We start from the raw sequence: 230,686 nt of genomic DNA, 5'->3' as shown, positions 1-230,686 counted from the left end.
AAGCGACACGGTGCAGGATGTGACCGTTACGGTTGTGAAGCTGTCGGAAGCCGCTATGTCAACGGTTGGCATTCAAGAGATTCGCGTAGATGCCAAGGGAGAAATCCAACCCACCGCTGCTAAGGCACGCAAGATCGAAATCATTGGCGACTCGATTACCTGCGGCTATGGAGTAGATGATGAGAGCGAAAACAACTCCTTCTCTACGGCGACGGAGGATGTGACGAAGGGCTACGCCTACTTGACGGCCCAGGCGCTGGGTACAGATGTAAATATCGTCTCCTACAGCGGATATGGCATCATCTCCGGCTATACGACATCGGATGAAAAGCTGACGACGCAGCTCGTTCCCCCCTATTACGAGAAAGTTGCCTACTCGGTTGGCAAGTTTGACGGAACGATCAAACCGGAGACCCTCGATTGGGATTTCCAAGCGTACACTCCCGACCTTGTGGTGATTAACTTGGGGACGAACGACGATTCCTACACCCAAGAGGTGGGAGAGCGGCAAGCAGAATACGCCAGGGAATACGTAGAATTTCTGAAACAGGTGAGGGCTCGAAACCCGCAGGCGATGATTCTGTGTACACTCGGCATTATGGGTGACCGACTGTTTCCTTTCGTCGAGCAAGCCGTGGCGAACTATTCAGAGCAGACGGGCGATACCCGCATCAGCAGCATGAAATTTGACGTACAGCTCGCCTCTGATGGGTACGGAGCCGATTGGCATCCGTCGAAGATCACGCAGGTCAAGGCAGCCGAGAAGCTGACCGCTGCGATCAAGGAGCTCATGAACTGGTAAGGAAGCAGCGCCACGTGAACGAGGAGGTCCCCCAACATGACAATTCCTAAGAAATTTCTGCTGGCCGCATTGGCCGTTACCCTGATACAAACAACGGGATGCTCCAGCAAGGGGGAGCCGGCGGCTGAACCGACGGCTTCCCTTCAACCCCAAGCCACTCAAGTGACAGAAACGGAGAGCACCATGACCCCGGCTCAATCGCAGCAGCCAGATCCAACCCCATCCGCCAGCGCAGCCTTGAAGGCGGACAAGAACGCGATGATGGAACGTTCTCTCATCAGCACGGGGAACACCTACCGGATGAAGAGAGTGATCGAGCAGGCCAAAAGCGGCAAGGACGTAACCGTTGCCTACCTGGGCGGTTCGATCACGGAAGGCTTCAACAGCTTGGAGCATTCCTATGCGAAGCAATCCTTTCAGTATTTTGCCGATTATTACGGGACTGGAAGCAATGTGAAGTATGTTAATGCCGGGATGGCGGGTACGCCTTCAACGCTCGGATTAATCCGGGTAGACCGAGATGTCCTGGACCATGAACCCGATGTTGTTTTCGTCGAGTTTGCTGTAAACGATTCCACTGACGCACAAAGCTTGACGGCCTACGAAAGCCTCGTGCGTCGCCTCATGAACAGCAAGAAGCAGCCAGCTGTCGTGCTGGTGTTTACCCTGACAGAGACGGGGTATTCGGTCCAGAACGAGATGGAGACGATCGGAAGCCACTACGGACTTCCCATGATCAGCGTCAAGAATGCGATTCAATCGGAGCTGCAGGCCGGCACCATGACATGGAAGGATTACTCGGACGATACAGTACATCCGGACCGCAACGGCCATACGTTGATCGCCGATATGATCCAACACTACTACACGGTACTCGAAGGCAAGCCGAAGGATTCGGAGGCGAAGCTTCCCGATGCAACGGTGTACGGCAAGGATTTTGAGGGCATGGTCATGCTGGATGCCGAATCCTTCAAGCCCGATTCCTTGGGAACCTTTGACCCGGAACCGACGATTAAGCAATTTCCGACGGGATGGAGCAATCGCTCAGCGGGGGGAAACCAAAGCTTCTCCTTTGATGTAACGGCAAGCAGCCTGTTTATCGTCATTCGAGAAAATAATGATCCTTCGCTCGGAGCCGCCGTTGTACTGGTGGATGGAGAAGCGAAGCTGGCCCTTGACGGGAACAATTCGAGCGGCTGGAACAACCCCACAGCCAAGCTTGTATTCCGGGATAGCAAGGTTAAGAAGCATCACATTGAAGTCAAGATGGGGATCGGATCGGAGCAAAAGGAATTCTCCATTCTGGCCTTTGGCGTTGTGAAATAGACGGGAAGCAGACCCTGAATGCTGCTGGAGCACGAGGATGACAGGCTCCAAGAGAGGGCGAAAAACATGAACAATCGAATCAAACGATTTGCAAGCGCATTCCTGGCTATCAGTCTGGTTGTAGGGCTGCTTATCCCCGCACTGGGAGGAGCATCTATTGCCCAAGCGGAACCGGCAAACCCATTGCAAAAAACGGTTGAAGCCATGGAGCCCGGCTGGAACCTTGGCAACACCTTCGAGGCAAGCGGAGATGAAACCTCCTGGGGGAATCCAACGGTTACCAAGGAGCAGATCCAGGCCATTAAGGATCAAGGCTACCGTACGATTCGGATTCCGGTGACCTGGAACCATCGATTGGGGGAAGGTCCAAACTATGAGATCCAACCGGAGTTCCTTTCACGCATTCACGAGGTTGTAGACTGGTCGCTCGATTCCGGGCTTACGGTTATTCTTAATATCCATCATGATTCCCATTGGATGATGAATATGGAGAACGAGCGCGATACGGTGATGATCAAGTACACCGCGCTCTGGAAGCAGATTGCGACATCCTTTAAGGATTATCCCCATACGCTTTTCTTCGAAGCGGTAAACGAACCTCGATTCTCGGAGGATTGGAACGAGGACAGGCCCGTTTATTTCGAAATGGTTGACCAACTGAACAGCACCTTTCACAAGATTGTCCGCGAGAGCGGAGGGAACAACAAAACCCGTCCTCTTGTCATGGAAGGGGTAACGGCAAGCCACTCCCAGGCGAGGCTGGATGAGCTCTACAAAACCATCACCAAGCTGAACGATCCGAATGTGATCGCAACCATCCATTATTACGGCCTCTATACGTTCAGTGTAAATGCGGCAGGAGCAACAACATTTGATGATGCTGCGAAAAAGGACATCACGGACACGTTCGATCGGACCTATGAAACCTTTGTCGCCCGCGGCATACCGGTCATTATCGGCGAGTTCGGACTCCTCGGCTTTGATAAGAGCGTAGAGACCTTAGAGTATGGAGAAATTCTGAAATACTTCGAATACGTAACTCATTACGCCCATGAGAAAAAGATGCCAACCATCCTTTGGGACAACGGGCAGCATTTTGACCGCACCAACCTCACCTGGAAGAATCCGGCCTTCCACGAGGTCATGAAGGCATCCCTTAACGGACGCTCCTCCAATTCGCAATCGGATTCGATCTACCTCCGGCAGGGGGATGAGCTCCAGGATGTGACGATTCCGATGAATCTGAATGGCAACACATTGAAGGAGATCAAAGCAGGGGATCGGGTTCTTGCAGCCGGCACGGATTATGTCCTGGATGGGGAACAGTTGACGCTCAAGAAGGAGCTGTTGCGCTCTCTCTTGACGGATCAATTGGGCACGAACGCGACGCTGGCCTTAACCTTTTCCTACGGGGCTGGGTGGAACGTTCATCTGATCCAGTACACCACTGCAACCACCCGCAACGTGGAGGGGGGCTCGCGTGACTTGTTCATCATTCCGGTCAAGTTCAACGGCGACCGCCTGGAGAAGATCGAAGCCACGTATGCAGCGGGTGGGAACGCCGGTCCGGACAGCTGGACCCCCTTCCTGGAATTCGGCAAGTCGTTCCAGCCCGAGTACGAAAACAACTTGATCACGCTAACCAAGCCTTTCCTCGAGCAACTGAAGGATGGAGATGTCCAGTTCAAGCTCTACTTCTGGAGCGGAGCTACGCTCGAATACAAGATGACGGTAGCCGGCGATTTAATTAACGGGTTTTCACCGGAAATGGAAGCAGCCGCAACAGCTAGCCCTGCTGCAACAGCGACGGCTAGTCCGACGGACGCGGCCTCTCCCACGGTCCAACCGGATTCCACAGACAAGGAAGAGGGAAATCAAGCGTTAATCTATTGGATCAGCGGCGCTGTTCTGGCCCTTATCGTCCTGTCAGCAGGCGTAGTCCTGTACCGGAAGAAGAACCGTAAATAGCTTGTTTTGTAAAAGCGAGACGCTCCAGTCAAGGGGCGTCTTTTTTGTGGATATAGGTTTGCTGAGCAACAAAGGCAATGAATGCAAGGTTGGTTGATCCCATCTCGGGATTGACAGGAAGTTCCTCTAGCGCTATTCTAATTTCGAAAGGTAACTTGCAGTTTACTTTATTAACTCTTAGTTTCGGATGCAAGAGGGGGAGCAGGATGGATTCGCTGTCACGTAAGGAGAGGGAGAAGCTCAATCGCCGGGCAGAGATTATTAATGCGGCGGAACGGGTCTTTTTCCAAAAAGGATACGAAACTGCCACCATGGATGATCTCGCCAAAGAAGCCGAGTTCAGCAAGAAAACGCTGTACGTCTACTTTTCAAGCAAGGAGCAAATTCGGTTCGAGATCATGCTGAGGGGATACAAGCTGCTGCTCGACATGCTGGAAGCGGATGACCCGGATCCCTCACCGAATGCTGTCGAGCAGCTCCGCCAAATGGGGGAGAGGCTGTTCGCATTCAGCAACCAGCATGCTTCCTACTTCGAGCTCATCATTCACTATGAAAACGGGGAACGGGATTTCGATCATGGTGTACCCGAACAATCGCGCGATGAGAGCTACGAGTTGGGAGAAAAGGTGTTGGGCCACCTGGTCGAGCATCTACGCAATGGGCAGGAGCAGGGAAGCATCCGCCGTGATCTTGAGCCATTAAATATAGCGCTCACGTTGTGGGCTTCCATTCTAGGCATCTTTAAAACGGCGAAGGTAAAGCGCAGGTACCTGCTGCATTATCACCGCGTGGAGACGGAGGCTTTTCTAGCAAGTTCGTATGATTTGCTGCTCTCTGCCCTTCAACCGGGTCTTGGAGGAGAGCAGGGATGAAACCATCGGCGAGGAAGCGAAAATGGAGAATGATGGGGATCACGGGACTTGTTTTGATTCTAATGGGGGTCTGCCTGCTGCTTGGAGCTAGCGGGTTCGGCTCGTCTGCAGCTTATCTCGAGCCTTGGAACAAAAAGTATGCCACCCGGTTCGAGGATCCTCGGCTTCAGCTTGTCGCCCACGGAATTCTAGCCGCGAGCTCGCACAACATGCAGCCATGGAGGGTGAAGCTGGATCCGAGGGACGCGTCTGTCTTTTACCTGTATGCGGATGAAACTCGAACGACACCTGAGGTTGACCCCTACGCTCGCCAGCTTCTCGTATCGCAGGGGGTCTTTCTCGAGTATGTTCGGGTAGCGGGGGACTCGCTCGGCTTGCGAGTTTCCCTTTCGCTTTTTCCAGATGGAGACTATGACGAAACGAAGCTTGCCTCCAGCATGAAGGACAAACCGGTGGCTCGCATTGAAATCCGCAAGGGTCAGCCCGCTGACAATCCTCTTTATTCTTCGTTGTTCCTGCCTGATACCAACCGGGCACCCTACCAACCAACCGCCATAACCGACAACCAGGTTCAAGCACTGGAAGAGGCGGGGGAAGGAGAAGGGATATCCGTTCACATCTATCAGGACGAGGAAGCCTTGCAGAACTTGGGTCGTTATGCGTTGGAGGGGGTTCAGGTGGAAACCGGTGTTGAGCGAATCAACCAGGAGGCGTCTCGTCTCTTTCGGGCAAATGAGCGGCAGAAGAACAAGGAGCGGTACGGCTTTTCTTTTGAAGGACAGGGAACTTCGGGGGTTACGAAGCACATGCTGCAAGGGCTGGTTACCTTGTTCCCCTCCATGAACAACGAGAAAGTCTCCGCGAAGCTGACGATGAAATCCACGAAGAAAGCTGTTGCCGCCACTACAGCTTATGTGATGATTCGCTCGGCATCGAATAGTCGAGTGGAGCAGGTGGAGGCAGGCATGAGCTATGCTCGGGTTCTCTTGACTGCTCATAGCATGGGTCTTGTCATGCAGCCTGTGAGCCAGGTGCTCGAGGAGTATCCCGAGATGGCGGAACTGCATCAGGCTGTTCACCAGGACTATACAAACGGACAGGGGGAGACCCTTCAGCTGTTTGTGCGTCTTGGGCTTCCGACAACCCCCGCGTTCCGCACGATGAGAAGGGATGCAATGGATTTACTAATCCAGTAAACTACATAGGAACAACCAACCAGAGGAGCCATCTGCCATGACCATGACCGAAAAAGAAAAAGCTCAACGCGGCTTGCTGTACGACAATAACAACGACAAGCAATTGGTGGAGGAACGGCTGGATGCCAAAGAACTGTGTTATGACTACAACCAGCTTCGCCCGAGAATGCTCGCCGAGCGGGAAGCACTCATTCGGGAGCTCTTTGCCCGCACCGGCAAGCGATTCTTGATTGAGCAGCCTTTCTATTGCGATCAGGGGTATAACATTGAGATCGGAGAAGAGTTCTTCTGCAATCACAACACCGTCATGCTGGACGCTGCCAACATCACGTTTGGGAATCATGTGTTTATCGCCCCCAATTGCGGCTTCTATACCGCCGGACATCCCCTGGACGTAGAGCAGCGCAATGAGGGCTTGGAGATCGCCCTGCCGATTACCGTTGGCAACAACGTCTGGATCGGGGGAGGCGTGTCCGTTCTTCCGGGAGTAACGATCGGAGATAACACCGTCATTGGTGCGGGCAGTGTAGTGACAAAGGATATTCCTTCGGGAGTGATTGCAGCTGGCAATCCTTGTCGGGTTATGCGTGAGATAACCGAAGCGGACAGGGACAAGTATCCGCGAGCTTAACGCATACCCAGCCATGAAAAAAACCGCCATAAGGCGGTTTTTTCTTTTACAGCCAAGTCGTTGTTCCTAATACTCTCCGAGCGTGCCTTCAAACCTTATTGTATGGTCAGCTTTAAGAGGTTGATTTCCTTTCAAACTATGCTACAATATTACGGTAAAACTATAATCTTTTATTATACCACACACCAAGAGAAAAGTCAAGTAATATTTTTAGTTATAAGGGAAAGGGTTGGGTGCTTCTTAAACATGTCGAAGAGGAGGGAATACCGTGCATTTTCTGAGCTTGTTTGCCTCGCTTCAAGGATCCGTGCAGCAACATGACTTGATGGAGGTACTGGAGTTGAATGAGAAGACCCGACTGTATGGGCTGGTTTTAACCCCGAACGAGGTCCAACAGCTTCTGGTTGCAAGAACACAAGTTCTGTCCAGCTACGGAAGGGTAGAATTGAGCATCGAAATAACGAAGGACCTCATTGAGTTGTTCTCAGCCTCACCCTTTCTTGAACAAGAGGATTACCTGGATACCCTGAATGACCTGCATGAGGTGTTCTATTGCTTGAAAAATGAGACCGAGGACAAAATCAGCGACCGAATGCTCCTGCAGATGATGAAAGAACGGTATGAAGAAGATTGCGGTGGTTCCATGGACTTGTTGAAGAGCCGGCTGGAGGAATATGCCGAACAATTTCGAAGAGACTTACCGTCGTGGGAGGAAGGGGAAGAGGACGAGTGGAAGCTGAACCTCTAACGAATCGCAAGCTGTCGGTTCAAGGCGGGATAAGCAAATCACGGCTACAGCGAAATGTTTACACGCTCTCCTTGTTAAGGGAAGCCTTGCAGGCGGGGGCGATGACAAGCCGGGAGGTCGCCCAGATCCAGAGTGACTTCATGGTTGTTCTTCAGCAACTGATCCCCAAGTACACCCGGGGAGAAAGTACATCGATAACCACGGAAGCAGCAGAAAGCTTGATGACCTCCATCCTGTACGCGGCGGATGCCTATTTATTCAGCCTGGTAGAGCCAGAGAGAGCCGTCGAGGAACTGAAAACGTTGGGTGCTTCACTGGTTTATGAACGAGGTGTTATTGTAGTAGCCCAATGCCTGGAAGAGACGAAGCAGCTCTATAAGGAGATCCGGGCAACCAGGCTGGATGTACCGATTGAGGCTTACCAGTTGACCATCGAGGAAGCGCTGCCTGTTTTTCTGCGAAAATATGGCGTCCTCTTCGAAGCGCACAACACGATGGCCAGCATCGATTACCCGTTGGCTGTTGATGATATGAAGCTTCAAGGGGTTTTCTATATGAAGCAGTACATGGAACGGTTGAAGCTGGAGACGGATTTTTGTGCCGGGTACGATCTGGATGACCTATTGGATTTGCTGGTGCACTATGGGCAAGAATGCCGATTTGATTACCGGAAAGAGCTCTTGAATCTCTTCGAACTGGTTTTGAATCAGGCGATCTTCTCGGTTCTGTCCGGTGGAAGCGCCACATCAATCCGCATCTCCGAAGGGCAATTCCAGCAGCTGGATCAACGATTCCGCTCCTGTGACAAGACGCAGATCCGTGCGGCCATCTCGGATGCAATGATCAAGCTGCGGCAGGAGCTTGGGCTTCCCCCTCAAACCCAGGAGTACCTGGAGTGGTGTTTGGAGGATCTCGTGCAGCGGGTGGCGAATGCCGCAAAGACGAACAGCCTTCGGGCGATCATTCTTAGCCAGAGAGAAGTCGAAGAGAAGAAATCGATCCTCCTCTCCTATAACGTGGAAGACCGAATGAGCGATCTCCAATTGAGAAGAGTGCTGCACGAGATAAGGATGGAGGAAAGTCCGGAGAATAAAGTTAGAATCATCCTTGCTCGAATTCGATCCTTCCATGATTTTCTCGATCTGTTGGATTCAGATAGCTTGTATGGCGAGGAATACAACGGCCTGTTCCATGCGTTTGGAGAGATGGAGTTGGCCATTTTGGCGAAGATTGTCTTTTCCGAGGAGCTGCGTGAGGGATTTGTTCAGATCGACGCTCGTTTGGTTGAGCACAAGGAATATCCAAGGGAGTGGCAGCAAGCATTCGCTCATTGCCTTCAAGGGATGGAGGAAGAGAAGGTGGTAGCCATTCGCCGCCTTATGGATCAGATCAAGGATGAGGGTTAGCAAAATAAGGGTGCGAGCCGCAACTTTTCCTCCCGAACATCAGTCTAGTTTATACAAGGAAATGGGAGGGGGAGGGTCGTCATGACTCGATCCAGAAAACGGCGGGTTCTTATCACCGCCATGCTCGGACTAGCTGTGGTGGTACTTGCGGGCGGGGAATCGTTGCCCGAGGCGAAAGCGAAGGGACTGCAAGCAAGCTCAATTGCTAACACTGCTATCGTTGAAGCTGCCAAGAAGGAAACCAAGGAAGAGATCGCAGCGATTTGGGCGAATGCACTAAAAACGCGGGATGGGAAACCGAGATTTGAACGGATGTCCGAAAGCGCCAAGGATAAATTCATACAGGAACAGATCGCTCGGAGCGGGGAGGATTGGAATTTCGTCATCGGAGTGTCCAGTCCCTGGGTGGTAGAGTACGAGGTCGAAATCAGCGGCATGACAGCTGCGATTACCTATCGAACGCAAACCAGTGAACCGGCCGCTTACGAAACCCGTGAAACCCTGACCTTTGCCGAGACGGAGCATGGCGTGGTTGTCGACGATTACCAAACGGAGTTTGAAGACGTCCCAGTAAAGTGATGAGGTGAGTGGTTAGGTGAGGGAGGAAGTGGAGGACTTTTTCTTCGGTCATGCGAATTTACGGGACACCTATGACACCGTTCATCATGTGAGAGCAGCGCATGAGTTGGCCAGAGGCAAGGGAGTTAAAGTAGGGGTGATCGATTGGTTGTTTGCCCTTGAGAAACACCCGCATTTGTACAAGCAAGGGGTTTCCTTCACCAGAGTTTCAGATCACCTGCATCAAGAAGAGGGTCATGGCCTTTGGATGGCCGCCGTCTTGAACGAAATCGCTCCCGAATGTGAGATTTATGCCATCAATGCCGTCCTCTATGAGGATGGAATTTCGTTCGAGGATCAGCAGGCGAGAAGAAGCCAGCACCTGGTTCATGCGATTGATTGGGCGATCCAGAATCAACTCGATATTCTAACGTATTCCCATGCTAGGATTCCAGATGAGTTCAAACCATATGTTTATCCTGCAATGGAGAGAGCTCACGAACAGGGAATCCTCATGACGTTCATTCATAACGATCACTCTCACAATCTTTGGCCCTATGCTTGTTATCCCTACAAACCCGAGCAAGGCTTTCAAAGAGAGCCGGATGTGAATATCTTTCATTTTGATTACAATATTCTTCTGCCCAGAACCTATCAACGGTATCGAGAGGCAGTCGACAAAGGAGAACCGATTAGAAGCGGCAATGATCTACCGTATTTTTCCTTCTCCTCGATGTCTCCGGTTCTAGCTGGATTTGCCGCTCTTCTGAAGAGTGCAGACTCCCGTTTGACAACAACTTCAATCAAGTCTCTTCTCGAAGAAACGAGTTATTCCATTACAGCGACGCGGCCCAATTGGTATGAATTGAACCCGTGTCCAAGGGTCGTCGATATACGAAGAGCACTTGAGTATGTACGGAGTTAAAATAGCCGTTCTCCACCTGATTCGGATGAAAATCCGGAAGAGGGGAGAACGGTTTTTTTTGTGGATCCTCAACTTGGATGGAAAGGACACTTGCCATTTTTCGGTGAGTATGATACGTTGATGATGGAAAGGTTGCTTTCCATTTTGCATAAGGTGAGGGATGGAATGAAGAACCGACTTGAGGAAATTCGCAAGCAGCGTGGGATTCGGCAAGAGGAGCTGGCTTCTGCTCTGGAGGTATCCCGACAGACCATTGGGTCACTTGAGAACGGAAGATACAATCCGTCTATCCTGCTTGCGTTTAAGCTAGCCCGGTATTTCGAGATGAGCATCGAAGACATTTTCATTTATGAGGAGGGTCACGAATGAGGAAGGGAATTGCCTTTTATCTGGTTGCGATGCTCATCGGCATTTGCTGTTTGGCTGCGAATTTCGTGTTTGTGGGGGACGATGACAAAGCCTTGGGCGGTGTACTCATAGGGGTAGGCGCCGGCTTGATTGGAATGAGTGTGTCGGGGTTCATCATGAAACGAATGGAATACAAGCATCCCGAGCTGGAAAAGCAAAATGTAATCGAGTTTCAGGACGAACGGAATACGATGATCCGAAATCGGGCGAAGGCCAAGGCTGGGGATATTACACAGTGGCTTATCATGGTGATCGCCTACCTGACCATCCTTCTTTCCCTGCCGTTGTGGGTAACATTGGCTGTTGTTGCCGTATTTGCCTTCTACAATGCCTGCGGTTTCTACCTGATGGGAAAATATCAGAAGGAGATGTAACGAGCCAAACTTTCAATCGGATGGAGGAGGCTCTCGTGGCTTATGTACCGCTTTGATCATGTCAATAACGAGACAGTCTGATGATTCCTTGAATAGGAGTCTATTAGACTGTTTTTTCATTTGACTTCGAGTGTACTTTAAGGTTTATGCTAGCAGGAGAGAGGAGAGGAAGAACGTGGAATGGATCGACCAGCAAAAACTAACAGGAGAACGCGCTCTTTTTAAAAGCAGGGACCTGGTGATTACGAATTCCGTCTTTGCGGATGGCGAGTCCCCGCTGAAGGAAAGCCGGGATATCTCCATCGACAATAGCATATTCAAGTGGAAATATCCGCTGTGGTACAGCGAATGCATTCAAATTCGAAACAGCACCCTTATGGATACCGCCCGCTCGGGAATCTGGTATACGCATCATATCTCGGTTCATGACAGCATTATCGAGGCTCCGAAGACCTTTCGCCGCGCCAGCGATATCCATCTAACTCATGTGGACATGCCCAATGCCCAAGAAACCCTTTGGAACTGTAGGGAGATTGAGTTGAAGCAGGTGACCGCTAAAGGCGATTACTTTGCGATGAACAGCGAGAACATTCGAATCGATGGACTCACTCTGGTAGGGAACTATGCCTTTGACGGAGCGAGGAATGTGGACATTCGGAACGCCAAGCTGATTTCAAAGGACGCCTTCTGGAACTGTGAGAATGTCGTTGTCTCCGATTCGCATATCATTGGCGAATACCTTGGCTGGAATTCAAAAAATGTCACCTTCCGCAACTGTACCATCGAAAGCAACCAGGGGATGTGCTACATGGAGAATCTTGTGATCCAAAACGGGGTCATCTTGAATACGGACTTAGCCTTCGAATATTCAACGATCGATGTGGAGGCCGCATCCCGAATCGATAGTGTAAAAAATCCGCAAGCCGGCAAGATTAAAGCCAAGGGCATTGGCGAAATCCTTCAGGACGACAAGGATCTCGTCCATGCGAACACGAACTATGAAGTGGGACAAGGTTTCGGTTCCCGGGAAAGCAGGTGTTCTTGTTGAGCTTTGATTTTGATAAAATGACAAACCGATTCGATACGAACTCATACAAATGGGACGTCGGCTTGGAAGAGCTTCCGTTGTGGGTGGCCGACATGGACTTTGAAACGGCTCCGCCTATCGCAGAAGCCATCCGCAAGAGAGCTGAGCACCGGATATATGGGTACAACCGCATACCGGATACCTATTATCAAGCGGTAGCCGAGTGGTGGAGACAGCGGCATCATTTTAACGTCGATCCAAAGTGGGTGCTGTTCTGCACGGGCGTGGTACCCGCGATTTCCTCCATTGTCCGCAAGATCACGGAGCCGGGAGACCAGGTGCTGGTTCTTACTCCGGTTTACAATATCTTTTTCAACTCCATCGTGAACAACGGGCGAACCCCTCTTGTGAGCGAGCTGATCTATCAGAATCATCAATACGAGATTGATTATGAGGACCTGGAGCAAAAACTGGCTGACCCTTCCACCACGCTCATGATCTTCTGCAACCCGCACAATCCCATAGGCATGGTTTGGGATCGTTACACGCTGGAGAGAGTGGGGAACCTCTGTCTGAAGCATGGAGTCGTGATCCTGTCGGATGAAATCCATTGTGACTTAACGCATCCGGATAAGACCTATACCCCCTTTGCGTCGATATCCAAGGAGATTGCTCAGCACAGCATCACCTGCGTGGCTCCAACCAAAACCTTTAACCTGGCGGGACTCCAAACGTCGAGCATTATCGTCCCTAACGCGGAGCTGAGAAGCCGGGTGAATCGCGGCATCAATACGGATGAGGTGGCCGAGCCGAATGCCTTCGCGATTGATGCGGCCATTGCTGCCTTTACCGAGGGCGGTCCTTGGCTTAACGCTTTACTGGCTTATCTCATGGAGAACAAACGGTTGATTGAATCCTTCGTCGCAGGCTCGCTTCCCGAAGTTCAGGTCATTGCCTCGGACGCAACGTACCTGGCGTGGCTTGACTGCGGAGCCGTAACAAAGGATGCGAAGCTCTTGGCTGCGTTCATCCGAAAGGAGACGGGGTTGTTCGTAAGCGAGGGCTCTGTCTATCGGGGGAATGGAGGCCATTTCCTTCGATTGAATTATGCATGTCCGAGAGAACGGCTGGAGGATGGCTTACAGCGCTTGAAGAAGGGGATCGACGCGTTTCCTCGCTCGTAGGGAGGCTTTCTTGATTAAGCATCCCGCTTCTGAGTACAATAGCAGTATTCCAAGTTGTGGGGGAGAGCTGCTTATGATCAACCGAATCGGTCAAGTGATGCTGTACGTGAACGATCAAGAACAGGCTATCCGGTTCTGGACGGAAAAAGTCGGCTTTGTCGTCAAATCGGAGCAGGACAATGGACAAGGCTTGCGTTGGATTGAAATCGCTCCGACGGAAGCCTCGGAGACCTCGTTTGTTCTGCATAACAAGCCGCTCATCGCCCAGATGCAGCCGGAATTGAATTTGGGGACGCCCTCGATTCTGTTGTTTACAGAGGATATCGACAGGGAATATCAAGCCTTCAAAGAGAAGGGCGTCAAGGTCGGGGAATTGGTGGACATGCCGGAAGGCCGAGTGTTCAATTTTGCGGATGCGGAGGACAACTACTTCGCTATTCTGGAAAAGAAATAACGAGGCTTAAGCCGCTTTCCCTGGAAACCTAATGAGAAAGCGGCCTGCAGCACTTGTCCGATTTGGCCATTGCCTCATTCATTAAGGCGATGGAGCGTAGAACCATGTCTCGTTCCTCTTCACTCATGGTAGAGAACACATCGTTCAGGAAATCGGTCATCTGCTTGTCGATGGAAGCCGCAATGCAAGCGCCTCGTTCCGTTAAGGATAACGTATAGACCCTGCGATCCGATGGATCCGGGGTCTTTTTCATCAAATTCATCTTGACGAGGGATTGGACTTGTCGGCTGAATGTCGTAATGTCTGTTCCCAATATCCCGGCAATGAGCTGCATGGAAGGGTGATGCTGTCGGTTCACCTCATAGAGAATATGGCTCTGGACGAGCGAGATATCGCAACCGCATTCGGTACAGCAGAATTTGTTTAGCAGGCCGAAACGGCGGGTCATGATCTGAAAAAGCTCACGTGCATTTTCCATAGACGGGCCACCTCCACTGTTAGGGTACCACCAATACTTGCAACATGCAAGTAAATGATGTATAACAGTAATAGTTGCAGTATACAACTATCAAGTGAAGGATGGGGTATCGTATGGCAAGGCTCGACCGGGATGTCGTTCGAAAGGTGATTCAGCAGGTGGGAGCGCAGGAGCTGTTCAAGGGAAAGTTTGGGTTGGAAATTGAGCACGCAAGGATTGATCGGAAGGGCCGGCTTGCCATGACCCCTCACCCTGCTGCATTTGGCAGCAAGACGAGCAATCCTTATATCCAAACGGATTTTTCGGAGAGTCAGATCGAGCTCATTACACCTGCTTTTGCCAGCATAGACGAAACACATCACTTCCTGGAGGCTCTGCAAGACATCGTTACCGAAGAGCTGGAGAAGCAAGGAGAATGGCTCTGGCCCAGCAGCAACCCGCCGATTCTCCCGGATGAGCCGGATATCCCGATCGCAAGGATGAACGATGCCGTTCAGGACCAATACCGACGTCAATTGGCAGTGAAATACGGCCGCAAAAGGCAGCTGTTAAGCGGCATCCATTATAACTTCTCTTTCGACGAAGGGCTAATGAAGAAGCTGCTTCCAGTTTTAAGTCCGAATGAGAATGCAAAAGACTTTTCAAATTCGGTCTACTTGAAGCTTGCACGCAATCTCTTGAAATACCGCTGGCTTCTGGTCTATCTGACTGGCGCCAGCCCGGTCTTTGACAAGACGTACATCGAACAATGTGTGGCCGCGGGTCTTACTCATGATGAGAAGAGCTATTCGTTCCCGCATCTGAACTCGCTTCGCAACAGTCCGTGCGGGTACCGCAACGAGAAGCCTCTCTATGTCTCGTTCGAATCCGTAGAGGATTACGTTCGTGACCTGGGTCGGTTGATTGATGAGCACACGCTGTCCAGCGTAAAGGAATTTTACAGTCCGGTTCGCTTAAAGGCTGGAGGGAGCGAGCAGCCCATGCAGCAACTGCTGGAGGGGGGGATCGCTTATTTGGAGCTTCGCTTTCTGGATCTAAGCCCGCTTGAGAAGAGTGGGATCAGCAAAGAAACGATGAAGCTCATCCACCTGTTCCTTCTCTTCATGCTGCTGAAGGTGGATGAACCGTTTGGGATTGAGGAGCAGGCTCAAGCACAGGCCAATCACGACCGGATGATAGCCGAAGGGCTCGATGCAATTCTTCATGGTGAAGGCGAGGCGGTCACGATGAGAGAGGAGGCGCTCCATTTCCTTCAAGAGATGAAGGAAATGGTTCAGCTTCTGGAACCCGATAATGAGGAAGATCTTCGTCTGGTGGACGCGGAAATGCAGAAGGTTCTACACCCGGAACGGTGTTTTGCTTCTATTCTAAAGGAGGCCATCCAGAAAACCTCCTACATGAACTACCATCTGGTCAAAGCAAACGAATATGCGCACGATAGCCTGAGGAATGGGTATCGCTTCAAGGGATACGAGGACCTGGAATTGTCTACTCAGCTGCTGTTGAAAGCGGCTGTGAAGCGCGGAATCTCATTTCAACTGGTCGATCGGAAGGAGAATTTCGTCTTGCTCCGCCAAGAGGATCGACGGGAATATGTGAAGCAGGCAACGAAAACCTCTCTAGATTCCTACAGCACCGTTCTGATGATGGAAAACAAGAGTGTGACCAAGAACGTACTCAAGGAGCAGGGACTTCCGGTTCCGGACGGCGTTTCCTTTGAAAGCTTGGAGGAAGCCGTCACAGCGTATGGAGTATACCGGGAGAAAGCCATTGTGATCAAGCCGAAATCCACCAATTTCGGACTTGGCATAACGATTTTCCCTAATGGATTCACGCAGGAAGAGTACAGGCGTGCGTGTGAGCTGGCGTTCGAACACGACCAAACCATTTTGCTGGAATCGTTCGTAGCAGGCAAGGAATACCGGTTCCTCGTGATGGGGGATGAGGTTGTGGGAATCCTTCATCGGGTCCCTGCCAACGTAACCGGTGATGGTGTGCGCACCATTGAAGAGCTGGTTCATGAGAAGAACAAGGACCCGCTGCGGGGCAAGGGCTACAAGACGCCCCTGGAAAAGATCCAGCTCGGCGAAGCGGAGGAGATGTTCCTGAGGAACCGGTCTCGCAAGTGGACTGACATTCCAGAACAGGGGGAAGTCGTCTATCTGCGTGAGAACTCCAACATCAGCACCGGAGGAGACAGCATCGATTACACGGATCTCATACCTGAGAGCTATAAGCAGATCGCAGTTCGAGCAGCCCAAGCTGTGGGAGCCTCAATCTGTGGAGTCGACATGATGATTGAGGATATCCAACTAGAGGCGACCGATAGCGGTTTCAGTATCATCGAGCTCAATTTTAACCCGGCGATCCATATCCATTGCTATCCCTACCAGGGGAAAAACCGAAGGGCGGACGATAAGATTCTGGATTTGCTGTTTGGAGAGGTGCAATCGTTAGAGTGAGGATTCCAGTTCTCCCATTCTGCATTCGTCTCGATTTTCTTTACCAACGGAGTGTGGCGTGATAACTGTTGTACAATAGTTCGTGTGATTAATCTTTTAAACCAAAGGAGCGCCTATGGACCGACAAGAAAGGTTGAAGAACCTGGCAGAAGAGTTCAAGGAATGCAACAAAGCTTTAGCAGCCATCGGAGACCTCACGAGGCAATCGATCATTATGGCATTGATTGATGGTGAAAAAGCTTGCGAAACAGGCAAAAGGGTCGGCGAGCTTACTGAGCGAACTCATTTATCCCGCCCCGCCATTTCTCATCACCTGAAGGTACTTAAAGAAGCCAACCTCATCGGTCTTGATAAGGAAGGAACCAAAAATTATTACTACCTGGATGTCCTGGATCGTCAAGCTCAAACGATTGTTCGACCATATCGACGAGTTTATCCATGATTCGCAGGAAGGAACGGAGGCCTATCCAGGCAGATCAGACCGCGACATGATGATCCATAGATGTACGTAACGCATCGAAGTATGCCAAACCACCTGCGAAATGGAGAAGAAGGATGTCAGATCTCATCAAGATTCATGTCCTGCATTGCGGAGAAGTCCAAATGGACAATGCAATGCCCTTCAAGCAAAAGACGTTGAATCCGATCGCCTACAGCGGATTGTTTCGATCAAGGAAAAATCAAATCACGATGCCGGTTTCTGCCTATCTTATTGAGCACCCTAAAGGACTTGTTCTCATTGATACGGGTTGGCACGCTGATGTTCGAAGAGACCAGAAGCAGCATATGGGAAGGTTGAATTCCTTGGTAAGCAAAGCCATTCTTCCTGAGGGACACGCGATTCATGAACAGCTCGCAGCGAAGGGCATTCGACCGAAGGATCTCGATTATGTTGTCTTGAGTCATATGGATATCGATCACACGAGTGGTCTCCAGCATGTTCGGGAAGCCAAACGGATTCTGACCAGTGAGCCAGAGTGGGAGGCCGTAACCAAGGGAAACATCCGATACTTGCGGCATCTGTGGGGGGGAATGAGCATCGGAACCTTCAAGATGACCCGATCTGACTATGGCCCCGAATGCCAATCGGCCGACCTGTTCGGTGATGGTTCTATCGTTTTTGTTCATACGCCCGGGCATTCGAGTGGGTTAACGTCCACCCTCATTCAAAATCAGGATGCCTTTGTTCTGCTAGCAGCCGATACGGGATATGCCAAGCGTTCGTGGGAAGAGATGATCCTGCCCGGGATCACGGTGAGCAAAGAACATGCCCGCAAGTCACTGCAATGGGTCCGTGACATGAGCAAATTGCCAGGTTGCGTAGAAGTGATCGCCAACCATGACCCGGAATGCAAGCCGCATGTGATCAAACTATAATTGAATTGACATGCACCCCTTAAAGCTGACATGGGAAACCCCTCCGGGAAATCCGATAATGGCTTTTTGGGGTGCATTTTTCGAAGCAAGAACTTCTGCTAATCACGAGAGGATCTTATTTGGTGTTGGTTTGATCTAGATGCTGGCTCAATAGGTCGATAACATAGGACTTGGCTATCGAGAGTTCTTTATCAAAGCCATAGCATAGCTGAACTTTCTTATCCTCGGATAGGATATGGATTTTAGGTGTTCCATCATGCAGCTTGATATACCAATAGTAGTGGCTTCCCCGAAATTCAAGTTTTCGCTTACCTTTTGCATTCAGCATAAATCCATCCATCCTACTTGAACGATTGTTGGGGGACATGCCCTCGGGTTAACTATACCATGTCAATAAACCCCCAACCAACACCCCGATTCCGCGCGTTATTTTCGAATGTATGTGCTATAATAAAGTGCGCAAAACTCATATTTTGCGCACATTCGATTCTAAGCGATTTTTTGATAGGGACAGAGAGGAGAAGGCCGTTTGACTCTCAAGTATGAAACAGAGGAAGGTTACGCGAATGAGCTTCGCGCCTTCAACCTATGGATGCAGCAAGCGGGCTACACCGATGCGACCCAAAGAGAATACAAACGGGAAGCGAATGCCTATCTCCAGTCCTTGCATGGACTTTCGGCTGCAGAAGCTGGTAAGATGAACGTGATTGAATTCCTGGTCTCCAAACGGGACACTGGGGATCGAGCAAGAAATCGGACGTTATCTGCGCTTCGGTCCTTTTATGCGGCTTTGATCGACTTTGAACTCGCCGCTCGGAACCCGGCGCTTGAGGTGAAGAAGTCGAAGACCGAGAAGAACAAGAATCCGGTCTATCTCGAAGAGGAAGACTTGGTGGCGTCTCTCGCGTATATCGAAGGACGTTACCGGAACCGCAACATGGCCATCTTCCTTCTGATGGGGTACTGCGGATTGCGAGTAGGAGAGGTTCACCGCCTGAATCGGAAGGATTTTAAAGGGGCGAGAGGAACGATCGAGGTATTCGGAAAAGGACGGAAATGGAACGAAATTCCGGTTCCCGAACTCCTGATGAACTATCTTACCGAGGTGGAGAGGGAACGGATTGCTCCCTATCGGGAGAAGGAAGACGCCTTCTTTGTCTCGCAAAAAGGAAAGCGTCTCTCGATCCGGCAAATTCAGAAGATTGCGTCCGAGACGTTCCACGCCTTCCAGGAGCATCATCCCAAATTGGCGGATATGAAGCTGTCCTGCCACAAGCTGCGCCATTCGTTTGCGACCATGCTGCTCAAGAATGGAGTAGACATTCGTGTGGTGAAAGAGCTGATGGGCCATGCTTCCATTGAGACCACGATGATCTACACGCACGTTAACGACGATCAGAAGAAGCTTGCCATGTCGACGGTAACCATCCCTGCCTCGATTGTCTCTTAAGCAGGTGTGGTCGATTTTGTTCTCCCCTATTCCATGCAGATTGGAGCTAGACGACGATGTATCGGACATTAGAAGAATGCCTGATTGATTTAGAGAAGCACGGCCATTTGGTTCGCATCAAGGAAGAGGTGGACCCCTACCTGGAGATGGCCGCGATTCACTTGAAGGTGTACGAGGCGGGCGGTCCCGCCATTCTGTTTGAGCGGGTAAAAGGCTCCCGCTTTCGTGCCGTCTCCAATCTGTTCGGCTCCATAGAGCGCAGCAAGTTCATCTTCCGGCAGACCTGGGAAGCTGTACATAAAGTAATGGCCGTTCGCAATGAACCCATTAACGCCATTAAACAACCGTTTTCGCACCTTGCTACAGGCTTTGCTGCCTTCAAGGCACTGCCGCTCAAGAGCAGGGAACGCCCTCCGGTCATGGCCCAGGAGATCCAAATCTCGGATCTCCCTTTGATTCACCATTGGCCGAATGACGGGGGAGCCTTTATCACGCTTCCTCAGGTGTATTCCGAGGACCCGGACAAGCCTGGGATCATGAACTCCAACCTGGGTATGTACCGGATGCAGTTGACCGGGAATGACTATGAGCCGAATCGCGAGATCGGCTTGCATTATCAAATCCATCGCGGCATCGGTGTTCACCAGGCGAAGGCGAACAAGCTGGGAGCGCCGCTCAAGGTAAGCTGCTTTGTCGGCGGTCCGCCTGCTCACACCTTGGCAGCCGTGATGCCGCTGCCGGAAGGGCTGAGCGAAATGACGGTAGCCGGCATGCTGGCGGGCCGAAATTTCCGCTACGGCTATTCGGAAGGCTATTGCATCAGCAGTGATGCGGATTTCGTCATCACGGGAGAAATCTATCCCGAGGATACGAAGCCGGAGGGCCCGTTTGGCGACCACTTGGGCTATTACAGCCTCGTCCATCCCTTCCCGGTGATGAAGGTTCACAAAGTGTATGCCAGGCCGGGCGCCATCTGGCCCTTTACCGTCGTGGGCCGTCCTCCGCAGGAGGACACGGCGTTTGGCGAGTTGATTCATGAGCTGACCGGCGATTCGATCAAATATGAGATTCCCGGGGTCAAAGAAGTCCACGCCGTGGATGCGGCAGGGGTTCACCCGCTGCTCTTCGCGATTGGCAGCGAGCGGTATACCCCGTACCAGCAGGTGAAGAGACCGGCGGAGATTCTTACCCTGGCCAATCGGATTTTGGGCACCGGTCAATTGAGCTTGGCCAAATACTTGTTTATGACAGCCGAGGAGAACGAACCGCTCGACTCCCATCAGGAAATCAAGTTCCTGACGCATATCCTGGAGCGGATCGATCTTCGCCGGGATATCCATTTCTATACGAACACGACCATCGATACCCTCGATTACTCAGGAACGGGATTGAACAGCGGAAGCAAGGTCGTTCTTGCCGCTTACGGGGACAAGCGAAGAGAGCTGTGCCGCGACGTTCCCGATGCGCTAAAGACCATCCGCGGCTATGAGCCCGTCCGACTCGTCATGCCGGGCGTTGTTGCTATGCAAGGGCCTGCCTTTACGAACTATGCGGACGCAGAGAGAGAGCTCCATGGGTTAACGGAAGCCCTTCGGGAAAAGGGGAATGATCCATCCTGCCCCTTGATCGTGCTTTGCGACAACAGCGCCTTTCTTAGCGAGTCACTGAGCAACTTCCTGTGGGTGACCTTTACGCGCAGCAATCCTTCTCATGACATGTACGGTGTGAACAGTTCCTACGAGCATAAGCATTGGGGCTGTGACACGCTGATCATTGATGCCCGGAGCAAGCCGCATCAAGCCCCGCCATTGATTCCCGATCCTGCGGTGGAGAAGAAGATCGAACGCTTGTTTGCAAAAGGCGCAAGCCTGGAAGGAATCCTATGATCACAGCACAATAGTAGACATATTAAATATTATGTAAACATTAATACACAATACCCCGAAAAAGGTGATTGAATTTATCATTTTCGGGGTTTTGTGATGTTCACGAGGGGTGACCTCGTTCACCTGACAGGAAAATTCTGTGGGTCAACTTTTGGTTCGAATGCTGGTAAGGTATAGGAATCCATGGATTCGAGGTGAAGAATGGGAATGAAGAAGAAACACTGCTTGTTCTGTGATGAGATGGCACCGATTCTGCCGGAAGGCGATTACGACCGATATGTCGGCTGCTCGTGCGCTCCGGGTCGATCCTATCGGCTGCTTAGAGACAGCTACGAACCGATTCAAGCGCTCCCGCAGAAGACAAAGCGCGACTTGTTCTATCTAATCTCAGCCTTCATTCGAGAAAAGACGGATTGCGAGGAAGAGCTTTCCCTATCGAGCAGCGATTTGGACGCTATTGCGAAGGATCCGGGAATTCCGCTTACCCTCCCGGATAAGGGAAACCGTCTCCTGCACTATTTGTACAGACATGCGGAAGGTCCCGAGATGCCGGTTGTTCTCCATCCCCTTAGCAGCAGCTATAACCTAACCTACTCTCCTAATCTGCAGGAGTTGGTGTACATCATCGATATGCTCATCAACGAGGAACTACTGATTCGAGAGGGCATGACCTTTCGGCTGACGGCAAAGGGGTGGAACGAAGCCGTCGCAAGTGCCGGAGAGAAACAAAAAGCCCCTTGCGCCTTGCTCCTCCCGGATGAAGATGACATTCGCGCCGATTGGGAGGCATTGCTAATGCCCAAAATCGAGCAGTGCGGGTACCAACCACGCCTGCTTCCCTTCAAGAAGCAGGGGCCGAGCAAGATTTCCTTGCCGCAGATAGCAGAGAGCAAGCTGGTCATTGCGGATCTAACCGGTCGCTCGTCTGAAGTATGGTTAGCGGCCGGCTACGCCCTTGGCTTGAAGATCCCGGTCATGTGGACCGTGAACAGCAGGGATGCCGAGGCCCTTCCGGTGCAGGTGGAAGAGATTCGGCCTTTGATCTGGAGCACAGCAGAGGAGCTGACCGACATCCTCCTGCAGCGGCTTATTAAGGAGCAATCATGACGGAGCGGCCCACCCGGATGGTCGGATCCTAGCTCTCCGTTCAACTAAAAAACAACGACAGCCTAGCGCTTTTCCTTCGCCTAGGCTGTCGTTGTTTTATTTTGCCGTTTCGATTACAGTCACTCCGTCTTTTCAGCCCTTCGTGTGGGTTGCAAAGTAGCTGGCCAATACAGGCAGGCTTTCCTCTCGCAGTACCCCAGCGGTGACAATAGGCTTATGGGGAGAGTGATCAAAAACCATTTGACTGCAGGAGCTCCCCGTCTCGCCAAGCAGGTTGCTCAGCTCCGTGTTGCTGGCGGCATAAACCAGTCGGCCCAACTGGGTCCACACCATTGCACCGCTGCACATAAAGCAAGGCTCACAGCTCGAATATAAGGTGTACGCTCGCAAATCCGTAATATGGGTCTCCGCACAGAATCTCCGCAGCAGCCCCGCTTCCGCATGGAAAGTAGGGTCGGTAGCCGAATAAATCTGGTTTTCACTCGAGTAGACGATTTCTCCGTCCTTCACCAATACCGCACCAAACGGTTCATTTCCATGCTCGACCGCAAGCTTGGACAGCTTGATGGCTTCCCTCATCAACCTCTCATCTTGATTCATTCGGACTCCCCTTTACACAAGATACTCCATTGTACCTTAGATTTTCGATCTAGGAAAATGATCCTACCTGCTATGGGTCAGAGGGTCAATTGTCGCTTAAAAAGGTTGTTTTTTCCTTTTCGATCCCCGTATACTTACCGTAATCCGACTAGGATTTCGTTCTTTGCTGATTACAATAACCGGAAGAAAGTTGCTTTCTTTCTGAAAGGCAGTCCGCTTCTTTCTGGAAGGTTGTTAGCTTCTCTAATAGCTGTGCAAAGTTTCTCTTTTGCCTGTCTGGCTTAAGTACTTAGAGAGTGGAAAATAAGAGGAGGGCAACGAATGAGTGAGGAAGTCGAAGCGACCATCGGATGGGATGCCATCGAAGAGCAAATGAGAGGACTTTATGGGGAACAGGAGCCCAAGCATTACGGTACCTTGATTCCTTACCAACTGGGAGGCAAGGACCCACTGGACGGGATTAGCGCGTATGCTGCGGAAGAGCCAACCCCGCATTGGCATATCGTGACGTTTGGCTTCTCCGAGCTTTATGGGAAGGAATCGGACTACGCAGAGGAGAGCGGGTACGGCTTTGAGCTGACCTTCCGGGTCGCACGCGAGAATAATGAGGAAGAGCCGCCGGCCTGGGCCTTGAATCTCTTGCAAAATATGGGGAGGTATGTATTTTCGAGCGGAAATGTGTTCCGTTCAGGCGATTATTTGGATGCAAATGGCCCCATTTGTCTCGGGGCAGATACCGAGTTGACGGCTTTGGCTTTTGTCGAGGATCCCGAACTTCCAGCGATTGATACGCCGAATGGACGAGTTGTCTTCCTGCAAATGGTCGGCATCACAGGCGATGAGCTGGAAGCCATGAAGACCTGGAACACACGGGGAATGCTGCGCATTTGCGAAGGGTATATGCCTCGATACATAACGAACTTATCTCGACATTCTCTGCTGGAGGTTCCGGCCATTGCCGAGGAGGTACAGAAGGGCATCGAGCGGGATGGCTCAAACACCGGGTTCTTGTTTGTGGATCAACTGGAATGGGAGCCGGAGAAGAAGCGCTTATTCGGAAAAGCTCCAGCTGTGCTGACGATTGGAGCCAAGCAGGCGGAAACCATCGGGAAGCTGATTCGGGGCCGCATCAGCAAGAACAAGGAGCTTGCGCTGGTCAGCCGAACTGTTCGGGTCGTGTTGAAGCCAAGTGATCAAGCCAAGGTGGAAGAGGGCGAGGATGAGGTCGTGCTGTACCTCACGGAAGCAGCTGTTCATGAGCTCGCCAGTCAACTGAAGCCTCAGGAAGGGACGGGCAAGCTCTCTGCCCTAGATGGAATAACCCTTACCATTGTGAAAACTCACATCAAAGACCCGGATGGGACGATCGTCTCTACGATCGGATAACGAGCTGCTATCCATATAGAGAGAATCGAGCAAGGAACAGGAGAGTGAAGAAGAAGCTATGCACGACTTATCTGCTGAACAGTTGATTGATCATAACCAAGGCTTGGTGGAAGAGGAGGACCATTCATGACGAAACGTGCAACGGGCCTCTTCCGATTTGTTTTTCTTATCCCGATCATCTTCCTGAGCTTCATGATGTGGAGCGATTACAAAGGGTACGTGGCTACCGTCGATGACCGCCTGCCTGCGTTCAGCCGCCTGTATTACCTGGACGAAGGCAGGAAGGCAGTAGGGTTCACGGAAGGAATCGATGGAATCCAAGCCTATCTCTTTGATACAGAGACCAAGAGGCTGAGCAAGAAGGTAACGGTGCAGGAAGTCATGCACAGCCTGCAGAATGCCGTCGTCTATCAGCAAGGAGCATTGATTCTTCCCACCTATGACACGGACGCTGGCCTGCGCTTAAATGCCTTTCTTCCTTCCGGTGAGGTGGAGGAGATCGCCCAAGGCAAGCTGCCGGTGGCCAGCTTGAGCAGCTACGATTTTTCGACTTGGCGCGGCAGGCTGATCATAACCGGCGAGACGAAGGACACTGCCTTTTTCCTGGCTCAAGTGAAGGGAGGCCAGCTCGCCACCGTCCTCCTGACCAGCCCCGAGCCTTTTCCAGCGCGGCCCATCCGACTTCGTGAGCTTCCGGGAAGTTTTACTCAGGAGAAGGCGATCCCTCTGATCGAGGTGAGCTTGAAGGATGACCGCAGTGCGTACATCAGCGGGATTTTGAAGGATGGTCAGCTCCCGGCTCCTGTGTTGAAGAAGGAAGAGGAGACTTCCTTCGATGCTCAAGACCGGGCCGAAGTGAAGCTTGCCCGTGAGCTGGGGTTTGATAACACCCGGGTGGTTCGGGAAAATTCCGAATACCCGGGGCAAGCGCGGTTTTATCATGCGGCGGAGAACAAATGGGGAGCTGCTGTTCCTACACCAAAGCCGGTTTATCAGGCTAAGGTATTCCCGTTAAACGATACGGAGGTATTACTCGTTGGCTCCACGACGGAAGATGAACAGAATGGGAAAACCATCGGCTATCTCTATCAGGAGCAGACAGGAGAATTTCAGGATGTGACGGGCCTAGTCGGTCAGATGACTTACGAGGAGCTGGATAACGCCAACCTTGCTTTCTTTAAGGAGCCGAATCGGGACCTGGTCTATTCTTCATTGGGAGCGGACTCGGCTAGAGTCTTTGAAATGAAGTCAGGTAAGGCTCAGATGTTGACAGGCGAACAAGTGAAGCAATGGTTCCTTGCCAAGGGGGAAGACCGGATTTCCTTCCAAAGCTTTTGGCAGTATGTGTTGCAAGGCAATGCCTTGGTCATCAATTGGCTGATCTGGCTGTTGCTTCCGCTGCTTATGACGACGGTGGTGCTCGCGGTTTCTTTCAAGATGAAGAGAACGCAAGCCCGTATGGTCGCCGAGGGGTCAATTCTAGCTGGAACCATCATCGGCATGGAGGAGACGGGAACCTATATCAACGAGCAGCCGCTGATCCGGTTTACCGTCCGATTTGAAGATGGAGGGCAGGTCAAGGAGATTTCGATCAAAAAAGTCATGTCCTTCTTGAACGCTGTCAGGGTTGGGGATTCGGTTGTCATTCGCTATAACCGGAAGAAGAACAAGGCGCAGTTTGTCATGGGAGAAGATCGGTCGACGGAACCGAACCAGATGACCCTCATGGACGCCGAGCTGCGCCGGATTGAAGCTATCGGCCGAGTAAATCGCAGTGAAGTGCTCATGCTCCAGTTCAAGGCGGAGGGTCGAGACTACGATATTCCCGTTGTACAGCCTCCGGGCTTCCACTACCGCATAGGCGAGAAAGCGCGTCTTGCATTGATTCAGGGACTGCCGCGATTGTTCAGCTATGGCAGTGCGGTAACCCTCCAAACATCCGAACAGATTTCCCTGCAAGGAGAAGTCGTTCGAGTTGAAGAGTACCCACTTCCCACTTTCGATCGCAAGCTGATGCTGCTCGAGGTACTCGTCTCCGACGGAACCAAACGATTCCTTAAGCCAAATAGCGCTTTTGTCCCGAAAGGAGTACCCGTGAACGAGGGAACGGTCATTCCCGTCGCTATGAGAAAGGAAGATCTCGCACGGGAGCTCCGCCTGCAGAAGGGGAAGCAGGGAGCAGCCAAGGTAACCTCCGTACGATTTGAAGGCACGCTTGGGGAACGGCCACTCGCACGGATCACGGTGGAACGGGAAGGTCGCAGCTATCAGATCTACCAGTCCATTGAGCCGATCTATGGTATTGTGGAAGGAGATGAACTATGGATTTCCTATGACGATGAGTCAAGGGAAGCGATCATTCTTCGTTATGCTTCGGCGAACTAGGCCTAACGGAGAGCCGAGAAGGAGCGAATGAGACGTGGATAAGCAAACGTATGCAGGGTATTTGCTTGATCTGATGGGAGAAGAATCCGATCCGGATGAGGATGTGGAGAAAGAAGCGTTCTATGGTTATTTTCAAATGTATATGCCTAGCGGAGAAGGGGTGGAAGCCACCTTTGAGCCCCTGACGGACGGTGACGCTTATGTGCATCGCATTCGTCGAATCTATGAAATGCTAGAGCCGGAGGATTTCACAGGCGATGCGGTGCCCGGCTATTTCAACGGGAAGGGAAACCCGGTGCCGGAGGACGTGCTGATCGACTTTGGCAAACAGCATATCCAGGAGTTAAAACAACTGCTAGAGGCGTTTCCCGATGAAGAGGAAGCAAGAGAAGCTGTGGCGTATCTTAGCAAAATCAATGATATTCATCTCCTGCAGCCAGGACAACTCAACGCAATCCGAAGCGCGTATGATCCCGATGTGTATGAGGTGCTGTCCGAAGTGATTCGTGATCAACAGAAGGACGAATCTCTCATCGAGATTCTGGACGAAGCTTATTACTCGATAGCTTGCGATTACTGGATCTCCTACTACCTCCAGTGGCCTCGGTACGGCTTACCGGGAGACCCGTTCGCCCCGTATTTTGAGCTGCATAGCCGTGGATATTCTGCAGTATTTTCTGATGGAACCCTTTACATCGGCGCAAGTTAGAGAAAGGGACTGGGTAGTATTCCAGATTATTTGTTGAATGGGGAGAGCTTCGTGAATTGGAAGGAAGTCTGCAAAACCAAGGACATCGAGGACGTCCGAAAGGCTATAGCAGAGCGGGATGTGAACGAGCGAGATGAGCGTGGACGAACACCGCTCATGCTATTTCTGACAGGAAAGATGCCTCTGCAGGCAATCGAGCTGCTGATCGAGCACGGAGCAGACCTGGAAGCCGTAGATCGGCTGGGGGATTCTGTCCTAAAGAAGGCGGTCAAGTTCTAACAAGTAGAGGCAATTGTAAAGTTGATCAAAGCCGGTGTCCAGTTGGACTCACCGAACGGCATTCAGGCTACGGCTTGGCAAACCGCACGTGGAGACAAGAAAATAGCCGATCTGCTGCTTCAAACAACGGGAGCGGTTCGCCTAACCTTAACGCGACAAGAACAGGAAAGGGTTGATCGTGTCCTCTATCAGGATTCCATGAAGAAGATGGGGGATTTCATCCAGCAGATGGATACTCCAGAATTGCTGCATGCCATCGTAAACAGCTACAATTGGGACAGCGGTCCGGGGCCGATGTTCTCCGTTTTCCATAATCCCGCTATTGCCAAGATTACCCTTCTTGACATGTACGAGCTGATGGATGGGGACTATTGGTTGGCCGAGGAGGAACCGGAGCTACAAGAGGAAGGGGAAGGAATGTGCTGGCGAGAGCTGGCCGAAGCCTTGCGGAAGAGAATCCGTTGAAGAACCGAATTCTTACGTTTCAGTTGTTGTCATAACCATGAAAAATGCGCCTCAACTCCCTAACAAAGGGCAGAGGCGCATTTTGCTTTTTTCATGGGGAGTTAGAAGTTCTCCAGCTGCTGAAGGAGCTCTGACACGGCCTGATCCGTGAACCGCAGCTTCCCGTGATCCTGAATGATTCGGCCTTCTTCCATGCGCTGGTCTAACCAACTAGTAATCCACGATGGAGCATACCCTCGTTGGCCAAACTCTCCGCCAAAGGCGATCATGTCCTTGTAGATGTCGAGGTACTTCGCTCGATCCGTGTCAGGGTATGATTTGGTGTAAAGCCAGAACTGCACATCATACATCAAATAGGAGCGTTCATCCGCATGAAAGGAAAAGTGCCCTTTCTCTTCAACGACTTGGGTGCAAATGGTGCGGATTTTCTGTTCAAGGGACTCAACTTCCGTTGCGTTGGCACACAGCTCTGCCAGAAGGGGAGAGAATGCTCCATGTGCAACCTTGTGAAGGTCGGCTTCCTTGTCTTCAGCAGAGGTATCGAACACCTCATCATTTACCAGACCTTTGATAAAGGCTTCGAAATTCTCAGCAAGGAAAGTAATTTCATAATCACCCTCCTGATCCACATGAATGACTTCGGGTTCTCCATCTGGACCGCAAGCCCGATAGTCTAGCATCACCACATCGTGACCCGCAGAGGGACAGTTGCAGATCACCACCCCGATGTCGGGATAGCCCCATTCCTCAATCATGAGTGAACTACCAAGGTCTCCGCAGAGGGAATACCTCTTCTCCCGACCAATCCCTAGAATCCCCGTGATGGCGATGTGATCCTCTGCCCACGAGGTTGCTTCCTCTGTAGGGAAATTGGTGTTGCACGGAATTCCGCCATTCTGGTGCTTCATCAGCGCGATGTAAGAGGCAGGCAGCTTGTACCCCAGCTCCTCTTCAATGGATGATATCAAGTCGTCCGTTGGCGGCTCGGATTGGTAGGAATTCTGGGCATAGTCACTCTCTTTCCAAAAACTGGACAGAAAAGCATCTGAAAAGGGCGGACCCTCTGCAGATGAACCGTGAGAAGCTGAGCCAGCCGCCTTTCGGGCTGCCAGTCGCTCCGCTTGCTTGCGTTGCTTCTCCGCTTTTCGCAGGCTCCATTCCACGAATAAGTCAGTATCGGGATCTCCAGGTTCCAGCTCGCCGGAACGGGCAAAAGCTTTCGCCGCCTCCTCGTACCGCTGCATGTGATAGTAGGCGTAGCCCATTCGGTAATGCCACAACGGGTCCTTCTGTCCCGCATCAGCAATTTCATGGAAGAGAGCCAACGCTTCTTCATACTGCTGCAGGTTGTTATAGGCTCTGCCTAGCAGGCTGATGGCCTCATAGTCCCAGTCTTCCTCTGGAAGGGCCAGTAGGGTGTCTACGATTTGCTGATGTTCATCCTCTTCGTTCCAATGGTTCAATTGCTCGAGTAAAGTTGGGTTCATGTAGAGGCCTCCAATCAATGGTCGGGGATGTCGCTTCTAGTATACCAATTTATACCGGTCAATTGGGCGAGAACCTTCTTCTTTCGATTAACCAGCTAGGCAAATGGGGAATAATAGTCAGGGAACGGGAAGGACCGTGTCCCGAGCCGCACACAACAAAGATCGGATGTTCATCAGAAAGGAAGGCTCACTGTTGGTTCCATCGAGGAAAGGAAAGACATGGATTCTCTTGCTAGCCCTATTGATTGCCATATGGGCTCTGATAGAGGTGCCTGACCCCATCGGTATTGCTGATAACTCCGACTTTAATCGGGTGATGAGAGCCTTTGGGATTGATTCGATTAATGGCATTAAGTATTACAGCGCAGCATTCCACTATCACCTGTCAGATCCTGCTGCCGTCCCACAGTACTTCTACCAGATCTTTCAGCCCGTTAAAGACAATCCTGCGCACTTTTATTCCACTCAACTGCTGTTTGTTAAAATCGGTTTGTTTTTCAACGCCGTAGCCAATCACTTAGCCCATCGCGATCCTCATCAGTTTCACCTCTTTTTTCAAACGGTTTTGTTTTTGATTTGCTACGCTTTGGCATGCTTTCTCTTTTTGAGGCGGAGGTGGAATGCTCGGCCTTACGTGAATATTGCCATCAAAATGTTGTTTCTCTTTCTTTTTCTGGATAGCGGCTATCTGGTCTATTTCAATTCCTTCTATGGGGAAGCACCTACTTTGATCTTCTTGCTCCTTTCCTTCGTCCTGTTGGTTTATCTGGAGAAGGGGAAGAGCAGCCTTCTGATAATCATAGCCTTGATCGGATCGCTGTTTTTATTCTCGGGCTCCAAGCCAGCTAACTTTCCCTCCGCCTTGCTGTTGACCCTTCCGCTTGTCTATCACGTGCTAAGGAGGGAAGAGGGGAGGAAGAGGTTTTTCCTCTGTGCCTGCATAGCGGCGATGCTGATGGGCGCTTCTGGTTATGTAAAGCATACTCCCGATTGGATGAACAAGGTTACCACGTTTCATGCTGTTTTTTTCGGCGTCCTCTATGACCATCCTGCGCCGGAGGAGGCCGTGAAGGAGCTGGGGCTGCCGCCGGAGCTGTCCCAACTGGAAGCCGTAAATGCTTACGCTCACGAACCTCTAAACCCGTATAACCTGTACGACTCCTCGTTCCAATCGCTGTTCTTTGACCGAACCGGGAAGCTGGACGTTCTCCTCTATTATTTGAAGCACCCCGCGCTCTTCGCGGAAAAGCTGGATATGAGCGCCGAGGCTGCTTTGCCGCTTCGTCCGACCTACTTGACCAACAAGGAAGTGCCAAGCGAGCAGGCCGATTTGTGGTTTGCCTTTCGGTTGAATGCCTGGGAGAGCGTTCGCAAGCACTTTTCCGGCTTCGCCTCCTTGTTCATCGGCGCCGTTATGGGGCTCTCCATGGTCAATTTGATTCTTCATCTCAGGAGAAGAACCAGCCTGTTCGGTATCCTGTTAAGAGCTGTGCTTATCTGTGCGACGGTTGGACAATTCATCATTCCCATGGTGAGCAACGGGCACGCCGACTTGCAAAAGCATATGTTCCTGTTTAATGTGCATTTGGATCTCCTGATTCTCGTTATCGTGATGGACCGAGCAGGCTTTTTCCTTCGCCATTTTCGTCAGATTGGCCTAGCCTTGCTCTTTCTTTGCCTTCTTACTTCGTTTCCCGGCAAGCCAGAAACCATCACGCTTGGCCGTCTCGAAGGCAAGCCCATCGAGTGGTATGTGCTGGAGAGAAGAGATGAGCAGGTAAAGCTGATCGCGAAGGACTCCCTGTTTCGAACCTCCTACGACGAGCGCTCGAACGATTATACGAAGGCCGGCATTCAAACGGAGTTGGACGACAAAGTCTCCACCTGGTTTTCGCAAGAAGAGCGGGAACTCATTCAGAAGGCAAATTATTCTGCTCTTCGTAATGCAAGCAATGCCTCGCTAGCAGATGAAGGGGATCGGCCACATTACTGGTTTTCTCCCATCAAATACGCAGCTCAGAACAGCGATCGAGCCTATCGAACAGCCTATTCTGCCTATATGACCTTGCCCAGTATTGACGATGTGCAGCGCCTGTTCCGCTTGTCCAAGAGCGCTTCGATTTTGCCGGAGAGCTACTGGCTATCCACCGCTTATTTCAGCAGCACAGACAAAGCCCGCATGGTTTCCCCGGATTATCAGGTCTATCATCGCAGGGTGGATACCGAATTAGGCGTTCGACCGGTCCAGTGGGTCAAAGATTCTATTCTCTACAGCAAGAAGGGAAGCTTGGATTAGTGAAAAGACAGGCAATGGGATGTGTCCTAGAAAATGGAGAAAAAGCTAAAAGATCGTGGTTTTCACCACGGTCCTTTTAGCCTCAGCAATTCTCGATTATTCACAAACGTTGCTGTGTTGAAGAGCATCAGAACATCCTGTATTTCGTTGCGTTCCATGTAATCATGGATGTCTCCATTGTAATAACGCAGGTCGATCACATGAATCTCCGGGACATGGAGCGCGAGGAACGGCAGTACACTGTGAGCGTAGGAATCCTTGATGACGAGCAGCTTCTGCGGCGCGGCATCTTCGTCAGTCGGAATCTTGTTCTTGATGGTCAGCAAGGCATGGACACCACCAAGAAAATAAGCGTACTTGTCTTTGGTCGTCAAATAATGGTTGTCATATAAACCGGTAACGGTTTGATCGGTATCTGTGATGTATAGGGAGAAATCGGCTGGTTGCTTCGACACATACCGTTGAATGGAATCGGCTTGGATTCCGGCTAACTGGCTACGGGTATGGTAGCTCCCCAGGAAGTTGTCGGTCACCGTCTCGATGTAGAAATCAGCAGGGGATTGGACAGGCCAGCCCATTTGCTTCGCATACGCTGCATAGGCCAGATAAGCTCCGTAGGTCGTCCAGTGATGGTCGGTCCGATAATAAATCGGTGTGCGGCCGCGTGCAGCTTTGCGCAGGAAGTCAAACCCATTGAGATAAGTCACGCTGTCTCCAAGCTGATAACCGATATATGCGTTAACTGCCTCTTGTGGAAAAGACGGAGCCAACCAGGGCAGCCGATCCGGATACAGCCCGATCGAGGTCGGCGCGAGCATGAAGGTCATGCGCGTCTCCGGGTGTCGTAACGCAAACTCCTTGATCGCGTCTGTATATTGCTGCAGCAGGGAGAAATCGGGTTTCTCGAAGCGTTCGAACAAATACCCGTCGCTCCCCTTGAAGATTCCGTTGTTCTCCTGTTGGAGACGAAGCTGCTCCAATGCAGATTTCCCCTGAACCCACTTTTCACGGAAAGGGAAATGGTCGGACAGGTAGAGTTCGGTCTGCTCCATAAATCGTTTGGACCACAGATTCTCCCATGTCAGCTGCGGTGTTTGTTGCAGGACTCGGTTTTCGGTCTCGGAAAAAGACAGCTTGGGGCGCACCAAGAACAAGAGGGAGAGGAGGAAAATTACAGCGGCAAAGCCGACGATGGTCATCCGATCGGTGGTTTTGCTCATCCGCTTCACGCTCCTTCAGGTCTCTAGAATCGGAAATACAGGAATGGATTAAAGGTGGCATCCACCAGATAAGCGATGGAAAACAGGAACAGCACCCCATGGTACAGGAGCATCAGATAAGGGCGCTCGGTTCTTGGATTGCGAGACTTCTCCACAACAATGGTGAGAACCAAAACGACAAGAAGAATCAAGTTGGTATATAGCAGATACCCGGTCTCCGTGTCCGCTAGCGGCAGACCATTCCTTGCTGACAATGCTAGGAAAAAGGTACCCATGGCGGAAAGATCGTCAAATGCGAAGAACACCCAGCCGATCAGAATCAGCAGCAAGGCATACCCGTGCCGTAATGGTCGCGGCAAGCGAGCGAGCAAGCGTAACCCAACCCACTTCTCGAAGATCAGGATCACGCCAAAATACACACCCCAGATCAAAAAATTCCAGCTCGCTCCATGCCAGATGCCGGTCAACGTCCATACGATCAGAATATTGCGTACTTGAATCGAGCGTCCTCGCCGATTCCCGCCCAGAGGAATGTACAGGTAATCGCGAAACCAGGTCCCTAACGAAATGTGCCAGCGGCGCCAGAAATCCGTCATGCTTTGCGCGGAATACGGCCTGTTGAAGTTCTCATTGAACCGGAACCCCAACATGAGCCCAAGTCCAATGGCCATGTCGGAATAACCGCTGAAATCGAAATAGATCTGAAAGGCAAAGGCCAGAATTCCGAGCCAAGCGGTCAACGCTAACAGTGCTCCTGTGTCCATGCCAGAGACTGCATGCCACAAGAGCCCACTATTATTGGCAAGCAGCACCTTCTTGGCCAGTCCCTTTATGAATCGACGGATTCCTTGGGCGAACATGGCGCTGTCCACCTTCCGGTGGCGCAGTTGCTCCGCAACCGAAGAGTATTGCACAATAGGACCGGCGACCAACTGCGGGAACAAGGCGACGAACGTTGCGAAATCCAGCCAGTTCCGCTGCGCTTTACTCGTTCCCCGATAAACATCGATGATGTAGGAGATCGATTGAAACGTGTAAAAGGAAATGCCGATTGGCAAGGGCAGCTCTCTAAGCGGGACCTCGGTGCCCAACCAAGCATTGAGATTTTCAATGAGGAAGTCCGCATACTTAAAGTAGGACAGCAAGGCAAGGTTGACGATAATCGAGAGGGCAACGATGGCCTTGCGCCGACGGTCGCTGAGCCCGGCTTTCTCCAGCAGGAGGCCGAAGCTGAAATCGGTAACCGTGGACAACAGCATAATCACGATATAGACCGGTTCTCCCCAGGCGTAGAAGAGCAGGCTGAAGAAAAGCAGTACGGCATTTTTGATTCGCCATGGGGAGAGGAAGTTGCAGATCAGAACCGCAGGGAGAAAGAGAAACAGGAAGAGTAAACTGCTGAATACCATGCTGCGTCAGGGCTTAACAAACAGGTCGGAAAAGGCCTTCTCCAGCTCATCGGCTTTCTCTGAGATGATGAAAATCACAAAGTTGCCGTTTGTGGTCAATTTATAGTTTTTGGCGTTCTCATACTGATCGGGCAAGTAATTCTCGAATTGCTTCTGAATATCGGTGGCACGCTGCTTTACTGCGTCTTCCACAGCGGGAATATCCTTGGAGTCCTTGACCTTCATCACAGCAATTTCATTGGTCTTGATATTCATCATCGGCATCATAATGGTATATTGGTCAAGCAACTGAGGATCAAGATGATAAAGGGTGCTGATATCCTCGGCGGTTAGCTCCACCAGAGCAGGCTGTTCATACTTGGAGGTCACACTATCAACCATTTCCTTGGTGGTCATGGAGGGTTCGTACACAGGCTCTGCACTGTTTTTGTTGCCGCAGGCACTAATCAACAAAACGAGTACAACGGTCATCATGATAAGATAAGGTTTGCGCATGGTAGCTTCATTCTCCTTGATGTAGGTTTTTGTCGAATAACACTATCGACGCCGCCCGTCGCAAAAATGTTGCAGTATTGCCCAAAAGGGCAGAAGCATCTGTACGTTTGGACGATGGCACATCAGGCTAGAATGGCCTATGCTGAATCCGACTGCCTGTTTCTAACGAGAGAGGGTGATCCATTTGAATGACAAGAAGGCGGGACTGGATACTATCAATGAGTTATTCGCATCCCGGATCCCCGTACTTATTTGGCTTTCCCTTGTCTATGTGGGAACGATGATCCTTCAATTTTTGAAAGAACCCGTGATTCTGTCCAGCATCGTGTTTACCGGTTTGTTTGTGATTCATGTCCTGCTGCATTGGAATTCCTACCGAATGACCCAAAAGCAGTTCTGGTTCTATTTCGCAATCCAGGGCACCCTGATCTATCTATGCGCCATCCTCATGCGGGATGGTTACCAAGCGGTCCTCATCGGATTGCTCCCGGTTCTGATTGCACAGAGCCTGGGTTTTTCGTTTCGAATCAAACGGGTGGTGTTCGTCTCGCTCTTGAGCATGGTCATTTTCTTTGATTCGGCCTTGACGGTAGATGATCGGCATGGTCTGGCCGTTTTCCTGCCGCTGTTCTTCTTGATGCTGATTATCATCGTGGCGTATGGCCTCTTGTTCTTTCGCCAGGTTCAGGAGCGGCTGCGTATCCAAAGCTTTCTGCACGAACTGCAGGAAGCGCATCAGAGGGTGGAGGAGCTGACCCTATCCAACGAGCGGCAGCGAATGGCCCGCGATCTGCATGACACGCTTGCACAGGGCGTAGCCGGACTGATCATGCAGCTGGAAGCAGCAGATGCTCATATGACCAAAGGCAATGGCGAGCGCGCACAAAGCATTATCAAGCAGTCGATGCAGCAGGCTCGCCGAACATTGGCCGAGGCCCGGAGAGCGATTGATGATTTGCGGCTGAAGGCCGCTCCGGAGATGGACTTCAAGGAGTCCCTTGAGGACGAGGTTCGGCATTTCAAGCAGGCGACGGGGATTCCGGCTGTCTTGAACGTCAAGCTGAGCCGAACGCTGTCCCGATTAATCATGGAGCACAGCTTGCAGATCGTGAAGGAAGGACTGACGAACACCGCACGACATGCCAAGGCGAGCATGGTTTGGGTGACCTTATCCGATGCGAACCATACCCTGACGATCGAAATGATTGATAACGGCGTGGGCTTCCATACTGCGGAGATTGGAAAAGAAGCGGGCCATTATGGCCTTCTGGGTATTCAGGAGCGAACCCGACTGATGGGCGGAGCTGGGGAGGTAACCAGCTATCCAGGAAGGACAACCATTACCATCACGATCCCGCTGGGCGAAGGAGGACAGCCATGAGTACCTATAAGCTATTGATTGTCGACGATCATTATGTGGTCCGCGAAGGCCTTAAGCTGATCGTGGAGACCAGCGAGCACTACGAGGTTGCCGGCGAAGCCGCCAATGGCAAGGAAGCGTTGACCCTGCTCCAAACGATGAAGCCCGATGTCATTCTGATGGATTTGAACATGCCCGTCATGGGCGGATTGGACGCGATGCGGGCGTTAAAGGCTCAGAATAATGCCATTCCGGTGATCATTCTCACCACGTACAATGAGGATGAGCTCATGGTAGCGGGCTTGGCGCTCGGAGCCAATGGGTATCTGCTGAAGGACACGAGTAGGGAAAATTTGTTCCGAACGATCGAGTCCGCGATACGCGGGGAAACGCTATTGTCGGCGGATATGATGGAACGGGTGATCGCCGCTCGGCTTCCAGTGGCAACAAACCCTGCCGCTGAGGATGCGTCTCTGCTGAGTGAAAAGGAATCTTATGTCCTTCGTTGCGTGGCAAAAGGGTTTCGAAGCAAAGAGATCGCTTTTGACTTGGGGATTTCGGAGCGAACGGTTAAAGCCCACTTGACCAGCATCTACAACAAGCTCGGAGTCGATTCTCGCTCTCAAGCGGTGGCCGCGGCAATGGAACGGGGGATTCTGCCCCGATAGAACAAGCGGGTTATTGGAACGAAGCTGGACATGCGAGGAATACTCTCGCATGTCTTTTTTGCATGTTATTGGGCATGGTCCGAGTTCGTGTCTCGAAGGGCTGCCCGAAAGGGCAACCGCCTGGCTCCCTTTCGAACGATGTAGCCCGTTTCCTCTCCCGGTATGATAAGGGACGAATCCACAAGATGGAGAGTAGAGGAGACGATACTGTTATGGCCAAAATGTTGTACCGGCTGGGCTTCTGGTCGGCCAAAAATCGATGGAAGGTATTATGCGGGGGCATAGCGATCCTGCTGGCAGCTGCCATTGTAGCGGTTTCCCTGGGGGCCAACTTTGAAGAACAAACCTCCATTCCCGGATTGGAATCGCAGCAAACCCTGGAGCTGATGAACAAAGAATTTCCAGGCATGCAGGACAACAGCGGGAAAATCCAGCTTGTCCTGAAGACACCTCATGGAGAGACCTTCTCCTCAGAGGGGGCGCAGCAACAGCTTGAAGCCCAACTGGCTGAACTGGCGAAAGACCAAGAGGTCACCGCAGTGATCAGTCCGCTCGATAACCATTCGCTGAATGGGGATGGTACAATCGGCTACGCCACCATAACGTACAAAACACCAGGAGATGACGTGACGGAGGCATCCAAGGAGCATGTTCTTGAAACAGCTGACGTGCTTCGGAATGCAGGATGGCAGGCTGAGCTGACCGGTTCGGGTTATGTGAAGATGGAGATCGGCGGGGCAACGGAAGGAATCGGCGTCCTCATTGCCTTGTTGGTCCTGACGGTTGCATTTGGTTCGCTGCTCACCGGTGTCCTGCCGATTCTAACAGCAGCCATTGGCCTGGGCACCGGCTTGATGATGATTATCATCGGATCGAATCTGTTTGAGACTCCCTCGTTTGCCCTGTCTCTGGCCGCCATGCTGGGTCTTGCAGTGGGAATCGATTACGCGTTGTTCATCATTTCCCGATACCGCCAGCAGCTAGCGGAAGGCTTCGAGCGTAGGGAAGCGATTGCGATCGCGAACGGAACGGCCGGAAGCGCTGTGGTGTTTGCGGGGATTACCGTAATCATCGCGCTGGTAGGCTTCTCCTTTGTCGGCGTTCCGTTTCTTACGGCGATGGGGGTGGCGGGAGCACTCTGCGTGCTGGTTGCCATCTTAACGGCCATCTTCCTGGTTCCCGCCATTCTTGATCTGATGGGGGATCGTATCAAAGCGCCGAAGAAGAAGGCCTCGTCGGCTGGACGAGCAGCCGATGACGCATCTCACGGCAATCGGTGGGGACGATGGGTTACCGGCCGCCCGCTATTAGCGGTGGTACTTGGGGTCGCGCTGCTCGGAACCATCGCCGTTCCTTTCTTCCACATGGAGACCGGTATCCCGGATGATGCGCAAAAATCGACCGAGAAAACCGAGCGCCGAGCCTATGATCTTCTTACCGAAGCCTACGGCAAGGGCTACCACAGTCCATTGGTGATCCTGGCCAAGACCGATGGAGGGGAGGATGCGGCGACAAACCTGGAACGAGCCTTGAAGGAATTGCAGACCTACCCCAATATCGGAATGGTGGCACCGGCTATCCCGGGGCCTTCTGGAACGTTGTCGCTTATCAGCGTGATCCCGGCCACGGGGCCTCATGACAGCGAAACGAAAGAGCTGGTAAAAGAGATCCGAGAAAAAGCTCCAGACCTTGAGCAGCGGGAGCACGTTCAGCTCATGGTAACCGGCAGCACGGCGGTTAACATCGATATCTCACAGAAGCTGAATCAAGCGCTGCCGACCTTTTGCCTGATTATCGTCGGGTTGGCCTTTGTGCTCCTGATGGTTGTCTTCCGCTCGTTGCTCGTTCCGATCAAAGCGGTACTCGGGTTCATCCTGTCTCTCGGAGCAACGCTGGGCTTCGTAACGTTCGTCATCCAGGACGGGTACCTGCAAAAGCTGTTCCACTTCCATGCCGAATCCCCGGTGCTCAACTTCCTGCCCATTATCGTCGTCGGGATTCTCTTCGGACTCGCGATGGACTATGAGGTATTCCTGGTCAGCCGCATGCGGGAGGAATTCAAGAAGAGCGGAGACGCCAAGAAATCCGTCCTTGCCGGGATTCGCCACAGCGGCGGTGTGGTGACGGCTGCAGGCTTGATCATGATCTCGGTCTTTACCGGCTTCATGCTGGCCGAGGATCCCACCATTAAGGTCATGGGCTTTGCCCTCGCATTCGGCATTCTGTTCGATGCCTTTATCGTTCGGATGCTAATCGTTCCAGGGATTATGACCTTGCTGGGGAAATCCGCCTGGTATTTGCCCAAATGGCTCGACCGTCTCTTGCCTAATCTGGATGTAGAGGGGGAAGAGGTTATGAAGGAGGTTCATTCCGCCAAGAGGGATGAATAAGGTTCTGCTGCTTGGACCCGGCATGGTACAATTGGGGAAAAGGAGCTGAGAAGACATGGAAATCAATTTGAGCGGCAAGCGTGCACTTATAACCGGAGCAACGGGTCAACTGGGGCGGGTTATCGCGAGAACGCTGGCCTCCTGCGGCGCGGACGTGGCGCTTCATTATCATAGCAATGCGGATAAGGCGTTTGAGCTTGCAAGGGAAATCACTGCTTTGGGGAGACAGGCTGTTCCCGTCCAAGCCGATATCACCGACAAAGAATCGGTCTTTGCGCTGAAGGAACGGATCGCGAGTGAACTGGGCGAGGTGGATATCGTCGTCGCGAATGCCGTCATCCAATACGAATGGAAGTCCGTGCTGGAACAACCGGAGGAGGACTACGAGAGCCAGTTCCGTTCCTGCGCCATGCAGAGCGTGTATCTGGCAAAAGCGTTTGTTCCCGGCATGATCGAGCGGAAGGGCGGTCGCATGATCGGCATCAACACCGAGAGCTCCATGCAGAATTTCCCAGGCCAATCCGCTTACGTTGCCGGCAAGCGAGCCATGGACGGAATCTATCGCGTTCTGGCAAAAGAAGCGGGCGAGTCTCAAGTAACTGTGAACCAAGTGGCTCCGGGGTGGACGATCAGTGAGCGCGACCGGCTGGAGCATACCGAGCGGAGCGAATCCTACGAGAGAACCGTACCCTTGAAGCGGCGCGGCACGGATCAGGAGATTGCGAACGTGGTCGCCTTCCTTGCCAGTGATTTGGCCAGCTTCATTACCGGGGCTTATGTTCCCGTCAGCGGCGGGAACGTCATGCCTGCAATCTGATCTAAACCTCATGAACAGCTTGAACGAAATGAATAGGCAGTTGAGGCAGTAAGGGCCACTCTTCCAGGAGTGGCTCTTTTGGTATTGCCCTCCAGCCAAAGAATGGTACAATGTGAGTCCAGATAAAAACAAGATCGGAAGGGCGGTAGACATGAGCGAAGACAATCAGGAGTATATCGTAATCTCAGGCGCAAGAGAAAATAATCTCAAGAACGTCTCCCTGCGCATCCCCAAACGAAAGATCACCATTTTTACGGGGGTATCCGGGTCGGGCAAATCATCCATTGTCTTCGATACGATCGCCGCTGAATCCACCCGGCTGCTGAATGAGAATTTCAGCATGTTCGTGCGCAATTTCCTGCCCCGCGTTCCGCAGCCGGATACCGATGCGATTGAGAACCTGAGCATGGCGGTGATCGTGGATCAAAAAAGGCTGGGCGGCGGTTCCCACTCCACGATGGGCACAATTACGGACATTTCCCCCATCCTCCGCCTGCTCTTCTCCCGCATAGGTCAACCTTATGTGGGGCAAGCGCACCTGTTCTCGTTCAACGATCCGCAAGGCATGTGTCCCGAATGCAGCGGGATCGGCCGCAAGCTGGGCGTAGACACGAAGAAGGCCGTCGACCTGTCCAAGTCTCTGAATGAAGGGGCGCTTCTGCTGCCCGATTATGCGGTGAATAGCTGGGATTGGAACCTGCTCTTCCAATCGGGCTCCTTCGATCCCGACAAGAAGCTAAGCGACTACTCGCATGAGGAGCTAGACCAACTGCTCTACGGCAAGGCGAGGAAGGTGCAGCTCGATTTCGCTGGAAAAGCAACCAATGTCACCATCGAAGGCTGCATAGAGAAGTTCACCAACAAATACATCAAGCAGGACTTGAAGGCAAAGTCCGAGCGCACGCAAAAGGCGGTTGCGCCCTTCATATCCGAAGGCCCCTGCTCCAGCTGCCGCGGTGCTAGACTCAGCCAAGCCGCGCTTAGCTGCCGAATCCATGGGCATAACATTGCGGAAATGTCCTCGATGGAGGTCGGAGAGCTCATCCGTGTCATCCGAGAGCTTGATGAACCCGTCGCCGCACCCATGGTCAAGTCGCTGACGGAGCGGCTTCAGCATCTGGTGGACATCGGACTCGACTACTTATCATTGGACCGGGAGACGGATACACTGTCCGGCGGCGAGTCGCAGCGCGTCAAAATGGTGAAGCACCTGAGCGGCAGTCTGGTGGACGTCACGTACATTTTCGATGAGCCGAGCGTGGGCTTGCACCCCCGGGATGTACACCGGCTGAACGAATTGCTTGTGAAGCTGCGCGACAAAGGAAATTCCGTCATTGTCGTCGAGCATGATCCCGATGTGATCAAGGTAGCCGATCATATCGTCGACGTCGGACCACATGCCGGCAGCCGCGGCGGTATGATCATGTATGAAGGAAGCTACCTCGGCCTTCTGGAAGCAGATACGCTGACCGGCAGGCACATGAAGCGGCCGCTCCAGCTTAAGCGCGATTGCCGCCAGCCATCGGGCAAGCTATCCATTGCGAATGCCACCCTGCACAACCTGCGGGATGTGAGTGTTGACGTTCCTACCGGAGTGCTCACGGTGATCACGGGGGTAGCGGGATCGGGGAAGAGCACGCTCATCAACGAAGTTTTCCTCAGCCAGCAGCCGGATGCCATTGTCATCGATCAATCGGCAGTGGGCGTATCCACACGCTCGAATCCTGCCACCTACACGGGGATCATGGACGATGTACGCAAGGCGTTTGCTTCCGCGAACAAGGTGAACCAAGGCTTGTTTAGCTTCAACTCCAAGGGAGCTTGTGAGAACTGCCAAGGGCTGGGTGTCGTATATACCGACCTTGCCTTCCTCGAGAGCGTGAAACTTCCGTGCGACGTATGCGGAGGACGGCGCTTCAAGGAGGAAGTGCTCGCCTATAAGCTGAACGGGAAGTCCATTGCCGATGTTCTGGAGATGACGGTGGAGCAAGCACTCGATTTCTTCCAGCTCAAAGAGGTGGTGCGCAAGCTTCAGGCGATGAGCGATGTGGGGCTGAACTACCTCACGCTCGGTCAGCCGCTCAGCTCGCTATCCGGCGGAGAATGCCAGCGGATCAAGCTCGCCAGCGAGCTGCACAAGCAGGGAAGCCTCTATGTGATGGACGAGCCGACAACAGGGCTGCACATGTCGGATATCGATCATTTGTTGGAGATCATGAATCGCTTGGTGGATGCTGGCAATACGGTAATGGTCATCGAGCACAACCTGGAGGTCATCAGCCAAGCAGATTGGATCATCGATATGGGGCCGGATGGCGGCAGCAAGGGCGGCCAGGTGGTGTTTGAGGGCACGCCGGCAGAGATCGTCCATGCGGAGCAATCGATCACGGGAAGGTATCTCGAACGGAGCAGCCCGTCCCATTAACGATCGAGTCGATGGCTGAGACCGGTGATGACAAACACAATCACAATTGGATCGTTCGATGAGGGTTCTGATCGGGACGCCCAATACATTCGCCAGGGAAAAGCCGTCCATGATAGGAGATGGTTTTTCCCTTCGTTTAACCGCAGCAGGAGTCCTTATGGAAAAGCGAGCAGTCAACACAACGCCAAAGTGAGGTCCTAGCCGTATAAGTAATTGCGGCGGATAAAGCAATTGACGAAAGCGGAAAGGTATACTACACTTCAATTATTAAAACAGTTGTAATAAGTATTGAGTAAAGAGGTGATTCGAATAGAACCCGTTACGCACAATACGCTTCAAGTGAAAAAAATGAATGTGGAACTCGTTAAAAACACGCTGAAGACACAGGGAACCGGGACCAAAGCGTCGATTGCAAGCCTGACCGGGCTGAGCGTGGCCACCTGCGGCACCATCCTGAATGAACTTGTCGCTTCCGGCGAAGTCATGGAGTTGGAACCAGAAGAGTCAAACGGCGGTAGACCGGCCAAACCGTATCGATATAATGCCGACTTTGGCAGCGTCGTCTGCTTGCTCGTCAAGACGGAAGGAGGCATTCACTCCATCCATTACACCGTCGTGAACCTGCTCGGTGAGGTGATCCAGGAAGCAACAGAGGTCCTGGAACAGATCGATCTCAAGGTAGTGGACGAGGTGATCGAGAAGCTGATTAACGAACATCGCAATGTTCTAGCGATCGGCGTTGGAATTCCCGGCGTCGTCCATGGCGGGATAATCGGCGTCTGCGATGTTCCAGACCTTGCGGGCAAGCCGTTAGGGCCCTTCCTTGAGGAAAAATATGAGCTGTCGGTTACCGTCGAAAACGACATGAACATGACGGTCTACGGATTTTACCTCATGCAAAACTTCGAAGAGGAAAAGACGTTTGCGATCGTGACGTTTCCGAAAAACCATTTTCCCGGGGCCGGATTTATCGTAGACGGGCGTATCTTATCCGGGAACACGAAATTTGGCGGCGAGGTTTCCTTCTTGCCCTTTGGAGTGACACGCGAGGAGCAATTGCGACAGCTCCATACCGAAGAAGGGTTTATCCGGTTGGCCGTTCATACGTTAACCTCGATCATCGCCATCATGAACCCGGTCACGATCGCGATCACAGGCGAGCTTCCCCATGAGCCTCAATTGAACGAGCTCCGCGAGGGTTGCTTGACGAACATTCCGGAAGAGCATATGCCGCAGCTGTTCATTCAAAGGGATACGCAACAGGAATACAGGAAAGGGCTGGCTACGGCGACGCTGGAATCCTTAACCTACCGCCTGCAGCTCATTGAGAGAAGATAAAAAGTCGAAGGAGAACGCATCAAGTGGAGAAGACATCCAAGAAATTTAACCGGATTTATGCCATGCAGCTGGCCACGATCTTTTTAGGATTTGTCATATTCGGATTTTCAGAAAACATCAAGGGGCCGGCCATTCCGCGCATTCAGCTGGATTTCATGCTGAGTGAATCCGAGCTTGGTACTTTGCTATCCCTTAACGCTCTGGGCTACTTGATCGCTTGTTCCTTCACCGCGTACCTGACGCGGATTTGGGGGATCAAGGCGGTCACCATCATGGCGCTGGGGTCCATGGCAGCTTCGGGTGTCCTCATTTTCTTTTCCCATCACTACGCCATGTTCTCGGCTTCGTACTTTCTGATGTACATCGGCAACGGAATGCTGGAGATCGGATTGGCCATCCTTGGCGCACGCATCTTTGTGAAGAACACCGGAACGATGATGAATCTGTCCCATGGCTTCTATGGCCTTAGCTCGACCGTCGCCCCGCTCATCGCGACAGGCTTGATGGGGGTTACCATCAACGGCCATACGTTGGATTGGCGCGGAATGTATCTGCTGATGCTGCTTTTGTCCTTAGTGCCGGTTCTTTTCGCCCTGTTCAGCACTTTTCCGGGGGATGGCATTCAGCACGAAGACCGTGTTCCTCTGAAGGTGTTGTTGAAGGACCCGGTGCTATGGCTCATGGTGTTTGTTCTTTCCTTCGGCGTGGTTTCGGAATTGGCGGTCGGAGGATGGCTTGTGAACTTCCTGGAGAAAGCCTACAGCTGGGATACGGTTCGGGCTTCCGGGATGCTCTCCGCCTTTTTCTTGTGCTTTGCCCTTGCGAGACTTTTGTTAGGCCCGTTAACGGATAAGATGGGGTTCACGGTATCCTTGATCCTGTTCTCTGGTTCCTCGGCGGTATGTACCTTTCTCGCCATTTTCGGCGGGGTTCGCTTCGCCTTTCTGTTTGCTGCTGCAGGGATTGGTATTGCGATGATCTACCCGACGGTGATGGCCTTCATTGCCAAACGGTACCCAAACGGAAGTGATACCGCCATTACCTTTACGGTTACGATGATGGGGTTAGGCAGCGTGATCGGCAATTATCTTATCGGTGGTGTGATTGAAACGGTCAAGAAGCTTGTCGGCGCGGATTCTCATGCCGGGCTGCTTCGCGGGCTTCAGGCGGGGTATGGGGTAATTGGATTGTGTGCGGCGTTGTGTGCCGTGACCGGTTTGGTGTTGTTCCGTTATTTGACCAAACGCAAAGAGCTCATCTAAGCGTAGGGTCATAGACGAGCTGTCTCCGATACCGTTCCGAAACCGATCACATTCAACGATCCAAGTATGATGCGACAGCGGAAGTTGACCGAGTGATCGTAGAGCGGGTAGAACCGTATGTTCCGCATCGGGTAGTCGGCGCACAGTAAGGAAAACTCACAGCTACGAAAAACGAGCCTAGGAACTCTTCCAGGGCTCGTTTTTGTTTTGAGCGCTGACTGGTCATCCAAGGGAATCGGGAAATCATACTCGAAATGTTGCAAATGCAACAAAAATAACGTATGCTTTTGCTAGCGCATGACGATGAATAAATAAGATTTTCCTGGGAGCTGCGAACATGAAGGAAGTTCTACGCGAGGTTGGGATGATCGCTAGGGCGCTCGATTCCATCAGCAATATAGAATTCAAACGACATGACCTTACCAAGGGGCAGTACCTGTACCTCGTGCGTATCTGTGAAAATCCGGGCATCATTCAAGAAAAGGTTGCGGACCTGATCAAGGTGGATCGGACCACGGCGGCCCGTGCCATCCAGAAGCTGGAGGGGAACGGGTTTATTGAAAAGAAAGCCGATCCCGCGAACCAAAAAATCAAAAAGCTTTTTCCTACGGAGAAAGGGGAGGCTGTTTATCCGTTTATCAGGAGGGAACATGACCATTCCAACCGGGTCGCTCTCTCCGGGTTCTCCGATAGCGAAATGGAAACCCTCTTTGAACTGCTTCACCGGGTTCGAAAGAATGTAGAAGTGGACTGGGAGTATGTAAAGAAGGGAAATCAACGCCTTTATTAATTTGGCAGACGGAGGATAGGTAACGTGACCATCACGATTATGAGGTGCACAGGTGAAGAGGTGACTGCTCTTCAAGAAATCAGCAGGGAAACCTTCCAGGAGACCTTTCAGGATCAGAATACACCGGCCAACATGGCCACTTACATGGAGAAGGCTTATAACCGGGAGCAGTTGGAGAAGGAGCTGTCCAACGTCCATTCCGAGTTCTATTTCCTTTATGTGGGGGAACAAAGGGCCGGCTACCTGAAGCTAAACATCATGGACGCTCAGTCGGAAGCGATGGGCATTGATGCGCTTGAAGTCGAGAGGATCTACATCCGAAGCGATTTCCATAAGCAAGGACTCGGCAAATACCTTTTGAATCGAGCCGTGGAGATCGCGAGGGAGCGGGATAAGAAGAAGGTCTGGCTGGGGGTTTGGGAAAAGAACGAGAATGCCCTTGCCTTCTATAAAAAAATGAAATTTGTCCCGACGGGGGCGCACTCCTTTGTGATGGGGGACGAGGAGCAAACGGATATCATCATGACCTTGCGCCTCTCCGGGAACGATGCAGTTCCCACTCCTGAATAGAAACGAACAAGAGGTCCGCCAGCAGGCGGACCTCCTTGATTATCTCAGGGCTTCTTCCAACTGTCTTTCCACGACGAGCGGGGGCGGGACAAGCCAGCCCTTTTCCTTGCTTAAGCGAAGTGCCTTTAGCCCGATCGCCGCTTTCGTGACGTGGTATTTCCCGAACAGCATTCCGATATCTTCTCGAATGGATTTGCCCATGATCTGGCTGCAGATGACGAGGCCCGCCGCTGAATCGGCGGAGACCATCGCGGCAATCTCCATATCCGTGAACCGGGCTCCGATCGGAATGTCCTCCAAGCGGGCTTCGGGGCGCTCAGGCAAGGCAGGGAACGGAACGAGCCCGTTATGGATCAAGATCTCGTCGCACTCCGAAATCTCAAGCTCAGCTTGATTGATCACATCCCCAATAATGCCCTTAAGATTTTTGTCTCCTGCATGGTAATGGAGTAAGCGGTAAGTGGATAGGCATCCCTTTGCCGCCATTGAGAATTGCCACACATCGTAGGCCTCTCCGTAATGGAGGGGTTCCTTTTTCGGGTTACCGCTTAAAATGCCCATTTGTTATTCCTGCCTTCCTTGAAAAGAATTCTTCACATCCGGTTGTAAGAAAAGCCCTTATCAAAGGGCTTTTCTTGATTGCCATATTACTGGAAGGATCTGTTGGTAGGAATCGGGTTATACCCGGGGTTAGCCGTCGGGTACGTTCCGCCTTGGTGGGTGAATGTCGGGCTGAACGTTTGGTTTTGGACCGTTTGTTCCACTTGCCGGCAGAGAGAAGCAATCTGTTGCAGTTGTTGAACCGCGGTGTGGTGGCCTTGCAGGGCAGCTTGAATGGTCTGGGACGCTCTTTGCTCCCGTTGGGCGAGCTCTTCGAGTCGTTGTGCGTTTTGTTGCTCTTGTTGCAGGAGCAGCTGATAATTTTGACTGGCTTGCTGAGTTTGAGCTACGAGTTGTTGAACAATTTGCTCACATTGCTGCAGGGATTGTTGGACTCCATTGGTGTATTGCATGTGTTGTTCCTCCTTTAGTTAGGGCGTAGGGCAGGGTATCCCATGAAGTTGGCTGTCATGCAGGCACCTTCGGGATCAAAGGAACTTAGTGCTTCTCGCCGGATCTGTTCCGCATGCCCGCCAAGCCCAGAAGACCGAGAAGACCAAGCCAACCCCAGTTGTCGTTGTCGTTGTCCGTGGCAGCAGCTCTGTAGCGGTTCGTATTGTTGTTGGCAGCCGTTCCGTTATTCGAGTATCCATTGTAGTTGTTAGTACCGTACGACGAGTAATTCGTGTTGGATCTCATTGCATCGTTTGTTGCGGTTCCGGTATAACCTTGGTTGGTCGACTGGTTCCCCGTCATCGTGTTTGCATTTGCGTAGACCGAGCCGGAAGTAGCTAACGTTAGGCTGAGCAGGGCAACCATGGCAACTTTTTTCTTCATCGTCATGCTCCTTTGGGTGTAGTTTTATGGCAATTGAGTTTCGGAGGTATTGTGTTCGATTGCCTAGTGGATTAAGCGTGGAAAAGGGTGGAAGTGCACCAGGTTGCCATTCACGCCATTTCTCGGCATCAGTGAAATGGATTGAAATTCTTCTTTGAGTGCATTAAAATGAACAAATTCGTATAAAAATAAAGCAGAGTGAGTGGATAAACCATGAATTTATTTCTTACGTATGTCGTCCTTGGCTTGTCCATAGCGCTGCCTGTCGGAACGGTCACGATCGAGATGACGAAGCAGGGTCTCAAGAATGGATTTCTGTATGGGTGGGTTGTCGGCCTTGGAGGAATGACCATTGATTTATTGCTAATCCTAAGCTTATATCTGGGGCTTGCCTCCGTGCTTTCCTTGCCAATTGTTCAGGTGGCCATGTGGCTCCTGGGGGCGTTGTTTTTATTTTATGTTGGCTACGACAGCATTAAACATGCGGATCACGACATCACCCTAACCGGTGAAAAGAAGAAATCCTTGATTTCTTCCTATAAAAATGGGCTGCTTGTCGCCGTCTCCCCGAGCAATCTGGTCTTCTGGATCAGTGTGTTTGGCACGGTGCTCTCGAGCTCCTTCGACAGGTCCAATCCCTACGCGTTCGTGATTATTGGCTTGGGCATTCTTAGTGGAATTCTCATCCATGACCTCGGCCTGATGACCATCGTGGCGACAACGCGAAAGGTGATGAATCGGACCGCCATCAAGTGGGTATCCATCGGGGCAGGAGTAACGTTAATCGGCTTTGGTATTCATTTTTTATACAGATTCTTGCTCAGCCTGCAAGAGCACTTCTTATAGTACATTCACAAAAAACACCCCTATCGTTGGACAGAGATGAGAAAGCGGTCTCTTCAACGATGGGGGTGTTTTGCGGTAGGGGGCTTGTAACCTGGCCGATTGAGGCCACCGTGATTCAACGACCTCTTTGACGGCTAATAGAGGGTAGAAACGGGACAGGAGGGAGGAGTGGACATGCCCTGGACCAAGGACGACTATCCGGATTCACTCAAGAACTTCATGGCTCCGGTCCGCAACAAGGCAATCGACATTGCCAATGAGCTGTTGAAGGATGGTTACTCCGAAAGCCGTGCGATCTCGATCGCAACCGCCAAAGCCAAAGAATGGGGAGAGAATCACGACAAGCAGATTCGTAAGAAGAGCCACTGATGTATAGATCCATAAGTAAGGCACGAGATCCCAACGAAAAAGGCAGCCGTTCTAACAAGATCGGCTGCCTTTTACATAATAAGAAGTAACTTACTGAGAAAAAGTAAAAAAGCAATCATGCTTATCGTAATAGTTGAAGTTATCGATGTAGTCCTGCAGGGATGGGTTTTTCACCTGATGCCGGGTATTTGCGATAAGATCGGACGCGACTTGTCCACTGAAATAGATGCTCAGCCCATGTTCTTTTGCAAACTCAGGATAGATTTCCTCATCGGTTTCGTCATCGACATCAATAGGATCATCTAAGTAAAGAGTCGATGTTTCGTCAATAGGGGAATCCTCTTTCCGGTACAGATTGAATTCGTCCAAATCATCTTGTGCTATCCCAATAAGCTGATGAATGGTTATTGGTTTTCGAATTACGTCCATTTGGATTAACTCCTCCTTGTTCATTAGGCCGCTATGATTGAAGTCAATTCCATTATATAGTATTCATGTGACGTATTGCATTTCATCGAGATAGGAGTTTTGAAGATGCGGAAGTGATCACAGAGAATGCCAGCAATGAACAAGCAAGTCTATTACTTGATGGATGGATATGAATACCAATTGGGAGTGATTGCCTCGTACCTGGATGATTCCATCTGCTGCCCGTCCATAGACCGAACGCATCTGACCAAATCCGCGGAATCCGCGGATTTTTTATTTGAGGGCTGGTAAACCGAACTGTTAATTGATTTTTCCAAGGGCACAATAGTTGGGAAACCCTCTTGCGTTAAAGTGCACTTTAAGGATTATAGTGTTCACATGCCCATGAGGGGGAGAGCCCATGAATATCAAAAAAGCCAGTGAATTAACGGGAGTGAAACCGGAAAACATCCGCTATTACGAACGAATTGGATTGATTCCACCGGTTCCTCGTGACGATAACGGGGTTCGTGATTTTTCGGAGAGTGATATCGGGTGGATCAAGTTTTCGAAACACATGCGAGACGCTGGTGTCGGTACAGAAGCCCTGATTGAATACATTACCCTTTTCCAAAAAGGCGATGCCTCGAACATTCCCGCACGGAAAGAAATCCTTCGGGATCAATTGGGTGAATTGGAGGAGCGAATCGAATCATTGGTTCGTGCCCGTGATTACCTGAAATTCAAAGTAGACAATTACGAGGCCACTATGGTGCCGCTGGAAGAGAAACTACAAAGCGGTGAAATCAAGAAGGAGGAACCCGAATGTCCGAAAAAGTAACCGCTGGACGGGATCAATTGGGTCATTTTGCGCCAAAATTTGCGGAGTTAAACGATGATGTCTTGTTTGGAGAGGTTTGGAGTCGGGAAGCAGAGCTGAGCCCGCGCGACCGCAGCATGATTACCGTTTCAGCGCTCCTTTCAGGCGGGAATATGGAACAGCTGCCCTTCCATATGACCAAAGCGAAAGCGAACGGAGTGACGCAAGCAGAAATGGTTGAAGTGGTCACACAACTGGCCTTTTATTGCGGGTGGCCTAAAGCCTGGTCAGCGTTCCGTATTGCACAAGAGATTTACAAGGACGAAGGGAGCGGTTCCAGCTCGTGATCATCCAGGAGATGAACGAAACCCTTTTATTCGATGCAGGAGAACCTAATCCATTTACTCAATATTTCATCGGGCAAAGTTATTTGAACATGCTCACCCCTGGACCCAATGCCATTGGCAACGTAACGTTTGAACCAGGGTGCCGCAATCACTGGCATGCTCATGCTGGAGGGCAATTGCTGCTCGTCACGGCTGGTGAAGGGTACTACCAAGCGGAAGGGAAGCTCGCGCAACGCTTAAAGGCGGGGGACGTCGTCGTAATCCCGGCGGGAGTGAAGCATTGGCACGGCGCAGCAGAGGATTCCTGGTTTGTTCATTTGGCAGCTGTTGGTGATCCAAGCAAACCCGAAACCGAATGGTATGAGCCTGTCAACGATGATCAGTATGCCGAAGTGAATAAAATCAAGTAACGAATAGGAGGTTCATGTCATGGAATACGTAACATTGAACAATGGCAGCAAGATGCCGATCTTGGGTTTCGGGGTTTATCAAATTCCAGATCAGGCGGAATGCGAGCGATGTGTGCTTGATGCCATAAGCGTAGGGTACCGTTCCATCGATACCGCGCAGGCTTATCGAAATGAAGAAGCGGTAGGTCGGGCGATCCAGAAGAGCGGGATCCCAAGAGAAGAGTTTTTCGTCACGACCAAGGTATGGATCTCGAATGCCGGCTATGAGAAAGCCAAAGCCTCCATCGACGAATCCCTGAGAAAGCTTCAGCTGGATGAGCTGGACCTGCTCCTCATCCATCAACCATTTAGCGATTATTACGGCACGTACCGTGCGATGGAAGAAGCCTATCGGGCAGGCAAATTGAAAGCGATCGGCGTCAGCAACTTCTATCCAGATCGATACATCGACCTTGTTCAATTTACCGATGTCGTGCCCGCCGTGAACCAAGTCGAAACCCATGTGTTCCACCAACAGGGACAAGCCCAGGAAATCATGAAGAAATACAACACGCAGATCGAATCCTGGGGGCCTTTTGCCGAAGGCCGAAACGACTTTTTTAGCAATGCAACCTTAAAAGCGATTGGCGAACCCTACAACAAATCGATTGCGCAGGTCGCCTTGCGGTTCTTGATCCAGAGAGGCGTTGTGGTCATTCCAAAAACAGTAAACAGGAACCGGATGGAAGAAAACTTCAATGTCTTCGATTTTGAACTGACGGCAGAGGATATGGCCAAAATCGTTGCACTGGATACCGGGAAAACGGCGTTCTTCGCCCATAACGATCCACAGACGGTTGAATTTTTGACCGGCTATGGCAAAAAAGGATTGGAATAAGGAGGAAAACCATGTTTACTGAAACCTACAAATTATCAAATGGGGTAGAAATACCTAAAGTGGGCTTGGGCACCTGGCTGCTTAACGATGAACAGGCCGCTCAGGCCGTGCGGGATGCGGTGTCGATCGGGTACCGCCATGTGGATACAGCCCAGGCTTACCAGAACGAAGTTGGGGTGGGGCAAGCAATCCGTTCCTGCGGAGTCCCAAGAGAAGAGCTTTTTCTCACGACCAAGGTTGCTGCCGAAGCGAAGAGCTATGATGCTGCGAGGCAGTCGATTGAGGAGTCTTTGGATAAGCTGGGACTGGAGTACATGGACCTGCTGATTATCCACAGCCCGCAGCCTTGGATGGAGTTTCGGGAGGAGAACCGCTACTTCGAGGAAAACAAGGAAGTATGGAAAGCCATGGAGGATGCTTATCGGGCAGGTAAAGTAAAGGCAATCGGCTTATCGAATTTCCTTCAGGATGATGTAGAGAACATCCTGGCAAGCTGCGAAATCAAACCGATGGTTAATCAGGTATTAGCTCATATCGGCAATACTCCATCAGAGCTAATCGAGTTCTGCCAGAAGAATGACATCCTGGTGGAGGCCTACTCACCCATTGCACACGGTGCAATTCTTGATCATGCCGAAGTGAAGGCGATGGCCGATCAGTACGGAATCTCGGTTGCACAGCTTTGCCTGCGTTATGATCTCCAACTGGGGCTTGTCGTTCTTCCGAAGACGGCAAATCCGGATCACATGAGAATCAATGCCGAACTGGATTTCGTTATCAGCGATACAGACATGGAGACTCTAAAGAATGTAGAGACCATCCAGAATTATGGTGAGCATAGCTTCTTCCCGGTGTTTGGCGGGAAGTTAAAGTAATATGGAATGAAAGCATGGAGGAAAACGGCAGCCGCAACCGGGTTGCCGTTTTTTGTTTTGAACAGGTGAACTCCGTGGATATCGCGGAGGTTTTCATTTAAGACAAAACCTATCATTTTTCGCTATTTACAACGCATATTTCCAATGTATATATAAGAGACAAAGTTATAAAAGCAAGTTTCACTTGGAGGGCCAATGAATAAAAAAACAGTACTCCTTTCCTGTATTTCGGCTGTTGCTTGTGTTGCGATTGTCATGGCCATCTTTCATTATTATGATCGAGGCAAGGCAGCTTCAACGGAGCCTGCCGCCAATCAAAATGAAGTTGTTATTCCCGAGGTTGACTTAACCAAAATGGAGAGTTTGATGATTGGCTCCGAACCTCCCAAGCTCATTTACGCAGACAACAGCAAGGTAATATTTGAAACCACGGGTGGAGTATATGTCTATGATCTGAAGGAAACGGCTCTTATTCGATCCTTCGATACCTCATCATTCGCATCAGCAAGATACTCCAATGTTTTGCCGAGTTCTTTTGCTACGCAAGACGGGAACCAACTGATTTTTAACTTTAACAATGGGTCGGGAGGATTCGTTGCTGCATTCCGTTATTCCCTGGCAGATAAGCGTATCCATGAGTTGACCGAGCAAGAAGCCGGAGAATATCGTAAACAGAGATTCGAATGCATCTACCTGAAACCCAGTGATGAACGATACCAAAAGTCCTCAGGCATGATAGCCTCAACTTCCGGTCGGGACTATGTTTATTTAACGTTTCGGGACTGGAAAGTGAGTACCATCAACGTGGTTTATGTGCAGGATGACCAGGAAACGGTTTATCGCGTGTTTGCCAGCAACGAATAAGTAACATCCATGAATAGCAAAACCTTTGTAACCGAAAAAGGCAGGATCAGGGAAGTCCCTGATTCTGCCTTCTTGTGTTTCGGTGAAAGTCACTGGGCTAACTGTTCCAAATCCGGCTGCAACTTGTTGCGCAGAACATACAGCATACCGGCACCGACAAGGAACGCGACGGCATCCGCGATGACGAGCGACCAGACCACCCCATGGAAGCCGCTCACTCGATTGGCGATAACCAACACAGGAATCAGAGTAGCTCCCTGAATGACGGACATAATGAAAGCGGCAGTTCCTTGCGCGGTTGCTTGGAAGATCCCCGTAAACAACGTGGTCATCCCTGTAATAAACAGCGACAGGAACGTCACATGGAGAATGTAGCTGCCCATTTCAATTAGCAGCGGATCGTTCGTAAATAGTCCAATCAAGTGGTCGGAAATCAGATAGACGATGAGGCCGAATGCAACAGCCAACCCCGCAATCACTTTGAGCGTGAATTGAATGGTGTGCTTCATTCGTAATTTATTCGCCGTAAAGGAGAAGGCGATGAGCGGTACGACTCCCTCGCATAGTCCCATCAGAATAAACTCGGGAAATTGCAATAATCGAGAGGATATTCCATAAGCCGCTACAGCTGGATCTCCATATTCAACAAGAAAATGGTTAAAGATGAGGGACATGGCGCCCAGGAAGAGGCTCATCACAAAGACGGGAACGCCGATTTTGAATACATTGATTAGGATCTCCTTGGTCGCCTTGAACCATTTTATGGACACGGTTAAAGCTTGGCTCTTCGATCTGATGTGGGCGGCGAAGAATACACTTGCCACCAAGTTCGAGAGAACCGTAGCGGATGCGACGCCAATCACCCCCCCATGGAAAACGAAGATGACAAGTGCATCGAGGATAATGTTGACAACCACACTAAGAATCATACCGACCATGGATGTGAGGGCAGCACCCTCGGAGCGCACGATATTCTCGAGCGTGAAAAACAATACGACGATAGGTGAACCCAAAAGCATAATGGTGGTGTACTCTTTTGTAAAACCAAAGGAATCTGGTGTTGCCCCCAGACCATGAACGATGGGATCGATGAACGGTAGCCCGACCGCTACTACGATGAGCCCGAGAGCCAAACTGCTGTAAAAGGCGAATGAGGACACTTGCTTGACTTCATCAACCTTCTTCTCTCCCAACAAACGAGAGATGAAGGTACCGCTGCCGATGCCGATCAAGTTGCCTAAAGCCATAATGATCGCGAATAGCGGCAAGGTTAGCGCGAGGGCGGTCAACATGGCCGTATTGTGGAGCGTACCTAGGAAATAGGCATTCAAGATGGAATAGATGACACTCATTGACGTGCCTAACATCATCGGTACCGCGAAATGAGCGACGGCCTTTGCGACGGGGGCCTTTTCAAAGTAATGGAGGTTTTCTGCATCCACGGAGATCACTGCTTTCTATGGTTTAGTACCAACCTAACACCGTTAGATTGAATCTTACAGTGTTAGATGATATCATGATCCTAGAAAGCTGTAAAGCACAATCTTACACTGTTAGATAAAAGGGCGGATAGCAATGAAAAAGCAGCAGCCTCAGATTTCAGAGGAGATGATTTTGGAAGCCTCCTGGAAGCTTCTGGGGGAGGAGGACATTGAGAAATTTAGCCTAAGGCGACTGGCCGACCGGCTCGGGATTCAGGCTCCCTCTCTGTATTGGTATTTCAAGAGCAAGCAGGATCTCTATTACCGGCTGGCCAACCAAGTTTCGAGGGTTATCCTGGAGGAGTTCCACTCGGAAGGGGATTGGAAGGAGCAGCTGACGGGGCTGGCGGGCACGATCCGAAGCGTGCTCAGTCGGTATCCTTGCTCCACGCAGCTTATGATGATGACGCTGCCCCACGAACCGGACCTCATCCGGTTCACCAACCGCATGCTGCTCTGCGTGGAATCGACGCCGCTTGAGCAAGAGCAGAAGCTGCAAGTGGTTCTTACGCTTGTGAACTATGTCTTCTTCTTCGTTCTTGATGATTATCAGCACAAACGGAATGTCTCGGAGCTTGTGAAAGAGCAGGGGGTGCATGCGAACGGAGAGATGGTTCGTCTTTTAGACTCCATGAGCGAGATGGAAGCGGGACTGTTCCGGGGGATATTCAAGAGCGGGTTGTTCGATGTGATGGGGACGGACAGGGCGTTTGAGTTCGGTGTCAATTTGATCCTGCTGGGGATTGAGCAGGTGATCCAGACGCAGACGAACGAGCAGGACAATATGGCGAAGGCATGAATGGATCGGAGTACTGCGACCCAACCGGAGCTGAGGAATTTGAGCCGGAATGGCTGGTGGAGCATGGATGCCAGGATACAAATCAGATGATGGAGAGACATGGGGAAGCTCATAAAGGGAATTAGGAAATATATCATGCCCAGCGTTATTTATAACCGGGGAGCACGATCTATTTGTGGCGAGGAGAAGAGTAAGCGGCTGGTCTCCCTTGTAGAGGAGTCTAGGTATCTGGTTGTTCACAACGGGAGTCACGGCCCGCATATAGGCAGGGAAAATCCGAACTTGATGAATGATACGACCCTTTCGTTTCTGGAAGAGAATTCAATATCTGGATGACTCAACATGGAACTAACCCCATGACTTGAAGCAAATCAAAACACCTTGATTTGATGCGATTTTAGAAATGAAGAATCGTCAGCTTTTGAAAAATAAGTTCTAGACTGATCCAATAAAACAGTTGTCATTAACGGTTCTGTTAATAGACGGACTTTCAGTAAAAGGAAGACCGGGTAACCCGATCTTCCTTTCTGCTGTACATTGTATCCGCATGCGTAATTACTACTTCATCCAACTGGTTGGACTTCTGGATTCGGCGAACTTGCGACGGCTTCTGGAAGCAGAGTCTCCATTATCCCTCTAAACTGACTGGCAACGTGCTCCTGAATAAACTTATTGGGTCTATCTTCGGCAATATTTTCAAAGGTCATCCTTGTAATTGTGACTGTCCAGTTTGTATCCTGACCCGCATGAATATGAAATTCGATCTCACCTGAGGGGTGAAGGTTGCCCCAAGGATGATCAATTAAGATACGGCCTGGATATTGATACTTCTCTGAACTCGTCTGACCATCGAACCTATAATTTAAATTCATTTCCGACCGATAACCATACCCATCAAATATAGGTGCCTTTTCAATTTTACCATTATGTGACACGAATGAACTTATCGTTGCACTTCCCGATGCATAAGTTTTATTCCCAACCCCATAACGATTAACCGAATCGCCTATTTTAATGCCATCAGCGGTGACACCTTTGCCTACAAAGTGTTCTTTTAGATAATTTACAACATGATCGGTAACGTCGATAACCGCCATCTTTTTCACCCCTAAAATGGTTTATTTGAACCCATTGTATTTTGTGTTGAAATAATCCGATTATGCACTACCTGTTTTTTGCATTGGGTCAAATAATGAAAAAAATCCTAAAACCTCATTTTCAAATTGAAGAAAATGATTTGAGTATATAATCAGTTAATTATACAATGATATAAAACGTTGTGATGGGGAGGGAAGAGACCATATGATTTCCATTGAAAAATTAGCGGAAGAATTAAAACTGACAGGAGACAAGACACGGTTATCCATCTTAGCCTTCTTGCGCGAACGAGAATGCTGTGTTTGTGAGCTAGCAGAGCTCTTGCAGACAAGTCAACCTAACGTAAGTCAACATATGCGGAAGTTAAAGGACGGTGGATTAGTAAGCGAAAGTCGAAGAGGACAATGGATATATTATCGTTTAAAACTCGAGGATAAACCTTACCTGGAGGAGTTGCTGCGAGTTCTCCCTTCTCAAAAAGAAAAGACGGATCTGGTCTGCGCTGAAGACTGCTGTAAATAAGCAAATGAAGAGGGAGGAGGCGAGCTGCAATGGATGCAACAGCGACAAAGAAGCTATCCTTTTTAGACCGTTATTTGACCCTGTGGATCTTCTTAGCAATGAGCATTGGAATCGGTCTAAGTTACGCTTATCCCGGATTTGTAGATTTTTTGGATCAGTATCAAACCGGAACAACATCGATTCCAATCGCGATCGGCCTCATGCTGATGATGTACCCACCACTGGCTAAGGTTCGCTATGAGGAACTAGGTCGTGTCTTTCGTGACTGGAAAGTCTTACTTCTTTCTTTGGTTCAAAACTGGATTATTGGCCCGATTCTGATGTTCTTGTTGGCCATCGTCTTTCTTCATGGTTACCCGGAGTATATGGTAGGGCTAATCATGATCGGCCTGGCTCGGTGCATCGCTATGGTGATCGTATGGAATGATTTGTGTAAAGGTGACACGGAATATGCGGCTGGACTCGTTGCATTCAACTCTATTTTTCAAGTGTTGTTCTATTCCGTCTATGCATATGTTTTCGTGACGGTTTTACCTGAGTGGTTTGGCTTGAAGGGAATGTCCGTCTCCATAACGATCGGAGAAGTCGGGCAGAGTGTAATGATTTATCTGGGTATTCCCTTTATTGCCGGCATGCTAACCCGTCTCATTCTTGTTAGAGCCAAGGGCCGTGATCGGTACGATAAGGAGTTTATCCCGAAAATCAGCCCGATAACCCTCATCGCACTCCTATTCACCATCATTGTTATGTTCTCACTTAAAGGCAATACGATTGTTGAGCTGCCGCTTGATGCCGTGCGGATCGCGATTCCGCTGCTGATCTATTTCGTCGTCATGTTCCTGATTTCATTCCTTATGGGGAAGCGGACAGGGGCCAGTTATCCGGTCACTTCAACCTTGGCCTTCACAGCTGCAAGCAATAATTTTGAACTTGCTATTGCTGTTGCGGTAGGTGTCTTCGGTATTCATTCCGGAGTAGCCTTCGCTGCGGTAATCGGGCCATTGGTGGAAGTGCCTGTTATGATTGCTTTGGTTAACGTTGCTCTACGGTTTCAACGCAAATACTTCAAAAAATAAAGGAGAATTACTCTCATGGAGAGCAAAAAGCTGGTTTACTTCCTCTGCACAGGAAACTCCTGCCGCAGTCAAATGGCAGATGGATTTCTACAAGCCCTTGGAAGAGAGAAGTATCTCGTAAAAAGTGCCGGCTTGGAGGCTCATGGATTGAATCCTCGTGCCGTTCAAGTTATGCAGGAAGTTGGAGTCGATATCAGCTCCCACACCTCCGAGGTGATTGACCCGACTATCCTGAACCAGGCGGATTATGTAATAACCCTCTGCGGGCATGCGGATGAGCATTGTCCGGTGATTGCAAATAAGTATGTGGTGAAATGGCATTGGGGCTTTGACGACCCGGCCAAAGCGATAGGGACCGAAGATGAAATCATGGAGAAGTTCCGAGAAGTCCGGGATGCGGTAAAGGCGAGAATTGAAACGTTTGTAAGAGAAGGCAAGTAACTTCACTCAGCCGACCCCAGAGGACGCATGGGAGCGGCCGCTACACCGGAACGGTTGTCCAATGCCAAATCGCAGATGCAGGGCAAAGACAGGGATGCCGTATTCTCCTTGCCCTTTATCAGAGGTCTTTCCTTGCATTTTCTACCTGATGTCAAAAGAATACAGCCAATGATGCCACCGGAACATTTTTCACTTGAATTCCTTAATCGAGAAGAATCGCTTCTTCGAACTGATTATAAAAAGAGCCGCCACAGATCGTGGCGGCTCTCCAAATTATGCTTTGAAAACTAAGCAAACGATGATGATTGGGCAAATAAATCCCTTTAAAGACATAATTTAAGCAAGTGGTGTATTCCAACCCTTTATAATAGTAGTATAAACTAAAGCCAATTATAAGTCTACAAATTCATGGAAAAAACGTGTATCGTTTGATGAGCAGCATCTTAGTTGCTAAATCATGCCAGGGAGAGTGAGTTATGGAGGAGTATTATTGGGATAGAAAGATCAAGTCGACGCAAGAGAAGGGGTTTGCTTATGCAAACTATACGGTGATGTTCTATGGACTATACTAAGTGTTTTAAGGAAGTCTTACTGCAATATTCTTTTACTGACCCTATTGTCGAATTGATTCGTCATAATGAAAACATTACATACAAGTTAACAGAAAAGGGGTCTAAAGATACTTACCTGTTGCGAATGCATAAACCCATTACGAAGAACATGCAGGGTGTACAAAATTCACGTGAGGCCATTCTATCGGAATTAGAATATCTGATTGCTTGGTCGTCTCATTCTGAATTACCTGTTCAAAACCCTGTTCCAAATCAAAACGATGAACTAGTAACAACCGTTATCGTTGAAGATGAAGAAGTACATTGTTCCGTATTAAAATGGATTTTTGGGGAAACCATGTCCAAGCAAGATTTTAACAGTGAGGAAACGGTAAATATCTTTGGAACAAATATAGCCAATTTGCATCGCTTTTCGCTGAGTTATCAACATGACTCCTGTTTTAGAAGACCAGAATATGGAGTAGAGTGGACGAATACCATGTTAACTAAATTGCGATTAGGTGAAGAACTCGGAATCATCACATCAAGAGAATTTCATATTATTAAAGATACATTTTCGTTAATAAACGCTCGTATGAATGAATGGAACAAAACGAAGGATACATGGGGGTTCATCCACGCTGATATAAACAACAGCAACTTAATCCTCACATCAAAGGGGATATCCTTCATTGACTTTGGTTTATCGGGTTTTGGATATTACATGATGGACGTCGCTATGGGCGCCTTAATGACTAAAGGCGAGTTGCGAGATGCTTTACTATCTGGCTACACGAATATTATTTCAAAAAGAGTAGACATTGAGCAACTAGAGGCATTCATGTTTTTGGCGATAGCTGGATACTATACGTTTTTAGTAAGCCAAAAAAATAAGCATAAGTGGATACGTGAAAATATATCAGGTCTGATTGAACATCTTTGCAAACCGTTCCTAAACGGCCAAACTGTTTTTTATAGTGTATGATAAACAAAGGTACTGGCTGCCGTCATCGGCAGCCTTACAGACATATGTATAAAATACGGGTTTTGCGAACATGTACTAAAGCAACGTTACGAATAACCATTAATGCATTGCTCATATTGCTCGGTACCTACCGAATCCGCACTCAATTCTTCTGCTTTTGAAATGGAATATAATTGTAAGTCATCCTGTCATTCCCAAACTGGATGCAATCATTCGCCTGAGTAAAATACACTCCAGGTTCATGGCTGATTAACTCTTGATTATTGCAATATAATTTCCCGTTTCGAGGATAAACAGCCAGCTTCCAAGTGCCGCCATTGTAGGTTGCTTCGTACATTCCGATATATTGGATTTCTGACTCATTAAGCGGCTTGCAATCATCAAGCCCTAACTCTTGCATGTCAAAAATGTCAGTCCACGTATTCCGAATAAAGCTAAGCTGAATATTTGGATGGTTCACCGAGTTGGTCAAGGCTACCGCGCCAAAGCCGTTCTCGGGCAAAATATCTTGTGTTGCATAAAAGCCGAAACCACCGCCATTATGGTTAAGCAGCGGCCTTTTCTTCCATAAGCCGATCTCCATTCCAAGATGATAGGTCCATGAATCGGATATCGGATACTCGTTGTACATGGACCGAAGGATCTCGTTGTTCATAATTTTCCTGCCCTTATAAACACCTTGATTAAGGAAGCATGTAACAAAATGAGCCATATCGTTAACGCAGGAATACATCCCTCCTGCTCCCAGCATCGATATGGGGTATTTCGGCAATGTTGTTTTGTCGTGGCCGAACGCACTATCCATATGTACAAGAAACTCGCGTTGGTTAAATGTGCTATTGGACATCTCCAGGGGATCAAATACTTTTTCCTTCATATATTCGTCAAATGGCATGTGATACATCTTTTCCAATGCATAAGCGACAAGGTCAATGCCAAGATTTGAATAAGAGTATTGATCATCCGGCTTAAAGCGCAGATAAGTGTCATTGATGCTGCTGATATGCTCCTCAAATGCGCCAGGAGCGAAGTTGTTGCCAACCGGTGCCTCATGCGCCAGACCGGATCGGTGCTTCAGCAAATGACGAAATGTAATCTCTGATGAGTAATCTTGCCCATCTCTACTCTTTACGGCGAAGGCTGGAACATACTTCTTTAAGGCATCATCCAATGCTGCTTTCCCGTCTTGAACGGCTAGCATAAACCCAAATGCTGTATACGTTTTTGAAATCGATTGGACACTGAACGGCGTGTTTGACGTGATCGGTGATCCTTTCGTCAAATCACAATAACCATATGCATCTGAAAAAATGACTTCCTCGTCCCTTACAAAAGCGATAGCGAACCCCGGTAAGTTGTGCTCTTCCATTACCAGCGGAATGGCCATTCTTAACTGTTCAAAGTAGTTGGGGTACTGCACAACAAGGTCCTCCTCTGCACCTGGATCTAGTGATCCTTTAGTTTACGAATCAAAGCTAGAATTCGATTGTTCTTGGTTTCATCCTTCTTGGCAAGCTCAATGTGATTGATCTGCTCTCGTTTTATGTAATCGGGCTGGCTTTGAAACACATTCAGAATTTCGTGCTCTTCAAGAATCTGGGCGATAGAATCAGGCAACTCCACCGTACGTTGTTCCTCTGATTTTCTCAGAACGACATGGAGTTGGTCACCAAGCTCTTTCGGCACGGCTCTTCGAATAAATTCATTATAAACTAAATAATGTCCATTCTTAGACGGCAGCAGCGTATGGTCAAACTCGTGCCCGTCAACCACAATTTGAACCGGTACTCTCCCGTTCGTATGGAAGACTTCCTTTGCTGAATATGGGAAGTACACAACTTTCCATCTCATCTTCCCTTCCAGCATCTTAATCTCAGCGTCAAATTCATAAACCATGGTAACGAACACTCCTTATTGGAAAAGTGGTCTCCCTTGCTCACGAACTCCATTCTCATCATTTGGAATTGTCACTATATTCTAGTTCTCGACAAATAAACCCTTCTTCTTCTCAGCCGGGCGATTGGCAAAATTGTGAACCCGCAAGCGAGCTCCGCGCAAATGAACTTGAAATCAAAAAAAGTGCCAACGTGGCAAAGGAGTCACGCGGCACAAGAGTCGAAGGATTCTGTTCGTATTATGTTCTCATTCCGTTGGTATACGGAGATGTGCCGATAAGAATTCGTATCGGACAGTCACCTAGAATGGAGAATCCACATAGTCTACATCAATTCGAATGCTTCTTTCGTCAGGAGTTGCACAAATAGGCCCCGTACTCCAACGGCCGCGAGTACACCATTTGGCGGGATGCCTGATCTGAATAGAGGCTTTTTTGCGGCATGCCGTTCACTTCGATAATCCAGACGTTCCCCTCCTGATCCAGCGTCATGTCGACGCTGATCTCTCCCAGGTGGACGCCCAGCTCGGATTCCGTAAGCTCGGCCGTGCGGACGCCCAACCAGGAAATCAGGCTCATTTTCAAAAAGACGACATCAGGAGAATACAGCTGATTCAATACTTGCTCGGTTGTCTCTACCCTCTCGCAGATGCTTGTATTAAAGCAGCCCTCGTACGCGATCCGGCTGATCGCATTGGAATAGGACCACTGCCCGCTGCTGTTTTTCTGGACAAGCACCCGAATGTCAAACGTGCGATTGTTAAGTTGCTGGGTATCGATCCCTTTTTGGATGAGGTAGGGCAGCGCCCCAGTCACACGAGCTACCTCACTCTGAAGCTCGCCGATGGATCGGGTGATGATGAACGGCAGCACGTAATGATTGGACAAGTGATAGTCTCCCGATTCCATTGCCTCGATCCGATAAACTCCTCTACCCTGAGAACCGCGAGCGGGCTTCAGATAGATTCGTTTGTGAAGGACCAGCATCGGCTCCAACGCTTCAGCCTGGTACGCGAGGGTCTCGGGGAGATGAGCATGGAGCATGGGATTCGTATGCTGATAAGCCTGAAGCTTATCGAATTGATTAGCTTGGTTAAAGCATTTGGTTGACCCGATCACCTGCCCCAGCCGATCCATAACCTCCGTACTTGAGGTGTAGTATCGATTGTAGATCACCGTTGGAAAAGGAAAAAAGCCGATCTGCCACTTGTTCATCTGATAATGGAGACCTCGCACCCGCTTCCGCCCCCAATCAATATCGCAGGCTGCGAAGCAGACGAGCCGTATTCCCCGGTTCGCTTGATAGCGCCGGTAGAGCTTCAGAACGGGAAGCCGTTCCCAACGTCGGTTGACCAGGATTCCGATCGTCTTGATATCCTTCACAGCGATCCCCCTTCCCCTATGCAAGGTCCTATGGTGCAGGATATGCCCGTTCTCTTATTCTGCCAGGGGGATCAGCCTGATAGGCTTTCATGGATAATCAGGAGCCGCCAACACACTTGAAAATCAGGGTGAATATTCATATGGCAAGGTGCAAACACCTTGGGGTCATATGTACGATTCTCAGTTGATAAAGGAGAGTGTGTGGGAATGGGAAGAATTCCAGGGCCTCCCGGCCCTCCCGGGCCGCAAGGGCCCGCAGGACCCGCCGGACCTGCAGGACCAACAGGGCCTACTGGGCCAGCCGGAGCCGGTATTTTTCTTGAATTCGCTTGTGATGAATTTGGAGGAACCGTCTTAACAAATGAAGATCCGGTTGCGGATCTGTCAGCGTTGCCGATTACGATTGACGAAGTCGGAAATATCGTTTGGTTAACGGCTTATGCCACTTGGACGCCGACCGCAGCCAGCCCGACCATCGCCTTCTCGATCCTTCGGGATGGAACCACTGTCTTGTGCACCGCTAGCGATACGCCAGCATCCGCCAACAGCCCGATTACCACGGCCTTAACCTGCTGCGATATGGGAGCGACGGCTGGTCCTCACACGTACACGCTGCGTGCCACAGGAACCATTCCGGGAACAGGCAACATTACCATCACGATCAATGAAGGCACCTTCACGGCAGCTGAAATTGATACCTAAGTGAAGGAAAACTCAAGAGAGATGATCCCTGTCCGAACCAGGATCATCTCTCTTCCTTATCCCGCCGTAGTATGCAATTCGAACAGCACCAGCTTATGAACCGGCTGAAACCCTGCCTGCAGATAGAGGCTGATAGCCGAATCGTTGCTAGCCTCTACACACAAGGTAAGTTCATCGAGCTGGATTTCATGCAACAGAAACCGGAGCGCTCGCTCCAGAAGAGCTCGTCCATGCCCCTTCTGCCGATAGGTCGGATCCACGGCCAAGTATTCAATGCTCCCCTCTTGAAACGTCGGATTCCCCTCTCCATACACGTAGCCGATCAATCGATTCTCGTCTTTGAGCACAAACAGTTGATGATGCTCATCCAACCGCTCGAGAATGTCTTTCGCTGAGAGATACGTACCAGGGAACATTTGTTCGTGAAGGTGAGAAAAGCTCTCTCGATCCCCAACACTCCATTCTTGGACATTGGAGGTCCCCGTAAACTCCTGCTCCTTGAAAATGCGCAGAACATGATGCGTTCCTCTGCGAACCGCACCTATTTTGGTGAAGAATGCTAACGAACGCACGTTCTCCTCGTTGACGAACCCGTAGTAATGATCAACCTGACCGGCCAGCTTGGCGATTCCCTGTTCCCAGAGAAGCCCTGCTTGCCGCTCCCAATCTTCTTCCGTGTTAAGGAAAGGTCCCCACACTTCGGCAGATCGGTTCTCCTCGTCTACATCGAATCCAAGCGCCCCCCGCATACAGCCCTCCGCATCCAACAAAACCGTAAACCGCTCAGCAAGGCTCCCGCCCGACATAAAATCTTCCTCCAGCACAGCAAGAATTTCCTGCGCGTCTTCTCCGCAATAGCCGATATGATGGGCACTCTGCCGATTCAGGGTTGCAAGAAACAGAGCGAGTGCATCGGCATTTGGTACAAGGGTTGAATCCATTAACGTCATGAGGGAGTTCCTCCTCTTTCACCGTGAGTTAGGAAAGCCATATGAAAGCCATGGATTCATTGTCCACAACTAACGCTTAAAGCGTCCAGTCCTATTTTGACTTAAGAGATACTTTCGGATGTTCAGGTATGTACATAATATATATTATGTAAACTATAATGAGCTTGCCTTTCTCTTCCCGCTCCGCAGAAGGTATAATAGACCAAACTACGCCAATTGTTAGGAAAAAGGAGTCGTCTGCCCCTTATGAATCTAACCGCCCTGTTTTTCGGCTTCCTCCTCGTGCTCAACATGCTCTTGGCCATCGTCGTTGTCTTCCAGGAGCGCAAAGACGCTGGTTCCACCTGGGCGTGGCTGCTGGTGCTCTACTTTATCCCGATTCTCGGCTTTGTTCTCTACGCGCTGTTTGCTCAAAATTTCCGCCGCGTCCCTCTCTTTCATTGGGACAGCCGCCAGAAGCACAAGCTGGAAGCCGCTGTGGTTGCCCAGCTGGACGATATTCGAACCGGGGATTACAAGTTCCAGAATCCGTCCTCCTTCCACAACCGCGATCTGATCTATATGCTGCTCAACAACAATCACGCCATTTTGTCGGAGACGAACAAGGTCGATCTGCTCACGGACGGCCATGAAAAGTTCGAGCAATTGTTTCAGGACATCAACCGGGCCACAGATTACGTTCATGTTCAGTACTACATATTCCGAAGAGATTGGTTGGGGCAAAAGCTAATCGAGCTACTCACGGAAAAGGCCCGCCAAGGCGTCAGCGTTCGCGTGCTGTATGATGACCTCGGTTCCCGTCGGCTGAACAAGGCTTTCTTCCAGGCATACCGCGAAGCGGGCGGCCAAGCCCAAGCGTTCTTCCCCTCCAAGCTTCGGTTAATTAACATGCGGCTGAACTATCGCAACCACCGCAAGCTGGTGATCATTGACGGAAAGATAGGCTATGTCGGGGGTTTCAATGTTGGAGAAGAGTACCTCGGGCTTGACCCGAAGTTCGGCTATTGGCGGGATACCCATCTGCGGATACAAGGTCCCTCCGTCTTCTTCATGCACAGCCGCTTCATGCTCGATTGGAACCAGGCGGCTCCCCATCAGACGTTCCATTTCTTCCCTGAGCTTACGGGTACTTATTGGGAGAAAGGGACTGCCGGGGTGCAGATCGTCACGAGCGGCCCCGATTCGGTATGGGAGGTCATCAAGGATGGGTACATCAAGATGATCTCGTCCGCCAAGCGCTCCATTTACATTCAGACGCCGTATTTCATTCCCGATACCAGCATGATGGACGCCTTGCGCATCGCGGCGCTGTCCGGGCTGAACGTGACCTTGATGGTTCCGAACAAGCCCGATCATCCCTTCGTTCATTGGGCGACCTTGAGCTATATCGGGGAGATGCTGAAGGCCGGCGTTCGAGTGTACCTGTATGAGAATGGGTTCATTCATGCCAAGACCATCGTGGTGGACGAAGAGGTCGCTTCCGTGGGGACCGCGAATATCGATGTCCGCAGCTTCCGATTGAACTTTGAGGTCAATGCGTTTGTGTATGACGAAGAGCTGGCCAAGAAGCTTATCCGCAGCTTCCAGGAGGATATCGAGCTGTCGCGGCTCTTAACCTTGGATCAATACAGCAAGCGGCCGTACCGAGTCCGTGTCAAGGAATCGGTCAGCCGCCTGCTATCGCCTATCTTATAGCCTCAATCGAAGATCGACCGGCGCGTAACGAGGAACAAGTCGCTTACCGCATAGGTCCAGGTCGTCTTCGGCTGCTGCGGTCCATCCTTCTCGGGATCGAAGCTTGCCGGCGGATACAGCCACTTGAGGTAGTGAACGACCTTTTCCTCCATCTTGGCTGGCAGCTCCGAGAACGAGCGAATCAGGTTCACGTTGAACTCGTCCAGCGGGTTGCGGTTGCTGATGCTGGTGAGGTGAACGCTCTCCTTCAAGTAATTCATGTAGTCGAGATGATCGGTCCACGCCTGATCCAGAAAGTGCAGCGCTGCGAGCTTCTCGAGGAGGGCCAGTTTGTCCGCTCCGAGTGTCGCTTGCAGCCGCTCATGAGCAGCCGGTTCAATCACGGACAACGGAGAAGAGACCACTCGATCCATCAGGATATCTTCCCGTTCCTTGCGGTTGATTCTCCGTTGTTCTTCCAGAGTATCTGAATAGGAGTTCAAGTTTTTGCGCGCTTCAAACTGTTGGCCGTTCGCCACCCGCTGGATATGGGCAAGCTTCTTCTCCAGCGCCGGTGTGTTGACCGGCTCTTTTTGTTTGATGCCTTTCAGGTCTGCCGGGAGCTCGTTCAGAAGCCCGAATCGCACGAGCAGATCATCTTCCAGCGAGACGAAGAATCGGGTCGTTCCGGGATCGCCCTGACGTCCCGCACGCCCGCGGAGCTGGTTGTCAATGCGGAGGCTGTCGTGCAGGTGTGTGCCGATGACATACAAGCCGCCGAGCTCCTTCACCTGTCGGCCTTCCTCTTCCTTCCCGCCGCCCAGCAGGATGTCAACGCCTCGGCCCGCCATGTTGGTGGAGACGGTGATCGCGTCACGCTCCCCCGCCTTGGCGATGATGGCGGCCTCCTCTTTGTCGTTCCGCGCGTTCAATACCCGACACACGGCTCCCGCAGCGGTCAGGAGAGCGGCCAACTGCTCGGACTCCTCCACGCTGGCGGTGCCCATCAGCACCGGACGGCCGGTCCGATGAAGCGCGAGCACCTCTTGAACGATGCCCGCCTGTTTGCTTTCTCTGTCGGTGTAGATGACCGGCGGGAGGTCATTCCGAACATTCGTTCGGTTAGGCGGAATGACGATCACATCGAGGGAGTAGTTCTCCTTGAATTCATCCGCCGATGTGACGGCTGTGCCGGTCATGCCTGCCATTCCCGGGTAGAGGCTCATGTAGTGCTGCAGGGGAATGGTGGCCAGCACTTGACCGCGTGCTTGCGGGGTCAGGCCTTCCTTGGCCTCCACCGCAGCTTGCAGACCATCCGGCCACCTGCGATTCTCGGCAAGCCGTCCGGTTGCCGCATCTACCTGCTGAGCCGCCCCGTCGCGGATGATGTAATCGACATCGCGAACGAGCAGCACCTTGGCGTGAAGGGCACAGTTCAAGCCGGTCAATTCGGCAAGGTGCTCTTGAGCATAGAGATTCGGGATACCGAGCAGCTGTTCGGCCTTCTCCGCTCCTTGCTCGGTCAAGAAGACGTTGCGTTTAAACTCGTCCGTTTCGTAGTCGGTTTCCGGGGTAAGAGCCTCCGCCAGCTCGGCCATGCGAGCATAGGCGCCGGCTTCCGCCGGCTTCTCCCCGGCGACCACGAGCGGCAACCTCGCTTCGTCGATCAGGATGGAGTCCGCTTCATCCACGAGCACGAAGTGCAGCGGCCGCTGGACCAGGTCTTCGACCTTTCGCACGAGGCCGTCCCGCAAATAGTCGAAGCCCGCCTCCTTGGCGGTCACATACGTAATATCCGACGTGTAGGCCTCTCTTCGCTCTCCAGCGCTCATGCTCTCATGAATGCTTGCGACCGTGAGACCGAGCGCGGTATAGACCGGACCCATCCAGCGGGCATCCCGCTCGGCCAGGTAATCGTTGAAGGTGAGCACGTGCACGCCTTTGCCGCTCAGGGCTTGGACATAAGCGGCAAAGACGGCGGCCAATGTTTTGCCCTCGCCAGTCTGCATCTCCACCAGCTTGCCGTCTACGAGTGCGACGCCGGCGAGCAGCTGGGTGTCGAAGGGCGAGAGACCAAGCCGCCGTTTGGCTGCCTCGGCCACGAGGGCGAAGGCAGGAATGACGAGCTCCTCCAGCGCTTCCCCTGCTTGAGCCCGTTTCCGCAGCTCGCGGGATAGCTCGAGCAGGTCGCGGTCGGAAGCATTCTGATGAGAGAGGCTGCGAATCTGGCTGACCGTCTTGGTGTAAGCCTTCAAGCGGTGCTGCCGAAGCGTATGGGCAATGGTTTCTCCGAGTTTACCGAACAGAGGCATGGAGGAAGTCCTTTCCGGATCGTTATCGCAACTCAAACGAGTAGAAAATGGAGATGAGTGCGGATCATGTACTAGTACGTAAGAGGCTCGGTTTCGTTTCGATGCCATGAAAAAAAGCGGACTCCCGCAATTTGCTGCGGGAACCGCTTCACTTCATCAGCTTCTGCATGGTGACCAGAAGCTCGTCAATCACCTCGCGGTCTCCTTCCTGGAGCCGTTCGGTGACGCATGATTTCATATGGCCTTCAAGGAGCAGCTTGCCTACACTGGAGAGGGCGGATTGAATAGCGCTGATCTGATTGAGCACATCATCGCAATACGTATCCTTCTCGATCATGCCCTTCACGCCGCGCACTTGTCCTTCGATTCGATTCAAACGCGACATAAGGCTCGCCTTCAGCTTGTCGCTGTGGTGGCTCTTGCGGACACCCTCCGCCTCTTCTTCCTGGGAGCAGGCTTCGCAGCCGGTCACGTCGTTTGGTTCCATGGGTCAACGATTCCTTTCTTTGTGACAACTTTCTTACGGCAAATCGCCGCCTCTGCCTTACCCTACCACATCGTAGCCTTGATCTTCAATGGCCGATTTGAGAGCGTCCACAGAGACGCGACCTTCCTCGTAATCCACCGACACCTTCTTGTCCGTGAGCTCCACCTTAACGGTACCGACGCCTTCCAGCTTACCAAGCGCCTTTTCCACGGCTTGTACACAGTGATTGCACGACATTCCTTCTACCTGTAGCACGACTTGTGCCATCTCGATCACGACTCCTTTTTATGGGGGACTACTATACCCCCCTACGGTATATATTCATCATACCACCCTTGCCTTAAATCAGCAAGCACCTTACGTTATTGGAAAAAAGGACGCCGTCTAAGCAGACAGCATCCTCTTCTTCCTGCAAAGTTATTCGGAGAGCTTGAAGCGGTTCAAGGTCGTTTGCAGCTGTTCGGCCAGAGAAGCGAGCGCCATCGAGGAGCTGGAGATCTCCTCCATCGCCGCAAGCTGCTGCTCGCACGAAGCCGAAACCTGGTGGGTGGATTCAACCGCTTGATCGGATGCGTATTTCACCTCGTCCATCAAGGAGGTCAGGTTTCCGGTTCCGTCTACTACGGTGACGACTGACGTATCCACGCGGTTCAGCTTGCGGTCGACTTCGGTCGCCTTCGCCAGGATGGTTCCAAGCGCCTCATTGATCCGCACCGTCTTTTCCGTGCCGGCAATGACGGCTTCCCGGTCCGCGGTGATCCATTCCTTCGCCTGTTGGGTGTCGCTCAAGATCACCTGAACGAGCTCGGCCACTTGATGAGCGGCCTGGTTCGATTGCTCGGCCAGCTTGCGGATTTCTGTTGCTACCACGGCAAACCCGCGTCCGCTCTCTCCAGCTCGGGATGCCTCAATCGCGGCGTTAAGCGCCAGCAGGTTGGTCTGCTTGGACAGGTTCGACATCGTCTGGGCAATGCCGCCGATTTCGCCGGAGCGCTCCGCCAGCTGATGAATGGAGGTGTAGGTCTGGTCCGTGGAACGCATGACCTCCTGCATCTGAGCCAGTACCTCCTGCCCTTCGGCTGAGCTGAGTTTTGCTTCGCTAGCTGCTTGCTTCATCTCCTGGATGACTTCCTGCGACAGCTCGGACATGAGCTTCATCTCGGTCTTGATGGAATCCAGGGTCTGGCTGGTTCGGTCCACCAGCTGGAGCTGCTGTTCGGCGCGGTCGGCCAAGCTTTCGGTCAGCGAGCCGACATGCTCGGTCGACGCGCTCGTCTCTTCGGCAATCGCGGACAGCTCCTCAGAAGAGGCAGCCACCTGATGGGATACCTCATGAATGCTCGTCACGATGGCGAGCAGGTCTTCATTCATCTGATTGGCATGATGGGTGAGGCTGTCTAGTTCATCTCGGCTTCCTGCGGGAAGCGAAGGGGTCGACAAGTCCCCGTTGGTGACGGCGGACAGCTTGCTTTCAATTCTCATCAGCTTTTTGCGGATGCGGGTTGAGAAGAGGTATGTAATCATAGCAGCCACCCCTTCAACTGCAAGGGCGACGATCAGGAAGGTGCGAAGCGACTGCTTGTAGGTGCTATCCACCAAGGCAACTAGCTCGGCATCCCCCATGTTCAGCATACCGACAATCTTGCCGTCCCTCGTCTGAATAGGCTCGTATGCCGAATAGATTTCCGTACCCGATACGGTCACTCTTCCGTAAAAGGGGGTTCCTGCGAGAACTTGCTTGCTAATCTTCTCGTCCGCTTTCGTCCCGATGACCGATTTTCCTGATGCATCCTGAATCGTGGTGGCAATTCGGGTGTCGCCCATAAACAACGTAATTTCATGACCGGTGGAATTCTTGATAAAGGTCAGCAGCTCCATGTTCTCGTTCAGATCGACGCCGCCCTTGTAGAGATGGCCGTCCTTGACCTCCCAATCACCGGGGTACTTCAAGTCGTAGGCGACCTTCTCCATAGAAAGGAGGGATCGCATTGTCTCCTTCGCATCTTCGACGATGCGGTTCGTTTCCCGATCGACCGCCAGGAAGCCGACCGTGGTTACCGATAAGAGGATAAGGAGAAAGGCCAGGAAAAACACCTGTTTTCCGATTGTCCAAACCTGCTTCCGCTGTGTTCTCTCACTCATGATGTCTCTCCCGCCTTTTGCACAGCCCATCTGGGGGCTGCGAGCTTCTTTTCATCCATTATATAGCATGATTCGTCACTATTCGACATAAATTTCGATTTCCCTAGAAGAGAAGCGAAACCAACAAACCCCTGCCCCCACTGGAGAACAATGGGGATGCAGGGGTTTGGAAAAGAAGCTCATACGCGGGTAATCAGGAATTGAGTTTAAAGCGGCTCAAGGTCGACTGAAGCTGCTCTGCCAGCGAGGCAAGAGCCATGGAGGAGCTGGAGATCTCTTGCATGGCGGCGAGCTGCTCTTCGCAGGTAGCCGATACCTGCTCCGTCGATTCCGCCGCCTGGTTGGAGGATGTCCGCACGTCACTCATCATCGTACCGAGGTGATCGGTTCCATTTACGACAGCCGCTACCGAGGTATCCACTCCGTTCAGCTTGGACGTGACCTCATTCGCCTTCGTCAGGATCGTTCCGAGCGCTTCGTTGATTCGTTCCGACTTCTCTGTACCGGCAATGACAGCCTCCCGGTCCTTGGTAATCCAATCCTTCGCTTGTTGCGTGTCACTCAGGATCACTTGAACGAGCTCTGCTACCTGATGGGCCGCCTGAGTCGATTGCTCGGCCAGCTTGCGGATTTCCGTTGCTACCACCGCGAAGCCTCGCCCGCTCTCTCCGGCTCGGGACGCCTCAATCGCGGCGTTAAGCGCCAGCAGGTTGGTCTGCTTGGACAGGTTCGACATCGTCTGGGCGATGCCGCCGATTTCGCCGGAGCGCTCCGCCAACTGATGAATGGACGTGTAGGTCTGGTCTGTGGAACGCATGACCTCCTGCATTTGAGCCAGTACCTGCTCGCCTTCATCCGCTCCTAGACGAGCTTCGTCGGCTGCGTCGGTCATCTCGCGAATGGCTTCCTGCGAGAGTGCAGACATCCGCTTCATCTCATCCGCAATCGTGGCTAAGGTTTGTGCCGTTCGCTCGACAAGCTGCATTTGCTGCTCCGCGCTGTCCGCAAGGTTCTCCGTGAGCGAGCCCACATGCTCGGTGGAGGCGCTCGTCTCCTCCGCAATGGCCGACAGCTCGTGAGAAGAGGCGGCGACATGGTGAGAGACTTCGCTGATGTTGATGACGATCTTCTCCAAATCCTCGTTCATCTGGTTCACGTTGTGAGTCAGGCTGTCGATTTCATCGCGATGCCCTGCCTCAATGACCGGAGTGGATAGATCCCCGCGGGTGATAGCGGACAACTTCGTTTCAATTCTCTTCAGCTTTCTTCGGATGCGGGTTGTAAACAGAAGGGTGATGACGGCCACCAGCACCGTAATGGCAGCCGATACGGCGAGGATGGTGATCCAGGAGCTGCGATAGGCGCTCTGAATCAGCTCATAGAGCTCTTGATCGCCCAGGTACATCATTCCAACGATGTTACCATCCTTCGTTTTGATGGGCTCATAGGCTGAAAAAATCTTCGTGCCGGTTACATCCACGATTCCGTAAAAGGAGCCTCCCTGCTTTAGAACAAGATCGATGATATCTGCATTTGCCTTGGTGCCCGTGATTCTCTTCCCTTGTTCATCCTGGAGGGTCGTCGCGATTCGGGTATCATTCAGAAAGAGGGTAGCCGAGTAGCCAGTTGAGTCTTTGATGAAATCGAGCAGCTCCTCATTGTCATTCAGGTCGACGCCGCCCTTGTAGAGATGGCCGTCCTTCACTTCCCAATCTCCAGGAAATTTCAGATCATAGGTAACCCGTTCCATGGCGATGAGGTCTTTCATCGAGCTCTCTGCGTCTTTTCGGATTCGACTGTCTTCTCTCTGGACCGCTAAGTACCCCAGGATGGCGACAGATAAGATTACCAACACAAAGGTATTCACAAACATTTGAGTGCCTAGCGTCCATCGAATCTTCTTCTTGCTTCCCTCTTCCATTCGGTTTCCCCCGTCTTCGATCATCTCTGATTTCGAGATGGATATATAGCATCGCAATCCCATTATATAGGATCGTTCGTCTCATTTCGACAAACGTTTTTCTCATTCTCCTCTTGACATAAAGGGAAACTCGCCCATTTCGTCCCCGCCAATTAGTAGCCGCGGTTCAGGCCCACTTGGTTTGCCAATGGCTCTCCCTGCTCCCGCTTGTTCAGCGTATCCAGGAAGCAGTCCGCCCCTTCACCGGAGGGCGTCACCGCAGAGATATGAGGCGTGATCCAGACGCCGGGATGCGTCCAGAGAGGGGAGCTCGAAGGCAGGGGCTCCACGAAGGTTACATCCAGCACGGCCGTATGAAGGTGGTTCTCGTCCAATGCGTGCAGCAGCTCCTGCTCGTCCACGGTTTTGCCCCGTCCTACATTGATGAAACCCGCTTGCTGAAGCTTGCTGAATAAGGTCCGGTTAAACATCCGCTCCGTCTCTTCGGTGTAGGGCAGCGTGCTGATGACCCAATCCGCCTGTTCCAGCAGTGCCGAGCAGGAGTCGGGCGTGGCGACCTCCAGGAAAGGGGCTTTGCGCTCCCCGGAACGGGAAACGCCGCTTACCGACATTCCGAGATCCGTGAGCATCTGGGCGATCTCGGTTCCAATGACTCCGGTCCCGAATAGGACGACCCGCAAGCCGCGAATCGTCGTCGGGAGCTCTCCCCTCCCTCCCCATTTGGATTGGGCATTCAGACCCTGGAAGATCTCGTGCTTTTGAGTATGGCGCAGAAGATAGCTTAAGCAATATTCGCTGATCATGCGTCCGAAGGAGCAGATCGTTCGGGTGAGCAAAACCTCCTCCGGCCACGTGCGATTGTTAAGAAAAAAGTCTACCCCCGCACTCAACGCATGGACCCACTTCACGTTCCCGAAGCCAGCATCCAGGGGAAGCCGGGTGCCGACGTAGGTATCGGCCCACTCCATGTCCTCTCGGGTGATCTCCGCGGCTTTCTTCAAGCGCAGCTCTTTGCCGGAATCTCGGAGAGCTTGCTCCAGTTCGGGAGTAGAGGCACCGGTGTACAGAATTCGATTGCTGATCATGAGGTTCAACTCCTTGTCCAGTTTGCGGAACTTGTCGTTTCTTTTCCCAGATTACCAAGCGGAGCAGAAGGATTCAACCTTTGACCCACAGCCGGACTACGCCTTCTCATGCGAAAAAGACGTCTCAGCCTCGATAGAAAGAGGATAAGGCGCCTTACCCGTTTTGGAGAGAGGGTCTATTTCTTCCGTTTCCCCGCCTCTTTGGGCTTGGAGGAGCTAGCATAAGAGCCGGATCGTTTCTCGGCCTCAAAGACGTAATAGCCGTCCTGCTCGTGAATGCGAACACCGCCGAAAATGGCAATCAGCTTGTTTTTGTACCAGTCCTTCCGCTTTGTAACCAGGTACATTCTTCCACCGATTTGAAGGCGGTTGAAGCCCTTTTCGATAAAGCCCTTTGCTACTCGAAAGTCCGTATGGTAAGGCGGGTTAGACAATACCTTGCTAATTCCGCTCTCCGGAATGCTTGCGAATCCGTCACTCACGTAAGCACGAATTCCCGGCAGGCCGTTGCGATCGGCATTCGCGAGTGCCAGTTCCACCGCAAGCGGGTTGACATCGGCCATCACCACTTGCGCAGTTCCAAGCTGGTCTGCTGCCAGGATGCCGACAACGCCATAGCCGCATCCGAGATCAAGCACACGGTCTTCGGGTTGATAAGTTACAAAGCTCAGCATCGCTTGGGTGCCCCGATCCACACCGAGAGGTGAAAACAGATCAGGTGAGGTTTCAAAATGCGATTCAAGGAATGGAAGGCTATCCCTTTTTTACAAGGTCGCTTCGCTTGCTCCGTTCCAGCATTTGGTCTATGATAAACGTGTAGTTACTTACAAAATGGAGGTTGATTACGTTATGGCGGCAAATATTCTGCAAGGTCTTAAGAAAAGAAGATCCATCTACGGAATCAGCAAGAACATCCCGGTGACCGAGGCGTACATTGAAGAGCTCGTTGCCGAGGCGGTTAAGCATACCCCCTCCTCGTTCAACTCCCAGTCTGCTCGAGTTGTCGTTCTCTTCGGGGAGCAGCATGACAAGCTGTGGACCATTACCAAGGAAACGCTGCGTAAAATCGTACCCGCCGAAAGCTTCTCCTCGACAGAGGAAAAAATCGGCTCCTTCCAAAGCGGCTATGGAACGGTGCTCTTCTTCGAGGATCAAGCCGTCGTGGAAAACCTGCAAGCCCAATTCGCGCTCTACAAAGACAACTTCCCGATCTGGTCGAATCAATCGTCCGGCATGCTTCAGCTGGTGGTTTGGACTGCATTGGCCGAGGAAGGCATCGGCGCTTCGCTTCAGCATTACAACCCTTTGATCGATGAGGAAGTAAAGCAAACGTGGAATCTGCCGGCTAGCTGGAAGCTCATTGCCCAGCTGCCTTTCGGCACACCGACAGCAGAGCCCGGCGACAAAGCGTTCCAACCCATTGAAGAGCGACTCAAAGTGTTTAAATAAGGCGTTGGAGTAAGGGGGATTCCATTGTTTAATGGCATTAATAGAAAGAATGGTTCATGCCATTAATTATTGAGAATATCCCCTCTGAAATAACTTGTTAGCCCCATGAATTATTGATTCGAACATCCAAAAGATAGGCCTCTGCCTGATGTCATGAAAGTAAAGCGCAGGGCCCAATATGAGGAAAAGAGCAGGTTATCAATAAGATAACCTGCTCTTTTTTGCATGAGAAGAACTTGGGGCTGCTATCATTACTCGTTCTCCCTTCCGCTCCTGTAGATCCAGAATTGCAAGGGAGTTTCCACATAATCGATCATTTCGTTCTTATTTGTCATGGGATTCTTATAGGTAAGCTCAAGATTCTTATAGGTAGCTAAGAAAAGGGATTCCCCGGAAGAAGAGAGATGGACCTGATGGATAAAAGCTCCCTCCGAAAACTCGGTGAAAAGGGAGTACGATTTGGTCCCTTTTGTCGTCTCGCACTTTCCTTTATAGCAGGTTGTGGTGGAGGTCTCCGATTTTCCGCCTTCCTCGAGCTTCTTTTTCCAGCTATCCGGTATTGGAGCATTTTGCGGCCCGGTAACGAATGGTTCGGCCTGCTCCGACAGCTTGCTCCATGTACCCGAAGCTGACAACCAAAGGGAATTCATCCTGCTACCGCTTAAGGCAACGGCTGTTCCCTCGGCTGATGCCCGGGGTCCTAGAACCTGCGTAGTCTTTAGATCGTCATAAGCGGTTCCCGTAGCCTGCACCCAGGACTCTCCCACCAGTTTATAGACCCCTTTGGATTCTCCGACGCCATAAACGTTGTCCCCTTGCACAAAGAGGTGATCCAACCTTACTCCACCTCCCTTCAAAGCTTGAGCTTGTCCATTCCGATACCTCCACGCTACATGATCCGAATTGATCAAATACCAGCTTTCGGCATGAAAGATCGCGTCGCTTATGGTTCCTGCTTGTTCTGAATGGGGAAGCTGAGCCCACTGATGATCGCGATATTGCCACAATCCTCCGAAATGGACTCCATAGGCCCATTGACCAAAGGAAACCGTCAGAATCCCGTCGGGGGACCAACTAAGCTCCCACAGAACTTCGGTAGCTACTGTGACATCAATCGGCTCTCCCCCATATAAACCCGTTGCTTGAGGAAGCGGAATTTGGCTCCAGGCTCCGTTCTCGAACAGCCACAACTCGTAATGCTTGTTCTCGCCCCCTACGGAAACGACAAGCTTTCCGTCCGTGGACCATTTCAGGTTTTTGATGGGCTGATTCGAGACAGGGGAACTGACTCCCCCAAAGGGTTCCCACTTTCCAGATGCGTACTGCTTGATCCCCTCATTCGTTCCTATCGTCAACAAGCCAGTTGGGGACCAGCTCACAGACGTGATCGCTGAAACATTGGGTTTAGGGAGCTGCTCCCATTTGCTTTTGTAGGTAATGGTGACGGTATTGGCCGAGGTGCTCCACTTCACATCCGCATCTAGAGCCTCCGAGATGAAACGCAGAGGCACCATCGTACTCCCGTTGATGAGCTGCGGCGAAATCGAGAGCGGCACCTTCTTCTTGTTCACGGTAGCGGTCTTGGACCCAATGGCTAGTTGGATGGTGGTGAAATCCTTGGTTGCGGTCACTTGCTGACTTGCATGATCCCACTTTACAGAGGCCTGCAGCTTTTCGAATATGCCGCGCATGGGCACAAGCACGGAGCCGTTCACCATTCGAGCGGGAGTGTCGAAGGTTTGCGTTGCCCCGTTGATGACGATCTTGATCGCCTTCTCCCCTGCTGCGTTCGCTTGTGGAAGAGGAGGAGTTGAGACAAGAAGGCAAATGAGAAGACTAAGGAATAATACCCGTTTCATAATGTGACCGCTCCCTTTATCGAAACTGATTCGGACAAGGATTTATCCTGTCTTATCGAATTATAGGGGGTTCCCTTGACACTCGTCTAACCAATATATACCATATTGGAACGATTCACTGTCGGGTCACGCCGTCTGGTATTGAAGCGCTACTCCCGCAAAACCATACGGCCGATTCGACCCATTCACCCGAGGCCAGAAGAACACGCACACTGTCCTTCCCTACCCTTGCGTGCCAAAAAACGGCGCAGGGTTTTTCCCATGCCGTTTCGGACTCCATTTTATTGTCTACTCTGCATTCGTTTGCAGGCGGTCATTGCCTTATGCTTTTGGAGGCTTGTTGTAGCCCTTTTCCCCATAAGGCTGCACTTTCTCCAACCACGGCTTCAGGAGTTGCTTTAGCTCCCAACGAATGTCGGTCACCTCGTCTGCTTCTTTTTGTTCCAAAACCTCATATTCGAAGGCATCTGCGCCGTATTGCTGCCATTCCTTTTGCAGCTCCCGATTGGCGAATCTCCCCATGTCCAGTTGCATCTTCAGGGTAATCCATTTGTTTTTCAAGTTAGAGTGGCTGTCCAGAAAGAGCTTTCCGTTCTCTTTGTTTCGAATTTGAGTGACGCCCATATAAGTCTTGATCTGTTTAAATTCTTCAAGCAGCACCTTGCGGTTCTTCTGTTCCATACCCATGCCTCCTCTCTCGTGCAGCTGCCTTACATCCCAGACAGCCGGTTAATAGCCCATTTCCTTTAGTAGCTTCGCCAGCGTGCTCAAGCGCTCGCTGATCATCTCGTCGTCTTCACTCAAAGCTTGTTGGAACAGCTTGATGTCTTGCTTGATTTTCTCGTTCTCGGTACAGATCGAAACGGTCATCGCATCTCCTTGCAAGCCGACCCGGTCAATAACGGGGTTTTGCGGATCATAGAGATCCTCGTACCGGTACGCTTCACGAAAGTGCGCCAGAGACCGACAAATCAGAATCGATAAATCAAGAACGCGATGCAGAGGAAGCTCCTCGGACTGCCTGGACCACTTCTCTCCTGTGTATCTCCAAACTTTGGCGGAAATATCGACCTTGCCTCTATCATTCCATTGAGCAAGGCCCAACGATAAGCCTTTCGCATCGGTGTTCCCAGCGAGTCGGCCGTCAACCTGCTCATAATTCTCCGACACGACAACAGGCTTATGTTTTAAGGTGGTGGGGATCTTCATCTTCTTTCCTCTTTTCATTTTTGTCTTTTACTAATTTACTAAATTACTAAATCATAAACTCATTTTAGCCCCAATTTCATCGTTCGTCAATCCGGACAGCATTCTGGGCTTCATTCCGAGCCTTCATCATGCTAGCAAGGAACCGATTAGGGCTGATCCTTACCTATGTAAGCAAAAAAATCCGGACTTCCCCTTGAGGAAATCCGGATTAGTAGAACAAACCTTGTAGCTTTTCATATTCATGTTTACATAATAAATATTATGTTATGTTTTGTCTTCTTCTATCGTTCTACTTACCGATAAATGAAGAACAAGGATGTCAGTAAAAATCCGCCAAGCAAAAGCCACCCATCCCTCGGAGTTAATCGATAGAGCGGTTTGGATGCTGGAATATCTTGACCTGTATACCCTCTCGCCTCTAGGGCAAACGCCGTTTTCTCCCCCATTTGAAGAATGGACAGGAAGAACGGAAGCAAGAGCGGCCGTAAATCACGAGGGCTGAGGCGCTTGTCCTTCCCCTCCCTGCCAAGACGGCGGATCTTGGCAATTCGAGCAAACTTCCTCCACTCCTCGCTTAGAATCACCAAATAGCGAAACAACAGCATGATCACGAGGGAAAAGGCTTCCACTGGAAACCGCAGCCTTCTCAAGGGCCGCAGCGTTTCGGTAAGTACTTGTTTCAGCTCAAGGGAGCTGTGCGTCAGAGGAAACAGCAAGCCGAGCCACAGCACGAGAAACAGCCGAAACATGCTGCGTAATGAGGAAAGGGCGTCCGTATAAGAAAAGCCCAGCCCCCCTGGAACCAAAGGCAGCCCACCGCCCTTCCAGGATAAGCCCGCGAAGAATGCGGTTATGACAACCAACCCGGCATAGTATCGGCTGAGACGGAGCAAGGGGCGAAGTTGGACCTGAAAGAAGAAGAGTACCCCGCAGGTCACCGCTAGCCCTGCGAGCAACCCCGGCCAATCGTTCTGCATCCATACCCCTACACCTAGCAGGAGGGAGAAGAGCCAAACCGCACGCGGATCGAAGCGTTTGGTAAGGCGGCGAGGCACATCCGGCTCCTGGCGGTGGATCATCCCCTCACTCGGATTTTTCTCATCGAGAAAATCGGGAATGGGATCGGGTTGCCACGCCGTAGGTGTAAGTGTGCATGGTGGATTTCGCTTCTCGCTTTGGACTCGAAGTGACGCTGCCATTCGTTTCGCCGTTTCCTTGAGAGGTTCTCCAATAAGCGGTTCTGCGATCTTCCTCTCTTTTAGCTGCGTAGAGAGCATGAGCGCTGGAGGCAGCTGGAGACCGGCCGCAAGGATTGGGCTTGGGTCGTTCCATAGCGCTTGCGGATGACCATCGAATGCTACCTTCCCGCTGTTCAGAACGATAACCCGATCTACCAGCGGCAGGAAGAACCCGGCGTCATGGCTGGCAAGGAGTACGCCGCCTTTTTGAGTTGAGCGCGATTGGAGCAGAACCTCCTGGAGACTCTCTTTCCCTTCCTCGTCGAGTCCCGATGAGGGTTCATCCAAGAGAAGCCAGTCCGGCTCCAGGAGAAGGGAAGCGGCCAGCGTGAGGCGCCGCTTCTGTCCACCGCTGAGCGAAAAAGGCGAACGCTTCAGAAACGCTTCGTCTTCCGGCAGTCCCGCGCGCCTCAGTGCTTGCTTGATCGAGACGTCTGTGCTTGCTGCAGCTTGCTGCTTCCTTCTCCTGCCCCTCCGGTTACTGAGTCCGTAATACAGCTCTTCCCGAACGGAATCCGCAAACAGCTGTTGTTCGGGCTGTGCACCCAAGTAGCCAGAGGCAAGCCGGACGTTCTCCGGGTGCTCCGGCTCCAATCGAACATAGCCGCTCGAAAGGGGGATCAATCCCGCGACTGCTTGCAGCAGCGTAGACTTCCCGGCACCGCAGGCCCCCAGCACCAGAGTGATCGTCCCGGCAGATAGCCGGAGTTCCCGTTCAGACAGGTCAAGGATAGGCTGTTCTCTATGTACAGTAAGCCGGTCAAGGATCAAATCCATTCAAGCATTGCCCTCCTCTTGCAGCTGCTCCATCCCTTGGTCGGTCAGACATGCAGCCAGTTCCTCCACCGTTAGCGGTGAGGCGGACAGCCGAACCCCTTGGTTCATGAGGGCGCGAGCCAGCTGCACCGCATAGGGCATCGATACCCCCGCTTGTTCCACTGGAGCCGATGCTCCATCCCATCCGTAATAGAAGCCTTCCGGGGTTCCCTCATAGAGCTTAACCCCGGAGGCGAGAGCAAGCAGCCGATCCGCCCTAGCCGCTTCCTCCGCCACTTGTGTACTCCATACAATGGCGTGCCCCTCGCGGCTTAAGGATTGAGCCAAGGCGAAGATACGTTCCGCTTCCGTCGAATCGAGATGAGACGTCACTTCGTCGAACAGCAGCAGCTTCGCATCAAGCGCCAGGGAGCCTGCCACCGCAGCGAGCTGCTGCTGGCCGCTCGACAGGCTGCGGAGAGGCTTCTTTTCCAGCCCTCGCAGACCGACTCGCTCCGTTATGGAGCGGATGCGCTCTGCGTGGCTTTCTCTCGGGCAACCCGCTTGCTCCAGCGAGAAGGTAAGGTCCTCGACCAGTGTCTCGCCGAGCAGTTGGACCTCCGGGTTCTGCAGCACGATGCCGACTCGGCTGCCTTCCAGCCAGCCAACGCGCAGCTCTCCACGCGACAAGGGGAGCATGCGAGCGAGCACCTGAAGCAGCGTGCTCTTCCCGCTGCCGTTCTGGCCAACGAGCGCGAGGAACTCTCCCGGGTTGAGAGAGACACTCAGCTCGTTCAAAGCGATCCGCAGGCCGGTTCCTTCCCGATAGGCCACACTTGCCCTTATCAGTTCATGAGGGTTCGTTTCCATCTCTCTCCACTCCCTTCTCGCAGCATGCTAAGACAAAGCAGACATCCTTGTGCTATAATCACGTCGAATCTAACCCAGGAAGGATGAGAGACCAACATGCAGCCCAATCGGCTTCCACTGAGGCCCATTGCCTACGTGGCTCTTTTTGCCGCAATCTTCGTTGTTTTGAGCACCGTCACGATCCCCGTCGGCCTCACCCCCGTGCCCATTACCTTGCAGACGCTGGCGCTTTTGCTCGCCGGTACCATGATCGGCGGAGGGTACGCTTTCCTGTCCATAGCCGTTGTCATCGCCCTGACGGCACTCGGTTTCCCGCTCTTGCGCGGGGCAGGGGGCTTTTCCGTTCTCGTGGGATATACCGGCGGTTTCCTCTGGCTGTTCCCTTTTGCCGCGTATGCCGCTGGGTGGTTCGCCTCCCGAATCAAAGGAACGGGACTCCTGGCCACTGTTCAGCTTAGCCTCGCCTTGATCGTGAGCAGCGCGCTCGTCTATGCAGGCGGAATTCCGTGGTATGCGCATGTGGCCGACATCTCGTTAGCCAAGGCGTTCACCCTTGCATGCTTGCCTTTTTTACCGGGGGACCTGATCAAGGTTGGCGCAGCGGTACTCATTACCCTTACCGTCCGCAAGCTTAATCTGGTGCCTCAGTTGTCCGCTAAGGATCGGATTGTTCCGCTCGATTAGTTATATCGAAACGGACGGCAATGCCTTCACCATATGATGGTATCGATGCCCAGCCAGCAGGCGTTCCCCGTCGGCGGCGTACCCTAGAGAACGATAAAGGGCTTCTGCCTTCGGCTTCTCGATGTCAACAATCAATGAGACTTTATGGTGACCCCGCTCTTCCGCATGTCGCTCGAAATCCTGAATGAGCTGACTTCCAATCCCTTGGCCTCTGCAGAGGGCGGAGACGGCTACCGAATCGAGATAGAATTCGTCCTCGCACGCCTCTTCGGGAAATGCCTTCGGGGGATCCGGCAGTCTTGCTTCCAGTGCGGCAAGCAGCGGGCGGTCCAATTCTGGAATTCGTGCGCCTGCATACATTAAGGCCATTCCTACGATCTGGCCGTCTGCTTCGGCCACGCGAATATTCTCATAGCTCAATCGGTTCGCAGGCGCTGCGATCCAATGCTCCAAGGCGTTCTTGGCTTCAAAGGGATCCTTCGTCCCGGTCAACAGAAAAGCGATATCCTCGATCGCGTCAATCAGCAGAGGGCTTACTTGCGAAGCATCCTCCGGTTTAGCAGCTCGTATCATGAGTACCTCCACTTTAATCTCATAGTAGTATAGCTTGTCTTACCGCATCTTGCATCTAGGGAGCGCAAGAGCGATTGACATACGCCAGCCTAGAGGAGGGACACACCGATGAAATGGAAAGTCTCCTGCATTCAGATGGATGTCGCTTTCGGAGAGCTTGAACCCAATTACGTCAAAGCTGAAGCGCTCCTTCGTGCCTCTGGATCCGTTCCATCCGGCAAGCCGTCCTCCCCGCATGGGAAGGCCGAGGAGGATCTGCCTTCGGTCTTGGTGCTTCCTGAGCTATGGACGACCGGCTATGCCTTGAGCGCGCTTCCCGCTCTCGCAGATGCGGAGGGCAAACGTACGCTGCTCTTCCTCTCCTCGCTTGCAGAATCGCTGGGAACCGGCATAGTCGGAGGTTCTTATGCCCGGCGAACGAAAGAGGGAATTCGAAACACGATGCCGTTCCTTGATGAAGAAGGAAGGCTGCTCGGGGAGTACGACAAGCTGCATCTCTTTGGCCCGATGCAAGAGCCCCTTCATCTGCGAGCTGGCGATCAGCTAGGTGTCGTTCGCCTGCATGATGTTCTGGTCGCGGGGGTCATCTGTTATGACATTCGGTTCCCGGAGTGGATTCGCATGCAGGCGCTGGCACACGCCCGTGTTGTCTTCGTGGCGGCGGAGTGGCCGGAAAGCCGCCTCTCCCACTGGCGTACGCTCCTGATGGCAAGGGCGATTGAAAATCAAGTCTTCGTAGTGGCCTGCAACCGGGTCGGAAGCGATCCGAACCATCGATTCGCCGGACACTCGATGATCATCGACCCCTGGGGCCAGGTGCTGGCCGAGGGCGGCGAGGACGAAGAAATCGTGAGCGCCGTTCTGGACTTTGACGAGATCGATGCAGCCCGAGCGCGTATTCCTTCCCTGCAAGACCGGCGTCCTCAGCTCTACCGGTTATAGCTTGTCACGCCACAACGAATAGCTTCTCGCATCACAACGAAAAACCGGCAACCGTACGGAGGAGTTACTCCGTGGTCGCCGGTTTTTTTGAGGTTCACGCTTCCTTGTTCAAGGCTTCGATTCGCTGCTCGATGCGCGGGAACACGCGGAAGGCGTTCTGGTAGAAGACATCCTCGTGGAAACGCTCAGGCACAAGGCGCCTGACGAATTCGGCATAGAGGTCAATCGGTGCAAGCGGCCAATCCGTGCCAAACAGCATCTTCTCGTAATTATCCGCATAGACAAGAGCCCGGCGGAAGTGATCCATGAAGAGCGGTTCGTTCCAGAATCGGTCGAACTTGGCGGCATCGCCGACCACAAGACCGGACAGATCCGCGAAAACATTCGGGTTCTTCGCCACCACCTCGGCCGCGTCCATCACCCAGGGATCGCCCAAGTGGCAGAGCATGAAGTTTACTCCGCGCTGCTGCAGAGCGAGCTCATCCACTGTAAGCGGATGGGAGTATTTCAACAGCCCGTTCATGGAGTAGGTGTCCCCGGTATGAATGACAACCGGCACCTTGTAGCGGGCGGCCAGCTCATAGATCGGCCCATAGATCTTGTCATAGACGAAATGATGATAATAGCCTGCATACAGCTTGATGCCCGCTACATCGGGAGCCTGAAGGCGCTGTTCAATCAAGTCCAGTTCCTTCTGGGCATGCTCGCTCACGAGACGGTTCGGGTTGATGCCCACGCATTCCATGAGGAACGGAGGAACTGTCTCCTCCAGATCCAGTCCCATCGGATTGGGAGAGGCAGAGTCCGGAAAAGCTCCCTTCGTCTGCTCGGTCACGCCCATTCCGATGCCGAGGACGACCCCGCTCTTATCAAATTCGGCTTTCAATCCTGCTGCGGTGTAGTCCACCTTGGACAAATCGACAGCGGTTCGATGAAAGCTGTCGATGTCCGACAGGTGAATGTGGATATCAATGATCGGCAACCCGATTCCTCCTTTGAGCGTGTGTATAAACACGTCTAGATCAATTTGAAATTGAGGTTGAGAAGCGCCTGAGCGTCAGCTGCATCGAGCTTCTTCTTGCCCGTGATGACAAAGCTTGGCTTCGTCCAGCGGGTTTCCCCGTCCGCCAGCTCCAGGCGATGGATCAATCCTTGGTTGATGAGCTTGTTGTTCATATAGACCCATCCGTGCTGATGAGGATGGGCATGGACCACATGGAGCATGCTCTCCCGATGTTTGGCACCGAAGCGGGCAAGCCCTTCCAGTCCCAGCTCACTCTCGACCTGACCGATTTCAAATCGATTATGACCGGGCAGTTCCACCCACGCTTCATCGAATACGGGAGACGGCAAGAAGAAGTTTCTCATGTTGAAGCCGAATCCGGCATGGTACAGACCGGTTTCGTTGGTCACCGACATCACCGTGCAGAGAACAGGAGCTCCGGGGAGCATGAGGTGATACTGATTGACCGTGATGCCGCGGTTCGCTTCCTGCTTCTCGATTCGCGTGGTCAGGCGCAAGCCGGTCCAGATGTTACCGAATGAGTCCGAAAGCTTTGCAAAAGCTGCGCTTCTCGGCTCTTCCTGCAAGCTGAAGGCATTCATCCCTCCGATCTCCAGTCCAAGACCGCCCAGCCATGGATTCCACCACGATTTGGGAGCTGGCTTCGGGAAGGAGGTGTCCAGCCATTCTTCACCCCGCTCCTTCAAGGAGTGAATCACATTTCCGAAAGCCGGTGTGGCGGCAATGGAGAGAACGCCGTTCGATAGAGTAAAGGTTTCCCCGATGTCGCTCTCAAGAGTCGCCGTGGATACGGCTTCCTCCGTGGTCGGGAAAACAACAGCTCGACGCTCCTGCACCCAATCCACTCCACGATAGGTAGTGTGCAGCTTTTGGTACTCCCCTGCTGCATCTTTCCACGAATCGGAGGAAACGGTCAAGCTGCCGGAATGAAGGGTTTCATCCTTGGTCCAGGAAACGGAAGTCAGCTGCCTTCTTTCGTTGCCGACCTCTTCCAGCTCCAGGGAGCAGGTGCCGATCAGCTCCACCTTCTTGTGGTCCCGCAGTTCCGCCTGAAGGTCTCCCTTCACAAAGGGATTTCCTCCATTGACGATCAACTCCAAATGGTTTTCGAGGAGCGGGATGACCGGATCGCGGCGCTTGACGGCGAAGGAACGGAAGTCCCACCAACTGGTGAAGGTTCCGAGTGCGGCGAACGTGGATGGGGTGCGGACGCTCGTCTTCGGTTCAATCTTGCCGAAGCGAGTCTCGATACCGAAATACCATTCCGTCCGGAGCAAGGTTTGCGACGCGTCCCAGGTGAACCCGTAGGATACAAAGTCATTCTTGCAGAACATCCAGTTTTCCGTAAGATGCGACGTGTCCCACATATCGGATTGCCCGGCATAGCCGTCTTCGAAATCCACAAAGCGTCCATTGTAAGGAAGAATCAGATGATTCCCGAAGAACCCGAGGTTGGTAAGCAGAATGAGGTCTTCCTCAGACGCTTCCTCATTGGTGTTGCACACCTCATAGTAGTGCTCGGTCAATCCGTTCGCCATCAGACGGGCAACCGATTTGATCTGGTACCCGGGGAAGTCCTCGGATTCATAGAGAATCTCCATGACGGTGCCATCGGTACGGGGCAGGATCTTCACTTCCTCCGCCTTCTTCTTGGAGAATTCAGCAGAGAACGGCTTGCCCAGTGTAGGCGCCATCCACGAGATATCGTTTTGGCTGTGCGGATGGTCCAGCCATAGATTGTTGTTCTGTTTCGTCAAGTGAAGGGCAACCGATCCATTGACGGCAGTCCAATGCACCCCGCTATCGCCGCCGTATTGCCCTGTGGTGCCTTTGAGCAGCACATGAAGATGACGAGTGAAGGTGAACGCTTCACCATCGGAGGGCTTGGCATGAATAGCAACGACATAGCTATACAGCGTGGGATTCTTCAGCCGGAAGGCAACCCCGACGGAAGCCTTGCTCTTCCCAGCGACCGAGAGTCGGACGTTCGGGTTCTCCCATTCTAGCGCATCGTCCGCAGGCAGTTCAAATGCGAACTCCGCTTCGGTGGCAAAGTTGTTTTCCACGTTCAGGTAGAGCCGTCCGGACACCCCGGGCACAAGCTCGAGACTCGGCAGAACCATGGAGACCTTGGCCGGGAACTTGGGTGCGATCCCGATGCGAAACTCCGCGCGAAGTCCATTGATTTTCCATTCGCTCATGACAGTCGGGTGTGTCTTCCAATCGTTTTGCTCTTCCTCGATCGGATCAAGCTGGAACTTGCCCTCCAGCACTTCCGTCGCCCCAGGAGCAATCGTCGTCTGGAACTCCGAAGCAAACCGAATGTTTTTGTCGTCTCGCCCTTTGATCTCAATTGACAGCGGTGCGCTGCTCCGGTTCACGATCTCATAGCGAATCGGATACGCCGCCCCGAAGACAAGATCGTGATCATCGATGAGCGTCTTGATTTCGTAGTCCGGAGTGCTGAGTCCGGTCAAGCCGCGGCCGGTCTTCTCAAACTCCGCACGAAGCGACAGGTCGTTCTTTTGCCAGGTGTATTCGAAGAAATCGAAGTTGCGCTCCCGGCGTCCATCCGGCTCGATGACAAGCTCACGAGTGCCGTCTTCGTACCAGTCGAGTATTTGGAAATAAGAAGCAAGCGCTTCGGTCTGCAGTACAGTAGGAATGAAGTTCAGCAGGTGAACGGAATCGTCCTTCTTCTCCCAGAAGAACCCGCATTTCTTATACATTGGAACGGCTTTCGTGTTCCCGGCCCAAGTAAACAGGTCAAGGCGCGGCCAGCCCAGTTCGACGGTCTTGCGAACGGCGTTCAGGATCAGGTTCCGCCCCACCTTGTGGCCATGATAGTCCGGGCGGACATTCAGGAGGGGGACATACAGTGCCCCTTCATCCGGTTTGTAATGCGAGAAGCTGCAAAAGCCGACGACTTCGTCTCCATCCACCGCCAAAAATACGTGAAGGTTGGTGGAATTCTCCATGTCGCGGAGTACGTCCTCTTCCGTTTTCGTGGAATTGCCGCCGCCCCAGCTTTCCGTGCTGCGGTTCCACATGTCTGCAACAGCTTTTGCATACGGCCTGCTGTATTCGATGATGCGAATCGGCTCGGCTATGGTTGCTTTCGTGTGCATGGTCATTCAGTCTCCTTTTCCTCTTGGTTATGTGAGATAGACGTAATAGTCTTGAACATCAACTTGGTGGAACCCGCAGGACTCATAGAGCCCGAGTGCCCGTTCATTACGGATTTCAACTTCCAGGCCGATCTCCGTGCAGCCCTCATCCCGGACAAGTCGGATGGATTCGCGCAGCACTTCACGGCCGTACCCCTGTCCTCGGTGATCCGGCAGGATGGCGAAGCCAAAGAAGAAGGCTCGCTCGTCGGTGCGCTGGATGCAGATTTTTCCGATCGGCTCCTGCTCCCGGTATACAAAATAGATGCGGTCCTTGGGGTAACACTCCAGCACCAGCTTAGCAAACGGCTCCGTGTCTTCCCGGGTCATGTCGAACCCTTTCATGTCCATGCGAATGGCCAGCTCCAAATCAGCCTGTTCTCCCAGACGCAGTTGAATGCGGGAAGCGCTCGGGTCTGTCTGCGTTTGAGCTTCGCTGGACCACTTCATTACATACTCGGAGAAGCTATGCTCCAGTTCGTGCCCCGCTGTGAAGGCTTTGCCGGACTCGGAACCTCCCGGACAGATCAAGAGAAGCTTCTTGATACCGAGGACTTCGCAGGACCGACCGGCTTCCTTCATTAATCGGGTAAAGATTCCCTGCCTGCGATCATTCGGATGTACCATCGCGACGATCTCCGCGGAATCCGGTTGGAAGCTATTCAGCCCGACATAGCCAACCAGTTCGCCCTCCGCATTCTGCCATAGGAAGTCGCGTTCTTCACCTGCCGTCCGGTTTTCGATCATGGTTTTATGAAGCTTTAAGGCAATGCCGTCATGTTGATTGCAGTCATTAGCCAATTTATGGATACTCCTGATTTGGTCAGCTGTTGGGACTTGCAGAACAGCCAACTGTCCGCCGGGCTCATTCTGAAGCTTTGTTTGTTCCGTCAAGCGGTGAACACTTCCTTTTCCGAATGGTTGTTCGATCTCTCTAAGGTTAAGAGTACTTCAAGTGCGGGAGGAAAAATAGGGGAACTTTTCGTTTACGGATAGTCTCCCGGCGCTGTCCGGCGAACATCTCATGGGTTTCCTGCGGCTTTGGCATTGAGTTTCCCCCGGGTCTCCGCTTATAATCAGAAGGACTCTATAGACAGGGAGCTTGAATCGAAAACCATGAGTATTTTGACGGTCAAAAACATCAGCCACGGCTTCGGCGATCGGGCGATCTTCAACGATGTGTCCTTCCGTCTTCTGAAGGGCGAGCACATCGGACTCGTCGGCGCGAACGGCGAAGGCAAGTCTACGTTCATGAACATCATCACCGGCAAGCTGGAACCCGATGCCGGGAAGGTAGAATGGTCCCGTAATGTGCGGGTCGGTTACCTGGATCAGCATGCCGTGCTTCAGAAGGGCCAATCCATCCGAGATGCGCTCCGGCTTGCTTTTTCCTATCTCTTTGAGATGGAAGCCAAGATGAATCAGTATTACACCGATATGGCAACGGCAACTCCAGAAGAGATGGAGCAGATGCTGGAGGAAGTCGGTACCATTCAGGACTCGTTGACGAGCCAAGATTTCTATGTCATCGACGCCAAGGTTGAGGAAGTCGCACGCGGACTGGGCTTGAACGATATCGGACTCGACCGGGACGTTCACGATCTGAGCGGCGGCCAGCGGACGAAGATCCTGCTCGCCAAGCTCCTGCTGGAGAAGCCGGACATCCTTCTTCTGGACGAGCCCACCAACTACCTGGATGAGCAGCACATCGAGTGGCTCAAGCGCTATTTGCAGGAATACGAGAATGCCTTCATCCTCATCTCCCATGACATTCCCTTCTTGAACAGCGTCATCAACCTGATTTACCATATGGAAAATCAGGAGCTAAACCGCTACGTCGGCGACTACGACAACTTCCTGCAGCAGCATGAAGCGAAGAAGCAGCAACTGGAATCGGCCTTTAAGCGCCAGCAGCAGGAAATTTCCGAGCTGAAGGACTTTGTAGCGCGCAACAAGGCGCGCGTGTCCACGCGTAACATGGCAATGTCTCGCCAGAAGAAGCTCGACAGCATGGATATCATCGAGCTGGCGAAGGAAAAGCCGAAGCCGGTGTTCCAGTTCAAGGAAGCGCGGGCTTCAGGCCGAACGATCTTCGAGACGAAGGATTTGGTTATCGGCTATGGCGAGCCTCTCTCCCGCCCTTTGACGCTTCTCATGGAACGTGGACAGAAGGTCGCCTTAACGGGGGCCAACGGCATCGGGAAGACGACGCTTTTGCGCAGCATTCTGGGCGAGATTCCCGCCCTCTCCGGCTCGGTGGAACGCGGAGATTATCAGCACATCGGATACTTCGAGCAGGAAGTCAAGACGGCCAACTCCAACACTTGTATTGAAGAAGTGTGGAATGAGTTCCCTTCCCTTAACCAGTTCGAGGTTCGCGCAGCTCTCGCCAAGTGCGGCCTGACGACGAAGCACATCGAGAGCAAGATCGAAGTGCTGAGCGGCGGTGAAAAAGCCAAGGTGCGCCTTTGCAAGCTGATTAACCGCGAAACCAACCTGCTCGTCTTGGACGAACCAACGAATCACTTGGACGTCGATGCGAAGGAAGAGCTGAAGCGTGCGCTCCAGGCGTACAAGGGCAGCATTCTCCTCATCAGCCACGAACCCGAGTTCTACCGGGAGATTGCAACGGATGTCTGGAATTGCGAATCCTGGACGACAAAAGTGTTTTAAACCAGAATGTATGTACAAAAGAAGCCTTCGCACGGGACGAAAGTCCTGTTGCGAAGGCTTTTTCTATGGAAAGGTTGAAATGGAGATCCAAACATGCTAAACTGATTCAGCCATTGCCTAGAAACACGAAAAAGATACATGTATCCCGTATCCTTACTTCTATTTTACACAGAGAACGCTGCAATGTCAATACCATAATAAACGAGAGGGTGACGCGTGTGTCGGAATCCATACAGGAAACAGCGGATAAACAGGATTGGGACCAAGAAACCGAGCGGCTTCATCAAGTGGGAGAACTGCTGCGTGAAGAAATCGAACGCCTGGAGCCCATGGCAGGGCACTTGCGCGAGCAAGTGGTCGACATCCGCAAAACCTTCTGGGACGGCGTGTCGATCGATCTGGGAACAGAAGACGACGTGATTGAGACCCTTGCGGCTATGCGGCAGCAAGCTGAGGTGTTGACGGAACGGGAAATCGGCCATAAGAGCGTTGCCGATCGCCTGCAAAAGTTTCGTCGCCTCCTCCCTTCGCCTTACTTTGGCCGCATTGATTTTACAGAGATGGGCGAATCGGTTTCCGAGCCCTTCTATATCGGCTTGGCTTCCTTCCAGGATGAAGAAGCGGGTGTTTTCTATGTGTACGATTGGAGAACCCCCATCGCGAGCCTGTACTACGATCACTCCCCCGGTCCGGCCGCCTACCAAACGCCGGTGACCACCATTACCGGCACGATGGATCTCAAACGGCAATTTGTGATCCGGAGCGGCAAGCTGGAGATGATGTTTGACACCGGTGACACGATCGGAGACGAGCTGCTTCAGCAAGCCCTCAGCCGGTCGGCGGATTCCCAGATGAAGAGCATCGTGGCCACCATCCAAAGGGAACAAAATCGCATCATCCGCGACCTGACTCACTCGATGCTGATCGTACAAGGAGCAGCCGGCAGCGGGAAAACTTCTGCTGCTTTGCAGCGAGTGGCTTACCTGCTCTACCGCCATCGGAATCATTTGAAGGCGGATCAAATCATTCTCTTTTCCCCGAACCCCATGTTCAACAGTTATGTGGCTTCCGTTCTTCCCGAATTGGGCGAGGAAAATATGCTTCAGACGACCTTCCAGGAATACCTCGATCATTCGCTCCGGCCCCGTTATGAGGTCGAGGATTCCTACGACCAGATGGAGTATGTACTGACCGGTCGCGAGGATGCCGACTACGAAGCCCGTATTGCGGGAATTCGGTTTAAGGCATCGGAGCCGTTCCTGGAAGCCATCCGACGTTATGTTGCGAAGGTGGGCGCTGCGGGGCTTCCCTTCCGCTCGCTGGAGAAGAAAGGGAGGGTTTACCTGACCGCTTCCGAGTTCTCCGAAGCCTTCTATCGGTTAGACCCGTCGATCAAGGTTGCCAATCGAATGGACCTCACCCGCGCGTGGGCGCTGGAAAGGCTCAAGGAACTGGAAGTGGCCGAGCGCTCCCAGGATTGGGTCACCGATGAGCTGGACTATCAGGATCGGGATCGGTACCAGGAGGCTTACATCAAGAACCGAAAACGGAGCAAGGAAGACCCCTCCTTCCACGATTCCATTCGGGAAGAAGATCTTCTTCGCCGCTTGATCGTGAAGGAGCATTTCGCTCCGCTTCGCCGATTCGTTGAGAAGCTGTCCTTTGTCGATCTGCATGCGCTGTACCGGAACCTCTTCACCGATTCTCACTTGATTCACGAGCTAGCACCGACGGATCAAGTGCCATTGGCTTGGCCTGAAATCAGCGGGATGACGCTCAAACGGCTGGAGGAGAAGAAGCTGCTGCATGAAGACGCCACTCCCTTCCTCTACTTAACCGAGCTGGTGAAGGGCTTCCAGACGAACACTCAGATTCGCCATGTGGTGCTGGATGAAGCGCAGGACTATTCCGCGTTCCAGTTTGAGTTCATCAAGAGGCTCTTTCCCCGTGCGCGCATGACGGTGTTGGGCGACTTTAACCAGGCGATCTTTACGCACTCCACCACCTTAGCCGGAGAAACACCGCTGACCAAGCTGTACGGGGCGGATCAGACCGAAACAATTCAGCTCATTCAAAGTTATCGATCGACCCGCCCGATCGTGGAGTTCACCCGGAGCTTGCTGGGAGACGGCAGCAGCATCGTTCCGTTCAATCGGGATGGCGAAAAGCCCCAGCTCGTTTACGTAAAGGATACCGAAGCACGGAAGCAACGAATTATGGATGACATTCACCGCCTTCAGGAAGAAGGCTACGAGACCGTTGCCATCCTGTGCCGGACAGCGGAAGAAAGCCGCACTGCCTATGAAGAGCTAGCTGAACTTCCCTCCACTCGATTGATTACGAAGGATAGCCAATCGTTCTCCAAGGGGATCCTCGTGATTCCCTCCTATTTGGCAAAAGGGGTCGAGTTCGATGCCGTTCTCGTGTACGATGCGTCGGAAGGAGCCTATGCCTCCGAAAGCGAGCGCAAGTTGTTCTACACAGCATGTACCCGCGCGATGCATTCCCTCATGCTCTATTCACCGGGGCCGGCAAATCGCTTCATCCAAGAAGCCGACCCAGAGTCCTATCGAACCATCGAAACCAACCTATCCTAATTCTGTTCGAAACCAAAGAATAGCGGATCCCAAAACCGTCCATTTTCCTTCAAAATGGACGGTTTTCTTGTGCCTTGCCTTACATTCACCCTCGCAAAAGGCTGCAAACTTGAATCTACTAGAAACGCAACTACCTCAACAAATGAAAGGATGATGGTCGAAATGCCTACGATCGTCGATTATCAGTTTAGAGAAGCGGCTGCAAACACCTTCTCCCTCCCGTTTCCCCTGACCAGCGGAACGGAGGCCAGCCTTACAACGATCAATTTGACCGCCACGAGCGCAACGGATCGCTTGTTCTTCTCGGCTACGGTCGGTTGGCTCCCTGAGCTTCTGTTGCTCACACCGGTTCTCCCCACCTTGACCGTTCGCATTCGCCAAGGCGGTTCGGCACCGAATAACCCGGTCATCTTTGAAACCACCGATAGCACCTCGCTCGGTACCGGCAGCTTGATTCCGCTTCTGTCCGCTCCGATCACGACTTCCATCCATCACACGAATGTAGCAGGTTCTGCCGGGTCTCAATCGTACTTTTTGACGGTCGAGCTCGAAGGGATTGGCTCCGCCTCTGTGTCGGGACCGGTTCATCTGAGCGGGATGTCGATCAGCCTCTAATCCCATCGTTGCATTCATCGTGGCATTCGTCGTGCCGCCTGTACCGGTTATCCATATAGTATGGTAACGCCTGCGATAACCGGCGCAATAGGAACGAGGTGGCCACCCTGAAAGTATTGCTTGCTTGTTACTGGCCGCTCCCCCATCTTGGGGGAGTTTGGCCCTATATGCTGCAGTTGAAGCAGCAACTGGAGTACCGTGGGCACACGGTTGATATTTTCGGCAATGGGCCCGACATCCCCAAGTATCACATGGTAAATCAGAACCGCGGATTGTTGAAGGATCACATTCTGCCGTTCCTCAAAGTCAAGTTGAACAACCGATCTTATCCGGGGATCAACTCCAACTCCTGGCTGCACACTGTTGAATTGGACCGCTACTGCATGGAACTATCCGCCGCTTATTTCGGCCTCGACTCGTACGACGTTATCCATTCCCAGGATGTCATTTCAACCTTGGCCATGAGCCGGGTGAAGGGGAAACACACCGGACTCGTAGCCAGCATTCATGGTTCACTTGCCCGGGAAGTCCTGTATGCAGTGGAGAAAGACAACCTGGAGGGATCTGTTCGCGCTAAGATTTCAAGATACTACCGGACGCTTGAGCATTATGGCGCAGTAAGCAGCGATATCACCATCACCTCTACCGAATGGATGCGCAACTTGCTGATCCAGGATTTTCAGGTTCCTGCTGAACAGGTTGTTTCGTTTCCCTACGGCCTGGATACGGATACGTTCTACCAAATTCAAGCCTTGGGAACGGAACGGACTCGCCCGCCGGGGAAGAAAGTGATCATCTGTCCTGCCCGCCTCGTATCCATTAAGGGGATTAACTTCTTGATCGATGCTTTGGCACGCTTGAAAAGGGTTCGAAGCGATTGGGTTTGCTGGATTGTGGGGGATGGAGATCTTCGCAAGCCTCTTCAAGAACAGGCGAAGGCGCTTGGACTCACCCAGGATGTCCTCTTCCTCGGGCAACGGAAAGATGTGCCGGCTTTGTTGACCCAAGCAGACATCTTCGCCCACCCGAGCCTACAGGACAACCAGCCGTTTTCGGTTATGGAGGCCCAATTGGCTGGTCTTCCGTGCGTTGTCTCTAACGCCGGCGGCTTGCCCGAGGCTGTTCTTCATAATGTGAACGGGCTGGTGTCTCCCGTTGGGGACGTCGCGACCTTAAGCGACCATCTCCACTTCCTGCTGGCGAATGACGAATCGCGGCAGCGGCTCGGACAGCACGCTGCGGAGTGGGCCAAGGAGCACTGGTCCCTTGCCACGATGACGGATCGGATGGTTCAGCAATACGAGGCGGCCTGGAATAAAGCGGTTTGGAGGATGTCCCATGCGTAAAATAATCGGGGATTTGTATAATCGTCTGTTTCAGGTTCAAGCATCGAGTCCAGGCGCAGTAATTGACTACGACGTTTGGAATCGAATTAATGAGGCTTTACCGGAGGATTACATTCTGCCGGACCCGCGGACTGCAGCCGAGCTGCTGAAGCCTTAACCTTCTATTGGAGAACAAGAGGAGAAGGAAGCCGCTTCCTTCTCCTCCCCTTTACCCTTCTACAGTAGCAGACAACCGCACGGGCCCTAGAATGAGTGCCCGCTCATCATAGGAACGCGCCCGAAGGCTGTAGAAGACGCTGCCCTCCGTGTGGCAAGGCCCTTCATACTCCAACGGGGTTTCCGTCACAACGAAACAGTTGGCATCCAGTTCAGCCAGCAAGACAGGAGGATGCTCATCCCGACACAGGAACAAATCGAGCTGACCGATGTCTCGGCCGGAAGGCCTCCCCCACTTAACGGATGCCTCCAAGGTTAAGTGGTCCTCATGAGAATGAGCGGGAACCTCAACCGAGGTCAACAGAATCAGCAAGTCTCCCGCTAAGAGGGGAAGGCTGTGAGAGCCTGGGACGGCTTCTTTTGCAGTATGAAATTTGATCATTACAGGTATTCCCTCGCTTCGGGCTCCATAGCAAAATGCTGATTGGTATAGGAGCGGATAATCTTCCCTCTCCGCTTCGCATAAACGAAGATGCGCAATTGATCCCCTGTCGTTCGGTTGGTCGTGATCTGAAGCCGGAAGGGTCGACCGCGTGTCGGCATTTCTTTTAACCGGATCGAGCTTGTGGGGAAGCCAGCCGGAATCCGCCATAAGACTTGTGTTACTTTTTTCCCGTAGATGAAGCCCTCCAGAAGTAACTCAAAGCTTTTCTCACCCTGATTCATCACTTCAACCCGAATGGATTGGATCCCTCCCGGCTTCACTTTGCCGGCTCGGTCTGCCTTAAAATGATAAATGGACATAGTTTCCCTCCTGCAATGAACTCTTCGATTCTGCATTTCATGGAAGAAAGGAGTAATTCTCGTGCGAATGGCTGAGCTACAAGGAGAATACGATGCTGTGTTCAGCCTTGGATGGAACTGCCTGGTTTCCATTCAGTTGGAGAACAACGGTCTTCGAACCTTCTCCGGTGTAATCGATTGGATGCGGAGCGATAAGCTGTCAGATGTCAATCGATTGCTTGAAAAACGGTTTGCCGATTTCATGCTGCTGCGGAACTTAAAAATTCGTGGGCCTGATGGTTCAGGGAAAAACTACATGGTTGAGGACGAGCTTTACCGGATCATCTCGGTTCATGATTTGCCGATGCGGTTGAACCCAGGCGGAAACCTGTTGTCATATAACGATTTCCAAGCCAAGCTGCAGCGCCGAATTCATCGGTTCTTTTATAAGGCGGCAACCGGCTCCCGTCTTTTGTTTACTCGCCTGGAGGGAACTTACGAGGAAGCCCTGCGCCTTAAGGAGATCTTGAGCGGAATGGTCGCAGGTGACTTCTCCATCTTGCTCATTCGCGAGTCCGCGTGTACTTCCTTGATCGATTGCGACTGGCCGGATCCGGGGATTTGCTGTGTGCAGATGCCTTCTCATGACATATGGAATTACGAAACAAACCCGTACTGGAAACAATTGTTTCAGGGGATTACTATTAAATCCGATTAGGGCCTTAACAAGAAACCAGCCGTTTGCAGCGTTTCCCGCAGCCCCTGTTCCACGGAGAACTTCGGTTGATGCAACAGGATCTGCGTGAGCTTGGAATTGGCTAAACAGCTGTGGCGGATATCGCCGGCCTTGCCAGGGGCATACTGAATGGGCAAGGCCGTCTTTGTTTCTTCCAGCAGCTTCTCGGCGAGGACGCGAATCCGCGTTGTTTTGCCTGTGCTGGCGTTGATCGTTTCGCCATCTCCTCGTTCACCGGCAGCAAGATTCGCCGAGACGATATCCTTCACATAGATGAAGTCACGCGTTTGTTCCCCATCGCCAAAAATCGTGAGCGGCTCACCTTTGGCCAGTTTCTCCAGGAAAATGGCGACGACTCCCCCTTCTCCCTTCGGAGTTTGTCCCGGACCATAGACATTCCCGTATCGAAGGATGGTATACCGTGTGCCGTACAGAGCATGGTGAAGTCGAATGTATTCCTCCGCCGTACGTTTGGACAGCCCATAGAAGGAGACGGATTCGAGGGAATCGTCTTCCCCAATGAGATCCTTCTGCAGCATGCCATAGACTGCCGAAGTGGAAGCAAAGACCAGCTTGCCTGCTCCGGCTTTCCTCAGTCCCTCCAGTACCTGCAGGGTTCCCAAGACGTTAACCGAGCAATCCGCAAGCGGATTTTGGATCGAGCGCTGAACATCCGCCTGCGCGGCCAGATGATACACGACATCGGGAGCCAGCTCGGCGATCTTATCTCTTGCCGCCGCCGATGCAACATCAAGCTGGATCAAATCCGCCTCTGGCGGAACAGAGGAAGCCTTTCCGCTGGATAGGTCATCCATAACCGAAACCTGGAGTCCTTGCTCGACAAGAGCTCGGGTCAGGTGAGAGCCGATAAAGCCGGCTCCGCCGGTGACCACAACATGTTTCATCCCCATTCATTGCCCCTTCGCTGTTTTTGCTAGTTTACGCGCGAAGGGTGAAATGTGGCACTGACCCGAAGGCGAATGAAACGAAAACAAGCGCTTCGCCTATTCCGCAAATGCGGAAAGGCGAAGCGCTTGAACGGAATGATCTTCTTTTACTTAATGATCCGAGTTCCTTGGATGAACTTCTTGTTCCAGCTGCCGGTGGACAGGTCGCTGATGACAACATCGTATTTCGGGCTCAGGTTGTGGATGAACTTGCCGTTGCCGATGTAGATGCCGACATGGCCGATCTTGCCAGGCGTGCTGACGCTGAAGTGAACGAGGTCACCCGGTTTCAGGTTCGAAATTTTGGTGATCTTCGTACCCGATTTCGTTTGAGCGTTAGCTCCCCACGGAATCTTGATACCGACCTTCTTAAAGACGAACTGCGTGAAGGACGAGCAGTCAAAGATCAGCTTGCTCTCATTGCGGACCGAATATTGATATTGCACCTTCCCTTGATAGGACTTTGCAATGGAAATTGCTTTACTAGCGGTTGTGCTAGAAGTGGCCGTAGCCGCCTCTGCCACTGGAGCCGTCATCATAGAGCCGGCGCCGAAGGCGAGGCTGGTCGCAAGAAACAAGGCAGCAAATTTTTTCGAGTTGTTCAATGTTCCTCTCTCCTTTCGGTGTCTGGCATCAGACTAACAGGGATTCTGGGCGTTTGGAACCGGGAATCCCTGCCAACCGAAAGCAGGAAATGTTGAAAACTCGATGAAAGCAAGGCGGCGTAAGGGGTTTCACGCCTCCGTAATCTTCCATGGGAAATCTATCTGCCCCGCATAAAAGCTTGAAAACATGCAAAGCCTCTATTCTTCGTAGTCAAATCGGCAGTCTTCCAGCTTGACGATTTTTGTCTTCTTCGTGAACTTATACCCGAGCCAGAAAGCAAGGAAGATCGGAAGTCCAATATACGAAGCAATCAACAGCTGCCAGTCCACCCCGTCTGAGGAGATGGCGGACAAGCTCTGTCCGACGATGACCACCAGGCACAGCGCAAAAGCGAACAGCGGCCCGAACGGGTACCATCTGGCTTTGTACGGCAGATCGTCCAAAGACTTTCCTTGGGCTACATAAGCTTTACGGAAGCGATAATGACTGACGGCGATGCCGAGCCAGGCAATGAAGCCCGTCATGCCGGAGGCGTTCAAAAGCCAGAGATAGACCACGCCGTCGCCAAAGAAGGATGCGAGGAACGCGAGCAGGCCGAAGGCTGCCGTGATCAACAGGGCGTAGATCGGGATGCCTCGTTTGTTAAGCTTGGTCAGGAACTTGGGCGCCTTCTTCTCCTTGGCCAACACCCAGAGCATGCGCGTGGAGGCGTACATGCCCGAGTTGCCGGCGGATAATACGGAGGTCAGGATGATGGCATTCATGACCGATGCGGCGAAAGCAAGCCCGGCTTTCTCGAACAGGATCGTGAACGGACTCATCTGCACCGCATCGCTGGCGAGGTTTTCGTTGGTATACGGAATGAGCATGGCGATGATGAAGATGGCCAAGAGGTAGAACAGCAGGATGCGCCAGAAGATCGAGCGCACGGCGCGAGGAATGCTCTTGCGAGGGTCCTCGCTCTCTCCGGCTGCGATCCCGACCAGTTCGGTCCCCTGGAACGAGAAGCCGGCTGCCATAAACACGCCAAGGGCCGCAAGGAAGCCGCCGTGGAAGGGGGCGTCTCCAATGGTAAAGTTGGTGAAGCCCACAGCTTCTCCTCCAAGAATGCCGAAGATCATCAGAATGCCGACGATAATGAAGACGATGACCGTGACGATCTTGATCGTAGCGAACCAATATTCGGATTCTCCGTAGCCTTTGACGGAGAGCATATTCAATCCAACCATGAGCACGAGGAACAGGCCGCTCCAGACGTAGGAGGAGCTGTTCGGAAGCCAAAACTTCATAATAAGCGTAGCAGCGGATAGTTCGGCAGCGATTGTGATCGCCCAGTTGTACCAATAGTTCCAGCCGATGGCAAAACCGAAGGCCGGATCGACAAATCGATCGGCATAGGTGCTGAAGGCGCCGGAGACGGGCATGTAGGTGGCCATCTCTCCGAGGCTGGTCACGAGGAAATAGACCATGATGCCGATAATCCCATAGGCGAGCAGAGCTCCTCCCGGTCCGGCCGAGTGAATGGCGCCTCCGCTGGCAAGGAAGAGGCCGGTCCCGATGGCGCCCCCCAGGGAGATCATCGTCATGTGCCGGGATTTGAGTCCCCGCCGGAGGCGGTTCTCATCGGCTGAGCCTGCATGTGCGGGCTGGGGATGCTGCGAAGATGGGTGTTGCGTTTGAGTTGACTTGCTCACTTGCAATAACACTCCTTTTGTTGGTGGGTCTTGGTACGACCGCGCCAGCAACCGGAAGGGCATTAAGCGGTAAACACAGAAAAACCGCAGGAAGCGAGGTTCTCGTTCCGCGGTTAGGCATATTCATCCCACATCCGCATCAATAGACCTTCCATGAAGATAGCACAACACATGGAGAGCTTGGATGGAGCCCCATGTGACAGTTCCGTTCCTTGTCGGAAACGGCCCCAGCACAGCCAGCCTGAGCGCTGTCTGCACTTCGGCGATTTTTCCTTTCCTCCGGTTTCACAGGCGGTTCAGCGCCTCCACCGGTCTACTCCTAAAAATCGCGACCTCTACCCCATCAGTCTGTGATGAGGGGTTTGTTCAATTGTCGTCCGTTCCTCATTATAGTGGACAAGTGACCTTCTGGCAATCTATAATCAAACTGAACATTGTTTTGAACGTTGTTCAATTCTTTAGAAGACTATAGGAGGTGAAACTTTGCAGAAGTCAATCGAAGTCAAGGAAAAGCTCATCTCTGCGACCATGGAACTCTTGGAGGCTAGTTCCGGCCATCCGGATGCGGTAACCACACGTGCGATAGCGGAAAAGGCCGGAGTCGGAGTCGGATTGATCAATTATCATTTTCGCAGCAAAGAGCTGTTGATTCAGGAATGCGTTCAACGGGTGATCGAGCAAGTGGTCTCCCGCTTTAAACCCAAGCAGACGCAGTATGAAAGCGACCAGGAGCGTTTGACGGATTGGGCCGCTCAGGTGTTTGACTTCTTGACTGAGAATCGTGCGATTTCCCGGATTTCGATCCTCGGGGACATGCAGGAGTATTCCATCCAAAGCAACAGCGTGAAAACCCAGCAGGGATTGAGCTATGCCATTCGCGAAACGTTGCCGGATAGTGAGAAGCAGTGGCTATCCTTTCTTCTCGTCTCCGTCATGCAGGTCGCATTCCTCGGCAGCGATGCTTGTCGTGAACGATTGGGCTATGATTTCACCAAACCGGAGGATCGCAGAGCGTTTCTATCCAGACTGGTTTCGACGTTGATTCCTTCGAATCCCTAGAGAGGAGCTTTTCCATGAACCATAAGATTGGGAGCATCGGGTCGGGTTTGAATGCGTTCGCCGTTTTCACTTTTGCACTGTCCATGCTGGTTGAATCTCCATTCTGGAGTTACCTGACAAGCTTGGTCATTGCCCTTACCTTCATCCTGATGGCGAGCGCGTTTGCTCATTATGGTAAAGAGAATACCCGTGTTGCTGGACTTTGCGCTTTAGCCTTTGGTTCGATGTATGCCCTGTGCAATTTGATCGTTTATTTCACCCAGCTGTCGACCGTTCAAAACAGTCCGCTCTCTCCGGAAGCCCTTTCCCTGTTGGACTTCCAACAATTCGGCCTTATGTTTCATTGGGATATGCTCGGCTACGCCTTGATGTCCTTCTCAACATTCTTTATGGGGTTAACGATTAACGCCCTTACTGGAACAGATCGATGGCTGAAAGGGCTGCTGCTCGTACATGGTTTCTTTGCTGTGAGCTGTCTGATCACTCCGATGACAAGTGCTTTTCAGCCGGATAACGCAAGCACGAGTGACCTCGGGGTCTATATTTTAATGTTTTGGTGTGTTTATTTTATCCCGATCGGAATCTTGTCCATGCTTCATTTCGGGAAAAAGAAAGATTGAGAACCCCGATGATCAAGGTCGCCTTTTGCACGGAGCCCCTCCCGGATCAAATGGATTTCTTGCTCCAGCTTTCCTCCAGCTTGTCGAGCAGTCCTTCCATCCATCGATTATTCTCAGCAACATAATCCCGCTGCGCCAGAATTTGCTCTGGTGTCTGCACGTAACCTCGTCCATTCAATTCCCCGGCAAAATGCTGAACGTATCCTTCCAGCAGCTCTTCGGTATTCTCAAGATGGAATTGCAGGCCAATGACATGATCTCGGTACTGGAAGGCTTGGTTGCGGCAGACGGGGCTGGATGCGAGCACCTTCGCTTCGGGCGGAAGGGTGCTGAACGTGTCGTAATGCCAGTGAAAAACGGTTGAGCTCTCGGGAAAATGAGCGAATAACGGGCTTGTCCTCGCCTCCTCCGACCAAGTAACGGGCCACCAGCCAATTTCGGGCTGGTCATTCGCCGTTACCTTCCCGCCGATCACGTCGGTCAGGAGCTGGGCACCCAGGCAGATCCCCAACACCAGCTTGTGCTCTTCGATGGCGGAACGCAAAAATGCCTTTTCGGCCGCCAGCCACGGAAATTGATCCTCTTCGTAAATGTTCATCGAACCGCCCATGACAATCAGCCAATCGAGATCCTCCACCTGCGGAAGAGGCTCCCCGGCAAAAAAGCGGGTCTGGGTTACATTGTGCCCCTTCTTCTTAGCCCACCCCAGGATGTGTCCTGGGTTCTCCAGCGCGATATGTTGCAGATAATGCAGCCTCATGGTTCGTCTTCTCTCCTCTTTTCATTTCCTTCCATCATACTTCGCACAAGGGGACTCGACAATTGTTTCCGATTGCTGTTTTCAAGTTTGTCAAGATTCACGGGAGGAAAGGTTACATCTGGAAGACGGAATCACTCGGCCCCAGTTCTATCGTAACGTTTTCATCTTTCCGATGAAAAAAGCCCCCTTCCCTCGAGGCCCGCGGATATTATCCGCATCCGAAGCCGGGCTTCGGGTTTGCGTTTCGAGGAGAAGAAGGCTCTTGCTCAAATTCATGAGATGGTACCCGTTACTTGCGTTTGGGCAACTGCTTGACATATTCGTCGGACAGTTTCATCCATTCGAGGATGTACTCATAATCGCTCTTATACTGACTGAAGTCTTCGACCTTCTCATGCGTCTTGAGCGAATAAGCAGTCCCATCGTCAAAGCCGGTGCCTGGAACAAACAAAATGTCATCGTTGTAGAACGATCCGGTCGGAAGATAGTAACGCATGCCGATTACATTTCGGTCTGTGTTGAGTAGATCACGTCCAAAGGGAATGAACTGATCCTCTACCCAGGAGAGCCCCAGCAGATTGGCAACGGTCGGCAGGATATCAACTTGGCCGCCTGTACGTTCCACCTGTTTACCCTCTTGGCCCGGGGCATGGACGATAAGCGGAATGTTGAACCGGCTGATCTGCGAATGGTAGTTGATACCCAGCTTGGCAGATACCTCTTCGGGGTCGTTATCCTTCGGCTGGAGACCGAAGTGGTCCCCGTACAGGACGAGCACGGTCTTGTCCCAAAGCCCCTTGTCCTTCAATCCTTGAATGAGCGTCCCCAGTGCTTTATCCGTATAATGGATGGCTTGAAGGTAATGGCCGAGCTGCGTGCCCTCGAGGGATTCCGGCAGCTTCAGCTCTTGCTTGTCCTCCGGGATTTCAAAAGGATGGTGGCTGGATAGGGAAACAAATTGAGCGTAGAACGGTTTATTCTGATCGGCAGCCTCCTGGATTTTCTCCAGGCCGACTCGGTACAGCTCTTCGTCGGATGCTCCGAAGTTGTTGAAATGATCGTTCGTGAAAGCGGGCTTGTCGTAGTACGTGTCAAACCCGAGGGCTGGGTACAGCTTGTCGCGGTCCCAGAAGGTGACTTCGTTCGGATGGAGGGTCATCGTCGTATAGCCTTGAGCTTTTAACAGCTTGGGCAGAGACGGCAAATCCCGGTCCGAATACCCTTTGGACATGGCAATGGCGGCTGTCGGGTAGATGGACGTGTTGGATGTAAATTCGGCATCCGATGTGTTGCCCTGACCGATCTGCTGGAACACTTGCGGGAAGTAGAAGCTCTCCCCCGCCAGGCTGTTCATGACAGGCGTAATCTCTTGTCCGTCCACCTTCAGCCCGATTACGAAGTTTTGAGTTGCCTCCAACTGGACGACGATCAGATTCTTTCCTTTTTCACTGCCAAAATAAGCAGGAGTTGCCCCCGACATTGTCGAAAAGGTGCCCGGACGGGTAATGGCAGTCGAGCGTTCCGCTGCCTTCATGGCCGCTGGAATATCCTTCATGGCAATGGCCGGCTTTTCGTTCTCCGCAACATCCTTCCAGAGGATGGACGCCTGGTAATTGGCAAAGCCCACCTGTTCAGCCCGCTTCAATTCGTTGGCCGTCCCGGCCGATGCCCGCAGGACGAATACCGAGGTCAGGAGTGAAACAACGAGAAGGGATATGGCCGCCAGATAAGGAAGCCGAAAAGGACCGCGTTGCGGTTCAAAGCTGTACGACCACGTGTTTCGTCTCGTTCGACCCCGACGGAATAGCCAGACCGCAGCCATGACCACAAGATCCACAAAGTAAAGTCCTTCGACAGGCGTAATGAGCGATTTCACCGAGTTTTTCACAGCCGGAAGCTGGCCCACCTCAAACAAGGTGGTGTACGTCGCGACCGAGCCGAAGTATCGGAAATAGACCGTTGCGCCGAGCAGGGCTAGCGTGGCAAGCAGCCAGTAGAGTCCGTATAGAACGCGGCGGGTTCGCCGGAATGGAATGAGCTCGATCAGACTGGCAATCAAGAGAATGCTCATCAGGTCAATCAGAAGGCCTAGCGGTGAAAAATTGGAGAATACCGTGATGCGGAACAGTTGAGCCTTGAGTAAAATGAGCAGCGTTACGATGAAAAAGGGGCTTTTGCGTATGAGCCGTGTGAGTTCAGACACGACACTCCCCCTCCTTTGACTAGTAGATTTAAAGAAATGTGCTCGAAAATGTGATATAGTAAACTATCGTTCGAACACATAAACAAAATTGTAGCAAAATTATACACCGGTCGCTAGCGAATGTTAAAAATTTATAAATATCGTCACGACCGTTTTTAGGAGGAACGATTGATGCCTTCCAAAGCGGCCCTAGCTTTCGTCTTGTTTTTGGTTTTTACGGTCTTGTCCGCATTTGTAATTCAAAGCTATTGGAGTCCGGGGAAGCGCCAGGTTGTTCCCGCTTCCGCTGCCCCCACGATCCGGAAGGATGATGAGCCAGCCCTTGGCCCGAGCTCCGGGACGTTTGTTTCCCCTTCAGCCTCTCCGCAAAACGGAGCATACGATACCGTTGACCTGGCCAAGCTCCCGAAGAAGGCGCAAATCGATGTTCCCATCGTTTCGCAGCTTCCCGAGCTGTTCAACGGCTGTGAAATCACGAGCCTGACCATGATCATGCTGTATGCCGGCTTGAAGACGGACAAGATGGAGATGACGACCCTCCTGGATACGGACCCGGCCAAGCTGGTTTGGGACGGAGCGGGAAATATCGTCTCCTGGGGGAATCCCCACAAAGGCTTTGTTGGCGACATTACCGGAAAAGCCAAAGGCTTTGGCGTATACCATGAGCCGATTGCAGCTGTCATTGATAAAATTGCACCGGGACAATCCCTGGACCTCACGGGGAAGCCGTTTGAAGTCGTTCTGGATCAAGTAGCAGCCGGGAAACCGGTCTTGCTCTGGACGAACGGCTCCTTCGGTCCTCTCCCCAGTTCAAGCTGGGTCAGCTGGAAGACCAAAGAAGGACCGGTGAAGGTTACCTGGAGGGAACATGCTGTCGTTCTCACCGGGTATGATGAAACCTCCCTATACGTCAACGATCCGCTTGACGGCACGAAGAACAAGAAGATCGACCGGAAGCTCTTCATTCAGTCGTGGGAGCAGATGGGCAAGCAATCCGTTACGTACCGTTAAGTTGCCCATGAATCAAAAAAAACGCAAGGACACCCTGTTGCAGCGGTGTTCTTGCGTTCTTTTTCTTCCCTCGATCTTACAGGCTTGCCGCTTCAACAGCAGCTTCCGAAGTGCCATTCCCTGCTACCGCGAGTACATTGCGGGCGATCCATACGCCTGCTGCTCCCGCTTGAGCGAGGCCGCGCGTGATGCCTGCGCCGTCTCCCCCGCAATAAAGACCGCCAATTTCCGATTCGAAGGTGTCCTTCAGCTTTGGACGCGCCGAATAGAACTTCGCTTCCACGCCATAGAATAAGGTGTGTTCGGATGCGATCCCCGGCGTTACCTTTTCCAACGCCTGCATCATTTCGATCAAGCTCTTCATCGTATTATAAGGTAGGACGAGACCGAGGTCGCCTGGAACGGCTTCGGGAAGCGTAGGCTCCAGGAAACCCTCCTTGATCCGATCGGCGGTCGAACGCCGGCTTTTGAGGATGTCTCCGTACTTCTGAACGATGACTCCGCCGTTCGAAAGATCATTCGCCCGCTTGCAGATTTCCCGTGCGTATTCATTGGGCTTGTCGAACGGCTCGGTGAACGTATGCGAGACGAGCAGAGCAAAGTTCGTGTTAGCCGAGCCAAGCGCCGGGTCCTTGAAGGAGTGCCCGTTCGCCGCCATGATACCCGAGTGATTCTCGACGACGACATGACCGGACGGGTTGCTGCAGAAGGTTCGAACGCGGGTCCCCACCGACGTGTTGAAGATGAACTTCCCTTCGTAGAGATGCTCGTTAATCTCGCGCATCACCACGTCCGACGTCTCGACGCGAACGCCAACGTCCACCTGATTGTTGTACATGTGCAGGCGGCGTTTCTTGAGGATCTGCGTCAGCCAGGCGCTTCCGTCGCGGCCCGGTGCGATCATGACGGCTTTTGCCGCGAGGCTCTCTCCGTTCTTCAGCTTCACACCCGTTATCCGATGCACGCCGTCTTCCTTCACGGTCTCGATGTCCTCAACCTCTGTTTTGAAGCGCATCTCCACCTTTTCCTGCAGATAGGCAAAGATGGATTTAAGGATCAACAGGTTTTCCTCGGTCCCCAGGTGGCGAACCTCAGCACGCAGGAGCTTAAGTCCCGCTGCATACCCGCGCTGCTCAATGTTCCGTACCGCTTCTGTGCCGGGATCGGTGAGCGCTGGCGTTGCGCCATGGGCCAGGTTGATCTCGTCGACATAACGGATCAGCTCCTTCACCTTCGACGGAGCGAGGTAATCCGTCATCCAGCCGCCGAACTCGGTTGTGATGTTAAATTTGCCGTCACTGTAAGCCCCCGCTCCCCCGAAGCCGCTCGTAATCGAGCAGGCCGGCAGGCATCCGGCAAATTCCTTGCGGCCGGCAGGCGGCGGACAAAGCTGAATCTTTTCCTGCAAAATCGGGCAATTGCGTCTATGGATATCATGGCCTTTGTCGATGAGGAGCACCTTGGCCCCCGGAGCCTTCAAGGTCATTTCGTAACAAGCAAAGATTCCGGCAGGACCGGCGCCAACCACGATCAGATCATAAGTGTTCACTTCGATCATCCTCTCATTCTTCTGTAGCGCATAGTAGGGTCAATGGAAGACAACAAAAAACCCAGCTCGCGGCTGACACTTGTTCGTGTTCAGTACCGCAGAGTAGGCTGGGAATGGGAGTTTCGTGTTCATCTCTCTCTTCCCTAGTCACTATAAACGAACGATGGAGCGTTGTCAACCATGATCGTTCGGATTTGGCGACAGAATTCGATTCAGATGTCCTGAACATCGACTCCAGTCATTTGCTTTGGCACCTGATCCGAATCGAGGTATAATTGGGAAAAAGAACATGTCCAACCGAAAGGAAGCGCGGAGTTATGCCCTTAATGGAAGTTACGATTGTCCCCGTTGGTACCGAATCCCCTAGTGTCAGTCACTACGTAGCAGATGTTCATCGGCTGTTGGAGAGTGCTCCCGAGCCGATCAAATTCCAGCTCACCCCGATGAGCACCATTCTGGAAGGAAGTCTGGAGGATCTGTTCGCCGTCGTCCGGCGGATGCACGAGGTCCCTTTTGCAAGCGGCGCTCTCCGGGTGAATACCTCGATCCGCATTGATGAACGTAGAGACAAGGCATCGACCATGGAATCGAAGCTGGCCTCTGTTCGTGAGAAGCTTGAGGAATTGTGAACTTGCGAGGAGATAATTCATGAACTTGGTACAAGTGAAGGTTGAAAAAGACGTGAAAATAGCAAAATACATCTCACTGATCAGAAAGTTTGATCCCACTCTTTCCGTGGGTCAAATAAAGAGCAGTATAGAAAATAATCTATATGTTGTAGGCTTTGATTTGCATTATTTTGATGTTCTAGAAGATATTCAAGGAATGGATAGAAAATCAGTGTTTCGAGGCCTTATCGCTGATTTAATGGCGGAGGGTGCACAGCTTTCCATCTATTCGAATGACGAACTATGGACATTGGAGCATCTGGATAATCGGTTACATACCCTGAGGGAAATTAGTGATCAAACGGAACGGGATATGGATTTGGAGTCAGATGACGAATAGGCTAGAGCATCTAGAGCGATTCATTTCATCAAAGAGTTAGCATGGACATCGTTCTGCGCAAAAAATAGACGTGTTTGGGGTGATCGTCCTATCCGATCTATCCAAACACGTCTTTGTTTTGAATCAATGGGGGCACAAATGAAAATCAGTCCCCTAGGTCAAACGATCACGCTAGGGTATGAGCCATTTACACCGTTGCGACCGGTTCCAGGGCTCCAGCACCCAGGCGGATGCGTTCGCTGAACTCTTCACCGAGCTTCTCTGAGGTAGGAACTCTCGGAAGCCCGGGCATCGTCATGATATCTCCGGTCAAGGCGACGATGAAGCCTGCTCCTGCCGATAGCCGAACCTCGCGGATGGTGACCTTGAAGCCTTCGGGACGGCCAAGCAGCTTCGGATTATCCGACAGGGAGTATTGGGTCTTCGCCATGCAGACGGGCAGATCGCCGAAGCCGATCTCTGCAAATTTCTTGAGCGCCCGCTCAGCAGCCGGTGCGAAGACGGCGTCCGCTCCTCCGTATATTTCCCGAACGATACGGCCGATCTTTTCCTTCGCCGGAAGCTCTCGCTCATAAAGATATTGGAAGCGGCTGGTGCCGGCTTCCGCCAGCTTCACCAGCTTGCGGGCGAGGGCTTCTCCGCCTGCTCCGCCCTTCGCCCATACCTGCGACAGCTCAGCTTCTACTCCGGCTTCGACGCAAAGCTTGCGCAGCTCAGCCAACTCCGCCTCGGTGTCGCTTTGGAATTGGTTCACCGCCACGAGGACGGGAACGCCGAACTTGCGAACGTTCTCAATGTGCTTCTCCAGGTTGCGGAAGCCTTTGCGGAGCGCATCCAGGTTCTCCTCCTGCAGAGCGTCTTTGGCAACTCCTCCGTTGTACTTGAGCGCCTTGACGGTTGCCACAATGACGGCAGCCGACGGAGTGAAGTTGCCGGAGCGGCACTTGATATCAAAGAACTTCTCCGCGCCCAGGTCGGCTCCGAAGCCTGCTTCGGTCACGACATAGTCCGCTGTCTTCAAGGCAAGTCTTGTCGCGGCCACCGAGCTGCAACCGTGCGCGATGTTTGCAAAAGGCCCACCATGCACAAACGCCGGACATCCGTCGAGGGTCTGCACGAGGTTTGGCTTGATCGCATCCTTCAACAGGAGAGCCATCGCACCGTCTGCCTTCAACTCGGACGCGGTTACCGGTCGGCCGTCATAAGTGTACGCAACGATCATCTGACCGAGACGCTTCTCCAGATCCGCAAGGTCCAGGCTGAGGCACAGAATCGCCATGATTTCAGATGCAACCGTGATGACGAAGCCGTCCTCGCGTGTCTGGCCGTTGCCTTCCCCAAGACCGATCACAATATTCCGCAGTGCGCGGTCATTCATATCAACGGCACGCTTCCAAACGATCTTATTCGGGTTGATCCCGAGGCCATTGCCATAATGAATATGATTGTCGATCATAGCGGCAAGCAGGTTATTCGCTGCGGTAATGGCATGCATGTCCCCAGTAAAATGAAGATTGATGTCCTCCGCGGGAACAATCTGCGCCATACCGCTTCCGGTTGCCCCGCCCTTCATGCCCATGCAAGGACCGAGGGACGGCTCACGGAGTGCAGCCGCTGCCTTCACTCCGATATGGTTCAAAGCCTGCGTGAGGCCGATGGTGGTCAGCGTTTTGCCTTCCCCTGCCGGTGTCGGATTCATAGCCGTTACCAGAATTAGCTTGCCGCTCGGGTTGTCCTTCACCCGCTCCCAAACCTCAGGGGCGATCTTTGCCTTGTATTTGCCGTAGAGCTCCAAATCGTCTTCCTGCAATCCAAGCTTGGCCGCAGCCACCTTAATCGGGTTCATCAGTCTGTTCACCGCTCCTATGGATGATCTTTCCGTCCATTATAGTAACCCCTCCCGCAAAACGCAATAACATTCCCCGCTCTCCGGGTCCTTCGTTTGCTGTTCGGCAACCGTTCGGCGGATGGGTTCCATTGGCTCCCGACCCGTTCATTCGTTATAATGAGGCCATCATCTTGGATACCGGGAGGCTTTCATGAGAAAACACCGAGGGGTTTGGCTCGCCATACCTTTGTTTGTTTTGTTTGCCGTTGCCATCGTGCAATTCGCCCTAAGCTCGCTGCGTATTCAGGCATTGATGAAGCCATTGCGGCCGGAAACAGCCGGGCAGACGGAACAGCTCCACCGCGTGGTGTTGGTAGCACAGGAGCTGGATAATCCCTATTGGCGAAGCATTGGCGACAGCGCGATAGCGGCTGGCTCCGAGCAAGGCCTTCAGGTGGATTACGTCGGTCCGCTGCGCATCAATCCGGACGAGCAGCTCACCCTGCTGGAACGGGCCATCGCCTCCAAGGCGGATGCCATTCTTGTACAAGGCACGGGCATGGCTCGTTCGGTTTCTCTTCTGAAGCAGGCAAAAGAAGCTGGCATTCCCGTCTTGACGCTGGATGCGGACGAGCCAAACGGAGATCGTGCCGCCTACATCGGTACGGACAATGCCAAGGCCGGACAGCAGATGGGCCGATGGGTAGCGGAACGTTCCGGCGACCGAGCTGTGATCGGCGTCATCATCGGCACCCGAGCGAGCGATAGCCAGAAACAGCGATTGGAAGGGTTGCGGAGCGTAGTAGCGACCCATCCGGGGATGCGCATCCTTGAAGTGTTAACCTCCGATATCTCCCGACTCAAGGCAGGCAACGAAACCCGCCTTCTGCTCACCGAGCACCCCGACGTAACGGACATCGTGGGACTGAGCTCCCTGGATGCCTTGGGGGCCATGGATGCAGCGGAACAGCTCGGCCGGACCGATCTCCGGCTCTATGCGTTTGACGATCTACCAGAGACACAAGCAGCCATTGCGGCAGGGAAGCTTCAGCTCACCTTGGTCCAACAGCCGGATGAAATCGGACGAGTCGCCATCGAGCAGGTTTCTCGTCTATTGCAGGGAGATTCGGTGAAAGGCACTTCCTTCACTCCCGTTGAGGTACTCACCAAAGAGGACCTATCTGCTGGAAAAGGAGCACTCGCGCCATGACCATTCGGACTCGCCTGCTGATCATTCTCCCTCTTCTCGTCCTTCTGATGAACTCCGTGGCCTTCTTCCTGTTTCAGAGCACAAGCCGCATTCAAGACAGCTACAACCTGACCCTGCAGCGCGTGCTTCTCTATCAGGAAACCACAACAGCGGCGGATCAAAGCTTGAAGGCTCTCTACTCCGCACTTCTTAGTCCCAGACAGGAGGAAGCCGTCCTGGCGGTAAACGAGGCCAACCGAGTGCTGCTGCTGAAAAGGGATCAGCTTCGCGAGGAGGGAACGATCCCGGCTGCCTCTCCCATTCGGACGGGCTACCTTCACTTGACAGAAACCCTGACGAAGGCGATAACGGACTCCCTGGCACTCGCCAGAAGCGGAGAGAGCGACGCAGCGCTCAGCCGTTATCTCGAAGTGGAACGCATAGCCGATTTCATCCGTTCGGAAGCTAGTCGGCTGACGGATACCGAGCTCGCCTTTTTCCAGCCTGTGTATGAGCAGGCGCGGAATGAAAATCAGCGATTGTTTGCATACGGGATCGCCGCTTTCGCTTTCGGAACGCTGCTTACCATCGCTCTAGCGATAACGATTTCACGAAGCGTAACAGAGCCCGTAACAGAACTCATGCGCGCGGCCGAACGTGTTTCGGACGGAGACTTGACCGTTCAGTTGCCCGACCGCCGGACAAACGACGAACTGGGGAGCCTATATGATTCCATCCGTCACATGCTCACGGAGCTGCAAAGCTCAATCGAACGGGACAAACTGCTTCATGAGAAGGAGCAGCACGTCAAGACACTGGAGCTTCAAGCGCTGCAAAGCCAATTCCACCCTCACTTTCTGTTTAATACCTTGAATGTCCTCTCCAAGCTGGCCCTGCTGGAAAACGCGGAGAAAACGAGCGGCCTGATCGTCTCGCTGTCCCATCTGCTCCGCTATAATCTTCAAACGCTTGATCGATTCGTGACCGTGCGGGATGAGGTGCAGCACGTTCAAGACTACTTGACCATCCAGAACGCTCGCTTTCGCGACCGAATCCGGTATGAGCTGGAGCTGGAGGATGCCGCGATGGAAGCAACGATCCCCTCCCTGCTCCTGCAGCCGCTGGTCGAGAACGCCTTCGCTCATGGCATTGCTTCCATGGAGAGCGGCGCGGTCATTCGAATCGAAGCGTGCCGAGAGTCGGACGGCTCTGTCCGATTGGCCGTGAGCGATAACGGCGTCGGAATGAAAGAAGAAACCCGGCTTGCTCTACTCGACTCAGAGGCGGACATGCCGCTTCCTTCCGACTCCTCTACCGGGCTTGGAACGCGCAATGTCTTTAAGAGGCTTCGACTCGTATACGGTCGAGAGGATCTTGTCGACATTGCAAGCGCGCCTGGCCAAGGAACCACCATTACCCTGCGAATCCCCCCTGACGGAAAGGAAGATGCTCATGTACCGGATTCTCCTCGTGGATGATGAAGCTTTGGAACGGGAAGGCTTGGAGTGGATCATCCACCGTTCCTTTTCCGATACCTTCGAAGTGGCCCACGCCGAGAATGGACGAGCCGCCATTGAGCTTGCGGAGGACTTGCGGCCGCATATCGTCTTTATGGATGTCAACATGCCAGGTATTCCAGGACTGGCGGCCCTGCGGGAGATCAAAGCCCGCGCGCCGGAGACCAAGCTCGTCCTCGTAACAGCTTACGATTATTTCTCGTATGCCCAGGAAGCAGTGTCACTCGGCGTGAAGGAATACCTGGTGAAGCCGGCGAGCCAGGAGCAGATTGTCTCGCTCCTGCACCGACTTCGGGAGGAACTCGACCGCGAGAAGCACCAGCGGGCGAACAAGCTCACGCTGCGCGACCGGATGTCGCAGGTCATGCCGCTCATCGAAAATGAGCTGGCGTTGTTGTTCATGACAGGCCCGGAGCCGGGAGAGGAAGGCCGACAGTTTGCCGATTGGCTCGGCTTCTCCTTGGACCGCGGCGTGGCGGTAGTCGCGGCCTTCCCAGCCGATGGGATCACTCAACCGGATCGCAAGCTGTTTCGCTCCTTCCACGGGCTCGCTCAAACCTTCGGCAGCTCGGTAACGAGCTCTCTCCTCCATCGCCACATGGCCTTCTTCCTGCGCAAGCCGCCCGGTCCTTCGGCGGATGAATGGATGAAGGACGTGAATCGCTTTGCCGATCGGCTGATTCATCAGGCCGATCAGCTTTTTCAGCTACACATTTACGTGGGCATGGGTACCCTCCAAGCGGGATCTGCCGGCTTGCATCAATCGTATTTTGAGGCGGTCTTCGCCTCCACCTTCGCGCATGAGGAACAGCCCCTCTGCTTGTTCGGGGAATTGACCTCGGAAGCGAGTGCTGCCTTCCTACAGAATCGGGATAAGCTGGATGCATCAGCCGCCAGTCCGCTCTATGTTGCCAATGCCCTTCAGCAAATTCGGCAGGAACGGGAGCAGGAAGCGACGAGCGTAGCCGACAGAGCCAAGCAGTATATCGATTCCCATTACCCCGAAGACCTGTCCCTGGATCAAGTGGCCGAGCAGGTGCACCTCAACGCCTTCTATTTCAGCAAAATCTTCAAGCAGCACACCGGCGAAACCTTCATTGACTACCTCACCGGGGTCCGCATCGCGAAGGCTAAGGCCTACATCGAGGCAGGAGAGCTGAGCTTGAAGGAAATTTGTTTCCGCGTCGGCTACAAGGACCCGAATTACTTTAGTCGGGTTTTTCGAAAAGTGACCGGCGTCTCCCCGAGTGACTATCGGGAGCGGGAACGGTAAGTCGCGTTCACGTTTTGCCAACGCCTGATCCAGATCCCGCGGTCTGGATTTTTTTGCGTTTGCGACAGCAAAAGGATGCTAGCCCTCCTGGAATGGCGAGTCCCCTCTCTGCGGCAATATAGGAATGCGAGGATCTGACAAGATCGTGCTGGTTTCCGTACGCCGGTGAGAGCGAACTGCTTGCTATACTCAAGTCATCAGTCAACCTCGCCTGTTCCATTGCAGGCGGTACAACCGGAAAGGGGTTTCAACCATGAACCACCAAAACCAACAAGCATCCTCCGGACCGAACATGACCTTCGTCCTGCTGATTGCAGCGGTGGCTGCACTTGGCGGCTTTCTCGCCGGATTCGACACCTCCGCCATGTCGGGAGCGAACGGCTTTCTGAAGGAACGCTTTGCACTGGGCAACAGCCTGCTCGGCTGGACCGTCTCCTGCCTGATCGTCGGATGCACGGTTGGCGCTGCCTTCGCCGGCTCGCTGGGCGACCGCTTTGGCCGCAAGAAAGTGTTGATCGGTGCAGGACTTCTCTTCGCGCTTGGCATCGGCCTCTCGGCCCTTGCGCCAACGTTATCCTTCTTGATCCCGTTCCGCATGGTCGAGGGACTGGGCCTCGGGCTCATGTCCGCTCTGTGCCCGCTGTACAACGCCGAGATCTCCCCTGCCCAATACCGCGGCCGTCTCGTGGCCATGCACCAATTGGCAGTGGTGACCGGCATTTTCCTCGGTTCGCTGCTTGCATTCAGCATTACCGGATGGGGAGATGACCTATGGAATCAGACGACCGGCTGGCGCATCCTGCTCGGCTGCGGCATCGTTCCCGGCGTACTCTTCCTCGGCCTCCTGTTCATCGTGCCGGAAAGCCCGCGCTGGCTCATCAAGCACGGCAAGCCGGAGAAGGCACTGCCCATCCTCGTGAAGATTAACGGCGAGGAATTGGCTCGTCAGGAAGTGCTCGACATCAAGGCCTCCTTCAAGGAAGAAGAAGGGCTCGGCCATGCCACCTTCAAGGAGCTGTTCGCTTCCAAGCATCGGTTCATCCTGCTGATCGGCGTGATGATGGCCGTCCTGCAGCAGGTGACCGGGATCAACGCGATCATGTACTATGCGCCTGAGATCTTCCGGCAAACCGGTGCGGGAACGAGCGGCTCGTTGACCCAAACCATCTTCGTCGGCCTCACCAACCTCGTCTTCACCGTTCTGTCTCTGTGGCTAGTCGATAAGGCGGGCCGCAAGCGTCTGATTCTGTTTGGCTCCGCGTTCATGACGCTCAGCCTCTCGGTAATCGGCTATGCCTTCCATACCGGGCAAACCGCCGGTCCGCTTGTCCTGATCGCCATTCTCGTCTATGTCGCAGCCTTCGCCATTTCGCTCGGTGCTGTCGTCTGGGTCATTCTGTCGGAGATCTTCCCGAGCCGCATTCGCGGTCTCGCGACCGCCGTCTGCACGATGGCCCTCTGGGCCGCCAACTTCGTCGTCTCGCAGTCCTTCCCCTCCCTGCTGGCATCCGTGGGGCCGGCGACAACGTTCTGGCTGTTTGCCGGAGCCTCGCTCTTTACCCTGCTGTTCACAGCCGGCGTCGTGCCGGAAACGAAGGGCAAATCGCTAGACGAGATCGAAGCCATGTGGCACGAGCAGCGCGAACGCAAAGAAGCGCTCGAGCCAAGCATCACGCGTCCGTAAGGAACATTGGCAATCGAACTTTGCCAAGAGCATACCTTGTCCACCTAACCATCCCATCATGAAAACCAGCCCTGCTGCGGAGTGCGTTCCGTGGCAAGGCTGGTTTTTTGTCAATGGATGAAGGAGCACGGCTCCCTCAACGGGATTGTATTAAACATTTTCGGCAACCGTAGAGTGGATTTCTCGCAAAGTTTCTACGGAACCGTTGGCCGCTTTTCAGGAACAGAATGTGGATGCTGCGGTGTCTCTGGCTAATCACGGCATACGCTTTTCCTGCGATATTCAGACTGTATCCTGTGCCTTTCAGGCGATTTATCACAGTTGGATGTATCTACAGGACAAAGGGGAAGAAATGCAAGCCTCCGTTACGGACATTTTGCTGAATGGTGTGATCAACCAGATCGTTATCCCTTGAAGCATTAGACCCACTCGCCCGTCTACGCCCTGATAAAAGGCGTCAGGCTCTTCTCGAGCGGTTGGATCGCATGGTTGAGCAGCTGTTCCAGGTCACGGGAAACGGAGGCTGTGTCGATCCTCCTTAGGAAGGAATAGATCCACCCCTGAACGGCTGCATCCTCCTGAACGACTACCTCCCTCCCCGTTTGAACGGACAAGGCCGCGGCCAGGTTCTCAAAGGTCCAAGCTTGAGGTGCTGTGAGCTCGTAGGTTTTGCCGACATGTCCTTCTTCGGACAATAGGATCGCGGTAGCCTCTGCTAGATCCGAGCGCGTGACCGAGTGAAACCTCCAGTTTCCGGGAGGAACGCGGAGTTGTCCACTCATGAGGGCGCCGGAAAGATCTAGTGCACCCACAAAGTCGATATAGAGAGCATTTCGCAGGAACGTATAGGACAGGGTTGATTCCCGAATGGCTTGTTCGGTTGCCCGATGCAGCTCGACCGGCGAGCCTGAGCCGTTCTCTAGAAAAGCGAAGCTGGTGTAAAGCAGATGCTTCACCTTGGCCTTGCGTGCGGCCTCGATGACCTGTTGATGCTGACGCAAGCGAACCGCATCGTCGGAGTGCGGGCTCGAGATCAACAGCAGCTTCGACACCCCCTCGAAGCCGTGTTCCAACGATTCGGGGACGTCATAATCGCATAACCGGACCGGAACTCCCATCTTACCGTAACGTTCGGCTGAATCGGGACAGCGCACACAAGCGATGAACGCATCGGGCCGCATTCTTCGAAGAAGATGGTCCACGATAAGGCTGCCCAACTGTCCACTGGCTCCTGTAATGGCAATCGTCATTCTCTCACTCCTTCTCAGGTAATCGGGGAGCAGACTCCCTCAATTTGCTTACCAAGACCAACAGCTGTTTCAGCTCATGCGCCTCCAGTGCTTGCATCCGCTCGCTGACCCGCTGTCGGTTTTCTGGAAGATGCCGCATGAGCAGACTTTTCCCTTCCTCGGTGATGGAAATGAGCGTCATTCTCCCGTCTTGTGGATGAACAGCCCGGTGAATGAACCCGTCCCTCTCCAATGGGATGAGCAACAGGCTGATGTTCGCCTTGGTTACGCCGATTCGTTGAGCCAGCTCAGACGGAAGCAGCGTCCCTCCGGCCTTCATGATTTCAACCATTACCCGGATGCGGGCACCGTTCAGCCCATGGGATTGCCAGACCTGCTCCGAGACTTCCACCAGCTTGGCCGTGGTCTCCACCAGGGCGAAAAACACTTCATTCGCCAATGGCAAGTGCAGAACGTACTCTTGCAGTTCTTCCATTAAGGCAACGCTCCCCTTTGATATAGTTAAGCTATTAACTATTTCAAAGCATACGGGAGTCTACCAAGCTTGTCAATTGCTCGGAGGGATAACAAACAGCCCTACTGCGGAATAGATTCCACAGCAGGGCTGTTATTCATTGTCACCAAGCGACTCCTAGAAACTCCTGAAATAGAAAATCGCCAATTGAGTCCGGTCCCTTAGCTCCAGCTTATCCAGAATGGCGCTGATGTAATTGCGGACAGTGCCCTCGCTCAAGAACAGCTCGCGGGCGATTTCTTTGTTGGACAAGCCGTTGGCTACTTGAACGATGATGGCCCATTCTCGCTCGTTCAGCCCCAGCCGGACATAGTCCTGGCCCTTGGAGCCCGCTCCTAACAGATCCGGCAGCCGGGTAGCCACCCGGTCTCCGAATACCCGCTGGCCTCCGTAGACACTGCGGAGCGCCGGCACGATGCTTTCGAAGTCCTGCTTCAGGATATACCCCTTGGCCCCGATCCGCAGCGCCTTGACAATATACTCATCATCCGAGAAGGTCGTCAGAAACAGCACCTTGCCCTGCGGGTCCTCTTGAAGCAAAATCTCCGCCGCGTCGATGCCCGTCAGCCCCTCCATGCGGATGTCCATCAGCAGGATGTCGGGTTTCAAGCTCCGGTACAAGGCGATGGCCTCCAGACCGCTGCTTCCCACCCCAGCTACCTGTAGGCCTCCATCCGCTTCCAATATGGTTTTCAAAGAGGCGGTGACCAGCCGGTCGTCGTCCACAACCACCACTCTCATTCCTCGTCCACTCCTTTGGGTATGGAGATAAAGACCGCAAACCCTTCCTTGACGGAAAGATGCATGTGCCCCTCCAGCGCCGCTACACGCGTCTCCATATTCTTTAATCCGATGCCGCTCTCCAGGTTCAGATCCTTGACGCTTCCGTTATCCGTCACGATCAGCTGGTATAGAGCGGGATGTTCTCGCAGCACCACCTTGACGAAGGTAGCATCGGAATGCCGCACGATATTGGACAGGGCTTCCTTCACGATGGAGATGATGGCATATTTTTGCCGCTTGCCGAGGTTGCTCTGGATATCGTAATCGAAGTGAAGCTCACAGAACGTAAACCGTTCCGTCAGCTCCTGAAGCTGAGCATACAGATCCACGGACTCGTCATACAGGTTGTGCACGCTTTGGCGGATGCTGTCCATGGCTGTTGACAAGGTGTTTCTCAGATCCAGCAAAGGCTGCCGCTTGTCCGGTTCCTTGGTGACCGCGAGCAGCGCCCCCATCTGCAGCAAGGAACTGGAGAGCAAATGCCCGACATTGTCATGAATCTCGCGGGCAATGCGGCTCCTCTCATTCAGGGTAGCCAGGCTGATTCGCTCATCCTGGCCTTCCAACAGCTCCTGGTTCTGCCTTTTTAGCGTCAGCGCCATCTCCCGTGAGGTGTCTCTTAGGAGATTGTAGTTCCGCTGCAGAGCAGCCTGCGTCGTCGTCCGCTTCCTCAACAGCCATGCTGCCGCCAGCAACACACAGGGAAATACCATCGTGACATCAAACATATCCATATGCCACAGAATAGGAATCAGAGCAGCTAAGACTAGCTTTTGGGTAGCCCTGTAAAACAGGTCGTAGCAGATGAGAGGGATAAAGAACAAGAGGCCTGGGAGAACCAGAGAACATCCCATAAAAAGGCTGCCAAGAACGAGGGGCATCCTGCCCTGCTCGTAGTAGCTGAAGAGGCAGCTGATGCTGAACGCGATGAGGATCGGCGCAACATCCATGCCGAAACGGGGTTCCAGCAGGTAAGCCGCAAGACAAGCTCCAAACAATACGCATTTATCGGTCAAATTCATGGGAGGGTCATCCTAGGAATCGTAATGAGCAAGCTTCACCATTCTACCATGAATTCGGAGGAGCCGAATGCAAAGCATGACAAATGTCATGAGCGATTTCTAACATCTGACTCTATCTGGATCGAGACGGCTGCACTACGATAGAGGAAGACGAGAAGTGCCAATGATAACGTTTGGAGGCCACTACTATGGTGATTAAGGTGAAGAACCTTGTAAAGCGATATGACGAACTGCTGGCGCTGGACCATCTTTCCCTGGAAGTCCACAAGGGAGAAATTTTCGGACTGCTGGGGCCGAATGGCTCCGGGAAAACCACCATCATCAACTGCATCCTCTCCCTGCTCAAGTATGACAAAGGAGAAATCGAAGTGTTCGGTAAACCCATGAAGCCGGAATCCTATGATCTGAAACGGGATATCGGGATCATCATGCAAAATGTTGCCGTCTTCGATGAACTGACCGTTTATGAAAACATCGATTACTTCTGCGGCCTGTATATTCGCGACAAGGCGGAACGCAAGCGATTGGTGCGCGAGGCAATCGAATTCGTCGGGCTGGAGGATTTCACGAAGTTTTATCCCAAAAAGCTGAGCGGCGGGCTGCTCCGGCGGCTAAACATTGCCTGCGGCATCGCCCATAAGCCCAAGCTGATTATCCTGGATGAGCCGACCGTGGCTGTCGATCCCCAAAGCCGGAACAAAATCCTGGAAGGGATCGTGAAGCTCAACGAGCAAGGGGCTACGATTGTCTACACCTCTCATTACATGGAGGAGGTGGAGCAAATCTGTTCCCGAATCGTCATCATGGACAAAGGCAAGGTGGTCGCAACCGGCTCCAAGGAGGAGCTGAAGGGAATGATCGCGCTGGGTGAGAAAATTACAGTGGAAACCTTCGCGGCCGCTCAGCCTGAACATCTCGCAGAGCTGAGAAAGCTGCCGGGGATCGAGTCAGTGGAATGGCATGATAAGCTTCTGAGCATCAAATCGGGGAAAGGTCGCAACAATTTGGAGCAGGTGCTCGATTTTCTGAAAACCCGGAATATCAGCTTCGGTCGGATTTATTCGGAGCTGCCTACCTTAAATGATGTGTTCCTGGAGATTACAGGAAAGCAATTGAGAGATTAAACCCTGCCCAAGCAGCCTGACAAGGAGTGATACTATGTTCGGCCATATTATGCTTACCCGAATGAAATGCCTGCTCCGTGACCGCCAGCTCATGTTCTGGACGCTGTTCTTCCCGCTCATTCTGGGGACCTTCTTCCAGATGGCCTTCTCCAATCTGGATAAGACGGAGTCGTTTAAACCGATTGCCGCCGCGGTGATTGAGAATGATGCGTACAAGAATAACTCCTTCTTCCGGCAATTGATGGATACCGTATCCGAGGGGGATTCCCGAATCTTCAACCTGACCCGCACGGTAACAGCAGAGGAAGCGAACCAGCTTCTGGAGGCCGGAGATATTGTGGGCTACTATACGGCGGATGGCAATCAGGTCAGTCTTACGGTTAAGAGCTCGGGGATAAACCAGAGCATCATGAAAAGCTTCGCAGACCAATACCTGCAGACCTCCTCTGCCGTAGAGGAAATCATTCAGACCAACCCCCAGGCTCTGCAAAATGGCATCCTCTCCAAGCTGAGCGATGAGCTTGATCTGATGAAGGAAGTCCCGATTGGCAGCGCTCCTCTGAGTCTGTCCGTGAACTACTTTTACACCCTGATCGCCATGGCTTGCTTCTATGGCAGCTTCCTGGGCCTGAAAGAAGTGACGGATATTCAAGCGGATTTGTCCAACTGCGCCATGAGGGTGAACATGTCTCCCGTCCACAAGTTCAAGGCATTCTTGGCAGGCATGACGGGTGCGCTCATCATCCATTTTGCCGAGATACTGATTTTGCTTGCTTATGTCACCCAGATTCTGAAGGTGGACTTTGGCTCCAAAACCGGCTATGTGCTGGCTACGGCTTTCCTGGGCTGCGTTCTGGGCTTGTCCTTCGGCTCTCTGATCAGCGCCGCTTTCAAGAAAAACGAGAACACCAAAACGGCCATTTTGTTAACCAGCATCATGATCGGCTCCTTCCTTGCGGGCATGATGGCCATGAACATGAAGTACCAGGTGATGAAGTACATGCCCATTCTGTCTTACCTGAATCCGGTCAACCTGCTGACCGATGCCCTTTATTCCCTCTACTACTACGACACGCTTGACCGCTATCTGCTGAACATGGGGCTGATGGGCGCTTTCGCTGCAGTCTTCTGTCTGGGAACCTATCTGATAATCAGGAGGCGGAAGTATGCCAGTCTTTAAGCTATGTCTGAAAATCATCAAGAAAAATCTGGTTTCGATATCCTTGTATATCGGCATCTTTCTTTTGATTGCCGCTCTCATCTCTCTGTCTGGCACGGCTGAGCAAGCCTCCGGCTTCTCTGCCTCCAAAGCGAAAATTGCGTTTATGGCGGAAGAAAGCACGCCTCTGGTGGAGGGATTCCGGCAGGTTCTGGAAGAACAAGCCACCCTGGTGGAGCTTCCGGATGACAAGGAAAAGCTGCAGGACGCCCTGTTTTTCCGGGATGTGACTTACGTTGTGCGGATTCCTTCCGGCTTTACCAAGGATTTTCTGGAAAATCGCGGTACTCGGCTGGAGAAAACAACTGTTCCTGGCACCACGGATAATGCTTATGTGGATCTGAGGGTGCAGCAATACTGGAAGCTGGCGAACCTCCACCTTGCAGGCAATCTCGGGATTACCCAAGAAGCCCTGGCTGAGCAACTGAAGCAGGACATGGCCGCCAATACCACGGTGAACATGGCCCAATTTCAGAACAAGAAGGATTTCAGCCAGAGCTTTGCCGCCAACTATTTCAACTACACGGCTTATAGCTTGACCTCTGTGCTGATCCTGGGCATCTCTGCGATTATGATGGTTTTCCACAACAAGGATTTGAGAAGACGGAATTTCTGCTCGCCCATTCCGGCCGGCAGCTTCACCATGCAGCTATTTCTGGCTAACCTGGTCTATACCATAGCCGCGTGGGCGGTTATTGCGGCAGCTTGCTTTGCGTTAAGCCCCCAAGAGATCTTAACGGGCAACATGCCGTATTTGCTGGTAAATTCCATTGTCTTTACCTTCTGCATGTCCTGCTTAAGCTTCCTGATCGGCAATCTGGTTACGAGTCGCAATGCTTTGAGTGCCATTGCCAACGTGGTGGGCCTTGGCCCGTCCTTCATCAGTGGTGTGTTCGTGCCCCAACAATTCCTTGGGGATACGGTACTTCGCATTGCCAGCTTCACGCCGACCTACTGGTTCGTGCAGGGCAATACCCGCATCAGCACCTTGACCAGCTTCAACTGGACCAGCTTGTCCCCGGTATTCTATGACATGCTGATTCAGATCGGCTTCGCTGCGGCCTTCCTGTCCGCTGCCCTGATGCTGGGCAAGCGCAAGCAACTCCAGGCTTAAGAAATAACAACGCAAAAACACCTTCAAGGTGGGTCTCCCAATCTTGCGATAGGGTCCCATTCCCTTAAAGGTGTTTTTTGTCAGCCTCTACGGAGAAGTTAGAAGATAAAGTCCTCGTCGGTCAGCGGCTCGACATTGAGTGCACGGACATAGCCGTTGCCTTTTTTGGAGAAAAAGTCATGCTGCTTCGTATGCGTGCTGATGCCGTTGAAGACGATCGGGTTCACTTCTTCCTCCGGAAAGAGCGGATCGAAGCCCAGGTTCATCATCGCCTTGTTGGCGTTATAGCGAAGGAAGATCTTCACCTCGTCCACGAGGCCGATCTCGGTATAAATCTGTTCGGTGTACTGCTCCTCGTTAGCGTGAAGGTAGCGCAGCAGGCCGATGAGTGTCTCATAGACGTCCTTTTGCTCCTCCTCGCTCAGGGAGGCATAGATCTCTTGGGCGAGAACACCCACATAGACCCCGTGAATGCTCTCATCGCGTAGGATCAAGTCGATGATTTCGCCGCTGCAAGTCATCTTCCCTTGTCCGGCGAGATAAAGCGGATAGAAGAAGCCGCTATAGAACAGGTAGCTCTCCAGAAGGACCGATGCGCACATGGCGAGGAAAAGCTGCTTCGGCGTTTGGATATCCGTGTAGTACTGACGGATCGTCTCGGCCTTCTTTTGCAGATAAGGATTCTCCTCGACCCACTGGAAGACCGCATCGATCTCCTCCGTGGAAGCCAGCGTTGTGAAGATGCTGCTGTACGACTTGGCATGGATTTGCTCCATCATGCCCATGAACGCGAGGACCGCCTTGCGCTGAAGGCCCTCCACCTGCTCCATGATCTGCGGCATGCCCACTCCGCCTTGAATCGTGTCGAGAAGCGTGAGCCCGCCGAGCACCTTCATATAGGCATCGCGTTGTTCCGGGTTCAGGGTCACCCAGACCATTTTGTCGTCCGACAGCGGAATTTCATCATCGGTCCAGAACTGCATGATATTCTGGTCCCAGAACATTTTCGAAAAATCATCGTCAGGCCGGTTCCAGTTCACGGCTTTGATCGCACTCATGGTCTTCCTTCCCTTCCTTGCTGCTTCGAAGATGACGGGGGCACCGCCCTCTCCGAAGACTCGGGTATCATTAAACGGAGCAGACGAGGCATTCCTCAACGGACAGCTTGTTGGTCCGCGTGTAGTAGAGAGACTTCAGCCCTTTGTGAGCGGCGTACAAGTAGTATCGCGCTAGTTGGCGAGTCGTCACGTTGCTGTTGACGTGCAGGACGGTCGAGATGCCTTGATCGACATGAGCTTGAATCTCGGCGATCAGGTCGAGCACCTTGAATTGGTCCATCTGATAAGCCGATTTGTAGAAGAACAGGTTGTCCGGCTGCAGATAAGGCATCGGGTAGTAGGTCGTCGAGTTCGCATACGTGCGGGTTTCGATCCGTTCCACGACAGGCATGACGCTCGACGTCGCGTTTTGGATGTAGGAGATGCTGGCCGTAGGCGCGATGGCCATCCGGTACGCGTGGTACAAGCCATTCTTCATGACCTTCCCCTTCAGCTCGGCCCAATCGGCCGGTCCCGGCAGCTCCATTCCTTCGAATAGCGCCTTCACACGGTCGCTCGTCGGACGGAAATCGGTGGTCAGGTAGCGGTCAAAGTAAACGCCGCTTGCGTAATCCGTTTTCTCGAAGTCACAGAAGCTCTCTCCTTGCTCGGCTGCGATCTCCGAGCTCTTCTCGAGCGAGAAGAAGTTCATCGCCATGAAGAACGCGCGGGCGAATTCCTTCGCTTCGTTGCTCTCGTAGGCAATCTTGTTCTTGGCAAAATACCCATGCAGGTTCATGACGCCGAGGCCAACCGAGTGCATCTCGCGGTTCGCCTTGACGACGCCGGGAGCGTTCTGAATGGTGGTCATGTCGCTGACTGCCGTAAGCCCGATCATGCCTTCGTGGACGGATTCGCGCAGCTTGCGCTTTTCCATCACGTTGACAATGTTGAGCGAGGCCAGGTTGCAGCTGATATCGCGGCGGATCGTATCGGCTTGGCCGTAATCGGCGATCTCGGTCGTCTCCTGGAGCTGGAAGATCTCCGTGCACAGGTTCGACATCTTGATTTGGCCGATCGGTCCGAGCGCATGGCCTTTGTTGGCGTTGGAGCGGTTCATGATGTAGGGATAGCCGGATTCGAGCTGCACGGTTGCAATCTTCGTCAGCATGTCGCGCGCACTCATGACAACCTTCTTCTTCACGCGGTTGTCGGCAAGCAGCGTATCGTACATTTCATCCATGTCCAGGTCGTCCATATGTACGCCATAGGCTTTGTAGATGCTGTACGGGGCAAAGATGTGCAGCGGCTCGTTGTCCTGCGCCAGCTTGTAGAAGCGGTTCGGCACGATGAGGCCGATCGACAATGTCTTGAGGCGTGTCCGCTCGTCGGCGTTGATCTTCTTGCTGTCCAGGAACTCCATGAGGTCCCAGCCGAAAATGTTGTAGTAGGCTGCTCCGGAGCCTTTGCGCTGGCCCATCTGGTCGGCATAGGAGAACGCATCCTCCATCAGCTTCAGAACGGGCATGATGCCCTTAGCGGCTCCTTCGACGCCCTTGATCGGTTCGCCGCGGCCGCGAAGCTTCGACAGGTTGACGGCCACGCCGCCCCCGATCTTCGAAAGCTGCATGCACGTATTCAGGACGTAGTTGATGGAGTTCAGGGTGTCATCCATCTCCAGCAGGAAGCAGGAGACCATCTCGCCGCGACGGCTCTTCCCGGCATTCAGGAAGGTCGGGGTCGCCGGCTGCAGGCGCTGTTCCATCATCGAGCGCGTCAGCGTGAGCGCGGTGTTTACGTTGCCGCGTGCAAGGTGCAGGGCGACGATCGCTACCCGGTCCGGGTAATGCTCCAGGTATAGCGAGCGGTCGTTCGTCTTCACCGCGTAGTCTGTATAGAACTTGGATGCCGCCATATACGAAGGGAATTCGAAGTGGTAGCCATGTGCCGTTGCATAGACGAACTCTACTTCCTCCATCGTATAGTGATCCAAGAGATTCTTCTCATAGTAATCGTTGTCGATCATATAGCGAACCTTCTCCGCCGTATCGCGGAAGGTCAGGCTCTTCTTACTGACTTCCTCCGTAAACACTCGAACCGCCTCGCGGTCCTTGTCCAGCTGATAAAACCCGTTCGGGTCCAGCTTCATCAACATGTTGTTCAGCTCAATATGCCGCAACCCGGCTCACCTCCTGATTAAATCGTTCCGCGTCTCCCCACGTGCCCGACAGCTCAAACTTGCTGATCACCGGCACCGCGTATTGCTCCGCGATCAAATCGGCACTGCGGGCAAATTTGTCGCCCCAGTTCCGGTTGCCGCTTGCAGAGACCCCGAGCAGCAGCTCATGGTTGTCCCGCAGGAAAGCGGCTACCCGCTCCGGCACCTGGCCGAAGCCGGTTGTATACGTGACGAGCACGAATGGCTCGTCGAGCTTCAAGGAGTCGTGAATTTGGACGGCGGGAAGCTTCAGCTTCTGCACAAACCTCTTCACATTGCCCGTCTTGGAATCATAGACCACAACCACGATGGAACTCCCCTTTCCTGAGACTTGCCACTGCAAGAGAGGAAACGGCTCTTCCGAACTCAGCTTTGAGTCAGAGAGCCCGTTCCTCTTGCTAGTGTTCTATACACCTCGAACAATTGTTCGAAACACCATATGTAGTCGGTACTACCTAATGTAGCGTCAATATCTAGTGATGTCAATCACATTTTTTGTCCAAAAGGGCTTGACAGCTTACCACTGAAAACCAGGAAAACCAATCTCAAAATCGAGAAGGCTGCGGATGAAAAACGCTTCCTTTCCCGCTGCTATCGACATTCCGCACAGAGAAAAGCCGCCCCGGAGAGCGGCCCCAATTGGCAATTCCGTTTGAAAAAAAACGTGATGCGATTCACAGCAAGTACCGGCTTTCTAGCCAGGTAAATGATTAACCGCATAAAGCAGTTTTGAAACGGAGGGGTTACCCCTTCACTTCCGTACCCGCGAATACATGGATTTGAGAGGGCTTCGATGCGAAAGCCGGAGCCTGACGCATGAAGGTCTGGAAATGCTCCGAGCCGTTATGCGCTTCAACGGCTTGCTGGTCCTTCCATACCTCCACCATGGTAAAGGCATCCTCTTGGTCCGTCTGCTCCGTCAGGGTATACCGAAGATTGCCCTCTTCGGCCTGCGACGCTGCGATCAGCGGCTTGGCTGCCTCCAGGAAGTCTGCTTTCTTGTCGGGCAGGACAAAAATGTCTGCGTGGATAATGATCATCGGTTGTTCTCCTCCTGTTGACCTCTTTGCTCCTCTTCCTTCGGCGAGCGCCCCTTATCCTCCAGGGAAACGGTGTACCGCTCTGCGGCTTCCGCGATCCGAGCCGACTCCATCTCGGGCAGAAGCTTCCAGAATCGCTTCGGCATATGGTTCATTCTGCCGCGCGGGTTCACTCGCGCTTGGATGGCAATGGTCTCGTAGAATCGCTGCCACATGGCCCGGTAGCTTCCCTCATCGGGGCTCTCCGACGGCAGGGTCAGCTCGTCCACGTCCATGATAACATACTCGTTCGGGCGGTGCACAAGCGCCCGGCGATGCGTGCGGTCGTGGATGAGAAAGGCTTCTCCGCTGAAGCGGTCGCTGAAATGATCCGCAATCACCGGAAGCACCTGGTTCTCCGGCTCGATCTCGGCGATCAGCACTTGCCCGTGGGAGGCAAAGCGAACAAAGCCTGTGTAGAGGTGTGCTTCGCGGCGCAGATTCTGCACGGCCTTGTTGAGCGAATGCATCGGCTCCTCCGCAAGTCGGTTAAACGCAGAGCGCCCCTTCTGAAAGCCGAGGCGAATGTAGCGGAGCAGGAGCAGCTCCTTGTGCGGGTGACAGGTTAAGCATCCGTCGCGCACCACACCCAGCGCTTCTTCTCCCAGCTTCGTACGGATGCCGGTCTCCACTCGCCGGGCTTTCTCCCCCTCTGTCTCGATATAGACCGTATCGAAGAGAAGCCCCTCTTCGGAGCTCTCCGACAAAATATCAAGCGGTAGGATCTTGCGCGCATAGCTTTCAAAGACACAGGTGAGCAAGCCCTCGTAAGTACCGTCATAGAGAAACACTACATCTGTCCGGTCAAGCATTGCACCACGTCCTCCCGACTGACGGTCTGATGAAGGGAGCTTCCTGGGTCCAGTTCATCGAAGAAGGACAACTGCTCCACTGCGGGAGCCATCGGCAGCTTCTTCTTCATACTGTCGGACACAAGAGCGCGAAGGGCCGAATCCGGTGTAATGCGGAGCCCTTCCAGCGTGCGTCCGTTGCACAGAATAAAGTATTGGGCGCGCTTCAAGACGACGCCCAGCTTCTTCAGGGCAATGAAATCAAGCATACCGGCTCTCCTTGCCTTCAGGATGCGCTGAGCGCTCTTGACCCCGATGCCAGGAACCCGAAGGAGCATCTCATAGGGAGCACGGTTCACCTCTAAGGGAAATTGCTCCATATGATGAATGGCCCAATTGCATTTGGGGTCGATGAGGGGATTGAAGTTCGGATTCTTCTCGTCGAGCAGCTCCTTCGCCTCAAACCCATAAAACCGCAGCAGCCAATCAGCCTGGTACAGCCGGTGCTCGCGAAGAAGCGGCGGCTTCACGTCGAGAGCCGGAAGCAAGGAATGCTCTAAAACGGGGGTGTATGCGGAATAGAACACCCGTTTCAGCTTGAACTTGCGATAGAGCCCCTCGCTCAGGTTCAGAATGCGGTAATCCGTATCCGGAGTAGCGCCGACAATCATCTGCGTACTTTGTCCCCCAGGAGCGAACTTAGGCGCATGCTTATACTGGACGATGTCCGTCTTGTTCTCTGCGATCCGCTCCTTCAAGTGCCCCATCGGCAGGAGAATGGATTCCTTGCTCTTGTCCGGTGCCAACTGCTTGAGGCTGTCCTGCGAAGGCAGCTCGATGTTGACGCTCATGCGGTCCGCCAGGTGCCCGAGCCGCGTCAGCAGCTCCGGGGCCGCCCCAGGGATCGCCTTCACGTGAATATAGCCGCCAAACCGATATTCCGTACGCAGCAGGTCGAGGGTCTCGATCAGCTTCTCTGTCGTATAATCCGGATTGCGCATGATCCCTGAGCTTAAGAACAATCCTTCTATGTAATTGCGCCGATAAAATTGAATGGTCAGATCCGCCAGCTCGCGAGGCGTGAAGGCGGCGCGGCGGGTGTCGTTCGATTTGCGATTGACGCAATAGGCGCAGTCGTAGATGCAGACATTCGTCATGAGCACCTTCAGCAGCGAAATGCAGCGTCCATCGGCCGAGAAGCTGTGGCAGATACCCATCGAAACGGCGTTGCCAAGGGTTCCCGGCGTATTCGACCGGTTCACTCCGCTTGAGGTGCAGGCTACATCGTATTTGGCCGAATCCGTCAATATCGTCAGCTTGTCAATGACGTCCATGCGATTCCCTCCTGTTCTCTTCAGTATAGATAAGAACAGGTGTTCTTGTCAATGACAGCACTAACCGCTACGTGAAAAAGCCCTGATTCGTCCGATTTTCCAACGAATCAGGGCTTTTGGTTACGCTAGCCTAAAGGTAATGAGCCTCCTCATGCTTCACGCCCCATTGTCCATCTCTCGCTTGCACAATCTCGGCGACAAGAACTCCGTGCAGCGCAAGCATTTCCGTAATGCGGACGGTTGTATGGATGCGTTCCTCGTCCTCCATCCTTTTTAGAAAACGTATAGTCTCATCCGAGAAGGTAAACCGAAGAACTCCTCCATGCGGAGTACGAATGCTTTCAACCGATTGGATCGCCGGCAGATCCCAGTGCTGGTTAACCCAATCCAAAGTTTGCAGATCATTCCCTATAGCGGCCACGGGGTATCCTCATCTTTCGTGTTTTTTATCTGTTCAGCCTTTATTCGTTAGCGCTTACAGAATACCCCTAAGAATGAGTGCGAACAAGTGATCATTGGGTATAGCGAAACTTGCTTCCGAGCATGAGAACGCAGTTTCCCATGGTCACTCCATCGTTTTGATTACCGTTTCAATATGCTCTGGCAAAAACGGCTTCGTAATATATCCGATTGCACCAAGCTCAATGGCTTTCTCTTTTGTTTCTGTTGAAGAATCTGCAGAAACCATAATGACCTTAACGTTGAGACCTTGTTTTTGGATTTTCTCGAGCGCCGTTAATCCATCCATCTCAGGCATATTGATATCCAAGAAAATGACATCGGGTGCTGCTTTCTCGATCTCAGCTAACAGTTGAAGACCATTGTTCACTTTAGCCAGGCATTCATGTTTGCCTTTTTTTAGGATCGACTCAATCGAATCACAGATGAAGTCTACATCATCGGCAACAATGAATGACAATTTCGTATCTTTTCGTCCTAGTAATTCATCGGTAGTCACATGAAATTAGTCCGCTAATGAGCACAGCATAAGAATATCCGGCATGGAATTAGCATTTTCCCATTTTGAGATAGCAGCTATCGAAACCCCCATTTCGGCAGCGAGCTTTTCTTGTGTAATCCCATTCGTCTTACGTAATTCCTGAATTTTATTACCGATGTTCACGGTTGCACCCTCCGATTCTTTTCATTAGCAAGTACTAAGGAGCTGCGAGGAAATTAGGATCCGCTTTGGCTGACAAAGCTCCACGGTTCTGGGAGTTTTGTCAGCCATTTAGCGGTACTTATTTCGTCGCAGTCTCTTACTAAGAAAAGTGTATCAAGAATCTACGGGCATTCCTAACGAAGGTTATTCAATTCCATTTTACTTAGCGTTAACCTGAGCTTCGAAATCCTATAGTGGCATAACAAGCGAAGGAACGTTAGTATCATCACTCCGAAATTGAAAAGACTGATCTCTATGCAGAGGATTCTACTCTACAAGGGGGATCAGTCTTCTTCTTGCATGATAGGGGATCACATTGAAAAGCCGTCAGCGGCCCAGCCGCATCATCATCTTCTCTTCCACAACCTCGCCGCCGACAAAATGCTCCTCGACGATCTGCGGGATATCCTCTGGAGTCAAGTCATAATACCAGATGCCTTCGGGATAGACCAGCATGAAGGCCCCGTTGCCGCACAGCCCGAGACAGCTGCATTTGTTGATCTTGACTTCCTTCAGGATGCCGTGCTCCGCCAACTGCTCCTTGAAGCTCTCCATCACGGGCTCGGTTTCTTGGTTGTTGCAATGCTCACTCGAGCAAAAGAACACGTGATGCTTGAGCGCCTTCATTCGCATATTCATTCTCATCCGCCTCCACGTCAGAATTCATGACCGGTTTTTGAGAATTATAGGCGATTTCGTTCGAAGCGCTTATGATCTTTCTTACACCAACGGGTTCCATTGAGCATTTGTTTCAAAATATCCATATTCTGAGTGAGTTATCCTAACACAGCGGTGGCAACCAGCTCTTGATAAGCCTTCTTTGGTCGAAGACCGATCAGCTTCTCGACCGCCTCGCCGCGATGGAAGAGAAGCACCGTGGGCATGCTCATGACGCCAAATGCAGAGGCCAGCTCCGGCGATGCATCGACATTCACCTTGGCAACCGACACCTCCGAACCGAACTCCTCCTGAAGCTCCTCCAGCACCGGATTCAACATTCGGCAAGGCGAGCACCAGGCTGCGCCGAACTCAATCAGCGCAGGCTTTCCTGTGCCGATCACCTTCTCAAAGCCATCCTTCTCTACGGTAGGTACACTCATTCTTCTCGACTCCCTTTCGGTTCTGCTTCTGCCCATATCGAAGTGATGCGTTCGGTCAGGTTGGCCCGAATGCCCGACAGCAGCACGATCTGCTCGTCGAGCTCCTTCAGCTTCTGCTCATAGATCGGCAGGATTTGCTGACAAAAGGCTTCCTTGTTCATCATCACACAGGTGAGAAAGCTCGCGATCTGTTCGGTCGTAAACCCGAGTGACAAATAGAACCGGATGGTCTTCACCTGGTCGACCGCCAGCGCGTTATAATCCCGGTAGCCGCTCTCCAGCCGGCTTGCGGTCAGCAAGCCCTTTTCCTCATAGTGGCGCAGAGAGCGAACGCTCGCTCCGGTCTGCCGCGACAATTCCCCTATCCTCACCGAACGCAACTCCCTTCATATGGCTGTCTACAGAATAAACCCTGACATTAGTGTCAGAGTCAAGGGCGAATTGAAAAACTCTTCGAGCTGCTGCACACAAAGGAGATTGAGAAAAGGCGAGCACCGCTTGCGGGTGAACTCGCCTTTCGTTCTCAAACCCATGCTATCGTTTACACCGCGGTCAGGCGGAAAATCGTGCTGGCGTAATCGCCCTTCAGCGGATCGAAGGACAGGCCGACCTGCATGAGCCGGTCTCCGCCATACGTCCCAAAGCCTTCCACCTCGTAGTTCTTCTCCGGATCGAGGCCGCGGAAGCGCAGGTTGATTTGCGGGCCGAACGGCTCCGCGAGCACCTTGAAGTAGAACGCGATTGCTTCCGTCTTGTCTTCCGAGACAAACATCCACGCGGTTTCCTTGTGCTCGAACGGGCTCTTGAGGCGGTAGAGCTCACCTTGTTGAATAATGCTGCGAATGTCCTTGTACAATGCGATCTGACGCTTGACTTCGATGCGCTCCTCCTCCGTAAAGCGAGTGAGGTCCAGCTCGTAGCCGAAGTTACCGGACATGGCTACATCTCCGCGCATCGAGAGCGGCGTGAACCGGCCGACCTGGTGGTTCGGCACGGCCGATACGTGAGCGCCGATGGAGCTGACGGGATAGATGAGGCTGGTGCCGTATTGAATCTTCAACCGTTCCACGCTGTCGGTGTCATCGCTCGCCCATGCTTGCGGCATGTAGTAGAGCATACCCGGATCGAATCGGCCGCCGCCGCTGGAGCAGCTTTCGAACAGGATGTGCGGGAACGCAGTTGTGATGCGCTCCATCAGGCTGTAGACCCCCAGCATGTAGCGGTGGGCGATCTCGCCTTGACGTTCAGCCGGCGCATCGGCCGAGCCGATCTCGGTAAGGCTGCGGTTCATGTCCCACTTCACGTAGCTGAGCGGAATCGATCCGAAGATGCCGCTCAGCGTGTCGAAGAGGTAATCTTCGATCTCCTTGCGCGACAGGTCGAGAACCAGCTGGGTGCGCGCCTCGGTGCGGCGGCGTCCCTCCACGTGCAGGCACCAGTCGGGATGAGCGCGGTACAGCTCGCTCTCCGGAGAGATCATCTCCGGCTCAACCCAGAGGCCGAATTTCAGGCCTTGCTTGTTGATGCGCTCCGCAAGATTCCCAAGACCAAGCGGCAGCTTCTCTTCATTCACGAACCAGTCGCCCAGCGAGGTTGTGTCGTCGTTGCGCTTGCCGAACCAGCCGTCGTCCAGCACGAACAGCTCGATGCCGAGCTCCGATCCAACCTTGGCGATCTCTTCGATCTTGTCCGCGGTGAAGTTGAAGTACGTGGCTTCCCAGTTGTTCACCAGAATCGGCCGAACCTGATCGCGGTATTCCCCGCGGCACAGCCGGGTCCGGTACAGCTTGTGATAGGTGCGGGACATGCCGCCCAGTCCTTCAGCGGAATAGACCAGCACCGCCTCCGGCGTCTGGAATGAATCGCCTGCTTCGAGAACCCAATCGAAGTCGAACGGGTTCATACCGATCTGCACGCGCACCTTCTGCATGAAGTCGACTTCGGCTTCTGCCAGGAAGTTGCCGCTGTACACGAGGCTGAAGCCGTACACCTCTCCTTGCTCTTCCCCGGCATCCGGGCTCACGAGAGCGAGGAACGGGTTCAGCTGATGGCCGCTCATGCCGCGGCGGCTCTCCAGCTTCGTGCTGCCCGGTCCAAGCGGGCGGCGCTGAAGATGCGCTTCGCGGGACCAGGCTCCAGCCAGGTACAGCGCCTCATAGTCAGACACGTCGAGGTCGACGCTGGCGCTGAGCGCGCGAAGCAGGTGCAGGCGCTTACCGCCTTCGTTCACGAGACGCGACGAGCGTGCAACGGCGTCCGAGCCGGCGAACACGCTGTAGCTCATAACCACCGCAAGGCCGGAATACGCGTCCTTCAGGGTGATCTCCAGCGTGAGGGTGTCGTCCTCCTTTTCCGAATAAACGGCCGGAAGCCCTTTCAAAACCGGCTTGCAGGAAAGGATGCGATAGCTGTCATATTTCAAATGAGTGATACGCGAGCCGTCCTCCAGCTTGATCTGATAAGCCGGGTTGCGGAAGTCGCCGTTTCCATATTGCGGATACTCTTGATGAAGCATATCCAGATTGTCCGATTTCGGCGTGTGCGGCAGCATGGAGAGGTTGCCGGTGTCCCGCAGCTTCTTGCCCCAATATTGATGAACCAGCTCGCCGTCTACCACCTGCATGATATAGCTGACGGTCTCTCCTTGCAGATGAAACAGCAACTCATTTTCCTGAACGCGAATCTTCACGGGTTGAACACTCCTGTTCTCGCTTTAGTCCGTACGTATGTCATTATACCGAAGCGTCCTCAGGGAATGAATGGCATGGTGTCGGCAATGCCTGTCATGATGTACCGTTCTTCAAGTCAGCCTCCCCTGCCCTCGCATCAAGACTCTAAAAAATCAAGGACCGCTTGAAACACCGTATCCTTCTCTTTCTCCACGGTTACATTGTGTCCGCAATTTTGTAGATGCAGCTTCTTCACCTCATTTGAGGAAACACCCTTTTCGATCAGATCAATGCCTCGTTCATGAATCGCGTTATCGTTCAAGGCATGTAGGATCAATACAGGCTGCGTTATCTTGTGTAATGATTTTCTTGTGATTCGTTGGAGTTTGTTCATTTCATGTACGCTGCTAACCGGGATCTTCCTATACCCCAATAAGTATTTTGATTCTTCTTCGGGTCGTTCTCCTTCTGCCCATTCACTGTATCTCATAAAATACTTGGCGATACCGGCATACTTGGCCGCCGGATCTTTCGTGACCAGGGCTGGCGCGAGAGCAACAACTTTGTTCACCTTCGCATTTTCAGCGATATATAGAGCCAATACGCCCCCCATAGAATGACCAATCACATGGATGGTGGAACAGCGTTCCCGTAACCTTGCATACCCATCTTCAACTGACTTTATCCAATCTGTATAGGCAGCCTTCTCCATCTCCTCAAGTACCGTTCCGTGCCCCGCTAGTCGAACTCCAAGCACTGTATACCCCGCTTTGTTAAGATTCTCTCCAAGCTCTCTGACCTCGGCAGGTGTGGAGGTGAATCCGTGAATCAGCAGGCAGCCTGTCTCATTTCCTGAGAAGAAAAATTCCTTCTTCCACTCGATATGTTCCATATGGAAACTCCACTCCTATCTCCTCTACATCCGATCCTCTGCCGGTTGTTTCTCTATTTCACTTGTCCATAGAATGCATACGGCAATCGCAATCCAGAACCCGGCTAACGGGAAAAAGATCTTATACCCTACGGAATCCAGCAATACCCCCATAAGAAGGCCTGCAATAAATTGCGAGGATGAAACAAAAAAGTTGAAAATCCCCATAAATTCTCCCAATCGATCCCGTGGAACCACTTCAGCAAGCATGGCGTAGGAGGTCACCTGAATCGCAATAAATCCGATACCGATCACCGACATCACCACATATAAGCCAACGGTCCCGCTAATAAAGATTCCTGAGAAAATGGCAATAACGAAAAGAATCGCACCCAGCAGCATGACTGTTTTCCGCTTTATTTTATCGGAAAGGACGCCTAAGGGGTACGCGAAGATCGCCCCTGTTATCGTAAGCAATAGCAGTGAAAAGCTCGCGGTATCTGCACTTACGTTTAATTGATTGATGCAATATTTCACAAAGTAAGGAGTAATGCTTCCGTATCCAAGATAAATGAAAAAGATGGCTGCAAACAATTTCATGGCGGACGGATATTTATAGAAGTCAAAGGCAAACTTGGTGCGTTTGTAGTCGGTACTTGCCGGTTTCTCCTTAATGAAGATCAAGGTGACGACAACGGTTAGTATCCCCAGTAAAGCGCTTACAAAGAAAGGGAGACTATGATTCTGATTGAACGAGCTTGGGTTGTCCCAAAGCTTAGGTCCCATAACAAAGATAAAAGCTCCGCCCAGAACACTAACAACCTTTGAGAAACCGTTCGCGAGTCCGAGTTGATTATCATTTACCGTCTCTGGAATCAATGAATAATAAGGGCCTTGATAGAAATTCAGACTAAAGTAGAAGAAAAATGCAAGGACAAACAAGGACCAGTAGCTAGGGGCAAAAGGTAAAAAGCACATGGAGATCGTCGTAAGCAGCGTCCCCATCAGGATGAACGGTTTCCGTCTACCCATTTTAAACTTGGATCGATCACTCAGGACTCCGGCTATGTACTGGACAAAAATCCCGGTGAAGGAGCCCATTGTAATAAGAAATCCCGCCTTCATATTGCTAACATGAAAAGTGGCCACCAGCATAGGTATGAGTGTCATATTCATGGCCCATAGCAGTCCCACGCCTAAGTTGGGAAGTCCGATCAAATAGGGTAATGCTTTTTTATTCATTGCTGCACCTCTTCTATTGTAGTTCACCAATCAATCGTCACGGAGTCCCGTTGCTTATGTAGTGAATGGCCATGTCGATCATCAGTTTCACTTGCGACTCCCCATCGATTTCTTGATCGCTCGTAAGGATGAAGTTTCGTGAAATGAGCTTTTGGCACAAGCTGATCAGCGCATGGGTTAGCGTCATATAAAACTCTTCACTGTGAACCGATGGTTTAATGCTTCCATCCTTTTTACCTTTCTCCAGCGCATCCATCATGAACGGCATCAGATTCAAGATGGTCTTCTCATAGACGGCTAATCGATCCGGGGAAATTTTCTCCTTGATCATGTAGTTATCAAACTCTTCAATAAATCGCAAAAACTCCTTATGCTCTTTGTAAAGAGTCAAGAAAACAGATAATAAGGCTTCAACCCTTTGGATCCCGTTCCGAGCTATGTATTCGGTTTGATCAAAATCCTTAAGATAGGCAGTAATGGTGATTTCCCAGGCTCTTATGGCTACTTCAATCACAAGCTCCGGCTTTGTCTTGAAATAACGATAGATCGAGGCAACTCCAACCTCAGCGCTCTTGGCAATGTCCGTCATCTTCGTATTTTCGATCCCATTTTCTTTGAATACGGTAATCGCAGCCTGAATCACCTCTTCTTTGCGCAGCTCTTTTTGATGGTCTACCTCATTCTTCCTTTTGTCTCTTAAATCCATAAAGAGTGTCCTCGGTTTCTAAAGATTTGGAGTACCTGATAGTTGGACTATCATGTTGAAACTAATTATATCACGGTAGTCCGAAAAAAATAAAGGGGTAGACTAGGGATGCTTACTCCTGAACGGATCGCCAACGCCTCATTTTGTGTATGATAGAAGGATATTTCTTGGTCCCTGATCGTGTTATACATATACGAGGTGAAAGCATGGATGACATTTATAAACGGAACGTTGAAATGATTTATCGGATTTGCTTCATGTATCTCAAAAATTCAACCGATTCGGAGGATGCGGTTCAATCGATTTTTCTGAAACTTTTGAAGTCCAACACGTCTTTTGCTGACCCCGAGCATGAGAAGGCATGGCTTATCGTAACGACCCGAAACTATTGCAAGGATTTCCTGAAAAGCTGGTGGAGAACGCGGAAAGTCGAGCTGACACGTTTGCCGGAGGCGGTTTGGAGAGATGACAACGATGGCTCGGGAGAGGTCCTTGATCAGCTACTGGCGTTGCCTGATAAATACAAAATCGTACTCTACCTTTATTATTTCGAAGAGTATTCCGTCAGAGAAATCGCGAACATACTCATCCGTAAAGAAAGCACGATTCAAACCCAGCTGGCGAAGGGACGAACGCTCATGAAGGTAAGCTTAGGAGGCCACTATGAAAAATAATCATATCAATCAACTTTTCGAGGCCATTTCTCCAACCGAGAATCAGAAAGAAAACATGTGGACAGCCATCGAACGGCAGCGCCTGGTCGCCCATGAACCAAGCCAAGAGATACATAGACGAGCCTCCTATCGCAAAATACTGATCTCGCTATCTGCCAGCTTGCTCATACTCCTCATCTCGGCAACCGCATATGCTGCAGTATCCGGCGATATCGAAAAGTTATACGACCGCTATTTTAATGGAAAAGGACAGACGGTCACTTTTGCAAACGGCGATACCTCGCACTATGAAATTGAAGGCAGGAATATGAAGGTTACGATCAGCCCCCACAATGGGCCTTGGCTCGTTCAGAAATCCTGGGGGCGCCTCATCGTAAGCGTAAACGGAGAAAAAATCAATATTTCGGAGGCGCTTAAAAAGAAGGGATACTTTTACTATAGCTATCGAGACGACACGAACATCCTGCATCGCTTGTATATCGTGAGGAACGCTGGCGGAACCAAAGATTATGCGGAGCGGTGGTACTCCCAAATGGATTGGCTGCCTGAGTTGGGCATGTCAGGAGGAGTGCGTGGACTTAGTCAGGAATTGGCGATGGCCATCGGGGGCGCCAATTTGGATGCAGAGGAAGGGAAAGATCTGGACGCTGCACTTAAGGACCGCTTAGAGAAGTATTGGAAAGAGTATGGAAATTAGACGTCATATGGGGTCTTTCAAGGTGGAAACGCAAAAAATCCCCCTCTAGTAGGCAACTGCTAGAGGGGGATTCGCATATCGATTACTTAATCACCACGTACTCCAAGTTAACCAGCTTGGCGAATGTCACGATTTGGTCGGTCGTCAGGTTCAGGGAAACGACGGTATGATGCCCCCCGCCATTCTCGATCCAGGCTTTGACCCCATCCTGGAAATTCGGCTTCACGGTCCACAGGACACGAGCCACGGGAAGCTTGGGAGCAGGAACCGTCGGCTCGAATGCGGAAACCTCGTTGATCAGCAACTTATAATGAGTGCCGAAGTCAGCCATCGATACGACGACGCCCTCTCCAGCCTTCCCGTCAAACACCAGACGCGCCGGGTCTTCACGATCGCCGATACCAAGCGGGGAAACAACGACTTTCGGCTTGCTGCTTGCCAAGGACGGGTCCACCTCGAGCATATGGGATTGCAGGATGGCTTCCTGACCGGCTGCCATCTCGTAGGTGTAATCCTCCATAAAGCCCGTGTTTTGATGGCGGCTCATCACTTTCAGCAAGCGATCGAGTGCTGCCGTCTTCCAGTCGCCCTCGCCGGCAAAGCCGTAGCCCTGCTCCATCAGACGTTGGACGGCAAGACCGGGAAGCTGTTTCATCCCATGCAAATCCTCGAAGTTCGTCGTGAACGCATTATACCCTCTCTCGTCCAGGAACCGCTTGATGGCAATTTCGTAGCTGGCTTGAACTTTCACGCTGGCTTCCCAGGCTTCTTTGCTGTACGTACCGTAATCGAACTCATAGAGCTCCGCATACTGGGCCAACAGATCATGAATTTCCTGTTCGGTAACAGCATTCACATACTGCACAAGGTCGCCGATGCCAAAGTAGTCCACGGTCCATCCGAATTGAATTTGGGCTTCGACCTTATCCCCTTCCGTTACGCCTACGTTGCGCATGTTGTCGCCGAAGCGGGCAACCTTGATGGTGAAGCTTTCGTTATAAGCAACCGCGACGTCCATCCAATCGGCAAGTTGCTGCTGAACGTCCGGACGTTCCCAGTAGCCTACGACGATTTTATTTTGCTTCTTCAGACGGGCGTTAATGAAGCCGTATTCGCGATCTCCGTGGGCAGCCTGGTTCAGGTTCATGAAGTCCATGTCGATCGTTGCCCAAGGAATGCTTTCATTGAACTGGGTTGCCAAGTGAAGCAGAGGCTTCTGCAGCAATTTCGTCCCGCGAATCCACATTTTGGCAGGTGAGAATGTATGCATCCACGTGATAACCCCCGCCACTTCATCGCGATAGTTGATCTCTTTCATGACGCTTGTAATTTTATCCGCACTGACAGCCAGGTCCTGCAGGACAAGCGGATAAGGAAGCACCCCGCTGTTATTCAAAGCATCAGTCATCGTCTGCGCATGAGCTTTCACTTCCGCCAGAGCTTCTTCTCCGTACAAATGCTGAGAACCTACGACAAACCAAAACTGTTTTGCTGCTGTTGCTGACATCCTCATCATCCTCTTTTCTTGATTTGTCTTTCCTCTTGGACAGAACCCTTACTTCTGCCCGTAGTAGGCATCTTTTCCGTGTTTGCGAAGGTAGTGCTTATCCAGAATGCTTTGCGGCAGTTCTTTAGCAAAATGATTCAATTCCCGTGCAAACAAATTCATTTTGCATACTTCCTCCAGGACGACGCTGCTTACAACCGCCGATTGCACGTCCTTCCCCCATGTGAAAGGTGCATGCCCCTGGAGCAGAACGGCCGGAATCGCCATGACATCCAATCCCCGCTGCTCGAACGTTTCAATGATGACATGCCCTGTTTCCGCTTCGTAGCCCCTGTCGATCTCCTCTTGATTCAGGAAACGGGCGCATGGTACGGCGCCATAGAAGGTATCAGCATGCGTCGTGCCCATGACCGGCACATCCAATCCCGCTTGCGCCCAGATGGTTGCCCAGGTCGAGTGGGTATGCACGATGCCGCCAATCTGCGGATAGTGCTTATACAATACAGCATGAGTCGCGGTATCGGAGGACGGCCTCAGTTCTCCCTCGACGACATTCCCGTCGAGATCCACCACGACCATGTCGCTCGGTTTCATCTTTTCATAGCTGACCCCGCTCGGTTTGATCACGAACAGGCCGCTTTCCCGATCGACAGCGCTCGCATTGCCCCAAGTGAATTTGACGAGTCCGTGCTTCGGCAAGTCCAGATTCGCTTGGTAAACCTCTTCTTTCAGCTGTTCTAACAACGTTAGCCCCTCCCGTTCTCAACCAGATGGTCTACAGCGGCCTGTTCAATGGCCAACCCTGCTCGGTACCGTTCGATAAATTCTTCAAACCCTTGTACATCCGCTGCGTCTGGAGCCATCTCCTGCCCTTTCACATCCCGGAAGACCTTCTGTTCGAGGAAGTCCTCCAGGCTCTCTCCTTGATCCTGGTTGATCAGGTAAGAGGCTAGAAGCGCCATGCCCCATGCCCCGCCTTCCCCGGCCGTGGACATGACCGAGATCGGCACATTCAGAGCAGCAGCCAAAACCTTTTGTCCGACGACAGGCGTTTTGAAGAGTCCGCCGTGTGCCAATATGCGGTCAATAGCCACTTCTTCGTTCTCCGTCAAAATACCCATCCCGAGCCTCAATGCTCCGAAGGCCGTAAATAAGTGCGTACGCATGAAATTCGCTAACGTAAAATTGCTTTCCGGCGAGCGAACGAATAACGGCCGGCCATGGTCAAGTCCCGTAATGTTTTCACCGGAGAGATAGCCGTAGCTGAGCAAGCCGCCGCCGTCCGGATCCGCTTCAAGGGCTTTGTTCAACAGCACGCCAAACAATTTCCCGGAATCCACCTGGAATCCCATCGCTTCGGAGAATTCACGGAACAACCCCATCCAAGCGTTAAGATCGCTTGAGCAGTTATTCGCATGCACCATTCCGACCGGGCTGCCATTCGGCGTCGTAACCATGTCGATCTCCGGGTAAACCTTGGACAATTCCTTTTCCAATACGATCATCGCAAAAACGGAAGTGCCGACTGATACGTTTCCTGTCCGTTTCCTCACACTGTTCGTCGCAACCATGCCCGTACCGGCGTCACCTTCTGGAGGGCAGAATGGAATACCGGGCTGCAGATCCCCGGCAGGGTCCAGAATAGCGGCTCCCTCTTCCGTTAAATGCCCCACTTGCTCGCCGGAGAGGTGCACGTTGGGAAGAAGATCCTCAAGCTTCCACGGATAGCCTTTGGCTGCGATATGCTCATCGAATTGCTTAACCATCGCGGGATGGTAATTGTGAGTTGCTTCATCAATCGGGAAGACGCCGGAAGCATCGCCGATGCCGATCGCTCTCGTGCCGGTAAGGAGCCAGTGGATGTATCCAGCTAGCGTTGTTACAAAATCAAGGCGCGGAACATGCTCCTCTTGATTTAATACGGCTTGATACAAGTGAGCAATGCTCCAGCGCTCGGGAATATTGAACCGGAACAAGTCCGTTAGTTCCCTTGCTGCCACTCCGGTTGTCGCGTTGCGCCAAGTCCGAAACGGTACCAGCAGATCCCCCGCGCTGTCGAAGGCCATGTACCCGTGCATCATAGCGGAAAATCCGATCGAACCCACAGTCCGCAGGGTGACTCCATAATTCCGCTCCACTTCCTGCTTCATTTCACGATAGGCAGTTTGGAGGCCAACGATGATATCCTCCTGGTTGTACGTCCAATAGCCGTCCTTCAACTGATTTTCCCACTCATAGCTTCCCGATGCGATCGTCTGGAACCGACGATCAATCAGCACCGCTTTGATCCGCGTGGAACCAAATTCGATGCCAAGGGAAGTCTCGCCCTTGGTGATCATCGCACTCAAGTCTACCTGATTCATGGTCCCGTATGTCTCCTCTCTATTCGCAGGTTTACCCTAACGCTCAATTCGAATATCGCTGCTTCCGATCAAACCGGCCATTCAACGGAACAATCGGAGATTTCGATCAAAAGAAGACGCTTTCCCTTACTGACAGCCTTAGTATATTTTTTGTACGTACATTTGTCAATTCGATCTACTCGTTATACCTACATAAGTCGTGACCTTCTCTAAGTCGTTGTATGATGGCGCTTTCTTTTCCCGATAATCATGGGATTTGCACAATTACTTCTACATATTTATACTATTTTGCTTACATTTCAGAAGTTCCAACTTGTATATGTACGTACATTATCATCTGTTATCAAGAAGTAGTCAATGGAACGGAACAATAGGAAAGCTGCCGAGACGTTCTCGGCAGCTTCTTTTCTACCCGATCATCCAATTCGCATAACCTGCTACAAGACGGTATTCATCCGTTATCTGCTTCCTTTTTCAACTCATAATAATCCATGGTTGATGTCTCGATGAACCCGCAAGATTTATACAAATGCAGAGCATTCGCATTTTCCGTCGCCACTTGCAGCATAATGCTGCTTGCATTCGCTTCGATTAGTTTTTCGACGGCCATGATCAGCACCCCACGTCCAAATCCATATCCCCGGTATTCCGGCAATATGCCCAGGCCGTAAATACCGCCCACTTGAGATAACAGCTGAAGATGGACCTTCCCTAGGATCTGTTGATCCTTTTCTGCTAAATAAATCATGATGCCCCTTGCTTCTTCGTCCTCGGGCAGGATCAATTCCGGTTCGTCGCCGAAATAAATCTCATTTTGTCTCGAAATCTCTTGAGCATCCCCATTGTTTGCTTTTCTAAATGTAATTTCACGTTTCCTACTTGGAAGGAGTTCAAATTGCTCTCGATCCAAAACCATTTCGTATTCGGAATGATCGAGTCTCGCTCCAGTTCCTTGAGTAACCCATTGCCCGGCAACCGACTTTCTATCGCTTAGAAGGAGCATGCTTTTTGCGTCACGTCGGTTCCACTCCTCCTTGACCAACGTAAACAAATGACGATACACGCCTTGTCGCCTATATTCTGGATGTACCATGCCATTCACTTCAATTTGCGATCCGATCCCTCCGAAACTGGATATCCCCATGTATCCGATTAGTTGCTGGTCATCGAAATACATGAATTCATTCATTTGTTGAATGCCGGAGTTCTTTGCTTCTGTTTGAGCGACTCCAAGCTTGTACTCAAGCTCGAGTTTCAGGGCCGTTTGATCGGCATGAAGGCAAAGCTCCTGAAGCTCATGAATCCGCTGATAATCCTCTTGATCGAGGGTTTCTCGTAATTTTATCCAAGGTTTCCTTATCCATTTCAAGGGACTCATTCTCCTCTTAACTCTTTGATTAGATTGATCGTCTCTCCACCACCATGTTACTACAGTTATGGATTCAGGCAGAGGGAATAAATCTTTATATTGGACCGAACACCGATATATGTCACAAATCGTTATCAAAACCCTCCGCAGGAAGAGGCCATCCCTTCATCGCTTCATCCAAGGCAGCGTAATCTTCCTCCTCTAAGTCGATCTCGAAGGAGTCTACCAACTCCTCCAAAACCTCTCCCCAATTCCCCTCAAATTCACCCATCCGAAAAATTTCAGCAATCTTAGGCAGGTCTTTAGAACACACGCCGACTGACTCAATAAAAAGGTCTAAACCCTCTTCTTCTCGCATATCAAAGAACTCCCTAAGGACTTCCATAGTGACGTCAGAAATGTTGGACAGAGGATGCCTACTCCCTTCGACGAACAAGTTTTTTTATTTCTTCGATATTAACCTTTAGTGTGGAAAAAGCAGTAATTTGGCCATCTCTGGACGCAATGAATGTATTATCTGGAACAACCACCACACTTAAGGGGGCCACTACCATACTATCCCCTTGTTTCATATGCCTTACCATTAGCTCATCGTCAGATAAAAGCTCTCATAAACCAACCATCCACTCTGAACGAAATAGAATTCAGTAAGTTTTTTATGGAATGACTATTCTGCCAGCTTCCCACGCTAGATGCTTCCGTTCTCAAGTGCTTTTTCCAGAACGACATCCCTGTTGGTGTAGAGATCTTCTCGGCACCGTTCAACCGGGATATCCGGTGTGATCCCAATGCCTTCGAAAGGTTCCCCGTTTGGAAAGAGAGCACGAATAGAACCGACGCCGATATAGACCTCTTCGTCAATTCGCTTCCAGACGGGTTGGCCGGTTGATCCCCAGGTTCTCTCCCCGATAACCGTTGCCCGAGCATTGTCCTTAAACGGCATAATAAAATCTTCAGCAGCAGAACCAGACGATCTGTCTGCTAGAAGAATGACCTGTCCGTTATAGCGTTCTTTTTCATCCGCAGGTTCTGCCAGTTCGGACGCCACTCGGCATAGCTGTAGTTTTCCGGAAAATGGAGATCCCTGCTTCCATGGCGTTTCCCGAGCCACTCCGGGTGGCGTGACTGTTCGATCCACCACCGGTAAGGCCGATCCATAAGCTTCCTGGTCAGCTCGCTTGGCGTTGACCCTCCGCTGTTGCCGCGTACATCCACAATGATTGCCTGAGCATGACCGTATTCTTGAACGAACTCTACTGCACGATTTTCATAGTGGGGTTCCCCGAAGCTAGGGATTCGTATGTAGGCTACTTTGTCCTTCTGGATCCATTTCCCTTCGGTTTCCGATGGTTGGTTCATAACGTGAAACCGCTCATCATTGCGTGCTAATCGTGGCAGCATGACTATTTTGCGGGAATGGGTTTGATCTTCGAACTCGACTTCGATGGATTTGCTTTGAATGAAATAGGGGAGAAAAAATTCCATTCGACTATGTTGAGAGGTACTATTCGCTAATCCGGTGTAGATTTCAAGTTCCTTGGACCATTCGGATGGAGATTTCCCCTCAATGGAGAGCACCAAATCACCTGGTTTAAGAACATTCGCGGCATCTCGATTCACAACCCATTCCTCTTTAAGCTTCAATAACGAAAAGCTAAGGATTTCGTTTCCACACTCTGGTAGTAACGTATCGGAATATCCAGAATGGGCGTTCCGCAAGAGCCCATACAACTCCCACATTACCTTTGCAAAATCAAAGCGGGTCTCTGCTTCTACTGCTTTCTTATAAAATTCCTCTACCACTTGGTCCAAATCATCTGGTTTTACTTTGGCATCATCCCAATGTGCAAATGAACGCTCGATCAACCGAAAGGTTTCCGACACGATAAGGACTCGCCGCTCCACGTTTAAGTGTTGCTCTTCCATCCTGATTACCACTCCCTAAACCTTCATTTAATTAGTAAGCCACTTCACCATGTAATAACGTGAGAACTTGTTCGTACTATACTCCACCTTGCCGACCAACGCTTATCATCAACTGGAACGGTGGTTTTGCTCTAGGACAAATTGAATAACATCCGTCGCAAATCGATCCGGTTCTTCATAATGAGGCAAATGACCACTCTCATCATAAACCTTCAAAAACCCGTTCCAAACGTCTTTTGTGTCTGATGAAACATAAATTCACAGCAATTTTCTCCCGGTCCACCGCGCAGGTATAAAAGTGATGAAGCGTTTTCATTGCCGTGAATCTCAACATACAATCGTTTTCCTCTTACCTCTAATAAATTGCCTTCCATAGAAACCCCCTTTCATTTGAAAAGTACATATTTCTACAATACAGATAAAATTCTGCATATTTCGCAAATTTCCTTTCTTATACAAAGATCTGATTCTCACATCAACTTAACGAAGCGGATGGCCCCTTCGTCAACCGATCCAAAAGTTTTTAGGGCCATCCTTTGTCGGATGACCCTTCTCTGATCTCGTTTTATTCAACGATCGTTCGCCGTTTGTTCATGTAAGGATGATGCAAAAAAGACTAATTATTTCGTTCCTGATACTCAAAGGGTTCTTCACAAGAGTAAATGTTATGGAAAAACCCCTTATACGGGATATCATCCTCCAGACATTTGATGAGATACGACAATTCCTCGTCACACCCCGGTTCCTCACCGTTGTTCTGCATTACCTCGAAAGCATCCACAATACTTTCCATAATGCCTACCTGAATAAAGAAGGGCAGCCTGTCTAACATTGAATCTTCGAGTTTGGTCTCCGATCTATATCCCTCGAGGACGGTATGAAAATAATCATTCATAAACTTTCTGCGTTTACCGGCGTCTGGTTCGAATTGAATCCAGCCCACTCCGTGAGTCCAGAGACTTGCCAGGTCATACATATACCAACCGAAACATGAATTATCGAAATCATATACGGTTATTTGCCCGGTAGTAAAATCTATCGAATAATTCCCATCGTTATAATCAAAATGAATCATACCGAAAGTCTCCTGATTCATGTCCAGCCCTTTTAAGGTATGGAGGATCTGTACCATTTTCTCCTTAGTCCGGGATAAAGAGTCGGGAATCAGCTTATCGATATATTCAGCATTAAATTTATCGAAGAAACTGTAACGGCGATGAACAGGCGTATACCCTTTTGATAGTTGGTGCAGTTTCCCCAGCACTTTACCGCAATTATAGTAATATTCAGTAATCGGAGCTCCATCCCGGTACCGATAATGATTTTCCACAAGCATTTTGCCCTTGGCCTTTTCAAATAGGCAGACAAAAAAAGTGTGGTGATTGTGAGTGATTTCTTCCAGCAGGTTTCCCTTCTTGGAGCTGACTACATCCGCGACAGCTCCACCATGCTCGAATAAATATCGGATATACTCAACTTCTCCCAAAAAATCTTCCCGGCTTCTGTCAGGCAAAAAAGCGATTCTTAGTATCTTTGCGTTGGCGCCTTCTTTTTCACAGGTGTATACGACGTTCCTCCCGCCCTCATGTGGCGGAATCTGCCGGATAACATAGCCTTCTAATCCGAACAACTCTGATAGTACTGTAAGTAAATAGGTATCTCCAATTGAAACAACTTCGTTGTAATTTATAACGATCTCTCCTTTTCGTACAACCCTCTATTTATGGATACAAAAAGAGCATACCTCATTAGTCGGCATGCTCAATGGACTTTTTTGATCATGTTAAACGTTGTTCACTCTGATGGGCGCAAACCATTCCATTTCACAATATTGTCCATCATAGGCATCCGTGTCAATTTTCTCGAAGAAGAATTCACTATCCAGAAGTTCGTATCTCCCGTTGTGCTCCTTGACAAGCCTATCGATGGCAGTATACAGTGCCTCTGCGCGCAATTCACTAATTTCCTCGTAATGATGGTTCCCAATATAGCGAAAACCAACACACATAGAAGCAGGGACTGTGTCACCTGTAAATCCTTCAGGAATATCAGCCAGATTCCTTACACGCATAGACGGAAGATAGTGAGTCCAACTAAGCAATGGATCAGGTTTCCTCGTTAGACCGTAAAAAATATTGGATTCCACTGGATTAGGAACATGATGTCGATAATCCCACCAAAACTGTTTGGCAGCTTCGGGTGCTTTTATCGGCGCTTCAGCAATCTCAATTTGATACCTTCGCCCGATTAATTGAAAGGATGGAATCATAATCATCTCCGGCCCGTATACCATATTCCCGCAAACATTATTCTTTGGAAACAGATGAAGAGGAGGTGTTACGTGAATATTTCTGCCGGAATCTCTACATTCACCAGGCGTAAGCCCATATTCGCGTTTAAACGCACGTATGTAGGTTTGCTCATGTTCATAACCGCATTCCATTGCAATGTCGAGGACCCGTTTCTCCGTTTTCATCAAATCCTCTAAGCTGACGGCTAGCTTTCGAGAGCGGATATAGCTTTGTAGCGGTACACCAAAAGCGAACTTGAAAAGTCGGCGCAAATGAATCGTGGAAATCGGAAGATCGTTCAGATATTCCGTTTCGCTCATACCAGAAATGTTTCCTTCTATTCGGGATAGGAGCTCAGAAAGGAGTTTATAGGGTTGTATGGCTGATGTCACTCTCCTGGTATGTTTTTGTTCCTAAAATTCCAAACCGAACATCGTGCTATCCGATAACGGCATGTTTTGGGTCCATCCTATTTTTTATCCCTTAGAAGTTGCAGTTACCTGTTTTCCTTTTGCAGGATTCGCTCCATTTGCTCAATGGCTTCGATATCCCATTTCATGGCTCTGCGTCCTTCATCCGCAAGAATCTTTCTCATATGGGGACTGCGGAATTTCTCAAAGCCCTCATCATCGAACGAAAATCCCTGACTCCATAAATAACCGCCATAGTTGGCGCATTCCGACCATGCAGCTATCGCTGTATTCAGCTCCTGTGCCCATTCCGGATATAGGTTAACAAGTTGTTTATAGTAAGGCAGAATTTGACCTCGTAGATTGATTTGAGTAAGGGCGTCGCAATAGATAATAAACCGATGCTCCAAACTATTGGCTCCATTTTCATCATTCGGAGCGTTATCGGATGGATGCAGAGAACACTTCGAGAAATCGTCTTCATACCCGAAAAAAACATCGTAATCATGCTTACAGCCGTCATCTGTAATGCCCTGGGCAATCACGGGGATCCCTCTGTTAATCGATTCTACGAAATCCTGTCTGATCTGCGCTGCTGACTTCTGTTGATGTTGCTCCCGGCCATCACGATCCGTTTTGCTTTCCAACCGATCACGCTTACTAATCGATCCTGGATTTCAAAGGGATACGTGTTGCAGTTCTCAATATCCTCGTTCCCAAATATCCATTTTCCCTCCGTCCAGCACAATCGATTCGCCAATCCGCTGTACGACAACAACTCTGCATTTTGGTACTTCTCTCCGATCCCTTGCAACGCTCCATACAAGGCTCCAATAAATGATGTTAGATGAGCATAGCCATCCGCTTGTTGGGTGATTAACGGTACATTTGATATCAGCTTTCTGGACATAGCAAAGCCTCCTTCAATCGTGATTTGAATGGAAAGAGGATCAAACCGCTTCAAGCTGCTTTTCATCTTGATATTTCAGGGCGATATCAATCACTTTCGCTTTAGACTTGGACAGCTCCTGACCTGCAAGAGATAGTCGCCTATTACGTATGTAATCACCCTCACCACGGGCGAATGCGCCCAAGCCAGCCTTTGTCCTCCCAATGGGCCTTGTCGAGCGGGTTCCACTCGTTGCTCTTCTGATTCAGCCTCATGATGCGAAACATCATGCGCGTCTTGAAGCCTGGCTTGGCTCGGCCGAGCTGCTTGTCGATCCGTTTGGCCACTCGTTTCGCCTTGCGCGCCATCTTCTCCTTCATGGCGGGCTTCACCATCGCCCAATTCATGGCGGCGACGACGAGCGGCAGCTTGTAAATGCGCGGAACACCCCAGAAGAACAAATTGGAGGCCAGCGCTTTTGTCACCTTCCCGGCCCCCACTCCGGCTGTCGTCGAAACCACCAACCCGACCTTGTTGAACATGGCTTGCTCCGGGCGATGCGACATCCAAAGGTAGGCCAGATGGTCAAGCACGGTTTTGAGCTGCCCTGTCATCCCGCCTACGTAACAAGGAGAGTCCAGCACAATGAGATCGGCTTCGCGGATGGCGTGAACGAGGGGCTGGACTTTCGCTTCATGCGGGCAGGTTTCCTCCCCGTTCAGGAAGCAGCGGTAACAGCCTACGCAAGGAGCAGGCGCGTCGCGCGGCATGAAGAATTCCTGAACCGTCTTCTCCTTCCCCTCGCCGGTCAGATGATCCAGTACCTGATGAACGAGATGATACGTGCTTCCCCGGTGCATTTGCCCGTGCAAAACCACAATCTTCATCTGTCTTCCCCCTCCAGTGAGTACATTCGATTGAACTGTCGCACATGCGCTCGAACTCGTCTCAGCGCTTCCTCCACCCGCTCCGGCTGGTTGTCATAGAGACAGAGCAGGAGGTAGAGCGGCGAATAAAAGTGAAGCGCGACCAGCTCCGGGTCGGCATCCCGAAGGATGCCCATCTCCATCAATCGGCGGAACAAGGCACTTTGATAGACAAGCGGTCCATTCAGGAAAATGCCGCGAAACGCTTCTCCTGCTTCGTTGTTCCGGTATTGCTCCAGCGTGACCATGCGGCGGAATTTGGCTGCATATTCATCCTGCAGGAAATAGCGAAACAATCCCTCACTGGCCTGGATCAAGTTTTCCTCGGAAAGCTTGGCGTAGAAGGTGGAGGCCTTGTCCCCACTTGAAGAATCGGCTCCCCCCAAATCCAAACCCAGCATTCCTTCCATGGACCGGTACCGTTCGTTCATCTCTACGAGAATCGTATCGAAGAGATGCTGCTTGCTTTGATAATGCTTGTAGAGTGAGCTTTCCTTGATCCCCACCGAACGAGCGATCTCCCGAACCGAGACGCCCTCATATCCATTCCTGGAAAAGAGGGCGAGAGCTGCTTCCATGATCCGCTCCCGTGTTGGCGTGCGCTCTTCTGTTGGCTGGCCTGTCTCTTGCTTGCTCATCAGTGGCCCCCATTCCAATTCAACGTCTTTAAATCCTGTTAGTCTTTACTATAGCTAACGATCGTTAGCCTGGCAATCATTTTTCGACAACAAAAGAAAAACGCCTTGTTGCCAAGGCGTCCTAAGCGAGCTAGAGCCCTATACGAGCGGCTTTTGAATGAGGGTAGCGAAGGTAAAGGGATGCACGTGACCATCCACGAGCGTCGTATTTCCTTTTACAAAATGAACATGTTTCCCGTTTCCTACCGGAATGGCGCGCCCCGTCCGGATCTTTTTGAGCTTATGGAAATGATCAAAGAAATCGGTGCGACTCAGATCGATCTCATGAACATGACTCTTACCGCACGGAATCACTTGCCCGGTAACGCCGGCAAAACGGTGATTATGCCGCTCCGCTCCCTGCTCTGCCAATTTCGTGCTCCCTGTGAATTCATGCACATGGGTTTGCTTTCCCTTTGTCTTGCGAACTTGCTTGGGCTTTCTTATCATGCCTTCTTCCTCCTCGCAATCAATGGAACCAAGGTATTCTATGGTTCGAAGAGGGAAGGGGTATGGTCAATCGTCTAAAAAAAGGATCGGTCTACCGACAGCTTTGCCTGCCGGGAAGCCCGATCCTAAGAAATGCCTTTGTTTCCCTTTCAATTTGCAAGATTCCCCATTCGCAGATACTTCAGCCGTAAGCGTGCGAGAAGCTCCTCCTCATGCCCTTTCAATTCCTTCAGAAGAGAGGTCCAGCGCTCCTCATTCAACCGCCCCGTTCTCCCCCGCATCAGTTGAGCTCGAGCGCCGAATGCTGTCTTTTTGATCTGATCCAATAAGGGGGCTACGTCTTCTTCCAGCTTGGCCTCTACCAAAAACCGTTCAAACAGCTCCCGCGAAGAAGCCAGGAAAAACAAGCAGCGTTCGAGGACGATCATCGTTTCCATCGCACTCAGCGGGACAGAAGCCGTTGCCGCCCCCTCTTCTGAAGGTACCCCACGGTCTGCAGAATGTCCTTCCCGATCTTTGAGCCCCTTTGCCGCCTCGATTCCTTGCTCAGCCATCTGGTCATAGAGCGAGAAATCGTCCACATACATGTCGAGATACGTCTCAACTTGCCGCACCAGTTCTTCCTGGCTAAGCTTGACCAGCGTATCGCGATCCAGCTCGTAATAGGCAATGTAATGGGCAAACGGATAGTCGGCTCGATTGTAGCAATCTCGTACAATCGATTCCTCATACCAGCCCGCATAATCAGGCCTTGCATGATCCTGAACGAACCATTCCGCTCCCCCCTCCGTCTCCCGATAGCCCGTCAACAGAAAGTTATGGGGCTGATAACGCTGCTGGTACGTCTCGATCCGATGCGGCACATAGTACCCGTCCCCCGAGAAGAAGACGGCTTTCTTCTCCCTCAACCGCTTGAGAATGGAAGGCTTCGCCTGCTCCAGACTGGCGTGCTGTTCGGTAAAGGCGCGAAGGCCCAACAGATTCAAATCGAAAAAGGGAGAAGGAAAGTGCCAGCGATCCCGTCCATGGATGACGAAGCTGTGATAGATTCGCTGCATCGGCTCCAGGCACTTGTAGAAGGTCAGCTCGACCGGGATGTCGAGCAGCTTGAGGTAGCTGACCAGATGTCCCATGTAGCAATTGAAAAAGTCTTCGTTATAGCGCGGGATAAGGTCAACGGCCTGGATGGCTTCCAACTTCGTCCCCTCTTCTCTCGCGTTGTACCGCTTCGATAAAAGCTTCCAGACGGCTGCTCAGTTCATCCGCACGGGTCTCACTGGCCGCTGCGATCAGGGCAAACAGCCGACCGTTGAACTTGCCTGTGGATTCGTCCATTCGCACAGGAAGCGTCCCGGACGTATAGACGAGCACTCCTTCTCCTGTATCCTCGCGGTAGAGAAGTCCCTCCCGCTGCAGCAGCTCGTTTACTTCGGCATAAGGCAACGGATAGTCCGTGGTTAGCTTGAAATAACGGCTGAGGTAGGTCAACGGGCTGCCGATTACCCGGGAAACGAAGGATAGATAGGTGGAGAGCGTGAATCTTCCGTTGATCTCGATGACCGGAATGATCTCCCCGCCTTCGGCTATGATCGAGTCGATGCCGGCCACTCCGGTATACCCGATGGCGTGCAGATGCTTGCCGATCTTCTCCCCGAAGGAGTGATAGGCTTCATCCTCTCCATTGGCCCATTTCACCGGGAAGCGTGAGCCGATGTAGACGGTGTCCCTCAGCATCTGCTCCTTGATCGAAAAGACTTCCGCCTCTCCTTCCGGAGATACATAGAGCTGATAGTTCACATCTCCGATCTTGTGGTACCAGCCCTCGACAAGCCAACGCGCATCGGGATGCTGCTTCGCATACCGTCCGAGGCGGAGCAGGAGCGTGTTCAGCTTGTCCGGCGCGTCGACGATGTAGAGCCCTTTGCCGGAAGCGCCGTAGGGCTCCTTGATGATGACCCTTTCGAAGGCTCCTTCTCCGGTTGTCAACTCCTCATAGGCTTCGCGAATGGCGTCTATGCTGTCGCAGATTCGGCCGCGGCACACGGGCAGCTCGAGCGCTTCCGCGATTTCACGGTTGCCGATCTTGTCGTTCACCGATGCGTTCACCTCGGAGGGGGCCGCGACAAGCCGCAGCTCACAGCGCTTGGCAATCGCCTCCTCCAGTCGGGTGACGGCATACGGCACTAGCACCGCATCCGGCTCTTCCACTCCGAGCTGAGTCAGCCGACCAAGCAGCTCCGGGTCGCGAAGCACAAGCTCGGAGATGCTGGCCCGTTCCTCGCCGGGAGCCGGAGTCCAAATGCGCGGAATGGAGAACCCCCACGCGCGAAGCTGCTCCAGGAAGGCATCATCCGGTCTCTCTCGGAGAATGATCACATCCTGTTCGCGGCAGAGGAGCAGGTTCATCTCCTCCATCCGGCTGACGATGCGATCTTCGTTTACATCCACAATCCCGGCCTGCACCGGGTTCCAAAATTTCTCCGCTCCAATGTTGAACAGCCAGATGATCGTGCCCTTCTCGCGTTCGTCTGTTAACCAGCGGATCAGATGAAATGAATTAGGCATGGATGGCGCGGACCCGTTCCGACAAGTCCAGCGCATGCTGGCCGCGCAGAAAATCGTCCGCCTTCCCCCTTTCCCGCAGGAGATGATCTTCGCCTTGGTAGCTCAGCACTTCGGCTGGAAGCGGATGGCTGAGGAACATCACGGGGCTGTGGGTTAATCCGTACGCACCGGAACGTTCCACCACCAGCAAGTCCCCCGGCTCCGGTGGAGTAAGAAGTACCTTCTGACCGATGACGTCCGTCGGGGTGCACAGCGGACCGACCATCGTCACATCCGCCGGCTCCGGTCGATCGGTAAGCCGATCCGAGGCAGCCGGAATGACTCGCATTGGGAAGTTATTGCGGACATACCGCCCGAGGAAGGCGCTCGCCGCATGCTGATGCGAGCCTCCGTCACAGACGGCGAAGGTGGTGCCCTTGCATGCCTTTACATCAATTACGCGTGCGACATAGGCGCCGGATTCCGCCAGCAGGAACCGCCCGCTTTCCACGCCGATGCGCACTCCTTCGAGCCGGCTTGCATGCCGCGCCCATACGGCGGCAAGCTCTTCCCGCAACAGGGCGGTGTCGAGCGACGGCTCGCCGGGAAAATAAGGAACGCCAAACCCGCCGCCCAAATCAAGAAAAGCCAGCGGGAGGCCTGCTTCCTCCGAGAGGGATAAAGCGAGCTGGAAGATCTGCTCCATCGTCTCAGCCAGAATAGTCGCGTCGAGCACCTGCGAGCCGGTGAAGACATGAAGGCCGATCAAGGCAAGCCCAGGCAGAGAAGCAATCGTCTTCAGTGCGTCGACAGCGGAGGCTTGGTCGATTCCGAACGGGGTGGGAACCCCAGTCATCTTCAAGCCCGCACCAGCCGGGTGGAAATCCGGATTGATTCGAACGGACATCTGCACCGTAACGCCTTGCTGGACGGCGAGCCGACTTAAGGTACGGGCCTCGGTGACCGACTCTACGTTGATGCTGTAGATTCCTTTTTCGATGGCGTACAGAAGCTCTTCCTCTGTTTTACCGGGGCTCGTCCAGATGATCTGCTGAGGTTGAAAACCGGCTTCGACGGCCGTGTGAAGCTCTCCTCCCGATGCAACCTCGATCGAGCTTCCCAGCCCGCGAAGAAGCTGACAAATGCCGAGCAAGGGATTGCACTTGGCGGAGTAAAACACTTCAAAGGGGCTTGGCAGCGTCTCCTTGAGCCGTTGGTACTGCTGCTCCACTTTCTCTCCGTCATAGACGTAGAGCGGGGTGCCGTATCGCTCAGCGTAATAAGGAAGCCTTTCATCGGAACAAGCCATTGGAATCGTTTCGTGTTCGATCACCGTACAACCTCCTCCGTGACAGAAGCCGCCGAACCGTTGTGAAAGACGCGGCAGCCTCCGCGATAGTAGATAAACCCATCCTGGTAGAACAAAGGATGTGTATCAAAGCGGTTCAGGAGACCGATCCACTCCTCCTCCAGCTCATCGGTGTTGGTGATGGCGAGGAGAAGTTGCCCTGCGTAAGGCGAATAAGGATTCGAGACCGTCAGCATTCCAAAATAGTCTCCCGAGACACGCTCTTCCTGCCAGGATATCCCGTCCTCATCCGCCGTCACCCCGACGTCAGCTAGAAGCTTTGCTTGCCCCTCACTGGGGGTTCGGGCATCGACCAGCAGCACCCAATTCCGCTCCTCCGGTCCCGCGAGCTGCATCTCCTGTTCCCGGCAGCTGTCATAGCGGTAATAGATGTAGCGGTCCTTGATCGGGTTCTGCAGCAGGTAGTGCAGCTTGGTGAACATCGCGCTTCGCACGACCGGACGAACCACCGTGCAAGCCGACAGATAGACCTTCTTCATGCCCAACTGCTGCTCATCCACGATCACCGCGTTCAACCACTCGTGGAACGCTTCGGCGGACCAGCCGACGCTCGAGATCACTCTTGCTTCAAGCTCTGAAGTGTCCAGCTCGATGCACGTATAATCGCCGAGGGCTACTTGGCAAGGGCTGCCGTTCACGAACAAGGTCACCTTCTCCTCAAGGCCAAGCTCCTTCTTCGGAAGAACCAGCCGCAGGCGATCGACGTTCTCAGTCTCCAGCTCCAGCTTATCGGTACACAGAAGATCGGCTTGGACCCGAGTCAGGTCCCCAGGCTTCCGCAAGCGCAGGATTTGCAGCCAATGGGATTTGACGAAGCAGGGCTCCGTGGGAGTGAACGCAATCCACCGGGGGTAGCGCTCCGCACGGCATTCGAGAAGCCGCCGGAACAGCGACCGCGAGTTGTTCAGCAGATTCAGCTCATTGTGGAAGAACCCGCTGTACACGTTCCGCTCCGCTCCTGGAAGCCGCTTCCACAGTTCGATCATTCGACTGTTGTTGAAAAACCAGTTCTCGTAGCCGCAGATTCCAATCACCGGAAGCTCTCCCAGGTTGTCCAGCCAGGCATATTCCGGGTGATAAATATTGAGGGCAATCTCACCGGACACCGTAGCGATTCCCGCAAACAGATCCGGGACGGCGAAGGCGGTTTTAAACGCTTTGTGCGTGCCTGTGCAGAAGCCGATGACATACAACCGGTCCCGGTCCAATCTCCATTCGTGCGTGATTTCATCGATGAGTTGGACCATTCGAATGTCGTCGGTGTAATTCATCCGACCGATGCCCACCACTTCGACGAGTATGGCATCCGGTTGTGGAAGATCCTTGAGCCAGGGCAGATCAACCGGGTAATTGCGCGCCATCGCATCATGAAAAAAGAATACCGCCGGGTACCGCCTAGCCGAGTCATAGCCATCGGGTAAAAACACCTTGTAAGCGATGGAAGCGTCTCCTGTCTTTCGTTTGCGGTACCGTACCATTTTCTTGGCGAGAGGAATCGGATGACCGGCGCCCAGCGCATCCAGGTTCTCCTTCATCTCCGCGAGCTTGTCGAGCAGCATCTGGCGGCAGTCGTTCGGCATGAATTGGTTTAAGCCGGCGAAGGCCAGCGGAAGCTCCATCAGTCGACGGAAGGATTCCTGCGCATCCTCCGACAATCCCGTTGCAGAGGGAAGGGCTGCGAGCAGGCGATCCCGCTCCTCGTCATAGGGACCGATGAAGACAAGCGTCGATGTCTCCTCAAAGCCAGCTCCCTTGGCCTTCAAGACAGCTGCCCCTCGTGAGGATGACGGGATGCGGAGGGTACACCGCTTGCCGAGAGTGCCGGCAGTCGTTAGGATCGGAGTTCCCTCTCGGGTCTCCAACCGAAGCTCCACCGACTCGCCAAGAAGCCCTGCCCCCGCATACCGGGGCAAAACCATGATCCCCAGCTCTTCTCCCGGCTCTCCCTGCCAATGGCTCGGGCAGAGCAGCAGCTTGTGCTTCATGGCTTCATAGAGATCCCAATCCAGATAGCGCAGTTCTTCCTTCTCCCGCTCCAGTCGGGCCAGCGGCTGCAGCCGGATAATGAACTCCTGTGCAGTCAAGGGATACAGCAAATCCAGCGGCTGCTCAACCAGGAAGGTGTTCAACCCTTCCTTCAAGTGAAGACGGAGCAGGCTGTCCTTGATGACCATCTCGTTGTGCGAGGTCAAGACCAGTTCCCCGTTTACCCAGATGCGAAGCGGAGAAGGCAGGAAGGCGAGTGCATAGAGAAGCATGTCCGCCTCTTCCAAGGCGTAGACGCTTGTTAGAGCATAGAGATAATGATCGGGCTGCCGGGTAAACCGTTTGGTCGGCTCGCTCGGGTCCTGGTGGGAGCCGATGATATCCGAGTTGTAGTAGCTCCATTGATACTCCTTGTCAATCCCCGTTAACAGGCTCGCTTCGGATGCGAGCAGGATTCGGGCGGATTCGTCCAGGTAGGGAACCTCATCCCACAGACGGCCGCTCGGCTTGGAGATCGATCGAACCAGCCAGCGAGACAGCGACACCGGCTCCCGCGGGCCGAAGGTTACCGGGATGTGAGCGGTGGCGAGCAGGTTTTCCAAATAGTCGGGCAAGGCCATCCAAGCTCCTCCTTCATTCGGTTATGGCTTCTGTCAAGACCGCTCAGTTGGGTTAGTAGGGGTGGAACGATCAGCGGTTGGGGCCATTTCATAGGCCGCACCTCGACCCGTCCTGCGCACCACCGCTTCCCAAACTTCACCAAGCACCTCCACCGCTGCCGAGTCGGTAAGTAAAACGATGCGCTGCTTCTCATCCTTCTCGGCCTCGGCGAACAGCTTGAGGTAACAATCGCGCATGCTTTCCAGATAGGCGAGCTCCTTGCGCGCGTCGGTCTGCTCGCGGTAACGGCGGCTTGGGTGGTACAAAGCTTTTCCCCGGTGAACGATCCGATGATAGCAGACGGCTGGCAGTGTATCGCAGAAGAAGACGGTGTCGGGCCGGGCCGTGTGCATATGCCACGGCCGCCCGATCCAGGAAGGCGCACCATTGACGGTGTCCCGGGCCTGACCCGAATAGATGTACCGATCCGCAATCACGATCTCTCCGCGCTTAAGCCTCGGTTTGATGACTGTCTCATAGCTAAGGCGGAATCCGATCCATTGCAAGGTGCTGTAAATGATTGGATTCATCAGATGGCAACGGTCGAGCAGCCGAACAAGGCGGCGAAGGAACCGGTTTGCATTCCACTCGGCAACGGATACCGTTACTCCGCGAGCGTCAAGCTCCCGCTTGAGCCGATTGATCCCTTCGGTTTTTCCGGAGCCGCTCACGCCCTCAAAAACGATCAAGCAGCCGGATGATCGCGGTGTCCTCGCTTGTCCCAATCCCATCATCCCTCCTTTGGCACCGGGTCCATGCGCCGCTCGAAAGCCGGCTCAACCGCTGGACTTGACCGTTTGATAGCGGCGGAAGTTATCCGCTGCATTGTCAGCGACACTGAGAATCCGATTGACGTCGAACAGTCGGGTGAAGAAGTCGTATTCCCACACGAACGGTACTTCGTTCTCGATTGCATATTGATCCAGGTACGCGAGGTCCTCCTGCTGGAAGGCAGCCTTGACGTCCTCCGGCACGATCTCCGGAAACAGGAGGCCGATGTAGTGGAAGTTGTAATAGACGACCTTTTCCAACTGATAATGCCGCACGCGTTCCATGAAGACCGACCAGTCAATCTCCGAAGAGAACTTCCGAATGTACATGTACAGGTCGGCAAACTTGTACAGCTTCAGGTCCTTCAGGCTGGTGATCCAAACCATGAGCACCGCTTCCTTGTAGAGATGGCAGCACAGCTGGATGAGGTTGTCGGCATGGTCGAGCCGATAGCCCTTCGCTCCGTAGAGGTCGATGGGAACGGCTCTCGCGATCAATTCGCGGGTCGGAACCTTATAAGGGCAATTGCCTCTCCAGAGGATATCGTGGTTGACGTCTACTTCAACGGCAGACGCAAACGGATTGTCGGACAATTGAATGAATTCTTGGATTTCGTGGGTCGTCATTTGATGGACCATGCGCGCTTTCCGCGTCGATACGTTGATCACATGGTCTTTTGCATCATATTCCCCTTGGACGTAGCCCAGGCTTTCGAGCACGCCGGTAACCTTGTTCACATCATCCAGCTGCATCAGGAAGTCAAGGTCATTAAAGGTGCGCGTCTCCAGCGAGGGGTAGACGGTATTGACGAGGAGATTGCCTTTCAGAACCGTCAATACGAGATCCTGTTCAGCAAAGGCATGCAGGATTTCGGTCAACTTCGATGCGTAGAATCCGTTGCGCTCCCGATAAGCCGCCCATTGCAGGTTTAGAACCCGCTTCAGTTCTCCCTCCAATTGCTCGAACAGAGCAAATTTCTTCAGGTTATAGGTCAGCATGTTGAGGGTGCGGTGCGTGATCATCTGATACACCACCTCAGACCAATCGAGCGGTGAAGAAACAATCTCCGCCAGGCGCTCCTTGTCCTGCTCATCTACCTCAACCGATGCCATGAGAACCAATTGACGCTCCAAAGGCAATTCATTTCGATTCATGGGAATCTCCTCCTTGTAGTGGGTGAACGGTCTTGTTCGTGCTGGCTGCAACCTCAAGCCGATCCTGGAACAGTGCACGAACTTCCTTGCGGTTGATCTTGCCGATGGTGTTCCGCGGAATGGCGTCGACGATGTGGATTTCCTTCGGCACCTTGCGGTCCTCCAATTGAAGACTGCACCAGCGATTCAGGTCGGATCGATCGGACGGAGCGCCGTCCTTCAAGCTGACGAATGCAACGATGCGCTGGCCGAGCTTAGCGTCCTCCACTCCGAGCACCAATGCCTCGCAGACAGCGGCGTGACGCATGAGAACTTCCTCGATATCCGTTGGGTAAACCTTGCTTCCGCCTTGATTGATCAAGTCATCGCTTCGACCGAGCACGAAGTAACGTCCCTCGTGATCCTGGTACCCGACATCCTTGACCCGGAAGCCTTGAGGGGTCAAGGCTTCCCTCGTCGCCTGCTCCTGCTTGTAGTAGCCGTCCATCAAGTACTCGCTCTGGATGTAGATTTCCCCCGTCTCCCCCGGCCCCGCTTCGGTGCCGTCCTCGCGAAGAATGCGAATGGAACAGCCTGTAAGCGGCTTCCCGATCACCCAGGGCATCTGGGTCGCTTCCTCATGAGGAGCAAAGGTGACGCGGGCCACCGCTTCCGATGCACCATAGGCGTTGTACATCCGGGCGTTTGGGAAAGCACTCGCCGCGTCCTGGAAGATTCGGATGGGATTGATCATCCCGCCCATCAGGATTCGCTTGACCGAGCTCACGTCATAAGCATGACGATTGGGATAGTCCAGGATCTGTTGCAACATCGTACGGACGATGAAGAATTGCTCCGCCTGATACTCCTGGACCGCCTTGAGAAAGATGGCGGGATGAAAGACATTGTTCATCAGGATGATGGCCCCGCCGCGGCTGATTGCTGTGAGCGCATCCCCGGCGATGGGACTCGACTGCGCGAGTGATCGCGGAATAATGATGCGCTCTTGTACGCCGTAGTCCAAATAATCGGCGATGGCCACCGCATTGCCTGCTACAGCCGAATTGGACAGGATGATGCCTTTCGGCCGAGCGGTCGAGCCCGAGGTGAAGCAAATCCCGAAGACATCCTCCCCGATATCCGGCAGCAGACGAGCTTTGTTTGGCAGCTCGTGCACCCGAAAGCTTTCATCGGGCAGCAGCTCCAGCACCACACGGAGGTTTCCCTCTTCCGCCCGCGGCTGGATCGTTTCCCAGCCCTTCGTATCCGTGACAAGAAGCTCGACATCCGCGTAATCCATCAGCTCAAACAATGCATCGCCTTTAAATTGATAGGACAAGGAGACAAACACCTTGCCTTCGCTCTTCAAACCGAGCATGGCAATCAGAAACGCCGGGCTGTTCGGAAGGTAGACTCCCCCCATGCGAAAAGACCACGGCCGGATCAACTCGGCAAAAGCCTGCACCTTGCGATGAATCTCTTCATAAGATTGGGTTTGGTCGTTGTAGATCAGCATGGGCGACGAAGCATACCGGTCGCAGCTCTGTTGAAACAACTCCCAAGGCGAGCGGGCGCTGCTCATTCGAATCTCCTCCTTCGAAACGCTTCCCCTCTACTCCCGCGCGGGCAGCCAGGAGACCAATTGCTCCTCGGCTGCGCGAGCCAGGCGGAGCTGCTCGATGAAATCGTCGAGCAACGCAAGCTTTCCTGTCAGCCCGAGCTTCAAGGCAACATTCGCAGCGATGTCCCACCGCAGAGCCGCTTCTTCGAGCCATTCCTTGGCTTCCGCCGGAATCGTCCAACCAAATGCTGCGCCGGCCCTTTGAAGGAAGACGAGAAACCGTCTGCGCTGGCGAACGATCGTTTTCAGTGACCGATTGTAATAGAAGCGAAACCTCCGCTTCTCGGTGTCGTCGAAGGGCCGCGATCTCTTCGCCTGGAGAGCTTCAAGAAAGTCATCCATGGCGGGAAAGCCGCAAGGGTACCCGAGAAGAAGGTCTCTCCCTTCCATTCTCCGGCGGCTTTCCGAGAGCAGTTGCTTGGCAGACCCTTCTTTTAATTGAAAATGAGAGGGGACTTGAACCTCCATCCACAGATGCTCCATCTGCCGAACCGTCGTCCCGCTGACCGGATTCTCCGTCACGCTGGATGTGCTGCGCCCGGCTTCCACTACATCCCGAGGGAGCGTGCCGTCAAAGTTGCTGTTCGACATTTCGTACTTGTCGAACAAGTGATAGACCCCCTGCTCCTCGTCATAACCCGTTACCACAACGGCGTGAATGCCGTGCTGCTTTTGATAGGCGCCATGATAGGGAATCTCATACAGATTCACCACCACGATCATCGGCTCGCCTTCCGCGAGTCGTTCCTTGAGCCTCTGCTCCGCAACCTCAGCACTGGGATGGGTGTAGAGCCGAACCTCGTAGCGGGGAGCATCGGGGTCCAAGGCTTCCTCTTCGCCGGAGAACTCTTTCGTCGCTTGCAGATGAGCGTATGGAAGTGAGGTGTTCAGTTCCTCTTCGGTATAGTAGAACGTGTCGGAGCTGCGGAGCATGTAATTCACCCCGATCTGCTCGGTCATCGGATCGTAGAGGAAGGACAGGTAGTCCGCGAGCGCGAGGGCCGGGTCAACTCCCTTAAAGCCAAGCAATGCCCCATAAGCGTTATAGAAGCAATCGTTCACATACGGCTCGTAATAACGCGGAACTCCCTCTACGATGCTGCGTTTTGGAACCGCGGATCGAACGATCTCCATTAGGCCGCCTCCAGCCTGCTCGAAACATAGCTCGCAATCGCATCCGCTGTTGCGAAGTATTCATCCGTCAGCGAGCTGCTGTCGAAGGCGATACCGAAGTGCTCCTCTGCTTCGACCAGCAGTTCTACGAGAATAAGAGAATCAACGCCGTAGTGTTCCCGAAGATTGGCATCCAATCGAATGCCGTTCTCGGCGATAGGGGCGAATCGGGCAATCATCTCGCAAACTTGCTCTTGGACTTGCTCTTTGGTCAAGCTCATGGTTTGCTTCCTCCTAAGCGGGATCTGTCCCGAGTTATTTGTAGCGTTGATTAACCACGGTGATGCGCCCTTCCTTCTCAGGAGCAACCTCACCCTTTTCCTTCAAATAGGCAGCCAGCACATCGCGCAGGAGCGCTCCCTTGCCCAGCTTGTTCGCATCCTTGAATTCGGTGAAGTTGTCGCCGCCTTCGACGAGATAGTCGTTGGTGGCCACCTTGTACACCTTCTCCTTCTCCAGTGGCTGCCCGTTCATCGTGATGCTGATCAGCCGCTTGCCCGCCGGCTTCGAGCCGTCGAATGTATAGGCGATGCCGGATACTTGCAGGAATCCGCCGTTGCTTGCGCCGTACGGCCATTCCCGCAGGCCCCGTTCGATCGCTTCATATACCATCTCGCCTTTCACTTCGACGGTCATGAGCGAATTCACGAAAGGCAGCGGCTTCCCGACATCGTAGAGGGTAATGTTCCCCTTGCCGATACTCTCCCGAATCCCCCCGCCGTTTAGCAAGGCGATATCAGCTTTGCCGATCTCCCGCATCGCATCCGTTACCAGATTGGCGAGATTGGTTTCCTCGGTCCGCACATGCGTCCGCATGCCGTCCAAATCGACCTTGGATGTGCCTACGACCGCTTTGCCTTTTTCTAGAGCGAGTGCGTGATAGACCTCCGCCACCTTGGCAACCGCTTCGTTCTGAATGGAGCGGTCCTTTGTTTGGTGTACCGACCATTCCAGGTGCTTAAGCTTGCCATTCTTGAAATAGAGCTCGGCCAGCCCGACATGAGTGCTGTAGGAGCCGGCTTCTACCAGATAGGTGTCGCCGATCTTGATCGGTTCCTTATAGAGCCAGTGGTGATGGCCGCAGAGCACCACATCGATGCCCGACACCTTCTTCACCAATTCCTTATCGAGGTCATCGCCAAGATGAGAGACGAAGACGATCACATTTACGCCTTCTTTTTTCAGCTCATCCACTATGCGGCGTGCTTCCTTCTCCGGGTCGCTGAACGTTACGCCCGTTTCCCCAAACACATTCATGTTCGAGAGCGATTCCGGAACGGTCAGCCCGAAGATCCCGACCTTGAGGTCTCCTTTTTGCTTGATGATATAATCGGGGAATGCGAGCTCGCCGTTGGAATAGGAATTCCCGGACAAGATCGGATAATTGAGCTGTTTTTGAATCTCCATGAGCCGCTTGAAGCCGAAGTCGAAATCGTGATTGCCTGCCACCATGGCATCATAGCCCATGAGGTTGGCTGCCTCGACGACCCCTTTGGCCTCTTCAATATTTGCTTCGTTGGTTCCGTGGAACATATCGCCGCTGTCTAGAAACAGGGAGTTTTTGTTCTTCGCGGCCAGTTTGTCAGCGAGGCCTTTCATGAGCGGCATGCCCATCTCCACATTGACCTCATCAAGTGTGTAGTACCCGCCGTTCACTTCGTTGTATACCAGATTTCCGTGGATGTCCGCGGTGTTCAGAATCGCCAGCTTGTCGTCATACAGTCCGGCCTTCAGCTTCCAATCCTCCAGCGGAGCGAAGCGATAGGTCAGAAATCCGAGGATACCGAGCAGGAGCAGGGTCAACACCATGATCGGCGTGTACGAGCGCTTGGTCGTCTTTCCGGTTTTCCCATTCTTTGCGTCCATGATCAACCTGCCTTCCGCATGATTCTTAGCCAAACATCGAATTCCCGGTGCTCGTGTAGCTCCGAACACCCTTTCGCCAGATCAGGTACACAAGGAAGAACAGCACGATCCCAACGACCGGCGTGAGGTACAGATACCCCTCCCAGAAGGGAGCGAAGTCATCCTTGCGAAGAAAGAATTGAGACGGAAAATAATTCACGAACGAAAACGGCACGACAAAAATGAGCAGCTTCTGAATCAACATCGGGTAAAAGGTGATCGGGTAGCCTGCGATCCGCCGGGAGTTAAAAAACAGCAGGTTGCGCATGTTCTCCGTCTTGATCGTCCAGAAGCTGAAGCAGGCCGACAAGAGAAAGATCGAGGCCTGGATCATGGTTCCTCCCAAAATCACCAGGATGTAGTACAAGGCGTTCTGCCAGGTCCAATCGATCCCGACCGAAAAAGCGGTGTTCAGGAAAAGCACCACGCCCACAATGCCATGCCCAAGGGTTGCCGGAAAATCGATGCGGGCCGAGATGATCTGGAACATGAGCCCGATGGGCCGTGTCAGAAGCCGGTCGAATTCCCCGGAATGGACCATTCCATCAAAGTCCCGGATTCCCGCGAACAAAAAGACGAACAGACTGTAGCTAAGAAACAGGAAGCTGTAGAGGAACAAGAGCTCGTGCAGGTCCCAGCCGCGAATGTGCAAAAACCGAAGCAGAATCAGCACCATCACAACGACGCTGATCATCTCCCGGCAGAAGATGGCGAGCGTGATCAAGCTTCGGTTCAGCTTGTATTCCAACACCAGCTTCATATTGAGATGCGAATAGCGAAAGAAGAGTGCCGTCTTCTCCCAGAGCGTATGCTTGATCAATGGTTCAACCTCCCTGTACGCACAGCTTGCGAGATGCCCGGTGCCAGAGCACAGCGCCGGCAAGACCCAGGATGACCACCCACAACACCTGTACGAGAAGACCTGTCACAATCTCATTCTCGGGGATCATCCCAAGGTAGATTCGAATGGGTGTGGAATAGATTGAAGCGAACGGGGTCGCCTCAACGAAATCAGCGAGCCAGTCCGGCATGAACCATACCGGCACGAGCGCCCCCGAGAAAATGAGTACGGCGGCATCCTTGATCGTGACCAGACTGAACGTCCAGTAGAACCAGAACGAGCTGATCCAGACGAGAAAGTTCAAGTTGTACAGCACGAGAAACCCGAGCAAGGCGCTGATGGCAAAGTAAAGCGTCATGGTGACGGAAAAGGGCGGCAGCATCTGAAACAAGACGATGGAGAGCAGCAGTGCTGGACTCAGTTGGAGCAGGAGCCGGAAGATCATCGTCCCGATCGTGTTGGAGAAGACGAACAGTCGGAAGCTGATCGGCTTGAGCAGGTCCGAGGAGATGAGGCCGCTGCGGACCTTGACCTCCACGAAATACTCATCCATCACGTAGAGCGTCTGGAGCAGGAACGACAGCACCACATAGGTAGCCATCATCTTGAACTGAACCCCTTCCAGCGCTCCCTCCTCCTCGTAGATCGCCCGCCAGATCGAGATGTTGACGAAGATCATGACGACCGCATTGAGAACACCAGCCAAGTATTCCGCCCGATAGACGAGGTTGTTCTGAAAGGATTTCTTAGCCAACTCCAGATAAGCTCGGCTCAATCTGAATCCCCCCAACGTAAATTTCCCGAATGAGCGCCTCGATGTCTGGCTCTTGAACCGTCAGGTCGACGATGGTATTGCTCTCTGCCAGGCGGCTGACCAGCTGCGAGACTAGAATGTCGTCCTTGCGAAATTTCAACAGCAGCTTGTTGCCCTGCTGGTCAATCGTCTCCACACCGGGATAGACGAAGGCTCCGGGCGGCTCGCTAAATTCAACGGAAAGCGTACGGTCCTTGCCAAACGTATCCTTGATCTCATTCATCGTGCCGTCATAGATTTTGTTGCCGTGATCGATGATGATCAGCCGCTTGCATGTCTGTTCAATGTCATCCATGTCATGCGTTGTGAACAGCATCGTGGTGCCCTTCTCCTGGTTCACGGTGCGCAGGAACTCACGGATCTTCTCCTTCGCCACTACATCGAGCCCGATGGTCGGCTCATCGAAGAAGATCACCTCCGGGTCGTGAAGCAGGGCCGCCGCGATATCCGCACGCATCTTTTGCCCGAGACTCAACTGCCGCACGGGGGTCTTGAAGAATTCCGGAAGCCCCAGGAGTTCGCTGAACATCTCCAGGTTGCGGGTGTAGACCGGCTTTGGAATCTTGTAAATGTGACGAAGTAGATCGTAGGTATCATAGACGGGCAAGTCCCACCACAGCTGGGTTTTCTGCCCGAAGACGACCCCTATGCGAGCGGCGATGCGCTTGCGCTCCTTCTCCGGATTCATCCCGCATACGTCAATGCGGCCGGAGGTTGGCGTCAGCACGCCGGTCAGCATCTTGACCGTTGTTGATTTTCCTGCACCATTGGGGCCGATAAAACCGACCGTATCTCCCTTTTCAATAGAGAAGCTTACGCCGTCGACGGCTCGAACATGGCGATATTCCGGCATGAGCAAGCTTTTCAGCGAGCTGGCTATTCCTTTCGACCGCACCGTAAGCCGGTACTCCTTCACGAGATTTTCCACTTGAATGGCTGTCATTCCCTTAGGCGCCTCCCGTCGCTAGAAGGGCAAGCTTCGTTTCGACGACAGACCGCAGCTTGCCTACGGTGTTCAGATTATCCAGAAGAAGTTCTTCATCCTCAAAGACAATGCCAAACTCCTCTTCCAGATTGACCACAATATCCATGCAGTTGATCGAGTCGAGGCCGAGTGCACCAAGCGGTTCGTCGTCGGCACGCGCTTTTACTTGCTGCGGCTCAACGCGAAAGACCATTGCGACGATATCGCAGATTTGATCTCTGGCATCCATCATTCGCTTCCCTCCTTTCATTCATCATTCGACAATCGTTCGACAACATCTGACTCCATCTGGTTTAATTTCCTGTTGCTGGTATAAAAATACCGCATTTTGCATGTTTTCCACAGATGCCGACCGTCACCAAGTCATGACCCGTTTCGGCTTTCCTGCATGCAAAAAGAAGGACATCCGGCCAAACCTTCTGGCTGGATGTCCTTCTTCTTTTTTCTCAGCAAGGGAGTTCCCTCATGCACCGATATCATGCTCGACGGCAAAGATTGCAAGCTGAACGCGTGTACGAAGATTGAGTTTTTTCAAAATGGAGGAGATGGTGTTTTTCACGGTTCCTTCCGAAAGATAGAGGCTGCGTGCAATTTCGCGGTTGTCCTTGCCTTGCTTGATCTCCCGAATGACCTCCGTCTCCCGCTTGGTCAGGGGGATGGGGATCCCCGCCTTACCCGAGCAAATCGAAGATTCCGAATGATCGTTGAGACTTCGAACAATATTTTGCAACGTGTGCTCTTGAATGACGCTGAGTCCCATCGCCACGATCTTGACAGTCATGACAAGCTCCACCGGATCGATCTCCCAGCATACACTTCCCGTTACCCCTCTGCGGATTCCCCATGTAACCTTCTCATCATCATGGTCATTCGACAGCAGGATGGTTTTGGTTGCTGGATGCGGCATTCTCGCACTTTCTGGATCTTGCTGCAGCTCTTCGGTCAATTCCGCGTTCATTAACAGGATGTCCGGCTTTTCCCGCTCACACAAGAGGAGCGCATTTTCAAGGCTAGCGGCTGCACCGACCACGGAAAGATCTTCGTCCTTTTCCAAGATCAATCGGATTCCCTCCCGCATGATCTTTCGATTCTCTGCCAATACGACCTTGATCATCCTTCCAACCTCCCCATCGATCGTTTTGGTTTCTCTTCAACCCCGCCTTCTGCTCCGCCGAATGAAATGATATACGGCTTACCCTCAAAACTCCGATGCTTTTTTGCCTGATCATCCTCCCCGCTTCCCTAACGAATCGGACTTTCTCTTCTATTATAGAGAAAGATGTCATATATTTCCTTTTGGATACATGAGAAAAAGACAAGAAACCTGTCATTCTTCCAACTTTGGCAGTCGATTTCCATCAAACTTCCCGATTTCTGCGTTTTCGAGCCCTTCTCCACGAGTACCCACCCGCTCCAATACCCGCGAAGAGGATGACCAAGACGATCAAATCATTACGAAGGTTTGGAACAAGGATGACGATATGCAGCGGCTTCGAGTCGATCAGCTTAACATTCCACGTGAGCGTTCGCCCGTCTTGCCTGTCGGCGTTGTGACTTTCGATCAAATTGAACGGGAGTGTTAGCTGAAAATCGAGAGAAGCTCCCTTCAGCGCCAGCTTGGCGAGCGACTGGGTTAGCAGGCCGGCACCCGCCGTATTCATGAAGGTAGTCAGCTCCTGATCCAGCTCTGGCTGTATACGGTATTCATAACGAGTGAATAAAAAGCGGTCTTGAATACGCGATTCTGTACGGAGAAGGCCTCCATCCGGAAACGATTCCTGCATGGATTCCATGGTACGGAAGGTTTTGGCGAACCGGTATCGGGTGGCATCCCCTTCTTCAATGGTTTCAAGCTCAATTCCCGACTTCTTCAGTCGGCTTCTCATCTCTTCCTCCGCTTGTTTTCCTGCCAATTCGACCAAGCGTTGATCCACCCGAATATCGGTGGCCAGCTCTACGCTGCCGTTGCGTTTGATGGTCAGATGAGCATTTCCTGTGGCTCCGCAGCTGGTAAGCGTCAGGATAAGCGCGATAAGAACAACAAGTGTGAATGTTTTGCGGAACAAAGCGGATCTCCCCTTTATGAAGCATGACAATTCATTTGAACGCCTTTGATAAAAAAGTTACAATGAAAGGAACGAATTGAATAAAAATGAGGGAACCCCTTGGAAGCCATCCAGAAGTTTTTTAGCCACTCGGTTGTCAAGCGAATTGTGTTCGTCCTGCTCGCGTGCCTGCTCCTCTACGCGGTTCGGGATCTGCTCAACCTGCTGCTCCTACTCTTCGTCGTCAGCTATGTGATGGGAAGGCTTCAGCAGATTATCACCCGCAAGCTGAACCAGTATTTTCGAATCTCCGGCACCATGGTCACGGTCGTGCTCTATGTGCTCCTGGTGGCCGGTCTGCTCTCCGCCATCTTCAACTATGTGCCGCGGATTGTCAATCAGGTGAGCGACCTCATCAACAACATCAGCCGCTACTTGGAGACGGTGGAAAACAACCCGGATCTGCAGTTCGTCAATCAGGCGCTCCAGAAGATCAAGTACGAGGATTACCTCAAGGATGCGATGGGCTACATCAAGCTGCTCGGTAAGTGGCTGGAGATCATCCTGATGGTCATCATCCTCAGCTTCTTCTATCTGCTCCAGCAGCACAGCATTTCCACCTTCACCGAGAAATTCCGCACGAGCAAGATCGGCTGGCTTTTCCGGGAATTTGATCACTACGGCAGGCTGTTCGTCTCTTCCTTCGGGAAGGTCATCGAGGTTCAGCTCCTGATCGCTGTATTCAATACGGTCTTCACGATGATTGGGCTCATCTTGCTCGGCTATCCGTATCTGATTGCGCTCGGCGTGCTCATCTTCCTGCTCAGCCTGATTCCTGTCGCGGGGGTCATCATCTCGTTTCTTCCCATCGGGATTATCGGCTACCAAATTGGCGGCTTTATCACCGTTCTGTGGTCTGTCGCGATGGTCCTGGTCATTCACGCGTTGGAGACGTACTTCCTCAATCCGCGGTTGTACGCTCACAAGACCAAGCTTCCGATGTTCTACACGTTCATTGTGCTCATCATCTCCCAGCACTACATGGGGATCTGGGGGCTGATTATCGGAATCCCGATCTTCATGTTCCTGCTCGACCTTGTCAATGTCAATCAACCGATTGAGCCGGTGCCAGGTCTAGAGGAGCCGGATGAACCGAAGGATTCCATCGACTCTGCTTCCCTCTAAATGAAGAAGACTCCTGCCGTGACGAACCGGCAGGAGTCTTTTGGTATCGGGCTGCCTGATCTCGATGTTCGGGGGGCTATTGGATCGCCAGCGCCTTCGCCACAATCGAGATCAAGTGCTCCCGTTGTTCAGGCGAGGGATTCTCTGACAAGCGCCCCGCTGCCACGAAGGGAAGCCACTGCAGGATACCTGCGCGCCTATCTTCCTGATTGTCGCAAGCAAGCTCCAGGTAAAGCTCTGCCGCTTCTTGGGAGAGCTCATGATACAGAAGGTACGATCGGCACAGATCAGCAGCGGGCTCACCTGCTGTAGCATCCACCCAATCCAGCACAACCAGGCCTTGCTCAGTCTGGACAACGTTGAACACGTGGAAATCTCCGTGAAGCAGCTTTTGCGCGCCTCCAACCGGCATACGGCGAAGGAGCTCCTCCTTCTGGGAAGGAGAAAGGCCATTCGCCCAGCCGATCTTTTGGGTAAGCCGCTCCGTCAATAAAGGAAGCTCCGGCGCATCCGCCTCGTGTACACGGTTTTGCATGTCAACGGCTAATGTCAAAACGTCTCGTGCAGTAGAAGACTCCTGCAGCATCTGCTCGCCTAGCGTGGGGCCGGCAACATGCTCCATCCGAATGGCTTGCCGTTCATCGATCGTGATCAGATCCATGACCTCTGGTACGGGAATTTCCAAACGATAGGCGATTCGCTGCTTCTTCGCCTCTTGCTCGGCTTCTCCTTCTGCGGCCTCCGCATGAAACAGCTTGACCACGCTTCCCTGTTCCAGGTAAATCGTCGCCGTATTCCCCGTTCCAATCTGAGTTCTCTTCGGAACTACCTTTTCCAGAAGGACACTCCCGTTCTCATCGTGAAAGGGGTCTTGAAGCCGGACGGCATGAAAGCCCAGCTTGTTGATGTAGAAGTGAAGGTTGCGGCGAGAGTAGATCGGAGTTTCGGTGCACCATCTCCGGGCATTCGGGTAATGCTCCTCCACCCGCTTCCAAGCGATAGCCCCCAACCCGCGTCCATGGAGGTTTGGGTTAACAAACAGCAGTTCCAACTGGTGAACCTGTGTCTCCTCGTTCACCTTCAAGACAATCCCCCCGACGCACCCTCCATCTTCTCCGTTCAGCCATAGGCTGAAAGCCGTATGACCGGGATCCGTTTGCAGCCGACGCAGCAATTGCCCATCGTCGTAGCCGCGGGGGCCATCGTCCTTACCAAGGTAGAGCTGGGAGTCGGCATTGAAGGCATCCTTCAGAATGGTCGAAAGCTCCGGCAAATCTCCTTCTTCCATCGGTTTTAGCTCCAACCGGAACTCGGATATGTCATCCTTCCCTTTGGTCATCGGTACACCTCATTTTTCTCCTTGGACACGGTGAAGTCACAGCGGATGAAGCGCTTGCCATTTGGAAGCGGAAATTCTTCTCTGTACAAACATCGATATCCGATGCGCTCTAATTCAAGAATCAAGCAGTCCGGCTTAATCTCTTCATGCAAGGCAGAGATTCCTTCAAAGGCATCTTGATACGGTGAGAGCGAAACAAACTCCGTCTCCTCATTCTCTTGAACCACGGAAGAGAGGTAATCTGGCCGCAAACGGGATATCAGCCTGCAAAAGGCATCAAGCCCTAAGTATTCGATCACAAGGTTTGCGATCACAAGCTCAGCGTGAGGCAGCTCACAATCGGGCTCTGCCAGGTTCCGTTGCAGCAGCACCAATCGATCACCTAATGCGGAATAACGTTCTCGGCAAGCCTGCAAATACTCGCGGTTGATGTCAATCCCGTACACGACAGCAAGCGGCGATTGCGCGGCATGGTCAAGTCCATTCCCTCCCGCTACGCCCCAGATGGCACCGGAGTGGACCGGATATCGGCCAAGCTGGTCTTTCATGATCGCGTGAAGCGTTTGAAGCTGTTGCACCGAAGCCAGATTCATATGCTCTTCGTACAGGGTCAGGTCCACCTGCTCCCAAGCGTGTGACACGGTCATTCCTCCTTCTTCTCTTTCCTACTTCTTCCTTTATACGGGCCAGCGAAGCTCTCGCTTCACTTCTTCCAGAAGCACGCCAACTCCGCCCCGGATTTGATCCGGCCGTGCCCGCGCGATACTCAGCCGGATCAGCTTGTCTCTCTCGCGGGCCTCTTGGTGGTAAAAGGCTTTGCCCGAGGTGACGAGGACATTGCGCAGGGTAAGCTTCTTCATGAGGCGTTCCAGGTTGACGGTTTGCGGAAGCAGGAGAGGCAGATAGATGCCTGCTTGCATATCCGGGACATTCCAGGAACCCCCTTCCCCGCGCATTTCCTCCCGCAGAGCTTCAACCAGCAGCGTCATTCGACTCGCATACTGACTCATCATCGTGCGCTTGTGACGTTCATACATGCCGTTCTTGATGTAGATTTCCAAGGCCGCCTGCGACAACAGAGAGGCATCCGCTGACTTGCGCTGCAGGAACGTGTCCCGAAGCTTCTCTGGCAATACGGCTGCCCCCAGTCGAAGTCCGGGAAACACGATTTTAGAGAAGCTCTTCACATAAACAACATGCCCCGTGGAGTCATAGGAGTGGATCGGCTGGAAGCCGCCCGCCTCTCCCAGATCCGCTACGTAATCGTCCTCCACTACATAAACATCGTAGCGGCTTGCCAGAGCGGCGATGGCTCGACAGGTATCCCGGTGGAAGCTGGTGCCAAGTGGATTGTGGAAGCGCGACATCGTATAAAAGAATTTGACGACTCCGCTTTTAAAGTGCTGCTCCAATTCATCCAGATCGATGCCGTCTACCGTTCGTCGAATGGTCAAGACAGGAAGCCCCTCGGTCTCCAAGACTCGCAAGAAGAGGTCATAGGTGGGGCTTTCGACCAATATCGCTTCTCGCCCATTCGGAAAAGGCATTCGACTGAGCACTTCCAGGACGGGGTGAATGCCCGAGGTGACCACAAGCTGACTCGGCTTAGCAAACACCTGATCGTTCGCTAGATGGGAGACGAGCGTGTACCTCAGCTTGTCCAAGCCTTGGGTAGCGCCGTAGGTGAAGAGCTGATGCTTGTATGTATCGATGGCTTTGTTAAGGCAATGCTGAAAATCCAGGTAAGGAAACACCTCGGGATCGGGAGAGGCTGATGAGAAATCCACCTTCTCCTTCTCGGAATCCCTCTGTTCCGAATCAGGTACGCTTACCGCATAATGGCCGCTTTGGGGGACCGAGTAGATAAGGTGCCGTCTCTCCAGCTCGGCGTAGGCACGTAAGATTGTTGATACACTGCATTCATACGTCAGGGCAGCTTCTCTTACCGACGGAAGCTTTTTGGTTACCTGATAAGCCCCTTCCTTTAGCCGCCGCTCCAGATCACTCAAAATCACTTCGTATCTACGCATGGTCCTTTCCTTTCCCTGCTCGAAGCTTATCTGTACCGGTACAGTTGATGGATGTTTCGATTGTTCTCCTCGTGTCATTCGTTTACGATCAAATACGATCCATGACAGCCAGAGGAGGGTTCCCCATGAAGAAGGAAACGAAGCTCGCGTATACCAGCGCCTTGCTGAACGCGCTCATTATTGGATTTTCCTTTTTGTTTACCAAAATCGCCTTGAAGCAGGCGTCCCCGTTTGATACCCTGACGTATCGATTCGCGGTCTCGTTCCTTTTGTTATCCATTCCTGTTCTTATGGGGAAAATCAAGCTCGATTACCGCAACAAGCCGGTATTCCCCGCTCTCCTGCTTGCCTTGTTCTACCCGCTCGCTTTCTTTGGCTTCCAGGCCTTCGGCTTGCTCCGAACCACCTCGTCCGAGGCAGGGATTCTCAACGCCTTCGTTCCCATTCTTACAATGGGGTTAGCCGCAATCTTCCTGAAGGAACGCACCACCCTTTTGCAAAAAGGCTCCACGCTCTTGTCGGGAGCAGGCATCGTCTTCATCTTCCTGATGAAGGGAGGCGGAATCGCCAGCTCCAGTCTGGGCGGAATGGCTCTCCTGTTCGTCTCGTGCCTCGCCTTTGCGGGGTACAGCGTGCTCGCCCGTTCCCTCCTTAGAACCTACAGCTTGTGGGAAATCACCTACCTGCTGCTCGGAGTCGGCTTCCTGGCGTTCACCTCCATGTCCTTGATTCGCCATAGCGTTTCCGGAACATGGGGAGCGTTCGTCGCTCCGCTCGGAGACGGTCCTTTCCTGCTGTCGGTGCTCTACCTCGGTCTGCTCTCCTCGCTTGTGACGTCGCTCAGCGCCAATTACGCCTTGTCCAAGCTCAGCGCGACGACGGTGAGTGTCTTTTCCAACCTGGGGACGGTTGTCTCCATTGCGGCCGGCGCTCTGATTCTCGGAGAAAAGCTGAGCTGGTATCACCTCGTCGGATCTGCCCTGATCATCGCAGGGGTGTTGGGGACGCAGCTGCTTGGACCCAAAAGAGCGGATGCTTCGTGAGGCAGGTTCGATTATTTTATTGCCTATATCTTATCGATTCGGCATCGAGATCACAACCGTTTTTTCCATCCCCAAAATGCAAATGTAAAAGGAGGGATCATTTCATCCCTCCTTTAAGCATATCCTCATACCAATTTTATTCCGATTCTATGATTTAGAACAACTTGCTTACCGTTTCGTCGACCTTGGTCAGTACTTCCTTAAGCCCATCTTCCCCAACGGAAGGTACTCCACCGAAGAGAAGGTGATCCACCGGCTCGATGCCGACGAACTCGAAGATTCCCTTGTCGGAGGTCTTCTTGAGAGCGTCGGTCATGCCGATCTGATCGTAGATCTCCTTCTGTGTCCCGTGAGTGTTAATGATGAGCCCCTTCTTGCCGGAAAGCAGCTTGGCGATCCCCGTCTCCGAATAAGCATAGGCGTAACCGTAGGAGAAGACACGGTCGATGTAGCCTTTCAGGATGGCCGGGAGTCCGGTCCACCAGATCGGGTAGATGAAGGTGATCACATCCGCTTCGGTTACATACTTTTGCTCGGCAGCAATATCCTCAGGGGTTTGCCCGGCATGGAAGGTCGCCAGATCCTGATGGGTTAAAACCGGTTCGAAGCCCAAGGCATACAAGTCGCGAACGACGACATCATGGCCCTTTTTCTTCAGAGCGGCTACCGTGGTTTCCAGAATGGCATGGTTGAAGCTTTCGTTGTTCGGATGAGCGTACACGACGAGATGGTTCATTGATCAAAACCTCCATTTTTTTGTAATTAATAGATATCTATGCTTTTGGGCAAAAAAAGCTTAAAACCGTTCATAAATCCTCTGCAGCAAAACCTCCAACTCCTCCGCCTGCTGTAAGCTCAGCTCGCCATAGATCCTCTCTCTTAGCTTGCCCGAAATAGCCTGAAATATGGGCTCAAGAGCTTCTCCCTTCGGAGTCAGCGAAACGAGTGTGATTCGGCTGTCTTCCCTGCTCTTTGATCGAACCACATACCCAAGTTTCTCCAGCTTGTTGACGAGTACCGTTACCGTCGGCTGCGTACGATGAAGCAGCTCTGCCAGCTCCTTCACGGATAGCCTCTGCTGTTGATACAGGAAGACCAGAATATCCCCGTGCGCCGGAACGATATCAGCGACTCCGTTCTTGGCAAGCTCCGTCGAGATGAGCTTGTAGGCTTCTGTTCGAATTTTACTGAACATGGACAAAGCGTTGTAGTTTGGCATGGCTTCATTATACATAGACGTCTATATATTTGCAACACCATTCGAAAAGCCCCCTAAAATCCATCCGCGCGTCGCCGCAAACAACCAATTTGTGCTATGCTGGGTCTGCTGGAAAACGATCTCATAAGCAGCGAGGTCCTCGAATTCGAACCTCCAGAAGCGAAAGGAGCTTCTATGACTCAACCGATTCACATACTGGTCGCAGAGGATGACAGTGACATTAGCAAGCTGCTGTGCAGCATGATGAGAAAGAGCGGATATTTGCCGCAACCCGCCTTCTCTGGGACGGAAGCCCTCCTCTATTTGGAGCAGCGACAGTGGAGCATGGTGCTGCTCGATCTGATGCTACCGGGCATGACCGGAGAGGAGCTCCTCGAACGGATCAGCGAGCGAGGCGATACCCCGGTCATGATTATTTCCGCCAAGGGGGAGCCGGCAAGCAAGATCCTTGCCCTCCGCGGGGGAGCCGTGGACTACATCACGAAACCGTTTGATATTGAGGAATTATCCGCCCGGATCGATGCTCATCTGCGGCTATTCGCGCGATTAGCCCAGCCGGCCCCTCCTGCGATTCGGGAGCATAACGGGCTCGTGCTTAACCTGGACACCAAAACCGTCACGGCAGAGGGAAACGAGCTGCCCTTAACGGCAAGAGAGTTTGAGCTGCTTGCGCTTCTCCTGTCCGCGCCAAAGAAAGTGTTTTCCAAAGCCAATTTATACGAAAGCGCTTGGAACGAGCCCTATTACGGAGACGATAACACGATCAATGTTCATATGAGCAACCTGAGAGGCAAGCTAGCCAAAGCCGCTCCGGATCACGAATGGATCGAAACCGTCTGGGGAATGGGCTATCGGCTCAAGCCATAGGGCTTAGAGACTGCAACGAAATAAGTACCGCTAAATTGCTGACAAAACTCCCAAAACCGTGGAGCTTTTGTCACCAAAAGCGGATACTCATTTCCTTGCAGCTCCTTAAGAGATTTTTAAGAAATGCCTTAAGCTCCTCTTATGGTTTGCTTTCTACACTTGGTCTATCAACGGAAGGAGGCCAAGACGAAGATGAACGAGTATGTATTACGAACGAATCAAGTCACCAAAACCTTTAAAGCCCACACCGCCTTGGACAAGGTCAGCATGTCCATTCGCAAAGGAGCCATCTATGGCTTTATCGGTCAGAACGGAGCGGGGAAATCCACACTCATCCGGATGATAACCGGACTTGCCTTCCCCACAAAGGGATCGATCGAGTTGTTCGGGTCCAGCGAGGAACAGGCCTTGATCGAAGCCCGGAAGCGAATCGGTTCCATCATCGAAAGCCCCGCCTTGTTCCCGCACATGTCGGCGAGCGAGAATCTGGAGGCCAATCGGATTCTCCGGGGCATCCCGGGCAAGGAGTGCGTTCCACGAATGCTGGAGCAGGTCGGGCTTCAAGGAGTGGGGAATAAAAAGGCGAAGAACTTCTCGCTCGGCATGAAGCAGCGCCTCGGCTTGGCGATCGCCTTGCTGGGCAATCCGGAATTTTTGATATTGGACGAGCCAACCAACGGGCTTGACCCAATGGGTGTTGTGGAGATGCGGGAATTGCTCAAGCGATTAAATCGGGAGCTGGGGATTACGATCTTGATCTCCAGCCACATTCTGAGCGAGCTGCACCTGATGGCGACCCACTATGGCATCATTCACCAAGGCCAGCTGCTGGAGCAGTTGACCGCCAAGGAACTGGACGAGAAGTGTCAGCAGTACCTGCTCATCAAGGTAGACAATCCGGAAAAGGCCGCCGCTGTCATTCGCCGCGAATTTGCAACGTCCGACTTCGAAGTGATGCCAGATGGTTCCTTGAAGCTGTACAGCCAGACGGAGCAGCCCGGAGTGGTCTCTTCCGCTCTCTTCTCTGCGGGATTGACCATCGAGAAGTTCATACCCACCGGCGAAGACCTGGAGAGCTACTTCACCAAGCGGATCGGAGGGGCTGTCCATGCTTAATCTGATCCAAGTTGAATTCTTTAAGCTGCGCAAAAACCGTTCCTTCTGGGTGCTCTTGTTCACGCTGGCGGCGATCTCCCTGCTCTACCCCCTGATGTATTACTTTGATCGGCAAAGCAACGGAACTCCCCAATTCACGGGATTCGAGTTTTTGACGACTTTCCTTTCCAGCAATGCCTATGTCCTGAAATTCGGGGTGGCGGTTCTGGCCGGCTTCTTCATCTGCAATGAATACTCCACCGGCGTGATGAAGACCATCGCCTCGTCGGGCCATACCCGGGGCCGGTTGTTTCTGGCCAAGCTGCTCGTCTTCGCTGTCGGAGCGATGGCGCTTGCTCTCGTCTTTCCCATCGTCAGCACTATCGAAGTGTCCCTGCTGTCCGGCTTCGGGACTCTGCCAGAAGGGGTGTCCTCCCTCTTCCTCCCGCGGGCGTTCGGACTTACACTCCTCTACACGGCGGGTTATGCAGCCATTGGCGCATTGTTCACCGTCATCCTGACAGACAGCGGCAAGACGATCAGCTTTCTGGTGATCTTCTTCATCATGATCGACATGGCGCTGGCGGGAATCGGCTCCAAAGTGGAATTCGTGCAAACCCTTTACGATCATTCCATCTTCAAATTGGTGGCAGATATCGGCAAGCCGAGCATCGAGAGCGGTGATTGGCCCGCGCTCCTGCTGGTCCCCCTTCTGACGTTCATCGGATGCGGTTTGCTCGGCATTCTCGCCTTCCGCCGCAAAGAAATCAAATAATGCTGAGGAAAGGAGCAGGACGGACATGCTATACCTCACCCTTCTACTCGCTCTGACAGCCGCTGTCCTGCTCCTTCGCCACATCCTTCTTCGGCGGGAGCTGGTGCGTCTGACCAAGCAGCTGCGACTTTATAACGAACAGAAGACCCGCAAACCCATGACCCTCTCCCTCATGGATCGAAAGCTCGAAGCGCTCGCCGAACAGATCAACCGCCAAAGTGATCGGATCGTGGAAGCAGAGGCCCGGGAGCGGAGAAGCGAGAATGAGCTCCGGCAAGCAATCGCCAACATCTCGCACGACATTCGCACCCCGCTCACCTCCATCTCCGGGTACATCCAGCTGCTCGAGTCGGAGACCCTCACATCGGAGGAAAGGCTTGAATATCAGGGAATCGTCAAGAACCGTGCTAAGCGACTGCAAGCTTTAATTCACGATTTCTACGAGCTGTCGATGATCGAATCGCTGGACTACCCGCTCAAATCGGAACGGATCGAGATGACCGCTCTCTTCTCTGACATTGTCTTTGGCTTCTATGACTCCTTCAATGAGCGCAAGCTTACGCCGTCTATCCATTTGACGAAGGAGCCGCTTCCGATCTGGGCCGACGAATCCGCGGTGCGCAGGGTCGTTGAGAACCTGCTCGTCAATACCATTAAGCATGCCGTGAGTCGAGTGGTCATAAGACTCGAACAACAGCAGGAAGCCGCTGTTCTGACGATCCTTAACGATGCGAACCATCTCACCGATCAGGACGTTTCTCTCCTGTTTGATCGATTCTACACCGCAGACCGAACCCGATCCGCTGAAGGATCGGGCCTCGGTCTTTCGATCGCCAAAAGCCTGATGAACAAAATGAACGGCACGCTTACCGCCGAACGAATCGACAACACCCTCGTCATGACCTGCCGTTGGAGAGTAGCAGGAAGAGACGAGATTTAAGATTGACGAAGGCTAATAGAGATGACAACATGTGCTCAGATTGGAGAGTTGGATGAAAACCCTACATAAAAAAATTGGAATATGGAATGTCCTGATCGCTGGCTTGCTGATTGTCCTTTGGGCTTCGGTGTTTTGGTTCCAGGGGTTGTTCGGAGCTGTCTCGTGGGGACTGCTAAAGCTGGTACTGCCGTTCGTTGGCGTCGTATTGCTTCTATTTTTCCTGATTGTCCTCATCATCAAGCTTCGCAGAAAACACAGCATTCAGCGTTCCCTTCTATCGCTCTTGCTTAGCGCACTCATGGAATTCCCCCTTCTCTTAACCTTGAATGTCATTCCCTACGCCTATCCTGCAAAGCCAGATAGCCTCTCGCCTGCCGTCACCGTCAAGTGGCCGCTTAAGGAGAGGACCACGGTCGGTTGGGGCGGAGATACACCCACCGTCAATTTGCCCCACGTTACTTGGGCATCGGAGCGCTGGGCCTATGATCTGGTCATGGAACCCTATAACACCGGTGACCCCAAGCTGGAATCCTACGGCATATGGAATCGGGAGGTCCTCGCACCTGTATCAGGCACTGTGGTGGCCGCTTACGATGATGAGGACGACATTGCCCCCAACACCGAAGACTTTCAATCATCGGAAGGCAATCACGTCTACATCCGTATCGAGAAAACCGGAACCTACCTCCTCTTGAATCATTTGAAAAAAGGCAGCGTAACCGTCAACGTGGGCGACCAAGTGAACCCGGGCGACGTCCTGGGCCGGGTCGGCAACAGCGGGTCGACCTCCGAGCCTCATCTGCATATTCATCATCAACGGCAAGACCCGACCCAGACGATCTATCCCATCTTTGCGGAGGGGCTTCCTCTCTACTTTGAAGGGATTGATGCAGGACCTATGCCTGAAAAAGGCACCGTCGTTACTCCCAGTCGATAGGAGCGGGGGAACGATCAAGACTACCATGAAAGGGGTGGATGATCTTCTACTTTTTCTTTTTCTTTGATTCCATGTACCGGAATCCCATCGTGCAAAAGGCGTACCAGCTGGTGATGGGAGACAAGCTTCGCGCAGACGGATATTGCGATATCGGGATGTACCTTCACGCCCGGCCGAAGAAGGAAGAGCTCACAGCGGCACTTCGGCAGATACGCTCTCCTATCGCCGAGCTCTACAAGGCGTCCTATCCTCGCCTGAAGACCATAGAAGACGAATGGTCTGCTTTTGCTCAACACCATCTGGAAACCGCGCAGCCCCATGCCCTAACCATGGTCGAGGCGCAAGCGCTGATCAACTGGGTATTTCGAGCCTTCTCCAGTGTAAGTGAACGAAACCAGGCCTCTGCCGAGTTGGTTCAGAAGTTGGATGAACACTATCAGTTGAATGGAGCATTGAAGGTCTCCCAAGGGGTTCTTTTTGACAGCGCCAGAGTCGACCTGCATTTCGTCTCCTCCATCGATCAATTTAATCGAGCCATTAAGGACATCGAAGAGCCGGGCCATTCGATCTTTTACCGCGGACATGCCCTCGTCAACTACCGGCTGGCCCCTTCGATCAAACGGCGCCGTCAGTGGGAACAGCATGAACGGGAGATGTACAACGAATTGATGATTCAGTGCCCGCATGAATTTGAGCGGGACAAAAGCCACCTGGAGCGGCTCGTGCACATGCAGCATTACGGGCTGCCCACCCGGTTATTGGACATCAGCCGAAATCCGCTGGTTGCTCTCTATTTTGCGTGTGAGCAAGAAACAGAGCAGTATGGAGAGTTGGTTCTCTTTGATGTCGAGCGAACCCAAATCAAGTACCCCCAGAGCGATACCGTCTCGATTCTGGCCAGTCTGCCCCTCTTCTCCTACGAAGACCAGCAGCAGTTTTTGGCTCATGCCACCGAAGACGGAGTCAGTCAGCAAGCGTTCAATGCTCGTATCCAGCGGCTGCTCCATGAAGTAAAATCCGAGAAGCCCGCCTTCCGGGACGAGGTCGTTCGAGAGCATCTGATCCACTGCTACGTGGTCCTGTCTCCCAAGAACAACCATCGGATCGTGAAGCAGGACGGAGCGTTTATCATCTGCGGCTTGTCGCCTGATTCGGACGCTCTCCTCAACGAGAAGAGGTACAAGGACAAGTCCTCCAAGGCGCAAATTTGCATCATAACGGACAAAAAGAAGCTTTTGAAGCAGCTTGCCACCTTCTCCATCACCAAGGCGACCCTCTTTCCCGAGATCGATGATGTCGCGGACTTTATTAAAGGCTCTTATTAATCCATAAGAAAAGGCTCAAGGCGGCATGAACAGCCGCACTTGAGCCTTTTCACATTCTTCTATTGACGATATCACTGAGCATCATCTCTAGGACAAGAACCGCGCCTCGTATTCACAGCGCTCATCGCCATGGACGTTGCATTTGACTTCGCGGACGGTCACCTTCCGGTTCGACACCTTGTTGATGGCTCCCTCCAGGATGGCGCCTTCCAGGTCGCATACCATCTTTTCCTCCATGACCGGCAGCCCTTTGCAAAAGCAGTCCTCCACCGCAATCCGCAGCTTGTTCTCATCCTGGGAGACGATGCTGGGGATTCCGATCTGGAAGGATTCGAAGAATCCTAGGATGTCTTCGATCGAGGTCACCGGAAGCGACTCGCCGATCTTGCGGCCGATGGTGACCGTGGTCCCCTTGCCCTCCATCGGCAGCGCCTGGTGCATGCCAATGAGACGAATCATCCGGAACAGCTCCAGCGGGACTTGATTTCCCAGCTTATCTCGGGTAATGAGCTTCATATCGTCATAAGTAAATTTCTCTTTCATTCCGGCTTGCTCCCCCTTCTGTCCTGTAGAACCCGCTGCAAGACGATCGCATGGTTATGAACCGGATCGCGAGCGGCATACAGCAAGGTGACAGGCCCTTCCTTCATCATGCGGCCCAACTTGTCCAAGGCAGCTTGTTGCCGTTCAGCCGTCAGCTCTTCCCGATATCGCTCTGCAAAAGCATCAAAGCGCTCAGGCTGATGACCAAACCATTGCCGCAGCCCGGGAGACGGCGCAATATCCTTCAACCAGTCCGACAAGCATGCGTCTTTCTTGAGGATTCCGCGCGGCCAAAGGCGATCCACCAAGACCCGCACCCCATCTTGAGTGAACGGCGGTTCATAGATTCGCTTAATCTGCAGCATCGTTATCCGCGCAAGTCCTGAACGCGAACATTGGTGCTGAACAAGGAGGCATCACTGGTCACCTTGAAGGAGGGATAGGTTGGATCGGCCTCGATCCTCATCGTCTCATCAAACAGGGGACGCTGCTGACGATCCACCACAAACGGGAGTTGAGCTTCCGAAGCCTGAATATCGGTGGGAAGCGGCTCGCTCACAATCTGGATGACCAAGACTCCATTGCAGCCGCAGTCCTGCGTGTCATAAAAGAGCTTGAAGCAGCCAGGCGCTTCTCCCCGCTCCTCACGCAGCTTTTGTTCCGTGTATGCGTTCAGTTCAATCTTCAACGCTTGTCAGCCTCCTTTCGATCACACCATGCGCGGTTCCCTTGGACTTGGCGAAGGAACGCCATCCATTTGGTGCTCCTCCATCCAGGCCCGATAAGCTTCTTCGAGCCCCTCCTCGGTGAAGATCACCGAAGGGAACGAATGCTCCTTCATATAACGGACCGATATCTCATCAAAGCGTCGATCCCGCTCTTCGCCAACCTGCAGGTTCCAGACATCGGCCCCTTCAGAGGTGTGGCGGGTCAACTCCTCCCAGGTAAGCGGCTTCCGGGATACCAGCAGCCGCCTCACCCCGAAGGAGGGCAGCCCCTCGAACCAGCTGGAGGACTTCCGCTGACGAATGACCTCACCGACGACAATCATCGCGGGATGCTCGAAAGGGTCTTGTTCCAGCTGATCCGCTATCGTGGCGATCGTCCCGGTCCGGACTCGTTGTCTGCCCCAGGTAGCCCACTCAAGTATAGCGACGGGCATGTCGCACGGGACACCCTGCTCCTGCAACTTCGCACCGATTACCCGCAGGTTCTCTACCCCCATATAGAAGCAGAGGGTTCCCCCTTGAACAAGCGGAGCGAAGTCCTCTAACAGCTCATCTCTTTGCCGATGGGCCGTGGCGAGTGTTACCCTGCCGCTCTCTCCCCGTTGGGTTAACGAAAATCCGGCATAGGTGCTTGCAGCGGATGCAGCGGTGATTCCCGGTACGACCTCATAGTCGATTCCGTGCTGCTCCAGCTCGTGGATTTCCTCCGCCACTCGCCCAAAGATCGCTGGGTCGCCGCCTTTGAGCCGCACGACCTGCTTCCCCTCTTGGGCATATCGCACCAGCAGCCGGTTGATCTCGGCTTGCCTGAGCGTATGAGACTTCGGCAGCTTCCCGCAATAGATGAATTCTGCCTGAGGCGGTGTAAGGTGCAGCAAGAGCGGATGAACGAGCCGGTCGTACAGGACGACATCGGCGCGTTCAAGGAACCGCTTGCCCTTCAGCGTCATCAGCTCAGGATCGCCTGAGCCGGCTCCAACCAAGTAGACTTTTCCCATGGCTTATGCCCACACATAAACATCGTCTTGCTCGATTTCAACCTCGAACGTGGGAACCTGCCCTTCATCCGGCTCCTGAACCTTGCCGGTCAGAAGCGAGATTTTCCAGTCGTACAAGGGGCAGTAGACATATTCACCAGAGACGGTACCCTCCGCCAGCGGTCCTTGTCGGTAGGGGCTCACATTCTCCAGGGCCTTGATCCGGCCGTCGCTTAGGCGAAACACGGCGATCTTCTTATCATCGACTGTCATCGCAAACCCAATTCTCGGAGGAAGCTCCTCCACCTTGGCTACGTAAACCCTTCTCTTCACCATGCCCGTTATCCCCTTCCCACCGTATAGAGCTCTCGTTGAAGCTGCTTGCTGTCCACGGCTTTCTTCCACGGATTGACGCGCTTGCCTTCAACGGCTTCATCCAGCCGCTGCAGCAGCTCCGCACGCTTGCTGACGTCAAGCAAGAGATCCTTCACATGCTGGAAGCCCATTCGAATGAGCCAAGGGGCGGTGCGCTCAGCATAAACACCCGTTTCGCGATAATATTGCAGCATGGCTCCGCAGATGTCGATGACCTCCTGCTCCGTCGCAACGGTCGTCAACAGTTGAGCCTCCCGCACCTCGGTTCCGCCGTTGCCTCCAATGTAAATTTGGAAGCCGTTCTCGACGCCGATCACGCCAAAGTCCTTCACCGCGGATTCCGCACAGCTTCTCGGGCAGGCCGAGACCCCCATCTTGAACTTATGCGGCGTATCGATGAATTCGAAGCGCTCCTCGAGCTTGATGCCCAAGCTCATCGAGTCCTGTGTGCCGAAGCGGCAGAAGGCGGCGCCTACACAGGTCTTCACCGAGCGAACCGCCTTGGCGTAGGCTTGCGCCGAGGTCATGTCCAACTCTTCCCACATCTTCGGCAGGTCTTCCTTCTTCACGCCGTAGAGGCCGATCCGCTGGCTGCCCGTCACCTTCACGAGGGGAACGTCGTATTTCTCCGCCACCTTAGCGATCTTCATGAGCTGCTCTGGCGTGGTTTGACCACCGCGCATGCGAGGAATGACCGAGAAAGTGCCGTCGTTCTGAATGTTGGCATGCAGCCGTTCGTTGACAAAGCGGGAAGCCACTTCATCCGCATGCTCCTTGGGGAAAGCGACGTTCAGGTAGAAATTGATCGCCGGGCGGCATTTCGGGCAGCCTTCCGGGTTGCGGAAGCCCAGCTCCCGGTAAACCTCCTGGGAGGTGGTGAGGCCTTTTTCATGAATCTGCACGACGATTTGATCCCGCGACAGGTCGGTGCAGCCGCAGATGCCGGTCGGCGCCGTGCTCGCCTTGTCCCCAAGCACATAAGCGAGCAGATCGCCGATCATGCCCTTGCATTTCCCGCAGGAGCCGCCGGCTTTGGTCACCTTGGTGACTTCGGCGACGGAGGTGAGCCCTTTCTCGCGGACGGCCGTCAGGATCGTGCCCTTCGTGACGCCGTTGCAGCCGCAGACGGTCTCGTCATCCGCCCATTGGGTGACGTCGTTGTCCGCTGCACCGGCCGCCCCGCCGCAGCCGCCGGACGACAGCAAGGAAACCGAGGTTAATGCCGAGATGTCCTGCTTTTGCTTGAGCATTTTGAAATAACGATTTTCTTCCGATGTGTCCCCATACAGCACAATGCCGATTACGTTGTTGTCTTGAACAAAGAGCTTCTTGTAGCTGTTCGCCAATCCGTCGTAGGCCTCGATGCTGCGGATGCCTTCGCTTTCCCGGATGATGCCGGCCGAGAACAAGTCACAGCCCGATACCTTAAGCGAGGTATACGTGGTGCTTCCCGCATAGGGAGCTGTTTCACGTTCCGTTAAGAAATCGGCCAGTACCTTGCCTTGCTCAAACAGAGGAGCGACCAGCCCGTACACCTTGCCGGCATGCTCCGCACATTCGCCAACAGCATACACGCCTGGGGCTGAAGTCTCCATCCAATCGTTCACGACGATGCCCCGATTGACTGCAAGTCCTGCCTGGCGTGCCAGTGCGGTCTCGGGACGAATGCCGACTGCCATGACGACCATGTCCGCCTCGATCTGCGAACCGTCGCTGAACTCCAGCCCCGTTACACGGGTTTCCCCCAGAATGCGAACCGTTCTCTTCTCCATAAGGAACTGGAGTCCTTGCTTCTCCAGATCAGCTCGTAGCAGCTCTCCGGCCTTCTCATTCAATTGCGTTTCCATCAGCCATTTTTCCAGGTGAATGACCGTCACGTCCATGCCCTGGTCCACAAGCCCTTTGGCTGCCTCCAGACCGAGCAAGCCGCCGCCGATGACTGCTGCTTTCTTGTAGGTTTTGGCGCGGTTGAGCATATCGAGCGTATCGTCAATGGTACGGAACCCGATGACGCCTTCCAGCTTGGAGCCTTCTACTGGAAGAATAAAAGACCGGGACCCGGTCGCGATGATGCACTTGTCATAATGGACTTCCCTGCCGCTTTGGGTGATCACTTTCTTCGCTTCCGGTTGAAGATCCACCGCAGGGTCGTGATGAATCAGCTCGATCTGGTTCTCTTCATACCATTGCATCGGATTGGTGATAATCTCTTCGACCGTCATCTTGTTCTGCAATACATTCGACAGCATGATGCGATTGTAGTTGGGGTAGCTTTCTTCTCCGATGATAGTCAATTCGTACCGCTCGGCATCTCGATCCAAGATTTCCTCGATCGTTCTCACGCCGGCCATCCCGTTTCCGATCAGAAGCAGCTTTTCCTTCGTCATGGTGCACCTCTCCGACTTGTGATGGATTTCACTTTGTTTGTATCTCCAAGGTATCACAATCCGGATAGACCGCCTATTAGGGGATTCTCTACATTTTCGGCTGCACATGCCAAAAAGGACGGTGAGCACCGTCCTGGGATTCCTGCTTCTATGCGATTTTGGGTCTGGATACGACAGCCTTGCCCATTCGAAATTAGGGATTTCCCTTATGCGTCGAACAGCTTTCGCTTCATGACATAAGTCACGAGCTCCGAGCGGCTCTTGATGTTCAGCTTCTCCATGATCTTCGCCTTGTGGGCTTCGACGGTCTTCACCGAAATGAACAGCTGCTCGGCGATTTCCTTGTTGCCATATCCCTTGGCGATGAGCGGCAGCACTTCGAGCTCGCGCTTGGACAGCAGCTCCAAGGGGTCCTGCTCCGGTTCTTCGGGGTCTCCCTTCATCCATTCGCGGACGAGAGATTTCGCCATCTTCGGATGAATATAGGTATCCCCGGCATGAACGGTGCGAATGGCGAACAAGAGTTCCTCCTCCGGTGTACTCTTGAGCACGTAGCCCGAAGCCCCGTTCTTCAAGACATGAAACAGGTACTCCTCATCGTCATACATGGTGAGAATCAAGATTTTGGTATCGGGAAAATCCGCTTTTATCTTCTTCGTCGCTTCCAGTCCACCCTCGCCAGGCGGCATGCTGAGGTCCATGATCAGAACGTCCGGCTGGTGTCGAGCTACCGCCTCATAGGCTTCTTGGCCGTCCGCAGCTGTCCCGACCACCTCCATATCCGGCTGGAAGTTCAGGATCATGGAAAATCCGCTTCGAACCACGGCATGATCATCGGCCACGACCAGCTTCATTTCAGTCCCTCCTTCCTAATTCCGGTCCGCAGCCGGTACGCGTAAGGTGATGCTTGTCCCTTCGTTCGGCCTGGATTGAAGGTGAAAGACTCCGTTCACCAGCTCCGCCCGCTCTCTCATTCCGTAGAGGCCAAGCCCGGTACCGATTGGAGCAGCATTGGGGTGAAATCCCGTCCCGTGGTCCTCGACTACCAGCTCCAGGACTTCATCCCGTTCGGTCAAGGTAACGGTTACGCTGTCTACCTCGGCATACTTCAGGGCATTCAGCACCGCTTCCTGACAAACCCGGTACACAACCGTTTCTATCTCGCTGCTGTACCGCTTGCGAGGCAAGCTTGGCCGAAAATCGATGAGGAGCCCGTAGCGCTGCTCCATGCGCTTGAAATGCGACTTAAAGGCGGCTTCGAGTCCAAAATCATCGAGCGTCGCGGGGCGCAGCTCCACCGACAGATTGCGGATGTCATCGAGAAGGCGGGTCATCAGCGCCTCGGTTTGATTCATCTTCTTCAGAAGCGCTTCCTCCTTCGTCAGATGCTTCAACACCCGCACGTCGACGACCGCGCTCATCAGCTCCTGTGCCACACTGTCGTGCAGCTCCCGAGACAAGCGTCTCCGTTCCTTCTCCTGCGCCTCGATGACATGCTTCATCATCCGGTTCTGATACAGCTTCTCCTGATTTTGATATAAGGTGGATATGTTCCTCAAGCTATAGGCAAAGACTTCTTCGTCCGCGTCGATTCGCTGGATAGCAGCGGCATACGGAAACGTGCCCTGCTCTGGAAGGGTCAGCAACAATTGATGAACCGCTGCATTCTGCTGACGAGCATCGAGAAAGCTTCGTTCGATCTGATTGCCAACACCCGCTGCAAGCAACTCTTCCGCGGAAGAGTTGCTTGCCAAGGGGATGCCGGACTCGTCAAAAAGGAAGATCGCATCCTTTGTCGATTGAAACAGTCGATCGGCCCATCCGTCGATGGGTCCTCTTCCGTGGTTCGTCAATTCGGCATCATTTCCTTCCCGTTCAAGTCCATGAGACCGAAGCGAACCCGTTCCTGCAGCTCCGCAAGTGACCGCTCGTCCACCCGGCGCTCGTCCCGATAAGCCCCAAGCAGAATTCCTTCCACCCGGCCTTCATGCCACACCGGGACGGCGACCAGACTGGTCAGCTCCTCCAGCTTGATGATCGGATATTGAAACAAGTCCTCCGCCAGGATCAAGTCGGGAACCGATGATATCAGAAAGGGCTTTCCCGTCTTAAAGACAATGCCGGGGACTCCTCTGCCCGATTGCAGAACCACTTTCCGAATGCGTTCCCCAAGATTACCCGAAAGGAACTTCCATTTAATCACATAGTGATGCTCGGCCGGCTCGACAAGTGCCAGCGCGAGCAGATCATATCCCAGAGTAAGCCGCAGCTCGTTCAGCTCGACTTGAATTCCGGTTTCGTCCATCCTGTGCCCCTCCATCACAACCTCAATTGCTCCCGCTATTGTAACACAAGCGAAAGGGATATGCCGTTGAGGGGTGATTAGGGAATTCCCTTATTTGTCGAATCCGCAAGCGATGCTCAAAAGGTCATGAGCAGCCCTCGGTTCGCTTCGAGTGCCGAGCGGTACAGGTCGATCAGCTCATCGAACGCATCCAGCAGCTCATCTTCGGACAGCTCGTCTAGCAGCTCCTCCGACAGGTCCAACTCATCCAGTGAGATCGATTCTCTTGCCGAAGCCAGCTCCTTCAACCGGGTGGGGATCTCTTCTGCATCAAGGAATCCCATTCCCATTCTTCCAGGATCGAGCGTGAACGAACCGCTTGTAAAAGGAATGCCTACCACATACGTTTCCCCGTTCGATAAAGAATCGCAAGCTTCAAGAACCTCGGCCAGAGGCTGCCAAAGATAAGAAAGCCCTCGCTCCTCGTCGGACGAATAATACTTAGCCAAAGCAAAGTCCGCATACTCCTGGACTCCCTTGGTACGAATTTCATCCTGCCAATCGTCCTCCAGCTCCTCCCCGCTGTAAGGCGAAAGGATAACAGCGCGATGAGTTTCGATGAACGCTCCAAGCAAATCGACTTCATCTGCAAGTGCGGCTTCCCGAAGGACGGGAGCCAATTCCTGATGAAACGAGGCGGTGTCGAACAGAAATGCTTTGTGATCCATGCTCATGGTAATCCCTCTTTCTCGTATGAAAGTGTGTAATTTCTCTCTAACATTACCATAACCCACCATTTCGACAAGATTTTTTTACTAAGTGAACCCCACCCTTCTATAAGGCGGTTAAATAGCGAGTTGGATATCTTCAACTGGTATGCGGTAAATAGGAACTTCGGGCCATGTTGGCCCGAAGCAGGATTGTGGTTTTGAGGTAAAATATGTATGCTATTGACTATAAACTTAATACTTATCGTTACTATTTTGTGCAGGAGGGAACTATGAAAAATTATGCTCAGGTTTATGTGAAAAGTAGCTTCGAGGCGGCAGAATTTTATTGCAAAGCTTTTGGCGCAGAAATTACATTTGAAGTGAAAAATGAAACCGAAACTGCTTATGCGCACTGTGAATTATCCGTGAATGGTGAAGGTTTTTTAGCATTGAGCGAAGCTGCAAACCCTTGTGACATAACCATGGTTCACAAAATGAAATGGGAAACCATGACGTTTAATGTTTTTGAGATGGGAAGCGAAGAAGCGGTCCATAATGCCTTTACGATTTTGAGTGACGGCGGTGTTATTATTCATCCCATTCAAGAAGTTCCGTGGAGCAAATGTTGTGCGACTGTTCTTGATAAATTTGGAGTGTGTTGGTGGATTGCAATTTAATAGCAAAATAAGCACTTAGCTATACAGAGGGTCGGGGGCGTGGGAATATTGAATATTACATTTGAAAGAGCATCACTTGATGATGTAAAAGACATTATTGAAGTGAAAAATAAAAGTTTTTATGAAGACTATCTTAACTATGGAGAAAGTCGCGGTTATAACAACACCGTGGAAGGCATAACAAGAACAGTTCAAGAAAGAATCGTCTATAAAATACAGGCATACGGAGATATGATTGGATATATCAGTATAACGAAGAATAGCGAAGATGATTTTTACCTAAATTGCTTATGCGTTGTTCCTGAATACGAGAATAAAGGGATTGGACAGATGGCCATGACGTTTATGGAAAATCAGTTCCCGCTAGCAAAACACTGGTCATTAGAAGCACTGGCTGATAAAGAACGAAATCACAATTTTTACAAAAAGCACGGTTATCAACTAACAAATGAATATATGGATGGTGCTGTTAAAATTGTATTGTTTGAAAAATGGGCGCAGTAGTCGCCTTTAAATAGGCTGTAAGGAGGCAACGATGAACATAACAGAAATCGATTTAGAGGTTGAAGATATAGAATGGTATGGTATTGATGAAAATGGTAGAATCGCTCAATTTACATCAGGCGGAAGTAAGAGAGTTCCTGAATGTATAAGGGAATCTAGAGAGAGACTCAATGCCGTGTGTGAGCATTTTGAGAATCTCAATCCTAACCTTGAAGAAGAAGTTACATTTAGTGAAGAAACACCCAGTCTCCCCAGAAAAGAATATCTACAAGAATGTAAAAAAACAGCTCAAAAAGGTTTGTATTGCTTTGATATTTCGGATGAACAAGATCCTAAAGGTGAATATAGGCTTATTTGTAAACCATCTAGCGAATTGCGGATTTCCGATTTACCCGAGACGATACAAAGCATTTTACGAAACTACATAATACCCAATAGTAACTTCAGCAATAATAAAATGATTTTCATCTAGGCATCCCTATGACGCCCGCACTGTGGTGGTTTCTCATTTGTATTTAAGCATACTTATGTTAGTCTCAAATACAATTTCATTATTTTTCAATAAGTTTAAAGGCAATTAGTTCATAAGATTTGTCAGCTTTCTCAGAATACTGATAGATTTCTTCACGTTGAGCCGGAGTTAGTTCCTTGTAAAAAGGGTGGTCTGCAATTTTATTGAATTGCTGTATTTGAATCACAACAATAGTTTGATTCCACGGAGTGTTATATTTCACACCTTCTCTGTATATACCCAATTCTTTATATACTCTTGTTGTATAACAAGTCTTTCCCTGATTCAATCGGTTAACAATCGAAGAATATTCATTTTCTGGGAAAGTCATTGTACCTTGCTCCATTTTCTTCTCTCGCTTTCGTTGAGAAATTGCAACTAACGTTTTTGTATTCCCGAACCCGTGAGGCTTAAAGTCCGCCGCGACATGTTTTTTCTCCTTCAGTTCTTGGGCAGTTTCGCTTAACGTTCTTGTGTTCACGAGCCCGAGAGGCTTAAGGCAGCGTAGCTGCCAGGTCGGAGACTTAGCCTCGCGGAGGTTATTCGCCTGATTCCACTTTTAGGCACTTCCCACTTAGGGCGAATCAAGGAGCGTAAGCCCCGCAGCGTAAATACGGTGTTATAGGATTTACCGACTTCTATGAAATTTCATAATAGATGTTTTCATTCTAACTTAGAATAATATGCGATACTTTTTTTGAGTTTTTTGTTGCTAATAAATATTGTGCATAATAACTGTCTGACTCTTTATCTAATTCTCCAATCCTACTTTCATCAGTTATGAAGCCAATGTAAAGGGAACGCTCACCAATATTGTAAGTAATATACCATTCTGAATCTAAATCTGACCAAGTATCTTCAGTAGGTTCCCCTAGTATATTTATTACTTCATGCTTTGTTAGTTCATTTCCACCAATTCCTATAGTTAAAACTTTTGAATTCTCATTTATATCAAATTCGAAATAGTAAGTGATATTACCATAAACATAGAAAGTAGATTCTCCAATTGTATCTACATAATCCGGATCACCAATTTTAGCTATAAGTTCCTCACGAGTTTCTCCTATACAAACTTTACTTTTACCTAAACAACCAATCTCGATATCTATATAATTTAAAATGTCATTTGTAATAGAGGCACTATTGTTATTCATATAACTATTCAGTTTATTAATAAATCTATTTAAATTTACGTTTTTAATCAAACCTTCATTCATTAATTTATCAAATAACTGTAAAAATCCATCGTAAGAATCAGATGTTATACATTGGTTACTTCTAATTGGCAAAGCATTAATATCAGAGAAAGTAGATGGAGTAGCTATAATTGGGATAATTAACTTTTCAGTAATCCATGCGGCACCTAATTCACAAAGGCAAAATTTACTTGTTAGAAAATTGGGAGTGATAAGACAAAAAAAGACTTTAGAAGATTGAATTTTCATTTTGATTGCATTTGGAAATTCGTCTCCAATGGGTATGTTTCCAAGAGAAGAACAAAATATGTCTTGGCTAGGTATATTCATACCTAATTGAAGTAAATCTATAATCTCTTCTGTTAATTCCTTGTCTCTCTCAGAATGGCTAAAGAAATAGGTCATATACAATACACCTTCTATTCTTATAAATAGTATTTTTCGGGATTTCTTATAACGTTGTTGTTTTGCCGAACCCGAGACGAGAGGTTTAAGGTCCATCAGGACAGGGGTGTTCTGCCCCTTAGCCTTGCAGGGTTGTCTGCCTGATTCACCTCACCAAAAATCCTCGAGCAGACCAAGGGAGCGAAAGTGACCGCAGCGGGAATACGGTGTTATCAGAAGTAATCCGCTCTTTTTAAATTATCCTTCACTATCCTCTTCCTCAAAATTGCAACCACATCCAATTGCCTGACCCAAACATTTAGGACACTGTTCCCAGTCACATCCAGGTACATGAAATTCTCCTAATTTAACCATGCATTCTGCACATGTTTCCCTCGTATGTCGTGATCCTACCTCATACTTCTCTTCACCATACCTAATTCGAGGGTATGTCACCCCTCTTATTAGATATTCTTCAATGTATTTTGATTCAATAAAATCTTTAGGAAACATGCGATGTACTTCTTCCGAGTTATAAATAAAAAACTCCTGTTTAAAAAAGCCATCAAATCAGCTTCTTCTTCCCATAATCCTTCATCTATAAAATTATGTAACTCACCATCCAGGAATCTGTAGTGAAATGAAGTTGCAAACTCAAATAAAACTGAATACTTTGCTTTAAGTTCTTGAATCGGTAAATCTACTTCAAAGTGCATCATTTAGTTTCGTAATGCTATGGCTTTCTTAATGGTTTGTACATCGTTCCTATCAAGTGGGAGTTCAAGAATATTAATCATTCTATCCAATGCTAATGAAAATGAGATAGTATTCTTAGGATTATCTATACTTTCATAAATCAGGAATTTATTCGAACGTCTAAGCTTCTCTTTAGTCATTAATTCAATTGACTGTACGATATTTATAAAAGCAATTTTCCATGCCCTGAAGTCCCCTTCAAAGCATGACTATAATAAAGAAGTGAAGAATTCAAAAAATCATACGCGTTCTCAAGTAAATTCATTTTCAGCCTCATAGAAATCTCCCCATAAATTAACCTGGATAATTTCTGATAACATTCTTGTATTCCCGAACCGAGAGGCTTAAGGCGGTCAGGCCGGGTGGCCCCACCACTTAGCCTCGTAGGATTGTCTGCCTGATCAACTTCTCCGAAAAAACTCGGGCAGACCAAGAGAACGAAAGCGATCGTAGCGAGAATACGGTGTTATGTAACATTCTTAGTTAATCTCCTCCCAAATCTTCTTTATACGTAACTTGCAAATAGACTTGAATAAAACATTCCCTAATTGGAACTGCTAAACGCCAAATCTCACTATCACTAGGTGGTTTATACAAATGGAAATGTGTAAAAATACCTTTGATGATTAAAGAAAAATAATATATCAACCAGTTTAAATAATAAATCGTTGATTCAGATGCTAATGAAGCTTTGCCTCCAAGGCCAAGATGTAATATATCATCAGTAAAAGAAAAAGCATGCGATCCAATAACACTGGTACTACTTGAATTGTGAACATAGGCAGAATAATGTTTGTATACATACAATCTCATCTTCGATAGTTCACTAATAATATCTTCAGGTAAACCCACTTTTTTCTCAATTTGAGTAAGTATTTGTTGTAGTTTAGGGCCTCGTAAATATTTATACCAAACCATTTCTGCTTCATCTGTATCTCTGGCTGAAGCATACTTTACAAATATGTCCGTATCAGTAAAAACAATTAACGTAGAGAATACACTTTCAGCAAGTATTCTGATCATTGCTCTAGCTTGAGTATCCAGTCCAGACTCTATTAATCTTATTACAGCCATAGCATTATTAATATTTGCAACAAGAGTCTGAAGAAAAAAATTCGGATCTAAACCGCAGTGTTTTCCATCTAACCAATTTATGTTGATTGGATTTTTATAATTCTCTTGATATGAAGCTAAAGATAAATAGGACAAATTAACAATACCAAGGTATGACAAAGTAAGGTTATCATTATATTTCTTAAATATAATTGACTTGTTGACATTACTAAGACGATGTAAATGATGGATGGAATTAGCTATCTCTCTAAAGTCTACATTAATCAATGATTTCGACTCATGCTTTTTCATTTGGTTGTTGTATTCATTAAGATATTTCTTAATATTCCCCATAACGAATTTACCAATATTAGGATATGACACAAATCTCCTCCTTTCATTGCTTCGAATGTCACATAACGTTTTTGTATTCCCGAGCCCTAGAGGCTTAAGGCAGTTTGCTGCCGGGTGGCTTCGCCACTTAGCCACGCAGGGTTGTCTGCCTGATTAACTCCTCTGAAAATCCTCGGGCAGACCAAGGTTGGCGTCAGCCAACCGAAGCGGGAATATAGTGTTATGTGAAGTTCCACACATCTATGAAATACCGGAAAAGATCCTTATTTACCAACATTAGTTTTGTTATATAATACAATTAATTGGCAATATAATGTAGTCGAATTAAATAGGAGGTTACGTCTATGTCATTTAATTATGAAAATCTTGACACAATCACTCGTCAATTTATGCTTGAGGAATTAGCACTTGATATTTCAAGCAACAATGTCTATCTAAGTCCGAGATTAAACGATAATGGGAAAGTTCGTTATGTGGAAGTTCTAAAAAAAGCATTTACCGATGGCGACGAAATTAAATTGAAAAATGAAATTAATTACGGCCTTTTAAATGCATACGAACAAAGAAAAAAACCTAATGGAGGTTATACGCAAGCAAAAGTACCCATTACTGCAGCTGAAACTCTCGCGGATGGCGAATTTAATAGGTATTACATAAGAGCTCTATGTAGACGTGTTATACAAGAAAATAATAAGAGCATTCAGGTATATCGGGCAAAAGAAGTTGATAGACCTCGCTTTGAATCAGAAATGAAAATTGGATTGGTCATTGATCCTCGAGCAACATTAAAAAGTCTTAGGGAAACAAATAATTTTGATACTATACTGCAAATTCCTTCAGGTCCTAATTCAGGATTAAGTGTAAGAATAATCGAAACTTCAAAAGATGTATCCGCTTAACTTCTGGCCCGCTATGGCGGGCTTTTTTTGACCATTCTGGAATTTCACCTATCGTCTTATTGGCGTATTTCGTTTATACAGCATGTGATGTGGAGTTTGCATCAAATCCAACCCTCGCCCGTTATCTATCGATCTGATCTAGCGGACTCTTGATGTGGCTGACGTCTTTAACGCTGACGTGTGTATAGAGCTCCGTGGTATGGCCGCTCTTGTGTCCCAAAAGTTCTTGAGTGTAACGAATATCAATCCCCCCTCCAGCAAATGCGTAGCAAATGAGTGACGAAGAGCGCGTATGCTTACCTTTTTTGGGACACCGGAGTTGGCTAGAGCCTGTTCGAAAACTTTTTGTGCAACGTCTCGTCTTCCTAAGGTGCCGTCTCCTTCTCCCGAAGCACATGTTCCAAGTAGAATTTTATCGTGCTTATTGCTTGATTCACACTCTAGTTCAATGCCCCTTGCATCGTAACTGCTGAAACGAATCCCTAAAATTCCGTTATCCCGTTTCGTCACAATTATTTCCATAGGCTTTCCCCTCACATTTTATCATACATGCAATTTATTGGTTACAAAAAAGAGACCTTCAAAGTCCAACCAGACTTTGATGCCTCCCGATACTTTCGGCAGTCGCCTATTTAATTCTCTTCCCAATTAGCTTCATTTTAAGGATAATCATTCAACCATGGAGCCCTTTATGTAAAACACCCATATAGGAAACGTTCTGATCCTTAAAAAGATGCAGGACTGCTCGGAATGGGGCAGTCCTGTTTTAGATGCAACGTACCTATGTAAACCAACTTCCTTAAACTTACTCCACGATTTCAAATGTAAACGAGTACGGTTCGGTGGCATCCGGATCAAGCAGGAACGAGTCGATTACTTTCAGTTTCAGCTTGGCGCCCAGCGCAATTTTGTAATTGTGCAGGGCCCCTCCTGCGGAACATCCGAATACCGTAGACGACGCGGTGTAAGGCGGCTTCCGATGTTTGAGAACGCAGAGGTGGCAGCCATTCCCGGCGGTAAACGTTCCATCTTCGTTCCGAGTAATGTTACTCATAAACCGGGTACTTTTGAGCTGTTCCACCTTCTCCTCGATCGTCTTGTCAGCGTGTTCCGTTCGAAAGGCCAAGGCTTCCTGATTGCGCCGCCCGAGCCGGCACCCGCCATTGCGCTCCCAGATCGAAAGGCGCTGTTCCTCCGTCAGAAGCTCGTCCATCTTGTCCACGAACTCCATCTCTGCTTCGCCTCCGCGCCGTTGTGCAATTTGTTCAAAGGGGGCTCTAATATCCTCGGGTATGCCGTCCTTTTGCATCGTCGTGAGCATGCTTTTAAGCCGCAAGGGACATTCTCCTTTTTCTACTGCACCGTTTTGTTCATAAAATCAACGTAATACCGGAACTCGCCGTACGTTCTCTCATGATCGGTGATTACCCCATCGGTAAGGCGGATACGCAGAAGGCATGTCTTCGGGTCTTCCTCGTTAACATCGCCGTTGTCGTACCACTTGAAAAAGGCGGCACGCACTTTCTTCATCATCTCCGCGTTTTTTTCATCGCGCACCCACCCCAGATTCTCACCGATCCCATTCGCCGATAACCATTCGAAGTTGACGGCGATGGCAACATCGGGATTTGTGTTAATCTGCTGCATTTTCTTGGACTCTGTGTAGGTAACCACATAGAACGCGCTGTCCTCATAGTACCCATCCACGTTGCGGACAGAGGGGCGAGGCTTGCCGTCCGCATTCGGATCGTACCCGATAGTTGCTAAGCAAAGCCCATTGTCTTTCCCATTACCGAAACGTTCGTCCATGATCTTCATGGCATCGTTATACTTACTCATGATCATTCCTCCGATTTCGTCGCAGTCTCTTCGTTTATTAATCTCGTTCTTTGAACGGGATCCACAATTCCATATAGGCGGTGTCGGGTGAGCTTGGGTAATACAGCTCCGGGAAAAAGCCGTCCGCGATCAGACCGTGCTTCTTCAGCCACAATCGGGTGTATTTCATGGCTTTGCCCAATGCGGCTGGCGCCAACTGCTCCACATCCTCTGCCTCAAATCCGCAGACAACGTATTCTCTCGCGGGAAGCTGCCAGCTTGCGAAACGGGGACTCTCACTGCTTGATTCTACCTCTACTCCAGCAAAATACGTGGTATTCCCTACCGGCGCATCACCTTTATAACATACGCCAATCTTGCGCCCGCCGGAGATATGCGGGATCTCATGCAGAGCCTGGATAAACCCGTTCCAAATTTCAACGGATGGGGAAACGCCGGGCCTCTCGCCGAGCATCTTGCCATGCATAAAGGGGTAGCAGCCCTTCTTCCCCAGAAAGCTAATCGGTTGCTCAAGGGTCTTTCGGTTCATTTCCAGCACCAGCCCGTCGCTGACCAGTGGCACACCTTCGTCGATCATGACATAGTTCAGCAACAAATCGGGTTTGTCAAAATGATCCAAACCGACGGGGGTTTCCCGGTACTGCGCCGGGGTAATGCCGTAGGTGGCCTTGAACGATCGGGTGAAGGTCTCATGGCTGCAAAAACCGTGTTCCACCGCGATGTCGAGGATCCGATTTTCTTTATTGCGCAGCACGCAGCAGGCTCTGGCTAAGCGGCGCAGCTTGATATACTCCCGCACCGGCTTTTTGACCAACCGAGTGAACAGCCGTTGATAGTAAAACGGTGATAATAGGGCGATTTCCGCCAGTTCTTCGATTTGAGTCTCCTCGCCAATATGGTCTTCGATATGGTTTAAGGTCTTTTGGATCGCTTCCCATGCGTGCATGCAACACACCTCTTGTAGACAGCATACGATAAACGAAGGGCAGGCACTTGACTGTGTCTGCCCTTTTTTAGCAACACCTAATCACTTTCCATCAAATCCTAATTTTACCTTGCCCACGCTAAAATTCAATTACAAAAAGCACAAAGGAATCTAATGATCTGAGTCAGCATGAAGATGCAGCTCAGGAATCAGGCCCGCCAATAGCCAAAAAGATGAAGGCTAATGTGCTATCGGTGAGGCGGATGATCGAGCCGATGCCTATTTTGGCGGCATCGAAAGTCAAAAACGAAAGAGCTAAGCGAAGTACGGTTCGCTTAGCTCTTTCGTTTCGTTTTTTGGGACAACCTCTTCCTCATGTAAATGCCTTTTTTATCTTCTCCTTGGTTTGGGTTAGTCGCTTTTCAGCACCATCTGGGTGCAAGGGTTCACCCCAGACCATTCCATCACCCTCGTATCTTGGAATGACTATCCCGTTCGCGATCCTGCATCCTAAGCATTCCATGTCCAGCATCACTCCGTCTCAAAGGGGAATCAACCGTCTCCGTGATTATTCGATTTCATCGGCTCCAATTCCTTGTTTATCTGCCAATTGAAATCTCCCTTCAACGTTTCCCTGATCCCGCTGCTTACTCCTCGGCTCGAAGGGCTTGAACGATCGGAACCCGATTTAATCGCCGCATGGGAAGCATCGTAGCGAGGAAGGTGGTGAACAGCGCTCCAAACAAGGCCAAGCCCATGCTCGTCCATGGAATCCCCCAGGCGGTATCCAGGGTATTCTGATAGAGGAATTGGATGCCGTAGCTCAAGGCCGCTCCGATGAGGATTCCGCTGATGCCGGAGAACAGTCCATAAAAGAGCCCTTCCAGCAAAATCATTTTGCTGACGTCTCGCTGCGTCATCCCAATGGCTTTCAGCACGGCGAATTCCTTGGTTCGCAGAATCAGATTGGTGCTCACGGTGTTGATGATATTCAGGAAGGCTATCAGGATAATGACCCCGATAAAGCCATAGAAGAAAATACTCGCCGTCATGGCATCGTTCTTCGCCTGGAGCAGCTCCGATACCCGGTCCATGTAATTGTATCCGGCGTCCTTTTGAACGAGTGTCTGGAGGTAATTCAAGATGGAATCATCCGGTTGATCGGATTTGGCTTGAATGAAGATCCGCGAATAAGCATCGCTGCCGCTGATCTTCGCCATCACCTCCGGTGTAGTGACCATCCCGAGAACAGCACTCTCACTGTAGCCCGTCGACAGCGGGCCTTGATCCGCGATGCCCATAACGGTTACGGTTTGGTACCCTTGCCCGTTGCCGTTCATTGTACGAATTTGAATTTCATCTCCGACCTGAAAGTGAGTTTGATCGAGAATCAGCCTCTTCCCGCTCTCGGTCATCATGCTTATCTTTTGAATGAGAATGACTCCGTTCTTACGGTTCATCTGCTCCTTGTCAATGGCTCCTGAAGTAAGCTTGGGCTTCAAATCATCCAGCCCGTTCTCTCCGAACGATTGCAAGAAATTGTTGCTCATTCGGTAGCCTTGCTCTGTCTCGACGACGAACATATCTGACATAAGCTCGTAGTAGGTTGGATTGACTTTATCCTTCGGGATGATGGCCATTACCTGCTCATTAGAAAAGGGGTACGCCTGTTTTACCGCATCGAGCTTGACGATTTCCTCAAAAACAGTGGGGTCGATCTGCTTGGAAGAACCCTCATATTGAAGGGAATAGGAGTACCGGATTCCCGACTGCGAAGCTTGTTGGCGCAAGAGATCGACCAGTCCGCTGAAGACGATCAGTAAGACGAGGCTGATGATCATGGAGAACGCTGTAATTCGGAAGCGTCTCTTGTTCCGCTGCAGGTTCCTTCGGGCAAATTGCCCTTCGATCCCAAAAATCCACTTCACCCAATCCGATTTCTTCACGGAAGTAACCGGTTCGACCTTGGTCGTCCCTGTGCTCTTGACGGCCTCAAGTGGAGTGACGCTCGCGGCTTGTCGGGCGGGTCCCGTTGCTGAGAAGATCACCGTGATGAATCCCAACGCTGCTGCTCCAAGCAAGACGAGAGGTGAAACAACCATCCTCATGTCATTCAGGAACCCAAGCGAGAGGAAGCTGATGCTGTAGAAGAGTGCTTTCATAAACAGCGTCCCCAGCAGAAGCCCGATGGGGATCCCGAACACGCTGAGCAGAACGGCTTCCCGCATCACGATTTTGCGTATTTGGGCAGGCGTAGCCCCGATGCATCGCAGGATACCGAACTGGGACATTCGTTCCAGCACAGAAATGTGAAAGGTATTGTAAATAACCGCGATGGTGCTTAACAGGATAATCACCACAATCGCTGCAAACGCCAGTGAGGTACTCGCATTGACGCTGCCATACGTGCTCTTCCCGTATAGCTTTAGCAATTCATTGTTGTATTCGACTCGAACAGACTTGACCGTACTTTCTCGATTCAATTCCAAAGCAGATCCTTGCTCGGTGCTTTGCAAATGCAAGGAAGTCAGGATGGATTCCGTCTTGTCCTTAATTCGATCCAATGATTTCATCTGAACATAAACAAAATACGTTCGGTTCTTGTCGATGGTCTTGTGGTCGTTAAACGTGATGGCCGGGTAGATGAAGGAGGAAGACCACGACTGATTGCTCGCCGGCTTCATGAATCCGACGACCGTAAACTCCCGCTTCGTCTGCCCCTCAAAGGCTTCGTCCACTCCCCAGCCGAAATCCCCCATCCCGCTGATGGGCCGGATTTCGCCCGTTGAGGCCACTTTTCGAATTCCGAGTGTCAGGGAAACTCGATCTCCCAGCTTTGGCTTTGTTGCAAAGGAGCTTAACCCCCAAGAGGAGAGTATGATTTCATCCGAAGCTTGAGGCAGTCTGCCTTCCTCCACTTGAACCTGGAGCATGCGCATCGCTTCCTCGTCGTAGCCTTTCACATTCAAGTATCGATACGCCGAGGCGAACGGATTCTCACTCCTTTCTTTCTCAGAGGTCTTCTGGATCACCGCATAGCCTTCCCGGCTGATGACTCCAGCGGCCTGAACTGCCGCTTGCTGCTGGATGTTCGCGACCGCATCTCCCTCCATCCCGTTGAAGGAAACATGATAGTCTCCGAAGGATTGAACGGTCTGACGGATCACTTTATCCCGGTAGCTCATGCCGATGGTGGCCACGGAGGTCAGGAGGGTTACGGACAGGATGATTCCGAAGATCGTGAGAATCGATCTCTTCTTCTGCCCCCGGATATACTTGCCGGTCAGTTGTGTATAACGGTTCATCATCCGGTCACCCCATTCAGAAGCAGGCCGTCTTCGATTCTCACCGCTCGATCTGCTCGTTGGGCGATCTCCCTGTCATGCGTGATCATGATCAACGTCTGATTGTATTTCTTGACGGAGTAGGTCAACAGCTCGATGATTTCCTGGCTGTTCTTGCTGTCCAGGTTGCCGGTCGGCTCATCAGCCAGCAGGATCGAAGGCTTGTTAATCAGCGCTCGTCCAATGGCCGTTCGTTGTTGCTGCCCGCCGGATAACTGCGCTGGCAAGTGGTGCCTTCTCTCCTTCAACCCCAACAAACTGATGATCTCATCGACATAGGCTTGATCCACAGACTTGTGATCAAGCAGCATCGGGAGCTTGATGTTCTCCTCTGCGGACAAGACCGGAATGAGGTTGTACGACTGAAAGATGAATCCGATCTTCCGTCTGCGGAACAAAGCAAGCTGCTTCTCATTTTGGCTGTACAGGTCGGTGCCGTCGAGGATCACTTGACCGCTCGTCGGGCGGTCTACGCCTCCCAGGAGATGAAGCAGCGAGCTTTTGCCCGAGCCGCTCGCTCCCACGATCGCTACAAACTCCCCTTGCTTCACCGATAGGTTAATGCTCTTCAACGCTTCGACCTTTACTTCTTCGCTGCCATAGGTTTTGCACAGATTAACGGTTCTCAAAATATCCACTTGGTGTGCGCCTCCATTCGTTTTTTCCTATGTCGGTCATTATAAGCGCCGAAGCTTACAACCAAGTGAAGAGGAAGCTTACGAATTCGTAAGCTTCCTCAGAGGCTACCTTTCATGAACGAAACCCGGAATTCCGATCCGTCACCGACCTGACTGGATACGGTAATCATTCCGCCTTGTCCTTCGATGATCGACTTGCTTAAGGACAGCCCAATCCCCACACTTTGGGGCTTGGCTTGGCTTCTCCCCTTGTAGAAGCGTTTGAAGATATGCGGCAAATCCTCGGGCGGAATGCCTTCCCCCTGATCCCGAATGGCCACATCGAGAAACAGCGTGTTTTCTTCCAGAAGAATCTCAATGGTGCCGCCAGTCGGAGAATGCTCCAGTGCATTTTTGACGAGATTGATGAAGGCTTCGGCAAGCCACTCCTCATCCGCTTCCAGGAGCAACTCCTCGCCTCCTCGGACCGCAAGGGTCAGTTTCTTATGCTCAGCCGGGACTCGAAGCGAATCCACCACCTGATCGATCACATCCCGGAGACGGAGCGTCTTCTTCCGGTAGAGGATCGCTCCCGCCTCCACGCGCGCGGACTTCAACAAGCTCGTAATCAGCCATTCCATTCGATCGAGCTGATCGCGGCTTCTTTCCAGGAAGGTACGCCTCGTCTCCTCCCCCATTTTGGGGTCGTTCAACAGATGCTCATGGAACACGATAAGCGAGGCAAGCGGTGTCTTGAGCTGATGGGAGATGTCCGACAACAGCTCGCGCAGAAACGTCTTCTCCTGCTGGAGCTGTTCCAGGCTGTGCGACAAGCGATCCGCCATCGCATTGAAGCTCCTTCCCAACGACCCGAAATCGCCTTCCTCTCCCTCGGGAAGCGGCTCTGCGAATTGATGTTCGACCACCTGCTCCGCTGCGACCGATATCGTGCGAACCTTAGCAAACACTCCTCGATATTCCCAGAGCAAGACCAGCAACAGGGGCACCGTAAACACGAGAACCGGAAGTGCAGTATGAAGAGGCAAGGCCGTATGGGCGAGAACAGGCTGGTCTTCGATAGCCAAGGTTTCGGTATAACCGTATTGGGCCAAGATTCGCTTCCCCTCCGCCACATCCTGGTCTTGGGCACCTTGGGTGATGTAGCGGATCACTTCCTTTTCCATGGAGGGATCACCCTTGAGGAAATGACCCATCAGAGCTGCCTGCTGGTTCACGAGGGCCTTGTTGACGGTCTCCATTTGATGATTCATATAAAAGAACAGGGATACGGCCAAGAGTAACTGGAGGGCAACGACTTTGACGGCAACCGACTTCCATTCAGGATTCCGGACGAAATCAAACATGTTCATCCCCCCAGCACTTCTGCGTTCCATTTGTAGCCCACCCCGCGAACCGTCACGATGTACTGAGGGGCCGCCGGCTCATCCTCTACCTTCTCTCTCAGCCTGCGAATGTGGACGGAAAGCGTGTTGTCGTCGATGTATTCCCCCGAGAGATCCCAGAGATGATCCAGCATTGCGCTTCTCGTACAGATCTGTTTGGGGTGGGTGATGAGCATCAGCAGAAGGCGATATTCCATGCCGGTTAAAATTACGTCCTTGTTGTTTTTCAACACGATTCCTTCATGAACCCGAACCTGGAGATCGCCGGATTTCCACAATTCCCCTCTTCCCGGATTAGTTTTTCGTCGAAGAACCGCCTTTATACGAGAAAGGAGTTCTTTGGTACGGACAGGCTTGGTCATGTAATCATCGGCTCCCAGATCCAGCCCGGCCACCACATGGATCTCTTCATCCAAAGCGGTCAGGAAGATGATGGGTACTTGGGAGGTTAGCCGAATTTCCCGGCACAGCTCATACCCGGACCCATCCGGAAGATTGACATCCAGAAGGATCAGGTCCATCTCCTCGCTCTTCATGGCCTTCCGCGCGTCCTCCAGCGTTCCGGCGGTCGTGACGTCATACCCTTCGCTGTTCAACGTATAGTCAATCCCGAATACAAAGTTCGGGTCGTCTTCCACAAGCAATATCCGATTCATCTTGCACCTCATCTCACAGGCATGGAGTTCGACGTTATTATACACGATGAGCTGCTTCAGGAGCCAAAAAGAGCCAAAACGCTGATCCTTCGCCCCGATTGCAAAAAAACCAAGATTCGGCAGCCATACATTGACGTGGTGGATAAACTAGAATAGAATGTGAATATATCGCAGCGATATATTCGAGAGAGGAACCCTATGCTGAACTCCATTATTCTAGGAATGCTGTATCACGAGAAACTCACGGGTTATGATCTGAAGAAACGCATTGAGAATGGGGTCGGTGTTTTCTACAAGGCCAGCTATGGGAGCATCTACCCGACTCTGAAAAAGCTCTCCAACGAGGGACTGGTCTCGGTTACCGAAGAACAGCATGGAGCAAGGCAAAAGAAGCTGTACGACATCACGCCGCAGGGACGAGTCGCCTTCATGAATTGGCTGAAGGAGCCCATCCATCTGGATGACGGGAACAGCAAGCAGAGCCATTTGGCCAGGGTTTATTTCTTTGATGCGCTGCCTGCTCCCCTCGTTCACCAGCAGCTGTTGGAGTATGAGGCGAACAACCTGCAATATCTGGATCGCCTGCTCGCGCTGGAACCGATCTTCGACACCCCGGAGAATCAGGATAAGCATTATTACAAGCTGTCCACGCTCTACTACGGCATCGCCATTCTTCGCGAGACCCTTCGCTGGTGCCGTCACGCCCGCGAGAGGCGTCCGTTTCATGAACTTGTCCATGGAGGAGAGAACGATGAACCCAACCGTTCCAACGATTCAACCCCTTGACCTTGGGGGAGTAAACAGCTACCTGCTTCGAACAGAGAACGGATTTATCCTGGTGGATACCGGCGGCCACCTCGTCCTTGATAAAGTCTTTGACAATCGAAGAGAGAAGCTGCTCCAGGCTCTGGCCTCCGCTGGCTGTGTCAAGGGGACCCTTCGGCTTATTCTGTTGACTCATGGGGATGTCGATCATGCAGGCAATGCCGCCTTCTTAAGCCGAACCCTGGATGCGCCGATCGCCATGCATCCCGGCGATTTAGAGCTTGTAAGCGCTCCAACCCTCGACCTGTTCATGGCGAGCTATCATTACCAGTCCTTCATGCTGCGAACCGTTTTCCGGATGATGCGCAAGAAGATCCTGCTCGTGACCCAGAAAACGCTGGACGATTTCGAGCCGTTTCAGCCGGATATCCTCCTGGAAGATGGAATGTCACTGAAGAGCTATGGCTTGGATGGAACCATTCTGCACCTGCCAGGCCATACCGACGGTTCGGTCGGATTGCTGCTGGCGGATGGTTCTCTCCTGGTAGGGGATCTTCTTGCCAACAACAAAAAGCCAGCCCCCGCCCCCAATGCGAACGATTTTACCGAGCTGGCCAAAAGCATCAAGAAATTGTCGCTATACCCCATTGAAAACGTTTACCCCGGTCATGGTCGCCCCTTCTCCCTTAAGGAGTTCGCGGGTACGAGTTCGAACGCTTCTTAAGAAACAGAAGAAACAAGGAAGCACCCTTGAAGGGAACCCTGCCCTCCCAAAAAGAGGAGTACGGTTCTTTCCAAGGGTGCTTTTTCGTATGCGATGAACCTGTTATTTAGCAGCCGGTATCCCCTCAAATGTACCTCTCCTTCCTTAGAATAAAAGAATACAAATTCACTCGTTGACAAAAATCGATTTGATCTATTAATATACATAATAATTCGTATTAGATTACTATGAATTAAAACGACAAACAGGGGGTTACATCATGACCAGGAAAAAATTCGGATGGTTTGCGGGAGTGCTTGCTCTGGCTACTGTTCTAAGTGCTTGCAGTTCCAACTCCAATAACGCGAACACCACAGCACCCACCGGCTCTTCCGCAGCACCTACGGAGACCGCCCAGAGTCAAACCTATAAAGATACCTTGAACATCGCGGTCACTGCCCAACCGCCCACACTGGACACGGCCATCACCGTTTCGGCGATCACCTTCGATATTGCAGGGAATATCTTCGAACAGCTCTATACCCTAAATGCCAATTATGAGCCGGTTCCCCAGCTCGCCAAATCGGTCGAAACGAGCAGTGACGGATTAACCTACACGTTCCCTCTTCGGGAGGGAGTCAAGTTCCATAACGGCAAAGAACTGACCGCCGAGGATGTCGTGGCTTCCATGAATCGTTGGCTCACGACCAACTCCCGCGCGAAGCAGCTTCTGCCGAATGCTAAATTTGAAGAGGTTGATAAGTACACAGTGAAATTGACGGTGGAGAAAGCCACCTCCGATGTGCTGCTCCTCATTTCCTCCCATGCCCAATTCCCCTCCATTCTGCCGAAGGAATCCATTGAGTCGGCAACAGCTGACGGAATCAAGGACTATATCGGGACCGGGCCATACAAGTTCAAGGAATGGAAGCAGGACCAATCCATTACACTCGAAAAATTTGACGACTATCAAGGGGTAACGGCCGAACCGAGCGGCTACTCGGGAGCGAAGCTTGCCCCTACTAAGACGCTGACCTTCCAATTCGTCTCCGACGCATCGACCCGAATTGCCGGAATCAAGACCGGAAAATACGATGTGGCCGCAAGCATTCCAAGCGAGAGCTATGACGAGCTCGCGTCGAACAGCAGCATTCAACTGCAAACCTACCCAGGCGGCGCGCTCACGGCTTTCCTGAATACGAGCGACGGACTGCTCTCTACGAACGACAAGTATCGGCAAGCGATCCTCGCCGCATTGAACGACGAAGAGATTTCGATTGCCAGCTATGTGAAACCCGAGCTCTACTCGTTGGCTCCAGGCTTCATGAACCCCAATCAAACCCGCTGGGCAACCGATGTCGGCAAGGATTTCTACAATCAAGCGAACCAGGAAAAGGCCAAGCAGCTGCTCCAGGAAGCCGGCTACAACGGCCAGGAAATCACGCTGCTGACCACGAAGGACTATGCCGAAATGTACACCGCCACCCTGGTCATTCAAGAGCAGCTCACCAAGGTCGGCTTTAAGGTCAAGGTGGACAACTACGACTTCCCTACCTTCCTTGAAACCAAAGGAGACCGCAGCAAATGGGATCTGTTCGTTGCCAGCACCGGCTACCAACTGACTCCGCCGCAAATCCTCGCTGTGAATCCGGATTGGGCGGGACTGAACAATGAAACCGTTAAGAAGGGTGTCGTTGGCATCCGGGAAGCCGCTAGCCCCGAGGAAGCGAAGAAACAGTGGGAAACTGTTCAGCAGGCTTTATACGAAACCGGATCTGCTACGGTTTTGAGCCATTACAACAGTGTCATCGCAACGGCGAAATCGATTGAAGGGTTCCAGATTCAAGATAGCCTGATCGTATGGAATGCCAAAGTTCCCGAATAAAGTGCCGTACCAGGGTGTTCCTCGCCGCAAGGCGGGGAAGCACCCTGCTTGCTTCCAAGAACGTTGATGAATGAGGGATATCATGCTCGCTTATGTGGTAAAACGAATCCTGTCGTTAATCCCCGTGTTGTTTGTGGTGACGCTGGTGATCTTTTTCATCATCCACATCACGCCGGGCGATCCAGCGGCAACAATCCTTGGACTTGAAGCTTCTCCGCAGGACATTCAACAGCTCAGCCATGAGCTGGGCCTGGACAAGCCGATACAGGAGCAGTATGTTCACTGGCTGTCCAACGTGCTTCAGGGGGACCTGGGGGATTCCATCTTCATGAAGCAGCCGGTGCTGCAGGCGATTCAGGAGCATATGGGCCCTACTCTTTCGCTCGCTATACTAGCTCAATTGTTCGCTCTGATTCTATCCATCCCTTTCGGCGTGATCGCAGCCTATAAACGAGGAACGTTTACGGATGTGACGCTGATGGGGCTTTCGCTGGTCGGCACGGCGATTCCCAGCTTTTTGCTTGGTCTGTTCTTTATGCTCGTGATTGGCGTCAGGCTGGAATGGCTCCCGGTTGCCGGCTATGAGCCGCTGTCTGCTGGCTTATGGACGCACCTGCGTTATTTGATCCTTCCGGGATTGTCGCTTGGCATTATCCAGGCAGCTCTTATTACTCGGATGACCCGTTCCTCCATGCTGGAGGTATTGAATCTGAACTTTATCAAGACCGCTCGCGCCAAGGGGCTCAAGGAGAAAAAGGTACTGCTGAAGCATGCCTTCCGCAATGCCTTCCTCCCCATCCTGACCATTGTCGGACAAACCTTCGGCTCCCTCGTAACGGGAGCGGTGGTCGTCGAATCGATCTTCACGATCCCGGGGCTGGGTCAGCTCATCCTGAATTCCATTGTTCGTCGGGATTTTGCTGTCATCCAAGGCGTCGTTCTCGTCGTAACCTTGATCGTCATCGGAATCAATCTGCTGATTGATTTGTTGTATGGAGCCGTTGATCCGCGTGTACGGCTCGACCGGAAATAGAAAGGACGACACCCCATGAGCACAATCCGTTCGCGTGAGGACCTTCTCGCTTTGCGGAAACAATTGCAGAGGGAGCAGCGAACTCTTCGAAAGCGGCGCTTTCTGAGCCAACCGGCCTTGTTAATCGGAGTCGGCTTGCTCATCCTCCTGCTGGCGCTCGCTCTTCTTGGCCCTCTCCTCACCTCTTATTCTCCCAATGAAATGAAGATTGTGGAGCGGTTAAAGCCGCCCGGAGCGAATCACCTCCTGGGGACGGATGAATTCGGGCGCGATCTCTTCACCCGCATGATCTACGGAGCGCAAGTCTCCATGAGCGTCGGCTTGGCGGTAGCTGTCATTTCCTCCACCTTCGGGCTCATCATCGGGCTGTACGCCAGCTACTATCGCACGCTCGACCACATTCTGATGCGCATCTGTGACGGGCTTGTCGCCATTCCGGCCATCCTGCTGGCCATTGCCTTGATGTCCGCGCTTGGGGCATCCGCCGTCAATGTCATTACGGCATTGTCGATTGTCTTCACCCCAAATATCGCTCGAGTTGTTCGCTCCCGGGCCCTCGTGATCCGGGAACAAACGTACATCGAAGCGATTCGTTCCCAAGGGGCAGGAGCCACTCGGATCATCTGGAGACACATCGCTCCCAATATCCTCTCCCTGCTCCTTGTTCAGGCGACCTTCGTCTTTGCAGAGGCGATTATCTCGGAAGCGGCACTCAGCTTCCTCGGCGTGGGCATTCCCGCCCCTGCCGCCAGCTGGGGGAACATCCTGCAAGCAGGCAAGCTGGTCATCTACAAAGCATGGTGGATGGTGGTCTTTCCAGGAACCGCCATCATCGTGTCCGTGCTTGCCCTAAACCTGCTCGGAGATGGTCTACGCGATTTCGGAGATCCCCACATCAAGGCAAAACGTCCGCGCCGTAAGGGGAAACTCTTCGGTAAGACCGTCTGAACGAACGCTAGTCTGTCTAGCCAACATGCAAGATACGGGAGGTAGTTTTATGCAGCAAGAGCCCCTGTTGCAAGTCGATCATCTGCGAACGCATTTCTATACCGACCGTGGAAGAGTTACCGCCGTTGACGACGTCAGCTTCTCCGTCCATCCCGGCGAGATCGTAGGCGTGGTCGGAGAATCCGGCTCCGGCAAAAGCGTGATGGCGCAATCCTTCATGCGGCTTCTGGAACACACCGATGCCATCGAATACGAAGGAGACGTCCGTTTTCAAGGTCAAAATCTGTTGGAGCTTCCGCTCTCTCAGATGCGAACGATCCGCGGTAACGAGATATCCATGATCTTTCAAGACCCGCTGACCTCCTTGAACCCGGTGTATACCATCGGCAATCAGATCTCAGAGGGGTTGATCCTGCATCAGCGCTTGTCACGCAAGGAAGCACGCAAAAAAACGATCGATCTTCTGCGCTTGACGGGCATTCCCTCTCCTGAAATGCGGGTAGACAGCTACCCCCATGAGCTGTCAGGCGGCATGCAGCAGCGCGCGATGATCGCAATGGCTCTCGCCTGTCAGCCCAAGCTATTGATTGCCGATGAGCCGACCACTGCGCTGGATGTTACCATTCAGGCTCAGATTCTCGACCTTATCCTGGAGCTGAATGAACAGCTTCAAATGGGCGTCATCTTCATTACCCACGATCTCGGGGTAGTGTCGGAAATCTGCACCTCCGTGAAGGTGATGTACCTGGGGCAAATCATTGAGGATGCACCCGTTCGTAAACTCTTTGATACCCCTCTTCACCCCTATACGCAGGGCCTCATCCACTCTTTGCCAAGATTAAACACCAATCGAGAGGAGCCGCTTGCCGTGATAGCGGGCACCGTTCCCTCTTTGTTCGATGTCCCCCAGGGCTGTCGGTTCTCTACCCGCTGTCCTTATGCCGATGACAAATGCCGCATGGAAGAGCCCCCTCTGGAGCAGGCAACCGAACAGCACAAGGTGAAGTGCTGGCACTATCAAAGCTTGTCTTCGTTTGGAAAGGAAGACCGACCATGACTTCTGTTCAGCCCCATGCGTCCACGACCTCCGTCCCTCCTCACCAAAGCCCGCTTCTGCAGGTGAAGGGCTTGACCAAGCAATTTCCCGTTCACCGTCCGTTCGAGCAGCTTCTAGGTCCTCGCCAGTATGTTCATGCCGTTACCGATGTCTCCTTCGAGCTTAAGGAAGGGGAAACGTATGGCTTGGTCGGGGAATCCGGCTCCGGGAAAAGCACGACCGGCCGAACCTTGCTTGGTCTGACTCCAGCGACCTCGGGTGAGGTGTGGTATGAGGGGAAGGACATTACCAAGCTATCGAACCGAGAGCTTCGCTGGTTGCGCAAGCAGATGCAACTCGTCTTTCAGGACCCCTTCTCCTCCCTGAACCCCCGCAAAAGGATCGGGTCCATTCTGGAGGAGCCCCTCCTCATCCATGGGGTGGCAAATCATTCGAAGAGGCAAGAGCTCGCCTTCGCCATTCTTGAGGCGGTTGGTCTCCAACCGGAACACTATTTCCGGTATCCTCATGAATTCTCAGGCGGACAGCGGCAGCGGTTGGGGCTTGCCCGGACACTGATTCTGGACCCAAAGCTTCTTGTGCTCGACGAGCCGGTGTCCGCCCTAGACGTATCCATTCAATCCCAGATTCTCAACATGCTGAAGCAACTGCAGCAAGAGCGAAAGCTGACCATGCTGTTCATTACCCATGACATCAGCGTGGTCCGCTACATCTCGGATCGAATCGGCATCATGTATTTGGGCCGCATTGTGGAAGAGGCCTCAACCGACGAGCTGTTCCAGCATCAGCGGCATCCCTACACCCGCGCACTGTTCTCGGCTGTTCCCGATGCCGCGCACAGTGGCCGCCGGGACCGGATCGTGCTGAGAGGAGAAGTTCCTTCCCCGGTCTCTCCCCCGTCCGGCTGCGCCTTTCATACCCGGTGCCCGCTGGCAACGGAACGATGCAAGCAAGAAGTTCCGGTGCTGCGTGAAATCGCATCCGGTCACAAGGCTGCTTGTCTCCTGATCTAAACTAGCTTGTTATCTGATCTAATCGATAAGGAAAGGTTTGATTCTCTTGACGACCATCCGATACCAGGAAGGACAGAATGAAGTCTACAACGAGGCGGGCTTGCAGGTCATCGGGACTACCGCGCCTAATTTAAATGGGTTGAATCCAAAAGAGCTTCTGGAAGCCTCTCTCGGACTCTGTATCTCCATCACCTTGCAAAAGCAAATGGAGCAAAACGGAATCAAGGCTGATTTCTCAGAGATTGTGGTGAACGTAGCCGCATCGAAACGAAGTGGAATCAACAGCCGCTTCTCGGATTTCCATATCGAGGTAGCTCTTCCGAATAGCCTTACCTCAGAGGAGAAAGCCGCACTGTTAAAAAGAGTCGAGCTGCTCTGCACGATCAGCAACACGCTGCGCATCAGCCCGGATATCGAGTTGACGGAGATCGAACCTGCCCTCTAGAAGAAGGCCTCCTGCGAGAGCCGGAAAACCAACAACCCACAAAAGAGACTCCGGTGGAAGAGTCCTTTTGTGGGTTGCTCTGTTTTTCTCTATGGACGACTGCCTATTACTCTGAAATCAGGCTGGTGACACTGATCTTGCGAACTCTCCTCGAGACGAGCATGGTCACGGCGTAGGAAATGGCTACGAGGCTGACAGCCAATAGCAGCACTTGCGAAACATCGACCGTATAATCCACATTGTAAATACCCAAGCTCCCCAATAGCAGCACGAACAAGTCATCCGAGAACAGGCTTCCCAGTACCCCGCCAACAACAACCCCAAGCAGGATAACGGGTAGAAGACTGAGCGAAATCTGCGTCATGATTTGCAGGGAACGATACCCCATTCCTTTCAGAACACCGAACTCCTTCTTTCGTCTGACCACCAGTGTCTTGATGACCAGATAAAGAATCAGACTGACAACGAACAGGGTAACTGCTGTGATGGTCCACGTGATTGCCGTAATGGCGGAGGTAAAGGTCCCGAGAATGCCCTCCAGCCATTCTTCCATATTGCGGCTGGTCCATTCACCGGGATGGCGCTGCTCCAACTCCTGGATGACAGCGGCCGGATCTTTTCCTTCCTTTAAGTAGACGTTAACGGTCTTCGGCGCATAATCCGGCATGAGGTGATGAAATCCTTCACTCGTCATGGAGGCGACCATTCCGAGCTGGGTGATCTGTTGGCTGAAGCCGGTGATCAGGTAGTTTTGGCTTACCCCGTTCACGACGATCGTGACTTCATCGCCGATGGATTTGCCAATCTGCTTGGCGACAATCCCGGATAGCGAAACTTCATTATCATACAGCGGATGCCGTCCCTTGTAGACCGTCTGGGTCTCCAGCTTGCTGTAGTCATTCGAAACTTGAAGGAGCACCACCCGTTCGCCGATGGTCGCACTCATTCCATCCAACTGGGTCAGCTTCTGAACCCCATCCACCTGCGAGAGCTCGGCCAGCATCTCCGGTGTTACGAATCCCTTCTGGGGAGCGATCATCAAGCTGCTGCGTTCGATCCCGACCAGGTTGATGATTCCCGTATTGTCCCGGGTCATGTTGTAATTGAGGATCAGGCAAAAGACGCTCGAAAACATCAAGCCCGCAACGATCAGGAACAGCATCACATTCTGTTTGATCTGTCGAACGAGCGCTTTGAGACCCAAAGCGAGCTGCAGCGGTAGACGAGAGGCAGCCAGAGGAACGGGGTTACGCTTGAAATTATGCGTCTGCAGCCCACTCTGCAAGGCGGTGATCGGCGTGATGCTGCGTATGCGTCTGCTCGATTGAACCACAACCAGGAGGAGCAAGCCCAGGATGGTTACCAGGCTGAGCAGCGCGCTGAGGGAATCAAAGGCAGTGGGCCACAGAAGCCCCAAGGAGGCGGAGATCATGTTACCCACATAGGGCATCAGAATTCCTGACAGGACAAGCCCTGGCAGCGCGGCGGCCAGACCGATGAGGCCGAACTGAAGCAGAATGGCCCCTTTGATCTGGCCGGAGGTGTAGCCGTTCGCCTTGAGAACCCCGATGTTCACCATGGAATCCTCAAGCTGCACCTGAATCTGGAAGCGCATGACGAAGAGGGCAATGCCTACGATCAGGAGGGAAAAGACGACCAGAATGGCAGCCAGCAATTTGATCAGAAATTGATTGCCTTCAATGGCAGTCGCGGCCTCCATGACGACATAGCTTCCGCTCGTTTTGGAGGAGGTGAGCTTTTCCGCCAATTGCTGGCTGATCTTGCCCATTGTATTCTTCGCATCGTTCAAGGATATGGACAAGAGCTCATAGCGGGCTTCCTCGCCAAGCCCCTCTTCCAGCTTCGCGAAAGCCGAATCGCTTACAAACAGCTTGACTGCCGAGTTCGTAAACGAACCGAGCAAGGCTTCCTCGTAAAATCCTCCGACGATAAACGAGAAGGTGTGTCCCTTTGCGGCAAAGGTGAACGCATCTCCAACCTTATACCCCCCAGATAGCTCGAACATATACGGCAAGTAGACGAGCTCGTCCCCTGCCGCTTCCGGTTGTCCGGGAGCTTTCAGGTGCGGGGACAAGGTTCTCGGGGTGGAATCCTTCAAGAGGAGAAGCCCCGCCAATACCTCTGCATTGCCATACTTCATGCGCGTTTCTCCCACCAGCATGGCCGATTCCGCCTCCCACTTTGCGGTGGCCGGGTACTCCTTTACGATTCCCCGGTAAGTGGCAGAATCATCATTTTGACTGTAATAGGAGACAAGATCGGGGACCTGCAACTCCTCCATCTTCTGTTCCTGGAACGAACCAAGCTTGATCATGACGGACAGTCCAATATAGAGGAGCATAATGGATAACAGAATCAACGCCATAAGCGTGACGGAAGCGCTTTTGCGCTTGCGAATGTTGGACCAGGCGACTTTGCGGATCGCATGATAACCCATCGTTACCACCCCAGTCTCGTGAGGAAGTCCTGCAGCCGATCCAGGCGTTCGGGATTCGATTGTCCGTTCCATGCAGGCAATCGAAGCTCATCGATCACGATTCCGTCCCTCAGATAGAGAATTCGATTGCCCCTTAATGCGGTTTTGACATCATGGGTAACCATGACGATGCTTTGCCCCTGCTCGTTCACTTCAGACAGCAGGTTCAGCACGCTTTCGCTGGACGCGCTGTTCAATGCGCCTGTTGGTTCATCCGCAAACAGAGCGAGCGGATTGTTGATCAAGGCACGGACGATAGCCGCCCGCTGCGCTTCCCCTCCGGAAATCTGCGAAGGGAATCGGCGCTGGGTCCCGGTATCCAGCCCAACTCTAGCAAGCATATCCATCGCCTTTTTCGCAGCTTGCGAGCGATTCTTCTGAACCAGATAAGCGCTTGCCAGCACATTGTCCAGCACACTCATCGTATCGAGCATATGAATTTGCTGGAACACGAAGCCGCAATGACCGCGGCGGAAGACCGCCAGCTGGTCGTTGTTCATCCGCGTAAGCTCGATATCCTGGAAGTGAACTTCCCCTAGCGTCGGCTTATCCATCCCCGACAAGGCGTAGAGCAAGGTCGATTTTCCCGATCCCGAGCTGCCCATAATGACCGTAAAGTCGCCCTGGTACAAGGTTAAGTCCAGGTTCTTCAAAACATGCTGCTGAATCCCGCCGTGGGAGAACGTCTTTCCCAGCTTTTTCGTCTGCAACAAAGTCGGGCGTTCGATGTCCTGTAACGTTCCGCTCATCTTTTCACCATCCATTTTCCTAGAACCTCATCGTCCGGCTCCTGCTGATCAGGCAAAAAGAAGGCCGCAACGGCGGGTGCGATTGCAGCCTTATCTTACAATAGAAGTCCTTAGCGGGTCTTTGCCCAATCCTTAATCGATTCTTAATTCGTACCCGAGAGCGGAAGAATCAGCTTCACCGTGAATCCGTCCGAGCGATTGCTGCACTCAATCTCGCCATGCATGCGCCGCATCAAATGGCGGGATAAGTAGAGGCCCAGTCCTGAACCATTTTGATGCAACGCCCGGCTCCCCCGATAATATTGATTGAATAAAAGCGGAAGCTCCTCTTCCTCTACGCCCGGCCCGTAATCCTCGAACTCCGCCTCCAGGAAGCCCTCCCGAATTTGGAAACGGACCGTTACAACCGTTCCGGCATATTTGCGAGCGTTGTGCACGACATTGTCCACGACCTGCTGAAGGCGAATGGCATCTACCTTCAAGATACAAGGAGGAACCTTCTCTGCCGTCACCACACCGGAGTAATCGGCATTGCGTATGATCTCCTCCACCAGACGGCTGTTCTCTTCCGTCACCTGAACCTTCAGCTCCTGCAGTTCCTCGAGCGTGGAATGAAACATATCGGTCACCAGCCGGTCAATCTGATCGGCCTTCGAATAGAGCGTCTCCAGCTGCCTCTCCACCTTCTCGTCCGTCACACGAACGAGCATGAGCTCGGTGATGGCTTTGATGGAAGAGACAGGTGTCTTGATGTCATGACTCAGCCCTGCGACCAGTTCCTTCTTGCTCTTGTTCGCTAAGTACTCATTCCTTCTCGCCGCAGCAAGCTCCTCCCGCATCATGTCGAAGCTCTCCGTGAAAGCTCCAAACAGGTGGTTCCGGTCCATCTCAAGTGGGAGCTCAAGGTCACCTTTGGCAATGTGACGGGCAAATCGCTGCATTTTCGCAAACGGACGAAATACGATTTTATTCAAATACAGAAGGTATCCCAGCCCCAACAAAAGGGCTCCGAGCAGGAACGCTCCACCTCCAAAGGCCAAACGAGTTTTCCACCTTTGAAAATGGGCCTCTGCGTCGTTATGTACGATCAGCTTCCCAACCAGCTCCCCACCTACGCGGATATCAACGGGCGTCTCCCGGTTTCGGATCGCTTCATTCACCGAACCCGACAATCCCTCCGCCGTCTGGTACAGAACGTCCCCGTTCTGATCAAGAAGGGTGTACTCATAGGTGCCTTCCATGCGTCGAAGAACGTCCTCCGTTCCCCACTTCTGCTCGATCTGCCGGACCATCTCATTGATCACGACCCGATCCGGGGGAGCTCCTTCTTTCATGAGGGACAGCATGCCGACAAGACCGGCACTTGCAGCTACCGTCAAGGCAAGCAGGGCAAGCAGCAGTTTACGAAACATCGTCAGTTCTCCTCGAACACATAGCCGACTCCCCAAACGGTTCGGATGTAGGTCGGCTCGTTGGGATTCGGCTCGATCTTTCCCCGTAGGTGGCGGATATGGACATTCAGCGTCCCATCTCCAGCGAAGACATCTCCCCACACATTGGCAAAGAGCTCCTCCTTCGAGATGACGCGATTTTTGTTCTGAATCAAGTAACGTAGCAGCTTGTACTCCATCGCCTTCAGCTTCAGCGGCTCTCCGTGCAGGGTCGCTTTCTGCAGCTCGGAATCGATTCGCACCGGCCCGGCCGTCCACTCTTCCCGCTCCGGCTCCGACGCTTCCTTGCTCCAGCGCTTGAGTACGGCCTTCACCTTCGCGAGCAGCACGCGGAGCGTATACGGCTTGTGGATGTAATCATCCCCGCCAATCTCCAGTGCAACGAGGACGTCATCCTCCGATGTGCGCGCGCTGATAAACAGAATGGGAATCCCCGTCTCCTGCCGAAGCTCCTTGCAGAGCTGGAACCCCGAGGTCGTATCCAGGTTGATATCCAGCAGTAGGAGTGAAACGGAATGCTCTCGCAAAAAAGCCCGGCATTCGTCCGCACTTGTCACGTAGGCGGTCCGAACATCAAACAGGTTGAAATATTCGCTGGTGCTCTCCGCCAGCTCCCGCTCGTCGTCGACAATGAGGCAATCGTAGGTCATAGCAGTCTCCTCAAGCCCATAATTTGTTCTAGTCTAGCACTATTCAACTTACTTCTGATTCAGATAGAGCCAGACGAATTGCCCGTCGGCGCTGTAGATGAACTCAGCGGTTCTGCCGTTTACCCGGTCGTAGTAGACATGCTTTCGCAATCGTTGCTCGCGGTCCTGGGATTGATCCACGTATTGATCGCCTAACAGGCGGGTAATGTCCTTGATGGTGACGGCTGATTCATCCTTGATCCGAATGCGCACCTCATCGTTAAAGCCGAACAGGTAGCTGATGCGATCGCGATCATCCACATCCAGCACCAGCCGATCGAATCGGAACTTATGATTTCCTGCGCTGAAGCGATCACTCGGCTTGTAGCTGGACAAGTCTACATCGCGGATAGCTGCGCCGAGTTGGATTCCATCCACGGTAATGATGGATAAGTCCGTGCTCGTAAGCTGCTCGATTTGAGCCGTCCCGCCTCCAAACCAATCCAAGCGGTTAGCAGCAAAGATAAACAGGATGGCCAGGAGAAGACAACTGCCTGCCGCAACAAGGAGCCTTGCCTTTGTACTCTTTCTTCTCATGATGAACGGTTACCTTTCTTGCATGGGATGGGGATAGTTTACCATAGAGCGATTCGGTTTATCAGAAAAACTCTAGTAAATCGAGTTCAGCCGCCTCTTCCGTTTGCACCCGGGGATGGCTTCCAGCCCTCTGCGCTTACTGCTTTTTCTTGTCGCAACGTGTAAAATGAAATTATAGCGCTTTCACACCATCCATAAAAGGAGCTCACCCGGATGAACCTACGCATCTTTGACCATGAGGAAGACTTGAACGCTTCAGGGGCGGGTCTGATTGCAAGCTTGCTTCTAATGAAACCGAAAGCGGTGTTGGGACTGGCTACGGGAAGCTCCCCTATCGGTATCTACAAACACTTGATAGCCCTATACCAGAAGGGGAGGGTTTGTTTTGAGCAGGCTTCTTCCTTCAATCTGGACGAATACGTCGGACTCCCGGTTGACCATCCGGAGAGCTACCGGAGTCGAATGAACGAGCTGCTGTTTCATCAGATTGATATCGATCTGGCGAGGACTCATGTGCCGAACGGCAATGCAACCGATTTGGCTGCGGAATGCCGGGCTTATGAGCAGAGTCTTGAAACGTGCGGTCCCATCGATTTGCAAATACTTGGCATCGGCCATAATGGGCATATCGGCTTTAACGAGCCGGGGACCGATCTATCGGGACGAACCCATGTCGTGACCTTGAAGGAAGGGACGCGGGAGGCCAATGCCAGTTTTTTCCGCAGTCTCGACCAGGTGCCTAACCAAGCCATTACCATGGGCGTAGGGAGCATACTAAAATCCAAGCAGATTCTGCTGATTGCACGGGGAGAGGATAAAGCGAAGGTTATTCGAGAAGCTTTTCTGGGGCCGATCACGACGCAGTGTCCTGCCTCCCTACTTCAATGTCACCCGAATGTTGTCGTGCTTCTGGATCGGGGGGCCGGGAGAGGAATACTCTGAGCGCGGACGAATTCCAACCGGGTGCACACCTTCCCCTTTATGCGGATACCCTGTAGAAACAAACAAGGGAACCGATGGAACGGGGGGCATGGATCGTGAAACTAGACTTGGGCTGCGGGACACACAAGCATCCGGATTTTTACGGAATCGACCGCCGTCCGCATCAGGATGTGGATTTGGTATGGGATCTGAACGAGGGCCTTCCTCTACCCGACGAATCGGTGGAATGGGTCATGGCTTGCCGCTTTCTGCCCTATGTGCACGATTTGCAAGCCATGCTGACGGAGATCTATCGCGTCTCCATTCACAAAGCCATCGTCTGCATCCTGGTTCCTTATGCGCACAGCTTCAAACACAGTACCAATCCGTTGCTCCGGCACCGATTTGATGAGCACACCCCTCGGCACTTCACGAATTGCTTTTTTCAACCCTCTCACGGCCCTGTATCCCCTGCTCTTTCTCCCTATGAGAATCTGGATGAGCTCCCCTATGACTTCCGTCTGCTTCGAATGGAATACTTCTATAACGAATCCTTGCGTGCGGCTTCCTACGAATCGGAAGAGCTGGAGGATCTGCATCGTATTCAAGTCAATGTTGTGGATGAGATCCTGTACCATTTTGTCGTTATCAAAGAAGAAGTTACCCCTTCTGAGCTTGAACAGCTGTCCCGGCATTCCCATATGGAACCCCACTGCGCCCATGAACTTCGTTCCATCCCAAGCCCCCTGGACTTTTCGGAGGAAGAACCTCTCTTGTCAGATGAGGGCGGCATTCGACGGCCCAAAGTCCTCCGACGCACCTTTTCCCCCCGGCACTTCCCCAACAAAACACCTCAGTTGTTAACCATTCGTAAACGAAACCCCTCGTAATCCGTGAAATTCTTTTCTTTCCTCCAAAACAGGACAAACAAGTTCGATTCATAGGGTTCATAAAATTGAGCGGGTGGAACTCTTTGTATCAGTTGCTCGGAAATGGAGGTGAATACAAATTCCACTTATCGTTCGATCAACGGTCAATGCGACGGGAGCCATCACCTTTATCGGGAACACCTTGGGCCTCAGCCGTTCCGAAGTCTCCGGCGTTCCCGGCACTTCCGACAGCATTGGCGCATTTGTCACGACCAATACTGCTCTGCGATACGGGACATACCCATTCGGAACCACTGATAATTACTTGCTCAACAGCTCCTCCGCCATTTTGACTCTTCCTGCTGGCAGTTCAATCCTATATGCCGAGTTGATCTGGGGCGGTACATACGTCAACGGCACGACCAACTTGACGTCTGCAATCAACAACCCCGTTCTCTTCACGACTCCTGTTGGGACATCGGAGGTATCTCCGGATTCCGCTACGAGCAACACGTTTGATCTGGGCAGCGGAGCGCTTGGCTATGTCCGCACCGCAAATGTGACAACCTTGATCCAGCAAGGAGGTGCAGGAACTTATACGACAGGCCGGGTCGTAGGGACGCTGACCATCAGCAATGACCCTACGGCCAACAATGCGGGTTGGACCCTTGGTGTCATCTATCAAAACGCCTCTCTTCCTTTCCGAAACATGTCCTTGCGGGCAGGAGCCGTGCTTGTCCAAAGCACATCATCGGCTGTCACCACCACGCTTACCGGCTTTTCGACCCCGGTATCCGGCGCGCTGGGAGGTCGCGCCTTGTTCAGCGCCCAGGAAGGCGATGCCAACCGCACAGGCGACCAGGCTTTGTTTGGCCCGACTACCTCTACCTTAGTGGCGTTGTCGGGTACAAACAACTTCGCTAACAACTTCTTCGCTTCTCAAATCAACAATGATTCTGGAGCTCTGGATACAACCGGAACCTTCGGGACCCGAAACCAGACAAATGGTGCGCCCGGGACCAATATCAGCGGGGGAAGACAGGGGTGGGACATCACCAATGTGGACATATCCGCACGGTTAACCAACAACCAGACCTCTGCTGTCCTGCGGTTAACGACCTCCGGCGATGCTTATGTCCTGAATGCCAATGCTTTGCAGATCGACATCAACGCGCCGAGAGTCGGAGTAACGAAGTCGGCCAACGTAACCGGTTCTCTGGTTGGAGACACGATCCGTTATACGGTCACCGTCACCAATACCGGTACAGCTAATGCGACTGATATGATCGTGACCGACAGTCTGCCGACCGGGCTGACCTTCGTCTCCGGCAGCGTCACGGTCGCGGGTGTCTCCCGGCCAACGGGCGACATAACAGCCGGCGTCCCTGTTGGGACATTGGCGCCGGGAGCCTCCATCACGGTTGCCTACAGTGCTCGGGTAACCTCCATGCCCGGCACGCAGCTTCTCGTGAACACGGCCAACGCCTCCTTCAACTTTCAGAGCGTGGCAGGCGGCCCGATAACTCCGGCAGTTATTCCGTCCAACGGAGTAACCACCCCCGTCTATTCGCCGATTCTATCAATGACCAAAACGGCGAATACGACGAATGCAACCGTAGGAAGCACGGTGACCTACACCATTGGTGTCTCCAACTCGGGGAATATCGCAGCTGCAACAACGGTAACGGACCCCATTCCAACGGGCTCCACCTTTGTACAGGGGAGCGTCACGGTGAATGGAGCATCGGTGCCGGGAGCGAATATCGCTTCAGGCGTTTCGGTCGGTTCGATCGCTTCAGGCGGCTCGGCCACGGTCACCTTCCAGGTGGTGGTTCAGAGTCTGCCATCACCGCCCCAGCTGGTGAATCAAGCCTCTTCCGCTTACACTTTCACCGTTCCTGACGGTCGGACCTCCTCCGGCTCGGCCGTATCCAATACGCTTACGATCCCGGTGGCCTTGCCCAATGTGACCGTTGTCAAAAGTGCCAGCGTGACGGATGTCGCGGTGGGAGAACCCTACACTTATACCGCGGTTGTCGCTAATAACGGGATCGCATCGGTCACGAATGTGACCTTGACGGATGCGCTGCCGAGCGGAGCCTCCCTCGTACCGGGAAGCGTGACGGTGAATGGAACCGCGCGTCCCTCCGCCAATCCAGCAAGCGGTATTGTACTGGGCACCTTAACGGCAGGAAGCTCGTCCACGGTCACCTTCCAGGTAACTTCCTCCTCACTGCCCTCTCCTGCCCAATTTGTCAACAGAGCTTCTGTCGCTTACAGCTCCGGGGCCTTTAACGGCGTATCGTTGTCCAATACCGTTACCCTTCCGGTCTACCAACCGATCATCAGCACCGTCAAGTCCATTGACCGCAGTGTAGCGACAGTTGGCGATACGGTCACCTATACCGTGTTTGTATCGAACACCGGTAATCTAGCGGCTCAAGCTACCTTAACGGACACTCTTCCGGCAGGTACTGCCTTCGTCCCGGGGAGTGTTACGGTGAACACCGTCTCCTTGCCGGGTGCCTCCCCATTGACCGGCATTCCTCTCGGGTCCGTGGCACCGGGAAGCTCGGTCCCGGTCACCTTTCAATTCATCCTGAACACCTTGCCCTCTCCGCCGCGTCTTGTAAACCAGGCGACGACGGCTTATTCGTATCAATTGCCAAGCGGCCGCTCCTTCTCGGGCTTTACGGCTCCTTCGAATGTGGTGGATATTCCAGCTACCGCCCCGAATGTGACGGTTGCCAAAGCGGTGAACAACACCATTGCCACCTTGAATGATATTCTCACGTACACGGTGACCGTGACCAACAGCGGCGTAGCGGCCGTTACGAATGCCGTGTTCTCGGACACGATCCCAACCGGAACGACGTTCGTTCCGGGAAGCGTCTTGATTAATGGAACATCCTCGCCGAATGCCAATCCCATTGGGGGCATTTCCCTGGGGACGATCAACGCAGGGGCTTCCATCCCCATTATATTCAACGTCCGTGTTACAGCCGTTGCGCCAACCATTCCTGCATTATTGAACAATCGAGCTAATGTCAGCTTTACGTCGGGGGCTTTTACCGGCTCCTCTTCCTCTCCCGTCATCACAACCGCAGCCTACTTGCCTGTCATCACCATCATCAAGAGCAGCAGTGCTTCAACCGTAACCGTGGGCGACACCTATATGTACACCTTAACGGTCACCAATTCGGGCAATTACCCTGCGGACGTAGTCTTGGTGGATCCACTGCCTCCTCAAGCCGTCTTCGTGCCAAACAGTGTCGTCTTGAATGGATTTCCGAATCCCGGCGTCGACCCCACCACCGGCATCTCGTTGGATACCGTGTCTGCCGGAGAAACCAATGTCGTCAGTTTTTCGGTTACCGTGGTCTCCTTGCCGGTTCCTCAACAAATCACCAATCAGAGTAATGCTCCCTTCACCTACACGCTGCCAGATGGTCGTTTCTTTACCGACAATGCCCTATCCAATTCCGTTGCGGTCGGAGTATCCACTCCTAATGTTTCTGTGGCCAAAAGCAGCAACGTTCCCTTGGTTGTGAGCGGTGACACCGCTAGATTCACGATCGTGGTAACAAACAGTGGGGCTTCTCCCATCAATAATGCGGTTCTTAGCGATCCGATTCCCCAAGGAACAAGTTTTGTTACCGGCAGCGTATTGGTGAATAGCGCATCCGTGCCGCTTGCCAATCCCGCCTCCGGCATTCCAATCGGTACGTTAGCCTCCAGTGCTTCTGCTACCGTAACTTTCGAGGTGATGGTCAACATGCCCACTCCGCCCAACATAACAAACCAATCTACGGTCAGCTTTACTTCAGGAGCCTTCTCATCTTCTTCCCAATCGAACACGATCAATCTCCCTGTTACGCAACCCGTGATCAGTGCGGTGAAGTCTGCTAGTGTTTCCAATGCTTCCGTGGGAAGCACCCTCACATATTCCATAGCAGTGTCGAATACGGGGAATCTGGATGCTCAGGCTACACTGACCGACATCATTCCAAGTGTTACCACCTTCATTCCCAACAGTGTTGTAGTGGGCGGCCTGCCTGTGGCCGGTGCGGATCCTGCAACAGGCATTCCGGTAGGCACCGTAGCTGCCGGAGCGACCGTCCTGGTAACCTTCGGTGTTCTGGTAGCCTCTCTGCCCAGTCCTCAGCAGTTATCCAATCAGGCTTCGGTAGCCTATACTTATATTCCGCCCGATGGACGCCTCTTGACCGGCTCTGCCTTGTCCAATGTTCTGACCACATCGGTCTCTGCTCCGAATGTCTCACTCGTGAAAACCTCTACCACAACCAATACCGCCATCGGGGATACCGTCCCCTTTAAGGTTGTCGTCACGAACACCGGGATCGCACCCGTAACCAGCACGATCCTGTCCGACCCTCTCCCACCGGGATCCACCTTCGTAGCAGGATCGGTCACCATTAACGGTGCCCCTGCCCCCTCTGCCAACCCCACCACCGGGATTGTGGTTGGAACCATTGCGCCGAATGGTGTGGTTGAGGTTGACTTCAACGTTCTCGTCCAATCCCTGCCTCCATCCGGCTTCCTCGTTAATCAGGCGTCGGCTACCTTTACCTCCGGTACGTTCTCAGGAACCGCGTTATCCAATTCCGCCCAAATTCCGGTTAACCAACCGATCCTTACGGCGGTGAAAACAGCCGGTGTTGCCAATGCAACCGTAGGTGACACGTTATCGTACACAATCGCCGTCACGAACTCCGGAAACTACGGTGCAACGGCAACGGTTACCGACACCATACCCAACGGAACCTCCTTCGTTCCCAACAGTGTCATCATTAACGGGATCCCACAGGCGGCCGCTTCTCCTGTATCCGGCATTCCCATCGGGGTTGTTGCGCCGGGAGCCACCGTTCGGGTTACTTTCTCTGTCCTGATCGACTTCCTTCCCACCCCGCAGCAGCTGTTGAACCAGGCTACGACCAGCTTCCAGTTTACCCTTCCGGATGGTCGTCCCTTCAGCGGCTCGGTAACGTCCAACACCGTGGTGGTAGGGGTTACCGCTCCCAATGTTACCGTGGCCAAAATAACGGAGACCACTGCAACAACCGTCGGAGATACGATCACCTATACCATCAATGTCATAAACAACGGCATTGCCGGGATCAGCAATCCGCTGCTGACCGACCCGATTCCCGCCGGAACCACGTTTGTCCCGGGAAGTGTTACCGTAAACAGTGCATCCCAGCCTGCAGCCAATCCCGCCGCCGGCATTCCGCTTCCCGCTATCGCTCCGGGAGGGAATGTTCCGGTTACTTTCAGCGTAACGGTTACTTCGCTGCTCAATCCAGCCATCGTCAGCAACCAAGCCTTTGTCAGCTTCACATCCGGAGCCCTCTCGGCAACCGCCTTCTCGGAGACGATTACCACTCCCGTTTACCTGGCCGCTTTCACGGTCCTCAAAGCGGTGAGCAGCACCAATGCTACGGTTGGCGATACCCTTGTCTATACGTCAACCATAACGAATATCGGCAATTTCGGAGGAACGATCACCCTGACGGATCCGATCCCGCCTGGAGCGACTCTGGTTCCCAACAGCGTTCTTCTGAATGGCGCGAGTCTCCCCGGTGCCGATCCGGCCGCCGGTATTTCGCTTGGCTTGATCGCTCCGAATGGTCCTGTTACGGTAACCTTCTCCGTTGTCATTACTTCGCTGCCGCCATCCCAGCAACTGGTGAACCAATCCACGGCCAGCTACAGCTATACGTTACCGGATGGCCGCGTCTTTACCGGATCGGCCCCATCCAATGTCGTCACATCGTCCGTCTCCTCGCCAAATGTAATCGCACTCAAGGGCACCACCTTTACCGCGACGACCATCGGCGACATCATTCCGTTTACGATTACCGTATCGAACGCGGGCATCCAAAATGTCACGGATGCCATTCTGGTCGACCCGATCCCCACCAACACCGCGTTTGTACCGGGCAGCGTCGTTGTTGACGGAGTTGCTCGACCAACCGGCAATCCCGCCAATGGGATTTCCCTTGGAACGATTGCACCGAATGGAATGGTTGAGGTCAGGTTCAACGTTACGGTGACGTCGCTTCCGGCATCCGGCACCTTCAGCAACCAGGCTACCGTTTCCTTTACTTCTGGCGCATTCTCCGGTTCGTCCCTGTCGAACAGCATCACCCTGCCGGTATATCAGGCCATCATATCCGTTGTTAAGGGTTCCAACGTAACGGTTGCTACGGTTGGCGATACGGTGACCTACTTCCTGAACGTCACCAATACCGGCAATACCGCAGCTACGGTCACCCTCACGGATCCGGTTCCTGCCGGAGGTGAATTTGTCCCCAACAGTGTCATCATCAACGGCGTTCCTCAACCCGGAGTTGATCCGGATCTTGGCATTGTCGTCGGCACCGTTCCAGCTGGCGGCACGATCACGGTGACGGTTACCCTGCAAGTTGTCATCGAAACCTTGCCCACGCCTCAGCAGCTCGTGAACTCTGCCGTTGCCAACTTCTCGTTCCTGCTTCCTGACGGAAGAACCGCAACAGGCTCCTCTCCGTCCAATACGGTCGTGATTCCGGTATCGTCTCCTGATGTCAGCGTAGTCAAGAGCACGCCAGCGGTCGATGCGGTATCCGGCGACACGATCACCTATACCATCCGCGTCACCAACAACGGCATCTCCACCGTGAACAACGTTGTGGTCATCGACCCCATTCCGGCGGGCAGCACCTTTGTCACGGGCAGTGTTACGGTTGAAGGAGTATCGTTCCCCAACGCGAACCCTGCTGTCGGCGTTACCGTCGGTTCGATCGCAGCGGGTGACTTCGCGACTGTCATCTTCCAGGTACTCGTCTCATGAGTCCCGACGGCTACCGGGAAGAAGCTCTGCTGAATCAATCCCGTATTCTCTTCCAAGCAGGAGAGAGCCAGTTCGTTACGTATTCGAATACGGTGACCACTCCAGTAGTCGGACCCAACATTTCACTAGTCAAGAGCTCCGGAGCGACTCAAGCCTTTCCCGGTATCCCGATCGTCTTCCTCATCACGATTACCAATACGGGAAATCGGGAAGCCGACCTTACGATCTATGATCTTCTGCAGGATGGAACCGAATTTGTCCCGAACAGCGTACAGCGAGACGGCGTTCCTCTTCCAGGTGCAAACCCCGTAACGGGTCTGCACCTGGGAAGAATCGGGATCAACCAGATGATTCGAGTCAGCTTCCAGTTGGTGGCCTCCATGAAGATCACAAGCAGTCAGCTGGCTAACCAGGTACGAGGAGACTATACGTTTGAAGCCTCCGGCCGGATCATTCACGACAGCGGCCTTTCCAACCTGCTGACGCTTCCCGTCATTGTGTATGGAAAGCCGGACATTACGATCACGTTCTCGGTTAACAAAAGCCAGGCCAGTCCTGGTGAAACCCTTCGTTATACCGCAATTGTCTCCAATTTGGGTGATGTGGCGGCCGAAGTTTTTCTGCAATCCACGATCCCCAGAGGCACCCTCTTTGTACGGAACAGCATCACCGTAAACGGCGTCATGCAGAGCGGAGATTTCCTCCCGGCAACCATAGCCATTGGAACGATCGCCCCCCGAACGTACTCCATCGTAACCTTTGACGTTACCGTTACCGGCATTCATGTAGTAACCCCTGGGCAGGAGATCCCCAATCGAGCTCGAACCGAAGGGACTTACCGCAGCGAAGACGGCACGATCATCCGTCTTCTGCCTTCCGTATCGAACTTTGTCTCTACAGAGGTATACTCTCCGCTTTTCCAGCTGGAAGTCAGTACATCCCCTTCTACCGTGAGGCCGGAAGAAATCGTAGAGTACACCCTGCACCTATCGAATACGGGAAATTTAGGAGCATCGGTCTCCCTGAATCAACTGATCAACAGGCAAACCTCCCTCGTTCCCGGATCCATTCGCATTAACGGAGTCCCTGCACCCGATCCAGATTCGTCCGGTTCCCTCTACATTGGTTATGTGGAATTCGGCTCCACCATCCAGATCACCTATCAGGTCATGGTGAGTCCACTGGTCGTGAGCCGCATCCTGCGAGGGGTAGTGGCCACCCAGTTCTCCTACGAATTAAACGACTTTTATTACAACGGGGAAGTAATCTCCAACGGATACGAGATTTATATCATTCACTCCGATGAATAAAGCTTCCAGGCTCCGCCAATGGAGGTTGAAAGAAAACCAAACGCCTGCCTGAGCGCATGAAGTGCACCCCTTAGAATAGACATTGGAAAAACCCCCTGGGAAAATCCGATGAAAATCTAGGGGGTGTAATTTTTATGGCGAGAAAAGGACAGAAGTTCCAGTCGTATACGGAAGAATTGAAGATGGAGGCAGTCCGGCTGCATATGGAGGAGAAGTGGACGTACCAAAGAATAGCAGAACACTTGAAGCTAACCGATAAGGATCGGGTCAAAGTATGGATGCGAAAGTACCGGGAGAAAGGCGAATACGGCCTGTTGGATCAACGAGGGCGACGAAGCGAATACCAGGATCAAGATCGATATGTGAACCAGTTAAAACGGGAGAATACGCTGCTAAAAAAATGTTTAGAAATCTGGATGCGGGAGGTGCGAAGCAGAAATACAACATCATAC

225 protein-coding genes, 1 pseudogene and 1 riboswitch (1 of these 227 cut by a window edge) are annotated in these 230,686 nt (G+C 52.2%); of the genes and pseudogenes, 101 read left to right on the top strand and 125 right to left on the bottom strand.

Going from position 1 to position 230,686, the window contains the following annotated elements:
* The 15 genes from AAFN83_RS05465 to AAFN83_RS05395 all read left to right on the top strand — a co-directional run.
* Positions 1–802: the 3' portion of an SGNH/GDSL hydrolase family protein gene (locus AAFN83_RS05465; protein WP_347767726.1), read on the top strand. Its footprint begins 257 nt before the window's first position; 802 of the gene's 1,059 nt are visible here — the last part of the coding sequence; the start codon falls outside the window, past its left edge; it ends in the stop codon at positions 800–802.
* A 36-nt stretch (positions 803–838) separates the two neighbouring features.
* Positions 839–2,128 carry an SGNH/GDSL hydrolase family protein gene (locus tag AAFN83_RS05460; RefSeq protein WP_347767724.1) on the top strand — a complete coding sequence of 430 codons (1,290 nt, stop codon included), beginning with the start codon at positions 839–841 and terminating at the stop codon, positions 2,126–2,128.
* Between the two features lie 66 nt (positions 2,129–2,194).
* Positions 2,195–4,096, top strand: coding sequence for a cellulase family glycosylhydrolase (locus AAFN83_RS05455; RefSeq protein WP_347767722.1), 1,902 nt, complete (start codon positions 2,195–2,197; stop codon positions 4,094–4,096).
* A 206-nt stretch (positions 4,097–4,302) separates the two neighbouring features.
* Positions 4,303–4,968 carry a TetR/AcrR family transcriptional regulator gene (locus AAFN83_RS05450; RefSeq protein ID WP_347767720.1) on the top strand — a complete coding sequence of 222 codons (666 nt, stop codon included), beginning with the start codon at positions 4,303–4,305 and terminating at the stop codon, positions 4,966–4,968.
* The gene (locus AAFN83_RS05445; RefSeq protein ID WP_347767718.1) at positions 4,965–6,164 is read left to right on the top strand and encodes an Acg family FMN-binding oxidoreductase; all 1,200 of its coding nucleotides are present in this window, start codon (positions 4,965–4,967) and stop codon (positions 6,162–6,164) included. The genes AAFN83_RS05450 and AAFN83_RS05445 overlap by 4 nt, the downstream gene beginning before the upstream one ends.
* A 43-nt stretch (positions 6,165–6,207) precedes the next feature.
* Positions 6,208–6,795, top strand: a complete 588-nt coding sequence (locus AAFN83_RS05440; protein ID WP_347768253.1) for a sugar O-acetyltransferase — start codon at positions 6,208–6,210, stop codon at positions 6,793–6,795.
* 268 nt (positions 6,796–7,063) lie between these two features.
* Positions 7,064–7,543, top strand: a complete 480-nt coding sequence (locus AAFN83_RS05435; protein WP_347767716.1) for a DUF6323 family protein — start codon at positions 7,064–7,066, stop codon at positions 7,541–7,543.
* Positions 7,525–8,949: a DUF6179 domain-containing protein gene (locus AAFN83_RS05430; protein ID WP_347767714.1), complete on the top strand. Its 1,425-nt coding sequence runs from the start codon at positions 7,525–7,527 to the stop codon at positions 8,947–8,949. The genes AAFN83_RS05435 and AAFN83_RS05430 overlap by 19 nt, the downstream gene beginning before the upstream one ends.
* 81 nt (positions 8,950–9,030) lie before the next feature.
* Complete coding sequence (locus AAFN83_RS05425; RefSeq protein ID WP_347767712.1) at positions 9,031–9,528, top strand: hypothetical protein; 498 nt, start codon at positions 9,031–9,033, stop codon at positions 9,526–9,528.
* Positions 9,529–9,544: 16 nt separating this feature from the next.
* Positions 9,545–10,432: a S8/S53 family peptidase gene (locus AAFN83_RS05420; RefSeq protein WP_347767710.1), complete on the top strand. Its 888-nt coding sequence runs from the start codon at positions 9,545–9,547 to the stop codon at positions 10,430–10,432.
* Positions 10,433–10,597: 165 nt separating this feature from the next.
* Positions 10,598–10,801, top strand: coding sequence for a helix-turn-helix transcriptional regulator (locus AAFN83_RS05415; protein ID WP_347767709.1), 204 nt, complete (start codon positions 10,598–10,600; stop codon positions 10,799–10,801).
* Positions 10,798–11,214, top strand: coding sequence for a DUF2178 domain-containing protein (locus AAFN83_RS05410; protein ID WP_347767707.1), 417 nt, complete (start codon positions 10,798–10,800; stop codon positions 11,212–11,214). Before AAFN83_RS05415 ends, AAFN83_RS05410 begins: the two co-directional genes overlap by 4 nt.
* Positions 11,215–11,389: 175 nt before the next feature.
* A complete protein-coding gene (locus tag AAFN83_RS05405; RefSeq protein ID WP_347767705.1) occupies positions 11,390–12,262 on the top strand; it encodes a DUF3737 family protein in 873 nt (290 codons plus the stop codon).
* Positions 12,250–13,425, top strand: a complete 1,176-nt coding sequence (locus AAFN83_RS05400; protein WP_347767703.1) for a MalY/PatB family protein — start codon at positions 12,250–12,252, stop codon at positions 13,423–13,425. Before AAFN83_RS05405 ends, AAFN83_RS05400 begins: the two co-directional genes overlap by 13 nt.
* A gap of 73 nt (positions 13,426–13,498) precedes the next feature.
* A complete protein-coding gene (locus tag AAFN83_RS05395; protein ID WP_347767701.1) occupies positions 13,499–13,879 on the top strand; it encodes a VOC family protein in 381 nt (126 codons plus the stop codon).
* A gap of 28 nt (positions 13,880–13,907) precedes the next feature.
* On the opposite strand, the gene AAFN83_RS05390 is transcribed toward AAFN83_RS05395, so the two are convergent.
* Positions 13,908–14,357, bottom strand: a complete 450-nt coding sequence (locus AAFN83_RS05390) for a MarR family winged helix-turn-helix transcriptional regulator (RefSeq protein ID WP_347767699.1) — start codon at positions 14,355–14,357, stop codon at positions 13,908–13,910.
* A gap of 113 nt (positions 14,358–14,470) precedes the next feature.
* Between AAFN83_RS05390 and gshAB the strand changes: the two genes are divergently transcribed.
* The 3 genes from gshAB to AAFN83_RS05375 all read left to right on the top strand — a co-directional run bounded on the left by gshAB (position 14,471) and on the right by AAFN83_RS05375 (position 18,196).
* Entirely contained in the window at positions 14,471–16,819 is a 2,349-nt protein-coding gene (gene gshAB, locus AAFN83_RS05385; RefSeq protein ID WP_347767697.1) for a bifunctional glutamate--cysteine ligase GshA/glutathione synthetase GshB, read from the top strand.
* A gap of 115 nt (positions 16,820–16,934) precedes the next feature.
* Positions 16,935–17,261 carry an ArsR/SmtB family transcription factor gene (locus AAFN83_RS05380; protein ID WP_347767696.1) on the top strand — a complete coding sequence of 109 codons (327 nt, stop codon included), beginning with the start codon at positions 16,935–16,937 and terminating at the stop codon, positions 17,259–17,261.
* 113 nt (positions 17,262–17,374) lie between these two features.
* Positions 17,375–18,196 carry an N-acyl homoserine lactonase family protein gene (locus AAFN83_RS05375; protein ID WP_347767695.1) on the top strand — a complete coding sequence of 274 codons (822 nt, stop codon included), beginning with the start codon at positions 17,375–17,377 and terminating at the stop codon, positions 18,194–18,196.
* A gap of 115 nt (positions 18,197–18,311) precedes the next feature.
* On the opposite strand, the gene AAFN83_RS05370 is transcribed toward AAFN83_RS05375, so the two are convergent.
* On the bottom strand, positions 18,312–18,524 hold the full coding sequence (locus tag AAFN83_RS05370; protein WP_347767693.1) for a hypothetical protein: 213 nt from the start codon (positions 18,522–18,524) through the stop codon (positions 18,312–18,314).
* Between the two features lie 201 nt (positions 18,525–18,725).
* On the opposite strand from AAFN83_RS05370, the gene AAFN83_RS05365 reads away from it, so the two are divergent.
* The 3 genes from AAFN83_RS05365 to AAFN83_RS05355 all read left to right on the top strand — a co-directional run bounded on the left by AAFN83_RS05365 (position 18,726) and on the right by AAFN83_RS05355 (position 22,639).
* Positions 18,726–19,646, top strand: coding sequence for a tyrosine-type recombinase/integrase (locus AAFN83_RS05365; RefSeq protein WP_347767691.1), 921 nt, complete (start codon positions 18,726–18,728; stop codon positions 19,644–19,646).
* Positions 19,647–19,702: 56 nt separating this feature from the next.
* Complete coding sequence (locus AAFN83_RS05360) at positions 19,703–21,532, top strand: UbiD family decarboxylase (RefSeq protein ID WP_347767689.1); 1,830 nt, start codon at positions 19,703–19,705, stop codon at positions 21,530–21,532.
* A 207-nt stretch (positions 21,533–21,739) separates the two neighbouring features.
* Complete coding sequence (locus tag AAFN83_RS05355) at positions 21,740–22,639, top strand: hypothetical protein (protein ID WP_347767687.1); 900 nt, start codon at positions 21,740–21,742, stop codon at positions 22,637–22,639.
* A 132-nt stretch (positions 22,640–22,771) separates the two neighbouring features.
* Here the strand turns inward: AAFN83_RS05355 and AAFN83_RS05350 are convergent, their stop codons facing one another.
* On the bottom strand, positions 22,772–23,239 hold the full coding sequence (locus AAFN83_RS05350; RefSeq protein WP_347767685.1) for a nucleoside deaminase: 468 nt from the start codon (positions 23,237–23,239) through the stop codon (positions 22,772–22,774).
* A gap of 321 nt (positions 23,240–23,560) precedes the next feature.
* Here AAFN83_RS05350 and AAFN83_RS05345 point away from each other — a divergent pair, with 321 nt between their 5' ends.
* From AAFN83_RS05345 to AAFN83_RS05325, 5 genes are all read left to right on the top strand, one after another.
* Positions 23,561–24,625 carry a suppressor of fused domain protein gene (locus AAFN83_RS05345; RefSeq protein ID WP_347767683.1) on the top strand — a complete coding sequence of 355 codons (1,065 nt, stop codon included), beginning with the start codon at positions 23,561–23,563 and terminating at the stop codon, positions 24,623–24,625.
* Between the two features lie 126 nt (positions 24,626–24,751).
* Positions 24,752–27,010, top strand: a complete 2,259-nt coding sequence (locus AAFN83_RS05340; RefSeq protein ID WP_347767681.1) for a hypothetical protein — start codon at positions 24,752–24,754, stop codon at positions 27,008–27,010.
* A 34-nt stretch (positions 27,011–27,044) separates the two neighbouring features.
* Positions 27,045–27,719 carry a hypothetical protein gene (locus tag AAFN83_RS05335; protein ID WP_347767679.1) on the top strand — a complete coding sequence of 225 codons (675 nt, stop codon included), beginning with the start codon at positions 27,045–27,047 and terminating at the stop codon, positions 27,717–27,719.
* Between the two features lie 51 nt (positions 27,720–27,770).
* Positions 27,771–27,998, top strand: coding sequence for an ankyrin repeat domain-containing protein (locus AAFN83_RS05330; RefSeq protein ID WP_347767678.1), 228 nt, complete (start codon positions 27,771–27,773; stop codon positions 27,996–27,998).
* A gap of 21 nt (positions 27,999–28,019) precedes the next feature.
* Positions 28,020–28,463: a DUF4274 domain-containing protein gene (locus AAFN83_RS05325; protein ID WP_347767676.1), complete on the top strand. Its 444-nt coding sequence runs from the start codon at positions 28,020–28,022 to the stop codon at positions 28,461–28,463.
* A gap of 101 nt (positions 28,464–28,564) precedes the next feature.
* Here the strand turns inward: AAFN83_RS05325 and AAFN83_RS05320 are convergent, their stop codons facing one another.
* A complete protein-coding gene (locus AAFN83_RS05320) occupies positions 28,565–29,950 on the bottom strand; it encodes an SMI1/KNR4 family protein (RefSeq protein WP_347767675.1) in 1,386 nt (461 codons plus the stop codon).
* A 103-nt stretch (positions 29,951–30,053) separates the two neighbouring features.
* Here AAFN83_RS05320 and wsfD point away from each other — a divergent pair, with 103 nt between their 5' ends.
* Positions 30,054–32,246, top strand: coding sequence for a glycan biosynthesis hexose transferase WsfD (gene wsfD / locus AAFN83_RS05315; RefSeq protein ID WP_481810475.1), 2,193 nt, complete (start codon positions 30,054–30,056; stop codon positions 32,244–32,246).
* A gap of 62 nt (positions 32,247–32,308) precedes the next feature.
* Here wsfD and AAFN83_RS05310 read toward each other — a convergent pair whose 3' ends face one another.
* The 3 genes from AAFN83_RS05310 to AAFN83_RS05300 are packed head-to-tail and all read right to left on the bottom strand — an operon-like array spanning position 32,309 to position 35,370.
* Positions 32,309–33,466 (bottom strand): DHHW family protein, encoded by a 1,158-nt coding sequence (locus tag AAFN83_RS05310; protein WP_347767671.1) that lies wholly within the window; start codon positions 33,464–33,466, stop codon positions 32,309–32,311.
* 23 nt (positions 33,467–33,489) lie between these two features.
* Positions 33,490–34,875: an MBOAT family O-acyltransferase gene (locus tag AAFN83_RS05305; RefSeq protein WP_347767670.1), complete on the bottom strand. Its 1,386-nt coding sequence runs from the start codon at positions 34,873–34,875 to the stop codon at positions 33,490–33,492.
* Positions 34,876–34,881: 6 nt separating this feature from the next.
* On the bottom strand, positions 34,882–35,370 hold the full coding sequence (locus AAFN83_RS05300; protein ID WP_347767668.1) for a DUF4358 domain-containing protein: 489 nt from the start codon (positions 35,368–35,370) through the stop codon (positions 34,882–34,884).
* Between the two features lie 280 nt (positions 35,371–35,650).
* Here AAFN83_RS05300 and AAFN83_RS05295 point away from each other — a divergent pair, with 280 nt between their 5' ends.
* The 9 genes from AAFN83_RS05295 to paiA all read left to right on the top strand — a co-directional run bounded on the left by AAFN83_RS05295 (position 35,651) and on the right by paiA (position 46,990).
* Positions 35,651–36,751: a sensor histidine kinase gene (locus AAFN83_RS05295; protein ID WP_347767667.1), complete on the top strand. Its 1,101-nt coding sequence runs from the start codon at positions 35,651–35,653 to the stop codon at positions 36,749–36,751.
* On the top strand, positions 36,748–37,398 hold the full coding sequence (locus AAFN83_RS05290) for a response regulator (RefSeq protein WP_347767665.1): 651 nt from the start codon (positions 36,748–36,750) through the stop codon (positions 37,396–37,398). Before AAFN83_RS05295 ends, AAFN83_RS05290 begins: the two co-directional genes overlap by 4 nt.
* 212 nt (positions 37,399–37,610) lie before the next feature.
* Positions 37,611–39,788, top strand: a complete 2,178-nt coding sequence (locus AAFN83_RS05285) for an MMPL family transporter (RefSeq protein ID WP_347767664.1) — start codon at positions 37,611–37,613, stop codon at positions 39,786–39,788.
* Positions 39,789–39,843: 55 nt separating this feature from the next.
* The gene (locus AAFN83_RS05280; RefSeq protein WP_347767662.1) at positions 39,844–40,605 is read left to right on the top strand and encodes an SDR family NAD(P)-dependent oxidoreductase; all 762 of its coding nucleotides are present in this window, start codon (positions 39,844–39,846) and stop codon (positions 40,603–40,605) included.
* Between the two features lie 151 nt (positions 40,606–40,756).
* Complete coding sequence (locus AAFN83_RS05275; RefSeq protein WP_347767661.1) at positions 40,757–43,030, top strand: ATP-binding cassette domain-containing protein; 2,274 nt, start codon at positions 40,757–40,759, stop codon at positions 43,028–43,030.
* Positions 43,031–43,339: 309 nt separating this feature from the next.
* Entirely contained in the window at positions 43,340–44,368 is a 1,029-nt protein-coding gene (locus tag AAFN83_RS05270; RefSeq protein WP_347768252.1) for an ROK family protein, read from the top strand.
* Positions 44,369–44,430: 62 nt separating this feature from the next.
* Positions 44,431–45,630, top strand: a complete 1,200-nt coding sequence (locus AAFN83_RS05265; protein WP_481810484.1) for an MFS transporter — start codon at positions 44,431–44,433, stop codon at positions 45,628–45,630.
* A gap of 337 nt (positions 45,631–45,967) precedes the next feature.
* Positions 45,968–46,420, top strand: coding sequence for a MarR family winged helix-turn-helix transcriptional regulator (locus tag AAFN83_RS05260; RefSeq protein ID WP_347767659.1), 453 nt, complete (start codon positions 45,968–45,970; stop codon positions 46,418–46,420).
* 24 nt (positions 46,421–46,444) lie between these two features.
* Positions 46,445–46,990, top strand: coding sequence for a spermidine/spermine N(1)-acetyltransferase (gene paiA / locus AAFN83_RS05255; protein WP_347767657.1), 546 nt, complete (start codon positions 46,445–46,447; stop codon positions 46,988–46,990).
* Positions 46,991–47,029: 39 nt separating this feature from the next.
* On the opposite strand, the gene AAFN83_RS05250 is transcribed toward paiA, so the two are convergent.
* The 3 genes from AAFN83_RS05250 to AAFN83_RS05240 form a co-directional block, all read right to left on the bottom strand.
* Positions 47,030–47,551, bottom strand: coding sequence for a DUF3231 family protein (locus AAFN83_RS05250; protein WP_347767656.1), 522 nt, complete (start codon positions 47,549–47,551; stop codon positions 47,030–47,032).
* Positions 47,552–47,637: 86 nt separating this feature from the next.
* Entirely contained in the window at positions 47,638–48,003 is a 366-nt protein-coding gene (locus AAFN83_RS05245; RefSeq protein WP_347767654.1) for a hypothetical protein, read from the bottom strand.
* An 85-nt stretch (positions 48,004–48,088) separates the two neighbouring features.
* Positions 48,089–48,427, bottom strand: a complete 339-nt coding sequence (locus AAFN83_RS05240) for a WGxxGxxG family protein (RefSeq protein WP_347767653.1) — start codon at positions 48,425–48,427, stop codon at positions 48,089–48,091.
* A 213-nt stretch (positions 48,428–48,640) separates the two neighbouring features.
* Between AAFN83_RS05240 and AAFN83_RS05235 the strand changes: the two genes are divergently transcribed.
* Both AAFN83_RS05235 and AAFN83_RS05230 read left to right on the top strand, forming a co-directional pair.
* Positions 48,641–49,273: a LysE family translocator gene (locus AAFN83_RS05235; protein WP_347767651.1), complete on the top strand. Its 633-nt coding sequence runs from the start codon at positions 48,641–48,643 to the stop codon at positions 49,271–49,273.
* Between the two features lie 174 nt (positions 49,274–49,447).
* On the top strand, positions 49,448–49,642 hold the full coding sequence (locus tag AAFN83_RS05230; RefSeq protein WP_347767650.1) for a DUF2188 domain-containing protein: 195 nt from the start codon (positions 49,448–49,450) through the stop codon (positions 49,640–49,642).
* A gap of 90 nt (positions 49,643–49,732) precedes the next feature.
* Here AAFN83_RS05230 and AAFN83_RS05225 read toward each other — a convergent pair whose 3' ends face one another.
* On the bottom strand, positions 49,733–50,071 hold the full coding sequence (locus tag AAFN83_RS05225; RefSeq protein ID WP_347767648.1) for a DUF7716 domain-containing protein: 339 nt from the start codon (positions 50,069–50,071) through the stop codon (positions 49,733–49,735).
* Between the two features lie 135 nt (positions 50,072–50,206).
* Between AAFN83_RS05225 and AAFN83_RS05220 the strand changes: the two genes are divergently transcribed.
* The 7 genes from AAFN83_RS05220 (at position 50,207) to AAFN83_RS05190 (ending at position 54,243) form a co-directional block, all read left to right on the top strand.
* Positions 50,207–50,362 carry a hypothetical protein gene (locus AAFN83_RS05220; RefSeq protein ID WP_347767647.1) on the top strand — a complete coding sequence of 52 codons (156 nt, stop codon included), beginning with the start codon at positions 50,207–50,209 and terminating at the stop codon, positions 50,360–50,362.
* A gap of 109 nt (positions 50,363–50,471) precedes the next feature.
* Positions 50,472–50,891: a MerR family transcriptional regulator gene (locus tag AAFN83_RS05215; RefSeq protein ID WP_347767645.1), complete on the top strand. Its 420-nt coding sequence runs from the start codon at positions 50,472–50,474 to the stop codon at positions 50,889–50,891.
* Entirely contained in the window at positions 50,876–51,217 is a 342-nt protein-coding gene (locus tag AAFN83_RS05210; protein ID WP_347767643.1) for a carboxymuconolactone decarboxylase family protein, read from the top strand. The genes AAFN83_RS05215 and AAFN83_RS05210 overlap by 16 nt, the downstream gene beginning before the upstream one ends.
* Before the next feature lie 2 nt (positions 51,218–51,219).
* Positions 51,220–51,627 (top strand): cupin domain-containing protein, encoded by a 408-nt coding sequence (locus tag AAFN83_RS05205; protein ID WP_481810483.1) that lies wholly within the window; start codon positions 51,220–51,222, stop codon positions 51,625–51,627.
* A gap of 19 nt (positions 51,628–51,646) precedes the next feature.
* A complete protein-coding gene (locus AAFN83_RS05200; protein ID WP_347767642.1) occupies positions 51,647–52,504 on the top strand; it encodes an aldo/keto reductase in 858 nt (285 codons plus the stop codon).
* Positions 52,505–52,515: 11 nt separating this feature from the next.
* A complete protein-coding gene (locus AAFN83_RS05195) occupies positions 52,516–53,379 on the top strand; it encodes an aldo/keto reductase (RefSeq protein ID WP_347767640.1) in 864 nt (287 codons plus the stop codon).
* 195 nt (positions 53,380–53,574) lie between these two features.
* Positions 53,575–54,243: a hypothetical protein gene (locus AAFN83_RS05190; protein ID WP_347767639.1), complete on the top strand. Its 669-nt coding sequence runs from the start codon at positions 53,575–53,577 to the stop codon at positions 54,241–54,243.
* A gap of 89 nt (positions 54,244–54,332) precedes the next feature.
* Here AAFN83_RS05190 and AAFN83_RS05185 read toward each other — a convergent pair whose 3' ends face one another.
* Positions 54,333–55,685, bottom strand: coding sequence for an MATE family efflux transporter (locus AAFN83_RS05185; RefSeq protein ID WP_347767637.1), 1,353 nt, complete (start codon positions 55,683–55,685; stop codon positions 54,333–54,335).
* Between the two features lie 133 nt (positions 55,686–55,818).
* Between AAFN83_RS05185 and AAFN83_RS05180 the strand changes: the two genes are divergently transcribed.
* A complete protein-coding gene (locus AAFN83_RS05180; RefSeq protein ID WP_347767636.1) occupies positions 55,819–56,523 on the top strand; it encodes a TetR/AcrR family transcriptional regulator in 705 nt (234 codons plus the stop codon).
* A gap of 99 nt (positions 56,524–56,622) precedes the next feature.
* On the top strand, positions 56,623–56,859 hold the full coding sequence (locus AAFN83_RS05175; RefSeq protein ID WP_347767635.1) for a hypothetical protein: 237 nt from the start codon (positions 56,623–56,625) through the stop codon (positions 56,857–56,859).
* Positions 56,860–57,086: 227 nt separating this feature from the next.
* Here the strand turns inward: AAFN83_RS05175 and AAFN83_RS05170 are convergent, their stop codons facing one another.
* The gene (locus tag AAFN83_RS05170) at positions 57,087–57,620 is read right to left on the bottom strand and encodes a hypothetical protein (RefSeq protein WP_347767633.1); all 534 of its coding nucleotides are present in this window, start codon (positions 57,618–57,620) and stop codon (positions 57,087–57,089) included.
* A gap of 205 nt (positions 57,621–57,825) precedes the next feature.
* Between AAFN83_RS05170 and AAFN83_RS05165 the strand changes: the two genes are divergently transcribed.
* The 4 genes from AAFN83_RS05165 to AAFN83_RS05150 all read left to right on the top strand — a co-directional run bounded on the left by AAFN83_RS05165 (position 57,826) and on the right by AAFN83_RS05150 (position 61,196).
* A complete protein-coding gene (locus AAFN83_RS05165; protein WP_347767631.1) occupies positions 57,826–58,143 on the top strand; it encodes an ArsR/SmtB family transcription factor in 318 nt (105 codons plus the stop codon).
* Positions 58,144–58,172: 29 nt separating this feature from the next.
* Complete coding sequence (arsB, locus tag AAFN83_RS05160; RefSeq protein ID WP_347767630.1) at positions 58,173–59,219, top strand: ACR3 family arsenite efflux transporter; 1,047 nt, start codon at positions 58,173–58,175, stop codon at positions 59,217–59,219.
* 15 nt (positions 59,220–59,234) lie between these two features.
* Positions 59,235–59,660, top strand: a complete 426-nt coding sequence (arsC, locus tag AAFN83_RS05155) for an arsenate reductase (thioredoxin) (protein ID WP_347767628.1) — start codon at positions 59,235–59,237, stop codon at positions 59,658–59,660.
* A 558-nt stretch (positions 59,661–60,218) separates the two neighbouring features.
* Positions 60,219–61,196: a phosphotransferase enzyme family protein gene (locus AAFN83_RS05150; RefSeq protein ID WP_347767626.1), complete on the top strand. Its 978-nt coding sequence runs from the start codon at positions 60,219–60,221 to the stop codon at positions 61,194–61,196.
* Positions 61,197–61,338: 142 nt separating this feature from the next.
* On the opposite strand, the gene AAFN83_RS05145 is transcribed toward AAFN83_RS05150, so the two are convergent.
* The 3 genes from AAFN83_RS05145 to AAFN83_RS05135 form a co-directional block, all read right to left on the bottom strand.
* Complete coding sequence (locus tag AAFN83_RS05145; protein ID WP_347767624.1) at positions 61,339–62,616, bottom strand: serine hydrolase domain-containing protein; 1,278 nt, start codon at positions 62,614–62,616, stop codon at positions 61,339–61,341.
* Positions 62,617–62,642: 26 nt separating this feature from the next.
* A complete protein-coding gene (locus AAFN83_RS05140) occupies positions 62,643–63,092 on the bottom strand; it encodes a YdeI/OmpD-associated family protein (RefSeq protein ID WP_347767622.1) in 450 nt (149 codons plus the stop codon).
* A gap of 349 nt (positions 63,093–63,441) precedes the next feature.
* Complete coding sequence (locus tag AAFN83_RS05135; protein ID WP_347767620.1) at positions 63,442–64,473, bottom strand: YheC/YheD family endospore coat-associated protein; 1,032 nt, start codon at positions 64,471–64,473, stop codon at positions 63,442–63,444.
* A 207-nt stretch (positions 64,474–64,680) separates the two neighbouring features.
* Between AAFN83_RS05135 and AAFN83_RS05130 the strand changes: the two genes are divergently transcribed.
* A complete protein-coding gene (locus tag AAFN83_RS05130) occupies positions 64,681–65,175 on the top strand; it encodes a hypothetical protein (protein ID WP_347767618.1) in 495 nt (164 codons plus the stop codon).
* A 56-nt stretch (positions 65,176–65,231) separates the two neighbouring features.
* Here AAFN83_RS05130 and AAFN83_RS05125 read toward each other — a convergent pair whose 3' ends face one another.
* Complete coding sequence (locus AAFN83_RS05125; RefSeq protein ID WP_347767616.1) at positions 65,232–66,125, bottom strand: GNAT family N-acetyltransferase; 894 nt, start codon at positions 66,123–66,125, stop codon at positions 65,232–65,234.
* 246 nt (positions 66,126–66,371) lie between these two features.
* Here AAFN83_RS05125 and cls point away from each other — a divergent pair, with 246 nt between their 5' ends.
* Positions 66,372–67,820, top strand: coding sequence for a cardiolipin synthase (cls, locus tag AAFN83_RS05120; protein WP_347767614.1), 1,449 nt, complete (start codon positions 66,372–66,374; stop codon positions 67,818–67,820).
* A 2-nt stretch (positions 67,821–67,822) separates the two neighbouring features.
* On the opposite strand, the gene secA2 is transcribed toward cls, so the two are convergent.
* From secA2 to AAFN83_RS05085, 7 genes and pseudogenes are all read right to left on the bottom strand, one after another.
* On the bottom strand, positions 67,823–70,111 hold the full coding sequence (gene secA2 / locus AAFN83_RS05115) for an accessory Sec system translocase SecA2 (protein ID WP_347767613.1): 2,289 nt from the start codon (positions 70,109–70,111) through the stop codon (positions 67,823–67,825).
* Positions 70,112–70,259: 148 nt separating this feature from the next.
* Positions 70,260–70,598: a metal-sensitive transcriptional regulator gene (locus tag AAFN83_RS05110; RefSeq protein WP_347767611.1), complete on the bottom strand. Its 339-nt coding sequence runs from the start codon at positions 70,596–70,598 to the stop codon at positions 70,260–70,262.
* 57 nt (positions 70,599–70,655) lie between these two features.
* Positions 70,656–70,865, bottom strand: coding sequence for a copper chaperone CopZ (copZ, locus tag AAFN83_RS05105; RefSeq protein ID WP_347767610.1), 210 nt, complete (start codon positions 70,863–70,865; stop codon positions 70,656–70,658).
* 150 nt (positions 70,866–71,015) lie between these two features.
* The gene (locus AAFN83_RS05100; RefSeq protein ID WP_347767609.1) at positions 71,016–72,740 is read right to left on the bottom strand and encodes a methyl-accepting chemotaxis protein; all 1,725 of its coding nucleotides are present in this window, start codon (positions 72,738–72,740) and stop codon (positions 71,016–71,018) included.
* A 193-nt stretch (positions 72,741–72,933) separates the two neighbouring features.
* Positions 72,934–74,661 carry a methyl-accepting chemotaxis protein gene (locus AAFN83_RS05095; protein ID WP_347767608.1) on the bottom strand — a complete coding sequence of 576 codons (1,728 nt, stop codon included), beginning with the start codon at positions 74,659–74,661 and terminating at the stop codon, positions 72,934–72,936.
* A 152-nt stretch (positions 74,662–74,813) separates the two neighbouring features.
* Positions 74,814–75,746, bottom strand: a complete 933-nt coding sequence (locus AAFN83_RS05090) for a D-2-hydroxyacid dehydrogenase (protein ID WP_347767607.1) — start codon at positions 75,744–75,746, stop codon at positions 74,814–74,816.
* A 176-nt stretch (positions 75,747–75,922) separates the two neighbouring features.
* A pseudogene (locus AAFN83_RS05085) lies at positions 75,923–76,468 on the bottom strand (class I SAM-dependent methyltransferase); the annotation flags it as partial.
* Positions 76,469–76,595: 127 nt separating this feature from the next.
* Between AAFN83_RS05085 and AAFN83_RS05080 the strand changes: the two are divergent.
* Positions 76,596–77,195, top strand: a complete 600-nt coding sequence (locus AAFN83_RS05080) for a nitroreductase family protein (RefSeq protein WP_347767605.1) — start codon at positions 76,596–76,598, stop codon at positions 77,193–77,195.
* A 251-nt stretch (positions 77,196–77,446) separates the two neighbouring features.
* On the opposite strand, the gene AAFN83_RS05075 is transcribed toward AAFN83_RS05080, so the two are convergent.
* The 5 genes from AAFN83_RS05075 to AAFN83_RS05055 form a co-directional block, all read right to left on the bottom strand.
* A complete protein-coding gene (locus AAFN83_RS05075) occupies positions 77,447–79,054 on the bottom strand; it encodes a copper amine oxidase N-terminal domain-containing protein (RefSeq protein ID WP_347767604.1) in 1,608 nt (535 codons plus the stop codon).
* Between the two features lie 321 nt (positions 79,055–79,375).
* On the bottom strand, positions 79,376–79,735 hold the full coding sequence (locus AAFN83_RS05070; RefSeq protein ID WP_347767602.1) for a GIY-YIG nuclease family protein: 360 nt from the start codon (positions 79,733–79,735) through the stop codon (positions 79,376–79,378).
* 48 nt (positions 79,736–79,783) lie between these two features.
* Positions 79,784–80,263, bottom strand: coding sequence for a DUF6530 family protein (locus tag AAFN83_RS05065; protein ID WP_347767600.1), 480 nt, complete (start codon positions 80,261–80,263; stop codon positions 79,784–79,786).
* A gap of 293 nt (positions 80,264–80,556) precedes the next feature.
* On the bottom strand, positions 80,557–82,278 hold the full coding sequence (locus tag AAFN83_RS05060) for an ATP-binding cassette domain-containing protein (RefSeq protein ID WP_347767599.1): 1,722 nt from the start codon (positions 82,276–82,278) through the stop codon (positions 80,557–80,559).
* A complete protein-coding gene (locus tag AAFN83_RS05055; protein ID WP_347767597.1) occupies positions 82,279–83,127 on the bottom strand; it encodes an energy-coupling factor ABC transporter ATP-binding protein in 849 nt (282 codons plus the stop codon). It lies immediately after the preceding gene.
* Between the two features lie 96 nt (positions 83,128–83,223).
* Between AAFN83_RS05055 and AAFN83_RS05050 the strand changes: the two genes are divergently transcribed.
* Entirely contained in the window at positions 83,224–83,811 is a 588-nt protein-coding gene (locus AAFN83_RS05050) for a biotin transporter BioY (protein ID WP_347767596.1), read from the top strand.
* Here the strand turns inward: AAFN83_RS05050 and AAFN83_RS05045 are convergent, their stop codons facing one another.
* Complete coding sequence (locus AAFN83_RS05045; protein ID WP_347767595.1) at positions 83,812–84,384, bottom strand: GNAT family N-acetyltransferase; 573 nt, start codon at positions 84,382–84,384, stop codon at positions 83,812–83,814.
* A gap of 108 nt (positions 84,385–84,492) precedes the next feature.
* Between AAFN83_RS05045 and AAFN83_RS05040 the strand changes: the two genes are divergently transcribed.
* On the top strand, positions 84,493–85,326 hold the full coding sequence (locus tag AAFN83_RS05040) for a carbon-nitrogen family hydrolase (RefSeq protein ID WP_347767594.1): 834 nt from the start codon (positions 84,493–84,495) through the stop codon (positions 85,324–85,326).
* Positions 85,327–85,420: 94 nt separating this feature from the next.
* Here the strand turns inward: AAFN83_RS05040 and AAFN83_RS05035 are convergent, their stop codons facing one another.
* From AAFN83_RS05035 to AAFN83_RS05025, 3 genes are read right to left on the bottom strand one after another with little or no spacing between them, the layout of a single operon-like run.
* Positions 85,421–86,308, bottom strand: a complete 888-nt coding sequence (locus AAFN83_RS05035; protein WP_347767593.1) for an amidohydrolase family protein — start codon at positions 86,306–86,308, stop codon at positions 85,421–85,423.
* A gap of 35 nt (positions 86,309–86,343) precedes the next feature.
* Positions 86,344–89,478, bottom strand: a complete 3,135-nt coding sequence (locus AAFN83_RS05030; RefSeq protein ID WP_347767592.1) for a GNAT family N-acetyltransferase — start codon at positions 89,476–89,478, stop codon at positions 86,344–86,346.
* A gap of 27 nt (positions 89,479–89,505) precedes the next feature.
* On the bottom strand, positions 89,506–90,411 hold the full coding sequence (locus tag AAFN83_RS05025) for a GNAT family N-acetyltransferase (RefSeq protein WP_347767590.1): 906 nt from the start codon (positions 90,409–90,411) through the stop codon (positions 89,506–89,508).
* A 222-nt stretch (positions 90,412–90,633) separates the two neighbouring features.
* On the opposite strand from AAFN83_RS05025, the gene AAFN83_RS05020 reads away from it, so the two are divergent.
* From AAFN83_RS05020 to AAFN83_RS05000, 5 genes are all read left to right on the top strand, one after another.
* Positions 90,634–92,190, top strand: a complete 1,557-nt coding sequence (locus AAFN83_RS05020) for an ABC-F family ATP-binding cassette domain-containing protein (RefSeq protein WP_347767588.1) — start codon at positions 90,634–90,636, stop codon at positions 92,188–92,190.
* A 218-nt stretch (positions 92,191–92,408) separates the two neighbouring features.
* Positions 92,409–94,787 carry an RNA polymerase recycling motor HelD gene (gene helD, locus AAFN83_RS05015; protein ID WP_347767587.1) on the top strand — a complete coding sequence of 793 codons (2,379 nt, stop codon included), beginning with the start codon at positions 92,409–92,411 and terminating at the stop codon, positions 94,785–94,787.
* Between the two features lie 162 nt (positions 94,788–94,949).
* A complete protein-coding gene (locus tag AAFN83_RS05010; protein ID WP_347767585.1) occupies positions 94,950–95,402 on the top strand; it encodes a hypothetical protein in 453 nt (150 codons plus the stop codon).
* Between the two features lie 98 nt (positions 95,403–95,500).
* A complete protein-coding gene (locus AAFN83_RS05005) occupies positions 95,501–96,748 on the top strand; it encodes a glycosyltransferase family 4 protein (protein WP_347767584.1) in 1,248 nt (415 codons plus the stop codon).
* Positions 96,741–96,905, top strand: coding sequence for a hypothetical protein (locus AAFN83_RS05000; protein WP_347767583.1), 165 nt, complete (start codon positions 96,741–96,743; stop codon positions 96,903–96,905). The genes AAFN83_RS05005 and AAFN83_RS05000 overlap by 8 nt, the downstream gene beginning before the upstream one ends.
* Positions 96,906–96,956: 51 nt before the next feature.
* On the opposite strand, the gene AAFN83_RS04995 is transcribed toward AAFN83_RS05000, so the two are convergent.
* Together AAFN83_RS04995 and AAFN83_RS04990 are read right to left on the bottom strand one after the other, a co-directional pair.
* Positions 96,957–97,346, bottom strand: coding sequence for a hypothetical protein (locus AAFN83_RS04995; RefSeq protein ID WP_347767582.1), 390 nt, complete (start codon positions 97,344–97,346; stop codon positions 96,957–96,959).
* Positions 97,346–97,708, bottom strand: a complete 363-nt coding sequence (locus tag AAFN83_RS04990) for a hypothetical protein (protein WP_347767581.1) — start codon at positions 97,706–97,708, stop codon at positions 97,346–97,348. The genes AAFN83_RS04995 and AAFN83_RS04990 overlap by 1 nt, the downstream gene beginning before the upstream one ends.
* Before the next feature lie 67 nt (positions 97,709–97,775).
* On the opposite strand from AAFN83_RS04990, the gene AAFN83_RS04985 reads away from it, so the two are divergent.
* A complete protein-coding gene (locus AAFN83_RS04985; protein WP_347767579.1) occupies positions 97,776–98,405 on the top strand; it encodes a DUF1796 family putative cysteine peptidase in 630 nt (209 codons plus the stop codon).
* On the opposite strand, the gene AAFN83_RS04980 is transcribed toward AAFN83_RS04985, so the two are convergent.
* From AAFN83_RS04980 to AAFN83_RS04970, 3 genes are all read right to left on the bottom strand, one after another.
* Positions 98,402–99,328, bottom strand: coding sequence for an NAD-dependent epimerase/dehydratase family protein (locus AAFN83_RS04980; protein ID WP_347767578.1), 927 nt, complete (start codon positions 99,326–99,328; stop codon positions 98,402–98,404). The genes AAFN83_RS04985 and AAFN83_RS04980 overlap by 4 nt on opposite strands.
* A gap of 149 nt (positions 99,329–99,477) precedes the next feature.
* Entirely contained in the window at positions 99,478–99,975 is a 498-nt protein-coding gene (locus AAFN83_RS04975) for a C40 family peptidase (protein ID WP_347767576.1), read from the bottom strand.
* Positions 99,976–100,173: 198 nt separating this feature from the next.
* Positions 100,174–101,562: an amino acid permease gene (locus AAFN83_RS04970; protein ID WP_347768248.1), complete on the bottom strand. Its 1,389-nt coding sequence runs from the start codon at positions 101,560–101,562 to the stop codon at positions 100,174–100,176.
* Between the two features lie 260 nt (positions 101,563–101,822).
* A riboswitch (Lysine riboswitch) is annotated at positions 101,823–102,016 on the bottom strand.
* A 137-nt stretch (positions 102,017–102,153) separates the two neighbouring features.
* On the opposite strand from AAFN83_RS04970, the gene AAFN83_RS04965 reads away from it, so the two are divergent.
* Positions 102,154–102,729: a TetR/AcrR family transcriptional regulator gene (locus tag AAFN83_RS04965; RefSeq protein ID WP_347767575.1), complete on the top strand. Its 576-nt coding sequence runs from the start codon at positions 102,154–102,156 to the stop codon at positions 102,727–102,729.
* A gap of 14 nt (positions 102,730–102,743) precedes the next feature.
* Positions 102,744–103,349, top strand: a complete 606-nt coding sequence (locus AAFN83_RS04960; RefSeq protein WP_347767574.1) for a hypothetical protein — start codon at positions 102,744–102,746, stop codon at positions 103,347–103,349.
* A 46-nt stretch (positions 103,350–103,395) separates the two neighbouring features.
* On the opposite strand, the gene AAFN83_RS04955 is transcribed toward AAFN83_RS04960, so the two are convergent.
* Positions 103,396–104,109: a type 1 glutamine amidotransferase gene (locus tag AAFN83_RS04955; RefSeq protein WP_347767573.1), complete on the bottom strand. Its 714-nt coding sequence runs from the start codon at positions 104,107–104,109 to the stop codon at positions 103,396–103,398.
* Between the two features lie 289 nt (positions 104,110–104,398).
* Entirely contained in the window at positions 104,399–106,312 is a 1,914-nt protein-coding gene (locus AAFN83_RS04950; protein WP_347767572.1) for an LTA synthase family protein, read from the bottom strand.
* Positions 106,313–106,483: 171 nt separating this feature from the next.
* On the opposite strand from AAFN83_RS04950, the gene AAFN83_RS04945 reads away from it, so the two are divergent.
* Positions 106,484–107,323, top strand: a complete 840-nt coding sequence (locus tag AAFN83_RS04945; protein WP_347767570.1) for a C39 family peptidase — start codon at positions 106,484–106,486, stop codon at positions 107,321–107,323.
* Positions 107,324–107,399: 76 nt separating this feature from the next.
* On the opposite strand, the gene AAFN83_RS04940 is transcribed toward AAFN83_RS04945, so the two are convergent.
* Positions 107,400–108,872, bottom strand: a complete 1,473-nt coding sequence (locus tag AAFN83_RS04940) for an NAD(P)/FAD-dependent oxidoreductase (RefSeq protein ID WP_347768247.1) — start codon at positions 108,870–108,872, stop codon at positions 107,400–107,402.
* A gap of 317 nt (positions 108,873–109,189) precedes the next feature.
* Here AAFN83_RS04940 and AAFN83_RS04935 point away from each other — a divergent pair, with 317 nt between their 5' ends.
* Together AAFN83_RS04935 and AAFN83_RS04930 are read left to right on the top strand one after the other, a co-directional pair.
* The gene (locus tag AAFN83_RS04935) at positions 109,190–109,501 is read left to right on the top strand and encodes an MTH1187 family thiamine-binding protein (RefSeq protein WP_347767569.1); all 312 of its coding nucleotides are present in this window, start codon (positions 109,190–109,192) and stop codon (positions 109,499–109,501) included.
* A gap of 19 nt (positions 109,502–109,520) precedes the next feature.
* Positions 109,521–109,880, top strand: a complete 360-nt coding sequence (locus tag AAFN83_RS04930; protein ID WP_347767568.1) for a hypothetical protein — start codon at positions 109,521–109,523, stop codon at positions 109,878–109,880.
* Positions 109,881–110,067: 187 nt separating this feature from the next.
* On the opposite strand, the gene AAFN83_RS04925 is transcribed toward AAFN83_RS04930, so the two are convergent.
* Positions 110,068–111,726, bottom strand: coding sequence for a formate--tetrahydrofolate ligase (locus AAFN83_RS04925; protein WP_347767566.1), 1,659 nt, complete (start codon positions 111,724–111,726; stop codon positions 110,068–110,070).
* 193 nt (positions 111,727–111,919) lie between these two features.
* On the opposite strand from AAFN83_RS04925, the gene AAFN83_RS04920 reads away from it, so the two are divergent.
* From AAFN83_RS04920 to AAFN83_RS04905, 4 genes are all read left to right on the top strand, one after another.
* The gene (locus AAFN83_RS04920; RefSeq protein ID WP_347767564.1) at positions 111,920–112,918 is read left to right on the top strand and encodes a substrate-binding domain-containing protein; all 999 of its coding nucleotides are present in this window, start codon (positions 111,920–111,922) and stop codon (positions 112,916–112,918) included.
* Positions 112,915–114,375: a sensor histidine kinase gene (locus tag AAFN83_RS04915; RefSeq protein WP_347767563.1), complete on the top strand. Its 1,461-nt coding sequence runs from the start codon at positions 112,915–112,917 to the stop codon at positions 114,373–114,375. Before AAFN83_RS04920 ends, AAFN83_RS04915 begins: the two co-directional genes overlap by 4 nt.
* Positions 114,350–115,687, top strand: coding sequence for an AraC family transcriptional regulator (locus AAFN83_RS04910; protein WP_347767562.1), 1,338 nt, complete (start codon positions 114,350–114,352; stop codon positions 115,685–115,687). Before AAFN83_RS04915 ends, AAFN83_RS04910 begins: the two co-directional genes overlap by 26 nt.
* Before the next feature lie 253 nt (positions 115,688–115,940).
* Positions 115,941–117,371 (top strand): sugar porter family MFS transporter, encoded by a 1,431-nt coding sequence (locus AAFN83_RS04905; protein ID WP_347767560.1) that lies wholly within the window; start codon positions 115,941–115,943, stop codon positions 117,369–117,371.
* A gap of 437 nt (positions 117,372–117,808) precedes the next feature.
* Here AAFN83_RS04905 and AAFN83_RS04900 read toward each other — a convergent pair whose 3' ends face one another.
* The 4 genes from AAFN83_RS04900 to AAFN83_RS04885 all read right to left on the bottom strand — a co-directional run bounded on the left by AAFN83_RS04900 (position 117,809) and on the right by AAFN83_RS04885 (position 120,940).
* Complete coding sequence (locus AAFN83_RS04900; protein ID WP_347767559.1) at positions 117,809–118,621, bottom strand: NAD(P)H-binding protein; 813 nt, start codon at positions 118,619–118,621, stop codon at positions 117,809–117,811.
* Positions 118,622–118,625: 4 nt separating this feature from the next.
* A complete protein-coding gene (locus AAFN83_RS04895; protein ID WP_347767557.1) occupies positions 118,626–119,096 on the bottom strand; it encodes a MarR family winged helix-turn-helix transcriptional regulator in 471 nt (156 codons plus the stop codon).
* 156 nt (positions 119,097–119,252) lie between these two features.
* Positions 119,253–119,876: a response regulator gene (locus tag AAFN83_RS04890; protein ID WP_347767555.1), complete on the bottom strand. Its 624-nt coding sequence runs from the start codon at positions 119,874–119,876 to the stop codon at positions 119,253–119,255.
* Complete coding sequence (locus AAFN83_RS04885) at positions 119,873–120,940, bottom strand: sensor histidine kinase (RefSeq protein WP_347767553.1); 1,068 nt, start codon at positions 120,938–120,940, stop codon at positions 119,873–119,875. Before AAFN83_RS04885 ends, AAFN83_RS04890 begins: the two co-directional genes overlap by 4 nt.
* Before the next feature lie 188 nt (positions 120,941–121,128).
* On the opposite strand from AAFN83_RS04885, the gene AAFN83_RS04880 reads away from it, so the two are divergent.
* Genes AAFN83_RS04880 through AAFN83_RS04870 form a run of 3 tightly spaced genes read left to right on the top strand, consistent with a single transcriptional unit; the run spans position 121,129 to position 124,397 of the window.
* Positions 121,129–122,064 (top strand): ABC transporter ATP-binding protein, encoded by a 936-nt coding sequence (locus tag AAFN83_RS04880; RefSeq protein ID WP_347767552.1) that lies wholly within the window; start codon positions 121,129–121,131, stop codon positions 122,062–122,064.
* Between the two features lie 34 nt (positions 122,065–122,098).
* On the top strand, positions 122,099–123,244 hold the full coding sequence (locus tag AAFN83_RS04875; protein ID WP_347767551.1) for an ABC transporter permease: 1,146 nt from the start codon (positions 122,099–122,101) through the stop codon (positions 123,242–123,244).
* Positions 123,231–124,397 (top strand): ABC transporter permease, encoded by a 1,167-nt coding sequence (locus AAFN83_RS04870; protein WP_347767550.1) that lies wholly within the window; start codon positions 123,231–123,233, stop codon positions 124,395–124,397. The genes AAFN83_RS04875 and AAFN83_RS04870 overlap by 14 nt, the downstream gene beginning before the upstream one ends.
* A gap of 98 nt (positions 124,398–124,495) precedes the next feature.
* On the opposite strand, the gene nrdF is transcribed toward AAFN83_RS04870, so the two are convergent.
* The 16 genes from nrdF to AAFN83_RS04790 all read right to left on the bottom strand — a co-directional run bounded on the left by nrdF (position 124,496) and on the right by AAFN83_RS04790 (position 138,606).
* Positions 124,496–125,455, bottom strand: coding sequence for a class 1b ribonucleoside-diphosphate reductase subunit beta (nrdF, locus tag AAFN83_RS04865; RefSeq protein ID WP_347767548.1), 960 nt, complete (start codon positions 125,453–125,455; stop codon positions 124,496–124,498).
* A gap of 70 nt (positions 125,456–125,525) precedes the next feature.
* Positions 125,526–127,613, bottom strand: coding sequence for a class 1b ribonucleoside-diphosphate reductase subunit alpha (gene nrdE, locus AAFN83_RS04860; protein WP_347767547.1), 2,088 nt, complete (start codon positions 127,611–127,613; stop codon positions 125,526–125,528).
* Entirely contained in the window at positions 127,600–127,959 is a 360-nt protein-coding gene (gene nrdI, locus AAFN83_RS04855) for a class Ib ribonucleoside-diphosphate reductase assembly flavoprotein NrdI (RefSeq protein WP_347767545.1), read from the bottom strand. The genes nrdE and nrdI overlap by 14 nt, the downstream gene beginning before the upstream one ends.
* A 436-nt stretch (positions 127,960–128,395) precedes the next feature.
* Positions 128,396–128,692 carry a putative quinol monooxygenase gene (locus AAFN83_RS04850; RefSeq protein WP_347767543.1) on the bottom strand — a complete coding sequence of 99 codons (297 nt, stop codon included), beginning with the start codon at positions 128,690–128,692 and terminating at the stop codon, positions 128,396–128,398.
* Positions 128,689–129,543, bottom strand: coding sequence for a TIGR03915 family putative DNA repair protein (locus AAFN83_RS04845; RefSeq protein WP_347767541.1), 855 nt, complete (start codon positions 129,541–129,543; stop codon positions 128,689–128,691). The genes AAFN83_RS04850 and AAFN83_RS04845 overlap by 4 nt, the downstream gene beginning before the upstream one ends.
* On the bottom strand, positions 129,522–130,856 hold the full coding sequence (locus AAFN83_RS04840) for a putative DNA modification/repair radical SAM protein (RefSeq protein ID WP_347767539.1): 1,335 nt from the start codon (positions 130,854–130,856) through the stop codon (positions 129,522–129,524). The genes AAFN83_RS04845 and AAFN83_RS04840 overlap by 22 nt, the downstream gene beginning before the upstream one ends.
* 130 nt (positions 130,857–130,986) lie before the next feature.
* The gene (locus AAFN83_RS04835; RefSeq protein ID WP_347767537.1) at positions 130,987–131,277 is read right to left on the bottom strand and encodes a hypothetical protein; all 291 of its coding nucleotides are present in this window, start codon (positions 131,275–131,277) and stop codon (positions 130,987–130,989) included.
* 144 nt (positions 131,278–131,421) lie between these two features.
* Positions 131,422–131,814, bottom strand: a complete 393-nt coding sequence (locus AAFN83_RS04830; protein ID WP_347767535.1) for a response regulator — start codon at positions 131,812–131,814, stop codon at positions 131,422–131,424.
* A 6-nt stretch (positions 131,815–131,820) separates the two neighbouring features.
* The gene (locus AAFN83_RS04825; RefSeq protein ID WP_347767534.1) at positions 131,821–131,979 is read right to left on the bottom strand and encodes a helix-turn-helix domain-containing protein; all 159 of its coding nucleotides are present in this window, start codon (positions 131,977–131,979) and stop codon (positions 131,821–131,823) included.
* A gap of 366 nt (positions 131,980–132,345) precedes the next feature.
* Positions 132,346–132,657: a (2Fe-2S) ferredoxin domain-containing protein gene (locus AAFN83_RS04820; RefSeq protein ID WP_347767532.1), complete on the bottom strand. Its 312-nt coding sequence runs from the start codon at positions 132,655–132,657 to the stop codon at positions 132,346–132,348.
* A 137-nt stretch (positions 132,658–132,794) separates the two neighbouring features.
* The gene (gene trxA / locus AAFN83_RS04815) at positions 132,795–133,118 is read right to left on the bottom strand and encodes a thioredoxin (protein WP_347767531.1); all 324 of its coding nucleotides are present in this window, start codon (positions 133,116–133,118) and stop codon (positions 132,795–132,797) included.
* Positions 133,115–133,489 carry a MerR family transcriptional regulator gene (locus AAFN83_RS04810; protein ID WP_347767530.1) on the bottom strand — a complete coding sequence of 125 codons (375 nt, stop codon included), beginning with the start codon at positions 133,487–133,489 and terminating at the stop codon, positions 133,115–133,117. Before AAFN83_RS04810 ends, trxA begins: the two co-directional genes overlap by 4 nt.
* Positions 133,490–133,659: 170 nt before the next feature.
* Positions 133,660–135,807, bottom strand: coding sequence for an alpha-galactosidase (locus AAFN83_RS04805; RefSeq protein ID WP_347767529.1), 2,148 nt, complete (start codon positions 135,805–135,807; stop codon positions 133,660–133,662).
* A 137-nt stretch (positions 135,808–135,944) separates the two neighbouring features.
* A complete protein-coding gene (locus AAFN83_RS04800; RefSeq protein ID WP_347767528.1) occupies positions 135,945–136,679 on the bottom strand; it encodes an alpha/beta hydrolase in 735 nt (244 codons plus the stop codon).
* Between the two features lie 24 nt (positions 136,680–136,703).
* Positions 136,704–137,900, bottom strand: coding sequence for an MFS transporter (locus AAFN83_RS04795; protein ID WP_347767527.1), 1,197 nt, complete (start codon positions 137,898–137,900; stop codon positions 136,704–136,706).
* Positions 137,901–137,937: 37 nt separating this feature from the next.
* Entirely contained in the window at positions 137,938–138,606 is a 669-nt protein-coding gene (locus AAFN83_RS04790; RefSeq protein ID WP_347767526.1) for a TetR/AcrR family transcriptional regulator, read from the bottom strand.
* A gap of 167 nt (positions 138,607–138,773) precedes the next feature.
* On the opposite strand from AAFN83_RS04790, the gene AAFN83_RS04785 reads away from it, so the two are divergent.
* On the top strand, positions 138,774–139,280 hold the full coding sequence (locus AAFN83_RS04785; RefSeq protein WP_347767525.1) for an RNA polymerase sigma factor: 507 nt from the start codon (positions 138,774–138,776) through the stop codon (positions 139,278–139,280).
* Positions 139,270–139,977, top strand: coding sequence for a hypothetical protein (locus AAFN83_RS04780; protein ID WP_347767524.1), 708 nt, complete (start codon positions 139,270–139,272; stop codon positions 139,975–139,977). The genes AAFN83_RS04785 and AAFN83_RS04780 overlap by 11 nt, the downstream gene beginning before the upstream one ends.
* Before the next feature lie 82 nt (positions 139,978–140,059).
* On the opposite strand, the gene araA is transcribed toward AAFN83_RS04780, so the two are convergent.
* The 32 genes from araA to AAFN83_RS04620 form a co-directional block, all read right to left on the bottom strand.
* Positions 140,060–141,484, bottom strand: coding sequence for an L-arabinose isomerase (gene araA, locus AAFN83_RS04775; protein WP_347767523.1), 1,425 nt, complete (start codon positions 141,482–141,484; stop codon positions 140,060–140,062).
* A 48-nt stretch (positions 141,485–141,532) separates the two neighbouring features.
* Positions 141,533–142,228, bottom strand: coding sequence for an L-ribulose-5-phosphate 4-epimerase (locus tag AAFN83_RS04770; protein ID WP_347767521.1), 696 nt, complete (start codon positions 142,226–142,228; stop codon positions 141,533–141,535).
* Positions 142,229–142,230: 2 nt separating this feature from the next.
* Positions 142,231–143,847 (bottom strand): xylulokinase, encoded by a 1,617-nt coding sequence (locus tag AAFN83_RS04765; protein WP_347767519.1) that lies wholly within the window; start codon positions 143,845–143,847, stop codon positions 142,231–142,233.
* 451 nt (positions 143,848–144,298) lie between these two features.
* Positions 144,299–145,216: a GNAT family N-acetyltransferase gene (locus AAFN83_RS04760; protein ID WP_481810474.1), complete on the bottom strand. Its 918-nt coding sequence runs from the start codon at positions 145,214–145,216 to the stop codon at positions 144,299–144,301.
* Between the two features lie 121 nt (positions 145,217–145,337).
* Positions 145,338–145,574, bottom strand: a complete 237-nt coding sequence (locus AAFN83_RS04755) for a hypothetical protein (RefSeq protein WP_347767517.1) — start codon at positions 145,572–145,574, stop codon at positions 145,338–145,340.
* Between the two features lie 330 nt (positions 145,575–145,904).
* Positions 145,905–146,264: a S41 family peptidase gene (locus AAFN83_RS04750; protein ID WP_347767515.1), complete on the bottom strand. Its 360-nt coding sequence runs from the start codon at positions 146,262–146,264 to the stop codon at positions 145,905–145,907.
* Positions 146,198–147,142, bottom strand: coding sequence for a S41 family peptidase (locus AAFN83_RS04745; RefSeq protein WP_347767514.1), 945 nt, complete (start codon positions 147,140–147,142; stop codon positions 146,198–146,200). Before AAFN83_RS04745 ends, AAFN83_RS04750 begins: the two co-directional genes overlap by 67 nt.
* Before the next feature lie 212 nt (positions 147,143–147,354).
* Positions 147,355–147,516 carry a hypothetical protein gene (locus AAFN83_RS04740; RefSeq protein WP_347767512.1) on the bottom strand — a complete coding sequence of 54 codons (162 nt, stop codon included), beginning with the start codon at positions 147,514–147,516 and terminating at the stop codon, positions 147,355–147,357.
* 242 nt (positions 147,517–147,758) lie between these two features.
* Positions 147,759–148,772, bottom strand: a complete 1,014-nt coding sequence (locus tag AAFN83_RS04735; protein WP_347767510.1) for a phosphotransferase enzyme family protein — start codon at positions 148,770–148,772, stop codon at positions 147,759–147,761.
* Positions 148,773–148,925: 153 nt separating this feature from the next.
* A complete protein-coding gene (locus tag AAFN83_RS04730) occupies positions 148,926–149,753 on the bottom strand; it encodes a helix-turn-helix domain-containing protein (RefSeq protein WP_347767509.1) in 828 nt (275 codons plus the stop codon).
* Between the two features lie 176 nt (positions 149,754–149,929).
* Complete coding sequence (locus AAFN83_RS04725) at positions 149,930–150,388, bottom strand: hypothetical protein (protein ID WP_347767507.1); 459 nt, start codon at positions 150,386–150,388, stop codon at positions 149,930–149,932.
* 23 nt (positions 150,389–150,411) lie between these two features.
* Complete coding sequence (locus tag AAFN83_RS04720) at positions 150,412–150,753, bottom strand: hypothetical protein (RefSeq protein ID WP_347767505.1); 342 nt, start codon at positions 150,751–150,753, stop codon at positions 150,412–150,414.
* Between the two features lie 40 nt (positions 150,754–150,793).
* Positions 150,794–150,937, bottom strand: a complete 144-nt coding sequence (locus AAFN83_RS04715) for a hypothetical protein (protein WP_347767503.1) — start codon at positions 150,935–150,937, stop codon at positions 150,794–150,796.
* Complete coding sequence (locus tag AAFN83_RS04710) at positions 150,915–151,619, bottom strand: flavodoxin family protein (RefSeq protein ID WP_347767502.1); 705 nt, start codon at positions 151,617–151,619, stop codon at positions 150,915–150,917. Before AAFN83_RS04710 ends, AAFN83_RS04715 begins: the two co-directional genes overlap by 23 nt.
* Positions 151,616–152,296 (bottom strand): TetR/AcrR family transcriptional regulator, encoded by a 681-nt coding sequence (locus AAFN83_RS04705; protein ID WP_347767500.1) that lies wholly within the window; start codon positions 152,294–152,296, stop codon positions 151,616–151,618. The genes AAFN83_RS04710 and AAFN83_RS04705 overlap by 4 nt, the downstream gene beginning before the upstream one ends.
* Positions 152,297–152,434: 138 nt before the next feature.
* On the bottom strand, positions 152,435–152,785 hold the full coding sequence (locus AAFN83_RS04700; RefSeq protein WP_347767499.1) for a YmaF family protein: 351 nt from the start codon (positions 152,783–152,785) through the stop codon (positions 152,435–152,437).
* Between the two features lie 149 nt (positions 152,786–152,934).
* The gene (locus tag AAFN83_RS04695) at positions 152,935–153,981 is read right to left on the bottom strand and encodes a hypothetical protein (RefSeq protein ID WP_347767498.1); all 1,047 of its coding nucleotides are present in this window, start codon (positions 153,979–153,981) and stop codon (positions 152,935–152,937) included.
* Positions 153,959–155,350 (bottom strand): preATP grasp domain-containing protein, encoded by a 1,392-nt coding sequence (locus tag AAFN83_RS04690; RefSeq protein WP_347767496.1) that lies wholly within the window; start codon positions 155,348–155,350, stop codon positions 153,959–153,961. Before AAFN83_RS04690 ends, AAFN83_RS04695 begins: the two co-directional genes overlap by 23 nt.
* Complete coding sequence (locus AAFN83_RS04685) at positions 155,343–156,662, bottom strand: type III PLP-dependent enzyme (protein WP_347767495.1); 1,320 nt, start codon at positions 156,660–156,662, stop codon at positions 155,343–155,345. Before AAFN83_RS04685 ends, AAFN83_RS04690 begins: the two co-directional genes overlap by 8 nt.
* Entirely contained in the window at positions 156,659–159,304 is a 2,646-nt protein-coding gene (locus AAFN83_RS04680) for a hypothetical protein (protein ID WP_347767494.1), read from the bottom strand. The genes AAFN83_RS04685 and AAFN83_RS04680 overlap by 4 nt, the downstream gene beginning before the upstream one ends.
* A gap of 33 nt (positions 159,305–159,337) precedes the next feature.
* Positions 159,338–160,075: a dTMP kinase gene (locus tag AAFN83_RS04675; protein ID WP_347767492.1), complete on the bottom strand. Its 738-nt coding sequence runs from the start codon at positions 160,073–160,075 to the stop codon at positions 159,338–159,340.
* A gap of 45 nt (positions 160,076–160,120) precedes the next feature.
* Positions 160,121–161,269 (bottom strand): nucleotidyltransferase domain-containing protein, encoded by a 1,149-nt coding sequence (locus AAFN83_RS04670; RefSeq protein ID WP_347767490.1) that lies wholly within the window; start codon positions 161,267–161,269, stop codon positions 160,121–160,123.
* Positions 161,256–162,830 carry a class I adenylate-forming enzyme family protein gene (locus AAFN83_RS04665; protein WP_347767489.1) on the bottom strand — a complete coding sequence of 525 codons (1,575 nt, stop codon included), beginning with the start codon at positions 162,828–162,830 and terminating at the stop codon, positions 161,256–161,258. The genes AAFN83_RS04670 and AAFN83_RS04665 overlap by 14 nt, the downstream gene beginning before the upstream one ends.
* A 30-nt stretch (positions 162,831–162,860) precedes the next feature.
* Positions 162,861–164,003: a BtrH N-terminal domain-containing protein gene (locus AAFN83_RS04660; protein ID WP_347767487.1), complete on the bottom strand. Its 1,143-nt coding sequence runs from the start codon at positions 164,001–164,003 to the stop codon at positions 162,861–162,863.
* On the bottom strand, positions 164,003–164,263 hold the full coding sequence (locus AAFN83_RS04655) for an acyl carrier protein (protein ID WP_347767486.1): 261 nt from the start codon (positions 164,261–164,263) through the stop codon (positions 164,003–164,005). Before AAFN83_RS04655 ends, AAFN83_RS04660 begins: the two co-directional genes overlap by 1 nt.
* 34 nt (positions 164,264–164,297) lie before the next feature.
* Entirely contained in the window at positions 164,298–165,908 is a 1,611-nt protein-coding gene (locus AAFN83_RS04650; RefSeq protein ID WP_347767484.1) for a bifunctional metallophosphatase/5'-nucleotidase, read from the bottom strand.
* Positions 165,909–165,933: 25 nt separating this feature from the next.
* The gene (locus AAFN83_RS04645; RefSeq protein ID WP_347767483.1) at positions 165,934–166,767 is read right to left on the bottom strand and encodes an ABC transporter permease; all 834 of its coding nucleotides are present in this window, start codon (positions 166,765–166,767) and stop codon (positions 165,934–165,936) included.
* Between the two features lie 4 nt (positions 166,768–166,771).
* Positions 166,772–167,563, bottom strand: coding sequence for an ABC transporter permease (locus AAFN83_RS04640; protein ID WP_347767482.1), 792 nt, complete (start codon positions 167,561–167,563; stop codon positions 166,772–166,774).
* Positions 167,535–168,545, bottom strand: coding sequence for an ABC transporter ATP-binding protein (locus AAFN83_RS04635; RefSeq protein ID WP_347767481.1), 1,011 nt, complete (start codon positions 168,543–168,545; stop codon positions 167,535–167,537). Before AAFN83_RS04635 ends, AAFN83_RS04640 begins: the two co-directional genes overlap by 29 nt.
* Before the next feature lie 4 nt (positions 168,546–168,549).
* Positions 168,550–168,819 carry an acyl carrier protein gene (locus AAFN83_RS04630; protein WP_347767479.1) on the bottom strand — a complete coding sequence of 90 codons (270 nt, stop codon included), beginning with the start codon at positions 168,817–168,819 and terminating at the stop codon, positions 168,550–168,552.
* A gap of 231 nt (positions 168,820–169,050) precedes the next feature.
* Positions 169,051–169,701 (bottom strand): response regulator transcription factor, encoded by a 651-nt coding sequence (locus AAFN83_RS04625; RefSeq protein WP_347767477.1) that lies wholly within the window; start codon positions 169,699–169,701, stop codon positions 169,051–169,053.
* A gap of 244 nt (positions 169,702–169,945) precedes the next feature.
* Positions 169,946–170,653, bottom strand: coding sequence for a hypothetical protein (locus AAFN83_RS04620; protein ID WP_347767476.1), 708 nt, complete (start codon positions 170,651–170,653; stop codon positions 169,946–169,948).
* Between the two features lie 99 nt (positions 170,654–170,752).
* On the opposite strand from AAFN83_RS04620, the gene AAFN83_RS04615 reads away from it, so the two are divergent.
* Entirely contained in the window at positions 170,753–171,817 is a 1,065-nt protein-coding gene (locus tag AAFN83_RS04615; protein WP_347767475.1) for an AI-2E family transporter, read from the top strand.
* A gap of 76 nt (positions 171,818–171,893) precedes the next feature.
* Here the strand turns inward: AAFN83_RS04615 and AAFN83_RS04610 are convergent, their stop codons facing one another.
* Genes AAFN83_RS04610 through AAFN83_RS04600 form a run of 3 tightly spaced genes read right to left on the bottom strand, consistent with a single transcriptional unit; the run spans position 171,894 to position 175,186 of the window.
* Complete coding sequence (locus AAFN83_RS04610) at positions 171,894–173,156, bottom strand: GNAT family N-acetyltransferase (RefSeq protein WP_347767473.1); 1,263 nt, start codon at positions 173,154–173,156, stop codon at positions 171,894–171,896.
* Entirely contained in the window at positions 173,153–173,797 is a 645-nt protein-coding gene (locus AAFN83_RS04605; RefSeq protein ID WP_347767471.1) for a class I SAM-dependent methyltransferase, read from the bottom strand. Before AAFN83_RS04605 ends, AAFN83_RS04610 begins: the two co-directional genes overlap by 4 nt.
* A gap of 36 nt (positions 173,798–173,833) precedes the next feature.
* Positions 173,834–175,186, bottom strand: a complete 1,353-nt coding sequence (locus AAFN83_RS04600; RefSeq protein WP_347767470.1) for an aminotransferase-like domain-containing protein — start codon at positions 175,184–175,186, stop codon at positions 173,834–173,836.
* 125 nt (positions 175,187–175,311) lie between these two features.
* Here AAFN83_RS04600 and AAFN83_RS04595 point away from each other — a divergent pair, with 125 nt between their 5' ends.
* Positions 175,312–176,229 (top strand): DMT family transporter, encoded by a 918-nt coding sequence (locus AAFN83_RS04595; RefSeq protein WP_347767468.1) that lies wholly within the window; start codon positions 175,312–175,314, stop codon positions 176,227–176,229.
* A gap of 154 nt (positions 176,230–176,383) precedes the next feature.
* Here the strand turns inward: AAFN83_RS04595 and AAFN83_RS04590 are convergent, their stop codons facing one another.
* Together AAFN83_RS04590 and AAFN83_RS04585 are read right to left on the bottom strand one after the other, a co-directional pair.
* Entirely contained in the window at positions 176,384–176,965 is a 582-nt protein-coding gene (locus AAFN83_RS04590) for an NAD(P)H-dependent oxidoreductase (RefSeq protein WP_347767466.1), read from the bottom strand.
* Between the two features lie 60 nt (positions 176,966–177,025).
* Complete coding sequence (locus AAFN83_RS04585; RefSeq protein WP_347767464.1) at positions 177,026–177,448, bottom strand: MarR family winged helix-turn-helix transcriptional regulator; 423 nt, start codon at positions 177,446–177,448, stop codon at positions 177,026–177,028.
* A 174-nt stretch (positions 177,449–177,622) separates the two neighbouring features.
* Between AAFN83_RS04585 and AAFN83_RS04580 the strand changes: the two genes are divergently transcribed.
* From AAFN83_RS04580 to AAFN83_RS04555, 6 genes are all read left to right on the top strand, one after another.
* On the top strand, positions 177,623–178,315 hold the full coding sequence (locus AAFN83_RS04580; RefSeq protein WP_347767463.1) for a response regulator transcription factor: 693 nt from the start codon (positions 177,623–177,625) through the stop codon (positions 178,313–178,315).
* Positions 178,316–178,507: 192 nt separating this feature from the next.
* Positions 178,508–179,431, top strand: a complete 924-nt coding sequence (locus tag AAFN83_RS04575) for an ABC transporter ATP-binding protein (RefSeq protein WP_347767461.1) — start codon at positions 178,508–178,510, stop codon at positions 179,429–179,431.
* On the top strand, positions 179,424–180,185 hold the full coding sequence (locus AAFN83_RS04570; protein ID WP_347767460.1) for an ABC transporter permease: 762 nt from the start codon (positions 179,424–179,426) through the stop codon (positions 180,183–180,185). Before AAFN83_RS04575 ends, AAFN83_RS04570 begins: the two co-directional genes overlap by 8 nt.
* Before the next feature lie 25 nt (positions 180,186–180,210).
* Entirely contained in the window at positions 180,211–181,125 is a 915-nt protein-coding gene (locus AAFN83_RS04565) for a sensor histidine kinase (protein ID WP_347767458.1), read from the top strand.
* Positions 181,126–181,177: 52 nt separating this feature from the next.
* Positions 181,178–182,062: a M23 family metallopeptidase gene (locus AAFN83_RS04560; RefSeq protein WP_347767457.1), complete on the top strand. Its 885-nt coding sequence runs from the start codon at positions 181,178–181,180 to the stop codon at positions 182,060–182,062.
* 38 nt (positions 182,063–182,100) lie between these two features.
* Positions 182,101–183,387 carry an FRG domain-containing protein gene (locus tag AAFN83_RS04555; RefSeq protein ID WP_347767456.1) on the top strand — a complete coding sequence of 429 codons (1,287 nt, stop codon included), beginning with the start codon at positions 182,101–182,103 and terminating at the stop codon, positions 183,385–183,387.
* A gap of 87 nt (positions 183,388–183,474) precedes the next feature.
* Here AAFN83_RS04555 and AAFN83_RS04550 read toward each other — a convergent pair whose 3' ends face one another.
* The 10 genes from AAFN83_RS04550 to AAFN83_RS04505 form a co-directional block, all read right to left on the bottom strand.
* Complete coding sequence (locus tag AAFN83_RS04550; protein WP_347767454.1) at positions 183,475–183,930, bottom strand: V4R domain-containing protein; 456 nt, start codon at positions 183,928–183,930, stop codon at positions 183,475–183,477.
* On the bottom strand, positions 183,927–184,295 hold the full coding sequence (locus tag AAFN83_RS04545; RefSeq protein WP_347767452.1) for a DUF488 domain-containing protein: 369 nt from the start codon (positions 184,293–184,295) through the stop codon (positions 183,927–183,929). The genes AAFN83_RS04550 and AAFN83_RS04545 overlap by 4 nt, the downstream gene beginning before the upstream one ends.
* A gap of 2 nt (positions 184,296–184,297) precedes the next feature.
* Positions 184,298–184,618 (bottom strand): iron-sulfur cluster biosynthesis family protein, encoded by a 321-nt coding sequence (locus AAFN83_RS04540; protein ID WP_347767451.1) that lies wholly within the window; start codon positions 184,616–184,618, stop codon positions 184,298–184,300.
* A gap of 21 nt (positions 184,619–184,639) precedes the next feature.
* Positions 184,640–185,656: a uroporphyrinogen-III C-methyltransferase gene (cobA, locus tag AAFN83_RS04535; protein WP_347767449.1), complete on the bottom strand. Its 1,017-nt coding sequence runs from the start codon at positions 185,654–185,656 to the stop codon at positions 184,640–184,642.
* 3 nt (positions 185,657–185,659) lie between these two features.
* The gene (gene nirD, locus AAFN83_RS04530) at positions 185,660–185,971 is read right to left on the bottom strand and encodes a nitrite reductase small subunit NirD (RefSeq protein WP_347767448.1); all 312 of its coding nucleotides are present in this window, start codon (positions 185,969–185,971) and stop codon (positions 185,660–185,662) included.
* 5 nt (positions 185,972–185,976) lie between these two features.
* Positions 185,977–188,397: a nitrite reductase large subunit NirB gene (gene nirB, locus AAFN83_RS04525; protein WP_347767446.1), complete on the bottom strand. Its 2,421-nt coding sequence runs from the start codon at positions 188,395–188,397 to the stop codon at positions 185,977–185,979.
* A gap of 206 nt (positions 188,398–188,603) precedes the next feature.
* Positions 188,604–189,251, bottom strand: a complete 648-nt coding sequence (locus AAFN83_RS04520) for a response regulator transcription factor (RefSeq protein WP_347767444.1) — start codon at positions 189,249–189,251, stop codon at positions 188,604–188,606.
* Positions 189,252–189,266: 15 nt separating this feature from the next.
* Positions 189,267–190,250 carry a sensor histidine kinase gene (locus tag AAFN83_RS04515; RefSeq protein WP_347767442.1) on the bottom strand — a complete coding sequence of 328 codons (984 nt, stop codon included), beginning with the start codon at positions 190,248–190,250 and terminating at the stop codon, positions 189,267–189,269.
* Entirely contained in the window at positions 190,247–190,702 is a 456-nt protein-coding gene (locus AAFN83_RS04510) for a GAF domain-containing protein (protein ID WP_347767441.1), read from the bottom strand. The genes AAFN83_RS04515 and AAFN83_RS04510 overlap by 4 nt, the downstream gene beginning before the upstream one ends.
* Positions 190,703–190,818: 116 nt before the next feature.
* Positions 190,819–191,415, bottom strand: a complete 597-nt coding sequence (locus tag AAFN83_RS04505) for a hypothetical protein (protein WP_347767439.1) — start codon at positions 191,413–191,415, stop codon at positions 190,819–190,821.
* A gap of 266 nt (positions 191,416–191,681) precedes the next feature.
* Between AAFN83_RS04505 and AAFN83_RS04500 the strand changes: the two genes are divergently transcribed.
* From AAFN83_RS04500 to AAFN83_RS04490, 3 genes are read left to right on the top strand one after another with little or no spacing between them, the layout of a single operon-like run.
* Positions 191,682–192,068, top strand: coding sequence for a VOC family protein (locus tag AAFN83_RS04500; protein WP_347767438.1), 387 nt, complete (start codon positions 191,682–191,684; stop codon positions 192,066–192,068).
* 39 nt (positions 192,069–192,107) lie between these two features.
* Entirely contained in the window at positions 192,108–192,572 is a 465-nt protein-coding gene (locus AAFN83_RS04495; protein WP_347767436.1) for a GNAT family N-acetyltransferase, read from the top strand.
* Between the two features lie 31 nt (positions 192,573–192,603).
* On the top strand, positions 192,604–193,044 hold the full coding sequence (locus AAFN83_RS04490; RefSeq protein WP_347767435.1) for a hypothetical protein: 441 nt from the start codon (positions 192,604–192,606) through the stop codon (positions 193,042–193,044).
* Between the two features lie 79 nt (positions 193,045–193,123).
* Here the strand turns inward: AAFN83_RS04490 and AAFN83_RS04485 are convergent, their stop codons facing one another.
* From AAFN83_RS04485 to AAFN83_RS04470, 4 genes are all read right to left on the bottom strand, one after another.
* A complete protein-coding gene (locus AAFN83_RS04485; RefSeq protein ID WP_347767433.1) occupies positions 193,124–193,429 on the bottom strand; it encodes a hypothetical protein in 306 nt (101 codons plus the stop codon).
* Between the two features lie 322 nt (positions 193,430–193,751).
* Positions 193,752–194,684: a toll/interleukin-1 receptor domain-containing protein gene (locus AAFN83_RS04480; RefSeq protein ID WP_347767431.1), complete on the bottom strand. Its 933-nt coding sequence runs from the start codon at positions 194,682–194,684 to the stop codon at positions 193,752–193,754.
* A gap of 237 nt (positions 194,685–194,921) precedes the next feature.
* Positions 194,922–195,176 (bottom strand): hypothetical protein, encoded by a 255-nt coding sequence (locus AAFN83_RS04475; RefSeq protein ID WP_347767429.1) that lies wholly within the window; start codon positions 195,174–195,176, stop codon positions 194,922–194,924.
* 726 nt (positions 195,177–195,902) lie between these two features.
* Positions 195,903–196,856, bottom strand: coding sequence for a hypothetical protein (locus tag AAFN83_RS04470; protein WP_347767427.1), 954 nt, complete (start codon positions 196,854–196,856; stop codon positions 195,903–195,905).
* A gap of 314 nt (positions 196,857–197,170) precedes the next feature.
* On the opposite strand from AAFN83_RS04470, the gene AAFN83_RS04465 reads away from it, so the two are divergent.
* Complete coding sequence (locus AAFN83_RS04465; RefSeq protein ID WP_347767426.1) at positions 197,171–197,725, top strand: hypothetical protein; 555 nt, start codon at positions 197,171–197,173, stop codon at positions 197,723–197,725.
* A gap of 805 nt (positions 197,726–198,530) precedes the next feature.
* On the opposite strand, the gene AAFN83_RS04460 is transcribed toward AAFN83_RS04465, so the two are convergent.
* The 7 genes from AAFN83_RS04460 to AAFN83_RS04430 form a co-directional block, all read right to left on the bottom strand.
* Positions 198,531–199,061, bottom strand: coding sequence for a hypothetical protein (locus tag AAFN83_RS04460; RefSeq protein ID WP_347767424.1), 531 nt, complete (start codon positions 199,059–199,061; stop codon positions 198,531–198,533).
* A 17-nt stretch (positions 199,062–199,078) separates the two neighbouring features.
* Complete coding sequence (locus tag AAFN83_RS04455) at positions 199,079–199,564, bottom strand: pyridoxamine 5'-phosphate oxidase family protein (RefSeq protein WP_347767422.1); 486 nt, start codon at positions 199,562–199,564, stop codon at positions 199,079–199,081.
* Positions 199,565–199,601: 37 nt separating this feature from the next.
* Positions 199,602–200,510, bottom strand: a complete 909-nt coding sequence (locus tag AAFN83_RS04450; protein WP_347767421.1) for an AraC family transcriptional regulator — start codon at positions 200,508–200,510, stop codon at positions 199,602–199,604.
* Positions 200,511–201,136: 626 nt separating this feature from the next.
* On the bottom strand, positions 201,137–203,794 hold the full coding sequence (locus tag AAFN83_RS04445) for an ABC transporter permease (protein ID WP_347767419.1): 2,658 nt from the start codon (positions 203,792–203,794) through the stop codon (positions 201,137–201,139).
* Positions 203,794–204,471, bottom strand: coding sequence for an ABC transporter ATP-binding protein (locus AAFN83_RS04440; protein WP_347767417.1), 678 nt, complete (start codon positions 204,469–204,471; stop codon positions 203,794–203,796). Before AAFN83_RS04440 ends, AAFN83_RS04445 begins: the two co-directional genes overlap by 1 nt.
* Positions 204,472–204,569: 98 nt before the next feature.
* Positions 204,570–205,814 carry a HAMP domain-containing sensor histidine kinase gene (locus AAFN83_RS04435; RefSeq protein WP_347767416.1) on the bottom strand — a complete coding sequence of 415 codons (1,245 nt, stop codon included), beginning with the start codon at positions 205,812–205,814 and terminating at the stop codon, positions 204,570–204,572.
* Between the two features lie 2 nt (positions 205,815–205,816).
* Entirely contained in the window at positions 205,817–206,509 is a 693-nt protein-coding gene (locus AAFN83_RS04430; RefSeq protein ID WP_347767415.1) for a response regulator transcription factor, read from the bottom strand.
* A gap of 198 nt (positions 206,510–206,707) precedes the next feature.
* On the opposite strand from AAFN83_RS04430, the gene AAFN83_RS04425 reads away from it, so the two are divergent.
* The 8 genes from AAFN83_RS04425 (at position 206,708) to AAFN83_RS04390 (ending at position 214,358) form a co-directional block, all read left to right on the top strand.
* On the top strand, positions 206,708–207,295 hold the full coding sequence (locus AAFN83_RS04425; protein WP_347767414.1) for a PadR family transcriptional regulator: 588 nt from the start codon (positions 206,708–206,710) through the stop codon (positions 207,293–207,295).
* On the top strand, positions 207,261–207,998 hold the full coding sequence (locus tag AAFN83_RS04420; RefSeq protein WP_347767413.1) for an MBL fold metallo-hydrolase: 738 nt from the start codon (positions 207,261–207,263) through the stop codon (positions 207,996–207,998). Before AAFN83_RS04425 ends, AAFN83_RS04420 begins: the two co-directional genes overlap by 35 nt.
* A gap of 259 nt (positions 207,999–208,257) precedes the next feature.
* Positions 208,258–209,862 carry an ABC transporter substrate-binding protein gene (locus AAFN83_RS04415; RefSeq protein WP_347767412.1) on the top strand — a complete coding sequence of 535 codons (1,605 nt, stop codon included), beginning with the start codon at positions 208,258–208,260 and terminating at the stop codon, positions 209,860–209,862.
* A gap of 82 nt (positions 209,863–209,944) precedes the next feature.
* Positions 209,945–210,895, top strand: a complete 951-nt coding sequence (locus AAFN83_RS04410; protein WP_347767411.1) for an ABC transporter permease — start codon at positions 209,945–209,947, stop codon at positions 210,893–210,895.
* Between the two features lie 15 nt (positions 210,896–210,910).
* Positions 210,911–211,843: an ABC transporter permease gene (locus AAFN83_RS04405; protein ID WP_347767409.1), complete on the top strand. Its 933-nt coding sequence runs from the start codon at positions 210,911–210,913 to the stop codon at positions 211,841–211,843.
* A 49-nt stretch (positions 211,844–211,892) separates the two neighbouring features.
* Complete coding sequence (locus AAFN83_RS04400) at positions 211,893–212,900, top strand: ABC transporter ATP-binding protein (protein WP_347767407.1); 1,008 nt, start codon at positions 211,893–211,895, stop codon at positions 212,898–212,900.
* Positions 212,897–213,913 (top strand): ABC transporter ATP-binding protein, encoded by a 1,017-nt coding sequence (locus AAFN83_RS04395; protein ID WP_347767405.1) that lies wholly within the window; start codon positions 212,897–212,899, stop codon positions 213,911–213,913. Before AAFN83_RS04400 ends, AAFN83_RS04395 begins: the two co-directional genes overlap by 4 nt.
* A 46-nt stretch (positions 213,914–213,959) precedes the next feature.
* Complete coding sequence (locus AAFN83_RS04390) at positions 213,960–214,358, top strand: OsmC family protein (protein WP_347767404.1); 399 nt, start codon at positions 213,960–213,962, stop codon at positions 214,356–214,358.
* A 106-nt stretch (positions 214,359–214,464) separates the two neighbouring features.
* Here the strand turns inward: AAFN83_RS04390 and AAFN83_RS04385 are convergent, their stop codons facing one another.
* The 5 genes from AAFN83_RS04385 to AAFN83_RS04365 form a co-directional block, all read right to left on the bottom strand.
* The gene (locus AAFN83_RS04385) at positions 214,465–216,816 is read right to left on the bottom strand and encodes an ABC transporter permease (protein WP_347767402.1); all 2,352 of its coding nucleotides are present in this window, start codon (positions 216,814–216,816) and stop codon (positions 214,465–214,467) included.
* A 2-nt stretch (positions 216,817–216,818) separates the two neighbouring features.
* On the bottom strand, positions 216,819–217,604 hold the full coding sequence (locus AAFN83_RS04380) for an ABC transporter ATP-binding protein (protein WP_347767401.1): 786 nt from the start codon (positions 217,602–217,604) through the stop codon (positions 216,819–216,821).
* A gap of 143 nt (positions 217,605–217,747) precedes the next feature.
* Entirely contained in the window at positions 217,748–219,016 is a 1,269-nt protein-coding gene (locus tag AAFN83_RS04375; RefSeq protein WP_347767399.1) for a HAMP domain-containing sensor histidine kinase, read from the bottom strand.
* Between the two features lie 2 nt (positions 219,017–219,018).
* Entirely contained in the window at positions 219,019–219,705 is a 687-nt protein-coding gene (locus AAFN83_RS04370; protein WP_347767398.1) for a response regulator transcription factor, read from the bottom strand.
* A 48-nt stretch (positions 219,706–219,753) separates the two neighbouring features.
* Complete coding sequence (locus AAFN83_RS04365) at positions 219,754–220,281, bottom strand: hypothetical protein (protein WP_347767397.1); 528 nt, start codon at positions 220,279–220,281, stop codon at positions 219,754–219,756.
* A gap of 213 nt (positions 220,282–220,494) precedes the next feature.
* On the opposite strand from AAFN83_RS04365, the gene nagB reads away from it, so the two are divergent.
* The 5 genes from nagB to AAFN83_RS04340 form a co-directional block, all read left to right on the top strand.
* Positions 220,495–221,223: a glucosamine-6-phosphate deaminase gene (gene nagB / locus AAFN83_RS04360; protein ID WP_347767396.1), complete on the top strand. Its 729-nt coding sequence runs from the start codon at positions 220,495–220,497 to the stop codon at positions 221,221–221,223.
* A 95-nt stretch (positions 221,224–221,318) separates the two neighbouring features.
* The gene (locus tag AAFN83_RS04355) at positions 221,319–222,092 is read left to right on the top strand and encodes a class I SAM-dependent methyltransferase (protein WP_347767395.1); all 774 of its coding nucleotides are present in this window, start codon (positions 221,319–221,321) and stop codon (positions 222,090–222,092) included.
* Between the two features lie 181 nt (positions 222,093–222,273).
* On the top strand, positions 222,274–228,924 hold the full coding sequence (locus tag AAFN83_RS04350; protein ID WP_347767394.1) for a DUF7507 domain-containing protein: 6,651 nt from the start codon (positions 222,274–222,276) through the stop codon (positions 228,922–228,924).
* Positions 228,921–230,234 (top strand): COG1361 family protein, encoded by a 1,314-nt coding sequence (locus AAFN83_RS04345; protein WP_347767393.1) that lies wholly within the window; start codon positions 228,921–228,923, stop codon positions 230,232–230,234. Before AAFN83_RS04350 ends, AAFN83_RS04345 begins: the two co-directional genes overlap by 4 nt.
* Positions 230,235–230,368: 134 nt before the next feature.
* Positions 230,369–230,686, top strand: a 318-nt coding sequence (locus AAFN83_RS04340) for a helix-turn-helix domain-containing protein (protein WP_347767392.1), incomplete at its 3' end; no start/stop codon positions are given.

It is taken from the genome of Gorillibacterium sp. CAU 1737 (genome assembly GCF_039888655.1).
In the GTDB taxonomy this organism is placed as follows: domain Bacteria; phylum Bacillota; class Bacilli; order Paenibacillales; family NBRC-103111; genus Gorillibacterium.
The sequence above is the reverse complement of the archived record's forward strand: the minus strand, read 5'-3'. Positions and strand labels throughout refer to the sequence as shown.

Bases quoted from the DNA above. Each gene is read 5' to 3' on its own strand.
- AAFN83_RS04590 (WP_347767466.1), bottom strand. From the start codon at position 176,965: ATGAACCATCTCGTCGTGTACGCTCATCCGAACAACGAAAGCTTCAAC.
- AAFN83_RS04990 (WP_347767581.1), bottom strand. From the start codon at position 97,708: ATGTCCATTTATCATTTTAAGGCAGACCGAGCCGGCAAAGTGAAGCCG.
- AAFN83_RS05265 (WP_481810484.1), top strand. From the start codon at position 44,431: ATGCAGCTGGCCACGATCTTTTTAGGATTTGTCATATTCGGATTTTCA.
- arsC (WP_347767628.1), top strand. From the start codon at position 59,235: ATGGAGAGCAAAAAGCTGGTTTACTTCCTCTGCACAGGAAACTCCTGC.
- AAFN83_RS04960 (WP_347767574.1), top strand. From the start codon at position 102,744: ATGAACCATAAGATTGGGAGCATCGGGTCGGGTTTGAATGCGTTCGCC.
- AAFN83_RS04955 (WP_347767573.1), bottom strand. From the start codon at position 104,109: ATGAGGCTGCATTATCTGCAACATATCGCGCTGGAGAACCCAGGACAC.
- AAFN83_RS05295 (WP_347767667.1), top strand. From the start codon at position 35,651: ATGATCCTTCAATTTTTGAAAGAACCCGTGATTCTGTCCAGCATCGTG.
- AAFN83_RS05425 (WP_347767712.1), top strand. From the start codon at position 9,031: ATGACTCGATCCAGAAAACGGCGGGTTCTTATCACCGCCATGCTCGGA.
- AAFN83_RS05225 (WP_347767648.1), bottom strand. From the start codon at position 50,071: ATGGACGTAATTCGAAAACCAATAACCATTCATCAGCTTATTGGGATA.
- AAFN83_RS04485 (WP_347767433.1), bottom strand. From the start codon at position 193,429: ATGGAGCAAGGTACAATGACTTTCCCAGAAAATGAATATTCTTCGATT.
- AAFN83_RS05310 (WP_347767671.1), bottom strand. From the start codon at position 33,466: ATGAGCAAAACCACCGATCGGATGACCATCGTCGGCTTTGCCGCTGTA.
- AAFN83_RS05440 (WP_347768253.1), top strand. From the start codon at position 6,208: ATGACCGAAAAAGAAAAAGCTCAACGCGGCTTGCTGTACGACAATAAC.
- AAFN83_RS04385 (WP_347767402.1), bottom strand. From the start codon at position 216,816: ATGGGTTATCATGCGATCCGCAAAGTCGCCTGGTCCAACATTCGCAAG.
- AAFN83_RS05070 (WP_347767602.1), bottom strand. From the start codon at position 79,735: ATGGAACAGAAGAACCGCAAGGTGCTGCTTGAAGAATTTAAACAGATC.
- AAFN83_RS05355 (WP_347767687.1), top strand. From the start codon at position 21,740: ATGAAGAAGAAACACTGCTTGTTCTGTGATGAGATGGCACCGATTCTG.
- nrdF (WP_347767548.1), bottom strand. From the start codon at position 125,455: ATGAGTGCGATCAAAGCCGTGAACTGGAACCGGCCTGACGATGATTTT.
- AAFN83_RS05075 (WP_347767604.1), bottom strand. From the start codon at position 79,054: ATGAAACGGGTATTATTCCTTAGTCTTCTCATTTGCCTTCTTGTCTCA.
- AAFN83_RS05240 (WP_347767653.1), bottom strand. From the start codon at position 48,427: ATGAAGAAAAAAGTTGCCATGGTTGCCCTGCTCAGCCTAACGTTAGCT.
- AAFN83_RS04575 (WP_347767461.1), top strand. From the start codon at position 178,508: ATGAACGAGTATGTATTACGAACGAATCAAGTCACCAAAACCTTTAAA.
- AAFN83_RS05245 (WP_347767654.1), bottom strand. From the start codon at position 48,003: ATGCAATACACCAATGGAGTCCAACAATCCCTGCAGCAATGTGAGCAA.
- AAFN83_RS05055 (WP_347767597.1), bottom strand. From the start codon at position 83,127: ATGGAAACGAACCCTCATGAACTGATAAGGGCAAGTGTGGCCTATCGG.
- AAFN83_RS05125 (WP_347767616.1), bottom strand. From the start codon at position 66,125: ATGACGTTAATGGATTCAACCCTTGTACCAAATGCCGATGCACTCGCT.
- AAFN83_RS04655 (WP_347767486.1), bottom strand. From the start codon at position 164,263: ATGAGCTTGACCAAAGAGCAAGTCCAAGAGCAAGTTTGCGAGATGATT.
- arsB (WP_347767630.1), top strand. From the start codon at position 58,173: ATGGATGCAACAGCGACAAAGAAGCTATCCTTTTTAGACCGTTATTTG.
- AAFN83_RS04345 (WP_347767393.1), top strand. From the start codon at position 228,921: ATGAGTCCCGACGGCTACCGGGAAGAAGCTCTGCTGAATCAATCCCGT.
- AAFN83_RS05460 (WP_347767724.1), top strand. From the start codon at position 839: ATGACAATTCCTAAGAAATTTCTGCTGGCCGCATTGGCCGTTACCCTG.
- AAFN83_RS04935 (WP_347767569.1), top strand. From the start codon at position 109,190: ATGCCCTTAATGGAAGTTACGATTGTCCCCGTTGGTACCGAATCCCCT.
- AAFN83_RS04890 (WP_347767555.1), bottom strand. From the start codon at position 119,876: ATGAGAGTGGTGGTTGTGGACGACGACCGGCTGGTCACCGCCTCTTTG.
- AAFN83_RS04675 (WP_347767492.1), bottom strand. From the start codon at position 160,075: ATGGGATTGGGACAAGCGAGGACACCGCGATCATCCGGCTGCTTGATC.
- AAFN83_RS05180 (WP_347767636.1), top strand. From the start codon at position 55,819: ATGAAAAAGCAGCAGCCTCAGATTTCAGAGGAGATGATTTTGGAAGCC.
- AAFN83_RS04435 (WP_347767416.1), bottom strand. From the start codon at position 205,814: ATGTTTGATTTCGTCCGGAATCCTGAATGGAAGTCGGTTGCCGTCAAA.
- AAFN83_RS04595 (WP_347767468.1), top strand. From the start codon at position 175,312: ATGAAGAAGGAAACGAAGCTCGCGTATACCAGCGCCTTGCTGAACGCG.
- AAFN83_RS04545 (WP_347767452.1), bottom strand. From the start codon at position 184,295: ATGCTGCAGATTAAGCGAATCTATGAACCGCCGTTCACTCAAGATGGG.
- AAFN83_RS05095 (WP_347767608.1), bottom strand. From the start codon at position 74,661: ATGGAAGAGGGAAGCAAGAAGAAGATTCGATGGACGCTAGGCACTCAA.
- AAFN83_RS04415 (WP_347767412.1), top strand. From the start codon at position 208,258: ATGACCAGGAAAAAATTCGGATGGTTTGCGGGAGTGCTTGCTCTGGCT.
- AAFN83_RS04800 (WP_347767528.1), bottom strand. From the start codon at position 136,679: ATGGAACATATCGAGTGGAAGAAGGAATTTTTCTTCTCAGGAAATGAG.
- AAFN83_RS04560 (WP_347767457.1), top strand. From the start codon at position 181,178: ATGAAAACCCTACATAAAAAAATTGGAATATGGAATGTCCTGATCGCT.
- AAFN83_RS05140 (WP_347767622.1), bottom strand. From the start codon at position 63,092: ATGGTTTATGAATTTGACGCTGAGATTAAGATGCTGGAAGGGAAGATG.
- AAFN83_RS05100 (WP_347767609.1), bottom strand. From the start codon at position 72,740: ATGAGTGAGAGAACACAGCGGAAGCAGGTTTGGACAATCGGAAAACAG.
- AAFN83_RS05030 (WP_347767592.1), bottom strand. From the start codon at position 89,478: ATGCACACGAAAGCAACCATAGCCGAGCCGATTCGCATCATCGAATAC.
- AAFN83_RS05395 (WP_347767701.1), top strand. From the start codon at position 13,499: ATGATCAACCGAATCGGTCAAGTGATGCTGTACGTGAACGATCAAGAA.
- AAFN83_RS05065 (WP_347767600.1), bottom strand. From the start codon at position 80,263: ATGAAGATCCCCACCACCTTAAAACATAAGCCTGTTGTCGTGTCGGAG.
- AAFN83_RS04505 (WP_347767439.1), bottom strand. From the start codon at position 191,415: ATGAGCATGGATCACAAAGCATTTCTGTTCGACACCGCCTCGTTTCAT.
- AAFN83_RS04925 (WP_347767566.1), bottom strand. From the start codon at position 111,726: ATGAACCCGATTAAGGTGGCTGCGGCCAAGCTTGGATTGCAGGAAGAC.
- AAFN83_RS04820 (WP_347767532.1), bottom strand. From the start codon at position 132,657: ATGAATATGCGAATGAAGGCGCTCAAGCATCACGTGTTCTTTTGCTCG.
- AAFN83_RS04380 (WP_347767401.1), bottom strand. From the start codon at position 217,604: ATGAGCGGAACGTTACAGGACATCGAACGCCCGACTTTGTTGCAGACG.
- AAFN83_RS04780 (WP_347767524.1), top strand. From the start codon at position 139,270: ATGAAAAATAATCATATCAATCAACTTTTCGAGGCCATTTCTCCAACC.
- AAFN83_RS04840 (WP_347767539.1), bottom strand. From the start codon at position 130,856: ATGGACGTCATTGACAAGCTGACGATATTGACGGATTCGGCCAAATAC.
- AAFN83_RS05215 (WP_347767645.1), top strand. From the start codon at position 50,472: ATGAATATCAAAAAAGCCAGTGAATTAACGGGAGTGAAACCGGAAAAC.
- AAFN83_RS04745 (WP_347767514.1), bottom strand. From the start codon at position 147,142: ATGGAAGAGCAACACTTAAACGTGGAGCGGCGAGTCCTTATCGTGTCG.
- AAFN83_RS04910 (WP_347767562.1), top strand. From the start codon at position 114,350: ATGTACCGGATTCTCCTCGTGGATGATGAAGCTTTGGAACGGGAAGGC.
- AAFN83_RS04720 (WP_347767505.1), bottom strand. From the start codon at position 150,753: ATGTCCAGAAAGCTGATATCAAATGTACCGTTAATCACCCAACAAGCG.
- AAFN83_RS05250 (WP_347767656.1), bottom strand. From the start codon at position 47,551: ATGGGCATTTTAAGCGGTAACCCGAAAAAGGAACCCCTCCATTACGGA.
- AAFN83_RS05110 (WP_347767611.1), bottom strand. From the start codon at position 70,598: ATGGAACCAAACGACGTGACCGGCTGCGAAGCCTGCTCCCAGGAAGAA.
- AAFN83_RS05345 (WP_347767683.1), top strand. From the start codon at position 23,561: ATGAGTGAGGAAGTCGAAGCGACCATCGGATGGGATGCCATCGAAGAG.
- AAFN83_RS04880 (WP_347767552.1), top strand. From the start codon at position 121,129: ATGGTGATTAAGGTGAAGAACCTTGTAAAGCGATATGACGAACTGCTG.
- AAFN83_RS04895 (WP_347767557.1), bottom strand. From the start codon at position 119,096: ATGGAAGAACTGCAAGAGTACGTTCTGCACTTGCCATTGGCGAATGAA.
- AAFN83_RS04705 (WP_347767500.1), bottom strand. From the start codon at position 152,296: ATGAGCAAGCAAGAGACAGGCCAGCCAACAGAAGAGCGCACGCCAACA.
- AAFN83_RS05445 (WP_347767718.1), top strand. From the start codon at position 4,965: ATGAAACCATCGGCGAGGAAGCGAAAATGGAGAATGATGGGGATCACG.
- AAFN83_RS04945 (WP_347767570.1), top strand. From the start codon at position 106,484: ATGCCTTCCAAAGCGGCCCTAGCTTTCGTCTTGTTTTTGGTTTTTACG.
- AAFN83_RS05455 (WP_347767722.1), top strand. From the start codon at position 2,195: ATGAACAATCGAATCAAACGATTTGCAAGCGCATTCCTGGCTATCAGT.
- AAFN83_RS04870 (WP_347767550.1), top strand. From the start codon at position 123,231: ATGCCAGTCTTTAAGCTATGTCTGAAAATCATCAAGAAAAATCTGGTT.
- AAFN83_RS04660 (WP_347767487.1), bottom strand. From the start codon at position 164,003: ATGGAGATCGTTCGATCCGCGGTTCCAAAACGCAGCATCGTAGAGGGA.
- AAFN83_RS05290 (WP_347767665.1), top strand. From the start codon at position 36,748: ATGAGTACCTATAAGCTATTGATTGTCGACGATCATTATGTGGTCCGC.
- AAFN83_RS04790 (WP_347767526.1), bottom strand. From the start codon at position 138,606: ATGGATTTAAGAGACAAAAGGAAGAATGAGGTAGACCATCAAAAAGAG.
- nirD (WP_347767448.1), bottom strand. From the start codon at position 185,971: ATGGTGAAGAGAAGGGTTTACGTAGCCAAGGTGGAGGAGCTTCCTCCG.
- AAFN83_RS04700 (WP_347767499.1), bottom strand. From the start codon at position 152,785: ATGATAAGAAAGCCCAAGCAAGTTCGCAAGACAAAGGGAAAGCAAACC.
- AAFN83_RS05200 (WP_347767642.1), top strand. From the start codon at position 51,647: ATGGAATACGTAACATTGAACAATGGCAGCAAGATGCCGATCTTGGGT.
- AAFN83_RS05415 (WP_347767709.1), top strand. From the start codon at position 10,598: ATGAAGAACCGACTTGAGGAAATTCGCAAGCAGCGTGGGATTCGGCAA.
- AAFN83_RS04395 (WP_347767405.1), top strand. From the start codon at position 212,897: ATGACTTCTGTTCAGCCCCATGCGTCCACGACCTCCGTCCCTCCTCAC.
- AAFN83_RS05235 (WP_347767651.1), top strand. From the start codon at position 48,641: ATGAATTTATTTCTTACGTATGTCGTCCTTGGCTTGTCCATAGCGCTG.
- AAFN83_RS04930 (WP_347767568.1), top strand. From the start codon at position 109,521: ATGAACTTGGTACAAGTGAAGGTTGAAAAAGACGTGAAAATAGCAAAA.
- AAFN83_RS05165 (WP_347767631.1), top strand. From the start codon at position 57,826: ATGATTTCCATTGAAAAATTAGCGGAAGAATTAAAACTGACAGGAGAC.
- AAFN83_RS04555 (WP_347767456.1), top strand. From the start codon at position 182,101: ATGATCTTCTACTTTTTCTTTTTCTTTGATTCCATGTACCGGAATCCC.
- AAFN83_RS04570 (WP_347767460.1), top strand. From the start codon at position 179,424: ATGCTTAATCTGATCCAAGTTGAATTCTTTAAGCTGCGCAAAAACCGT.
- AAFN83_RS05410 (WP_347767707.1), top strand. From the start codon at position 10,798: ATGAGGAAGGGAATTGCCTTTTATCTGGTTGCGATGCTCATCGGCATT.
- AAFN83_RS04480 (WP_347767431.1), bottom strand. From the start codon at position 194,684: ATGACCTATTTCTTTAGCCATTCTGAGAGAGACAAGGAATTAACAGAA.
- AAFN83_RS04475 (WP_347767429.1), bottom strand. From the start codon at position 195,176: ATGTTTCCTAAAGATTTTATTGAATCAAAATACATTGAAGAATATCTA.
- AAFN83_RS05375 (WP_347767695.1), top strand. From the start codon at position 17,375: ATGTCAGATCTCATCAAGATTCATGTCCTGCATTGCGGAGAAGTCCAA.
- AAFN83_RS05390 (WP_347767699.1), bottom strand. From the start codon at position 14,357: ATGGAAAATGCACGTGAGCTTTTTCAGATCATGACCCGCCGTTTCGGC.
- AAFN83_RS04405 (WP_347767409.1), top strand. From the start codon at position 210,911: ATGAGCACAATCCGTTCGCGTGAGGACCTTCTCGCTTTGCGGAAACAA.
- AAFN83_RS05300 (WP_347767668.1), bottom strand. From the start codon at position 35,370: ATGCGCAAACCTTATCTTATCATGATGACCGTTGTACTCGTTTTGTTG.
- AAFN83_RS05010 (WP_347767585.1), top strand. From the start codon at position 94,950: ATGCCTACGATCGTCGATTATCAGTTTAGAGAAGCGGCTGCAAACACC.
- AAFN83_RS04610 (WP_347767473.1), bottom strand. From the start codon at position 173,156: ATGACCAAAGGGAAGGATGACATATCCGAGTTCCGGTTGGAGCTAAAA.
- AAFN83_RS04885 (WP_347767553.1), bottom strand. From the start codon at position 120,940: ATGAATTTGACCGATAAATGCGTATTGTTTGGAGCTTGTCTTGCGGCT.
- AAFN83_RS04670 (WP_347767490.1), bottom strand. From the start codon at position 161,269: ATGAATCGAAATGAATTGCCTTTGGAGCGTCAATTGGTTCTCATGGCA.
- secA2 (WP_347767613.1), bottom strand. From the start codon at position 70,111: ATGCCTCTGTTCGGTAAACTCGGAGAAACCATTGCCCATACGCTTCGG.
- AAFN83_RS04970 (WP_347768248.1), bottom strand. From the start codon at position 101,562: ATGACGATGATCTCCCTGGGGGGCGCCATCGGGACCGGCCTCTTCCTT.
- AAFN83_RS05380 (WP_347767696.1), top strand. From the start codon at position 16,935: ATGGACCGACAAGAAAGGTTGAAGAACCTGGCAGAAGAGTTCAAGGAA.
- AAFN83_RS05370 (WP_347767693.1), bottom strand. From the start codon at position 18,524: ATGCTGAATGCAAAAGGTAAGCGAAAACTTGAATTTCGGGGAAGCCAC.
- AAFN83_RS04710 (WP_347767502.1), bottom strand. From the start codon at position 151,619: ATGAAGATTGTGGTTTTGCACGGGCAAATGCACCGGGGAAGCACGTAT.
- AAFN83_RS04455 (WP_347767422.1), bottom strand. From the start codon at position 199,564: ATGAGTAAGTATAACGATGCCATGAAGATCATGGACGAACGTTTCGGT.
- wsfD (WP_481810475.1), top strand. From the start codon at position 30,054: ATGGGGAATAATAGTCAGGGAACGGGAAGGACCGTGTCCCGAGCCGCA.
- copZ (WP_347767610.1), bottom strand. From the start codon at position 70,865: ATGGCACAAGTCGTGCTACAGGTAGAAGGAATGTCGTGCAATCACTGT.
- AAFN83_RS04875 (WP_347767551.1), top strand. From the start codon at position 122,099: ATGTTCGGCCATATTATGCTTACCCGAATGAAATGCCTGCTCCGTGAC.
- AAFN83_RS04600 (WP_347767470.1), bottom strand. From the start codon at position 175,186: ATGCGTAGATACGAAGTGATTTTGAGTGATCTGGAGCGGCGGCTAAAG.
- AAFN83_RS04625 (WP_347767477.1), bottom strand. From the start codon at position 169,701: ATGATCAAGGTCGTATTGGCAGAGAATCGAAAGATCATGCGGGAGGGA.
- AAFN83_RS05050 (WP_347767596.1), top strand. From the start codon at position 83,224: ATGCAGCCCAATCGGCTTCCACTGAGGCCCATTGCCTACGTGGCTCTT.
- AAFN83_RS05305 (WP_347767670.1), bottom strand. From the start codon at position 34,875: ATGGTATTCAGCAGTTTACTCTTCCTGTTTCTCTTTCTCCCTGCGGTT.
- AAFN83_RS04850 (WP_347767543.1), bottom strand. From the start codon at position 128,692: ATGATCATTATCCACGCAGACATTTTTGTCCTGCCCGACAAGAAAGCA.
- AAFN83_RS04420 (WP_347767413.1), top strand. From the start codon at position 207,261: ATGAACCCAACCGTTCCAACGATTCAACCCCTTGACCTTGGGGGAGTA.
- nirB (WP_347767446.1), bottom strand. From the start codon at position 188,397: ATGACGAAGGAAAAGCTGCTTCTGATCGGAAACGGGATGGCCGGCGTG.
- AAFN83_RS04425 (WP_347767414.1), top strand. From the start codon at position 206,708: ATGCTGAACTCCATTATTCTAGGAATGCTGTATCACGAGAAACTCACG.
- AAFN83_RS04755 (WP_347767517.1), bottom strand. From the start codon at position 145,574: ATGCGAGAAGAAGAGGGTTTAGACCTTTTTATTGAGTCAGTCGGCGTG.
- AAFN83_RS04630 (WP_347767479.1), bottom strand. From the start codon at position 168,819: ATGATGGATGCCAGAGATCAAATCTGCGATATCGTCGCAATGGTCTTT.
- AAFN83_RS04585 (WP_347767464.1), bottom strand. From the start codon at position 177,448: ATGCCAAACTACAACGCTTTGTCCATGTTCAGTAAAATTCGAACAGAA.
- AAFN83_RS04900 (WP_347767559.1), bottom strand. From the start codon at position 118,621: ATGACGATTGCCATTACAGGAGCCAGTGGACAGTTGGGCAGCCTTATC.
- AAFN83_RS05230 (WP_347767650.1), top strand. From the start codon at position 49,448: ATGCCCTGGACCAAGGACGACTATCCGGATTCACTCAAGAACTTCATG.
- cls (WP_347767614.1), top strand. From the start codon at position 66,372: ATGAATCTAACCGCCCTGTTTTTCGGCTTCCTCCTCGTGCTCAACATG.
- AAFN83_RS05045 (WP_347767595.1), bottom strand. From the start codon at position 84,384: ATGATACGAGCTGCTAAACCGGAGGATGCTTCGCAAGTAAGCCCTCTG.
- AAFN83_RS04465 (WP_347767426.1), top strand. From the start codon at position 197,171: ATGTCATTTAATTATGAAAATCTTGACACAATCACTCGTCAATTTATG.
- AAFN83_RS05040 (WP_347767594.1), top strand. From the start codon at position 84,493: ATGAAATGGAAAGTCTCCTGCATTCAGATGGATGTCGCTTTCGGAGAG.
- AAFN83_RS05130 (WP_347767618.1), top strand. From the start codon at position 64,681: ATGGGAAGAATTCCAGGGCCTCCCGGCCCTCCCGGGCCGCAAGGGCCC.
- AAFN83_RS05275 (WP_347767661.1), top strand. From the start codon at position 40,757: ATGAGCGAAGACAATCAGGAGTATATCGTAATCTCAGGCGCAAGAGAA.
- AAFN83_RS04985 (WP_347767579.1), top strand. From the start codon at position 97,776: ATGGCTGAGCTACAAGGAGAATACGATGCTGTGTTCAGCCTTGGATGG.
- AAFN83_RS05020 (WP_347767588.1), top strand. From the start codon at position 90,634: ATGAGTATTTTGACGGTCAAAAACATCAGCCACGGCTTCGGCGATCGG.
- AAFN83_RS04845 (WP_347767541.1), bottom strand. From the start codon at position 129,543: ATGCTTGACCGGACAGATGTAGTGTTTCTCTATGACGGTACTTACGAG.
- AAFN83_RS04995 (WP_347767582.1), bottom strand. From the start codon at position 97,346: ATGATCAAATTTCATACTGCAAAAGAAGCCGTCCCAGGCTCTCACAGC.
- AAFN83_RS04730 (WP_347767509.1), bottom strand. From the start codon at position 149,753: ATGAGCGAAACGGAATATCTGAACGATCTTCCGATTTCCACGATTCAT.
- AAFN83_RS04690 (WP_347767496.1), bottom strand. From the start codon at position 155,350: ATGCCTAATTCATTTCATCTGATCCGCTGGTTAACAGACGAACGCGAG.
- AAFN83_RS04430 (WP_347767415.1), bottom strand. From the start codon at position 206,509: ATGAATCGGATATTGCTTGTGGAAGACGACCCGAACTTTGTATTCGGG.
- AAFN83_RS05080 (WP_347767605.1), top strand. From the start codon at position 76,596: ATGGCGGCAAATATTCTGCAAGGTCTTAAGAAAAGAAGATCCATCTAC.
- AAFN83_RS04765 (WP_347767519.1), bottom strand. From the start codon at position 143,847: ATGAATCAGGTAGACTTGAGTGCGATGATCACCAAGGGCGAGACTTCC.
- trxA (WP_347767531.1), bottom strand. From the start codon at position 133,118: ATGAGTGTACCTACCGTAGAGAAGGATGGCTTTGAGAAGGTGATCGGC.
- AAFN83_RS04370 (WP_347767398.1), bottom strand. From the start codon at position 219,705: ATGACCTACGATTGCCTCATTGTCGACGACGAGCGGGAGCTGGCGGAG.
- AAFN83_RS04500 (WP_347767438.1), top strand. From the start codon at position 191,682: ATGAAAAATTATGCTCAGGTTTATGTGAAAAGTAGCTTCGAGGCGGCA.
- AAFN83_RS04490 (WP_347767435.1), top strand. From the start codon at position 192,604: ATGAACATAACAGAAATCGATTTAGAGGTTGAAGATATAGAATGGTAT.
- AAFN83_RS05175 (WP_347767635.1), top strand. From the start codon at position 56,623: ATGGGGAAGCTCATAAAGGGAATTAGGAAATATATCATGCCCAGCGTT.
- AAFN83_RS04580 (WP_347767463.1), top strand. From the start codon at position 177,623: ATGACTCAACCGATTCACATACTGGTCGCAGAGGATGACAGTGACATT.
- AAFN83_RS04635 (WP_347767481.1), bottom strand. From the start codon at position 168,545: ATGACAGCCATTCAAGTGGAAAATCTCGTGAAGGAGTACCGGCTTACG.
- cobA (WP_347767449.1), bottom strand. From the start codon at position 185,656: ATGGGAAAAGTCTACTTGGTTGGAGCCGGCTCAGGCGATCCTGAGCTG.
- AAFN83_RS04680 (WP_347767494.1), bottom strand. From the start codon at position 159,304: ATGGCCTTGCCCGACTATTTGGAAAACCTGCTCGCCACCGCTCACATC.
- araA (WP_347767523.1), bottom strand. From the start codon at position 141,484: ATGTCAGCAACAGCAGCAAAACAGTTTTGGTTTGTCGTAGGTTCTCAG.
- nagB (WP_347767396.1), top strand. From the start codon at position 220,495: ATGAACCTACGCATCTTTGACCATGAGGAAGACTTGAACGCTTCAGGG.
- AAFN83_RS05285 (WP_347767664.1), top strand. From the start codon at position 37,611: ATGGCCAAAATGTTGTACCGGCTGGGCTTCTGGTCGGCCAAAAATCGA.
- AAFN83_RS05060 (WP_347767599.1), bottom strand. From the start codon at position 82,278: ATGGATTTGATCCTTGACCGGCTTACTGTACATAGAGAACAGCCTATC.
- AAFN83_RS04665 (WP_347767489.1), bottom strand. From the start codon at position 162,830: ATGAGCAGCGCCCGCTCGCCTTGGGAGTTGTTTCAACAGAGCTGCGAC.
- AAFN83_RS05350 (WP_347767685.1), bottom strand. From the start codon at position 23,239: ATGAATCAAGATGAGAGGTTGATGAGGGAAGCCATCAAGCTGTCCAAG.
- AAFN83_RS05210 (WP_347767643.1), top strand. From the start codon at position 50,876: ATGTCCGAAAAAGTAACCGCTGGACGGGATCAATTGGGTCATTTTGCG.
- AAFN83_RS04795 (WP_347767527.1), bottom strand. From the start codon at position 137,900: ATGAATAAAAAAGCATTACCCTATTTGATCGGACTTCCCAACTTAGGC.
- AAFN83_RS05190 (WP_347767639.1), top strand. From the start codon at position 53,575: ATGAATAAAAAAACAGTACTCCTTTCCTGTATTTCGGCTGTTGCTTGT.
- AAFN83_RS05000 (WP_347767583.1), top strand. From the start codon at position 96,741: ATGCGTAAAATAATCGGGGATTTGTATAATCGTCTGTTTCAGGTTCAA.
- AAFN83_RS05090 (WP_347767607.1), bottom strand. From the start codon at position 75,746: ATGATCAGCAATCGAATTCTGTACACCGGTGCCTCTACTCCCGAACTG.
- AAFN83_RS05450 (WP_347767720.1), top strand. From the start codon at position 4,303: ATGGATTCGCTGTCACGTAAGGAGAGGGAGAAGCTCAATCGCCGGGCA.
- AAFN83_RS04450 (WP_347767421.1), bottom strand. From the start codon at position 200,510: ATGCACGCATGGGAAGCGATCCAAAAGACCTTAAACCATATCGAAGAC.
- AAFN83_RS04980 (WP_347767578.1), bottom strand. From the start codon at position 99,328: ATGAAACATGTTGTGGTCACCGGCGGAGCCGGCTTTATCGGCTCTCAC.
- AAFN83_RS04365 (WP_347767397.1), bottom strand. From the start codon at position 220,281: ATGAGAAGAAAGAGTACAAAGGCAAGGCTCCTTGTTGCGGCAGGCAGT.
- AAFN83_RS05360 (WP_347767689.1), top strand. From the start codon at position 19,703: ATGTATCGGACATTAGAAGAATGCCTGATTGATTTAGAGAAGCACGGC.
- gshAB (WP_347767697.1), top strand. From the start codon at position 14,471: ATGGCAAGGCTCGACCGGGATGTCGTTCGAAAGGTGATTCAGCAGGTG.
- AAFN83_RS05320 (WP_347767675.1), bottom strand. From the start codon at position 29,950: ATGAACCCAACTTTACTCGAGCAATTGAACCATTGGAACGAAGAGGAT.
- AAFN83_RS04740 (WP_347767512.1), bottom strand. From the start codon at position 147,516: ATGGAAGGCAATTTATTAGAGGTAAGAGGAAAACGATTGTATGTTGAG.
- AAFN83_RS05170 (WP_347767633.1), bottom strand. From the start codon at position 57,620: ATGGCGGTTATCGACGTTACCGATCATGTTGTAAATTATCTAAAAGAA.
- AAFN83_RS04905 (WP_347767560.1), top strand. From the start codon at position 115,941: ATGAACCACCAAAACCAACAAGCATCCTCCGGACCGAACATGACCTTC.
- AAFN83_RS04920 (WP_347767564.1), top strand. From the start codon at position 111,920: ATGAGAAAACACCGAGGGGTTTGGCTCGCCATACCTTTGTTTGTTTTG.
- AAFN83_RS04410 (WP_347767411.1), top strand. From the start codon at position 209,945: ATGCTCGCTTATGTGGTAAAACGAATCCTGTCGTTAATCCCCGTGTTG.
- AAFN83_RS04520 (WP_347767444.1), bottom strand. From the start codon at position 189,251: ATGAAGCTGGTCGTGGCCGATGATCATGCCGTGGTTCGAAGCGGATTT.
- AAFN83_RS04915 (WP_347767563.1), top strand. From the start codon at position 112,915: ATGACCATTCGGACTCGCCTGCTGATCATTCTCCCTCTTCTCGTCCTT.
- AAFN83_RS05195 (WP_347767640.1), top strand. From the start codon at position 52,516: ATGTTTACTGAAACCTACAAATTATCAAATGGGGTAGAAATACCTAAA.
- AAFN83_RS05150 (WP_347767626.1), top strand. From the start codon at position 60,219: ATGGACTATACTAAGTGTTTTAAGGAAGTCTTACTGCAATATTCTTTT.
- AAFN83_RS04550 (WP_347767454.1), bottom strand. From the start codon at position 183,930: ATGAAAGAGAAATTTACTTATGACGATATGAAGCTCATTACCCGAGAT.
- AAFN83_RS04650 (WP_347767484.1), bottom strand. From the start codon at position 165,908: ATGGACGCAAAGAATGGGAAAACCGGAAAGACGACCAAGCGCTCGTAC.
- AAFN83_RS04510 (WP_347767441.1), bottom strand. From the start codon at position 190,702: ATGGACGAAACCGGAATTCAAGTCGAGCTGAACGAGCTGCGGCTTACT.
- AAFN83_RS04400 (WP_347767407.1), top strand. From the start codon at position 211,893: ATGCAGCAAGAGCCCCTGTTGCAAGTCGATCATCTGCGAACGCATTTC.
- AAFN83_RS04375 (WP_347767399.1), bottom strand. From the start codon at position 219,016: ATGTTTCGTAAACTGCTGCTTGCCCTGCTTGCCTTGACGGTAGCTGCA.
- AAFN83_RS04445 (WP_347767419.1), bottom strand. From the start codon at position 203,794: ATGAACCGTTATACACAACTGACCGGCAAGTATATCCGGGGGCAGAAG.
- AAFN83_RS05340 (WP_347767681.1), top strand. From the start codon at position 24,752: ATGACGAAACGTGCAACGGGCCTCTTCCGATTTGTTTTTCTTATCCCG.
- AAFN83_RS04565 (WP_347767458.1), top strand. From the start codon at position 180,211: ATGCTATACCTCACCCTTCTACTCGCTCTGACAGCCGCTGTCCTGCTC.
- AAFN83_RS05260 (WP_347767659.1), top strand. From the start codon at position 45,968: ATGAAGGAAGTTCTACGCGAGGTTGGGATGATCGCTAGGGCGCTCGAT.
- AAFN83_RS05220 (WP_347767647.1), top strand. From the start codon at position 50,207: ATGAACAAGCAAGTCTATTACTTGATGGATGGATATGAATACCAATTG.
- AAFN83_RS05280 (WP_347767662.1), top strand. From the start codon at position 39,844: ATGGAAATCAATTTGAGCGGCAAGCGTGCACTTATAACCGGAGCAACG.